Origin of the sequence: Parabacteroides faecis (assembly GCF_014647375.1) — a bacterium.
GTDB classification, from domain to species: domain Bacteria; phylum Bacteroidota; class Bacteroidia; order Bacteroidales; family Tannerellaceae; genus Parabacteroides; species Parabacteroides faecis.
In genome coordinates this window covers 1-230,686 of the sequence record NZ_BMPB01000012.1, presented here as the reverse complement: position 1 = coordinate 230,686, position 230,686 = coordinate 1, and the positions used below count along the sequence as shown (strand labels likewise).

Genomic DNA, 230,686 nt, shown 5'->3' with positions numbered 1-230,686 from the left:
TCTTCGACTCTTTCCGGTCAAAAGGGAAAACGCTGATTTTCCTGACTCTGCTCATCATCGGATCAGCCTGTCTGACCGGATTGATTTTCAAATATGCCCTGGGGATCGATACACCCAGCATCGTCGGACTGATCGCCGGAGCACTGACCAGTACACCGGGTTTGGCCGTTGCTATCGATACCACTCAATCGTCTTCCGCTTCTATCGCTTACGGTATCGCTTATCCGTTCGGTGTGATCGGTGTTATTCTATTTGTCAAATTATTACCCAAGATACTCCGCATAGATCTGAATGCCGAAGCCCAGGCATTGGAGGCCAAAAGAAAAGGCAAATATCCTCCGTTGCATACAGCGGCATTCCGCATTATCAATAGTAATATCTGCGGTAAAACATTGGCTCAACTTCAACTGCGCAGCATGACGGGAGCTGTCATTTCCCGTATCAAGCACAAAGACAAAACGTCCATTCCAACAGCACAAACGGTATTGAAGGAAGGAGATTTGATCAAAGCTGTCGGTAATGACAAATCGCTGGAACAACTGGAGATACTGGTAGGCGAACGCATTAAAGAAGACCTCCCTTTCAACAGCACGCAGGAACTTCAGTCCATGCTTGTTACCAACAAGAACGTAATCAATAAAACACTGGGATATTTAAACTTGCAGAGTACTTTCAGCTGTACCGTGACACGGGTCCGCCGAAGCGGTATCGACCTCCCTCCCGAACCGGATTTGACGCTGAAGTTCGGTGACAAACTGATGATAGCCGGAGAAAAAGAAGACCTGAAAGAACTGGGACAAGTACTTGGTAACGATGAGAAAAAACTTTCCGACACAGACTTCTTCCCGATTGCAGCCGGTATTGTATTAGGAGTATTATTCGGAAAACTGAACCTGTCGTTTTCCGACTCATTCTCTTTCTCCCCGGGATTGACCGGAGGTATCCTGATGGTGGCACTTGTGTTGAGTGCGATCGGAAAAACCGGACCGATCGTCTGGTCTATGTCAGGTTCCGCCAATCAGTTGCTACGCCAATTAGGATTATTGTTATTCCTGGCAGAGGTCGGGACATCGGCGGGAGTCAATCTGGTATCCACATTCCAGGAAAGCGGCTGGACTTTATTCGGTGTCGGTATGGCCATCACGATGATACCGATGCTCGTCGCCCTCGGCTTCGGATACTGGGTATTTAAAATCAACATTCTCGACCTGATCGGAACAATAGCAGGCGGAATGACCAGTACACCGGGACTCGCAGCAGCCGACTCCATGACAGACAGTTCAGCTCCAAGTATTGCCTATGCGACGGTCTATCCGATTGCAATGGTCTTCCTTATTTTATTCATTCAGCTGATCGCAAATCTGATCGCCTGATAAAAGTATCTAATAAAAAAACGGGCTTCTCGGCTTGATTTTTAGCCAATAAGCTCGTTTTTCACGTTTTTTTATTTTACATTTGCAGATACCATAAACAATAAATCTATGATAATGCAAATGAACCAACAATTTGACCTGGCCTTCAACTTTCTACAGAATACGGGAACACACCTCTTTCTGACGGGGAAAGCCGGAACCGGAAAAACTACGTTTCTGAAAAAGCTAAAAGAGGTTTCTCCCAAACGTATGATCGTTGTCGCTCCAACCGGTGTAGCAGCCATAAACGCAGGAGGTGTTACTATTCATTCCTTCTTCCAGCTACCTTTTGGCCCTTACATTCCTTCGGCAAACAAAGAAGGAAATCAAAGTAACAATTATGCCAATAAATTCAGCCGGGATAAGATCAATATCATCCGGAGCATGGATTTACTCGTGATAGACGAAGTCAGTATGGTACGAGCAGACCTGCTGGACGCTATCAGCGATGTACTATGCCGCTATAAAGACCGGACAAAACCATTCGGCGGAGTGCAGTTACTGTTGATCGGTGACCTGCAACAGCTGGCACCGGTAGCCAAAGACGATGAATGGAATTTATTGAAAGCTCATTATCCTTCCACCTTTTTCTTTGACAGCAAAGCGCTTTCTGAAAGCAATTACTACTGTATCGAATTGATACAGGTATACCGCCAGAACGACAGCTCATTTATCAACCTATTGAATAACATCAGAGAAAACAGATTCGACGACGATACATTGCATTGCCTCAACCAGCGATACATACCGGACTTCAAGCCGGACGATCGACAGGGATACATCACCCTGACAACACACAACTACCAGGCACAGCAACTCAACAACCGGAAACTGGCGGAGTTGCCCGGCAAGTCATATACATTTCAGGCAGAAATAAACAACGACTTCCCTGAGTATTCCTACCCGACCGATCAACATCTGGAACTGAAAAACGGTGCCCAGGTCATGTTCGTGAAAAACGATTCTTCAGGTGAACACAGGTACTATAATGGCAAAATCGGCAAGATCGTTTTTATCAACCCGAACAAAATAACCGTTGTCGGAGAAGACGGAAATGAAATACAGGTTGAAAAAGAGACCTGGAGCAATGTCAAATACACGATCAATCCGGAGACTAAAGAAATAACGGAAACGATTGCCGGAACTTTCAGCCAGTATCCGCTGAAAACGGCATGGGCGATCACGATCCATAAGAGTCAGGGACTGACTTTCGATCACGCCATCATCGATGCCTCGGCCGCTTTCTCACATGGCCAGGTATATGTCGCTCTCAGCCGGTGCAAAACATTGGAAGGCTTGGTATTGAGCAGTCCTATTACCCGCAATGCCATGATCAAAGATTTACGGATACAGGAGTTTTCATCGTCCGTCGCCACGAAACAACCGCAAAAAGAGCAGTTGGAACTGGCACAACAACAATATTTCCTGGAACTCGCCATCGAGCTTTTCAATTTTGAAAGTATCCAGCAGCGATTGCAATATGCCGCTTACATGGTTTATACTCATTTACAGAAGTTATATCCGGAGCTCAATACACAATATGCCAATACCCGTGATGCCTTCCGTTCCGTGATAACGGAAGTCGGAGGACGCTTCCAGCAGCAACTAATCCGTATGGTCACAGGTAATCCGAATTACCGCGAAGATGAAGCGATACAAGAACGCATCCGGAAAGGTGTGGCTTATTTTATAGACCATATCGACAGTCTTTGTACTTCTCTGGAAGAAAATTCGGCCGTCGAAATAGATAACAAGGAGAGTCGGAAAGCCGTAAACAATGCAATCAGTAAATTTACGGAAGAATTACACCAGAAACAGGAAATATTAAAAGCATGCCAGAACGGTTTCTCTGTCGTTTGCTATCTGACCGCCAAAGCAAAAGCATCGATTGAGCCGCCTGCATCCACCAAAAAGCGTTCCGAACGTTCTTCATCACAACCGGCAAAGGTTACCGTTTCCAGCGATATCTTACATCCGGATCTTTACAACAGCATCAGAAACTGGCGTTACGAACTAGCCACGGAAAAAGGATTACCGCCCTACACGATCCTACAACAGAAAGCCCTGTTAGGTATCGTCAATACATTACCGACCAGCTCCAGAGAGTTATTGGCTATTCCGGGAATAGGGAAAAAAGTAATTGAAAACTATGGAGGCGTATTGTTGGAACTTGTTGAAAAATATAAGAACAAATAAAAGAGGAACAAATCTTCTTTGAAATATCATTATGATCGTATATCAAATATATTCGATAAATTTTGACACAAATAACAGCAAAACGAAAACAGACATATTTTATAAAACGACATTACAGGGATTTGACAAATACATATTTTAACACACTTCGATAATAAGTCATTTTGAAAATCTCATTTAAAACAAATTTCACATTCGTTTAAAACGAAATTTTTCCCGTTTTAAATGGATGTGATCTTTATTTTAAAGCAAATTTTTGTTAATCACACGAGATTTCATCCCAAACAAGCAGTATAAATAGCCTTATTTTTATGCTATATAGCATATTACCCCACCTAAAAGGGAGCTTGTCTCATGCGTTTCCACAATAACAAAATACACCCATTAAGCTTCAATATGAAAACAAACAAATGCAGAAACAAGTATAGTAGTTCTTTTTGATAGCAAAACAAGTCTAACAGCATCTAAACATCAACCATAAACTCACTAACGACGACGTATACAACACCTCATCCGATGCCAACTCCAAACAGGAGAACCATTCGTATGTTAAATTATCATTTTGACACCAATTTATCAATCCCGATCATTTCGTTTTAATAAAAAAAACCGGATCTTTGTATATCTTTTTCATAACGACAAAAAATGAAAAGATCAGGCAAATAGAGATTTAATATGGATATAAAAGATTTATTAAAAAAGTATTCGGTTTTCATTTTAGGATTATATTTTTTAGCTGTAGGTATTGTATTGATTGTACGTTCTGCTTTAGGCACCACTCCTATTTCCAGTGTAAATTATGTGCTAAGTCTTAATACTCCCTTCTCGCTGGGAACGTGGACTTTTATCGTGAATCTCTTATTGATCATGGGACAATTCTGGCTGATCAGAAAAGACAGAAGCCGACAGGATACGATAGAAATTCTTCTTCAGATACCATTCTCTTTCATATTCTCGGCTTTTATAGACTTCAATATGGCCCTGACAAGTAATTTGCAGCCTTCCGGTTACGGCATGTCAATGGCATTATTACTCACAGGATGTCTTATTCAGTCTGTTGGCGTCGTACTCGAAATAAAACCGAAGGTAGCCATGATGAGTGCCGAAGCTTTTGTTAAATACGCATCCCGCTGTTATAATAAAGAGTTCGGAAAATTCAAGGTGTATTTCGATGTTACATTAGTTACTTTAGCCATACTAATTTCACTTATATTCACTCAAGGGATCGAAGGGATACGTGAAGGATCGCTTATCGCAGCCTGTATAACGGGATATATCGTTAGCTTTCTGAACCAGAGGATTATGACAAGAAAAACGCTTTACAAGTTATTGCCCGGTTTAAAATAAACAAAGTAATTTTATACGAACGATCATCGCTCTGAAAATTGTTCCGCCATCTATCGATAAACATTACCATTATGATAGCGGAACAACACATTTCACAAACCGGTCTGGTTCTATCTTGATTGGTATATTAATCAATTAAGACATCGTTATTTCTTCAATTCAAACCCTAGCATCATTCCATCATATTCACTGGCTAATTTATTCACCATTTTCAATGTGGTGTTGTCGGAAATGGAAGATATCTTCGACAGAAAATCAAGTAACTTATCGGCATTGAACAACAACGACAGTTCATCGCCGGAGATAACGACATGAGCAGTTAAAGTCGTCACTTTCAGTTTTCCGCCTAGAGCATATTTCAGCTCGACTGTTTTTTCGTCCGGATTAATGGAAAAGGTACCTTTCAAGGTTTTCTTCTTCAATGCATTCGTAAATGTACTGTCATTATTGAATACATAATTGAACATGCCCTCTACTATACCCACTTTGGCACAATATGTCTTCAGCTTCTTTTCCAGTTCACCGGCAGCAACACTTCCGGCTACATTCTTCAAAGCATTATCACCTTCCAACTGAACAGCCGGATTCGTATACGTCCAGGTTCCCGCCAGATTCTCAACAGTCAGTTTCTTACCTCCAGTCACGGAAGTCACCGCATCTTTTACTGCAGACGAATTCAATAAATCTTTCAACGATTGTCCGTATGCCTGACCGGATACAGACAGCAGGATGCTAATAGCAACCATTAATCCCCACGCTTTTTTCATTTCTCTAGTTTTACTCTTTTTAAAAACGTACAAAGATACAAATATTATCCCTACATTTGCTCCTTACATTTATTTACGCAGCAAAAGATATTGAACTAAACAACATGAGTCTTATGGAAAATCTAACTAAACGCATTTGCATCATGCTTATTTGCTCATTAGCCTATTTGAACGGACAAGCGGCAATCGACCCGTCCATCGTACAATCGACCATTAACACGCTAACCGCAAAAGACAACAGTAACAAAAACGGAATCGAGAAAGGAGTTAACCAGGTAGCCCGTCTCTGGCAGGAAACAGACGGTGACAACGCTGCTTTCCAGACATTCTGTGAAACAAACTATATCACCGATCCGGAGGTGAAATACCAGACATTTCTTAAAATCAGTGATTATATGGAAACTATCTACGGGCATTTCAACGAAATGTCCCTTCGGCTTCAGAAGAACCTGCATCTGGATAACGGCCCGTTGCTATCTATCGATGAAAAGTTCGGTTCGTACAGTCCGTCCAGTCACCTGAGCGACGACTTGTATGACAATAAAATCGCCTTTATCATAGCCCTGAACTTTCCTCATCTGACCCTCGAAGAAAAAGAGGCACTCGGCACTGATCGTAAAGCATGGGCTTATGCACGTATGGGCGATCTGTTCACCGAACGTATCCCTGCTCCTTTGAAACAAGCAGCTTCAAACGCAGAAAGCGATGCCGATATTTATATTTCCCAATACAATATTTATATGGGACACGTGGCAAACAAAAAAGGACAGTTGTTGTTTCCGCAAGACATGGTCCTGTTATCACACTGGAACCTGCGTGACGAGATCAAAGCCAATTACAACAAAGGGAAAGAAGGGTTGGATAAACAACGCACAGTTTACGAAGTAATGAAACGCATCATATCGCAGGAAATACCGGTCGAAGTGATCAACTCAGGAACCTATGAATGGGATCCGTATGCAAACACGATCAGGAAGGACGGAAAAGAGGTCAAGTCGACTCCTGAATCGACTATCCGTTACCAGAAGATGCTGAATAATTTCAAAGCCATGCAAGGTATCGATAAATACACAGGAGATACCTATATCGACCGTAAATTCAACGATGACATGGAAGTTGCTTTACAGGATGTCGAAAAACTGTTTGACGAATTCCTTTCTGCCCCCGAACTGAAAGAAGTCGGCAAAATGATCTCAAAACGTCTGGGACGTAAGTTGGAAGCTTACGATATCTGGTACGATGGTTTTAAGGCTCGCAGTAACCTGGATGAAACCAAGCTGGATGCACAAACGCAAGCTCTTTACCCGGATGCAGCGACATTGGATAAGAAATTACCGGACATTCTGATAAAACTGGGGTTCAGCGCCGAACGTGCTAATTATCTGGCTGATAAGATCACGGTCGATGCCGCTCGTGGTTCAGGTCACGCATGGGGAGCATCGATGAAAGGACAGCAATCACGTCTTCGTACCCGTATCCCTTCTTCCGGGATGAATTATAAAGGATACAATATTGCTATTCATGAATTCGGACATAATGTGGAACAGACCCTATCGCTCTATGACGTGGATTATTACATGCTGCATGGCGTTCCGAACACGGCTTTCACCGAAGCGTTGGCTTTTGTTTTTCAGAAACGTGATCTTGAAATTTTAGGTATCACCGATCCCAATCCGGAAAAGCAAGCAATGGATGTACTGGATAAAATCTGGAGTATGTATGAAATATGCGGTGTTTCCATGCTGGATATTTCTGTTTGGAAATGGATGTATGCCCATCCGGATGCTACTGCGGAACAACTGAAAGAAGCAACCATCGCGCTGTCAAAAGAGATATGGAACAAATATTATGCTCCTGTTTTCGGAGTAAAGGACGAAACCGTATTGGCTGTTTATTCACATATGATCAGTTATCCGCTGTACTTATCAGCCTATGCATTCGGACAGATCATCGAATTCCAACTCGATCAGTATCTGGAAGGAAAGGATTTTGCCAATGAGGTCGAACGCATTTTCCGACAGGGATGTCTGACACCGAACCAGTGGATAATACTGGCTACCGGCAACCCGCTGACAGTCGAACCAATGCTGGAAGCGGTAAGAGAAGTTATTAAGTAATGACGATCAAATGATATTACAAAATCACGCCATAACTGTAAATGAGAACGACGGATTACCGTTACCCAAGCGTTACTGGGCCATATTAGCCACAGCCTTGGGCGTTGGAATGTCAGTGATAGACGGTACCATCGCCAATGTGGCTTTACCGACAATAGCCCGCGACCTGGGAACTTCACCGTCCGTAACGATCTGGGTGGTCAATGCTTATCAGCTGGCGATCACCATTTCGCTTCTCTCCTTCTCTTCATTGGGAGATATTTACGGTTACCGGAAGATTTACTTATCAGGGATCGTCCTGTTCAGCATCACGTCTGCCATCTGCGCCCTCGCCGATTCGTTCTGGATGCTGACAGCCGCCCGTATCTTACAGGGATTCGGGGCAGCAGCCATCACAAGCGTGAATACAGCACTGCTCCGGATCATTTATCCAAAACGTTTCCTCGGTCGTGGCATGGGGATCAATGCCCTCGTTGTTGCCGTCTCGATTGCAGCCGGACCAACGATCGCTTCAATCATTCTCTCGCTGGGTTCATGGCATTGGCTTTTTGCCATTAATATTCCGATCGGAATCGCCGCACTCATTATCGGACTGATGCATCTGCCTGACAATCCGGTGAAAGTAACCGGACGCCGTTTCGACAAACTCAGTTGCCTGATGAACGCGGTCACCTTCGGCCTGCTTATTTTCTCGTTAGAAGGTATTGCTCACAAAGAGAGCACAACATTGATCATAGCCGGAGTCCTTGCTTTGTTCGTGATCGGTTATTTCTTCGTACGCCGTCAATTGCATCAGCAGTTTCCGTTACTTCCGGTCGACCTGATGCGTATTCCGATCTTCTCCATGTCGATCGGCACATCGATCTGTTCCTTCACCGGACAGATGCTGGCAATGATATCCCTCCCCTTTTTTCTGCAAGGCTCGTTGGGACGCAGTGATGTGACAACAGGATTGCTCCTGACTCCCTGGCCGCTGGCTACCATGATCATGGCTCCCCTTGCCGGACGCTTGGTGGAACGGATTCATGCGGGCATATTGGGTGGCATTGGCATGACGATATTCGCAGCAGGTCTTTTTTTACTAGCCATTCTACCTGAAAATCCGACAGATATGGATATAGTATGGCGTCTGTTTATCTGTGGAGCTGGGTTCGGACTTTTCCAGACCCCAAACAACAGTACCATTATCTCATCCGCCCCATCCAACCGGAGCGGCGGAGCCAGTGGTATGTTGGGAACAGCCCGTTTACTGGGGCAGACTCTGGGTGCCACATTGGTCGCCATGATATTCAATCTGGTTCCAAATAATAGTACGCAAGCATGTTTATATTTAGCTACAGGTTTTGCAATTGTAGCTGCAATAGTCAGTTGTCTAAGGATCTCACAACCGCGACCGTTAAAAGGTTTTAAATGAGAATTGATGATATAGCACCAGTTATTAACTAATATTTTTATTGAGAAATAAAACAAACACAAGATGACTGAAAAACAAGCCTCATTCAACCAATCTCTTATTTTTCAACCCATACAATCAATTAGTATAGAATTTCAAAATTAACTTAGTTCTAGACGAACTCCGTCAGAATAAAAAAATACGTACTCACTATTTTTCTCTACAGACGCGAAAACATCACTGATAGCTACATTTGACAACTCCAAAGACAAACGTGTAGCTTGTGCATAGGACAACTCCGCTAAAAGAGATGAATTCACAGTAAAAAGCAAACACAACATCACACAAACGGCGTGTATTTTTCTTTTAATTTTTAGATATTCCATAATAATATAATAATTTTTTTCCTTGATATTAAAATTTCACTTGTTAACAACACAATGGTCTATTGTTTTGATACAATACTAAATTACGACATGTTTTATCTATTCATAGGCACTTATTTTTGATTATTAATACTATTTACTTCTATTAAATTATCTTTGCGATGGAATGAAATTGATAATGTTTTCTGAAGTGTTTGAAGCACTTGATCCATATTATCAAACAAGACCAACTTCCCTGAACATTTTATCTGTTCTATATCGGAAGAATAACTGAATTGAACGCGATAATAACGTGAAATACTACGTAATACCTCACCCAAGTTTTTCTCATTAAATTGAAGGATACCATCTATCCATGAAATATAATCGTACACATTCACCTGTCTAACAGATATTTGATCGTTTTCAAGAACTAAAAGATCGTTCGGTTTTATGACTTGTTTTCCACCTTTGTTTCCTTCGACGGCGACACTTCCTTCTTTTAGTATGACGGACTGATAATTTTCATCATTATATGCTACAACACAAAATGATGTTCCCAAAACTTTAACCTCCATTTGATTCGTTTTGACATAAAATGGACGAGATTCGTCTTTGGTGACTTCCAGGTAAACTTCTCCTTCCACATAAATCATTCTTTTCTCTTTTTCAAAGATTTCAGGGAATTGAACTACCGTACCAGAATTTACCCAGACTTTCGTGCCATCCGGTAAAATCAATGAAGAATGACGTCCTTTAGGTACGCTCAACAGATTCATACGAATTTTCTTTTCCTCCCTGTTTTCCGCATAACTTTCGCAGTCTACAGCCTCCACATTTTTATTACTTTTATCTGCAACCTTGATTTTCCCTTGTTGATCAACTAGAATAGTAGCATTATCCGCAACTTCCATTTTTTCTTCTGCCAAATGGAGCTCTACCTCTGTTTGATCAGTATCCAACTGGATCTCGTCTACCAGGGAAAGAGCCTCTCCTCCTTGAAACACATTTTCTTTATTGATCAGATATAATGAACCTAATGTACATACAATAAGAATGCAAGCTGCTGCATATTGCCATATCAAACGGATTTGCCTTGATTTTCTGCGTTTTTCCAAATCTCTGGTAATGTTCTTTTTGAGAGAGTCTTTTTCAAAGGATGATAGCTTACTATTATTCAATTTTAGTAAACGAACCATTTGCTTAGCCTTTTCTATATTTTCTCTTTCTTCCGGATAAAGTGTAAGATAATCATCAATCCACACCTGTTCCAGCTTTTCCGTAGGAAACAGGCACCAAAGAATAAAAGCATCGTCATGTATTAACTGATCAATCGTTTTTATATGTTGTTTTTTATTCATTTTTATTATCAATTTTGAATAAGACAAAAAACACTCTGATTTGACCCCATTTTATTTGTTAATTAGGGTTAATAATACATCCTCCCCTTGAATTAGTTCGTCTAGAACTAAGTAAAAATGTAAGCATTAATATCCAATCTCAAACAATTGACCAAATCTTATCTGAAATTCTGAAGAACACAGGACTGACCTATGTTCTCAACGACAGACAGGTGATGATTATACGAAAGGGAGAAACACAACAACAAAAAAGTATCTCTATCAACGGAACAGTAAGAGATGCTCAACAAATTCCACTCCCTGGTGTCAACGTCCTTATAAAAGGAACTACAACGGGTACAACTACCGATATTAATGGTAATTACTTCATTAATGTTCCGGATAAAAATGTTGTACTTGTCTTCAGTTACATCGGTTTCGAAGCGCAGGAAATCAAAGTTGGAGACCAGATCAATATCAATGTGAATATGTCTGAAGAGTCAAATAACCTGGATGAAGTAGTTGTTGTAGGTTATGGTTCCCAGAAAAAAGTATCTGTAGTAGGATCTATTACTACGATCGAACCAAGCCAGTTACAACAAGGAACGACCCGCGCTGTCTCCAACAATTTGGCAGGCCAACTTGCCGGTGTGATCGCTGTACAACGTAGCGGTGAACCAGGGTCTGACGGTTCCGAATTCTGGATTCGTGGTATTTCTTCTTTCAAAGGAACAGGTATACAACCGCTGGTATTGGTAGACGGTATAGAACGTACACTGGATGACCTTTCTGCAGCAGAAATCGAATCATTCTCTGTATTGAAAGATGCTGCAGCCAGTGCCGTTTACGGTGTACGAGGAGCGAATGGTGTTATCATCGTTAAGACCAAAAGAGGTCAATTAGGTAAGCCTAAAGTAAATTTCCATCTCGAACAAGGTTTTACACAACCTACACAACTTCCGAAATATATCGGATCGGCTGACTACCTTTCATTGATGGATGAATTATATATGGATGCCGGAAACCCGAATCCGCTCTACGGAGAAGAAAAGATCAATAACTACCTCAACAATGTCGACCCGGAGCTTTATCCTAACGTAAACTGGCTGGATGCCGTTTCTAAAGACATGGCTTCAAATACACGAGGCGACTTGACTATCACGGGTGGTAGCGATATTCTCCGCTATGCATTGGTTGCATCCTACTATGGCGAACGTGGTATCTTTGTGACCGATAAAAGCAAAAATTGGGACTCATCAACACGCTTAAACAAATACAACATCCGTTCAAATGTAGACATCAATGTAACGAAAACAACTGTCGTCGGTATTAGTATCGGCGGATATTTACAGGAGCAGAACGGAATGGCAGTCAGTAGTCAGGATATATGGAATTATGCATTCGATACACCTCCTTTCTACCACCCGATCCAGTATTCCGGTGGACGCGATGTACGTGTAACAGAACGTCATAACCCTTGGGCGGAAGCCACACAACATGGCTATCAGACAACTACGAATTCAAAAGTCGAATCCTTATTTTCTATCGAACAAGACCTAAAATTTATTACTCCTGGTTTAAAGATTAAAGGACTTTTTTCTTTCGACCGTTATTCCAGTTCATGGGTTAAACGTTCAAAAACACCGACTTACTATAATCCGGCAACTGGAAGAGACCCGGAAACCGGTGACTTGATCCTGACTGTCAGCACAGACGGACAAGAATTTCTGGATAGCAAAAGTGAATCTGCATGGGGTAACAAAGCAACTTATCTGGAAGGAAATATCACTTACGACCGCACGTTTAATGAAAAACATACTGTCGGAGCTATGTTCCTCTACAACCAACGCGATTACCAGGATGGTAATGTTGTTCCTTTCCGCCGTATGGGTATTGCAGGACGTGCTTCTTATACTTTTGACAACCGGTATATCGCCGAATTCAACTTCGGTTACAATGGTTCGGAAAACTTTACGAAAGGACATCGTTTCGGCTTCTTCCCTTCTGTAGCTGTCGGCTATATGCTCTCAGAAGAAAAATTCATGGAACAGTTCAAAGAAACTTTCTCCAAAATCAAGTTCCGTGCATCATGGGGGTTGACCGGTAATGATCAATTAGACGGACGCCGATTCGCTTTCTTACCCACAATCGATACGGACGGATCCTATAAATGGGGAGTCAACAACGATTACAACCGTTCATCCCGTTTTGAAGGTGAATTCGGTGTAACGGATTTGACATGGGAAACTGTTGAAAAGTTGAATGTCGGAGTAGAGTTAGGTCTTTGGAACGCCTTAGACTTACAGATAGACTGGTTCAAAGAACAGCGTCGGGATATCTTCATGCAACGTAACAATATTCCTTCTGCCGCCGGTTTCCGTAAAACACCGTGGGCCAACTACGGAAAGGTAAACAACAACGGTGTGGATCTTTCATTGACTTACAACAAACAGATAAATAAAGACCTGAATATCGGTTTCCGAGGAACTTTCACTTACGCACACAACGAGATTATCGAAATGGATGAAGCGATGGGTGTTATCGGTACAAACCGCCAACGCACGGGAAGAGCTGTCAATGAACTTTTCGGCCTTGTGGCAGAAAGATTATTTACAGACGACGATTTCACGACAAACGATAAAGGAGAATTAGTACTGAAAGAAGGTATACCTTCACAAACGTTCAGCGCAGTGCGCCCCGGTGACATCAAATATGTCGATGTCGATGGTGACGGTGCGATCACAAGTAAAGACGAAAAAGCAATGGGCGGAACAGTCAACCCAGAAATTGTTTATGGTTTCGGAGCTACAGCACGCTATAAGAATGTAGATTTTAATGTCTTCTTCCAGGGAAATGGTCGGACTTACCGTTTCGTCGGAGGTGTTGCTTCTAATTTCTTACCAGGTTCGTCTCAAGGTTCTATAGGAAACATCCTGACTAACTATAACGACCGCTGGACAGAGGAAAATCCAACACAGGATGCTTTCTATCCACGTCTGAGCTATGGTGCAAACACAAACAACAGCCAGAATTCAACCTGGTGGTTACGTAACATGAGCATGCTCCGTATGAAAGATATAGAAATTGGTTATACACTTCCCAAACGTTGGATCAATTCGATCGGCCTTGCCAACATCCGTGTATATGCAAAAGGCTCTAACCTTCTGACATTTTCAGCGTTCGACCTTTGGGATCCGGAATTGGATACTGCAAACGGAGCAAAATATCCGATTATGAAATCTTTCTCTTTCGGATTGGATGTTAATTTCTAATAGAATTATAATTATAAAACACAAAAAAGATGAAACTACTCAAATATATAGGCCTATCATTTTTAGGTTTATCTCTCAATAGTTGTTCGGACTATTTAGACAATGCACCGGACGATACATTGACGATAGAAATGGTATTTAATGATAAAACCAGAACAGAAGACTGGCTTTCCGGTGTTTATAACAAAATTCCCGATCCTTATTGGGGTCTGCTGAGGGATTATGGTTATGACTCTATGGGAGACGATCTCGACCCTTCTCAACGCTGGTATCAATGGTGGGGAAATTCATTGAATTTTGTAATCGGACAATGGTTTACCAATTCGTCCTGGGACGCTGCTCTTTGGAATTCATGCCCGATACGTATCCGTTCCGCATATTTATTCATTGAAAATGCGCATGCACTTCCAGACCAGGGAGTTTCGGAAGAAAAGGTTGAAAGAATGAAAAATGAATGTCGTTTTCTGATCGCCTACTATTATTGGATGACGCTCGAAGCCTACGGTAGTATTCCCTTCTTCGACGGACTGGCGGATGTAAACGACCCGACTTTAATGCGTGGCCAAGTTCCTTTCGACGAAATGGTAGACTGGATCGACGGACAGTTAATAGACTTATCTAAAAAATTGCCGTCTTCTTGGGTAAGCGAATCGACACAGTTTTACGGACGCGCAACTTCAATTATGTGTCTTGCTGTTCGTGCCCGCATGTTATTGTTTGCAGCCAGCCCGCTGGTCAATGGCAATGATTGGTATAAAGGTTTTAAAAATTATGACGGTAAAGATCGTTTCAGTCAGACATATGATGCTACAAAATGGAAACGTGCCGCGGATGCTTGTAAAGAATTGATTGATGCAGCTCATGCTGCCGGCCATGGACTGGTATATGCATATAATGCAGACGGAAGTATTGACCCATTCATGTCATGCTATAATGTATTGTTCTTACGGGGAGACCAGAATTCGGAAGCATTGTTCATACGTGCAGACAGCAACTATAGTGAATTTGAAAAACACGCAACTCCGCGCGGAGCATCCGGCAACGGTGGTTTGGGAGTTTACCAAAACTTAGTTGATGCATTCTCTATGAAGGACGGATCATTACCCATCACCGGCTATAAAGGCAGCTATGCTTCTCCTGTTATCAACGATAAGTCCGGTTATACAGAACGAGGTTTCTCAAACGAACCGGATATCCGTAAAACAAAATACAATCTGTACCGTAACTGCCCGGGAGCAACAATAGATTCTCTTGGTACAGACGGTAACACTTACAACCAGGTTGCAGCAGCAGGTACATATAATATGTATGTAAACCGCGAGCCTCGTTTCTATTTGACTGTTATGTGGAACAGACAATGGTATCACCAGGCTAACCGTGAAGTACAAATGATGTCTAATGAACAGGATGGAGGGCCTACGCACGATGCACCGCAGGCTGGTTATCTGAACCGCAAAAAGGTATCGTTGGAACAGAATCAACGTGACGGTATTCACCCATATCGTCCGGGAATCCTTTATCGTTTAGGCGAAGCTTACCTGAACTATGCTGAAGCATTGAATGAGGCAGATCCTGGAAATCCGGATATTTTAAAATATCTGAACCTGATTCGTGAACGTGCCGGTGTTCCACAATACGGAACCGGAGTCGATAGCAATGGTTTCAACAAAATTACTTTAAACGGACAGGAAGAAGTCAGACAGGCTATTTACCACGAACGCCGTGTAGAATTGTGCTGTGAAAACGGTATCCGCTATTTTGACCTGCGCAGATGGAAAAAAGCAGAAGAAGTGTTAAACCAGCCGATGTATGGTATGAACTTCGGCGGAACAGAATTATCTGATGATCCAAATAACGATAAGGCTTTCTTTGTTCGCAAACAATACATCAAACGTGTTTATGAACGTAAATTCTATTGGTATCCTATCTATCAGGAAGAAATAGATAAAGACCCTACGCTTGTTCAAGCACCATTCTGGGACGAATAAAGACCAATAAATAGACCGAAACTACAGGTGAGTTTTTAATTCGAAAGGGTAACCCGTGACGGGTTACCCTCTTTTTATTCCTTATATTATTCTACCAAAAAAATAAACACCAGCCATAGCGGAGCCACTCCATCCTGCATACGTTCCAATGCGCGATAAATAATTTTGCGTACACTTTTAGGCGTTATATGAAGTATTTCCGCAATTTCCTGATAACTCAATTCCTGCATAAAATGCAGATAAACCACCTCCCGTTGTTTATTCGTCAATAAACCGAATAAACTTTCCAGTTGTTCTTCATAAGCCAGCCTCTCCTCCTCGTCTTCCATTAATGCAAGGGCATCCACCTTTATCTGGAAATCATAATCCACATTGTCGTCAAGGCTTAACAAGTTCGAACTCTTTTGTTTAAAAGATATAATTCTATTTTTCAGAGAGCGAAGCAGATAAAACTTAGGATTATCCGTTATCTCTATTTTATCTGCCGATTCGTATAAATGCAAAAAAATATCATGTATAACATCCAGCACATATTCTTTCTCTATACCGAATGCCATTCCATACGAGAACAACTCATCAACGTATTGTTCATACCATTTATCGAACTCACTAATTTTCTGCTTCATTTATACCTTGCCAATTGTCATGCAAAACCTTAATATTCAAATACAAACTTACAAATAATAAAATACTTAATTTTATATTTACACAACAAAATAGGACAAAAAATAAAAAAGCCACTCCGCAAATGCAGAGTGGCTTTCTATATATAATCTGTAACCTGGATTAAAGTTTGTTGTCAGAACCCAAAACGTTAAGAATTTTGTGTTTGTACAGCTTTTCCATGTTGTCACGAGCCGGACCCAGATATTTACGCGGGTCGAATTCAGCCGGTTTTTCAGCGAAAGTCTTACGGATTGCAGCAGTCATAGCCAGACGAGAGTCTGAGTCGATGTTGATCTTGCAAACTGCAGACTTAGCAGCCTTACGCAATTCTTCTTCAGGAATACCGATAGCAGCCTTCAAAGCACCACCGTATTTGTTGATAGTTTCAACTTCTTCTTCAGGAACAGAAGAAGAGCCGTGAAGAACGATAGGGAATCCCGGAAGTTTTTCCATTACAGCGTCCAATACTTCGAATGCCAATGGAGGAGGAACCATCTTGCCAGTCTTCGGATCGATGTGGCACTGTTCCGGAGTAAATTTGTAAGCACCGTGAGAAGTACCGATTGAGATAGCCAAAGAATCGCAACCTGTGCGAGTAGCGAAATCGATCACTTCTTCAGGGTCAGTATATGTGTGATGGTCAGAAGATACTTCGTCTTCAACACCAGCCAATACACCTAGTTCACCTTCAACTGTTACATCGAACTGATGAGCATAGTCAACAACTTTCTTTGTCAAAGCTACGTTTTCTTCGTAAGGCAGGTGAGAACCGTCAATCATTACAGAAGAGAAACCTGAGTCGATACAGCTCTTACAAGTTTCAAATGTATCACCATGATCCAGGTGAAGAACAATCTGAGGATTTGCACAGCCTAATTCTTTTGCATATTCAACTGCACCCTGAGCCATGTAACGCAACAGAGTTGCATTAGCATACTGACGAGCACCTTTAGATACCTGCAGGATAACCGGAGATTTTGTTTCAACAGCAGCCTTGATGATAGCCTGCATCTGTTCCATGTTATTGAAGTTGAAAGCCGGAATTGCATATCCGCCTTTGATGGCTTTAGCAAACATATCTCTAGTGTTTACCAAACCTAAATCTTTGTAATTTACCATTGTAGTATATATTATTACGTTAATGATTGAAAATCCTGCACAAAGATAAGAACTCTCTGAAAACTTTATGCTTTTAAGCATATAAAAATAACACAAAAGTAGTTCCACAATAAAAAATAGTTGGAAATTCTTTGTTAGTTTGAAGCAAATCCATACCTTTGCAAGCCAATTTACCGGTTACCAAACTAATAAGAGTATAAATTAAATTAGATAAAGAAGCAATGAAAAAAGGAATTCATCCTGAAAACTATCGTCCTGTAGTATTCAAGGACATGTCAAACGAAGATGTATTTATCACTCGTTCAACTATCAATGCAAAAGAAACTATCGAAATTGACGGTGTTACTTATCCGTTGGTAAAGGTCGAAATCTCTAACACTTCTCACCCGTTCTACACTGGTAAGTCTAAACTGGTGGATACAGCAGGACGTGTTGATAAGTTCATGAGCCGTTACGGTAACCGCAACAAAAAATAATTGGAAGTTGACCTGAGTCAACCGACAATTCAAATGAATTTATAAAAAAGGCAGCGAACAGATTCGTTGCCTTTTTTATTTTATCAAAGATTATTTTTACATTTGCAAGCATGATTGATTATGACACAGTAACCGGTCGTTTCCAATCTGCATTTATCAATTGTCAATTAATAAAATACCATGGCAAAAACAAAAGAAGAATTACTGAACATTCTCGACCAGTTCACACTGGCAGAAAAAGTTGTTTCCGCTGAACCTTTCGGAAACGGACACATTAACGATACGCTGAAAGTAACGAACGAAAAAGGCGAAATCAAATACGTATTACAACGTATCAACCATCTGATCTTTACAAATGTAGATATGTTACAGAGCAATATCAACACTGTAACGACACATATCCGTGAGAAACTGGAAGCAAAAGGCGAAAACGATATCGACCGTAAAGTGCTGACTTTCCTTCCGACAAAAGATGGCAAACCCTATTACTTCGACGGCGATAGCTACTGGCGTGTATGCCTGTTCATCCCGAACAGCAAAAGCTATGAAGAAGTGACTCCCGAACTGTCTTATGAAGCAGGAAAAGCTTTCGGTGATTTCCAATCCATGCTGTCAGACCTGCCGGAAGGATCGCTGGGTGAAACAATACCTAATTTCCATAATATGGAATTCCGCCTGCAACAATTCCATGATGCAGTAAAAGCAAATGCCGCAGGACGTCTGGAAGAAGTAAAAGACCTGATCGAAGAAGTAGAAAAACGTGCGGAAGCCATGTGTATCCAGGAACGTTTATATCGCGAAGGAAAACTTCAGAAACGCACAAACCATTGCGATACAAAAGTGAACAACATGATGTTCGATGCCGACACAGACAAAGTGCTTTGTGTGATCGACCTCGACACCGTTATGCCGGGATTCGTTTTGTCGGATATCGGTGACTTTATCCGTACAGGAGCAAACACCGGTGCAGAAGACGATGAAAATCTGGACAACGTAAATGTGAACATGAATATCTTCAAAGCATATACCCGTGGTTACATGGAAACAGCAAAGGCATTCCTTTCTCCGCTGGAAATCAGTCTGCTTCCTTATGGCGGCCGTCTATTGACTTATATGCAGACCATACGCTTTCTGACAGACTATATCAACGGTGATACCTATTATAAGATACACAGTCCGAAACACAATCTGATCCGTACAAAAGCTCAGTTCAAACTGCTGCAAAGCCTCGAAGAACATGCTGAAGAGATGGACGGCTTTATGAAAGAATGGCTGTAAACAGGTGATAGTGGACAGATGACAGTGGACAGTTAGTTAATAGACACTCGGCTTTCAGCCATACTATTCAACTATTAACTGTCATCTGTCACTTGTCAACTCAATAGGTGAAAATAAAGAAGCAACGGCAAATAATCTTTCAAATCCTTTTTTAGTATTTCAATTGCCTTTGCTTTATAACGTTCCACCGTACGTAAAGGTATATTCAGTTTTTCGGCAATCTCCGTATTGCTATTGTTCTCCAACCGACTCATTTCAAAAATAAGACGATACGTCTCCGGTAGTTTTGCCAGTGCTTCATCCAGGAGTTTCTGAAGTTCGGTCAGCAGATAAAATTCATCATAATCGGACTGATCTGCATTCTTTGCCAGATAAGCATCGATATAATTTTGCTTGTACCCTTCCCGCTTCAGGTAATTGAGGCATTGATTTCTGACACTGATAACCAGATAATTTCTGGCAGACGATTCCACTCTTATTTTCTTCCTGCTTTCCCACAAAGTTACAAATACATCCTGAACCAGATCTTCGGCAACAGCCCGCTCTTCGACATAGCGTTTGGCAAAGAGACATAATGCCGGATAAAAAAGATCGAAAAGTGTTCGATAAGCTTCTTTATCATCGTTAATGGCAATCTTCCATAACAATTCATCAGGATTCTGTATTTGAGTAGTCATTTTCATACAGATACAAATGTATTGAAAATTTTCTGAAAAAAATCACGAAATAACTGGCGGTCTTTTTACGGTCAGTTATCCTATATATAAAGGAGCATATTTTTCATTTATCAAAGACAACATAATCGACAATGAAAGAAAAAGATTTTTTTGATCTGGAAAAGGAGACATTATTAATAAAATATACACAGAAACAAACCACCCCGGAAGAAACCCGGCAGGTAGAATCCTGGCTGAAAGAATCGGATGACTGTCAAAAGGAATCAGACATTCTCCGTCAGGCCCTGGAATTGAAAACGAAAATAAATGAGCATAATTCATTCAATTCGCAAGAGGCATTTGCCGAAGTGAACAGAGAGCTGGAAAAGAGAACCAGAAGAAGGAGCCTGGTAAATTATTTATCGCGTGTCGCTGCGATTATTAGTATACCTCTCCTACTCTCTACACTGACTTTCGGATATCTGTTCTTTGAACGGCAAGCACCGGCGATCGAAAGCTCCGTACAATTCATGGAGGTTCTTTCCGCCCCGGGTATGGTCACACGGCTGGAACTGCCGGATCACTCGAAAGTCTGCCTGAACGCAGGAAGTACATTACGTTACCCGACCGTTTTCACCGGAAACACCAGGGAAGTGGAATTGACAGGAGAAGGTTATTTCGAAGTGCAATCGGATAAGGAACACCCTTTCTTCGTCACTACCAAATCCGGTCTGAAAGTGATGGCACACGGTACGCAATTCAATGTAAACACATACGATGAACGTGAAGAAGTCGAAGCAATCCTGGTAGAAGGACTGGTGGATATTCACTCATACGATAAGTTCATTGCCGAGCTAAAACCGGGAGAAAGGTTGTCTTACAACAAACGAACGAATAAATATGAGATCCGGAAAGTCAACATCTATGAGAATACAGCCTGGAAAGACGGTAAAATCGTTTTCAGAAATACTTCGCTTGATGACGTATTCCGGGTGCTCGGTCAGCGTTTCAATGTAGAAATAGTGCTTCACAATCAGAAGAAGGATAAGGAATATAATTGCTGGGCCACATTTACCGACGAAACGATCTATCAGATATTCAGTTATCTGGAACAAGCCACACCGATCAGGTGGAAAGTGAATGCGATGAAACAAAACAGCGATACCACATTTGCTAAACAGCGAATCGACGTTTGGTTAAAATAAAACAGTATGAATTGTTAAACTTAAATGATTAAGCCTATGGAGAGAGATTGAAAATACAGACATAAGAAAAACAAGAGCGAGGTGCAACTCACTCTTGTTCGCGAAAATCACATCTTTGGCACAAGATCCAAAGACATAATTAATCACTAAATCAGCAACAAAGTTATGAAAATCCAGAAATTATTCGGGGATATAGGATCCCTATATTTCTTTAAAACTTGTCGAAAAATGAGAATAGGTATATTTTTATTGTTAATCACGATCCTGCAGATAAGAGCAGAAGAATCCTATTCACAATCTGTATCGTTATCGCTCGCTTTTTCAAATGCGACGGTCGAACAGGTATTGGAACAAATCGAAAAAGAGACCGAGTTTACCTTCCTGTTTACCGACAATACGCTCGACATCAGTAAACCGGTAAACATACAGGTTAAAAATCAGGAGATAGGCAAAGTACTGAACCAACTATTCAAAAACACGGATGTACAATACAGCATTGTAGACCGTCAGATCATTTTGTCTAAAAAAGGAACTCCGTTTACCACCCAGCAAAGTAAACGGGTACAGGGAACAGTCAGAGATGAAGCCGGCATTCCCGTTATCGGTGCCAACGTTTCCGTCAAAGGAACTACGATCGGCACTATTACGGATATGGACGGGCACTTCAGCCTGGATGTTCCCGAGAACTCCCTCCTGTTGATATCATATATCGGATATCTATCCCGGGAAATCAGAGCCGAAGCCGGTAAAGCACTTACCATCACACTTTCAGAAGATACACAAAGCCTGGATGAAGTCGTGGTAGTAGGTTTCGGTACACAGAAGAAAGTAAACCTGACAGGTTCTGTCGGGATCGCTAATGCAAAAGACCTGGAAGCACGTCCGGTAACCACCGCTACACAAGCCTTACAGGGTTTAGTCCCGGGTTTGCAGATCACACAACGTTCCGGCGACCTGAGCCAGACAGCCGATATAAACATCCGTGGTATCGCCACGATCGGACAAGGTTCAAGCGGCAGCCCGCTGATCCTGATCGACGGGATGGAAGGAGATATCAATGCACTGAACCCGCAGGATATAGAAAATATCTCTGTATTGAAAGATGCGGCAGCTTCCTCCATCTATGGTTCGCGTGCACCTTTCGGTGTGATACTGATCACCACGAAAACCGGTGTCAGCGGCAAACCCGTCATCAACTATAACAACAGTTTCCGCTGGAACGATCCCGTTCTGTTACAGGACCAGGTAGACTCCTATAAATTCGCTTTATACTTCAACGAAGCGAGAGCGAATGCCGGACAAACACCTTATTTTGATGCAACATGGTTACAACGGATCAAAGACAACCGCGATGGACATCCATCCACTCCGACCATGATCGAAAACCCCAGCAATCCGGGTTACTGGATGGACCCTTACAGTTCGGGTAGCGCCAACCAGGATTGGTATAACACGATTTTCGGGCATTGGGCTTTTTCACAGGAACACAATTTCAGCCTGAACGGAGGGAATGACAAAGTGACTTATTATCTGTCTTTGAACTACCTCGATCAGAACGGTTTGCTAAAGATTTCCGATGATAATTTCGGCCGCTATACCGCTACCGGAAAGATCAACGTCAAAATGACGGACTGGGCGCAACTGAATTACAGCAGCCGTTTTATCCGCGAAGATATATCCAAACCGACGACACTGGACGGTGTTTACGAAGGTTTAACCCGCCAGGCCTGGCCATTTATGCCGGCTTACGACCCGAACGGTTATCTTTACAGTGCTCCTACTCCGGCACTCGACCTGGTGGAGGGCGGCAGGATCAAGAAACAGGCCGACTATCTGTATCAGCAGGCACAGTTAGTACTGGAACCGATCAAAGACTGGAAAACATTCGTCGACGTAAACTACCGTATCTACAACTCGACACAGCATACAGACCGCCAGATCACCTATAACCACAATGTTGCCGGCGACCCGTATGTTTATAATTCAACCAGCTATGTATCCGAAGACATGTCGAAAGAAAATTATTTAAACTTCAATGCCTATACGGAATACAGCAAGCAACTGGAATCAGGTCATAACTTCAAAGGCATGTTCGGTTTCCAGTCTGAGTTATCGAAGAAAAAGTATACCTATCTGCAACGCAACGGTATCATCGTGCCGGGATTGCCGGAAACTGATATTACTTCCGGCGTCGATATCAATGGCAACCCGATCACACCGACTGTAAAAGGCTCTTCCGATCATTGGGCTACTGCCGGTTTCTTCGGACGTATCAACTATGATTACGAGGGTAAATACCTGGCAGAAGTCAACCTGCGTTATGACGGGACATCACGCTTCCGTTCATCGGAACGATGGAACCTGTTCCCCTCTTTCTCACTGGGGTGGAACCTGGCACGTGAAAATTTCTGGGAACCGATCGCCGATCACGTAGGCACATTCAAACTCAGAGGTTCTTACGGAGAATTAGGAAACCAGAATACGACAAGCCTGTACCCGACATATGCACAGATGCAATTCCAGGCCTCGAACGGAACGTGGCTGATCAACGGAATGAAACCTAATATCGCTATCACACCGGAACTGATTGCCTCCTCCCTGACGTGGGAAAGGGTAAAAACATGGAATATAGGTCTCGACTTCGGTGCATTGAACAACCGGCTGACCGGATCGTTCGACTACTTCGTCAGAAACACACTCGATATGATCGGCCCGGCTCCGGAACTACCGATCACGTTAGGAACAAACGTACCGCGCACCAATAATACCGACTTGAAAACCTACGGTTGGGAACTCTCTGTCGGCTGGAATAACCGCCTGCAAAATGGACTGGGTTACGGTGTACGGCTAATGCTGTCCGACTCACAGACTGAGATCACCCGCTATCCGAACAAAACCGGTGTCATCGCAAGCGATACGTACCGGAAAGGAATGAAAGTCGGAGAAATATGGGGCTATACCACAGTCGGCATTGCCAAGACACAAGCTGAAATGGACCAGCATCTTGCCAGCCTGCCTAACGGCGGACAAAGTGCGCTGGGTTCGCTCTGGGCCGCCGGTGATATCATGTACGCCGATACGAATGGCGACGGCAAAGTAGATGCCGGTGCCAACACGATCAGCGACCACGGCGACCTTTCCATCATCGGAAACTCGACACCGCGCTACCATTTCGGTATCGACCTGACAGCCGATTGGAAAGGTATCGACTTCCGCGCCTTCTTCCAGGGTGTGATGAAACGCGATTACTACCAGAACAGTTCTACGTTCTGGGGAAGTCACGGCGGCATCTGGTGGTCGACCTGCTATGCACCTCATCTGGATTATTTCCGTGACGAGAATTCAGTTATGGTACAGGCTGGTGAAGCCGGTGTGAATCTGGATGCTTATTTCCCGCGCCCCAGTTTCCGTACGAACATGAACCATAACATACAGACCCGTTACCTGCAAAACGCAGCTTATATCCGTCTGAAGAACGTACAGTTAGGCTATACATTGCCTTCGTCTCTCACCAACAAATTCTATGTATCCAAACTGAGAGTATTCGTCTCCGGCGAAAACCTCTGGACAGGAACCGGTTTATTCAAAACCCTCGACCCGGAAACGATCGATGCCGGTTACGGTGGTAGCGGATATCCTTTGTCCAAGACTTTATCGTTTGGCTTAAGTGTAACCTTATAAAACAGAATCATTATGAACCGTATAAATAATATATGCAAACAGACAGCAGGCATTATCCTGGCCGGACTCTTATTCTCGTGTAACGATTATCTGGACAGAGAGCCGCTCTCACAGATCACACCCGAATATTACCTGACGGAAGAAAGCCAGCTAGCTTCCTATATAAATAACGTGTATCCGGATATCCTGCCTTCACACAATACAGACATCAACTGGTATGGTACATTCGGATGGGATGTCGGAACAGACAATATGATCGCCAAAGGTGATTATAAAGACTATGTTCCCGGCGAGTTGAAAACAGCACAGACCGGTGGCGACTGGGAGTTCACCAAGATATACAAATGTAATTATTTCCTCAGCAGGGTTGTGGATAAATGGAAAGCCGGAGAGATCAGCGGAAATGAAGAGAATGTAAAACATTACATCGGTGAAGTCTATTTCCTCCGTGCCTATGAATATTTCAATAAGCTACAAGCTTTCGGCGATTTTCCGATCCTTTACCGTCCGGTCATCGACGAACAGGAAGCGTTGACCGAAGCCAGTAAACGGGCACCGCGCAACGAGGTGGCACGTTTTATCCTAGCAGACCTCGATTCGGCGATCGTTATGCTGAAAGACGCTTCGCCCGACGGTAAAAAGAACCGCCTCTCCCGTAACTGCGCCTATCTGTTCAAATCGAGAGTTGCATTGTTCGAGGGTACCTGGCTGAAGTATTTCCGCAATACCCCATTCGTGCCCGACGGTAGCGGATGGCCCGGAAAAAGCAAAGAGTATAATGCTAACTTCCAATATCCTTCAGGAAGTATAGACAATGAGATCGACTATTTCCTCGGCCAGGCTATGGATGCGGCAAAAGTCGTAGCCAATGCCGTTTCATTGACAGAAAACAATGGTATTTTACAACAAAGCACGGAAGATACCTCGAACCCATACTATAATATGTACGCTGATGAAAATATGGCTGGTTATGACGAGATTCTCATGTGGCGCCAGTATGACAAAGGATTAACATTGACACATGGTGTCGTTCAATTCGCACAAAAAGGAAATGCAGGCCAAGGTATCACACGCGGTATGGTCAATACCTTCCTGATGGCTAACGGATTACCGATCTATGCTGCCGGTTCGGGTTACGCCGGCGACGATTATGTCTCCGATGTACGTAAAGAACGCGACGGCCGCCTATGGCTCTTCCTCAAAGAACCGGGACAGACTAATGTGCTCTATCCTTCTTCCGACGGAACGCATGCCACCCCGGTTGAACCGGTTCCCGACATCACTATCGGTAACGCCGACGTGTATTATTCCACAGGGTATGCCATCCGCAAAGGTGGCAACTTCGATGCCAAGCATTGTGCGAACTTCGGTTCGTATACCGGAAGCATCACCTTCCGCGCAGCCGAGGCTTACCTGAACTATATCGAAGCCTCTTACGAAAGAACCGGTGCGATCGACGGAACTGCCGCTTCCTACTGGCGTGCCATCCGTACCCGTGCCCATCTCGATACGGATTACAACAAAAGTATCGCAGCTACCCATATGAGTGAAGAGGGTAAATATAACTGGGGAGCCTACTCTGCCGGTCAATTGATCAGTCCGACGCTTTACAATATCCGTCGCGAACGCAACTGCGAACTGATGGCCGAAGGTTTCCGCCATATGGACCTGAAACGCTGGCGTGCGATGGATCAACTGATTGCCAGCCCGTATCATATAGAAGGTTTCAAACTTTGGGGACCGATGAAAGACTGGTATAAAGACAGTGAAGGAAATAGTATCCTGATCTATGGTGCAAACGATTCCAGATCGAATGTCTCCGCACCGGAACTGAGCCAGTATCTGCGTCCGCAGGAAGTGGCAGGTAATTCACTGATTATGCAACAGGGAGGTTTCAAATGGGCGATGGCTCATTACCTTTCACCGATCGCCATACAGAATTTCCTGAATACCTCTGCAGACGGTAGCGATGTGGGCACCTCTCCGATCTATCAGAACCCGGGATGGCCAACCTCTCCGAATCAGGGAGCTGAAGATCTATAATAGGGATAATTTTAAAGAGCAGACATCGTGTTTAGGGTGATACGATGTCTGCCCCCTATCGTAACATTGTCCATCTTTTAGATGGTTTTATCTATTTAATCTTTATACAGAATCCTGTTAATTTGCAGAATATGCACACTATATCTCATTTATAATTCAATACTCATGAAAAAGTACTTGTTGATCTTATTTTCCTTTTTAGCTCTGACAGCCTGCCGTCAGGCAGATAATAAACAATCCCTGCAAGGAGAATGGCGCTTTGCCCTCGACCGGAACGACCGGGGATTGACAGAACAATGGTACACCCGGTCATTAACCGATACGATCCATCTGCCCGGTTCGCTTCAGGAGCAGGGATATGGCGATGAGGTCGGGATTGAAACGCCCTGGACCGGACAGATCGTCGACAAGTCATGGTACGACTCCCCTTTATATGAGAAATTCCGCCAGCCGGGAAATATCAAAGTACCCTTCTGGTTGAACCCTGACAGACATTATGTAGGAGTTGCCTGGTACCAGAAAGAGATCGATATACCCGCTTCATGGACCGGCAATCCGGTACAACTCGAACTGGAACGTACGCATTGGGAAACGACACTTTTCCTGGACGGTGTCGAAATGGGAAAACATGAATCATTGTCTACTCCCTATCGCTATACGTTCAAAGAGTTGACACCCGGAAAACATACGCTGACCCTTCGTGTAGACAACCGGGTCAATATTGAAGTCGGCGTAAATGCACACAGCGTTTCCGACCATACGCAGTCGAACTGGAACGGCGTGATCGGAACAATCAGCCTGACTGCTAAACCGTCCCTTTATATAGACGACATACAGATATATCCGAACATCGCCGATAAAACGATTAAAGTAGCCGTATCATTGGACGGTACGACTACAACGAACGATGCCACCCTCCTTCTTCAGGTAGAGAAAAAAGACGGCGGCGTGATTGGCAAACCTCATAAAGTCACCGTTGACCCTGAAACCGGGATGACGCAGGAAATCACTCTATCGATGGGAGAAGATGCCCTGCTCTGGTCGGAACACAGTCCGAACCTATACACACTGCGTGCCGTTGTTGAGAGCAATGGAAAGCTAGAGGAGCAATACCGTACTTTCGGTCTCCGCGAGTTCAAGGCAAACGGTACACGTTTCGAAGTAAACGGTCACCCGGTATTCCTCCGGGGAACCCTAGAATGCTGTATATTCCCACTGACCGGATATCCCGCTACAGATCGCGCCTACTGGACAAAAATATATAACCAGTGTAAAGCATACGGTCTGAATCATGTCCGTTTCCATTCCTGGTGTCCTCCTGAAGCAGCCTTTGCCGTTGCCGACAGCATGGGATTCTATCTGCAGGTCGAATGTGCAGGTTGGGCAACCGTAGGCGACGGTGGTTACTCCGACCAGTGGTTCCGCGAGGAAAGTGACCGCATACTGAAAGAATACGGCAACCATCCTTCTTTCTGCTTGATGGCCTACGGGAACGAACCGGGTGGAGCAAACCAGGTAAAATACCTTTCCGAACTGATCGACCACTGGAAATCGAAAGATCTGCGCCGTGCCTACACAAGTGCCGGAGGATGGCCTTACGTAGAAAATGCAGACTACTGGAATGCCCCCGATCCGCGTATACAAGGATGGGGAGAAGGATTGCGCAGCATCATCAATGCACAACCACCCCGTACCGATTATGATTTCGCCCATATCATCCGGGAAAATATGCCGACAGTCAGCCATGAGATCGGGCAATGGTGTGTATATCCGAACTTAAAGGAGATGGATAAATACACCGGAGTCCTGAAAGCTAAAAACTTCGAGATATTCCGCGAAACATTGAAAGATCATCACATGGCCGACCTTGCCGACGCATTCCTGTATGCTTCCGGCCGGTTACAAACGCTCTGTTACAAAGCCGATATAGAAGCAGCATTACGTACTCCGGGCTTTGCCGGTTTCCAACTGCTCGACCTGCATGATTTTCCGGGACAGGGAACGGCGCTTGTCGGCGTTCTCGATCCGTTCTGGGATGAAAAAGGATATGTAACAGGCGAAGAATACAGCACATTCTGTAATAATACAGTTCCGCTTATCCGCTTTCCGAAAATGGTCTGGCTGAACAATGAGACATTGAATGTCCCGGTCGAAATAGCCCATTTCGGAGAAAAGCCTTTACAGGCCGCCCATATCAACTGGCAAATCAGTGACCGGGCCGGTACAAAACTGGCACAAGGCAGTTTCACGAAAGACCTTCCGGTAACCAACTGTATCCCGGCCGGTAAAATCGAATACGCCCTTTCCGGTATCGGTGAACCGTCGCAACTGATTGTCAGCGTGGAAGTGAAAGAGACAAACAGTAAGAACCAATGGAATATCTGGGTATATCCCGCCAAGCAAGAAGCCGTAGAGCAACTACCCTATATAACCTCCACACTCGACAACCAGACGATGGCACGCCTCGACAAAGGCGAAAACGTGCTACTCCTGTTAGCTCCCGGAAGTATCCTGCCGGAAAAAGGCGGAGATATCCGTGTCGGTTTCTCTTCCATCTTCTGGAATACAGCCTGGACAAACAAACAACCTCCCCACACGCTAGGAATCCTCTGCGACCCGGCACATCCGGCACTGGCAGCCTTCCCTACCGAAGGATACAGTGATTATCAATGGTGGGACCTCGTAAGCAATTGCAATGCAATGGTACTGGATGACTTTCCGGCAGATTACCGTCCGGTAGTGCAACTGGTAGACGATTGGTTCACGAACCGGAAACTGGGAATCCTGCTGGAAGGCAAAATAGGCAATGGCAAACTGATGGTATGCAGTGCGGACCTTCAAAAAGACCTAGATAAACGCCCGGCAGCACGCCAGCTCCGACAGAGTATCCTGCAATATATGGCATCCAGCCGTTTCAATCCGTCTACTTCGCTCGACCCGGCATTGGTGAAGGCTTTATATCAAAAATAAAGATTTCAGTGATCAACATTAAAGCGAATATTCATGAAACAAATAACTTTAACCATACTTATTCTCCTGTCCTTCCTATCTCCGGTAGCACAAGGACAGGAGAATAAGATTCCCTTGCCGACGGAAGCACAACTGCGTTGGCATAATTACGAGCGTGTGATGTTCGTCCATTACGGTCCGGCAGCCTGGCAAGGAAGGGAATATGATAATTTTACCACCCCGCTCGACCGTCTGAAAGTACCCGACCTGAATACCGACCAATGGTGTGAAGTGGCCCGGTCGTGGGGAGCCGGAATGGTTCTTTTCGTAGCCAAACATTGCGGCGGCTTTTGCTGGTGGCAAACAGGGACGTCCGATTACGGAGTCAAGGAAATACCCTGGCAGAACGGTAAAGGCGATGTGCTGAAAGACCTCTCCGAATCCTGTAAAAAGTATGGTCTCGACCTGGGTGTCTACATCTATCCGGGCGACGACCGCTGGGGAGCCGGTATCGGTAGCGGAGGAATCACGCAAGACCCGTCCAAACAGGAAGCCTACAACAAAGTCTTCCGTACCCAACTGATCGAAGTCCTCACCCAATACGGTCCGATCAGCGAAGTCTGGTTCGACGGTAACTGCCGCATCCCGGTGAAAGATATCCTCGATAAATATGCTTCCAACTCCGTCATCTTCCAAGGGGAACAGGCAAATCTCCGATGGGTGGGGAATGAGGATGGCTATGCCCCTTATCCGAACTGGTACACGGTAAAGAAAGAGGACCTTACTTCCGGAGTCTCCACCGCCCTTCACTCGGATGTGGAGGGTGATTGCTATGCGCCCGTGGAAGTCGATGTTCCGTTACTCAAGAACAAAGGACACAAATGGTTCTGGGCACCCGGATGCGATACGCTATTGATGACACAGGAGCAACTGATGAACCTGTATTATAAATCAGTCGGACGGGGTTCCGTCCTTCTCCTTAATTCCACACCCGATACGACCGGAGTCATCCCCCATACACATGCCGCCGTCTATCAGGCTTTCGGCAAAGAAATAGAGAACCGGTTCGCCCACCCGCTGAAACAAACGGCAGGCAATGGCGACATGCTTGAACTTGAATTTTCCGGGCCGACAACCGTCAACCATTGTATTCTACAGGAAGACCTGAGCGGAGGACAGCGCGTTCTCGCCTATCAGCTGGAAGGATATACGGAAGACAATCAATGGATACCTGTTTACAAAGGTAGTTCCATCGGAAATAAAAAGATAGATCATTTCCCTTCACTCCGCCTGAAAAAGCTACGTGTTCATTTCACGCAATCGAAAGCAACACCGCTCATAAAGAAATTCTCCGCGTTTCATGTGGTCAGCGAACTCGATGATCTGCAAGACGATCGTCTACAGGATAAACCCCAGGTCATAGAAACCTGGTCTGCCAAGACATTCAACCCTGACCGATGGACAGAGATCAGTCTCGACCTCACTCCTTACGTCAATCAGATCGGCGAATATGAGATCGTTTTCTCCCGGCTGGCGACCGATTATCTGAGTAACAAACCCTCTGATCTGGAATTTAAAGACCCCGTACTTTTCATGTATGGAGAAAAACAATTATCTTCGCTCGCCCTTTTACCAAAGAAACACACTTTCAGGATTACCCGTTCACAACAAACACTGGATGAATTTCCTACTACCCTGAATGTAAAAGTAAAAAACAAAGGGGCATCATCAATCGGCGAGATAACGATCAAAAGGTTAACATATTAAACAAACGAACATGAAACAACTCTCTCTAATCGGCAGAATCGTTCTGCTTTTCGCATTCGCACTGGTCTTTCAGGCCGGGGCACAGAATGTAAATCTAAAAACTCGTTCTACTCAAATCGGAATCAATAACGAAGGTTATTTCTCTTCCATCCAGGTAGAAGGCAAAGATATCCTCCATACAGGAAAATATCCGCTCGTAACAGCTTGCACAGGAAATGAACTGGTCACCCCGACAAAATTGACTTCCAGCGGAAACCAACTAAAACTAACGATGTCCGATGGCGGTACCATCGCCCTGAAACATAAGGAAAGCGATGTCTGCATCACGCTGGAAGTGGCTAATATCCCGGAAAAATATGAAGTATTGCTATTCGGTCCATTAGCCGTTAATATCAATGAAGTGGTCGGCGATGTAGTCGGTGTAGCTCAGGGCAAAGGCATTGCTTTCGGCATACAGGCTCTGAATATTAAGACGAATGCGGGTATCCCGGAAGAATACGGTCAACTGGTCACACAGACTTACGGTTACACCGGAAAATCTGCCGAACTATCCGTTGCCAGTATTCCTGACTATAAACTAGCTGCTGCCGATATCTCCGACGGTACAGTATTCCATTTCTCCGCTCGCAGAAGGAACAAACAGGAATACCGCAAAGTACAACAGATCGGAAAATCACTGGTTCTCCCGGTAGAAGGAGAAGACGGCCTGATCAAAGGTTCGAAAATAGCGTTCTTCGGAAGCAAGAATACGGATGCACTGGCCCGTATCGGTGAAATCGAGATCGAACAGGGGCTTCCTCACCCGTTGTTTGACGGAGAATGGGGTAAAACAGCCCGTGCAGCCATGAAATCTTATCTGATCTCCGATTTCTCGGAAGATAATCTCGATATGATCCTCGATAAGGCTAAGATTGCCGGATTCGAATATGTATACCATAGCGGCCCGTTCCTGGACTGGGGACATTTCAACTGGGATCCTAAATTCACGAAAAACGGTGACGAGGGTGTAAAGAAAATGGTAGACAAGGCAAAGGCGGAAGGTATTGCCATCGGTGTACATACCCTCAGTAACTTTATGACTACCAACGATGCCTATGTAACTCCCGTCCCTTCCGACCATTTATTGAAACAAGGCGTATTGTCGCTCACCTCCGATCTGGACAAGGATCAAACGGAGATGACAATCAAGAAATCAGACCTGTTCTCTATGCCGATGAGCCTGAACGCCATGCAGATCGACAAAGAACTGATCACTTACGGAAGTATGGAAGACAAAGGGGAAACATTCCTGCTGAAAAATTGTAAAAGAGGAGCATACGGTACGACAGCCGCAGCCCATTCACAAAAAACTCCGCTTTACAAGCTATGGGATTATCCGTACAAAACTCTGTTTCCGGACCTGGTCCTGCAGGACAAATTCTCCGACCGACTGGCGGAGATCATGAATAAAACAGGACTTTGCCAGATATCTTTCGACGGTCTGGAAGGATGCTCTTACACCGGACAAGACGAATATGCAAACAACCGCTTCGTCTATCGCTGGTACAATCAGCTGAACCATAACGTACTGAACGATGCCAGCCGCCTCAGCCATAATTTATGGCATATCCATACCCGCATGAACTGGGGTGAACCCTGGGGAGAAGCAATGCGTACAGGCCAGGTAGAAAACCGTATCAAGAACCAGGCATTCTTCAAACGTAATCTTTTCCCGCGTATGTTGGGATGGTTCCTGATACGCCTGGCAGACCGCAACTTCGAATGCTCTTCTTTGGAAGATTTGGAATGGGCATTATCCGAGTCAGCCGGTTTCGATGCCGGTTATGCTATGACGATCAACAGCAACACATTGCGCCGTCACGGACAAATCGACAAGTTGCTGGGAGCCATCAAAGACTGGGATAAATTGCGCGAAGCAGAAGCCTTCACCGAAGAACAGAAGGCCCGCCTGAGAGATCCGCAGACCGAATGGCATCTGGAGAAAACAGACGAACAGAATTATAACCTCTACCCGCTCCATATCTCCAAGCATTATCGTTGTAACCTGGCAGAAATGCAACCAGGACAACCGGGTGGAGCCGACTGGTCATGGGAAAGTCCTTATGAAAGTGTGTATGCTATCCGTCTGAAAGTGGATGGAGACGGCACGATCAAAGACCCGTCTTTCACAACCCCTAAAGGAGTGATCAAGTTCCCTTGCGAGATTTCCGACCGCCAGTATCTGCTTTATACTTTCGACGGAAAGGCAGTAGTTACCGACAAGAATTACAATGTAATCAGCGAAGTGCAACCCCAGGGAAATGCGGTACTTCCTGCCGGTTCATCGGCCGTCGCATTCTCCTGCGAACAGATCAGCGAAGATGCACCGGAGGTGATTATCCGTTATATTACCAAAGGAACACCGGAAGTAATAAAGCTGAAGAAGTAACAAAGGCATAATCGCCTACTTTATTTCAAATAGTTTCTCCCTAACGGAACATTAGTTTCATCAGGGAGAAACTTTTGTTTCATGCCTAAGATGATTATCCGATTTCAGTGCATTGAATTGTCTCAGGCGGTACTCTCTCGGAGAACAACGGATCATCTTCGAGAACAAACGGGAGAACTGGGACAGATTGCTGATCCCTACTTTTTCCGCTATTTCTACAATCGACATGTGGGAAGTAAGCAATAAAGTCTGCGCCCGCTCGATCCGTTTCATCTGGATATATTCACAAGGGGGCATACCGACTATCCGTTTGAACACTTTGGAGAAATGGTCAGAAGTAATGCACATCAGATCGGCTAGGGTTGAAACGGAGATACGTTGCTCCAAATTTTTATTGATATACTGTATTGTCACATCCAGCTTCTCATACAGACTGTTCCCTTCCGGCAAAAGCAGGCATTCTTCTGTTATAAAACGGGAAAAGAGCTGTAACAGGATGCCGCTGCTCTCCACACGGTTGGAGAATGTCGAAATAGAAACACCATCTTCTTTAGCATAAATATTCCGGTTGTTATCATACTGTTTCGGGTCCACCGCCGGTAACGATTTATACGGATTAAGAGCCAGAAAACGTTCCATCAGGGAATAATCCATCGCAGTGGCCTCCACCTGCAAATTCATTTTCATAGGATTACTGATACCTTTTCCTCCAGTCGTTTCATCGAAAAAACAGATATAATAATGTTCCATGAAATCGTCACACTCATAACTATGGAATGCAAATTTAGGTATCAGGAACAGTTGGCCGGGCAGCAATTCATATCCTTTCTGGTTGATATAAACCTTCCCTTTTCCTTTGGTAATCAGGTAAAGCCTATAAAACGGACTGATAACATCCTGATAATTCCACCAGGTTTCCACCCGGGAATGATCGGCATAAAGCAAAGGCAGTGACAAGTCGTACGGAGAATAAGAAACAAGCATATCAGATGTTTATTAGTTAACCGTCGTAAATATAGGAATTAAATTCAAATCACAATATCGGATTATGCAAAGTATTCGTCTTATTTTGTCAATGTTTGGAAAAAGAGAAGCTTTATTTTTGTAACTACTAAACTTCATCTTATATAACATAATTCTAACACACTATGAAACGGATCATTACAGCACTGATCATCTTTTCCGGACTATGTAGTCCGTTGCTGCTTTCAGCACAGGATTCCTGGCAAGGCCTGATCGACCGGCTTACTTATTATTCACCGGAAAAATACAAATCAGCAATAGATAATCTGAAGAAGAAATATCCCGACAGCTATCGTCCGGATAAAAGCTGGGAAAAAGCACTCGAAGAACTGAAGACAGACAAAAAAACACTGATCAACGGTTTGAAGGCCAAAGACCCGAAGGCTGAAAAACAAGCTCAGAAGTTATTGAAACAACTGGACGCAGCCCTATTGGCAAACCCTCTTCTGGCAGATAAGCAAGTGATCGCAATCCGCAGGACACTCGGCGAGAAGGCACGCAAAGCCATGAGTGGCGAACTGGGTATCGCCCCCTCCAATTTCCAGAATAACTCCGAGATATGGAATCCTAAAACAGGTTGGACCAACGAGTTTGTCTCGCTTACCATCAATCCCGGCAAAATCAAACAATCGACCTTATACAAACCGGAAGCGGGAATGATCGTTACCGATCCGGAACCTTATTTCGACGGAAAGAAACTGATGTATTCCTCTATCGGCTCCTCCGACCGCTGGCATTTGTTCGAACTCGACATCACAACAGGAAAAACCCATCAACTAACCCCGGATACATATAAAGATTTCGACAGTTTCGACGGTTGCTATACACCGGACGGACGTTATATTTTCTGTTCGACAGGAACCTTCCTGGGATTGCCTTGTACGGATGGAGGAAATAAAATGTGCGGATTATTCCTGTATGATCCGAAAACAAAACAAACCCGCCAGTTGACATACGACCAGGACAGCAATTGGGGACCGGTCATGATGGACAACGGCACCGTGCTCTACCAGCGTTGGGAGTATGCAGATCTGCCCCATTCCAATTCACGCCTGTTGTTTACCATGAATCCGGACGGTACCACGCAATCGGCTTTCTATGGTTCCAACTCCTACTTCCCGACTTCATTCTTCAATGCCCGCCCCATACCAGGACGACCGTCGGCCGTGGTCGGCATTGCCTCCGGTCATCACAGCGTTTCACGTAGCGGGCGCATGCTGATTATCGATACCAATAAAGGGCGTCACGAAGCGGACGGAGTCGTTGCCGAAATCCCGTATGCCGGTAGAAAAGTGGAAGCAGTCGTTCGCGACCGCCTACCCGACGGTATATGGCCGCAGTTCCTGCAACCGTATCCATTGAACGATACATACTATCTGGTTTCCATGAAGGAAAATCCGGAAAGCCTGTGGGGGCTTTACCTGGTCGACACGTTCGATAACCGTACTCTAATTGCCGAAGAGGAAGATGTAGCCTACCTCGAACCAGTATTGATGGATAATCGTAAATCACCAAATGTAATCCCCGACCGTATCAATCTGGCATCTTCAACTTCCACAGTTTTCCTGCAAGACATTTATGAAGGTGAAGGACTAAAAGGTATTCCGCGTGGTACAGTAAAGAAACTACGCATCGGTTCTTTCAACTTCAGCCCGTGGGGTCAAGGCGGATTGCTGGGCACCATCGGTATGGACGGACCGTGGGACATCAAACGGATCCTGGGTGAAGTGGATGTCGAAGAAGACGGCTCGGCCATGTTTACCATCCCCGCCAATACGGCCGTATTCGTACAACCGCTGGATGCAGAGGGAAAAGCATTACAGGTCATGAGAAGCTGGTTCACCGGAATGCCGGGCGAAACAGTCTCTTGCATCGGTTGCCATGAGGAAAAATCGACAATAGCCATTCCGAAACGGACGAAAGCATCCCTGCAAAAACCGCAGGCCATCAAAGAATGGTACGGGAAAGAGAGAGGATTCAGCTACCGTCACGAAGTACAGCCTGTTTTGGATAAATATTGCATCTCCTGTCACAATCAGGACAAACCCGGAAAACCATACCTAAAAGGAGATAAATGGATCGATGACTGGACTTCGGACATATCGGGAAGAGCCTGGAAGAACGGCGGACATTTTACACTTTCGTATGCCAACCTGCATCGTTACGTGCGTCGGCCGGGTATCGAGAGCGATATGCACATGCTGGTTCCGATGGACGTACATGCCGATCAGACCGAACTGATGCAGATTCTCCAGAAAGGCCATTACGGTGTCAAGCTGGACAAAGAGTCTATGGAGAAGCTGGCCTGCTGGATAGACTTCAACGCACCTTTCCACGGACGCCGTTCTGACATTCCGAAATTTGAAGATACAGAAAAGAGCAATGAATTGCGCGAACTATACCGCGAAATGTTCGGTGCACCGGAGTCGACCGCTGAATGGCTGCCGGAGATTCCACAGAATATCGAACCGGTCCGGTTTGAGAAGGAACAGAAAGCTATAGGCGATACCTTACTAGAGAAATGGCCGATCTACAACCCGACAGAAAAAACATATGCACAGTGGGGAGCAACCCATCAGAAACAACTAAATCTAGGGAATTTCCAGAAAAGCATTCCGCTGGGTAACGGCATTACTTTGGAACTGGTAAAAATACCGGCCGGTTCTTTTATTATGGGAAGCAACCGGAACCCGGACGAACTGCCGCAAACGATCGTACAGATAGACAAACCTTTCTGGATGGGACGTTTCGAGATAACGAACGCACAGTTCAGAGCTTATAACCCGGCACACGACAGCCGCGACGAACATCGCCACGGTTACCAGTTCGGACGGAAAGGTTATTCGATGAATCATCCGGATCAGCCTGCCGTACGCCTCTCCTGGCAGGAAGCAATGGACTATTGCAAGTGGTTATCCGAAAAGACCGGTATGAAGTTCTCCCTTCCTACGGAAGCGCAATGGGAATGGGCTTGCCGGGCGGGAAGCGACACGCCTTTCTGGTATGGTGACATGTCGGCCGATTTCTCCCGTTATGCCAACCTCGGAGATATCAAACTGAAAGAATTTGCCGCCTGTACCGCCTACAAATTCTATGAAAGTGCTATGGTCATTGAGAATCCGAATAAATACGACGACTGGATTCCACGCGATACGACTTATAATGACGGAGGATTTATTTCCGAACCGGTAGGGCGTTACGTCCGCAACCCCTGGGACCTGTTCGACATGCACGGAAATGTATGGGAATGGACCTTATCTTCCTACCAGCCCTATCCTTACAATGAAAAGGACGGGCGAAACGAAACCGTTTCAGAAAACGGTAAACGGGTTGTTCGTGGCGGTTCCTGGTACGATCGTCCTTACCGCTCGACCTCGTCTTTCCGTCTGCCATACCGTGAATATCAGAAAGTTTACAATGTAGGATTCCGTGTAGTAATGACAGAAGAATGATATACCGATATTTCAGATACTTGTTTTTCATAGCAATGATTAGCACTTATTGCTCATGTAATGACACCAGAGAAAAGCTACTCGTTTCCGGCTGCGGCTGGAAACAGGTAGCGATTCTCGACAAAAAAACAGGAGAGATCGAATGGAGCCATCCGCTGGCAGCTCATGAGGATTGCAACGATGTTGAAATAACCCAAGAAGGGAATATCTTCTATGCCTATACCTCCGGTGCCCGGCTGATCAACCGTGAACAGCAGACGCTGTGGGACTTCAAGGCCAAGAAGGGGGAAGAATTATTTACTGCCACCCAATTGCCGTCCGGCCGTTATATGCTGGCTATCTGCGGTACACCTTCCCGAATCATCGAACTCGATCCGCACGGGCAACCCGTAGAAGAAATAGAGTTCGATACCAGTATTACCGGCGTACATGACCAATTCCGTCAAATTGTAAAAACACCTCAAAACACCTATCTGATACCGCTAATGGGAAAAGGAGAGGTTATAGAAATGAATAAGGAGAAAGAGGTCATCAACAAGGTCGAGTGCGGAGGAAATCCTTTTGCTATCCAGATATTGAAAAACGGGAACTGGCTGGTTTCATGCGGGGATGCGCACTATTTCGTCGAGATTGCCCCGGAAAGCAAACAGATTGTCAGGAAAGTCGGAAACGATGACCTGTCAAACATCTCTTTATTATTCGTAGCTGAACTGGTTCGATATAAGAACGGGAACACATTGATAAGCAACTGGAACGGACATAGCCAAGATAAATCGCAACCTTTGCTGATAGAAGTCGATCCGGATAACCGGGTCGTATGGACGCTTCCCCTTCATCCGGATATTGTGAACATATCGGCTGTTTATTCTTTTAAAGAGTAGAAAGCCTCCTGTCGATCGAGTAAATAATCTTATTCGAAAAGGATACGGAACCGGGTCAGGCCATCCGTATAGGTACGAAGGGAGAAAGAACAATTCTGCTTCTGTAGTACCTCGCGGATAAAGATCAACCCGATGCCCTGTCCGTTGGGTTTGGTAGAGAAGAAAGGACTGAACAGTTTCTTTTCAGTCTCTTTATCTATGCCCTTACCTGTATCGGTAATTTCCAGACAGACCGGATTGCGTGAAGTACGAATATAGATCTGGCCGTCATGTCCGATAGACTCCGCAGCATTCTTGATAATATTGACCAGGACCTGTTCGAAAAGCGAACTATCCAGCTTCACAACCGGAGAAATTTCATCCAGTTCCATGATGATCCGGATATTACGATTCTGACAGATCGTTTCCATAAACCGTTTACAGGAAGTCACCACTGTATTCAATTCATGGTTACGCAACTGCGGCTCCGGGATACGCACGACATCAGCGAAGTTCGTTATGAAATGGCTCATGCTGTAACAACGTTCGATAGAGACGCGTAACACGTCGCATATATCTTCCGTGTTTTCCATCTCGCTGAAAGTCGACTCCAGGGTATCCAGGGTAGAAGTGATGCCTGCTGTTGTATTGTTTACCTCATGCGCAATCATACGGATCACCTTTTCGTAGGCTTTCTTCTCTGCCTTGAATACCTCCTGTGTCAGTATCTCCACCAGATAAAACGAATGATGAAATCCCCTGTCCACAAAAGAAGAATGCGTACATTTATATATATTGGCATCATTCAGGCGGACAGTCTGCGATTCATACAAAGGGATGCGCGCCAACTCCACTGCCAGCGGAGAGTCTATTTCTGCAAAAGATTTCCCGGCAAAATCGACAGACGACGGTTGACCGAACATCATACGGGCCGACAGATTAAGCGAAATGATCTCACCGTCCAGGTTCAGCATGATCACACCCATAGGAGATGCGTTGATCAGCAAATCCAGGAAATGATTCTGCTCCCGCAGATGCAGACGCTCGTTCTTCAGCTGTTCCATCATCTTATTGAAAATATCCACGATACGGTCGGCTTCCTTCTGTCCGACGCGGCTCAGACGGGAACTGAAATCCTGTTCTTTCAGCAACTCCATACCATTACCGATAATATCCAACGGTTTGATGATGCGGCGATAAAAGAGGAAAAGATACAGAATAGTTATCAGGATAAGTCCCTCTACAAGGAAGAACAGGGCAGAAGATAAATTGTAGAAGACATAATAAGTAATCACTCCTAAAATAGTCAGCAGTAACCCTGTCAATATCCAAAACAATCCTTTGACCTTCATCTGAATATCATTTACTTATCGGTAGGTATTCCATATTTTTCCAGCCTGCGGTACAGGGCCGCCCGACTGATGCCCAAAGCGGAGGCGACATGCGAAAGATTCCCTTCATGTGTTTCCAGTGCCTGCAAGATGGTCTGTTTTTCTATCTCATCCAATGTCATTCCCTCGAAATTGACGCTTCCGCCTTTCCGTACCGGCTGGTTATTACCCAGATTCAGACACTGCCCTTCAAAGTCGGAAACATCCAGCAACGATTTGCCGGATACCAACATGGTCCTTTCCACCAGATTCTTCAACTCACGGATATTTCCCGGATAAGGAAGACGCTGCAGAAAACCGACGGCATCGGAAGAGAAAGAAACTCTCGGCAAACCGTTTATATCCGATTGCTTATCCGCAAAATAACGGGCAAGCAAAGGAATATCGTCTTTTCTTTCACGAAGTGCAGGTAGATGAATGGTGATCAGGTTGATCCGGTAGAACAGATCCTCGCGAAAAGTACGTGTTGCCACCATTTCCGGCAGATTACAGTTAGTTGCGCTGACCACCCGGATATCGACCTTGCGGGGACGGCTGTCACCCAGCACTTCAAATGTCTGATCCTGCAGCACACGTAATAGTTTTACCTGGCAAGACAATTCCAGGTCGCCTATCTCATCCAGAAAGATAGTTCCCTTATTGGCCATTTCAAAACGTCCTGTACGGTCGATATAGGCATCCGTAAATGCTCCCTTTTTATGTCCGAACATCTCACTTTCAAAAAGGCTTTGCGACAGTCCACCCAGATTAACCTTTACGAAGGCTTCTTTCATCCGCGGACTATTGGCATGGATCGCTTCAGCGATCAACTCCTTCCCCGTTCCACTCTCGCCGGTGATTAACACGGAAGCATTCGTTGGGGCTATACGTGAAACAGTACCCAACACCTCCATCAAAGCATCACTCTGGCCGATTATCTTTTCAAAGTGGAATTTATTATCGGCATCACTCCGGTTCAGGGGCGAATTCTTTTCCTTTTTCTGTTCATTCAACTCAAGCGCCGTACGGATCGACTTCAGCAACACGAGGTTATTCCAGGGCTTGGTGACAAAATCGAAAGCTCCTGCCTGCATACCTTGTACAGCCAGTGAGATAGACCCCCAGGCAGTCATCAATATAACCGGGACGTCCGGTTGAAATATCTTTACTTGCTTTAATAACTGTATTCCTTCTTCTCCCGTCGTAGTCAAGGTAAAGTTCATATCCATCAAAATCAGCTGCGGCGCTTCCCGGCGGACGATAGCCAACGCTTCATTAGGCCCCGGAACAGCTTCCGGTTCAAAGCCTGCCCGCTTCAACAAAAAGGTAAGCGAAGAACGGACAGCAGCGTCATCATCAACAATCAATATCATATAGGTTTCTTTTTGGATTTGTAAAGATACTATTTTCTGACGATATCCTCAAAGTCTGCATCGAGATTGCGATCGTTCAGGAAATCATAAAGTGTCACACTACGGACATTATAGAAATAACTCCAGAACCCGTACAACTCCTGGATATGTTTCTGTTTTGCCTCGTCTTTCGATTGTTGGGCGTCATTCAGGTCAAGGATATTAATCTTTCCGATCATAAATGTTTCGATAGATGTCCGGTAACGCTTCTGGGCAATCTCGTCCGCCTCTTCCGCTATTTCCAGCTGGGCAGCCTGATTATTAAAATTCTCCACCAACAGGAAGATATTTTGGTTGAAGGTCATCTGGTCCTGCCGGTTTTTGGAGAGTACGACTTCGCGGTTGGACTCGGCTACCTTTACTTTACCTTTCCGCTTCCCCCAGTCCAGCAAAGGAATACTAAAACCGACCTCGACCACCTGATTGTCTCGCAACGGATTATAAGCACCTCTGAAGTCACTGTCTTTTCCCGTATATCCTACAGACGCAAACAGATTGATATCGCGACGTTTTCCTTTCGCTGTCGCTACAGCATAATCGGCTTCCAGTTGTTCGCGTAAAATACGTTTTGCAAATGAGTTGTTTTCCTGCGCCTTTTCCAACACTTCCTGATATACAAGGCGCATATTCGGTACCGATTCAGGAACGACAGGTTCTATCACATCGTCCTCGCTCAACCCGAGGAAAGAGCGCAACTGGAACATCTTGGCATTCAGATTGGACTGTGCCTCCGTCAATTTACCCTTTGCCTGCAATGCCGACAATTTCAATTGCATCAGTTCACTTTCGGATATATGTCCGATCTTTCGTTTGGCGATGGCAATATCATAGAGTTTGTTCGCATTATCCAGATTCTGGACAGAGGTTACCAGATTCTCTTTTGCCAGCAACAGGTTGAAGAAATAAGCGATCGTAGAGATCGTTACACCTTCCACACTTTCGATATAGGCAGCCTTTGCCTCCTGGTAACGGACAGGCTCGATCCGGCGGTTCCATTTCTGGTCGTTCACTCCGAAGATCGGTTGCGTCAGGGTCAGGCCGATCGGTACACTCATATATTCATTGAAAGCTCCATCTCCCAATTGGCGGGAGAAATTAAGGGAAGAATTCAACGATATTTTGCCACCGGTCAAGGCTATATTCTGGTCGACAGAGATCGCACCGCTCATCGACAGGTTATTATCCTGCACAAAGGCATAGGTTCCGTCCGACTGCTGGTAACGGGTATATTGCTTGCTGTAACTAGGGATCGTTCCTTTAAAATTGACCTCCGGCAACTGGTCGGCTACATGGGTACGGTATTCCCAGTAGGACGTTTTCAACTCATTCAAAGCGACGGCGGCATCTACAGATTGGTGTTGTGCCAATGTGATCGCTTCTTTCAACGTCAGATGGACAATATTATCTTGTTCTTCGGCTCGCAAACCAAAGCTTGTCAGCAATAAGTAAGTAATGGCTATATAGATCTTTTTCATCGTAATATATGTTTTACCCAGCTATAGGCAAAAGCTATGCCAAAAACTTATACCATTGATTATCTGCCCTATACAAACAAAAGAAGTGTCCGATAATGAACAGTCTGTCCGATAATGAAGTCATCGAGGGAATAGGACGTAGTTCGTTAAGAACTAAGGAAAATTCAGTAAACTACATGCTATTTCATAGGGAGAGTCCTATTATCTTCTCCTAATGGTAATAAAGAGGTGTAAGAGAAAGAGGTTCCAGCTAGATTGTGACATGGTAGTGACACTATAATGGCCCAGTTGTGCCACTAGGGTGGCATTACAGTGCCACTGCTATGCCACTACCTTTAGCATATAATGAATATTACATCTCTCTATCAGAGGAAACATAATTTACTTCTACCTCTTATTCATTCTTATATGGTACTTCAATAGAATCCGGATTCTTCTCAATAATCATTGGTACGAAGGACTTAACGAAGCATATGAGATGAATTTTAGCTGATATTTGATTGTGGATCCTTTGTATTTGTTATCTTTGCCGACATAAATAACAAAGTTCTTAACGAACTCCATTAAATTCAATAAACCTGTTTCACGTAATGAGAATAAGTTCATCGCATCCAAATTACAGATGCTGACATTGATTTCAGGGATATTATTCGGAAATAAAGATACTCTGCTTCTACCGCAGAATACTATTTCCGATCAAGTATCCGAAACAGTTGGATCAAAAATGATTTAAACCTGCGATATATGAATAAAAGTAAATTGATCGAACAAATAGCAACAGATACCGGCATGACAAAAACTGATGTAAAAGCCGTGATCAACTCCTTTATAGACAATGCTACGGAAGCATTACAGGATGGTGACCAGGTCGTATTCCAGGGATTCGGAACATTTCTTCCCTGGCAACAGACCGAACGGCCTGCCCGGAATCCCCAGACAGGAGAACCGGTGATGATCAAGCCGCGTACATCTGTCAAGTTCCGCGCAGGTTCAGATCTGTTAAAGGCTCTGAACAAATAATCCCAGGAAACTTCAGTATAACTATTCAACCAGCTATGGCTGTCTCTCCTGTGAAAGAAGATGATTTTTTTCTATTTACGGGAATGTCTAAAATAATTATGACGTCCTCAAAATGTTTTTGAGGACGTCATAAACAACTTTTATTGATGAAGAACATATCATCTATGTTCTATAAACCGGATCATATTTTACGATCACCTATTTTCCACCACAAATTTATAATCTCCCGATCCTACCTCCATACAGGAAAAACCATTGTCATATCCAAGTATTTTCATATCAGACACCCCCTTCAGGGAGCTGCCGCTTTCTGTTATCTTCGAATCTGTCGACGAGGGAAGATATATTCGCGCAGTTGTATTAGCAGGGACTGTTACCTGAAGTTCAAAGATATCCCCTTCCTTCTTCCAATTACTTACGATTGTTCCGTTTACAGATTCATAACTGCAATTTACCCACGAAAGATCGCCGGCCGGTTGCGGCTTGATCACAACTTTACTGAAACCGGGAGCCCCCGGGGTGATTCCTCCCAAAGATTGATACATCCACTCACCTACACTACCGAACATCGGATGGTTTTGTGAAAAGACATTATCCGAATACCTCCAAGTTTCCCACAATGTAGTTGCACCGGATTCCAACATATGGCCCCAACCCGGAAAGTCTTTCTTGGTCGCCATCTCATAAGCTATATCATTTCGGTTGTTTAGGCGCAAAACCTCAAAGACGGCGGGAACTCCGAAAATACCTGAAGCGACATGCCCATCCCATTTATCAATTGCTTGTAACAGGACATTGAAAGCTGTAGCCTTTTCATTTTCAGGAATCAAGTCATAGAACAAGGCAAAAGCTTGCGCAGCCTGGGTACAATTACCGACTTTTCCTGTACCGGCCTTCAGAAACTCTTTAATAAAAGCCTCCTTTATCTCTGAGGCCAACTGAGTATATGTCTGAACATCTTTTGTCCGTTTCGTCAGAGAGGCAAACTCTGCCAATAAAATCACATGATGATAATAATGAGCCGTTGCAAACAATGACGGAATACGTTCCTCAAGACTTTCATGATCATTGATACATCCTCCTATCCTATTCCCTTCTGCCTTCGAACGGAGAAATTCCACCTGTCTACGCAAAGCAGGGTAAAAGTCTACGATAGTTCGCAGATCACCATAATATTCGTATAACTGCTTCTGCATGAAAGCAAAAGCCAATTGCCAGCCAATCGGACCAGAATCGTCTCCCAACCCCTCTGCTGCAATTCCGTTATAAGGAGCTGTTTCCGTTATCCCACCTTCAGGGCGTTGATCGTTAGCAAAGTCTTGAATCGCTTTTCGATAGAAATTCTCCATATCATAGAACCAGCAGAAAGCCCTGGCTGTACCGACAATATCACCGCCGTAACCGAACTTTTCGCGTGCCGGACAATCAGACTGCACGCTGAATAAATTACTGTGGAATGTATAGTCAAGTACTTTATCCAAACGATTTAGCATCGGGTTAGAACATTCGAAACGCCCTGTCTTCTGCAAATCTGCACTCAAACGAACTCCTTCAATATCTGCCAGAGAGGGCCGACCGGGCCACCCGGTTATTTCAATATACCGAAAACCATGAAATGTAAAGCGAGGCGACCATATTTCCTCATCTTCGCCCTTCAAAACATAAACATCTTCCTGCCAGGCAGTCTGAGGTTGTCCGGGCATATTCCAATTGGCATTCCAGACTTTCTTCTGTTGTCCGGCAACCGAGGTCATAACATTCAAACTACCATCCGAATAGACATCTTCTCCGTAACGAATTTTCACGGCTGTTCCTTTCGGACCTTTGACTTTAATACGTGCAACACCGGCAAAGTTCTGTCCCATATCGAATATAAACTCTCCCGGACGGCATTCAGTCATTCTGACCGGTTTTATAACTTCAAGAACCCGGACAGGTGGCTGCATCTGGGCACTCAATTGTCCGGTCGGTATTTCCGGTACCAGTATAGCCTGTTTCCAATTGGCGTCGTCGAAATCCCCGGTATCCCAACCTGGAATCTCGTGACGGGCATCATAATGTTCGCCCAGATAAACATTGTTACGCATAATCGGACCAGTTGCTGTTTTCCAACTTCCATCCGTACATACAGTCTCTATAGAACCATCTGTATACTGAACACGAAGCTGTGCCTTCAGACAAGGCCGACCGATAGTCAGATATTCTCTTAAAGGCTGAAAAATACGGATAGGTAGCGGATTATAGAATCCGTTTCCTAACATAACACCGATCGTATTCTTTCCGGAGGCGATCAATGAAGTAATATCATACGTACTATATAATATTTGTTTCCCATAATTGGTCCAACCTGGATCGAGCACATGGTCTCCGACACGTTTTCCGTTCACACTGGCTTCATAATATCCGATACCGGCTATATATAAACGAGCTTCCTGCACCGGTTTACGTAATTGGAAATCTCTACGAAAGAGCGGGGCAGGATCATCCTTATAGAAATCCTCTTCCTTTTCCGGTGCTTTGGAACCGTCCGCGATCCACTCAGCTTTCCAGTCAACCGAAGACAACATGGCTGTCTCCCACCAAGCCGCCCGACTCCAATCGGAAACCTCACCGTCCTGATTATAAACACGAACCCGCCAATAGTAACGGGTAAAAGGTTTTAACTTTTTACCTGAATAAGTGATATTCACATTCTGTCGGCTATCGACCTTTCCGCTTTTCCAGACCAATTTCCTTCCATGCTGAAGATCATCTTCATTCAAAGAAACCTGTATCTCATAAGCCGATTGCATCTGATTGCGAGCTCGTGACTCCAATTGCCATCCAAGCACTGGGGTTAGGGCATCTGTACCTAATGGATTTTCCACATACTCGCAGGTCAGTTTCTTCAACTGTAACGGTTCGGCACCTGCAAGCCAGACAAAACCAGCCAAAAGACAGATCAAAAGTCCTGTCCTTCTCATATTCAATTTGCTATTCATATCATCTATACATATTACTACATTAGTTTAACAGGTCCCAACATACCCGTCGGTGCCCATTTCTGATAATGTGTCCATGCCTGTCCGATCTTATTTTCAGGAGTGGCTTTCAGATAATTACCCACAGTAGTCGTAATCTTTACCTGTATCGACTTAACCGGAGCTTTCGCCAGATGTTCCGGCAACTGATACACTCGGTTACCATACCATTTGTTGCCTAAATTCTCTCCGTTCACACTGACTTCCGAGACACCGTACACCTTCCCTAAATCCAGATAATAGAATCCTGCCGCATCATTTACCGTCTTTTCATAATACAGGTTTCCGGCAAACGACTGCGTTTCCGGACTGGCAGAGAAGTCTACCAATGTATCCAGTTCCCTCTTGGTCGATTCACCATTAATATGTGCCATTCTCACCGACCATCCGCTCAGTTCCTTAGGAGACGAACTTTGAAGAGGTACAGCCGGAATGGAAAGCTTGGCTACCTTTATTTCCTCAAAAACAATCAGTTTGGAATCTGCCGGTCCCAGGTCTATCAGTAAAGCAGAGTCGGCAGAAACAGGATAAGGAGTCCGTTCGCCTGTTTCCGGATTCCACAACCAGGGTGTTTTTCCGTTAGCTGCAAATGTTGCCTTTATCCGTACCTTATCTTCCGGATTACAATTCGTGATGAAGTAAATATCCTTATCCTCCGTTTGATGACGGATCTGACTCACATAGGGACTCGGTGCATCTATTTTCATATAAGGAACGATACCGCACTGCTGTTGTACCTGACGGAACCACGGCACCATCTCTGTCGGTGCATCCACGGTAAAGACTTGCGACGGATAGGATTCTTTGATACGACCGATCGCTTGCTTTACCCTCTCGTCGTTGGCCTGATGATCTTTAAATCCCGGAGACTTGTAAGGCTCTTTTCCGACAAAGATCAGTTTACCTCCGGCCTTTACAAATTCAACCAACGCCTCAGCCGTTGCCGACATCATCGATTCGACTTCCAGTAATAATAAAGTATTATATTTTCTTTTATTAAATACCAGATTTCCTTTCTTGAAACTACTCTGTTGAATAACATTTTCACTTATATAGTCGCAACTATTCCCATTCTGATGGATCGCTTCCCATACCTTATATTGATAAGACGGATAAAGCAGGCCGGGGAACGGATCACGCTGCGGTCCGTGTATCGTCCACATGTCTGCCAACGGATGCATCACAGCAATATCGGCAAAAAAGTCCGACTCCTGAAGTACAGTCGACACACGGGTCTTGTAGGTCGCCCACAGGTTGAAATAAGGCCACCAGCTATTACGTTCATTCAAGAATGCCCCATACATGATCCAACCGGGAAACGGAACTTCCAGAGGACTATAGTTGAAACCATGCAGTATCGAATGGGTGACACCGGAAAGATTACTCTGGTCGCCTGTCATCTTAATTTTTTCCAACGTGGCATTAAAAGCATTATTCGTATTGGTGATCTCCTCACAACTAACCAATCTTTTTCCTGAATAATGAGCAGCAGATGATACGAATTTATTCACGTTCGTATCCGTCGGTGATTTGACGAAAGCATCCTTATCACAACTGTCTGCATTCCAGAACCAGGTTTCACATTCGGGTATATCCACTTCAAACGATGCTTCCAGCGGATGGAATTCGCGTCCATAAGCCTGAACCCTCGATTTGAAATTATATTTATTACACCATTGTGTATAAGGTTTCAGGAAACGATCCCGGACAATATCCATACAGGTTACAAAAAAGTCATAACGAACGCGGTCGACCTCTTCTTTCGCTTCGCCGGACAACTTCGTTGCCGCAGCTCCCTCGATCGCATGCCCCATATGTCCGACTTTATACAGGATGAAAGGCAGATAAGGAGTAACATCATACCCTCTGCGCTTTTGAAACTCATCGGTAAAATCATGACACCAATTTGCTCCTTCCAGCTCCATGCTGTCGCAGAACATGGCACGGAATCCTTTCAATCCTTTGATAGCAGGAAACAGATTATCCGACATGCGGTTCAGGAATTTTTCCACTGCCACCTGATTATAATGGTTTAATACGGGACCGGCGGCACCGGGCGCCCCATTGATCACAGCCTGGAATCCGATAACCTTCACCAAGGCATAGAGAATATACTCTCCTTCCGGCAGCTCCACAGTGATTATCTCCGCCCCCTTCTCAAAAGGAATATCTTTTCCGGTAGAGAAAGTGTCCATTTCAAGAGGAGCCAGACAAAGCGCATGCAATTCACTGGTCGAACCTTCATATCTGGAACCGACCTGCGGAGATGCTTCCTTCAGCAAATCTGCTGTTTTCAATTGCACCTTTCCGGGACCTTTTACTTTTTGGGCGGTCTGTGTCATCAGTTGGGTCTGTTCTTCCGGTTGCAGGAACTCTCCTCCGAAAGGCCATCCTGACCCAACAATAATATCGCAGATCATTCCTCGTTCCTCCGCTCCGGCCAAAGCTACTTTTACCATTTCGATCCATTCGGGACTTAACCATTCCAACGAAGGAATACCCAGATCATCCCCTCCCGGGAAACGGATCGGGTTGATCTCGACCCCTCCGATACCGGCAGCTTTCATTATATCAAGCTCCCGTAAAATTTCTTTTGCCGTCACTTTATCCCCATTCCACCACCAACGGACAAACGGTCTGGAAGTAACAGGCGGATTCTGAAACAGCATAAACAAACTGTCTCCTTCATTTTCTCTACTGTCAATAAATCGGCATCCTTGCATAAAAGGAATTCCCAGTACGGATACCACACTCGACTTGATAAAGGTTCTTCTTGAAAGGCTCATATTCACATGTGTATTGATTAGCAAAAAGTTAGATTTGTAAATGTAGAAAAAAACTTTATAATAAATACGCTATACGAACACGAAAAGGATAAAATCAATCAAACTTTATCACCGTGTCATTTTTGTAACATTTAATATCAATAATACAACATGCATCCACCTGATAAACGGTAATTTTATCCGCTATTTCAAGAAAGAATACTTTTGACGAAACACTTACTCATAATCTACAGAAACATGAAAACGACCCTAAAAAGACTTCTCTTAAACTGTTTACTTACCAGTTGTTTCATAACAGCCTACGGACAAGACTTTTACGCACCCCAACGTGCTTCCTGGGCTGAAAAAGCAAAACAAAGTATTCCAAGGCTGACCGTTACCGAAAAAAAGCCTGTCGCCCTGGTCAATATAGTTAAAGATGAAACAGCATTTCAACAATATAAAGCAGTTCAGACTGCCCCTATACACAAACTATACGACAGTTCGTTTAAAGAGACAAAGTCCGTTATCGTAGACTTTGGGGAACATATAACAGGAAGTTTCAGCTTCAGTACAGACTTGTTGAGAGCCGAATCCGACGCACCTGCCCGTTTCAAGCTGACATTCGGAGAAGTACCGTCGGAACTGGTCACACCTTTCGATCCCTATCAGGGAGGACTCAGCCGTGCATGGTTACAGGATGAGGTTGTTACCGTGATGACGATGCCTGCAACAATGACCATTCCCCGCCGCGTCTCCTTCAGATATGTAAAAATAGAGTTGATCGCCACACCTCCCGGTTATGATTTCTGTATTTCCGGAATGAAATGTGATGCGGTGACTTCGGCTGTCAACACACCTGAAGAGTTATCGGCAACCACACCTCAACTGTTCAAGGATATAGACAGGGTTAGCCTGAATACATTAAAAGAATGTATGCAAACCGTTTATGAAGACGGTCCTAAAAGAGACCAGCGCTTATGGCTGGGAGACCTGTATCTGGAAGCATTGGCAAACAATTATTCTTTCAAACAGTACGACCTGACCAAACGATGCCTGTATCTGCTTGCCAGTTTAAGCGAACACAACGGAAAACTGAATGCGACTGTTTTTGAAGCTCCGGAACCGAAGCCCCAGGCCAAACAACATCTATATGACTATTCTTTCCTGTTTGGCGTGACCCTCAAAGACTACTTACTGGAAACCGGAGACAGGGAGACAGCGGAAGACCTGTGGCCCGTCGTTAAAAAACAACTGGAATCGGCCTACAAATATCTACAGGACGACGGAATGATGAATTACGAGCAAGCCTCCCGTGAATGGTGGATATTCTTCGACTGGAAAGATGGGTTACATCGGGAAGTAGCATTCCATGGCGTTACCATTTTCGCATTCCGGGAAGCCTACGAACTAGCACAACTGCTGAACAAAGAAAATGAGGTATCGCAATTACCGGAGCTTATCAAAAAAATGAAAAAAGCAGTCCGCAAGCATTATTATAATCCAAAAACAGGACTGTTCACCGGCATACTGAACGACCAGGTATCGTACGCCTCCCAGATCTGGATGGTATTAAGCGAAGTACCCACACAAAAAGAAGCCCAAAGGGCATTAAGGGCTTTGAAAACGACAGAAAATGTATGTACGCCGGGAGCACCTTACCTCTTCCATTATTATATAGAAGCCCTGATCAAATCGGGATTGAAAGAAGAAGCCAAAAAAGAAATGGCGGAATACTGGGGCGGAATGATCCACAAAGGGGCTGATACCTTCTGGGAAGTCTATGATCCCCGGAATGAATACCTGTCACCCTACAACTTCTATCCGGTTAATAGTTACTGCCATGCCTGGAGTTGTACCCCTACGTATTTCATTCGGAAATATCCGGAAATATTTCAGAAATAAGTTATATTTGTCTCTGTTCTAACTGAAATACAGAAACATTATGAAAGTAAGAAATTCTACTATTCCTCCTGATAGCCTGATAAACCAATATCTTCCGGCTAATTATTCGGACTCATTCGAATGTGAAACAGACTCGGATAAAAAGATCACGCCGGACGATATTCAGGTATCATTCTGGACAACTATGCCTGGCTGGGTGAATCAGCTGTTCAAACTACGGAATCTACTGGTAAAGCCATTCGGCTTACAAGCCGGAGAAGGAAAGATTCAGGAGTTTAAAGAATGTATCCGGTCAGGAGGCAATTGTAGTTTTGCCAGTGTCACGGACAAATCCCCACAAGAAACAATTGTTTGTCTCGACGATAAACATCTCTGCGCTTATTTATCCATCCATATAGAAAACCTCGAAGGAAATCGTAAAAAGATCAGAAGTATTACCGTTGTACATTTCCATTACTGGCTGGGATATGTTTACTTCTATACTATATGCCCTTTTCATTACCTGGTTGTCAGAAATATGCTCAGATACACATTGAAAAAGTTGATATAAGCAAGTTTGCGATTGATTTTTGAATACATTTGACCGATTACTGAAACCTTATTACTACAGGATTATATTCCTTTGCCAACGAAAAAATGAAAAAAACAACAGATAGCTTTAAGGGATAACCCTCCTTTTTGAGTCTGACTAATATATCAACAAATCTATATATCATGAAAAATGTGTTTTTAATGTCTATCTTATTATCGGTCTTATTCGGTGCTTGCCACAGGACTTCTCAAAAGAATGCCGCTACGGTAGCCGATGTTACCACCATGCAAAAAAGCGAACTGTTTATGATATTGCCGGACGATTGCCCGACACCCGACGGTATGGCTATTGCCCCGAACGGTGACCTCATCCTGGCTTGTCCCAATTTTGCAGATCTGTCAAAACCGGCCTGCCTGATGCAGATTACCAAAGAGGGAAAAATCAGTAAATGGATGGATGTGCCCGTATTACCGGAAACGGGGTGGGCCGCACCCATGGGAATCACTTTCGATGACGAGGGTAACCTTTTCATTTGCGACAACCAGGGATGGAGCGGAGCCGAAAAGGCCAAAAACAAAGGGAGAATACTCTGTTTAAAATTAGACGGGTATAAGCTGAAAGAAGTTATTGAAGTAGCTTCCGGCATGGAGCATCCGAACGGAATCCGCTTCAGGAACGGGAAATTATATGTAACCCAAAGCTCCTTGTCTTCCATCCAGGACCCGTCCGGTTTGCTGGTCAGCGGTGTATATTGTTTCGATAAGAATGATAAAAATATAAAGATCACCAATACCCGGGAAGATAAAAACCTGATCACCACCGTCATTACCAAGAACAAAGATGTACAGTACGGACTGGATGGCATCGTGTTCGATAAGGAAGGTTATTTATATGTAGGCAACTTCGGTGACGGTACTATCCACCGGATAACAATGGATGGCAACAGCAATGTAACCAGTAATGAGATCTGGGCACAGGACCCTTCACAGTTACGTACCACCGACGGGATGTGTATCGATGACGACGGAAATATCTGGGTAGCCGATTTCTCCGAGAATGCTGTCGCCCGCATTGATAAAGACGGTCGTATTCAGCGTATCGCCCAGAGTCCGGATTGCGACGGAAGCGACGGCGGACTCGACCAGCCGGGAGAACCGATCGTATGGAACGGCCAGGTAATCGTTTCCTGCTTCGATATCGTAACAGGCCCCGACAAAGTAAATACCGGACACGACAAGCCTTTTACACTAGCTAAATTGCAACTTAACTAACAGATTAACCATAATATCATGAAACACTACTTATCTACATTTGCCGGATCGGCCATATGCGGAGGTTTTGCTTTCGGCATCTGGCCGGAGCTTTGGAAGACCTACGGCCTCATGGGAGGATGGCTGGCGGCTACACTTATCATCGGGATCATGTGGTACATGAACCATTACAACGGAGCCATATTAAACCCGGAAGGAAAGATATGGCTGGACCAGGGATGGTGTATCGGTTCCGCCGGTATAGCCTGGGGGATCGTCCGTTTCCAGGGCGACATCACACAATTCTTTCTGGCGGCTCCTACCCTGCTTTGTTGTCTGATCGGGGGAGCTTTGGCCGGTCTGACTATCTGGGCGATGCGTTCGTGCGGTAACCGCCTGTCAAAAGAGGAGGAGGCAGTATGAGCGAGTGGTTACAGACTTACAATGAACTGTTCGGCATGTACAATGCCGGTATCATCACCAGCATATTCGGTTCTTTCGCCGTCACATTCACGGTTATATTCTGCTGGCCTAAACTGGTCAGGGACTTTGGAGCAAAGGGAGGCTTTATCGCCGCCGCATTAATCATAGGAACGTTCTGGCTCGTCAACCATAAATTGCCCGGCTTCGGTTTCTCCACCGGGCTGGCTCCGGATGCAAACGGACTGCCGATGCAATTCAGCCTGATCCATCAAGGTGCACGCGGAAGTGCCCCCTGGGTAGATATGGGTTGGGCCATTGCGATGGGATTTGTGGTTTGCGATACGCTCTGCGCCCCGAAAGGCCAGCGTCTGGGCTTATTGAAAGAAGCATTCCCGCGCTGGGTGGTTATCATAGCCGGAGGGATCGTTGGAGGTATTCTGGTCGGACTGACCGGATATACGAATGCTGCATTATAAATAATATTCTATAGACCATGTCAAAATACGTTATTGCACACGACTTAGGCACGAGTGGCAACAAGGCGACTTTATTCAACGAAGAAGGTATGCTGGTCGCCTCCTATGTAGCCTCTTACCGTACCGATTACGCTGCCGGCAACCGGGCGGAACAAAATCCTGCGGATTGGTGGAAAGCGATCGTTGAAACGACCCATGCGCTACTGCAAATCGTTTCGCCGGATGATATTGCCGGGGTTGCCCTGAGCGGACAAATGATGGGCTGTTTATGCGTCGATAAAAAAGGAAATCCGCTTTATCCCCACCTGTTGTATTGCGATCAGCGTTCGCAGGAGGAGGAAGCGTTCCTGGCCGGAAAGATCGATCCGCTTCATTTCTACGAGATAACAGGCCATCGCATCAGCGCCTCTTATTCGATAGAAAAGCTCATGTGGATACGGAAACATCTGCCGGAAGTATTCGCGAATACTTACAAGATGCTCAATGCTAAGGATTATATCAATTTCCGTCTTTGCGGTACGATTGCCACCGATCCGTCGGATGCATCCGGTACGAATGCCTACGACCTGAATCGCTGGGCCTGGAGTGAAGAGATCATCGAGGCAGCCGGACTGGATATTTCGCTGTTCCCGGAAGTACGTTCCTCCATCGACGTGATAGGCGAGGTAACGGAAGAAGCAGCCAAAGCTACCGGACTCCGGAAAGGGACACCGGTCGTTTGCGGAGGCGGCGACGGCAGTTGTGCCGGAGTAGGCGTTGGCTGCGTAGCTCCGGGAACATCTTACAACTACCTGGGATCTTCCTCATGGGTAGCCCTGACTGTAGAAAAACCTGTTGTCGACGAACAGCGGCGCACGATGAACTGGGCGCATGTCGTTCCGGGCATGCTTCATCCGTCCGGCACCATGCAGACGGCAGGAGCTTCCTATAACTGGATGGTTCAGCAACTGTGCCAACAGGAACAGGAAGAAGCCAGACAAAGGAAAGGAAATGTATACGAACTGATCGACGAACAAATCCGGAAATCACCGATAGGTTCCAACAAGCTGCTGTTCCTACCCTACCTTATGGGCGAACGTTCCCCACGCTGGAACGTAAATGCCAAAGGAGCCTTTATCGGACTGACCGTAGGACATACGCATGGAGATATGCTTCGTTCCGTCATGGAAGGTATCACCTTGAACCTGGGACTTATCGTGAATATATTCCGTAACCACGTGCCGGTTGAGAATATGACCGTGATAGGCGGCTGTGCCAAAAATCCGATCTGGCAGCAAATGATGGCTGACATCTACCAGACAGAAATAAAAATACCGAACTATCTGGAAGAAGCCACCTCGATGGGTGCCGCTATCCTGGCCGGTATCGGAGCCGGACTGTTCAAGGACTTCAGCGTAACCGACCGCTTTATCCATATCGATAAGAAGATCACCCCTATCCCTGCCAATGTGGAGAAATATCAGGAATTAATCGGAGTATTCGATAAAACATACGACCATTTGAAAGAGGTCTATACCGACTTATCGAATTTAAACCTATAAGAAAGAATATGAAAGGACAAATGAAAAGCGTAATCGCAACAGCTCCCGGCGTAGTAGAAATCCGGGAGATAGATATACCGGCTATCACGCCGTATCAGGCTTTGGTGAAAACCGAGATGGTAGCCTTGTGTAATGCAACCGACAGTAAACTGATTTCCGGGCATTTCCCCGGAGCAGACCAGTTCCCAATGGCTCTGGGACATGAGAATGTTGGTATCGTAGTGGAAGTCGGGGCTAAAGTTCGCAACTTCCGTGTGGGTGACAGGGCCATCGGCGGGTTGAATGCTACTTTTACAACTCCTGGATTGAACAGTGCCTGGGGAGGCTTCAGCGAATATGTTGTCGTGAACGATTTCGAAGTGTTACAGGAAGAAGGCCTCGCCACACCGGAACAGGGTTGTTGGGACAGCTTTGAAATTCAGAATGCCGTACCTGCCGATATACAGCCGGAAGAAGCGGTAATCGCTTGTACCTGGCGTGAGATAGTCGGCGCATTTAAAGACTTCCGTCTGGCTCCGGGCAAGAAAGTAATGGTATTCGGTGCCGGTCCCGTCGGGTTGAGTTTCGTCAAACTGGGCAAGTTGTTCGGCTTAGGACAGGTGGATATCGTCGATATGCTTCCCGCCAAGCTGGAACTGGCCAAACAGATGGGAGCAGACAACGGATATACTCCGGCAGAAATCGCCACCCCTGAATTTATAGCCGCTGCCAACCGTTCGTACGATACGATCATCGACGCAGTAGGTTTGCCATCCATCGTTAACTCGGCTCTACCGCTTATCAAAATGGCCGGCGACATTTGCGTCTACGGTGTAATGACCAAAAATCCGACAATCGATTTAGATCAGGCTCCATACAACTTCAACCTCTACATCCACCGCTGGCCGACCCGCTCGGAAGAGAAACGGGCCATGATCGCACTGACCGGATGGATACGTGAAGGCCGTCTGTCTGCCTCCGACTTTATCTCCCATCGCTTTAAGATTGGACAAATAAACGAGGCTCTGGAAGCCGTAAAACGTAACGAAGTAATAAAAACAGTATTAACATTCTAAACATCATTTATCATGAACGAAATAATCGCAAACTTAACAGCAGAAAAATTGGCAGGAATGATCGATCATACCTTCCTGAAACCTTTCGGCACGGCAGAGAACATCGAAAAACTGTGTGCCGAAGCACGGAAATATGAATTTGCAATGGTAGCCATCAATCCGGCAGAAGTAGAAACCTGCGTCAAACTGCTGGAAGGTTCGCCTGTTCGCGTCGGTGCAGCCATCGGATTTCCGTTAGGCCAGACGACCACCGAATGCAAAGCGTTTGAAACACGCGATGCCATCGAAAAAGGAGCAACGGAAATCGATACGGTAATTAACGTCCGCGCTCTGCAAAAAGGAAGATTGGACATCGTAAAGAAAGAAATCGAAGATATGGTAGCCATCTGCAAACCGGCAGGCGTGATCTGTAAAGTGATTCTGGAAACCTGCTACCTGTCTGATGCAGAAAAGGAGACAGTCTGCCAAATCGCCAAAGAAGCAGGTGTCGATTTCGTGAAGACTTCGACCGGTTTCGGCACAGCCGGAGCCACCGTAGAAGACGTTGCCCTGATGCGCCGGGTAGTTGGTCCGGAAATCGGAGTGAAAGCAGCAGGCGGCATCCGCGACCTGGATACGGCATTAGCCATGATTAAGGCAGGCGCTACCCGCATCGGTACGTCTAGCGGAGTCTCAATCGTAGAGGCTTACAAAGTTTCTTCCTTATGAAACATTAGTTTCACCTAAGAGAAACAACAGTTTCATCCAGAAGAAACAAATTGAAACAAAGCATCGTTTCAGTTTATTCCGGTAACCGGATTATTAATAAAGAAGGGAGTAACATGAATAACTTACACAAAATAGGAATGGGACTTATACTCGTTGTACTGGCAGCCTGTCAGAACAACGAGTATAAAGATTACCATCCCGCCGATAAGCAGGAATTTATAGCCGAAATACAAGACCGATTCAATAAAATAAAGGCTACCGAAGGGGTAGTCTCAAAAGACAGTACCGCCACCCTGATCCGGGAGGCGCATCTGCATTTATATCATCACTATCCCGTCTATTACGACTGGTGGCTACAGGATGGAAGCAATGTGAAATGGTTTGACGGGACTTTTTCCGGTCAGATCAGCGAACGCCTGCACAAACTACAGCTGGAAACAAAAGTAACCGATACCCCGGAAAGCATCACACAGGCTTTGTCTTCCTATCTCGACGCCTGTACGAAAAGAAGAGAGCAGCGGCTGGCTTCATTTATAAAGAACACTCCCGAAGTTGTGTTTACCAAATTCCGTACGCTGCGTCCGTCTTTCTTTGCCTATACGGAAGGTTTGTCCGATGCCCGTGCGGAATGTAATTTCTTTGCCGGGGGAGAATTGGCATCTTTTAAGATGGATGGTATCTGGGCAAAAGAAGAAACCTTGCTGAAAGATACAGCCGGCGTTTTCCGTGATCCGGACGTACATTTCGACGGAAAGCATATATTATTTGCATGGAAGAAGTCACAGAAAGAAGACGACTTCCACCTGTACGAAATAGAAATGCCCTCCCGGAAACTGAAACAGATCACTTCCGGCCTGGGATTTGCCGATATAGAGCCGATCTATCTGCCGGACGAAAATATCCTGTTCAACTCGACCCGCAACGGTAGTGCGGTAGACTGCTGGACCGTAGAAGTCAGCAACCTCTATCTTTGCGACCGCGAAGGTCGTTATATGCGGCAGGTCGGATTCGACCAGGTGCATACCTCCAATCCGACACTGCTCGACGACGGCCGCGTTGTCTATACCCGTTGGGAATACAACGACCGTGGCCAGGTATTTATGCAACCGCTCTGCCAGATGAATCCGGACGGTACCGGACAGGCTGAGTATTACGGAGGAAACAGCTTCTTCCCTACCACGGTCACACATACCCGCCAAATCCCCGGAACACGAAAGGTGATGGCAACCATCCTCGGTCATCACACTCCTCAACACGGTAAATTATGCATCATCGACCCTGAAGCCGGACGCGATGAGAACGAAGGTGTCATGTTGGTTGCCCCGCTCCACAGGCCGGAAGCTGTAAAAGTCGATACCTACGGACAATTCGGCGACCAGTTCCAACACCCTTACCCTTTGAATGAAGAAGAGTTTCTGATTTCCTATACGCCGCTAGGCTACCACGTAGGCCATCCGATGGAATTTGGTATCTACTGGATGACACCGGACGGAGAACGCGAACTATTGGTTTCGGATGCCAGCATATCCTGCAATCAGCCAGTTCTGCTAGCCGAACGTGAACGTCCTTTCGAGCGTGTAAACAATGTGGACTACACGAAAGAGGAAGGTGTCTACTATATGCAGAACATTTACGAAGGAAACGGTTTGAAAGGCATCGAGCCGGGAACGATCAAGAAACTGCGGATTGTCGAACCCATCTACCGCGTAGCCAGTATCGGTGCCGCTTATGGCTTTGATGCGGGGGGCGGCGGACATGCCTTTTCCCCGGTAGGAGTCGGCAATGCCAGCTGGGACGTAAAACGGATACTGGGAACGATAGATGTGCAGCCGGACGGTTCGGCCTTCTTCAAAGTGCCTTGCCGCACACCTTTATACTTCCAGGCATTGGATGAAAACAACCGCGTTGTACAAACCATGCGTAGCTGGTCGACTTTGCAGCCGGGAGAAACACAAAGTTGCGTAGGATGCCATGAACATAAAAATACGGTTCCGGTAGCTTCGCATCCGGTATCTATGGCGATGAATACCGGTATCCAAAAGATCGAGCCGGAAGGAATTGGCGACCGTTGCTTCAGCTACATCAAAGAGGTGCAGCCTATCTGGGATGCTCATTGCATATCCTGCCATGACGGGGTGAAAAGCAAACTGAGCCTGAAAGGCGAGTTGAAAGTAGTCGACCAGCAGACCAAGCGCAAGTTCTCAGACTCTTATCTGAGCCTGACGCATGCCCGCCAGATGACGAGAGACAACGACTCTTGGCAGGGAGATGCTCATCACCCGGAAGTAAACTGGATAAGCAATCTGTCCGAGCCGACGTTGCTCGCCCCTTATTTTGCCGGTTCCAACACAAGCAACCTGATCAAACGGCTTGAAAACGGGCACGGCGGATGCAACCTGAGCAAGGAAGAAATGGAAACGATCGCTTTATGGATCGACCTGTGCGTACCGTTCATCGGTGATTACCGGGAAGCAAACAACTGGACACAGGAGGAGAAGGATTATTATACGTATTATGAGAAGAAGCGGGAAACATCCCGGGCTGCCGAGAAAGAAAACATCCGTCAGTATCTTCAATCGCTAAAAGCAAAGAAGTAAAGATTATGAAAATAAACTGGACTTATATAGCCTGTCTGTGCCTGGCTGCCCTGACAGGATGCAACGGGAATGATGTTTTTGCTCCGGATCATATATGGAGTGCCGGAGAAGAAGGCGGACTTCTGGTGACAAACCGGGAGAAAAAAGAAATATGCCTCATCGATACCCGTTTAAAGAATACAGGTATCAAAGTGACATTGCCAACCGCCGCCAACGACCTGACGGAAACGCCCAACCGGCATATCTGGGTGGTGTGCGACGGCGTTGGGGGTTCTTTATGTGAGCTGAACGGAAAAGACCTGTCCGTTATCTCTCAAACAGCCTTGGGACACACCCCTTCTGCCCTCTTGTTCAACCGGCAGACAGGTTCTTTATGGACAACCCAACGCTTCAACAACGAACTGTGGGAAGTATCTCCGGAAACCAAAGAGGTGTTGAACCGGATTACCGTAGGCCGCGAACCGGTAGACATCGTTTCATTCGCTGGCGACAGCTTATTGCTGGTTGCCAACAACCTGCCGGAAATGTCATCGCTCACTTATCCGATTGCCTGCCAGTTGGATATTGTCGATGTAAACAATAAAAAGGTAGTGAAACGCTTACAGCTTCCAAACGGTTCCACAGATGTAAAAGCATTGGCTACGGACAGCAAAGGCGATTATGCGTATGCCGTTCATCTGCTGGCACGCTACCAGCTCCCGACCAACCAGGTAGACCGGGGATGGATGAGTACGAATGTCCTGTCCGTCATCAATCTGCATACACAGGAAGTGGAAAACACGATCCTGTTGGACACTCCGCAGAAAGGCGCCTCCAATCCGTGGAACGTTGTCGTTTCGCCGGATGACAGTAAAATATGGATCTCTGTCTCCGGAACTCACGAACTGGTATGTGTAGACAGAACCTCATTGCATGACCGCTTGGCACGGGCAAAAGACGGCGAAAAAGTAACTCCTTCAACCAAAGATTATGCGCATATCCTAGATGATGCAGGTTTCTTATACGGCATCCGCGATTTCTACAAAACGCAGGGGAAAGGTCCCCGTGCCTTGTACGTCACACCGGATAAAGTCTATACGGCGAATTACTATACCGGAGAACTGGTTGCCTTCAACGGAAGCGGCAAAGATATGGTTTCTACCTCATTGGGTACCTCGCTCGCATCCACTCAAAAAGGGAAAGGCGATATGTATTTCCACGATGCTTCCATCGGCTTCCAGGAATGGCAGAGCTGTGCCAGTTGCCATCCCAACGATGCCCGCATGGACGGCCTGAACTGGGATTTGCTGAACGACGGCATGGGGAATCCTAAGAATACCAAGACATTGGTTTTATCCCACCAGACTCCTCCCTGTATGGTTTCCGGTATTCGTAAAGATGCAGAAACGGCTGTCATCTCAGGTATCAAGTATATCTTATTTGCTGCCTCGACCGAAGAAATAGCTCCGGCTATCGACGTGTACCTGAAGTCATTGTCACCGGTTCCGAGTCCTTACCTGGTAAACGGTAATTTATCTGAAGCTGCCCAAAAAGGGAAGGTACATTTCGAGAAAAACTGTGCGTCTTGTCATTCGGGTACTTATTATACGGATATGAAACAATACAAAGTAAACTGGACGAACGGGCCGGATAAGAACGTAAAAATGGATGTTCCCGCCTTGAACGAAGTATGGAGAACAGCTCCTTACCTGTATGACGGGCGCAGCTACACCATGCAAGAAATGCTGAAAGTGCATGGCCCCGCAGAAACACTGTCGGAAAACGAACTGAACGAGCTGGCAGAATACGTATTATCTCTTTAAGAAACAACATTATGAGACATTTTACTTATATCCTTTTTCTTTCCTGCATCCACTGCTTTAATGTATTGGCACAATGCGGGAACTTCGCCGGAGCCGATTACTCCCAGGGGATCGTTTTCATTATGGAAAACAACAAGATCGTCTGGCAACATGAGGCTCCGGAATCGAATGATCTCTGGGTACTTCCGAATGGGAACTTATTGTTTTCGGTTGGCAAAGGAGTGCTGGAAGTGACCCGGCAAAACGATACCGTCTTTTATTATGCTTCGGAAAGTCCCGTCTTCGCCTGCCAGCGTCTGAAAAACGGGAATACTTTTATCGGTGAATGCAATGCCGGACGCTTACTGGAAGTTTCTCCCGGGGGGAAAATCGTAAGTGAGGTATGCATCCTGCCGGAAGGTGTCTCAGACGGAACATTTGCCTTTATGCGTAATGCCCGCAAACTGGATAATGGTAATTATCTCGTTGCGCATTACGGAGGGGAATACGTCAAAGAATACAATTCAAAAGGAGAAGTGGTCTGGCAGGTACAGGTCCCCGGCGGTCCCCATTCTGTGATCCGGCTGCCGAACGGCCACACACTGGTCGCCGTAGCCGATAAGACACAGAATCCCCGCATTGTCGAATTAGACAAAAAAGGCAACACCGTATGGGAAATATCGAACAAGGACATTCCCGGAGAGCCTTTAAAGTTTCTGGGAGGCATGCAATATTTCCCTGACGGGCGCTTGCTCTTCACCAACTGGGTCGGGCATGTAAATCCGGAAAAACGGGATCATCTGTTCCTGGTAGACAGGGATAAGAACGTTCTATGTACATTAAAGGATCAGGAAGGGATACAAACCATGTCTTCCGTATTCAGCCTGGATGAAAATACCGGTTCGTTTCATTAAGGCACTTTCTAATTCGTTGTTATTCAAACAATCATTCAGACAACAGCTATATGAGAAAATTATTTTTTATATCCTTATTCGGGATCGCATCGCTTACAGCCTGTCTGGCCGATAAGCCGCTACAAACAGAAAATAAGACCTATAGGAATCCTGTCATCGATTACAGTCTTCCGGACCCCAGCCTCATCAAAGCCGATGACGGTTACTTTTACGTGTATGCAACGGAGAATATCCGTAATCTTCCTATCCACCGTTCCAGAAACCTGGTAGACTGGGAAGAAGTAGGTACTGCCTTTACAGACGAAACCCGTCCGACTTTCGAGCCTAAAGGCGGTCTGTGGGCACCTGATATCAATTATATCAACGGGCAATACGTTTTATATTACTCCATGTCCGTCTGGGGTGGAGAATGGACCTGCGGTATCGGAGTCGCAACTGCCGACAAACCGGAGGGGCCTTTTACCGACCGGGGGATGATGTTCAGGAGCAATACGATAGGTGTGCAAAACTCCATCGACCAGTATTACATCGAAGAGAATGGCAAAAAGTACATGTTCTGGGGAAGCTTCCGGGGAATTTACGGGATAGAGTTGTCAGACGACGGACTAACTCTGAAGGAAGGAGCAGAGAAAAAACAGGTAGCCGGTACAGCTTATGAAGGAACTTATATTCATAAACGTGGCAAATATTATTACCTGTTCGCCTCTATCGGCAGTTGCTGCGAAGGATTAAAAAGCACCTATACAACCGTAGTCGGCCGTTCAGAAAACCTGTTCGGTCCTTATGTGGACAAAAAGGGGCAACCGATGATGGAAAACCATCATGAGATACTGATTCGCGGAAATGAGGCTTTTGTCGGTACGGGTCATAACTCGGAAATAGTGACTGACAAAGCCGGAAACGACTGGATGCTTTATCATGCGGTGAGTAAAGAAAATCCTACCGGACGTGTTCTGATGCTCGATCAGGTCAGATGGGTAAACGACTGGCCGGAGGTAACCGGCTCTACCCCCTCACTGGAGGCTGAAATCCCTGTATTCTAAATACTGAAAAAGGATAAGGTAGCACTATAGACTCAGATGTATCAACATTATAAACCTACATCTATCAGCACTATAGACTTACACCAGTCAACACTATAGTGCTACCTTCCTCACACAGATATGCTACTTATTTCTGCCGCGTACCTTCTATTACCTCCCGGTTGATTTGTTTAACCTTATCCAGATTCATCTTCTCAACCCAACGATCATAAGTGACCAACCCGTTTATTTCGTGCTCCACATCCGTCGTCTGCGTGTAAATAGCCGTACTCAAGCCAAAGTATTTAATCATTTGCTCCAATTCGTTAAGCATAAGTATATATGTATCGGTCAGTACCTCTTTGTTCAACATCATTTCATAAGCATCATTCCTTACAGGCCATAAATGATCCCTGACAAATAATCCTTTCCCTCCGAACTCACCGAGAGACGCAGCTCTTTTCTCATCCGGACGAGGCATTGCCTTCGGCTCTATTTTGCCGTAATGATGCATGTCGACGAAATCACCATTACCCGGATCGCCATAGGCCGGCCGGTAACCCGGAGCATAATTATAACCGGACAGGCCATTGACCAGGCGGCTCGGATCATACTTTTTCACCCAGGCTGTTATATCAGTAACCTCGAACGCTCCCCAGTTTTCATTAAAAGGAACCCACATCACAATGGAAGGTGAACTGATATGCTGATCGATCATTACTTTCAATTCTTCGCGGAACTGCTTACGTACAGCAACAGAATCGGTACCATCCGGTTCCCAAAGATTAGGCATATCCTGCCAGACCATCAATCCCAGGCGGTCACAATGATAATACCAACGCTGCGGTTCCACTTTTATATGCTTACGGATCACGTTAAAACCGGCCCGTTTGGCTAATTCTATATCATACAGCAATGCTTCATCCGTCGGAGCCGTAAAAATACCATCCGGCCAATATCCCTGATCCAGCAACCCTATTTGAAAAACAAACTTACCGTTCAATAAAGGGCGGTTTACTCCATCCACCTTTCCTAAAGAAACGGAGCGCATTCCAAAATAAGAATCGACTTCATCCACTACTTTACCTTTCGTATTCTTCAGCTGTAACTTTAAATCATACAAAAAAGGATCTTCAGGAGTCCAGAGACGAGGGTTCTGTATGGGAATATAAAACTTACCATTAACGGTTCCTTCCGCTTTCGCTATTTCCTTTCCACCATCTTTTGCTACTGCTGAAACTTTTAACCCGTCATTATCTGTGTTAACAAGCACCTCCAAACGGTTGTTCTTCAGATCGGGGATCAGCTTGATCCGAGAAACATATTGTTTTTCTACAGGCTCTAACCAGACTGTCTGCCAGATACCGGACGTAAAAGTATAATCGCCACGCGGCCCGTTTTTACCGGATGCTGCCTTTCCATCGTTAGGATCATAGGCACCGACCACAAGAGTATTTTCACCCGACTTCAAAAAAGCAGTAATATCAAAAGTAAAAGCATCATATCCTCCTGTATGTGTGCCCACTTTCTTTCCATTCACAAACACAGTCGAAATACGGTCTACCGCACCAAAATTCAATAAGACATTCTTTCCTTTCCAGGCTCCGGGTATAGTAAAACTTCGACGATACCATAGACAAGTACCCCCTTTGCGGGCAATACCTGATAATTCTGCCTCCGGAGGGAAAGGAACCCTGATTTGTTCCGGCTTAACGGGGAATGTCGGGACAGAAGTTGCCGACACCGGGTCCTGTAAGTCTTTTCCACCCATATAATCCCATACACCATTCAAATTCAACCACTCCGTCCTCACCATTTGTGGCCGCGGATATTCCGGCAAAGGAACAGCAACTTCCAATGCTTTATCGGTCCAGGGAGTTGGTAATGTAAACTTTTTCGGGCTTTGCCCTTTCATAGTAATCCCTCCCCCTAAAAAGAAACAGAAGAGAAAGCAAATAAACACAACTTTTTTCATGATATTGTTATTTAATATAAGTAAATGAGATCTAGAATGAGATAATTGCCTGAAAGTTCAATGGGTCAAAATTAATAAGTAAATCCCACTTTCTATATCATTGTATAAATATTTCTATATTGAAAAATATAAATAGCCAAAGGCATGTACTTTCATAACTATATATTTTGAGGTCATAATAAAAAAAGGGTGCATCATTATCTAATGACACACCCCTCCTACAAAGCAATTTATTTTACAGCAAGTTCGAAGACCTCCGAATAAATAAACTGGTCAGCTCCTTCTGCCTTAATACCTATACGAGCATACACTTTTCCTGTACGATTCTTTGCATTCTCCAAAGATTTTAGCTGTGATGCATCGGTTATCGCGAATGAGAAGTTTTTATTCCCGGCAGACTTATCTTCAGAATAGTCCATACGTGCGAAATTCGTCTGCTCATCTACAAACCGGGTAGAACTAATAAACACACTTTGCGTATTTATCGCTGCATCAGAAATAATCTGTTTTACAGCACAGGTAGCCGATAAATTAGTTCCATTCAGACTGATTGCAGCATTTTCTATCATAAAATAAGGAGTCACATAGATCTTGACTTCGGTACTACCCTTCAGTGTAAAATCGACTGTATCTTTTTTTACTTCAGATATCTGTACCGTTTTCCAGGGACCATTATTATTGTTTGTAATCATATGGTAATCACCGTCAAAAAGAATGGCTTCAAACTTAGCATCCTGGTCGGCATACAACGTTATACCATCTGATAACTGCCAGCCATACTGATATAACGAGAGTTTTATGGCTTCTCCGGTACCTTTCACCTGTAAAGGATGTTCTACGCCACCGGCATCTTTGTACAGGATCTGGCCATACAACTTGGATTCGGGAGCATCGTAATTATCCATACCACAACTAGTGGCAAAAACAGCCAACAACAATAATGAGGCTATATTATATATTATCTTTTTCATTCTCATTACCTTTTAATTAAGATTGATACGGATTCTTCACCATCTTAGGATTCCTGTTAATCCAATCCTGGTTAATAAAGTTATAATAATTCTTCGGTTGAAAATAACGAGGATACGGAGACATATAAGTTGTTGTAGCATCAAAAACCCATTTCAAGTCATTCGGATCGCCCACCTGATCAATCTGATAAGGGAACAATACACGATGAATGGCCGTCGAGGTGTTCTCATTGTTATCCCAAAGCTTATCAGCCAGTCTCCAACGTTTCAGATCATAGAAACGATGGTTTTCAAAAGCAAACTCCACACGATTTTCACGAACAATATCATTCAGTGTGATAGTTCCGTTCAACGGCTGGATACCGGCACGTTCACGAACTGCATTCAAATAACGGCAAGCATTATCCTGATCGTTCATTTCCATGGCAGCTTCAGCAGCAATCAGATACATTTCCGATACACGGAAACGAGGGAACCATACTTCAGAACCACGGCCACGGGTGGTTGCACCGACAGTTTCATCCATAAACTTTCTGACAAAGAAACCTGATTTGTTTACATATTGGTCGTCACCGGTAGTCATCGGACCATTTACCGGAGTAATGATCAAACCTCTTGAAGTCACATCCTGTCCACGTTTGCCATGATAGCTTTTCCATTCACCGCTCTCATTACGTTTAACACCTGCGCGTAATACGACTTCCGAACCTCTGAAAGAAGAACCCGGTACTATTACAGTTGCAAACAAACGAGGATCTTTATCCTTGAACAGGTCTATTGCCTTATCGTAAGCGATATAGCTACCGTCAGAATTTTTTATATTCAGTTTTCCATCACGATTACCGATGTATTCGAAATCTTCCACCAGATTTAGTACCGGGCCTAAATACGCCTGATCGATATCTTCGGCATGCGATGACGGAACATTATCGCGAGTCCATCCCTGATAATTGGACGGACCTTTATAATCACGTGCCCAAATAACTTCGGTATTATTATCTTTCAATGTAGTTGCAGCATAGAAATTATCTGCTTTATCAGATATATTATTCTGTAACACATACACACCTCCATCAATCACAGCTTTCGCAGCATCATATGCTATCTTATAATATTCAGAGGCTTTAGATGCCGGAATACCGACTTCGCTACCCGGAGTAGAAACAGGATTCTCCATTTTGTTATTATAATTGGCAATAGAACCGGCATAAACAGCAGCCCGAGCTTTTAATGCCAACGCTGCCCATTTGGTTGCACGGGCTGAATTTTTGGAAGCTTCAGATGGTAACATTCCATCCGCTGCGATTTCGGTACATTCTTTAATAACGTAATCATACAACTCTGCTTCTGTCGAACGAGGATATTGTAAAGTAGTGATATCCATTCCCGATTCATACGAAAACACTTCGTCGCCAACAATCGGCATTCCTCCCATACATCTGCACATGCAGAAATAAGTATAGGCACGCATAAAACGAACTTCACCGCGAAGCTGGTTCTTTCTCTCTTCAGATATTACATCTGTATTATTCAAGCTGGCCAAAAACTGGTTGATATTGCGTATCAATCCGTAATCATAAATACGCCAGTGATCGTCACCAAAAGTACGGAATAAATCAGGACCTCCGCTCGAACGTAAAGCCTCGTCCAGACAAACATAAGAACCGGCATCTGTTATACGTTGTCCCCATTCCATACGACCATAGAAGTTAGCCAAAACAGAGGTAATCATTTTTTCATCACTAAACACCTGTTCATCAGACAAGATACGGTCCGGATCCCGATCCAGAAAATCGGAACATCCGCAAAATGCCAATGTAAAAGCCAAACAGGCAGAATAAATATATTTCTTTTTCATACTAATTAGAATTTAAGAGTAAGACCTAAATTAATAATACGTGTTGTAGGATAAGCCAGACCTGCCGAATTCTCAATTTCCGGGTCTATACCATGAGTATTGGTCAGAGTCAGTAAGTTCTGTCCTGAAACATACAAACGTAAATCAGTAATAAAAGCTTTAGCCAGTATCGATTTCGGTAATGAGTAACCGAATTCAAGATTTCGGAGCTTCATATAACGTACATTATGCATCCAGAAATCACTCTTCCAATAGTTACTGTGTCCTGAATTCCCGATCAATAAAGTCGGATATTTACCCGGGATCAAAGCACTGTTCGAATCTGTAATATCAGCTAAATGCCAGGTATCTTCCATATAATACTGTGCATTATTACCTCCGTCATGGAACGGATTACGTTGCTCATAATCCTGATATCTACTGTTCAAACCACCACCTGTCAAGTCGAATGCCAAGTCAAAACCTTTCCACTGGAAGCTGAAGTTAAGACCAAAGTTTACAATGGGAGTACCACCTTCTTTATATCCTAAAGGACGTTCATCCATACTATTAATTACACCATCACCATTCTGATCGACATATTTAATATCTCCCGGGCGAATTGTTTTATTACCCTGACGGTCATTATCAATCGGCCAGGCAGCAATTTCCTCCCAACTCTGGAATTGTCCGTCAGATTCCAGCATCCAGTTCAGGTTGCCATAACGTTCATCAATAGAATTACGATAATAATGCCATGAGTTACCGAAACGAGGTTTATACTGATTCCAATCCAGGAAACGTGAATAAGTCATATTCACTCCGATCGAATAATAAAAATCTTCTACATTATCATTCCACCGGATAGACAGGTCATAACCTGTATGCACGTCTGATTTCAAATTTTCATAAGGTAAATCAAAACCTGCTTCAGCCGGGATCAACACATCATAACGACGATCAGGCAAACCATCACGTGTACGACGGAAATAGTCAAACTGACCGGACAAACGATTATTAAGGAACGAAACATCAAAACCGATGTCCAGTATTTTAGCTTTTATCCATGAGATAGTTGTAACGGGCAGACCACGGGGAACAGAGCCGACAACATAAGCGCCGTCAATAGTCGAACCACCATCTTTGTAATTGTATCCTCCCATATAATCAAATGCGCTATAATAGTCTTTATTATCACCATCTTTTCCCAGATTATCATCACCCAACAAACCATAAGAACCACGGATCTTAAAGTCATTTACGATATTCGACAACTTACTGTCTTTCCAGAAATTTTCTTCTGAGATACGCCATCCGGCAGAACCTGATGGGAAGAATCCCCAACGGTGATTAGGCGGGAATTTCCAGGAACCGTCATAACGTCCGGAGAATTCTAACAGATATTTAGATGCAAAATCATAATTGGCTCTGAAAGTATAACCCAAGCGGGCTTCCGTTCTATTACCATAATCATTAAATTCAACAATTTCATCTACATCTATTAAATGTAACGTATTGGATGTTGGAGTTGAATGGATAAAATGTTCCGGCTGATCGCGTTTAATAGACTCCATACCTGCCATTACATCGATATGATGATCGTCAAAACTTTTCTTGTAATTCAACTGAATATTTGTCGTAATATCCTGGACTCTTTTGATCGTTCTGTCCCGGTAAGGGTTATGCATACCATCCACAATGATATATTCATCCTTATCTTCATCATAACGATACAGGTCCCATTCGTTTTCCTGGTTATTCTGTTCACGCTGACCATAGTAGAATCCGAACTGAGCCTTTGCCGTCAATCCGTCGATAATCTTATATTCACCATTGAATGTAAGTTGCATTACACGCCAGTCATCCTGATATTTACCGGAAATATCATAATTCAACAGACCGAAATTCACATCCTTATTACCGGATGTTAATGCCGGATATTTAGGATTATCGTTTGCAAATGGACGAACTGTCGGAAGATTTCGGTAAGTACCGAATACCGGCAACCAATAGTCGTCACCACCCGGAACACCCGGATTGACACGCGATTCGATACGTCCGTTCATAGATGCACTCATTTTAAAACGTTCGGTAATCTGAGCATCAATATTCATCTGCGTATTATATCGTTTGAAACCGCCATAATTACGGATCATAGCATCCTGGTCGATATACCCTAAAGAGAAATAATAATTTACCTTATCAGATCCACCGGATACATTGGCTGAAACATAAGACTGAGGAGATGTTTCCCAGATGAAATCATACCAGTCAAATGATTGATAACCCTTCTCTGTTCCTTGTTGCCACTTACCCAAATCTTCCATCGTGTACTTACGGTTCTGTTCTTCCACTCCTTGTAACGTTTCCGATTGTATCCAATTGGAAACATAGGTAGCAGCATCCGCGGGTTTTGGGAATGCAGATGCAGACTGCCAGCCATAACGTGCGTTGATAGTCACCGTATTCTTTGTATTTCTGCGACCTTTCTTCGTTGTTACAACTACTACACCATTGGCAGCACGTACACCATAGATAGAAGCAGAAGCATCCTTCAATATAGAGATCGCTTCAATATCATTAAAGTCAATATTATTAAACTGCCCTTCATCCGTCTGGATACCATCTATTACATACAACGGAGTACCCATATTACGAATCTGAAGACCGGTACTTGCACCCGGACGACCATCCGTCTGACGGGAGTTCACACCAGCGATCTTACCAACCAATGCACCCGAAGATGTAGAGGCAGAAGAACGGGCTATATCTTTGGAGTCAATTAAAGAAATTGCACTCGTCAGAGATTCTTTCTTTTGTGACATACCGAAACCGGTAATAACAACTTCATCCAAAGCCTGTGCATCTTCTCTTAATGTTATATTTACAGTTGAACCTTTAACAGGTGTACGCTGAGTTATATACCCGATAAACGAAACTTCCAAAGTTGCATTTGGAGATGTACTCAAAGAAAAGTTTCCGTTCATATCTGTAATAGTACCATTAGTTGTTCCTTTTTCAACAACATTTGCCCCAATTACAGGCTCTCCTAAATTATCGATAACTGTTCCTGTTATCGTAGTTTTTTGCTGTTGTACCTTTGTTGCAATTGGCTCTAATCCATTTCTGCCGGTTGCTCTCTTTTCATCCGGCAATAAAACAATCTGATTATTCGAAATCTCATAAGCTAATCCCGTCGATTTCAGAATGCTATCTAAAATACTGGCAACAGTCTGGTTCTTTGCATTTACACTGACCCGATGAGAAAAATCTATTTTATTCTCATCATAAAAAAAGGAGTAACCACTCGCTTTTTCGATCTGGTTAATGGCTTCACTTAACAATACATTTTCTAATTGAATTGAGAAAGCTTTTGCCTGCTCGTTTGAATATCCATACAAACTTGAGGCAAGAAAAAAGAGACCGACAAACAAGGGGATTCTCCAGATTTTCCCGCTGGCCTCATAAAACATTTGCTTCTTCATAAGCTCTTATTTTAAGATTATTATCGAAATAAATTAATTAATAAAAAGGTTAAAACAATATTACTTTTTCTTTCCTGTTACTTCATAGGCATTTGATTTTAAAGGTTTTACTTATTCATGATTTTCACAATATTCTTTTCATCAAAACTATACTGGATAGGATTTGTCCGAGCCATTAACCGAAGGATCTCTTCCAGAGGCTCATGCCTGATAGAAAAAGTATAAGCCTGATCTTCAGGAATAAGAGGGTCCAGTATAATCTTTACACCATACCATTTAGATAAATATTTGGATAATTCCTTAATTGATTTACGCTCAAAATGAATAGACTCATTCGCCCACATGGCAGCAAAAAGTACATCATTTTTCTTTGTTAGGATACTGCCCTGTTTTTTGGAACAGACAGCCGTTTCACCCGGTACTATCGTCTTTGAAACTGAGCCATTGCCGACAACTACAGATCCGGACAACAGGCTAACGTTTATATTCGGTTCATTATCACGTGCTGCCACGTTAAAAGTAGTACCATGTACTCTGACATCAAAATTATTACTCTTGACAATAAAAGGACGATCCGGATCCTTCTTTACATCAAAATAGGCCTCACCCTTCAATTTGACATTTCTTGTTTTATTCCAGATTGAAGCTGAATATTCCAACGTAGATTCAGTATTTAACCAAACCTGCGAACCATCAGGAAGTATTACTTTCGATTTACCTGTCAGAGAAGAATAGGTATAAACCGGCCCTCCCTTATATGTTTCAAGAGAGATATATCCGGTTAAAGACAATAAAGCGAGGATTAAAATACATGCAACCCCGGAGAACCAGCGAAAAGAAGCCTGCGAGAATTTTATTATTCTAGGTTCATCTTTCTTCATGCGAAGCTCCATCTTTGCCCACAAAGCATCCACATTCGATTCAAAAGTTGTACCTTCTTCTATAATAGCTAACCAAAGAGATTGTAAATCTTTATATACGGAGAGATTCTTCTCGTCAGCAAGCCACCGTTCCAAATCAAGTTGCTCTTCTAACGAGATTTCATGTTTAAATCCCTTTATTATAATATCCCAAGGTATGTTTCTATCCATTTTTTGCATCTTATACATCGTGAGACTCAAAAAGAATAGCTACCCCCTAAAAGGATTGTATTTTTCTTTGAAAAAATTTGATCCGGGAAGATCACGGAAAGATAAATTGCTCATATTCAAAACGGTTACCAGATCCACCAGTTTCCGAATTGGATAATAAAAAAAGAAGCGTGGAAACTGTTGACATATCGATTCTGAGGCTCTGGACTGCCCCTATGACCAATATATACAACAGCCCACGCTCTTTATCTTGGTATACGCAATAACTTAGGTATATAACAAGAAAAGAGCATGAACGTTTGTTGTACCTTATCCGGTCATAGTGAAATTGTCCAGATTTCAGAATCGGATAATATCTTAAACGCTTATGCTTTACTCGTACATTGTACAGCCGGTTACGCTTTCCTTTTGCTGTACGAGGCAAAGATAAACAGAAGATTCCAATATCTACATATACTTTCTATACATAAATAATCCGTAAAGGATCAATTTCATAGCTAAAGAGATCGGTCACAACATCTATTCCGTTGTCGGAAACGATGCAATACGCAAACGGGCAGCTCCCATCGGAACCAATGTTATTTCGTCCAATGTGTCTGCTTTCGGGGCATCTTCATAAGGTAGCACACCGCATAAACCATATTCATCGATCTTCCATTCAGGAATAAGACGTCCTTTTGCCTTAAACTCCAATGGGACATTAGTCAATGTAAATGGATTATTATCAAAAGGCCATTCCTTACGCTGAACCGAGATCGGGCTGTTGAGCAGCAAAGCATAGTTCCACGGGCTTGCCGGATAGATCTCATAAGTAGGCCATGCAGAAGCATCGGCACCCTCCTGCCATTTTGAATCGCCGATAGCTGTTTGACGACTGTCTTTCTGTTGATAATCTTCGTCTATCTTTAAAGACAAGCTCAGAGGACCATAATCAACACTGACGCTATTTTTATTTACCTGCCATTGGCGATAATTGAATGTCATGGGAACCGTAAGAACGATTTCGTCTGCATCCGACCACTCACGTGTGATTTTAGCATATTTACCGCTAATCAAATCGACACCCAACTTCTGACCGTTTACGGCAATCGACGCATCTTTACACCACGACGGAATACGCAAATAAAGTGGGAATGAAACCTTTTCAGGTGTCGTCAAAGTAAAACGAATTATTTCCTCAAAAGGGTAGTTCGTTTGTTCTTTTATCGTCACTTCAGTTCCGTTTCCAACTTTAACTTTCGCCTGACAAGCATTATATAAAACAGCAGCTATTCCATTATCCGGTGTTGCATAAATTAGATTTTCGGCATAATATGGCCATCCGAAACCATGATTATGCTGGCAACAACGACTACTGAACGGATTCATGGAAAGAAACGGTCCGCTATTATCAATACCCGGATGATGATTTTTAGAGTCACTTACGACATGATTCGGACTGGTTATATAACGAAGGGCCTTATAATCCGGCATCAATGCCGCCGGATAACTATTAAATGCCACATCCTCACAGTTTTCAGCCCAATAAGGATCGCCACTGATCTGCAGCATAATTTCATCTGAAGCCATCTGTTCCACAAAACCACAGGTTTCAGTACCTTGCCGGGGATCAAAGAAGCCGATACGTGCATTTTCGTCCGCACCGAACATGCCCCCCGGTACTTGTCCAAATGCCCTGCGCACCAGGCTTTGCACATTATAGCTGGCAGCCAGCATGGATGAGTCCCCTGAAAACAGATAATAAGTAGCCGGCTCACGGAAACACTGCGCTACATTTACATTATGCCAGTTAGGCAATTGAGTCGACTTTGTCCAGTCGGCTGTATTTTTATGTATTTTTTCGCCCAACGTAAGTAAGTTCTTATCGCCCGTGTGATTATATAGCCACACGACACTCCAAAGATTATCTCCGCCACGGCTATTTTCCCAATAGCTATATAAGAAATCTTCATCCGGGACAGTAAGCAGGTAATTACAATACTTCGTCATAAAATCGATTATCCGCTCATCATTCGAATATTCATAATAAGATTGCATGATCCACAGGACAATCATATTCGGCCAAAAATCCTGTTTACCGTCATTCAGATGCATCGGACCGAAGTTACCATCTTCCCGCTGACTTTTCAAGATACCCTCAATCCAGAATTTAGCTTCATTCAGCATCTGATTATCTTCAACAATATAAGCCAGATTTGCATACCCTCGCAGCCAGTAAGGTACTTCTTCCCATCCCCACTGGCCTCCGGTTTCCAACCAGGCATTATCCTTCTTTTGCAACCAGGCACTGATCTCTCCCAGATGTCCGTTCAGACCTTCTTTTTGTAACTCCAGTTGTTGCTTCAACCATCCTTCCGGCTGAATAGTACCGGCCGGGAGTTTTATAAACTGCTGCGGCTGTAAAGGAGCCCGGTTACTTACATAAAAATCATTCTGCGTAGAAGTTGATAATCGATCGACCTGTTCCAACAAGGTATCTTGTGGAGCTGTACAGGCACCACAAATCAAAGAGAGGAACAATATACTTTTCTTCATAATACAATTATTTTATTTCCGGAGAGATAAAATTCCGGAGAGGTTATTTAATCATTTATTCATTAATTGAGGAAAGAAAAAGGTATCAGGCAAAATACTAAAACGAATGATGCCATCCTGTGCCTTTTCCTGCAAAGAGACAATAGCTGTTTGCCTGGGAGATACAACGGAGTTCGAATAATGGGTATGGAACACATAACGCATATCCCCTTTTTCATCAATAAAAACATCTCCATGACCGGTCCCGTTATGCTTCAGCAGTTTACGGCTAATAACCGGATTCCCTTCATACTTCTTCCAGGGACCATAAGGTGAACAGGAGGTTGCGTAACCTACCGCATAATCTATATTCCGGAAATCATTAGCTGAATAGAAAAAGTAATAAACACCCTCTTTCTTAAGGATAGTAGGGCCTTCAGAAACCGGCCATTCCGAATGTGCTGTATTTTCCCAGTCTTCAGTTGCAGAGAGGCATTCCCGGAGAGTGTTTTCTTTTATAGCGGTAAGATCTTCATTCAGTTCGGCAACAAACAGGCGGTTTCCTTTTGTTAGACGGACATGATACAGATAAACCTTGCCATCCTCATCAAAAAACACATACGGATCGATCTGCTTGATTTCAGCAGGTAGTTTAGCTATTTTATCCTGACGAAAAGGTCCTAAAGGACTGTCGGCAGAAGCTATGGCTATAAACTCGTCAGCCGTATAAGCCATATAATATTTCCCTTTATAACGAAAAATCTGAGGCGCCCAAAACCCCTTCGATCCAAATGAATCGCCTTTCTTTAAAGCATATCCGTCGGAAGCACCATTCGGTCCCTCCCACATTTTCAAGTCTTTGGAAGTATATACCTGAAAACCGAAATTAGAATCTCCACCTGTACCATACAGGTAATAAGTTCCGTTTTCATAAAAGATCGTAGGATCAGCCAAAGAAATATGCTGTCCACAGACAGAGGTCACTCCAACCCAAAAGAACACAAAAAGCATCAAGAATATTTTTTTCATGGCATTGAGAATTATTGTAAAACATTTTCTTTTACAAAAATAGACTCAAAAAGGCTTGATACCCCCTAAAATATAAAGTTTTTTTACCACAAATATGAATAAGAATCGCCCAAATAGACTCTAATCTTCTTAAGGGCTATCGTTATTTGTCCCTCCACCGTCTTCTCCGAAATATGAAGTTGCTGGGCTATTTCTTTATTGGTTAAATTCTCTTCGCGGCTTTTCTTAAATATCTCCCTGCATTTCTCCGGCAAAAGACATACGGCCTCTTCTATCAAACGGTACAATTCCTGGAACTCCAAATCCGAATTATAATCTTGCCCCACTTCACCGGCAGAGACATCTTCCAGATAGACAGGTATTTTTTTATCACGGATATAAGTAAAAGCCTTATTACGGGCTGACTGAAAAAGATAGGCCTTCAATGTTAACTTTATCTCAAAGCGTTCGCGGTTTTCCCATATATAAGTAAAAATATCCAATACCAGCTCCTGCGATTTTTCCCGGTCATGGATATAATAGGTAATAAAACGCTCCAATGAATCCATATACTGATAAAACAAATGCTTAAAAGCAATCTGATCACCTTGTTTTATTAGCTTTAGCAATAATATATCATCGTTGTTACTGCCCATCCTCCAAATTCATTGATTGTTTTCACTGGCTCCAAAGATACACAAAGATTCAATATTTTCTTAATAAAGGAATCTTTTATTTAATATTCACGGATTAAAGCACTAAACATCAAATCCTTCTATTACCCTTAAAGATTAGTTGGATCACATAAAAATACAAACCCTTCTGCAATTTGTAAATTGCAGAAGGGTTTACAAGTAGTGATTCCGGAGCGATCAAAACAGTTGTTAATCATTAGATTAAGCATATGCATTATCACTTTTTCCCACTGTTATTAATTTTGACTATATTCGCATTCACAACATTTACACAATTCGTTCCAAAATTCGTTCCAAATGGCAAATAAGATAAATCCGTTCCTTGTTGACAAGAGTAAAGAAACAACATCTATACAGTTTATCATTAGAAAAAACGGTGAAAGATATCGCTACACTCCTGGCATATCTATCCGGACCGAACACTGGATCGATAGCCAACGTTGGTGCCGCGAAGGTAAAAAATACCCTGACGGCTTCCTAAAAAACGAACAGATAAAAAAATATATCAACATCATAGACTCTGTATTTATCGAATTTGATAGAGAATTGATCACTCCAACCCAGCAATCATTCAAAAAAGCCGTCGATAACAAAATCGCACAAATAAATGAAGAGGCCGGCGGTGTGGTAAAAGATGAGTCCCTTTTAGTAAACTATATATCAAACTATATCCAAACTTGCGATAAAACGACTGGTACATATAAAAACTACCAGAGTTTACTCAATCACCTTATCACATACGAACAAGAGACTGGCTCTAAACTTCGTTTCTCTAGCATAAACATGGACTTCTATAATGGATTTCGTGCTCACATGCTAACTAAAACATATACATTAAAGAATGAACAACGTCATTATTCCAAAAACTATATAGGTGGTCTGTTCAAGATCATTACCAAGTTTATGAACGAATCAGTAGGCGAATTACACAACAACACTGCCTACATAGATAAAAGGTTCAAAAAAGAAAGGGAGGAAACAGATTCAATATACCTAACAAAAGAAGAGGTTCAAAAGCTTTATGAGCTAAACATTACAGCTGAAACAATTCAAACTCACTTCAAAAATGTTCGGCCATCCGGTATCGCCAGGAAAGTAAAAGCCTTAAACGACGCACGTCTTATTTTTCTTGTTGGATGCTATACCGGTCTCCGGATATCAGATTATTCACGTATTGAAGATTTCAACATTGATAAAGAACTCATTAAAATACGAACCCAGAAAACAAATAAAATTGTATCCATACCAATACATAAGAACTTCCAGACCCTATTGAGCACAACAAATGTCATGAGTATTAAGATGTCAGACCAAAAATTGAACGACCATGTTAAGGAGTTAGGCTTAATTGCCGGGATAACAGACGAAGTTAAGATCTCTAAAACAGAAGGCGGAGTTATCAATACATATACATATAATAAGAATGAATGTATATGTACACATACAGCACGTAGATCATTTGCGACCAACCTCTACTTCTCCGGAGCAGACATCTTTGTAATAAAGGATTTACTCGGACATTCTAAAATTGAGACAACGATCAAATATTTAAAAGTGTCCGTTGAAGAAAATGCCAGGAGGATAGCAGACAATTCCTTTTTTAAAGGAGAATGAAAAAGCCCGATGGAACTAACCACCGGGCACACCAGACTAAATACAATTGTGTAATCAAAAGCGTATTTGAACCCAGCTAAATATCTAAAAAAATACACGAACAAGCCAAAAGCGATCTATTTTAAGAGAAAACTAATTAACTTTGATTTCTCTGAAAATAAAAAAACTTGCTATCAAATTATTCCAATTTAAGAGATATATCATAAATTTCGCCATTTAATTTAAATTTAAAATGTTCATCATCTCGACTAATTCTTTCAAGATTACCATAATCAAACTCTTTATGATGATTGGGACATAAAATGAGTATATTATTAGGAAGTTCATTCCCCCAATCTTTTTTAGGATCAATATGCGCCCCCTCTATATAAAAACTACCATCTGCCTTTAGTATTTGAATCCCACACATCTGACAACAATAACCTCGCAGATATTTTAATTGAGATATAGTTTTATTATCTCTTTTAAATACTTTTTTATTAATTACCACTGACACTGGATCTGATACCTTCAAATTCATCAAATCATCTACGATTGCTTTTATATCTTCTTTTATAACAATCTTATCAAGACAATTCTGTTCCAAGTCATCTTCATCTTCTATTTTTGTTACATTCCTGTATTTGTAATATATTTCCCAAAGTCCGTTCTTGCTATTTTTAGTTCTATCTTTTAAACTGGTATAATATTCAAGATGTTGTTTTAATGCAGATAAAGCCTTTTGCAGTTTTTCTTCCCCGAATTTATCACTGATTTTTTGCAAAAAATAATCAGTAGCAGACAGATTCATGGTTGATTTATAACCTTCCCCATGTAACATGTCATCTAATGAGCCAATATATCGAGACGCTGTATTTTCATTTATCCCCAACTTTACCAAATTTTTCTTAGCTACATTTTTAACATATCTCTTTTGATAAAAGGCAACAGTCTCATTAAAAATATATGGGAATAAGTTTTCTGTTACTTTCTTTTTTTCTTGTTGCATATCTATAATTTTTTACCATATAATAAGAATTATGAAAACGACATCATAGACTAAAAATATAAAAAATCCCTTATTTTCACTCAAACAAATCAAATTGTTTTAACACACAAATATCTCCTAATTTTATAAGTGAATACAACTGTCTTTCTATTCCTTTTGAAAACATGTATTGTTCTATCTTTTGTTTATCTGATTCTGAATAATAACTAATTATCCATTTTACTTTGGAAATATCTATTTTAGAAACAATTGCATTCAAATACGGTAAGTCCACTGAAGAAAATGATAATCCATACGCATAAATATTAGAAATATCCGATACTTCATTTATTATTGCTCGGTTAGAAGAAATAATACCTTCTACATCTTTCATTTGTTGTGATACCTCATCTATGACATTTTTTGTTGTATCATCAATAATCGGGTCATAATTTGCATTGAACCAATCCTCTATACCTTCTGCATCAGTTAATTCCTTAGGAGGATCAAATGTTGTAGATTTCTTAATTTCGTCATAGTTACGACCATGCCCTAAAATTAAATCATCATGTTGACTTGCTCTTCCATGAAGATGGAGAATTGAATCATTTGGTATATTATATAGATCCTGGAGTGTTTCTGTATAATTAAAAGTAATAAAAAAAGCATCAGTAGTTACAATTTTCAATTTTTTATCCGAATTACCACTAGGTAATGATAAAATCCATTCATAAAATGATTCACGTACATTTTTATATAATGTAATCAACTCACTTTTAGCAGTATCAGACATAACATAACGATCTCTATCACGATAGTCCTCACTTTGAATATCAGGATATAGATCTTTCAATCCTTTTATATAAGTTTCAATATCCAATGCGCCTAAACTATTTTCAAAATCACTCCACCATTGATCATCAGTACCATAAATTCTATCCAACTGCTCTGCTACATCGTTTTTTTCTTTTGATAACCATTCATGATAATCACGGTAACTACTAGGTATTTCATGATGAAGATCAAATCCATTCCCTATTAAATACAAATTTTCCATAATAATACATTTTATATTTTAGCACAACAAATTGCTTGTAAATATAAGAAATTCAAATGATAAAAGAATATTAAAAATAATATTTATAATTTTTCTTCCACAATTAAACAACACACAACTTTTTCATGTAAACAACACCTGAAAAGCCGTCCCACTCTCACGAGTAAGACGGCCAATTACTAACTAAACTATTACTATGAGAAAAAAAACTATTTAATATTCCTGGCTATCCATAAGCCCAAACAACCGAACAGAATAACAATCAGTCCAGATAGCCAATTCGGTAAAACAGACCTCCGATCAATCAGTATATCATCAGTAACAACCTCTTTTATACCTTCATTCTTTTCTTTAATAGATATATCCGTCTTCTGCTTATCACTACTCTCTTCCGTTATCACCGATCGTTTTTGTTCGGAATGAATATCCATCTGGGTTGTCTTTACAATATATTGGTTACCGATACTGTCCGGCTTAGAAAGCTCTGTTATCGTTATGATACCGGTTCCCTGGCACTCCAGTAACTCTGTAACTGTCCGTTGAACAGATTCAATGATATGTACACTATCCTTTTGACTACTGACAGCCGTACTAACCGTTTCCGATCTGTAGTTTTGCTTTTTTGTTCCGCATCCAAACAAAAGGAACATACACCAGAGTAATACAATTCCTTTCATGGTTTTACATTTACATTGGAGAGAAACGAAGTAAATTCACTCTGTACGTCGAAGCAGGGACAAGCCTTTAACCATTCAAAAGGTTCAATCACACCGTTACCGTTTAAATCAGGTGAATAATCCCTGTGCCCTCTCACCTCTACAACAGTCGTATATTTCCGACACAACTCATTCACCAGCTCACGGATGGCAGCCTTTTGCACTTCGGTACGGGTATCTTTGGGATTTCCGGAACCATCCAGTCCACCGACATAACAAATACCTATACTGTCTGCATTATGCCCCGAAACATGTGCTCCTACTTTTTCCACCGGCCTTCCTCCGTGAACAGATCCGTCGATGTCAACAATATAATGGTAGCCGATACCGTTCCACCCGCGTGCCCGGTGCATCTTATCAATATCTGCAACGGTAAGAGACTGTCCTTCCCGTGATGCAGAGCAATGTATTATGATTTTATTTATCTGTCTCATTATTATTTCCTTCTATTTTTAAATCCAATTTTCTACGTGGAGGAATCCTCCGGCTACACTCACTATCCGGACGATCACATCGATCATGTTCCGCATCTTTAAGAGCTAGTTCAACTCCATGCCTTTTGTGTATTTCATCAAGCTTTGCAGACTGTTCTTGTCGGAGTTCAACATATAATGCATCAATTTTTAAATCACGTTGGGAAATACGATCTTCTAACCAGGTAATTTGTTTTTTTTTATTATCAATTTCTAAAGCGTCTGCTGCTGCATCCTCCTTTCGAGCATCAGTATGCCGATTCACCCATGCCCGAACAGCCCATTTCACTCCCTCTATACCACCCATAGTTCCGACGATGGTCAGTATATCTCCTAATTCTATATTCATGCTATTTAATCTCCAATTTTAGAAATTACGGGCCCACGAACCGGAGTAATACTACCTTTCCCCCATTTAGGGAACTTATCTGAATTATGCTTGATATACCGGAGACAGTCATTCATCAATTCTTCAGCAATAGAAAAAGCATCTTTATATTCTTCCTGTTTTTCTTTTAACTCCGTATGTGAACTATATTCAGACTGATTCTGCATCAATCCCACCCGTGATAGGTTCCTGTCTCCATGCTTTACTAAGCGAGCGTAAACGAAATATTTCAGTGCTTTTTCAAGACCTGAAAATATAAATTCATCATTCCCATTTTTATAGATACCACCATGAAGCAAATTATCATAGGCATCATTGGCCGGTTCTCCACCTGATCGATTGACATACCGGAGCAAATCAATAAAAAGATTATCACCTAAAGCATTTTTGATATCCTGCTGTTGGGATTCATCTATGTACACAAGTATTTTTTCAACATCAACATGCGTTGACATGGGGCGAACGGTAGTCTTTACACTATCTACGTCCGTTAATTGCTTCTTAAACGGATTGGACTTCATAACTTAAAGGGATTAATGAATAGTCGTTTGTTTGATTAACCGGATATGCAAAATGTGAAAACACCGATCGGAAACTTTGTTCCATCAGGACACGTTCGTCGATCGTCATAGCATTATAGAAGTTAAAGGCATCATTAATAATGTCGTTTGAAAACCCCAGTGCCCCGGAACGAATGCGGTAAAATACCTCCTGATTGAATGCTGCATATATTTCCTCCGCTGTTGCATCCTTTGTCACAGTAAAGTCTTTATCGAAGTTCTTGGTTGGGAACTCGACAAATTCCGGTTTTTCGTCTCCATCATCAAGCCCTACGCCTATAATTTTGCACGCTTCCGAATCTCCCTGAAAAGCCTTAAATTTTTCAGCATCAAAACCGTTCTGGTATTCGTCACCTTCAACCAGGTTTCCGTCTTTATCTTCAACCATAACTTTCTGACCTTTCCGGTAGACATACATACCCATCGGCAGGAAATTATTCCGAACATTACGATAACGGACATTTGCCAGGCCTTCATCGGTGCTAATATCAGTTATAGCACTGTCATAAACAGCCGACGGATAGACCATGAACCCATCTTTTGACACATATAACGTCTGACCTTTATAAGCTTCGATACCTCCAGCTTCCACAATTTGAGATAGTACAACGTCTGGATTGGGATTAAACACATCTGTATAGGCAATGGTACTTTTACTAGGTTTCTTGATCTTTTTCCTACCCTTCGAACAAGTCCAATCTGGGTGTATGGCGATTTCAGCGATATATCCAGCATCGTCTTCAATACCCAGTCGGCAGTCTTCAAAAGGAATATGCTCAACGCTGGTGATTTCACATAGAAGATTGTAATTTATGTGCAAAGCAAATCCACCAAACTTCGCCAAATCATCTGAGCAGAGCCTTAACAAAGCATCACATGTCTGACCTTTTGTATTTACAATAGACTTGTAAAAGATGGAATCTTTGAAGCCCGCCCCTCTAATAAATTTTGCATACCGCCCCACACAACTTTTTGCATTACTGGAAGCGCCCAATAGCTGCAATATCATCTGAGGATAGTTATTCCCTTTCCCATAACTTTGTATATCCAGGTTAGTTACATCTGCAACGGGAATACGTATTTTCGGTATTTTTACTTCATCAATTGTCATATTTCACAAGTCTATTATATCAATTAATCTACTTCCGTCTGATCCGGATTTTTTTCGCTCTCCAATGCACCGTTTTCATCTGGATCATCTGTCTTTTTCTCATTTTCTGCCTTCAATTGTTCAGATGCTTCTTTCAGTAAAAAATCAATATACTTTTTCGTTACTTTCACATCGCCAATCTTCTCAAAGGTCACAAAATGATCCTTCACAGCTTTTTTAGTCGTTCCAGCAATAAGCATTTTCTTCATATCAGCGATAGCATCCAATTCTGCCTGAGTCAATTCAACAGGGATATGATCTTTCCCTGACAACTTATCCAAGTAGTCTGCAACATCAGACTTCCATCCATCAGGTAGATGTTCAAAATACTTACTGTTTTTTTCATCCAAAGACAAAAATTCGATTGCTAACTCATCCGTACAGTTCTGATACACAATCATACGACTGGAACCAAAACCAAGAGGCATACATACACCTCTAGCTATTTGATATCTTTTTTCTTTCATACGTTCCTCAAATAATATTCGATTAGTTTTATAAAGGTTGATCAGTTCCATCAACGCGTCAAAATAGCAGTTCCTACAAGTGTATGTTATTTTACGACATAACACCTTTGTAGCGATAGAAACGAGCGTGTCCCGTTCTTGTGGTGTTTCTTTCCGCATACGGAAACGCTCGATCATATCATTTGTCAATAGTTCATCGACTCTCATAGAAAGAGGGATTATGCCGCTGCAGTTAAACTATCAAACAAAGCCTTCGTTGTTTCATAATCCGTTTTATGCAGGAACAAACCGGATTTCGGAGCACGTTCTTCTGTCAACACAGCTTTCCAACCGCCTTCGGTTTCCTCACTGTATTTGTCATTTTCTAATGTCGTTGCAGTCAAGCCCTGATAAAAACCAGAAACCTGAAATGCAGCATCTTTTGTCGTTCCTTTATGTTTATTTTCATAGACGACTACAAACGTTCCATTTGCCAAACCATCAATAATACTTTCACAAGTCTCTGGTCCGTTGTCCAGGATCACAATTGCAAACTCATTATTGAACGTATTTACATAGGTGCCAACATTCAGACTTGTCTTAGTCCCAGTAAAGGGCGTTTTTCCTGGTACAAAACATTTATAGCCCTTTTTGCCTGTTTTCAATACAAGGGATTCAAGAACATTCTTTTTCCCGGTAGAAAACACGCTTTTTGCAAAATCGATATCTGAACGATTAACAATTACTGCATTTGCTTCTAAACCACGAGTAACCGGTGTATCACAGTTGATATCAATATCTTTTTTTATTAAGCTTTCGCAATCTGCCATATTTATGAGTATTTAATGGGGTACGGAATTTCCATACCCCGGATTATTAATAAGCAGCATGAATAAGTTCATCCTCTTTGGTTAGAGTACCGATCTTACCCGTTGAATAGATATAGTTCATACGTTCTTTACGTTCGAACCACACATCTAGTTCAGAAATAGCAGAGTTACCCGGATAGCCCATAAGCAACTGACTAGGTGAAGTATATACAGCGCGATGCGGTAAATTCAACTTTGTCCCATTGTCCTGGTACTTTTTGGCGAACCGGTCAAATACAGATATTGAATAAACTTTTACTCCATCCCATTCAGACACTTTCAAGCCATCAAATAGAACCTGCCACGGCATAATCGTATTATAGGATTGTTTCGCATCCCAGGCTAAAGCATCAGCCAAAGATTTCGTACAGAAAATGGCAGATCCGTCCATTGCCTCAATACGTCCATCTGCATCCATTCGGATTTTTTCAAACAAAGATGTTGCAACACCTTTTGTCAATAATCCTGATTTCTGGGTTGCATAAGACGCAGTATCATTCGCTGAGATTTCTGTATATTGATTAGAGTTCCCGGCTGCAATAGCAAAAATGCGTTTCCAAAAACCGTCGGCCATCGTAAACAGAGTTGGATCGACACCTGTTGTCAACACACCTCCATCAGCATTATTTTTCGCATCTTTATCACCATACCAGGCAATACGCCACATCATTTTTCGCATGGCTTCTTCCAGTTTGGGTAATACGATGTAATCCATATACTCCGTAGATGTCAAATCACCAATTTCAGTACCAGTTTTCAGACAGTAATCAGCAATCGTCCCTTCCAAATCCTCATAACAGAGATTAAGAGGTATTTCCCAGTCTCCAAGTTCCCACTGCTTTTCGGCAGCCGGAATACCGACTGATTTGTAGGTCGGGTTACAACCGGCTCCCTCGTTACCAACATCATCCATTTCTCCAATGAAACCAAGGCGTTTACCGTGGACTATTTTACCCATAGAAGTAATAAACTGTTCCAGGTTTTCATCTTGGAATACAGTCATATTCAATAAATCACGCAAACTCTCAATAGCATGATTTGTCGGGGTTAATTTCGTAAAATCTAACTTAGGCATATAAACAATTTTTATTTGTTAAACTTCTTTTTACGGGCATCGCGTTTTTCAGCCAGCTTTTTATCGATCAGAGATACCGGATCACCATTTCCACCCTGAACACCTTGATTACCCTGGAAACCTCGCGCATCAGGAACATAGCTACTTGCAATTTTCTTCAAGCCTTCCAAACCTCCCATAGTTTTGACCTTGTTCAAGATCACAAGTTCATCCTGGCTCTTAGCCTGAGTACGCAAAGACGTTAGTTCTGTTTCCAACTCTGCAATTCGAGCATTGGCAGCATCCAACTCGTCATTGTTATTTTCTTCTTCCGGATCGCGTATTTCGGATATTACACCTCCTTCTACGACAATGGTACTTCCATCCGGCATAAGATGCTCACCATCCGGAGAGGCTGTATCACCGACCTGTGGATCTCCCTCCTCCCGCTCTACTGTTAATGTACTTCCGTCTGCAGTTGATAAATCAAGGGCAACTTTTTTAAATGCAGCCTCCGCATCTTCAATTTTTGCATAGCCTAACTTTGCAAGCATTTTAGCAAATAGACTCTGACTAACTTCTACATTTTCTCCTGTTTTTGCCATATTATTTATATTTGAGTGATCATTTTTTGAAGCAGATAGCGGAAGGAGAATAGTTGATACAAAGCCCAACTCTTTCGCCTGATCCATATCTACATATTTATCTTTTTCCATCAAAGATTGAAGTTGTTCCCTGTCTGCTCCTGTCCTTTCTACATATAAATCCAGAAACTTTTCATTTTCACGATCCAGATCATCCGCCATTTGACGGAGATCATTCGACCTCATCGCGCAGCCTTTGTTTGCAAGGACAAGGGGTTTATGAATACATAATTTTGAATTAGTATATCCAAATCGTTTTTCTTTTGATGCAGCAAGCAATAATATAGAAGCCATCGACGCACATTTCCCCTCAATAATTGCCGAAATTTCCTTCCCAGTAGCACGAAGTTTATCATAAATACTCCACCCCTCAGAAATATTGCCACCCTCACAATTGAGACGAATTTCAATTTCATTATCATTTTCCGGAATTGAGTCAATAAAAGCATCAACAGTTGAAAAAGACGTTCCATCTATCCCGGTCCACATTAACCGTACTACTCTTGTTTCTTCATCTACTATATCACTGTGAATCTTTAATATTGCCATATTTCAAAATTATCTTTTTGTACAAATTTATATCATATTGTATATTAAAAGAGAAAATAAAATGAAAAAGCACTGCACGAATTTTGCAGTAATAAAAAAAGGCTGTACCGAAACACGATGCAGCCTATGAAATAAACAATATAGAGTTCAAAAAGAGCGTTCCATCTTAGAAATGACTTGATACACCTTCCTTTCACTCATATTATACTGATCAGAGAGGAAAGAAACAATATAAGCCTTCTTCAACCCGTCTCTTTTTAAACGATCATATTCATTATACAAACCGACATACAGGAAATCAGATGTATTCAAACCTGCAGAATACAGTTTTTCCAACAACTCTTTATTAAAGGCTAATATCTCATGAACTTTCATATAGTCGAATTATTTTGAATCATTTTTACTCTGTCCTGAACTTCTGTAAATTCAACAACACTAACCACAGGAACCGGCATTTCTTTTAATGCTTCAACAAAAACAGCTTTCAGTTCTGCTGTATCAAAACCACCACCAGAAACCGACGGGAATATTGGAACATTTGAAAAAGGTACACCGCCCCCAGCAACATTTACCGCACTAGCGATAGAACGTAATAAAGGGTTAGACATTGAGTGTTTATTTATAATACCTTCCCCTCCTTCAGCTTCGATCAGAACCCCACCTGAAGCATGCGAAGGACCGCTGATTTCACCACCATCGGCATATTTTGGGTTCTTCTCTTTATTTACCAACTGCTTTGCTTTTGCGATATTTGTCATAATGGCTGCAATAGTTGTAGCAATTGCTGGAATATTGGCTGGGAAACCAACTGCTTGAGCAGAGGCTACCCCTTTTGCCAAAGCTTCTGCCGTACTCAAACCGATATTGAATAATGCTATAGTTTTAGCAAAAGCGGCTAAATTTTCATTGTCTTCAGCAAAAGTATCAATCATTGAGGAAAAAGCATCAGTAACAGTTGCTGCAGCTTCTATCTGCATAAGTACAAATTCATTTTCCGCATTAACCTGTGCCCGCTTTGCTTCTGTTATCATCTTCTGACTTTGTAGTACAGCATTCGTGTATTCGGCATCTGATTCATACAATGCAGCTTTAGTTGCAGCATCCATATTCACTAATAAATCATACTCTGCCTGAGCCTGTTGTAGTTTCAGATCATATTCTTGCAACGTTCCTTCTTTGGCCCGTAGAATCTTATTTTCCCATTCTAAGCGAATATATTCAGACTGCCTATCGAATTGTTCTTTCCGAAAAGCTTCGTTTTCATCTGTAATCTGTTTGTTATATGCAGCATTTATATCAGCCTCCGACTGCCGAAGTTCTTCAGCTAATTGCAAATTAGCAGCAAGTTCAGCCTGCCGGTTCTGCTCGATTAGGGAAAGACGGAGATCATGTTCCTGTGATGTACCTTCTTTGACAGAATCCAGTTGTAACTGGATACGTTCTGTTTCTTTTCTGATCAGGACCTGGATAGATTCATCAGATAATTTTTTCAAATCAGCGTCACGCTTCTGTTCTGCTAAAACCATAGAGTCATTCAATGCTTTCTTTGCTGCATCAGTTAAATTTTTCTCTGAACTGAGCTTACGTTTCAAATCTTCGATCTGCCGGTCATACTGTAAATTAATCGTTTGCCTCTGTTTTTCTATTCCTTCCTTTACCAGAGATAAAGCCGTATCTTCAGCCTGGCGGATCAACTCTAATTCTTTAGTCTGCTGAGCTTTTTTTGTTTCTAGTATTTTTCTTGAGCTCTCCTTTGCAATGGAATTTGTCTTATTTTGAAGTTCAATCTGTTTTGTATAACTATCACGTTGTTTGTCTACCACATTTTGAAACAGATCAGCAAAATCTTTCAAATCAGATACAGTACTTTCAGATAGTCCTAGTTGGGAAATTGCATCATCTGCACTCATCGCACCCTTAGATACCGCATCCAACATATCACGAACTTCTTGAGTGACCTCCTTTTGCCCCAGGATATTAGCCAGCTTCTTTTCTCCAAGTTCGATCTGTTGTTTCATGTCGGCCTGTTCCATTTCACTAGCTTGTTTTGCAGCAGCAATACGTTCTTTAGCTGATTTGGTTGTATCATCGGAAATCATTTTCAGCCGCTCAATCTCTTTTCGACTGGCAGCCCGCTGCATGTTCAACATGACTTCCTGTTTTTCCAACTGTTGACTGATATTGTTCAACTCATAAGCCAGTTTTATTTCACGCTGCAATTCATCACCGATCCCGGCAAAGGTCGCTTTCATATCCTGAGCAGCCCCCTTAAAGTCGCCGGAAAATACTTTAACCAATGCACCTCCAAATTTGGCAACTCGATCAATAATAACATTAATGGCCGCCCCTAGACCAGCCATAGCATTACTCAGAAACTCGGTCCCTTTTTGTGTCTTAGTTAGATATGCCACCAAAGACCCCAACACCACAACGATCGCACCTATCCCTGTACTGAAAAGAGCAATCTTTAATATTTTCAATCCGGCAGAAAGGAGATTTGAAGATACGGCAGCCGCTTTCTGGGCCCCGGACATTTGAGTAGTAGCGGCAGAGTTCAATTTATAATCTACTGTTAATAAACCAACCTCCTGCCGTACCTTTTTGTATAGGGGCTGAAAAGGGGTAATTACACTTTTCAAAGAGCTATTGACCTTAGAAAATATTCCAGTTTCATTAGCAGCTACTTTGATTGCCTCTTCATATCCCCCAACTGAACGGCGAAAATCACCTAAACCCTGTTCCGTTATTTTAATTTCATCATTGAGAGTTTTAATCTTCTTCTGCAAATCACGTCCTTTCGCTGATTCTCTTTCGATCTGGCTTAGATTCACATATACCTTATTCAGCCGGGAAAGTTCAGCACGCATAGATTGCAAACTACCTTCCTGATCCTCTATTGATTTGTTATTGTTCCTAATCTCCTGATTCAACAGTACATTATGTTTCCTAAGATTCTTTATCTCATCTTCATACCGTTTATAGGCTTCTTTACCTTCCAATGTCGTTTTATTCAACAAGGATTGTTCTTCCCGAAGCTCGACAATATCCTGCTTATTCTCCTTGATCCGCTTCGAAGCGACATCATTTTTTATGATAACTTCTAATATTACTTGTTCTTTATTATCTACCATACTACTTAGTAACTTTTATTAAACTTTATTCAAGGGTTCTTACATAATACCGGATTATTATTATGCCTTGATAACCTCTTCCGGGATAGGACATCGCACCACTAAGAACCCCATGCGCTCCCCCGCCTGAACCATAAAACGTAGCATCTTTTCCACTCTGAGAGCTACCTTTCCCGCCACCTGTTTTCCCACCATCAAACAAAAGAATTTCACCGTTGTTATTACTTACAGTGCCCCCGTCTGCCCCATATAAGTTATTGGGATTTATGTCTTCAAATATGCATTTTTTGCCGTCATGTATAGTAGGTGCTGAACCTGAATACATTGCTCCTGTCGCCCCTCCGATTGCAGTATATTCGCCAAAAGTCGTATCATTACCTTTAACACCAGTATATGAAGTGTTGGCGGTCTGATCTCCTATCTTTAAATTAAAAACTTTATTTTTTGTAAAGGGAATATCTTCCACATATAAGACCTGTCCCCCTCTACCTCCTGTAATCATCCTATTAAGTACATTCATCTGATTTGAACCGAATCCTGAACCACCGCCAGCAACTATAAAAACATCAATTTTTTTAGTATTGGCAGGTACGGACCAAGAAGTCTGAAGAACGTCTGTTATTATTGCTGTCTTTACCACAAGCGGCATATCACTTTCTTTCATCCTGCGAACGACCTTTAATATAGCAATACCCTGATAACCGCTTCCGGCATTTCTTATTGTGTTACTAAATGACCTATATATTGTTCCACCTCCTCCAGCCGAGCCATAAAAAACTCCGGCTGCAGCGGCTGTAGAGCGATTTGCCCCCTTTCCCGCACCAGTATTCCCACCTGCATTAGCCATAGTGGTGATACTTCCATCTCCACCATTTGCGCCAAATAAATCAGTAGATGCGATAGACTCCGATTCTATATCTCCAAACGGACATGCTGTTCCATCTCTCCCGATTGATGGCGAAGAATTTGTTCCGGCAGCTCCACCACTTCCGCCCAAAGCAATGAGAGTCCCGAAAGATGTATCACCTCCTTTGTTTCCCGCATTATTGGCCGTCGTTGCAGCAACCCCACCTTGTCCGATCACAACAGTCATTTCTTCTCCTTTAATGAAGGGTATATTTTCCTGATATACAACTGTACCACCTTTCCCGGCATATCCCGCTGTATACGAACCGTAAGATGTGGGGGCTACTGGCAGACCACCACCACCACCAGCCCCCACTATAAACGCGTCAAGTTTAACAGTGTCAACAGGAATTGTATAAATCTCCGATGATTTGATTACAACCATTTGAGTGACCTCTATCATTCCAGAAGCAAAAAGTATTGATCTTCTTCTATTTCCCATTATTCTACGTATTCTTTGTAATTAAAAGACTCAGACGCACGAACTATATATTTCCAGTCCGCCCACAATATATTTAATTCACATGCTTCACCTCCCGCCAGTTCCGGCAAATCAGAAGGTATCAATAATACCGAACCATCCAACTTTGTATCAGCACCTAATTTTATAGTGAATGCCAACTTAGTTGTCAAGGTAGATGTATTACGAAGCATTACAGTAGTAGTTGAATTGTGAAGCGGATAAAAACCGGATGGGTTTATAAGTAAATCTCTGCTTCCGCTTGTAGATAAGTCCATGATAATAAACCCACCAGTAAACGGAATAGATACGCCAATAGCAACAGTCGTTTTTGTATAAGAACATGCCGCCCTTGCAGTTGCATCGCGCCAACCTTCCCCTGTGACGCCTCTTAAATCAATAAGGTAATTGTAAATATTATCAGAGTTAGTCGCGCTATAAGCCACAACAAAAGATAAGCAATAGTGCACAACAGTACCGTCAACTATTTTCATTATGGAAGTACATTGTGAATATCCCATCTTTTCCCCGAAATAACGACTTTGTATTTTGGAATATATAGGGGTATTGTTGATATAAGCCTGCTCTAAATCATCCATCGTTTTACCCAATATAAAGTCGTTCCAGTCCAGTTCGGTAGAAGTCTTTACTCGGTTGACCTGCAAAATATCGCCTAGTTCTATATACTCGTACCCGCTAACCGGATTATTCCACTTAGCTGAACCGTCAGACCACGTGAGTACCTGACCTGCTTCGGGATTGGCAGGGTACTGGAACTTGTTTGCTCCTTCTTCGATACCAGCTAACTTTTCCCCTTCTTCATCCGTCATAAGACGCTTTCCAAGCTCCTTCAATACATAGCGGTTATCTGCATCTTCTTTGGTATAATACTTCGATAAATCGATAGATGTAGAACCAATTCGTTCCCATTTCCCACTTATCCAAATATACTCGTCATACACATCATCCTCTGCCCCCTCTTTGGGAAGAAAGTAGATAATATTAGTTTCCCCTGTATCAGGCAAAACTTCAACAGGCAATATACTAATACCTTTGATTTGGGATATCAGATTCAGAACTTCTTCTCTGGTGTATGTTTCTGATTTGAGTAAATAATTAGCCAGATCATCAACAACCTTTGTAATGAATCCGCTATCATTTTCCAAATCACTTGTTTTCGTCGGTACTATACCGGCAACAATACCTTCGGCGGCTTCTGCTGCATTATTCGCCCGTACAGCTGCCTTACCAGCCTGTTCTCCCGCAGCATTTGTTTCTCTTATTACTTCCTCCGCTTCTTCAGCTATTTGATCCATTTCCTCACGAATAGCCAATGCTACACTCGTTGCCGGTAGACGGAGCCATGAAAGATAATCATCCACTGTTTTACCAGTATTCCCTTCCTGCTGTTCCCATACCTCAAAGGCACTATATCCACGTTCCCCCTGCAGTTCTTTTTTTTGGGTAGGAGTCAACTTATCCCATGTCAAACGGAGATCGGCCAATTGATCTGGAGTGAAATCGGTATAAGTAAAAGCTTTACCTCGAAGCTCATTCTTTTCAGCTTCCGTTAAGTCTGAGAATTTCAGCTTCAATAACTCTACCTGTTCCGGGATAAGATCATCAAAAGTGAATATCAAATCTTCAATAGGGATAATGACTCGAAAAGCAGTATCATCTTCATTGTCATACTTCATTTCCATGCCATTGGCCGTATAACGGAACTGTGGGGTCCTACCCGTTGCCAATTCACCAGTGTTCACTCCGTTTACCCACCAATACCCATTCTTGATGGTTGGCTTTACATCTTGAGCTACCAACTTTTTAAAGTCGGAAACAGTTATACCGGCATCTGTACCACCTAAATCGGTCTTAGTCCCCAACAAATAATCGTTATCCGATAGACTGGGATACTTCGTAAATTCTTTAATATCCTTTGTTCCTGCCATATTACTTATAATTTAATGCTATCCATTTTGCATATTCCAAACCTTGAATACTTGTCGCTCTAACAGCCATAAATTGTAGACAAGCTCCATTTACCTGTAATTCCACAGGATCATTCCTGTCTGTGGAAAGTGTACCCAACGGCTCGCATCCGGCTATTCCGTATCCGTTTTGAGTTGTGATAAAAAGACTTGATGAAGATTTTGTATAAGGAGGGAATGTAGCTTCATATATTGTTGCCATTTTACCTTCATATGATGGATCTGATGGTAATTGTACAAAGACATGATAAGTCCCTTCTGAATAATCACCTGCATGAAGTTTTATGTTTAAATCATCTACAAGTCTATAGGTTGGACCATTTCCCCCGGAGACTCTTACGGCATCCGAACTCGACAAAACTTTAAATGTCATTTGCAGATACCCACCAAAAACACCCTTCTCAAAATAAACAGAACCATCTTCATAAAGCCTGGTTGGAGCAGTATCCCTGTTTTCATACGAGGCTCCCAATGCTATACGGGGATGAGTATCGGCATTGCCATCAATGACCACATTCCTATTTTGGCTCTGTATCGTTAAGTCCGAGAACCACCAACCGGCAATATTTGCCTCTTCGATCAACGCCAATCCCGTTGCTATGCTTTCAAATTGACCTTGAAATCTTTCCCAGTATGCAGATCCGGAACTCGGATATTTATTACTGAATGAACCGGCTGATGTTTTAGCCATCCAAAAGACTTTAGTCCCTGGAGTATCTTCAGTATAAACAGCATCAACATGTTGTTCCGTCCCGGTATAGATTTTTGAAGCATCATATTTTTTTCTGAATGTCAATGAAGGACCGGCTTTCCCATCCTCTCCTTCAGGGCCAGATATTCTTACAGGAGCAGACCAAGGCCCCTTTTTAAAACCACTGCTAAAAAATACAGCCTTACTCATCCAGAGCGGAAGGGTTCCAGAAGGAGGATCCCGTGCCCAACCAGAAGGAGGCAATTTATCTTCCTCAGGAGTAACCGGTTGCGTCTCTGACCTTCTATAAACTCCATATGTGGAATAACCATCTATACCAGGATCACCGTCTTTTCCATCTTCCGCCCATTTTGCGTATATACTGGGATTTGAAAATCTACTCCAGATACCATCTTTCTTTACCCGCTGAGACACCCATAATACTTTGTACTCTGCGGTAACGCTAAGAGGGGTAGAATACCATTCCATAGGGACATGGCCATCTTCCTGGCTGTTAGTTATCGATGGTGGCGCATAATTCTTTGAAAGGGCATAGATGTATTCGGTACTAGTACCATCTTTACCCCATCTGGACCATAGGAATACTTCGGAAAATGCTCCCCAAACACCATTCGCTTTTTCACGCTTACTGCTCCATTCAAATTGATTCGTTATGTCCGGGCCAACCGGATCATCCGTCCAACCGACAGGAACAAAATCCGCAACATTTTCAGATGTTGTAGGTCTACCGGGTTTGTTCGCTTCAGTTGTAGAACGCTGAAATATCCACTCCACATCTGTACCGTCCATACCATCAATCACACGGACAATAGTAAATACCTGTTCGTAGACGGCCAGCCCCTCACAATTAATCTCCAGTTTTATTTCTGCCTTTTCTTCCGTTACACCATGAACTACTAAAAGACCATCAGTGACCGTATATGTGCAGCCTGTACCCACTGAAGTAACCAGATATTTACCTTCTCCAATAACAGTACTGTACCGTAATGGAGTCGCACCTTTCGAGACCTGGATTTTGGTTGATATACGAAAGTTTTGTGCAACAACCTGAGCCGTTCCCGTCACAACATTTTTATCACCTGTAACGATATCGACCTGTTCCGTCAATCCATCTTTCGTATTATATACTGCACTATAAGTTGATAAGGTTACAGAATACGCATCCTGTCCCTTCAAATTGTTTTCCAGACCGGGAACGTTCCAAACGTTTCCTCCGAAATAAACATTGTTCAAATAGATTGATCCTTCAGCTAAGGATTCCCCATTTATAACCAAGTTGGAAAGATCGCCCCATTGCGATGAAATATGTTTCCCTGGATTGATCTCCCATGTACTGACATTACGAAGATATCGCTGATAAGTCCTTGTTGAATAAGCAGAATGCTGCCGGTTCTTCTCAATAGGATTACCGTACACGGCAAACTTCATAGCCATGCAGGGGTGAACCATTGTTCCGGGTTTCAGCTCATATCTGAAATGGGCATTATCGATTATTTCTGTAGGCGTAAAGTAGGCAGTCGAGAATCCCACCACTACATCGAAACCGGCACTGTCAACACCGGAAGTAGTGGCATTACCGGTCAGGTTATGGAATATACCACGACAAAAATCATTCACATGTAATCCGGCAAGTTCACCTTCTTCCAGTTTCAGCTTCACGATCTTATTCTCCGTATCGACAGACTCGATCAAACCGAAAGCGATAGCATTCCAAAGTTCACCCGACACAACATCGATACGGTTAAAACGCAGTTCTGGTACTTCCAAGAACTCCCATAGCTGAAGGCTACGCATTTCGCCTTCCCCTTTTTCATTTATCCTGGCACCGGAGCCATGAAAGCCACCAACATAATTGCCAAAGGTAGCACCTCCTTTAAAGGCGATTGGATACTCTGTTGAATCCGGTTTGTCTTTACGAAGAAATATTTCTTCATTATCACTTTGAATATTATCTTTGAAAGTTTTCACAGAGACCTTTCTTGCATCCCCCTCTCCTATATCAACAGGCAAATACATATCATTGGTCACCGTCCCGGCTTCGTCCAGTTCCCGGATCAGTTTACCATCGGTAACAGTAGACGTTGCGGTAGCCAAAGACATAGCCGTATAAAGAGCAACAGTAGTAGGTGAAAATTTCAACGGTGTTGTCGGATTTACCAATATGGCATTTCTCAAAGATGTTGCACCCTCTCCCGTTACATCTACACCATCAATAAGAGCCAATTCCAAATCTGCTTTACCGGCCTCTGTATAGTTATTTACCGATAGCAACATGTAATAATTACCATCTGCATACAACGGTTTACAAAAAGACAGGTTCGGGAAAAAGGTCGGATCAAGTTTTGCCTTTCGATATGAAATTCTTGGTTTATTTGCGTAAACACCTAAATACCCCGTCCAATACTTACGAACCAGGTTGTCATATTTCAAAGGTTCAAAAGTGAATGAACGGAAAACAACCGTCTTCGAATCTGCATCTATCCATTTTCCCCACACTTTAAGAGATTCCGTACCATTTTCTAGCAACAATCGACATTTAGTTGATTTGTTCAAAACATACTCAACTTTATTATCTTCGATTTTGCGCGTATATAAGGCAATATTCTTATCTGTCGCTGCATATGGAGATTGATACACAGTATTCTCCTGTTTATCGTAGGTATCTGCAGTAAACGTATATGATGCGAATGTTTTATCAACCAGATCATCCTCCGCGTACTTCAGTACATTCTTTTTAGTTAGTCCATAGGTATATTCCAGCTTATTATCTTTCTTGTCGATCAGCATCTCTGAAATATTGATCGCTCCGGATTTACTTAAGATTACATCATCTGCATTGTAAAACGAGAGAACACTACCTTGATATTCTACCATCAAACCAAATACCCCCATGACAGACTTAATAAAATCCATCGCCGATATGTCCGGCAAATTTTCTCGAATTGGATAATCCAACAAGAATGCAGTTTGGGAATAATCCTTTTCATTCTCCGGAGCAAAAGAGATAGTTAAGTCTATTTCAAAATTCCCAGTCCTAAAAGGATCGTAAATACCAAAACAAACATCACCTGCACCAATGTTTCTATACTCATCAATATCTTTTGATGTACTTTCAAATATATCAAAGATGGGTGCTTCACCCTCCTTAAACTCTGTAGCGATACTGAATATACCAAATTTCCATCCGGTAGCCGCATTATTCGCTTTTACTGTACCTTTTATCCGATATCGTCCACCTAACGGAATTTTAATAAAAGTTACTGGCATCGTACGATACATGAGATCATACAATTTCTGATGATAGAGAGCATTTTGATAGTTCAAATCTGGTAAAATATCATACTTTTGTCTACCTGAGATCTGATCAGATGTAGTAGTCCCTCTAAGGCGAAAAGCCAGATTGTTTGCGACCTCTTTACTCCCGTTAGTAGTTGGTAACATCAACCACATTTTCTCAATTACTGAACGATAGGCATTATTCATTACAAACGACTGCCCCACTATCATATCAAATAACATTGAGACCTTCACAGCTGGACGCAAATGTTCGGGGTACTGCGCTTGCATGCCGTCCAACTTTGGGACCCAGGTAACAATATCATTTTCAGTCACATTATAGTCCCAGGGGATCAAACCGCTATCCGGTAAAATATCTTTCAGCTTGCAATCACTCAAAAGAGTCAAACGTGTATTTCCTCCAAATTTGATAAGGACCTCTATTGTTTTACTGGTCGATTTAACAACAGCAACGCCATCATCAAACAGAGTAATACCGCCCCTGATAACCTTTGCTGTATGTTCTACATGCGGAAAGTCTGTTTCAACATTCACTTCTGTTGAGTAACTAAACGTCTGAATGTTGTGTGCCGTTTTAGGAAGCTGGATAGTGTATGAATACCCAGACAATATTGTTGACATATCGGCCGGCTTACTCACAGCACGATTCAATACGATGCCTGAGCCACCCTCTGGCAAGTCAACCTCTATACCATCTATGTAAAGTTTATCTTTCATTCGGCAATACAATTGTTATGTCAAAATCCTGCAATGCAGCTTTTGTTCGTTTGTACTCTTTTACTTCGACCTCCACATTATACCACCCATCAGGAACAGAAGCCTGCACAATGGCACTTTCCTGTATAGCGGTGAAGCTCTCAAATGTTTCCCGGTCTACCATAGCTGCAAACAGGGTTATTTTATTTATCTGATCAAATGCCAACTTATAAGTCAGTCCTCCGATACCGGCCGTTTGAATATTCTCCAATTTCCGGCTGTCCTGATAAATACAAAATTCGTATGAATCCAACTCACCGCGACGGCTAATCCAGCGTAATGTGATATGTGCTCCATCTCCGGAAAAACTCACGACCTTATTACTTCCATAGACAACTTCAAAGATTCCAGAAGCAAGAGATACCCCGGCTTGCACCACGGACCAGGCTACATTCTTCCGTACCGTTCCATTTGACAACGTATTAATGGTGAACAAAGATTTCAGCAGTCCTGACGCATCAAACACCGCTGTATTTGCTATTGCTGACACTTTCGTCTTTACTCCTTCAATAGTGATATCATATTCCCCTGCCCCCTCCATTGTGAAAAGAACCGGATCAAAAACATACTGCGTATCCGATGGTGCGTTTACTGTAGCCATTTCATTTATTCAATTTTATAGATTCAAACTCCATTCTCATTAAAAAGCCGACACGGTCTTTTATTCGTGATATCGTTTCCGGTACTTCAGCCGTATATACATCTGTATCCGCTCCCCTCCGGTAAAGTTGTGTTCCTTCCCTGGTTATTTTACGAGAAACCAGATAAGCAAAAGAATTGCGTTCTGACTGGCTATCAAAAGAGATACCCTTATCAATTACCCACTGCTTTATAATCTGATAGAATCCGGCCGGAACCTTGCCCGGTTTACGCCCTGTCTCCAACGTACCAAAAGCCATACGACCAAACAATACTCCGCGATTCTCAGATACATCGGTACGCATGGATTCAGATGTACGCCCAGAAGCTCTACGACCGGAGCTATCAATATTGGAAATGATTCGCTTCCGAAGATCTTCCAATTCTTCAAATATTATGTTCTGTACTTCTTTCATAGATTACGTTCACATATTCCGGCTATCTCTTTCAACACCACTTCAAAGACAATACCGGAAGTAACAGCATTGAGTTTATTATATGCAACCTGGTATTTCATCACTCCACCCAAAGGTTCAAAGTTTCCTGTTTCGTTCAACTTCACAATGAATCTCATAGCTAATGATTTCATCCGGTCAACGACACAGTCATTATCCAGACCGTTGCCATTCAGCTCTACTTTATCTAAGAAAGCCAGCATCCCGTTCTGGTTGTCACGGATATTTCCATTCTTAAAGTCCAGTTCTCCAGAAGCAGGAAGAACATACACAACAGCCGGAAGCGGTATCCTATCAATTTCCACATTGGCCTGGGTCCAGTCCTCAAAAACGAACGGTACTCCTAGTGATTCAGCAACCTGTTTCAATTTATCCTGTACCGTCATTTCTTCTCACTTATTATTTTGTTTAACCTCCTTTGATACATGCCACTGTCATAATCAATTTTCATCATTGCATATACACGCCTTTCCGGTAAATCGAATACCGCTTCATGAGATATGGATAGACGTTGAGCAATCCGATCGACAACACCAAAAACACCATGGTCAATCCCATAAAATCCGGCTCTGACTTCTTCCGGTGTTGGTTTGTACTTGAACGTGTTTTCATCACGTACCGTCATACGTTCCAATTCCCGGTAAACTGACAGGCCAAAATTGTAAACAGAAATAAAAGGTTTACTCATCACCTCCTTTTCATTCAAACCTAGCAGCACCTTTTGAGGAATAAACAGAAGCTCAGACCTTGTGTTTATAGTAGACAAGTCAATACGCTGACCGTAGGTAAGCTCTGGTATTTTCTCCGGTGAATATACCGTTTCCAACTGATCCCAAAAGTCCACTCCTTTTAGCATCAGAATCACATTTTCAATAGTAGTCTTACTCGTTATCTTCATTACCAGTTATATGTTGAGTTACCCGTACGCGGGGCAACAAGTCTATACATTCCCATTATCAGCATATCCAAATAGTCCGGAGACCGCTTAATAATACCTTTCATTGCTTCCTTGCTGATGATATCCTTTTTCCGGGTATCCTTATCTACATTCGCAGCAATCAACAGTTGTAGTTCTTCAGCAATGAGTTCCGCCTGATCCGGTCGGCAAATGATCTGTAACTGCCGTTTGTCTATCATTTCAGCCAATTTGTATGCACATTCGGCTTTCAGGTTCGCATATTTATTCTTGAATGCAGATGCACCATTCTTGAACTCTTTGATCCCGTTCAGATAGCTCTCCAAATAACTTCCTAAACCATCACTATCCGCCACCGTCTGGGACCTGCCGACACCATGCATAACCATGAGCTTTCGCAAATCCGTTTCAATCTCCCGACCTGATGATTTGTCTTTATCAATCTCGATTGAAACACGTAAGCCTTCCCAGTAACCAGCGACAAAGTGATCTCTTCCTTTCATTGCCAGGTCGGCACTTATAGCCTTTCCTCCGATCAATGCACCGGTGTTGGTAAAGCAATCCATCACTGCATCGTAATCAACTAAAGAGTTCGGATCACTGTCATACTCCCATTTTCCCAGATAAAGACGTTGATACGTTACTTTATCCTCTGTCTGACGAAGGGTATCAACATAGTCTTCTGTGACAAACGGGTTATCTTGTACTAATGCCGGTATGAATGCATACGGTACTTTGAGTTTACCTGCTTTACTGGGCTGATAAAATCTCTTATACAGCCAGTTCTTTTTCGGATTACAGGTTATCAGTATTTTCGACGGGATTTTATAAAGATCATTCAAGTGCCGACCTATACGAGTTTTCAGCATCTCAAAAGCCAGACCGTTGATCTCTCCGGCTTCCTCTATCCATCCCCCGGTAAATTCTTTCGATCCTAACCGTTCATACATTGGGTCCTTACGAGGATAGTAGGTCAAATCCAGATAAACGATCTCCGAACCGTTGTCGAACTTGATACCGTCATTTGTGATACGGTAACCGGTAAACCCGTGATACCTTGCAACCTTACCAAACGTTACCGATACAGAAGCTTGTGAGTCTTTTAGATTGTTACGACCAACAAACCAGCGTGTACCAGGCAAATGAAAAGCACATTGCATCAACCATTCACACCCTAACCAAGATTTTCCACCACCTCCCGCACCGCCGTACAGGATGAATTTATGTTCACTATCCGCTAGATAGTTGTAAGCAAGCCGCTGTTTTAAATTTACTTTCATTCATCTGCTTGCTTTATTAACTGTTCAACATTCGGGGTTACCGGAAGGAAATTAAACCCAGTAAACTGTATTTTATTACCGCCTGTTGTTACATCGACCTTTTGAGTACCGTTAATACCAAGAAGCTTACAACGCATTTCAATACATCGCTCAATCCCGGACAAATAGCGCGGATCCCCCATGTTGATAATTTCCTCACCCAGGACACGAGTAGAAGATTTCTTCTTACCTTTCGCCGGATCACCCTCACAATCGTCTTTCTTCTCAACAGACTTCTTTTTCTGGTCCGTCTTTGACTTCTCCCAGGCTTCCCAATACTCACGTTCCAGCTTGTTGATCTTTCCGAGTTCTATTGTCAATTGATTATTAACGAAATCTTTCCGGGCCTCTTCCGATTCTTTCAGTATCTCCTTAACATCATTGAATACTGTTACATGGGAAATTGTACGGCCAGTAATGACAGATACAGACTCCGCAATCTCACGGAATGTATATGCTTTAAAGTAAAGGGATGCAATCAACTGTTTGTCTCGTTCCCTCTCTCCTGCTTTTCTTGTTGCTGCCATTTGTTAAACCTATATTGTTAAACTATTACCAGGTTTATCCTGATACCATTGTTTATATATTTCGTAAGATATACGAGCAGTCATAACAGGAGGAACACTCATACCTATCAAATATTCTGGTTTGATATCGGCAAAATCATAATCTAAAGGATATGAGCCTATAAGACACATTTCTCTTTTATTTAGACTTCTAGGGATATCATAAAGAGCATTCACACCGGCTCCACTCGTTAAAGTAGGCGCCACATCGTCTGAATGAATAATAGGGTTAGAAAACATACTAAGGCGCTTTTCTAATCGATCTATTATATCTCCAAAGGATTTATCTGATTTACGCTTACTATTCCATAGCATTCTTTGGTATTCGGTAAGATTATCTGACAGATCGTTCTTATCCATAATTTCTCTGAACAGGATAGGTGTTTCACTAAAGCTAAGCTGCAACTTTGGAAAGCCTAGATCTTTCCTCCTACAGATAAAAAATACACGTTCGCGCTTTTGAGGAATCCCCATACTCGCAGAATTAAGAAGGAATACCTGCACATCATATCCTATCTTCTGCACACGTTTTACGATCTCCTTTGAATAGGCACGGGCATTACCCTGTATTATTCCTTTTACATTTTCCAGTATAGCAACCTTTGGCCGCAACTTACAGATCGTATCAATGTAAATGAAAACAAGATCATCCAGACGTTGCATTGCCTGACCTTCTTTGAAGCGCTTCTTTTTACCCCATGCGTTTTCCCTTTCCCCAGCCATGGAAAATGTAGAACAAGGTGGTGAACCATCCAGAATATCCAAATTATACAATTCGTTAGGCAAATCTTCTCTTTCATTGAACAGTCGAATATCTTCTGTATATAAAAACCTTGGAGAATGATTTCTGTTATATACTCTTGACACCTGTTCATCTAATTCAACCCCTCCGAGATGGTCATAACCGGCTAACTTATATCCCATAGACGACCCACCTCCACAAATGAAAGCGCCAAAGACCTTCAGCATGTGAGGTTCCACCCCTTTAAAAGGATAACCGTTCTTTATATACCACTCAAATTGTAGTTTCATCATTGACATTTTCAAAAAGTAATTTACATACAGCCTTACTCGGATCAGAGTCAATAGTCATTAACGACTCTTTAACTCGTAAATAAGTTTCAGCATCAAACTTCAATATCAGTTCATGCGCATCTTCCCATTCTTCTACATCAATTTCTCTGTTTTTATCGGAATAATCCTTAGCCTCGTTTATCTCTAATTCCCATGCGTCCAGTTCATCAACACCAAAATCTTTTACGATAGCATCAAAATCAAAGAATGATGTATCAGATGTATGGTTATCCGCTAGAGCTAATGCCTTACGCCGGGCATCTTCCGTCGATAAGTCATTACGTTTGATCGCAATAAGTTCTGTACCATCACTTTCAATGACACGAACCTTTAAACCTAACTCCTGGGCCTGTTCATATACGCCATTGCCGGCAATGATACAATCATCATTGTCAAAAAGGATAGAACGACCGGCACCACATTCTTCAAGGCTTTTCCGGATCAGACGTTTGTTCTTGTCGTCATGGATACGATAGTTGTTGGGATCAGTCTTTATATTACTCATACATACAGATTTATATAAAGACAAATATAACAAAAAAAATATCATACAGAATATCATATACACAATATGATATATTTACATATATAATAAAAGCCAGTATTTATTACTGGCTTCCATTTATCAATAAAATTTATTATCTCTTTCTATTCAATCTCCTATTCGATAACTTTTTCCAAATATTATGTGCAATAGATATTTCTTCTTGACTTAAACCATAATTTTTTTGTAATATAATCTTATTTGTAATAGCCAAAATATCATCTATATCAACTTTTTCACGTATCATCTTATCAATATTCCACAAAAGCTTTTCATTATTTTCATGATATGGCAATAATATCTTTTCGGTCTCATTAGGCATAAGCTCCAAAACACCACCACCGTGACTTCTACCACACACCTCGGCAAATGCAAAAGACAATGAGTTATAGTAACTTGAAACAAAAGACTTTATATTAGTCTCTGGCAACAAATAAACTCGATGCATAGTATCTGTAGTATAAGCATTTGCTTCATTTATAATTAAGCGGGGATATAAATTATTCCTTCTTATAAAAAGTGCATCAGAAACTTTAATAGAAGGAATAACATACCACTCGTCTCTTATGCTAGTTTTATATCCTTTATTAATCTCCATATCTTCACCATATGTAATATACCTCAAAGCACCTTCATTTAACTTTGAACCTTGAGAAAAAACAAGGAGATGAGCTTTCGAGTTCAATTTTTTATTTTCTTCCCAATCTTGTTTATTAAAAATAAGACTATTAACTTGAACACTTCTTCCTACCATAGGTTTAGCATACTCATACAAATCATATTTTTGTACAACATCATAAGGCACAGTAAAATAATCATTCGCACCAGTAGTTATGCCAACTTCAACTTTCGAATAGTCACCAATTTGGGGAACCTTCTTTCTATTAGCAATAGTTTCTAAAAAGTCAATCTCATCTTGCTCTAAAAAGTAAAATGTCCACTTATTAGATTTAAAATCTATTTTCTTTTTAGGGGATTTCAATCTTGCAGTATCTAACATTTGCAAATCATTTGCATCTGTTAATTCAATATGCTCAATATTATGTTCTTGGGAATTATTTTTTTCACACAATAACAAAACAACTTCCTGTTGAATATTTGGAAAAACTAACTTTTCAAAAGATATTATATTTATTTTATTGTAAAACTTCGCAATAAAAGCCCTAAGCTGCTGTGCATATGAAACTTGCAATATCTCCGCAGGTAAAACAAAACCAATCTTACCCCCTTCCTCCTTTAATAATAAAGAAGAACCAACAACAAAAGAAACCCATGCATTTGTCAATTTGGAATATTTCAGTCCCGCTTTATCAAAAATAATTGAAGCTTGTTGTTGTTGATCACGATCAAAAAATTGATATCGAATATATGGAGGATTCCCTACAATTAAATTAAATCGTTGCTTAGTTGTATTACAATACTCATGAAAATCAGTATTAATTACAGTTTTGTTCCTTAACTCTATTTTATTTGCCTTCGCAGACTCAACCTCATCAAACTCCACGCCTGTAATCGACTGATATTCTGCTTTTAACGTTTTTAATTGCCTTAAAAAGACACCATCTCCACAACTTGGTTCTAAAATATCATAGTTGGTGCTTCCATTTATACCCCACCGTAATATAAATCGCGCTATTTCCTCAGGAGTATAAAAACCTCCTCTAAGCTTTTCTACACTAGCTTCTGTTATTAGCTTCATATAGTTTTAATTAGTGTTTACTCAATTCTTATAACAAAAATACTACCCTTTTTATAAAGGGACAAAGATTTCCCTATGAGTTCATCCTTAGCTATAATCTTTTTAGCAGGTCCCCAACTCAAAGAGGTCATTGAATTATGCTGAAAATAAGATTTTGATGTAGTATCTGTTTTATGAGAGATTTTTAAGTTATAAACCCCATAGCTAGTTCCATCAATTACAATTTTAAAATCAGCATAAGCTCTTTCATAATGAGGCTTTTCGGAGTCAGGCTTCCATTTTAAATTCGCAAATACAACATCTCTAAAATATGATCTCGGATCTATATCTAATTCACCTTTTTTAAAAAGCATCGATCCCGTTGCATTAGTTTTTTCACCCTTAGGTATATTTAGATCACGTATTTTCAACGACTTAACTTTCCATATAAAAACCTCTTCCAAAAATTCTTTATGCTCTACAAACTTTTCAACAACATCTACTTTCACACTTTTTGAGATAACCTTAAATTCAGAAGGAATTTTACTTATTACCTTTTTAGGAAAAAATTTAGTAATAACCTGATCCATTTCTGTATTTTGGGACTCATCACATTTATCCTGAACTTGTTTTCTATCCTTTTCTGCAGGCACAATTCCTGCTTTAACAAGCATTTCTATTAACTCCTGTGTTAGTGGTTGTAAATTAACATCTGTTTGATCAAACAATGTTGAAAAATTACTTTTGAGCTGATTTATTACAGCTATGTCATCTTCATCATTGACATCTAAAGTAATCCATAAAGAAGCTTCAACATTCGAAAACAATCCTTGAACTGTAAGATTTGATGATCCCAAGATTAGTTCTGATTTATTACTTCCCTCAAACAAATATATTTTAGGATGAAAAATTGCATTACCTTTTTGATAATAGATAAAAACCTTTACTCCTATTTTTAACAAGGCTTTCAATGCTTCTTCTGATGTTCCTTTCTGATCAACGCCTACTATGATAGTAATTTTTTTCAAATGATCTTTTGCCTTGGACAAATGCTTTGCGATTCCATTTACTCCACCCTCACTTGCAAAAGCCGAAATCGCAGTAAATGCTCCGTATGCTTTTTCTGAAATTAATTCAACCAGCAAAGAACCTAATGTATGCTCTGATTCAGAGCCATACCCTTGACTTATAAGATGTATCTGCATAACATTTTTCAGCAAATATAATCAAAAATCAAGTTTCTATTTCAAAAAAGGCATTATAACAAAGCATTTTGTATTAATTTTATCTTTCCATCATTATACTACATTCCCATCTTTGTAAAGTTTGCATGAACTTACCAAATACATCTCCATCATTAACAGGATCTTCAATCAGACACCTCTAATCTACTAAGGAGGATATAATTGTTAAATATTTATAATCTTCATAAATTTTTAATTTATGCCGTCAGCCTTCGACGGATTTGGTTCATATTCTTTTTCACAAGTTCAAGTATCTGATTATGATACTTTGTATTATTATTTCCACGCCCATAACATTGATTAATCTTCATAGTAGTTAGATTTATTTCGATAGTCTCAATGTGTTTATCTCCAATCCGAGCGGAAAGGACAAGGGAATTAGTCTTTTTATAATACTCATTTGTAAATACACAGTGATTCAGAGCATCCCCTTCTTCCTTAAACTCTTCAACACTATGTAGAACACGTACCATCACAACCCCATCATTGAATTGAACATCAAAGAATTTACCTTTCTGTTCTTGATATTTGAGATTGTCTTCCTTCATCTTTTCAAAAAGTCGTTTCCGTCGTTGTTCTGCATAAATAGCTCTTTCACGGTCAAAGGCAGCACGTTCTTTAACCAATTCACGATTCCGCTTATTCATATACTCATCATGAGCATTTCTTAAATTAACAGGACAGACATAGTGAGCATTGCGTAGATCCTTTTTGTAGTAGCTGAGTAACATCAAATAATCAAACCACATCTTTGCATCTTTCACCGAATAATGGTTACGCATACATATCTTGATCGATGGCCAGTATCTTTTTATTTCATCATCATACCCTGCACACATTCTACGGAGTAAATCAAACTGACAGGCTTTAAGTAAAGTTTCTGCTTGGTTGTTTGTACTGATCAGATGAAAGAAGTTAAAAGGATAGGAACCGTACATTTTTCCTTTGAATCCGTATTTTCTCCAAACAGAAAGATATTTTCGAACTGGATAACATGCTTCGCATCCAACATTGTAGGCATGTTTATCTCTACCTCTCAATTCCATATCACTATCAAAACACCACGCATCAATATAATATTGATGCGTATTAGTTAGTTTTGCAAATGTTTCAAATCTACCATCAGGCAGGAGCCAGCGCTGAACAACTTCCGCAATTTTATATTGTGCCTCACAGCCAAATTTGAATTCTTTCTTAATCATAAAATAACGGAATACTTGAAATCCCTGGCATGTTGTTATGATACAGAAATACTCTGCTTGAAAATCATTTTTCCTCGTAGTTGTTTCGATCTTCAATTTACTTCCACAATTAGGACAGACATCAATTTCACCATCTTCAAATTTCATTGCATCAGAAAAAACGTGACTGCAATGTGTACAAGTAATAATGCCTTTTTTCAATCGAAGGCCAATACGATCAACGACATTTTCAATAGCCCATTGACGATGTTTCTCTGTAAATTTCGGTAACTGCGCGCTCAGTTTAACTACCAACTTTTGTAATTTTGTTTTTGGCTTCATGGCTTAATCAAATAAAGATAATTGTAATTTACTTTCCTCTCTCTTGCCTCTCCCCCGCTTAACAGTGGAAAAAACAGGTCGTTCATATTGTATTGACAACTGTTTAGTTGTTTGGGCCTCAGGAACCTGTTTGCTACTTACAACCCGGCTTTTAACTGAATTACCTATTCTAGCATTCACTTTGATATTTTCCTCTTCGTAATAGTGTATAGCTAAGCCGAACACTTCATTATCAGTCATTACCACCTCATTACCGCGCTTCCGCGCTTCACCTAAAATATACCGGCAACATTCATCAATGCTCTTCTTGGGATTAGTAAACTTCGGAGCGAATAGTGTGTCCTCTGCTGCCCGCTGTTTCAAATAATCAGCGATTACTTCATTAAAGCTTTTTGTTCTCATAGGATATTATTTTTTAGTTTAGTTATCTTCTACTTTCTCCGTTCAACTCAATCAGGTTGAACATTTCACCACGTCGATCACGGATATAATCACCGTATTTACGTTCTACATCATTCGGATAAAGGTTTGTTGTGACATAAGTTCTCAATCCGTACTGTTGCCAATAGCTGTACCGAATGTGAAATATATGCTGCATCACATTCAACTCATTCCCGAAATATTTTGCCGGGATCGGTTCACGGCCGAACTCGTCGAAACACATATCAACCGGCCCCAATGAAGACCATCCGGCATTATCCAAATACCGGCTCAAATCTCCGTGCATTGCATATTCTGTCGTAATCCGGCTACACACATACACCCGGAACCCCCTTTGTAAAGTTTGCATAAACCTGCTGAAAATATACATCAGCGTAGATTTCCCGGTACCGACCGGACCGGCTAACCATAAACCTTTTCGGATATCGAGCGATCCCGGTTGTTTCAGGAAATACAGAAACAGGGAATACACTATCGCTTTGTTTCGCTCGTCGATTACAAATGTGCCTTTGGAATAGTGATCTGCAACCCGGAGAAATAATCTTTTGTAGGCTATTAGATCAATCTTATTTTCCGGCATATCCGTTACCGGACGCTGGATTGTTTGTCTTACTTCCAGTACTCCTTTCATTTCGTTTTATTTTTTCGTCTAAAATCCATTTGTTTGCTAAACTATCCCAGTCAGTAACCTGTACACCGGTCCCTTTACGCCAGCCCTGGGAATTGTAGTGAGAGAAAAATAACCGTCCTTGGTTCTCCCAATCCGGCAATAAGCTGCCGGAAAAGAATCTTAATACATCATCCAGTACTGGAGGAATAAATTCTTTCTTTGCCCTACTGGATTTCTTTTTCGACTTTTCTTCCGGAAAAGGCAAATTGTTTTCATGGGGGATTATAGGGAGTATATTATCTTTTTGTTTATGTTTATCTTTACTAGGCACTGACTTGTGCAAATCTTGTACACTCACTTGTACACCAACTTCGACATCTACTTGTGCATTTAATGTCGAAGTGATTGAATAAGTAACATTAGGATTTGTATTTTTTTTCTGATAATCTATTAGACCTGCCTGCTTAAGTCTATTTCTGGCATTTTCTAATGTTCTCCGATCTTTAATACCTAAATCAGCCATGATTTTAGCATTATTGCGCTTGAAAAATTGTATCCAATTGCACATATTATTTACTTTCAAAAGATAAAAGTAAATGGCTATTTCACAAGGAGAGAAACAATTCTCTTCATGCACAATCCAAAATCGATTTATCAGTTCTATATAATTCATCGTTCGATACCTAGATAATTCTTGACTTCTTTCATAAACTCATTCAGTGATCGGCAGACAACATACTTATTGCCTGCCGCCTCCGCTACCCTCTGCCAGTCCTTCTGTGAATCCTGTTGTTGATTTTTCTTATACTTCATTTCTATACAAAGGCTACCGTGACCACCTTTAGGAAAAAGAAGAATGAGATCGGCAACACCAGCTCTTACCCCTTGCCTTTTTAGATTGGTTGCCTCTATCGCGTTACGTCGACCACCATTCGGTACATGGAATAGAAGCGGAGCCAATTTAGGGTACTGCAATTTGAACCACTCAACACAAGCCGTTTGTAAACCTGCCTCACCTTTCATATTGCATTGCTAAATAATGCACCTTCCGGACGACGATTGAACGGTGACGTGCTTGTTTCACTTTTCTTGATTCCTGATTTAGCAGACATTTTCAAGATCATTGCATCGACAGTTTTCTCCGGAACCTGATCATCTGTCCCGGTTACATCGTTTGCTATGTCTTTCTTTGTTTGAATAAGATTCCAAATGTCTTCATCAATAGTATTCTTTCCGAGGAAGTAATAACAATTCACACTATTTTTTTGACCGATACGGTGTGCTCTATCTTCTGCCTGCTCACAATCTGCAAACGTCCACGGGAACTCAACAAATGCAACTCGACTACTGGCAGTCAGCGTAAGACCGACACCTGCAGATTTATAATTACAAATAATCAACTGGCACTTCGGATCGTTCTGGAACCTATCGACGGCATCTTGTCTCTCTTGGCTGGTGTTATCTCCAACAATGGTAACAGCATTCGGAAAAACTTTCTTTATCTCCTGTACAACCTCTTTAAGAAAGGCAAAAACAATCAACTTTTCACCGGAATCAATTATGTCCTGGATGAACTCAACGGCTGCCGATATTTTCCCTCTAGCTGCAATTTGTCGGAGTTTCTGCATTTGTACCATCACTTTACCACGTTCGGCCCGTCGTAACTTTTCATCGTCTGCATTCTCATAAGCAGCTAGGTAACCAATCAGATTATGTTCAGCATCCTGATACTCTTTTCTGTTTGTGATATCCACATTCACAACCTGTCGCATTTTATCAGGTAGTTGATCCAATACTTTAGCTTTCTCTCTCCGGAAGAAACAGGTATTCCAAAGGCGCCAGTTTAACATTTCCAAATTGCTTGCCTGGCGTGGTCCACCCATAAAGTTTGCTTCAAAACTCTTATACCCTCCGAAATCATCCAACCGATTCATGATCTTTAATTGTTGGATCAGGTCACCCGGACCATTGATCGAAGGTGTTCCAGTGAGCAAGAAGCGATACTCCTTTCCTTGACATAGTTTGTAACAAATCTTTGATTGTTGAGTCTTACTAGATTTGCACCGGTGACTTTCATCAATAATGATGCACTTAAACAAATTAGCTACCGGCTTTAGCTTAATCGATCGGGTTACACCGCCAGCAAAATCTTCAACAAAGAACTTTTTCAATGATTCATAATTCGTAATGAATACATCACAGCATCCCATTTCGTAATACCGGTGCCAGTTGTTTTTATTCCGATCATCAAGGATAATTGCATCTTTGCCAGTGAATTTCTTCCATTCCCTTTGCCAGTTGATCTTTAGACTGGCGGGACAGATCACCAATACCGGCCATGTTTTTGCTATAAAAGATGTACCGATAGCCTGCAATGTTTTTCCTAAACCAGGTTGGTCCCCGAAGAAACACCGCTTTTTCTGTAAAGCATAGGCAATGCCTTGTTTCTGATATGGGAAAGGTTCTATCTTTAACCCATGTGGTGAAATTAATTCCGGCATCGGGGGAAGCGTATAATGAACGTCCGGTCTTGAAGCCTGAGCTCCTTTTTGTACGCTTTTCTCATAGCCATATTTTACAGCCCAGTTAGCGAATATGTCGACATAGGCCTTTTGAGTATATTTCCCGGGGGGATAGAAACTTTTAGGTATCACCCACATATTGAGTTTCCCGTCATATCGGCGTCCTGGAATACGCCTAATAACTTCTGTCACAAATGGATGATATTTTACCTGCAGGTAGTAGTTTTTTTCGTCTTCCTGAATTAACATGCTGCTACAGATGTAATAGGTTGATTTTTCGGTTTACGTCCTCGCTTCGGTTTTTCAATAGTGATTGGAGTAACTACTCCGGTATCCGTATCAACCATTTTTCCGGCTTCAAACGGAACGTCTGGCATTGCTTCAAAATCCAGTGTTGTTTGAGTGATAGCGTATTTACCTCTGAATAGATATTCTTTCACTTCATAAATCACTGCCTGTACAGCCAGGTTCAATTCATTAATGTAAGGATATTCAAATTCACTATCTGATGATTCCAGTGCCTGAGCTGGAGAACAGAAATCAACCGAACCACCAATTTGAAGATACCGTTCGCCCATCAAAATGACCGTATCGGTATTACTATCATTCTTTCCCATTTTGATACCGTAAACATCAGCATTCTTAAAATCATCGTCGTCACCGATCAGATTATCCATACCAACAATTTCAGCTCGCTGGCTTACTTTATCGGACTCTTTCATTTCTGTAAGAAGAATAAAATGAGGGACCAGCTTTTTGAAAGCATTTGTACAATCAATGTGTGCCGGTATCTCAGACTTAACAGCGATATCTTTGTCACCCTCCGGACGGAACTCTGTATAGGTTACTGTCAACTGACGACCATTCAATATAGCCTTTTTAATTTTAGGTTCTCTTTCTTCCATACTATCAACGAATTAATGTGTTATACTTTTCCGGGCAGGTGGTCATTATTATTGCCGATCCAATCACTAACCGGGTTAATTTTTTCGCTTTCAGCAACCTTTTTTCAGTGGCTTTTACTGCTCTAATCAAAGTCTGTTTAGCGGTTTCACTCTCATGTTCATGGGCGAGATTCCCAATCTTAACCTGTTTTTCCATCTTAATATCTTATATGCTCATACCTGTTTGTAAATGCATTGAAAAATTGATCGTCCGGAGACGGTAACCTTATACCAAATTCGCTAGCAGCATCAGCCTGTACTTTGTTGAGAAACACAGTCATTTCAGCTGTATTAAGTTTCGATGTAGTCCGGACGACAATTTCCTCATTGCCGTTAATAACCACGATTCGCCGGAGGAACTTTTTACAGTAGTAATCATAAAAGTCTTGCTTCAATGTACCCGTATCTTCTTCCATACAGGTAAGCCACATCCACATAAGAGCATTCTGGTCTACAGTGCGTTTCTTGACTTTCTTCTTGATCTCAAGTGCATATTCACCGTTTGCAATCAGATTGAACATAAGTTCGATCGGTTGACCTAGCCACTTGATCACTCCCTGTTCCTTGACAAATCGTGTTTTCATATTTCAGCAAAAATCTTTTTATCAGTGATTAGATCCCGGTTCACTTCCAAAAATTCAATAAACCTTTCACAATGCCGGGCTAATAGCCCCTGGCTTTGCTGATGATCGTATTTATAAAGTTCTGGGTATTGTACTCCGGTAATAAGAGGTGTCCGGCTTGTGCCTCCTTTCAAATGATAAGCAGTGTACTCAAAAGAATCTATATCTTTAACCAGACCAGAGGTGATAAGGCAATAAGGATATACATGTCGTTGCCAGCCTTCTAAATACTTTCCGAACTCATACCGGGAAGTTGTTTTTATATCGTACACCCTATTACGGTTCAGTTCATCAATATATCCGTACAGTTCGACGGTCCCGTATTTTGTAGGGAGAACAGCTTTTACAAATAATTGGCTAACAGACCCATGAAAATATTCTGCTGCCTTACAGCAGAAACGATAAGAAAAATAAAATGTTCTGTTATTATATGTCGCTGTAACTACATCGGCATTGATATCCTCTATGATCTGAGTTCTTACCGGTTTTCTATGGATTAAGTAATCAACAATATCATTGAATGCTGTACCCTTATCTGCGGCTTCTGAATCGAACGGAACTCGATTAATACTGTTGAGTAGAGACTGTTTCATTTCAGTCTCTATCTCTTCATACGTCTTTTTATAATCTCCTGTCTCCTGATCTTGATTGAAAAAATGCTCAAACTCACGATCAACATGCAGATACTTTTCAAACTGATCTAAAAGAGACGGGTAGAATTTATATTTAGGCTGTTGCTGCTGTATCGACTGGCTCATATTTCTTAGTTAATTTATTCAACTTTAATCCCAGACTATTACATTTATCCCGGATCATTAGACCGGCTTTAAGCTTACTGTCCCAAATATGTTGCAGCTTTCCTACATTTTCAGTGACACCGTTGGCGGTCTCTGCATCAACGATCAATTCTACATTTTCCTTTACCACATCAATCAAAGCTTCATAATCATTACTGATATCTGCCTGCTTTTTTAAATATACCTGGTAACTATCGAATATGCTGGATAAGAAAATGTTTTGTCCGGTAACACTACCAGAAGTATCAATAATGATTGGTATCTTCTGCATGGCTGGGAGATTACATGTATTCTTTGCATAGAATTTCTCAGTTGGTGACCAGCTTATTGTACGTTCACTCCCTATCGCTTGCATATAACCGACCAAATCAAGTTCTTTAATCAAATCCCCTGCAGATGATCCGCCAATCTCCGGACGAACAATCCGGTTTTCTCCATCTTTCTCTTCTCGTTCATGGGCGACGAAAATCAAATTCTTACCCATCATTGAACATTGGGAAAGGAAATTGATAAACATTGTCTTACGAACTCCATAACCTTTTAAAGAAAGGGAACCGTCACGTTGGCCCATCTTCGGATCATTTTTGATTATATAGGCAGACATAAAATCCAACATCTTTCCGGCAGTATCAATAACGATTGTTTTAAATGGAGATAAATCTTCCTGCAGTGCCTCAATCACCATATCCCAGTTTTTCACCTGCAATGTCGGACACTGAAAAGCACCATTCACACGCTTTACACCTCCATCAAAATCTAATAATACCGGAGAAGGGGTAGACAAACCTAATGTTGACTTACCTAGACCTGGCTGTCCGTAGATCAGCGCTTTGATTGTTGTTGAAACTTCCAATTCGGAAGGTTGTTTAAATAAACTCATAGTTTGAAAATTAATTTGTTAGTAATCTTATTTCGTATTCTCATATTTCTTTAATTGTTTTTCGGTCACAATGACCGATACACCAAAAACACAAGCCCAGAAAAAGACATTTCCAGGTTCCCATTTATCTGCATTACACACAATAAACAGGCAGCCAAAAGACAGGAAAAAGAATAGGAATGATAAGAGTAGTTTCATATAGTATTCCTCCTTAGTTGTTTTTGCAGTAGTTTAAAATCCATCTTCAACACATCGGACAACCGAAATAAATAATGTTCATCACGGCTGTTCCGTTCTTCTGGTGTTATCAATCCCCGTTGGATATACCGAAATACTGTCTGATAACTTATACCGTGAATTTTTGCGACCCATGAAGCAGGTATCAAGACACTATAATAGCGCTCATATACTTCTGCTTTTGCCTTTTCTGACAGCAATCCAGACACTACAGTTTCTAAATCACTTTGCGTCATTTGAATTATTTGATTTATTTGCATCATGCAGTCATATAAAGTTCAACTTCATACCTTCTTCCCCTTCTAGCCATGCGGTTAATCTGATCTGTTACGCTCAATGTTGAGAGAAAAAAGATTAATAAACATGATGCCATTAATTGTCGGGCATCCATTAGATTAAATTCAACTCCGTATATTAACCGGAAGAACTCTTTTATCAATCCAATCTGGGTAGTTACCCCCAGTTTGGCCATTGCTGACTTTATCTGATTTTTTTCAGTATGTTCCGATACACAGCGCTTATCAGCTGCAACCTTTACCACCTCATGTTCTGCCAAATAAAGTACAGCATCCGTTTCCGAAGCGGTTAACGGAATCATATTTGAGACAGTTTTCTTTTAAGTTCCTCCGCCATCTTTCTGCGTTGAGCAACTTTAGGTTTTAGATACGCGACAGCTTCACACAAGACTTTGTATTCGGAATCATACCACTTCTCTTCATCAGGGCCTTTCTCATGTTTCATCATATTATTAAATGTCTGGCGCGATACACCAGCTCGTTCACAGATGGCTTTCTTATCTCTGTACTGTCTGTTTATACGAATAAATTCAATTGCTTCTTGTGTAGTCATAATTATTTTGATTATTGATTTGTGTGGTCAACCGGGAGTCGAACCCGGTAACAAGCCTGGCAGAATCGCGAATAATAATGTACAATAGTGTTGTTTTACTCCGCTACACTTGTGACCGCCTGCTCTAGGTTGGTGTTCTCTCCTTCATATCGCAGACTCTTTAATGGTTATTTACTCTTAACCAGCGTGCCTACACGCCTTAATGGTTACATATCATATCTCGTAGTACGTCAAAGATCGTTTTCAATGTGGACGGTGCCGGTATCGAACCAGCCTCTTTACATCGTGCGCACTCTGTAATGTTTCATCCCAGATTACTGACCGCCCGTGTGCCGGGACTCTCACCCGGCTGAACCTTATTTTAGTCAATCATTAGCCAGCCTGCTTCACAGCGGTTTCTACTTTGGTAAATTCTCCATCTGTTAGTTCATATCCTATACTAAATTCTTCATCCATTACAAAGCCATACAGTTCAGCAAACTTCTTCGTGTTTATTGGCAATGTTTCTGTTGAAAAGAATTTCTCTGAATAGACTACCTCATAATCCTGATCAGCGCGTTGTACATGGACTGAAAAATATTTCTGATTAGTAAATATTGCGATCGTAATTTCCGTTCCGAAGCATTCGCGTTGTACAAGCTGTACCATCTTTAAAATCTCTCTTAATTCATTCATGGCTACCTCCTTTCTATACCCAGTAATCAACGATGTACTGAACAGCTTCCGCTTTACTATCAACGTTATACTCTTTGCATGCATCTTCTTCCGTCATGCTTACTAAAGCTTCAATTTCTGCTTTCATTAGTTCAATCTTGTTACTCATATCGTTTACTTTTTTATCAAATTGACTATATCAGGTTATTTACTTTTCTTATATTTGCTATTTACTTTGTGTTGTGATTATTGTTTGTTGTTAATCACATTGCAAATATACAGAATTATTCGACATTAATACAGAATTAAAAAGAATTATTCTGTATTTAACTTTTATTTTGAATTAATTAAATATCATGAATATAGAATGGGCTTCTTTTTTAGTTGCAACAGTCAGTGCTTCGGCAGGTATAGCTATTGGATATCAAATATATAGTTACTTTATTGCCAATAAGAAGATTGATGAACGACTTTCTCAAATTGAATCTGATTACAGTAAGAAAGTATCAGAACTACATGATGCATATACTGAAAAATTAAACGAAGTAGAAAAATCCCTTTTCAAGTCCGTCAATCACAATAACAACACTACAGAAAAAAATGTATCTGTTGAAATAAAGAAATCTTTAGAATCTGAACTATCCCATGTGTATGGACAAATCTATTATAGGGATGCTTTAACTCAATATCGAATAGAGGCCTATGACATGGCTTTACTGAATTTTATATTAGCCGCATCTGAATTTAGTTACTCTGACCCAAATACTGGCGAAATTGATTTATGTTTAAGATATATCATAGAAACCATAGAAAAAGCTCGCTATAATCTAAGGTTGCCAAAAACAAGTTGTAATGAATACATAAACAAACTTGGTAGAATTAAAGGAGAAAAAGCAGATAAAGTACGCGATCTGCTATACAAACTTGGAGATAGAGAGTTTTAATACCTTTTCTTCAATTTAGATAAGGTATCTTTTATCATAATAAAGAACAGTAAACAAATCAGTACTAGTAATAAAGTTGAAACAATGATACATATAAAACTAGCTACAACTATTAAGAATAGATTTACATATTCAACAAATATTGAATTCATAACAAATTAAATTTTATCCATACAAATATATACAGAATAATTCGACAATGAATAAAGATCTTACTATAAAAATAATGAATGAGGTTCTGTCTACTTTAGACAAAAAACCAAGCGAATTAGCGAAAGCCATTGAACTTAAAAGGCCTCAAGCTATATATGACATACTAAACCCGAATAAAAAAGTAGGCATCAGTAAAAATATGGCTGAAAGTATTTGCGCTAAATTCCCACAAATAAATAAACCGTACCTTCTTACTGGAGAAGGGAGCATTCAAAATAAACCAATACAGGAAGAAGTAACGCAATTAGCAATAGGAGGCGTTATGATGGTTCCGCTGGTCAATCAATATGCACAAGCTGGCTATATGATGGGATGGTCAGATGTAGCCTACATAGAAACACTTCCTAAGATACCCTGGATCGTTGACAAAGAATATAAAGGTAAATACATCAGCTTCGAAGTCAGAGGTGACAGCATGGACGACGGCATGAAGCATAGCTATGAGCAGGGGGACATTTTGCTTTGCAGGGAAATAGGTTGTGATTACTGGAAAAGCAGATTACATTTTAATGCCTGGGATGCCTTTGTAATCGTACATAAAACAGATGGCATTGTACTCAAACAAATAGTTGACCATGACGTTGAAAACGGGATCATTACCTGTCATTCCTTCAATCCTATTTATCCAGACTTCAAAGTTGACCTCAGAGATATAGCACAGCTATTCAATGTAGTCAAACAACAAAAGAATAAGTAAAACAATATGAGAAAAAACACGGCATAGAATTGCCTAAATAAAAATCACTAATTAAACAAATTCAGAGTATGAAGAAAGTATTTCTACTATTATTGGCCACTATCGCATTATCTAGCTGCGTCACAAGAAGCTACTATGTTGAAACAGGAAGTATTGATTATAGTCAATACACAAAAGAAGGTTTTTTTATGACAGAAGCTTCATCTGTTTCATTCAACTATGAGCCAGTAGCATCTGTATATACTATTGTATATAGTGGAGAGGACAAAGAGTGGGCCAAAAAACACAAGTCTAAAGAGAATCCATTTCCCTCTAATCGCAGAAGAGCATCATACTCTGACGGCATAGATGCTATATATAAAGATGCTGTCAGTAAAGGGGCAAACGGCATTGTGGGACTGAAATACCACACTATATATACAAAAGATGGACTTTTAGATCATGTCTATGTAGAAGGCATGGCTATTAAAAAAAATAAATGCTTTATATCTCCTATATAAAAACTAAGAATATGTTAGCAAACGAGAAGATTACAGAAAACAGGATTATAACCGACCGGTTCCTGGCTATCATGTACCAGCTGATCGGATTAAGGAAAATAAAAACAAAAAAACAATTTGCGGAGTCCGTCGGCCTCGCATCCTCTAACATATACCGTATGGAGATTGAAAACACAATGAATGTACCCTTGTATGCTATTCGTATGGCATACGAGCGGTACAATATAAATCTTGAATATATATTTACTGGAAAAGGAAAAATGTTTAATGAATAACCGCTCTATTGCCATCTGTTACGGTCAATATACACGTTCAGAGGACAAAGAACATCATTGCTGGGTAAACAGTCGTTGCCCCGGTTGGGGATGCCGCAAATTAAATGCGATCGGTCCGCAAAACTCATGCCCGGCCAGCGCCTTCAAATTCTGGTACTCATTCGGGCAGTTTACAAGCAAAAAAATGAAGTTCTGGAAAGTTGATAAGGTAGAACTATTAAAACAGCTAGAAAGGGAAATAGAACGCTTTGAAGTAACCGAATGCCCGGCATTCAATATTAACAAAGCAAAAGCAATGATAGCATCATTCCCGGATACCATACACATCGACGGGGACAAATATGTTTTACTGGAAGATTCTAAAACAGGGAAAATATTAGGTATTTCACATTGGGATGATCCGGACGATTATTTAAACATGGATGACTATACAATATAAGCCCATATTCCTGATATTTTTTATTCAAAAATACAATTCGTTCCAAAATCCGTTCCAACAGAAAATAAAAAAGTCTCATAAACCTATAGTTTACAAGACTTCTTATTTTCAAAATGTGATTCCGGAGCGATTCGAACGCTCGACCCACGCCTTAGAAGGGCGTTGCTCTATCCAGCTGAGCTACGGAACCATCCTTATTTGCGGTGCAAAGGTAGTACTATTTTTTTAATATGCAAACCGGAAAGTCTTTTTTTTCATCAGAAGGGATAACCTACTGCAAAATGCCAGGCAAAGTTATTCTTCAGGTTAGGCTTCAAAATAGCCCACCGGTCCTTTCCCCGCTCCATCGGATTATATGCTTTCATACCCGTATCGAAACGGATCAGGAAGAAGTCGAAATCGAGACGCAATCCCAAACCATAAGAAACAGCTATCTCTTTATAGAAACGGGAGAAGTCGAAATTTCCATCCTTACGTTCCTTATCCGGTCTCATCGTCCAGACATTTCCGGCATCGACATAAGCAGCCAGTTCAAACTTCCAGAACATCTTTGTCCGGTATTCCAGATTCAGATCCAACCGGATATCTCCTACCTGGTCGGCAAACGATTTGACAGAATCCGCCAGCATACCGCCCGGCCCCAAGGTTCTAACAGACCATCCACGGACACTATTCGCCCCTCCCGAGAAATAAGTCCGTTCAAAAGGCAATATCTTCGCATTCCCATACGGATAACCAACCCCAACGCCCACATGAAAAGCGATTTTATTACGGCTATCCAGCACAATACTCTTACTAAAGTCGACATCCCCTTTCACAAACTGGGCATAATTGATACCGAACAAATTATATAATCCGTCTTTATCTTTTTTCGCCTGAGTCATTTTAGAGAATGCATACAACAGGTTACCTGCCATTTCAAACGAGACACGCAGCGAATGTGAATTTCGAAGACGGTTCTGAGGATTGTAATTCGTAAATGAATACGTATAACCGGAACCAACGACAAACTGGTCAGTAAAATTGTAAATCCGGGTAGATTTAGGTAAACGGGCTTCAAAAGTCGAATCGATCTTCGGCAAATGTACATAATCGATATCGAGTAACTTAAACACATGGCGGGCTTGCGTATTCGACCGTTCCTGCCAAATATAACTCCAACCGCCGGACAGAATGGCACGCCTGTATTCCGGCCGCGTTTGAATACTGTAACTAACCTTCAGTTCCGTAGATGCCCGTACCTTCCGTTTGAAATTTTCACTGACAAAAGGGAACAGGAAACGAGGAAACAATACAGATGCCTCTGCCCCCAACTCCCAATAATTACCGCCTGCCGAACTCTTGGACAAAGCCTCATAAGCACCACGCACCTTCGCAGAGAAAACCTCTGAACCTTTGAACAGATTCCTGTGCTGATAATTCAAGCTGGAAGCAAATCCGAAATCGCCCGCCGAATTTGTCCCTTCCAGGTCAACACCGAATCCCTGCAACTTAGCCGGAGAAGTCAGGATAGTACAATTCAGCATCATGGTATCCTGAACCTCCACTTCCGTAAAACGGATATTCACATTTCTCAAGGCCCGGAGAGCGGCAAAAGAAGAATAGGTTTGTTCAACCGCCCGCTCATTAAACAATCTGCCGGGAGTAATATAAGTACTTCTTCGCAAAACACCCGGACGGATACTCCTTCCATTATTTCCATAGAGGATCTGCAGATCTCCGGCTTTTACCGTATCGCCTGAAAGAGCCGACAAATCACTCTGCGCCTGGTTCAGCGGATCATAATCGGTAACGATCGTCACGTCTTTTATATAATACTGGCGATGAACGGTATCGACCACCGAACCATCCGGCTTCAGTTTACGGTAAGGCTTCAGTATCATATCCAGATCGACTATATTCCTGTTATAAGAACTGTCTGCCAGATATGCCAGGTAATCGCGGTTGAACGCATAATACCCCCGTCTGCGAAGCAAAGAGGTGATTCGCTGCCGTTCTTTATCCAGTATATCCCTGTCGAACAAAGCACTGTCTTTCACCAGAGAAGTATAATCTTCCGGATATATACGGAAAGCAGATGATACGGCCGAACGTTTGGGAGCAGTCAGATGAGCTATACTGTCGATCTTCGGATCATCCAGATTCATCGTATAGTTATGTATCCGGTAAGGGATATTCGAATTGATCCGGTAAGTAACGACAGCCTTCTTCTGGCGCGAGGTATCCACCTCCGCTGTCACTTCCGCGTTTACATATCCTTTATTGATAAAAAAGCGCCTCAACTCATCCGCCGATTGATCGACCAGCGTAGTGTCCAGAATCACAGGCGGCTCACCGATACGGCGAAGCTGCTTACTGAGCCAGCGTTTTTCATTCCGCCCCGACCAGTCGTAGACAAAAAGCTGCCACTTCATCAGACCGAACACCTTAAAGTTAGGCTGCTGCCTGAGATAAGGCTTCAGATCATTCGTTTTATAGGCTTTATTATCAGAGACAATCTCTACTTTATCAAGCAGATATTCACCGTCACCGACATATTTTGTCGTACTGCAGGCGGCCAGTATCCAAACAAGGCATATGAAATATAATATATGGAGGATTCCCTTCATCATTCGACCTTTTACGCACGCAAATGTAGCTGAAATTAAATAAAATCCCGTACTTTTGCTTTGTAAAAAGAGTAAAGATGTTGAGTAAGTCGAAAGTAAAACAGATACGTTCACTTGAATTGAAGAAGTTTCGTAACGAGACGAATACGTTTGTAGCCGAAGGAAATAAGCTGGTGGCAGACATGCTGCCTGCGTTCGAATGCGACCTGCTGATCGCCAAACCGTCGTGGATGGCAACGCAAGGTGATATTCCCGCCAAAGAACTGTTGGAAGTCGATGACGATGACATACGGAAAGCCAGCTTCCTGAAAAATCCGCAGGATGTACTGGCTGTTTTCAAACGCCCCGCCTGGTCATTGGAAGAAGCAAACCCTCAGCAGCAGCTCATCCTCGCTCTCGACGGTATACAGGACCCCGGTAACCTGGGAACGATCATACGGCTCGCCGACTGGTTCGGCATCGAACATATCGTTTGCAGCCAGGACACAGCCGACGCATTCAGTCCCAAGACAGTACAGGCGACCATGGGAGCACTCGTCCACGTAAAAGTCCATTACACAGACCTGCCCGCTTATCTGCAAAAACAAGCGGAACACCAGGTACCACTATACGGAACATTCCTCGACGGAGAGAACATATATACAAAAGAACTATCGGAAACAGGCATTATCATTATGGGAAATGAAGGAAACGGCATCCGCCCAGAAACCGAAGCACTGGTCAACGAGAAGCTATATATCCCCAATTACCCGCAGGAAAGAGAAACATCAGAGTCTCTGAACGTGGCAATCGCCACAGCCGTTGTCTGTGCCGAGTTCAGACGTCGCGGGTGAAATGCCGGTTAACCGGTAAATATACACAAAGGAAGAAACCGTCACCCGATCGGAGACAGCTAACCATTCCATAGAAAAAGCTCCGGATGGTGGAAAACTGACACCGGACGGCACTGGTAACAATGTACCGTCATAAAACTCTGTATTCGCTATCTCTTGTTCTAAAGGAAACACACCGGCAAAACGACCTTCTGCATCCAGTTCCAGATAATGCATGCGGTACCATTTCTGCCAGTATATATAATGAGAAGCGATCCGACGCATAAGACTTGTCTAAAATTATTTAGCAGCCGTTTTCAAGGAGTCGGTATCAACGGAAAGCCGTCCATAGTTATACCTCATCAGGTTCAGGCTATCCACATAGATCTTGAAATAAGAGGTCGAATCCTCTTTTCCGTCCAAGCGGATAAAACCATACACACTCTTCACCTGCTTGGTCGGTAGCGTACGTAAAATCGTCTCATGATAACCATCCTGAAGGATCTTGTCGTTTACGGTAATGACCGTATCCCCCTGGTTGGCACTCAAACGGATCTCCGGACGACTTTTCATAGCATCGTTCAATCCCCAGACACGCATTCCCAGAACAAACGTACTACCGGAAGGATAGTTTGTTTCCGGTTTGATATCGACCGTTATGCCGTTGAATACAGCTTTCGGTTCAAAGGTAAGATAAGTAAGACGCGGCCAGATATCGACGGAATCCTGTTTGGAAACCGGAGCTGCACTAGCCTGCACGTCTCCCAACGCTTTCTGCCGTTCGTTCAGTTCCGCCAGTACCAGGTCATACACCTGCATATACACATCCAGGTTACTTCCATACCAGACGAGCGAACTGTCGTAAACGGCCTGTTCGATATTATGTTTGCGAAATACGGACTGATAAAGCGCTTCCTTTTCAGCATCGTCGATATATTTTTTATAATCGGTACTGATCATAGCTTCCGCCAGTTGCATATCTATCAGGACAGCCTTCATCTCCTTTTCGGACAGAATACCATCAGGTACCTTACTACAGGAAACCACCAAAGCCGCCGTCAACAATACGACACCGTATCTGCGCAATTTACTCCGCATTTATTTACTACTTTCTTTTTCTTTTGAGAGACTGGCCGACAAAGTGTGCCGGTAAAATATCAATAACAAGAACACACCTACGCAGATAGCCGAATCTGCCAGGTTGAAGATCGGACGGAAGAAGACGAACTCCTCTCCTCCCCAGATCGGGACCCAGTCCGGCAATACCGTCTGGATCAACGGGAAATAAAACATATCCACCACTTTCCCGTGCAACCAGGTAGCATAACCACCGCCGGCAGGCATAAAAGAGGCGACCTGACCAAAACTATGGTCGAATACGACCCCATAAAATATAGAGTCGATTATATTACCGATAGCTCCCGCAAAGATCAACGAGACACACGCAATAAAGCCAAAACTGTACTTCTCCTTAACCAGTTTATACAGATAATATCCGATAAAACCGACCGCCACAATACGGAATACGGATAAGAACAATTTGCCTATCACCTCTATACCGAAAGCCATCCCCGGATTTTCGGTAAAGTACAGATAAAACCACGGAGTGATCTCTATACTTTCGTGCAACTGCATGTGCGTCTTGATCCAGATTTTAAGAGCCTGGTCAAGAATAAGGAGCAGCATTACGATTAACACTGCTCCCCAACCTTTAGAAAATTTCATTTATCTTTTACCTCCTTGTTTTGCTTCGATACTCAAAGTAGCATGAGGTACGGCACGCAGTCTCTCCTTCGGGATCAACTTACCCGTTTCGCGACAAATGCCATAAGTCTTATTTTCAATACGGATCAAAGCAGCCTGTAAGTTCTGTATGAACTTCATCTGGCGCTGTGCCAGACGTCCGGCCTCTTCCTTCGACAAAGTTGCGGCACCTTCTTCCAACACCTTGAATGTTGGAGATGTATCGGCCACATCGTTCCCATCAGAATTGGTTACACCCGATCTCAACAACTCGTAATCCTTTTTGGCTACCTCCAACTTCTCTAAAATAATGGCGCGGAACTCCTCGAGTTCAGCATCCGAATATCTTGTCTTTTCTGCCATGGTTCATTTAATTTTAGGTTCCACAATTCATAATATATATCAGGCGATCCAAGTCGCAGTCCAAATATACGATAATATTTATATGCGGCAAGGGACGCCTTTCTTTTTTAAGAAAAAAATCACTCTTTCTCGATACGCACCGACAGGTTGAAATCCTCGAAATCAAGGACAGTCGCATCACTTATCGCATGCTCTGTAATTTCAACAGATACGGCCAGCACCTGGTTCGCAATATATTCATTAAATTCCTTAATTGCGTCATCCATTTCGTCGGAAGAAAGAACGGTCACGTTGATCTTATCGGTTATATCGTATCCGTTGCTCTTACGCAGGTTCTGGATACGGTTCACCAATTCACGTGCCAGCCCTTCTTTACGCAGGTTTTCCGTCACGGTGATATCGAGGGCAACCGTCAGGCGGCCTTCGTTGGCAACCAGCCATCCCGGTATATCTTCGGAGATGATTTCAACATCAGCCAGTTCGACCGCAGCTTCCTGTCCCTCCACATTCAAAGTAAATGTACCGGCAGCTTCGAAAGCAAGGATATCCTCCTGGCTCATGCCCTGGATAGCAGCAGCCAGGCTCTTCATGATCTTTCCGTAACGCGGGCCTAACTTCTTGAAATCAGGCTTGATACGTTTAACCAGGATACCGGCGGCATTATCGACGAATTTCAGTTCCTTTACATTCACTTCGTTCAGGATCAGATTCTTCACCGCTTCAATGCTTTCCTGCTGGTGTGCATCCGTAACAGGCACCATGATGGTCTGCAGCGGCTGGCGAACTTTGATATTCACTTTACGACGCAGAGCCAGTACCATAGAAGAAACATCCTGTGCCATCTTCATACGTTCTTCCAGATCCTTGTCGATCAATGCTTCATCATATTTCGGGAAATCCGACAAGTGTACAGATTCCACCGTTTCACGTCCGGTAACAGCAATCAGGTCGCTGAACAGCTGATCGCCATAGAACGGAGCGATCGGAGACATCAGCTTGGCTACAGTTTCCAGACAAGTATATAAAGTCTGGTAAGCAGACAACTTATCCGTTGTCATGCCCCCGCCCCAGAAACGGCGACGGTTCAGGCGCACATACCAGTTACTCAGGTTATCGTTCACAAACTCAGAGATAGCACGACCTGCACGGGTCGGTTCGTAAGTATCATAGAATCCGTCAACATCTTTCACCAATGTATTCAGCAAAGAAAGGATCCAGCGGTCGATTTCGGGACGTTCGTTCAGAGGAACATCCGGTTCCGAATAATCGAAGCCGTCCACGTTTGCATACAAAGCAAAGAATGAATACGTATTATATAATGTACCGAAGAACTTACGGCGCACTTCATCCATACCGTCGATATCGAACTTGATATTATCCCACGGAGACGCATTGGTGATCATATACCAACGCAACGGGTCTGAACCATACTGTTCGATCGTCGAAAACGGATCGATTGCATTACCCAGACGTTTAGACATCTTATTACCGTTCTTATCCAGTACCAGGCCATTGGAAACAACCGCTTTATAAGCCACGCTGTCGAATACCATCGTAGCCAGTGCATGCAGGGTAAAGAACCAGCCACGAGTCTGGTCGACCCCCTCTGCGATAAAGTCTGCCGGATAAACCGTACGGTTATCCAGTATTTCCTTATTCTCAAATGGATAATGGATCTGTGCATAAGGCATCGCACCCGAATCGAACCAAACGTCGATCAGGTCAGTCTCACGCTTCATCGGCTTGCCGCTTTCGGAAACAAGGATCACCTCATCCACATACGGACGGTGCAAGTCGATCTTTTCGTAATTGTCCTTATTATATTCACCCGGATTGAACCCTCTGTCCTTATAAGGATTAGATTCCATGAATCCGGCCTTAACGGCTTTCTCTATTTCATTGTACAGTTCTTCTACCGAACCGACACACATCTCTTCCGTTCCGTCTTCCGTACGCCAGATAGGTAACGGAGTACCCCAGTAGCGGCTACGGCTCAGGTTCCAGTCCTGCAGGTTTTCCAGCCATTTACCGAAACGGCCCGTACCTGTGCTCTGCGGCTTCCAATTGATCGTATTGTTCAGTTCGATCATACGGTCACGGCAGGCAGTCGTGCGGATAAACCAGCTATCCAGCGGATAATATAATACCGGTTTGTCGGTACGCCAGCAATGCGGATAGTTGTGTACATGCTTTTCGATACGGAACACACGGTTCTGTACCTTCAGCATCATACATATCTCGATATCCAATGTCTCATCTTTGTCGGTCTTTTCCGGATCGTAGGCATTCTTCACGAACTTACCCTGGAACGGATCGTAATCGGCAGCATTCATACGAGTCTGTACAAATTCAGGATCCAGATCTTCCAACAGGTAGAACTTTCCCGTCATATCGACCATCGGACGTTTGTTGCCATCCTTATCGATCATCATCAACGGAGGCACGCCACTAGCTTTCGCCACACGGTCGTCGTCCGCACCGAATGTCGGAGCGATATGTACGATACCCGTACCGTCTTCCGTTGTCACATAGTCGCCTGTGATCACACGGAAAGCCCCTTCACCCGGATTTACCCACGGGATCAGCTGTTCATAATGCATGCCGGCCAATTCCGGACCTTTCCATTCACCTACAACCTTGAACGGAATCAGTTTATCACCAGCTTTATAATCCGACAGCTCCAGGTCAGCAGCCTTCGGATTGAAATGTGCATTCATCAGATCCTTAGCCAATACAACTGTCATCGGCATGCCAGTATACGGATTGTAAGTCTGAACAGCCACATAGGTGATATTCGGACCCACGCAGAGTGCCGTATTGGAAGGCAATGTCCACGGAGTAGTCGTCCATGCCAGGAAGAATGCATCACCGAACTGAGCCATTTCCGGTTTCGGATCGAGGATATGGAATTGTGCCGTACAAGTGGTATCCTTCACGTCGCGGTAGCAACCCGGCTGGTTCAACTCGTGCGAGCTAAGCCCCGTTCCGGCAGCCGGTGAATACGGCTGGATGGTATACCCCTTATACAGTAACCCTTTCTTATACAATTCTTTCAGCAGATACCACAATGTTTCGATGTAACGGTTATCGTAGGTGATATACGGATTTTCCATATCCACCCAGTACCCCATTTTATTGGTAAGGTCTTCCCATTCCTTGGTAAACTTCATCACATCTTTGCGGCACGCTGCATTATAGTCAGCGACAGAAATCTTCTTACCGATATCTTCTTTGGTTATACCCATAGATTTCTCAACGCCCAGCTCAACCGGCAGGCCGTGAGTATCCCATCCTGCCTTACGGTTCACCAGATATCCTTTCATGGTTTTGTAACGGCAGAAAATATCTTTAATCGAACGAGCAATAACATGGTGAATACCCGGCATTCCGTTTGCAGAAGGCGGACCTTCATAAAATACAAACGAGGGGTATCCTTCACGGATTTCAAGACTCTTATGGAAGATGTCGCCATCCTGCCATTTCTTCAACACCTCTTTATTGACATTCGATAAATCGAACTTAGAGTATTCGGTAAATTTCTTACTCATATCGCGCTATTTTTAACTATCTTCTAAAAATGCCGCAAAGTTAGTGATTTAATTCTAATTAGACAATAAAGAAATGAGCATACCCTGATTGGATTTTATAAACCTAAATAATCCCCCTTTCAAAAATTTATAGTTACCTTTGACCTCATAAAAGGTGACTGCTATGAAATCGACAAATGAGTATTTGGAATTATTACGGCAATACATGGATTCCCATGCCGGGAAGTATGGCATTGTCCGTATGGGCATTTTCGGTAGTGTAGCTCGTGGTGAACAAACGGAAAACAGCGATGTGGATATTTGTTTTGAAGCACCAGCCCCCAATCTACTAACATTAGCTCGTATCAAATTTGAGCTTGAAACCTTGTTAGGATCCAGGGTCGACCTGGTAAGGTTACGTGATCGTATGGATGAATATCTGAAACGGAACATTGAAAAGGAAGCACTGTATGTTTGACAAAAATAAATCAGAAGTCAGCCATCTATTAGACCGTATCACAGAGCAACTTGAAATTGTATGTGAACGCTGCCGGAATGTTCAGTCTGTAAATGACTTTTTAGGCTCAAATGAAGGAATGTCTCTACTTGACGGCGTTTGTATGAAACTTATCGCTGTAGGAGAAAGCATTAAAAATCTCGATAAATTAACTGAGCGTAGTTTATTGGTCAATTATCCTCAGATACCTTGGCGTGAAGTAATGGGAATGAGAGATATTATCGTTCATCATTATTTTGAAATAGACGCTGATGTTATTTTTGCTACAGTACGTGAAAGTGTACCCGAATTACTAAGTATCATCAGCCTTATCAAAAAAGATATTGAAGCAGAAAAAGCTGAATCAACAGAACGATATTAAAATCAAGAGGCAAAGCCTATTCTTCTATAGACTTCAGCCTCTTTTGTCATAAACTATCCGATATTTTAAGTAACGACAAGAAGTCAGAATTTAAACAAACCGTTTTCGTCCAGATCGATAGGCAACATAGCAGAGTTGGAGGCATATTCTTTGGGGATAGCCTGCTCGATACGTTGTAAATCTTCCTTACTGAGATCGATCTCAATTGCTTTCACGGTATCCCGAAGCTGACCGACTGTACGCGAACCGACCAACGCCAGCATATCGCCGCCCTGTGCCAGTACCCATGCAATGGCAAGTTGCGACACGGAAACATTCTTCTCTGCGGCCATTTCCTTCAATACATCCAGCCGTGCCACAGCCTGTTTCAGCTTCTCTGCAGCCTGGGGAGGCATCCTCCGGCTCAAGGTTGCCAGTTTTTCCTCCGGGTTACTACCTCCTATCACGCCATGAAACAGATTGGCAAAAGTGACAATTCCGATACCCAGTTCACGTGCTGTAGGAATCAGGCTTTGTTCTATCTCCCTGTCGAGCAGCGAATACCGCACTTCCACCAGGCTGATGGGGTGAACAGCATGGGCTCGGCGCAATGTTCCGGCATCTATCTCGGTAATTCCGACATTACGCACATATCCGGCTTTTACCATATCTGAAACGGCTCCGATCGTTTCTTCCACCGGGATATGCGGATTGATACGGGCAGGTTGATACAGGTCGACATAGTCCGTACCCAGGCGTTTCAAGGTATAGGCCAAATAATTCTGAACACTCTGCGGACGTACGTCGATGCCATAAAAACGATCATCAGGAGTCAGCATTCCACCAAACTTGACAGAAATAAAGACATCTTCCCGCTTACGTGTTTTCAATGCTTCACGGATAATCAGTTCGCTTTCGCCATGACCATAAAAATCACCTGTATTCAGATAAGTAATCCCACTGTCCAAAGCAGCATGTATGGTATCAATCCCTTGCTGAATATCAGCCATCCTCATTGCCCCCAGGCCAATGCGGGAAAGGGTAATGCCATTCGTTTCTTTATTCAAATACTTCATTGTTTCGCAGTTTAATATTTATAGGCTATAAAAATATACATTTGCTTGCATATAATCGATCTTTTCAAAACTGATTATGAGAAGATCAGGAATAATATGAGAATATAAAGAAGATTGCGACCATCATGATCTAAACATGAAATATAAGGAGTTGTTTTAATTAATTAGTATCAAACAATTGATATTTAATTCTATTTTTTGTTCCTTTGCAGTAATATTAAAACTAAGAATATGGCAATAGCAATTAAAAGTATTCCTGTTCTACATGGGAAAGAAGCTGAAGCCTTTGTAAAAAAAGCAGACGCAGCCTTCCAAAACAAACAGGAATCCAACCAAACCCAAAAGCGATTTGAATCATTAAATCGTATTCTAAAAAAAGCAAACATGAAATGAACAAAGGCAATTTTCTAGAGAATAGTTGCACATTCTCCTTACTAAAACCGGAACTATTGAAAGAATGTAAACCTTTCATTTGTGGCAATGATGATTTGGACGATTTCTTTATGAACAATTCAGATCTGTACACCAAGCAGTTACTAGGGAAGACATATTGCTTTCGTTTAGATGAAGATTTATCCGTCATAACATGTGCTTTCACTGTAGCAAATGATAGTATCAAAGCAAATTTTCTACCGAATAGTCGAAAGAAAAAAGTTATTCAAGATATTCCTTTTTCAAAACAACGTCGTAGTTATCCAGCCGTATTAATCGGTCGACTAGGTGTAAATATGAACTATCAGGGATGTCATATAGGTAATGAACTTATTGGCTTTATAAAAGATTGGTTCATTAGTCCGGAAAATAAAACCGGATGTCGTTTTATAGTAGTAGATGCTTATAACAAGTCCTCTATTATATCTTTTTATGAGAAGAATAATTTTTATCCTCTATTTTCTACAGAGCAACAGGAGAAGGAATATCTTGGTATTCCAGAAAGTTCCTCTCTCTTTACCCGATTAATGATTTTTGATTTGATTAATATCACCTAACTTCATTACAGATTAATAAGAGCAGTCTGTTTTTTACAACAAACATTAATATAATTACCGGCAATCATCAAACCCTGCAAACAGAACTTATGATTTTTAAGCCTAACAGGTATTTTTTCCTTATAAACGGTTGTTTATTCCATCGTATATACTATCTTTGCAGTACTACAGAAAGTGCAGAAACTATAGCGTTAGGTTCTGTTCTGTAGAAATATTTAGAATAAGGCATTTTAAAATATTATCCCAGTTCTTGTAAACATCCCAACATACACAGACACAACTGAGATAGTAGCAACAAAATGCCCATGTTATTTGTATATACACAAGTTATATATGATATGACGTGGGCTGTTGCTTACTATCAGTGTGTCAGGTCGGGATACCTACAAGACTGAGAACGGCAACAGTTTCACGTTTTTTTATGCCTTTTTCAAGCTATACTTTTTACATCAACACATTAATATGTTAAACAATCATACAATCAGTAAAAAGGAATAGCGAAGAGGGGACTCTGCCACTGTCCGGTTCGCGAGAATAGGATAGTATCTATTTGTATAGCAGATTATGTCTATCAGATAAAACACTTGTATTATGATAAACTTGTTAACTAAAATACGTGATTATGTACAACTTCTCCTCCCCGACGACCAGAAGCCTAACTTTTCGGGCCATGTACTGACAGATCACAAAGAAACAACATGGGAAGAAGCCAGTATCGTATCTTCATCTGTAAATATACCGACGGCTGATAAGCAACCTTCGGAAGAGAAGAGGGATAAAGAAAGTGATTTTATTATTGAAGCGTTTAAAAGACTAACACCCGATTATTTATTGATCGTATCGGAAATGAGGAACTTACTAAACTCCGATCTAAAAAAAATAGTATTCCATGCATTAGCCACCGGATTAAGCGTGGAAAAAGTTGCAACACATTTGGGCCTCTCCTCCCAGGAGGTAAAAGAGATATTTCAGAATGCCATTACAGATATAAGCATCCAATCAGGATTTGTCAGAGCCCATATCGATAACGGTATTCGAAGAGAGATAGAAATCGACAAATTAAAATCAAACATACAATCACTGAAAACACAGTTAACAAAGGATGAAATCAAACATCCCGCCCCAAAGCGAACGTCATCCCAAATACCTTACGTCAAACAAAAGAAATTGCTATCCAAACCATTAACCCATAGCCTCGATTTAGAGACAAGAACCCTGACTATTCTTAAAGCGGTAGATATATATACATTGGAAGACTTACTGAAATTCATTTCAACCAACGGACTTGCCGCACTGAAGAAACGACGAAACTTCGGGAACTTATCTTTAAATAAACTGGAAAAAGAATTAATAAGAAAAGGGATCTTTGACCCGAACGGTCATTGTGAACTATATCAAGAGATAGCTAAGAGATAATACCTAATAATTTTTTCTGAAACTGTATTGCAGTTATAAGCCATCCGGCTCGTGAGAGTCGAATGGCTTTTTTGGAAAAATATACCTTCATTCCTTCAATTAGGCTATATACTTCTAATTATAAAGAAATTACAGATGAAGCCTTTTTGCAGACACATTGTCCAATGAAGAAAAATCACCGTATTTCCTTCACATGATATACATTTCCACGTAAAATATGCCGGCTTGGGACATTGTTACGACGCAACAGGCGGCCAAAAGCATTTATAGTGGTGTTGCTAAAAGTCAGGCGGCTACGCTTACGGATACGTTGCATGATCTCGGCAGCGGGAAGCCATTCGCCAATTTCACCACCTTCTTCAGACAACGGCTTGAAATATTGCAGGAAAAGCTGCTCTTCCACCGGAACCTGTTCGAACACTTCATTCTGAAGAGTAATAGATTTTTCTTCCTCCCGCGTCAGCCAATACCGTTCGCCTGTACGGAGCGCATGGATCGCCTGAGCATACAGCTGGTCATAATCGATAAAATGCCTGCGGTCTATCTCACCATTTATTTCCACACACAGAAAACGCCGACTGCCGGTCGGATCGGATAACAAGTCCATATTATTACAAGTTCCGACAAATCCGGCATACCGTTTCAAAGCCCGCACACTCGATTTGTAGGCACGACGAGCATTCACCTCGGGCTTTTGAAGCAGATGTTTCAGGAAAGACTGACGGGAGTTTCCTATCGAATCGAACTCGTCGATATTTATAAGGGCAAAACGGTGCAGCATCAGTTCAGCATCACGACGATTTCCAAAATCGATACTGTCGGTATAAAACTCACGCAAAACCGGTGGCATTAAATTACGGCACCAGGTAGACTTTCCACATCCCTGATCCCCCACCAATAAGGGCAACAGGCTGTTAGCATGCACCCCACCCATCTGTTTCCATTGGGCGACTAACCCCAGGAACCAGATATAAAAATGCTCGCGCCACAACTTCGATGACGTCGGTACCGTATCCGCCAAGGCACGGATATGATCTTTTCTGTCCCATTCCGGCAGATTATCCAGATAATCATCCAGCGGATTAAACAGCGGAATCTTATTGGAATAGATATAACGTTTCACATCACGATCCCACAAATCGAGTCCTTCCGCCTGTGCATGCAGGGAGATCGTATTGAGAACCTCATCGGTAACAGGAAAGAAACTATAATAATAGGAACGTCGTTCGCGATATTCCACTTCACCTTTCAACTCGTTCCTCCGGAACTCATAGCGACGTTTCATAAACTCATCCATCCGAAATACGAGGTTCTGACAAACCGGCATGACCGGACCGACACCAAAACATTTATCCAGCAGATAAGTATTGTGTACCACCGCCCGCAGTTCCGTCTCGTTCCGTTGGAAATGTACATTCACATACGCCCATTTCACCACATCTTCTTCCGGTATGCCTGCACGAAGGCAATTCTCTGCCAACCGTACCAGCAATGCATCCGCCGTCGTATCACCAGACTCCTTCCCCACTTCTTCAATTGCTTTTTTCAAGGCCACCTGATAAAGCAGGTAAACGGAATAACTGCGTTCATGCCCCGCCTCCATCCGTTGAAGTGGCATCGGCTCCTGCTGTTTCAACTCACGGAACGTCAATTCACCAGGCACTTGCAAGGGTTGTTCGAGCGTAGCCGGTACAGCCGTATCTCTACCGCCTCCCTATCGCCCGACAGGTTATCGACTTCCAATAGAACAAGACCGTTGTAAGCTTTCATCTCCAAAGTCTCATTTTTCTTTTTCAATTCTGCACCGAAAACGATCCGAGGAAGTTTGGTTGCTGCCGGACAAGGGTATCCCGGAGGATATTCCTCTAGCTTTTTCCGGAACTCTTCTACCACATGTCCGGATACAGAGTTCCTCATCGTATCGATCAATTCATTAAGGGATAGGGTTTTAACGGATTTATTTCCGTCTTTGTAATGTGTGATATTCATTCGCTTGTAATTTAAGGTGTACTTTCTGCTTAAAAGTAAGAAAAAAAGCCATGTATAACAAGGCTTTCATCAATTATTATTTATATCTTTAGTCCGTTATTCTTTCTTATTTGACAACTGGCAAACGCTTGTCAGACTGTTGTCGAATAAGCGTTTGTCAGCTGTCGAACAAGCGTACGACAATTAACAAACAAAACAGAGTAAGGCACTTCGGAATTACCGGATGCATAGTTTTACCTTAAACAAATACTGATATGTGTGCAAGATATCGAATGGTTCGCAATCCGAACCCCACAGGAGACAAGAAAAAGCAAGCATTACATCCGCGTGTTGTACCTTACGGGACAATCCACACCAATGATCTGATAGAAGAAGCAGAAGGCCGTTCCGGAATTTCGGGAGCCGACATCAAAGGGGCTTTACAGGTCATAGCCGATGTGATGGCCAGACGTCTGGACGACGGATATAATATCGAACTGGACGGCATCGGCTTCTTCAGTGTTTCGCTCGCTTCACGTCCGGTCATGGATAAAAAGGAGCTCCGTTGCGAATCAATTCATTTCCGTAATGTAAATTTCCGCTGCGGCAAATATCTGAAAAGTAAATTGAAGTCGATGCACCTGGAACGTATGCCGGAAGGGAAAGGCGTTCTTCCTCCTTTCGATGAACGGGTACGCAGGCTGACAGAATATCTGAACGCACATCATTATATCACTTGTAGCGACTACCGGGAACTGACAGGTTGCTCCAAATATCGTGCACTGGAAGACCTGAAGAAGTTGATAGATGAAGGAAAACTGGAGAAAGGAGGGTATAGAAGTACGAGGGTTTATTCATTTCCTTCAGCGGTAAAGGATTGATGGTGAATGAAAAACATCCACTAATGAAGGAATGAAGGATTATTTTCGGATTACATCACAAGTATAATCCCTATGGAATCAATCTCCAACATGTAGTACTATGTGAAACGATAGCCAAATACATTATTTATCTGCAGGAAACAACAGCATCAAAGCAGGTATACCGGATGCGGAGTAACTATCGATCGTTGAACCTGCCGGCAAAACTTTTTCATATTCTCCACTGCATACATTGCGTGACTTATCCCTGTTTTCCAAACCGTAACCAATCGTGCGTTTCAGGAAAGGAAGGTATTGCGTTTGCTTACAGTCATAAATCAACATAGCCACATATTGTGCAAAAATTGCTGTATAAATACCCTGTTCGATTCCATTTTCAAAGGGTAATAAATTATGTTTTGCAGACATGACATTCACAGTATAATCCGTAGCTAAAATGGCATTATTCAAATACTTTTTCTCGCCGGTCGCTTTATAAAGCAATACGGAGGCACCAATAAAGGTAGCTTGATTGTAAACGTGGGCAGTCCATGCAGGACGTCCATTGCCATGACGGCTATCGGCAATTTGCCCTGTTTGCTTATCCAACAAATTTTCGACACCCCATTCATAAATTTCTTTCCCTTTCGCCAGATATTGTTCTCTGGTCTGGTATTTCGGATATTCATCTGTCGACTCTTTTCTTTTCCGCGGCACATTATTATATAGAGTTAAAGCAGCAACTACAGTCGGAAAATTGATACAAGCCATCTTTCCGTCGCTAGGTTTATTGGGTTTCGGGTTCTGTATGGGCTGCCATTGCCAGAACATTCCTCCATTTTCTTTATCATAAGAACCAGTATCCCCCACTTTCGGGGAACCATACCAGACTCTACTGAAACTCAATTCTGATAATGTCAGATATTCGTCAACTTTAAATAACTCATAGCCGCGTGCCAAAGAAATGGTCCACCACATGATATCATCATAAATAAACCAACCCGTATTTTCATTGTTGTCATCAAAATTAAAATTGGCATATTGCGCTTTATTACCCTCGAATATCTTTGTGCATAATCTCTTGTAAGTTGCTTGCTTATCTTTACTCTTTAATCTTTTAGCCAACTTATACGCATTCATCGCCATATCCCAATAAATCGGCTGGCACCAGATGGCTGCTGCCCCGTTGAAACGGTCTTTAGCCGAAAGGAAAGATGAATTTGTCTTGTAGATATATTTATCAGTATCGAGTAGCGTGTTGTTAAACCCCTCGTAAATAGTCCAAACATCCTCATTCGTATAGGTGAAAGACTTTTTACTTAAACTATCCAAACCTTCGGCCCGGCATACTACAGATGATGTAAATAATACAAGCAGTAAGTTTACAACTAAAAATAGATTGCTTTTCATCTTTGTTTGTTAAGTTTTTAAATTTTATCGTGATAAAGGGAACAAATCTCTCCCCAAGCAGCTGTTTGTGTATCTTTTGTTACATTGTCACGTAGTTGCACCAGCGGATTTTTGAACAACCTTGCTTAGGCTGCAAAGATAAAAAAAATGCCGGCTCAATAATTCAAAATGATTGTAAAGGTTTTGATTTCTATCAACCGACTCTGCAACATCTTATATTTGGTCCTTTATTCAAAATAAAAACAATCAAACAACAGACCTTACCGGATATAATTTTGTGTTATATCCGGTAAGGTCTGTTATATCATATAAATCAGTACCCTGGATTACTTACAGGTAGCACCAGCTTCAATAGGCCAGCCCGGATTCTGATAAATAGGAGATTCAGATACAGTCTTTCCATCCGGAGATGTAATTAGAAAGTGTTGCACAGCGATCGGACTTAAATAATGGGCTTCATAAAAATAGAAGCCTTTATAATACTGATTCGTTGTACTCTTTTGATTCAGACGCAAATGATCGCTCAATGATGGAGATGATACATTGTTTTTAGTCTGGTCCGCCTGATCATATACCAAAAGGCTATTACCCGAATCATCAACGAATATCGACTCCATCGGACCGAAAATCTTAGCACCTTCCTGCTGAAATCCATTCAACTGATCCATTGCCCTCCAACGACATACATCCATATAACGAAGTCCTTCACCGATAAATTCACAACGTCTTTCACGACGAATATTATATAACGTTGCATCTACCAGTTGGCCAGCCGAATAAGCTCCCCAATCGTTCAATGCTTCTTTTGCCATATCCGTAGCCTTGATTGTTTTCTGAAAATCAGGATCGACACCGGCACGATTTCTCAAAGCCTGCCAATAAGATGCCGCTTTAGCGTCTATATTGCCGTTCTTTAAATAAGATGCTTCCATATAATTCAGATAAGCTTCAGCTGCACGATAAACAACAAATGCAGTCTGATCCTGCCCCATCATCTGATCATTATAATCTAAAGAATAGCCTTTACCTTCAATATAACCTGTCGCTGTCGACATTTTCGTATCTGTCATATACAAACGAGGGATAACAGGGAAACGTTCGGGAACAGCGATATTATCTACAGCCTTTATTTCATCCGGAGCTTTCATAAACAATCTCCAACGCCAATCGCGACCCTGCTTTGTATCCGAGATGTAGTCATCTCCCTTATAATCATTTCCTGCTGCATATACCGGCAAACCGTTATTCATTAGAAAAACCTGTTCAAATTGATGAGTGAACCCTGTATTTCCTCCATGATACAATACGTGGTTAAAATTACTGGCATTTCCCAAGGCAAAACTATAAAGCCGACATAATATAACTTCATCATATCCACTGGGATCATGACTGGCAAACATATCATAATACGGATTCTTAGATTTTCTGACATCATCACGAATAATCTGGTTATTATCTACCAACTGAATAGCGTCAGCCACCTGTGATGCTGCATCTATAGCCTGATCAAGAAACCATGCGACTTCATTTTCCGGACTTCCACTGGGATATTGATAGTTCGCATTATAGTCTTTTTCTGCACCGGGCCAGCCTGGTCCATTTGGGACTAAAGCGGTGTTTGCATGATACTTCTCCCAGGTCGCTTCAAACAATGCAACTCTCGACTTTAATACCAATGCTGCATTTTTCGTAATACGTGTTTTAGCCGGTGCATTGGTCATCAATGAAATAGCTTTATCCAAATCATCCAATATAAAGCGAGCGACTTCATTACGCGGACTACGTTTAGAGGCTTCCGTCAATATAGCCAAATCATCCTCCAATGTTGTCTTCAGAATGGGAAAATCTCCTAACTTTTGCAGGCGTTTAAAATAATCCAATGCACGCAGGAAATATCCCTCTCCTATATATTGTTTAATATTTACATCATTACCGGAGATATTACCTTCTTCATAACGGGGAACAACTGTTTGAAGATAATAATTCATCGCATAAATTTTAGTAAAATCCCAGTCACCGCTACCATCGTCTTTTTCTTTCTGAGCCACAGTCCAGGTATCTTTCATATAACGCTCATTAGTTCCTTTTTGATTATCTGTTGCGTCATCATCTTCATGCGTATTACTAGAGATAAAATCCGCATAATATTTATCGACATAAGCGAGCAATTGCTCTTCCGACTTCAGATAATTTTCAGGATTGACAAAAGATAAAGGTTCTTCATCCAAAAACGCATTACATGCCCCCAAGGAAAATAAGAAGAAACCACACAACAATGCATTTACAATTTTAATATATGTACGTTTCATAAATTCTATATTTTAAAAGTTAACACTTAAACCTAAAGAATAAGTTCGTGATAACGGATATACCGTACCACCCCGCTTTCCGATACCAGCCGTTTCAGGATCCATTGTGTCACTCAGCCCTGTGATCGTTAACAAATTTTCTCCTGAGACGTATATACGTAAGTTCTGTAAACCGATTTTATTTACAATCTGCATAGGCAAAGTATAACCTATCTGCAAATTTTTTAGTCGCATATAAGCTGCATTCTGCAAATAACGGGTTTGCGCTTTCTGATTTTTGCCACTGAACAAGGCACGCGGATAATAGGCATCCACATTTGCCCCTAATCCGGAATTCGTATCTTCAGGACGGAAATAATCTACATGTTGTTTTAAGAATCCGGAAAACCATTCGCCACCAGAAGTAGGTCCCCAAAAAACATAACTGCCTTCTCCCGGATCAAAATCGCGTTTCAAAACACCTTGCCAAAACATGGAGAAATCGAAACCTTTCCACTGGGCATCTAATGTTATACCGGTCAAATAACGGGGAGTCTTATTACCTATCTTTTTCAGGTCCCCCATATCATTTAAAGTATTACTTCCCGTATTAATTTTACCATCCCCGTTCAAATCAGCATACATAATATCACCAGCTTCCCATTTTGAGCCTAACGCGGTCTGGCCTCCATTCGGCAATGTTGCCAGATGTGCATCCATATCTGCCTGGGTCCGGGCAACACCGATTGTTTCATATCCGTAAATATTACCATCCAGTTCACCCGCAATATAAGTACTCAAGGAGTTTGTCGGATTTGCATATCTATCAATACGAGTCTGAGAGTCTGAGATATTCAATTTTACACCATAATTCACCTGACCTACCTTATCACGCCATCCCAATTGCAGTTCCCAACCAAAAGTAGTTAAGTCACAGTTATTTGTAATTGGAACAGCCGTACCCAGTATAGCCGGCAACTCCATACCCGGACCAACCATGTTGGAGTTTTTACGCCAGAAATAATCAAACGATCCGGTCAAACGATTTCTAAAAGCACCGAAGTCCAAACCTATGTTTGTATTCTTAATTCTTTCCCATGTCAATGTAGAGGATACTAATCCCGGAGCTGAAGCCGTATTAGGTTTCGCTCCATTTTGCAACCAGCTACCATCACTGGTTCCAGTCAACAATTTTTGATAAGTAGGATACCAATTGGTTGTATTTTGATTTGCCAACTGTCCATAAGAGCCCCTGAGCTTAAACGTCTCTACATAGTCAGCCAGTTTACCCCAAAAATCTTCACGAGCCATATTCCAACCTACCGAGAATGAAGGTGTAAAAACCCAACGGCTATCTCTTCTAAAACGTGAAGAACCATCATACCGCATATTCATTTCAAGCAAATATTTACCATCATAGTCATAGTTGATCCTACCGAAGAAACCGGCAGACGACCAGTTTTGATAATAGCCTCCCAGCATATAATCTTCACGGTTAGTTGTCAGATCCAATACCGGTAGATCAGAAACGACTAATCCGGTACGATAACCATCCATCGTACGATATTTTACTTGTTCTGCCTGAAAACCGGCCATTAAACCGATGTTATGCTTCTTGATCGAGAAATTATAGTTCGAAAAAAGAGTCGGATTCAAATACGTCTGTCTGCGTGCATACTCTCCTACCTTATCTTTCAGAACAGGAGAAGTAGAAGGAATATACGTATTATCAGGATTATCCGCATAATGAGAATAAATAACAAGAGCATCTTCATGGATCCAGTTATTATCTATCTTAATATTCATTTCACCGATAATATTCCAATTCTTCAAAGGTGTAAGAGTGACTTTGAATTGTTGAACCAAAGCATCTTTCTGTTCTTTATAACGTCCACCATCCTCAAATGCTGCTACATAATTAATATCAGCCATAAGGTATCCATTCGGATCATAATACGGACGTGTCGGACGACTACGGCGAAGCAAATTGTTATATAAAGTATCATCCATTACCGTTGGACGTGAATAATCCGTACGTACATAACGACTCATATAATCCACCTTTAGCATTTTTGTCAGCTGTCCTGAGAATTTCCCCGTCAGAGTATATCGATTATAATCATCTGTACCATAACGCATAAACCCTTCTTGTCCCATATAGTTACCTGATAAATAATAAGATATCTTATCCGTTCCCCCGCTAGCACTGATATTATGTTCATGAGATGGGGACATACTCCGGTAATATTCTTTCAGCCAATCCACATTGGCGGTTGTATAATCATAATTCCATTTACCACCAGAACCTTCACCCCAAATATAATCATCAGTTTTACCATCCATATAATCTTTTACCTGCTGCATATAACCAGCATCGAACAAATTATTACCATTCAGGTTAAACTGGGCATCATTAAACATATTCACAAACTCCCATGAGTTTGCCATTTCCGGCATTTTTATAGGTGTCTGGAAACGTACATTTCCATTATAGTTGATCTGTGCACGTCCTAATTTTCCAGTTTTAGTAGTTATCAGAACCACACCGAAAGGAGCACGCGCTCCATAAATAGAAGAAGATGCTGCATCTTTCAGTACAGATATATTTTCTATATCCTGAGGATTCAACATATTAATATCCCCTTCCATACCATCTATTAAAATCAATGGACTTCCGTTAGTAAATGAATTTCCATTTGCATCCTGTCCCACAGTTCCTGTACCACGGATATTTATAGATTTAGTCGCATTCAGTTCTCCACCATTTCCACTATTGGATATATTTAGTCCCGGAATAACACCTTGTAAAGCCAACACTGCATTAGCTACAGGACGAGCTTCCAATTCTTTAGAGGTAGCCATCCCAACAGCGCCTGTCAGATTCACCTTTTTCTGTGTACCAAAGCCTACTATCACAACCTCATCCAGAGCCTGTGAATTTTCTACCAGCAACACATCTATGGCAGTTTGATCCCCAACCGACAATTCTTTCTGGTTGTAGCCTATATACGAAAATTGTAATATAGCATTCTTTCCAACTTCAATACTGTATTTTCCATCTATATCCGTCACTGCTCCATTTACTGTTCCATCCGCCGTACTTTTCTCAATAACATTCGCCCCAATAATAGGCTCTCCATTGGCGTCTTTAACAACCCCTGTTACTTTTCTCTTTTCACCATTTTGCTGGACAACCGGAGTGTGAGCCTCCGTCGACAAAATAATCTTTTTATCTAACACAGAATAATGTACATTCGTACCAGAAAAAATAGTATCCAACACTTTAAATATGTCGCTTTTCTTAGTAACAACTGATACTTTTCGCTGCAAATCGACATGTCGAATATTGAAAAAGAAAGAGAACTCCGACTGATTTTCTATTTCATCCAGAACTTCTTTGACTGTTTGATTTCGCATTTCCAGATTTACAGTCGCTTTTTGAGCATAACTGTTCGTCGCTTGCACTAAACTGATAGAACATACAAGTAAGAAGATAGATAACTTCATGACTCTCGGTATTTTATTTAAGATAAACCAAAGAAACTCCGGTACCCACAACTGTTGGGTATTAAAATGTTTTTGCATAACTTTGTACTGATCTAATTAATAAAAATGATTTATAACTGCTTGTCGCCAAACAAGCGTTTTAAATTAACTATTTTCCATCCGGAGTAATACGCCAATATCACTCCGGATGTTTTTCTTTAAGGAGGCCTGTTTTTCATAATCTTTTCAATTTAATAGATTTCTATTCTCGTTTTTTCATTTGTTGTATTCTGCGTATCCATATAGCGCCACTTAATATTCGATGATATTTTAAAGATTTCCAATATACGTTCCAGCCTCTGATTAGTAAAAGCTCCGTTAAATGCTTCTTTACGAAGGCGGTCATTCGATAATACGAAACTCACATTAAACCGTTTCTCCAATATTCTCAATGCTTCCGGCAGTGGAGTTGCCAGGAAAACAATCTTTCCGTCTTTCCAGGCAATCTCAGCTTCTCCCGTCGTTTCGATCAGTTTTACCTGAGAAGAAATGGTATTATACATTAGCTTTTGTCCGGGTTTCATTACCATCGTGGCAAGCTGCTGATTCTTCTGATAGGCAAAGCGGACTTTCCCCTCTACCAAAGTGGTAGATATAAACGAGTCTCTTTCAAATGCTTCTACATTAAAGGATGTTCCCAATACTTCAATCTGAGTAAAATGAGGACCTGAAACGACAAAACGATGTTCAGGATCTTTCTGTACTTCAAAGAAGGCTTCTCCCTTCAACTGTACGTTTCTTTCGTCTTCACTGAAAAAAGAAGGATAGGTCAAAGAAGATTCCGAATTAAGGTAGACCTTTGATCCGTCCGGAAGATCGACAGTGGTCGTCATTCCCGGATTTGTTTTTATCTCGATCATCCGGGCTATTTCCGTACGGGGTGTAAAATTCTGGATAGCCAAAGTAATCAGAAGAGGGAGAAAAAGAATAGCGGCCACCCGTTGTACCCAGGTAAACCAGGCCACCTGCGGACGTTCCTTACTCATTTTACGGTTTACGGAAGCCAGGGCTTTCTCTGTATTCACCTTCGATTCCATCTGTGCCGTACCCATCACCTGGTCGATGGCATAGATTTGTTTGACAATCCGGTAATTATCTTCCGACTGCCCGATCCACTCTTCCACCATCCGACATTCCTCTATCGTTGCCTCACCGGAACAATACCGGGGAAGGAGCTCCTCTATCTGATCTATATTCAATGTTTCCATCTGCACTTTTATCCCTTTTATATATTAGACAAGGGAACTCCGACAGATTACTAAACGGATACTCACTTTTTTTTGATATTTTTTTTCTACAACAAAAAAACTATCTTTGTGACCAAGGAGAAAATAGTATGAAAAACACCTCACAAGCGATAGAAGACTCACTTCTGTTATCAGCCATGCAACGTGGAGATAAAAAAGCCTATGGTACCTTATTCAGAAGATACTATCCGATGTTATGTACATATGCAAACCGGTTTGTCAGTATGGAAGATGCGGAAGAGATCGTGCAGGACGTCATGTTATGGTTATGGGAAAATCGGGAAATGCAAATATTCAATACCTCCTTCAGTCAATATCTGTATAAAACAGTCTATCACAGAAGTCTCAACCAACTCACCCGCCAACAGTCGCAACTGCGGGCAGAGACACGTTATTATGAATATATGCTGGAGATGTTGCAGGATATCGATTTCTATCAGGCGGAAGAACTGAAAAAACAGATCAGCCAGGCTATACATGCCTTACCGGCCAGCTACCGGGAAGCATTTGTGATGCATCGTTTTCAAAATAAAAGCTACAAGGAAATTGCCGAGATCCTGCAGGTTTCCACCCAAACGGTGAATTACCGAATCCAGCAAGCCTTAAAACAGTTACGAATCACTCTGAAAGATTATTTACCATTAATCTTGTTACTGTTTCCCAGAAACCTGATTTCATAACGTTACAAATGTAGCGGATTATTTTGTATTAAGTGCCATCAGGAGTGCTATCACTTCCGAATAATTTTTACGGCCGGAGGGGATGTTATTGCTTTTCAGGAACCAGTTATAAAGCGTATCCTGAATATCGCCGATCACCGGACTATACACCCCCTGCCAATAAGCCACCTTATCATTATATGCCTTTTTTATTTCAGGTGATATCGTTTCTTTCCACTGCTCAAACTCTTCTTCCGGTAATAACTGATACACATTTCCCAGTACGTAAGGTAACAAAGCGAAATAGGCAGAAAAACGTATCTCCGGCACTTCGGAACGCGAACAAACCAAAAAGCCATAAAGGTTCGCCTCGGCTTCACTGGAGATTCCCAGCACATGCGCCATTTCATGTGCATATGTGAAAGGATACTGGACCGGAAGCAGGTCCGGATTCAGATTATATTCTGTAAAGAAAGGCCCTATATATCCCAATACGCCGACACCGCTCATTAAAGACGGGATCAGCATCGGTTTCGGATGAAGATAAGCGGCAGGAGGAACCAGCCCGAAACGCCCGGCTATTTCCTGATAGCCATTCTTCACCTCTTCGGCAACGACGGCATGATCGATCTTCTCGACCGGTGTAAAAGAAGCGTTCAACGAGTCGGTATAGGCCGAGAGAAAAGAGCGGAAATCATCTTCCGAATAATCGACATAAGGAATCTGTGTCCTGACAAAAAAGTTCTCCCGGAAATAATTCAGTCCCCAGACCATATAGAACCAGACATATACCCACAGCAGGTATTCCGCCATACGCCCGACTGTTTTTTTCCACGAACGGCGTTTTGCGATCGCATATATCAGATAAACGACCAGCCCGGCAATGCTCCCGTAAATAAAACAATCACCGACAGAAAAAGGGAAAAAGGAAGAGACACGTGATAATACGATCGAAAAGAACGGATAAATTCTACGGGCATACCATTCGCCCCATGCCGGTAAAGCCATCACAGTCCAGACAAAAGCCAGACAAACAACCAGGACCACCCAGCGTATGCGTATCTTTTTAATCCAATCTATTCCTTTCATCATACAGGCAAAGATAGAAAATAGCGGTTATTCGACAAAGGGATGCACAAATATAAAACGTGCTCCCCGGGCATAAGCCGCATCGAGGGTAAGGGTTCCGTTCAGACGATCGGCAATCACACGACAGATCGGTAATCCCAAACCGGTACCCTGCTTGAATTCATCGATCTTTTCAAACCGGTTGAAAATACTTTCCTGCTTTTCCGGAGGAATGCCGGATCCCGTATCCGTAACAGAAAAGACAATCCGTTTTCCTTCCCGGTCTACTCTATAATCCAGATTTATTTCCCCCTGTTCCGTAAACTTAGCCGCATTGCTAAGTAAGTTCAGCAGCAATTGCTGCACCCGTAAACCGTCCGTCTTCATAACGAAGTCTTTATCCGAAAATGTCAGGGTCAGGTCAACGCCCGGTTGTATCCTGGGCTGTATGCTTTCCTGCACCTTCCGGCAACAATCATATACATTACAATCAGCAAGGGTCAGTTTAAAATTACTCGAGTCGAGCCGTGACAGATCGAGTACGTCACTCACCAGGTTGAGCAGCAGATCGGAACTGTTATTAATGATATGGATAAACTCTTTCCGTTCCTCTTCGTCTGCATCTTCCAGTAATCCGGAAAAACCGACTATGGCATTCAACGGTGTCCGTATCTCATGACTGATATTGGCTACAAAAGCGGCTTTCATCCGGCTGGATTCTTCTGCCTCTTCCTTGGCCACACGTAGTTTTCTGGTGGTTTCGATCAGTGCCTCACGTTCTTTTTGGAGTACATTCTTCAAACGGGACGTACGGTAGGCATAGCAAAACAGCAAATACAGCAAAAAGACCAGGACCAATAATAAGATGACCAATACTTTTAACTGATCCTGCTTATGTTCCAGACTCTCTTTCTGGTATTCCAGTTCTTTCTTCTGTATATTCTTTTCATTCAGATCGTGGATGGAACGAAGTTGGCTGATCTGTCGCGTATATGCCGAGATAATGCTCTGTTCCATAAATGTCAGCAACTCATCATGGGTCTTCAACGCAGCATCTCTCATTCCGGTCGCTTCCTGTATTTCGATTTTCAATTTCAATACCTCCACCGAATAATCCGTTTCCAGCGTGCGCTCGATCTCTCCAAGCGCCTTCGGATACTCTTTTATATGGAAATAATAACGGGCACGTGCCAGAAAATAAACAGACTCCACATCATTACCACAATTTTCAACAAAATAATAGGCAGCTTTATCCAATGCTTCGCGGGCACGCTCCATGTCATTTCTTGCGACATACAGGTTCAGGTAATTTGCGTACAGCACACAGTATTTACTTTTGAAAGGATAATTCATCCAACGGAGAGAGTCCTGCTTTTCCATATCCTTCAGCAGGCCTATTGCATAATCGAGCGTTTCATTCAACTGTTCTAATTTCCCCAACCGTTGATAAGAGATCAATAAATAGGGAATGATCTGAAGCTGATAATCCGGTGAATCGCCTTTCTGTTTCAGTAAATCGACACCTTTCTCGAAAGCCACGACAGCATCGCTGTCACGTCCGATCAACAGATAGATCAATCCCATGTATTCATTACTGGAGATAAGTCCTTTCTGGTTACCCGTTTCTTCCGATAAAAGCTGGAGCCGCACGGCTTCATTCATCGCCAGCTCATAATTCTCCCCTATCAGATAATAACGGCAGTAACAGTTCAGAAACTCAAATACAGCATCCGGGACCTCCTGACGTGCAGTAGCAACGGAATCGACCAGATGCGCCCAAAGCTGCAGGCTATCCAGCTTTCTTTTGTTACAATAGTAACGTCCCAACTGCATGGCTGCCCAATAATACTCTTTGATCGAATCAGTCTCCCCGGCAATGGAAGCCATTTGCTTCAGATTTTCACAGCCTTCCGATGTATTCCAGTTCAGCTGGGCCAATTTAGTCAAGGCTTCCAGTTTAACCCCTGTATCTGAAGTCTCATTCAGTAAGGACAAAAGGCTGTCGCGAACAGAAACATATTGGGAATCTGTCACCGTTTCTGCCTGACTGCGCACAAGCCCTAGGAAGATCCCCGCTACAACTAATACTAGTCTTATATATATATTTCCCATAAATGCGTTACAATCGAAGCCAAAAATAGTTCTTTTCTATCAACCTTTTTTACTTCAAAACTATTATTTCAATATATATAAGATTATTATATACTTTCAGTTATTCAGGCAAAATTCTTGTTCAGTAACTTCTTCGCTTCCGCTTCCGACAAGTTACGACGGGCCGCATAATCCTTCATTTGCTCTTCATCGATCGAACCGATCATAAAATACTGAGAATCAGGGTAAGCTATATAAATACCACTTACCGTTGCCGTCGGATACATGGCACCGTTTTCCGTCAGTTTCACACCGATCTGCGACATATCCAGCAGCTTGTCCAAGGTGTAATTCAGTAACTGGTCAGGCAGTGACGGATAACCTACCGCCGGACGGATTCCCTGATATTTCACCTTATACAAATCCGGGATGGATAAAGACTCGTCCGGAGCATAGCCCCAGTATTCTTTGCGGACCTTTTCATGAAAATATTCGGCAAACGCTTCTGCCAGACGGTCTGTCAAGGTTTGAAGGAGCATCGAATTATAGGTATCGCCTTCTTCTTCAAACTGGTTCTTCAAAGATTCGGCACCTACACCGGCTGTCACGACAAAGGCTCCGACATAATCCGTACGCCCTTCCGAAGCCGGTATGATGTAGTCGGCAAGCGATTTATAAACACCCTCTTCCTTTTTTGCCTGTTGACGCAACACAGGGATCACAAGGTCTCCTACCCGGATATTATCCCCATCGCTGTTAGCCGGGAAAAATCCGTAAATGGCCTTACAATATTCCACTTTCATATCGACCAGACGATCCAGCAGTTTAACGGCATCCTTGTATAACTGCATGGCCTCGGCAGCCTTCGGACGTTCATCTTCCGAAAAATCAGCCAACCACGCAGCACGGCATCCGTCACATCCGTGTATCTTCGTTATCGAAGCAAAGCGGCCGCTCAGTTTCCAGGCACTAAAGAAGAAAATCCAGTTTATATAAGGTATGATTTCTTCCAACGAAATATAAGGAAGTACATGTACCCCCATCCGATCAGGAACAACCGGAGTATAGGCCGACCAGTCTATTTTCGGAGGATTGGCACGAGCTTCGCTCAATGAAACCAATACCTCTTTCCTTTTTTCCATAGAAGCACGCAAGACCTCATATTCTTTATTGAGTTCCTCAATATAACTATTACGGGTTTTCGGGTTCAGCAACTTAGCCGCGATCAGCGGATTCTGCGAGGCATCGAGTACATGGATGACCGGATAATCATAATGGGGAGCTATCTTTATAGCAGTATGCAATTTAGAGGTTGTGGCACCGCCAACCATCACAGGTATGGTCAGTCCGGCTTTCTGCATTTCGTCCGTCACATGTACCATCTCCTCCAAAGAAGGAGTGATCAATCCTGACAGGCAGACCAGATCGGGCTGCTCGTCGATCGCAGTCTTTACGATCACTTCGGCAGGAACCATCACACCCAGGTCGATCACTTCGTAGTTGTTGCAGGCCAGAACGATCGAGACGATATTTTTACCGATATCATGCACGTCACCTTTCACGGTCGCAAAGACAACCTTTCCGGCTTTAGCCGAACCGGATGCCGTCTTATCGGCTTCAATGGCCGGTTGCAGGATAGCGACTGCCTTTTTCATGGTACGGGCCGTCTTCACGACCTGCGGTAAAAACATTTTACCGGCACCAAACAGTTCGCCTACCTTATTCATGCCGCCCATCAGCGGACCGTCGATAATATTCACGGCACGCGGATATTCTTTCAACGCCTCTTGTAGGTCTTCTTCCAAATGGTCGCCGATACCTTTTATCAACGCATACTCCAACCGTTCTTTCAGCGGTTGCTCCCGCCAGGCTTCATGCTTTTCTTCAGGCCCCCCCTGCTTCTCCACATGCAGGTTCTGGGCATATGTGATCAGTTCTTCGGCTGCTTCCGGACGACGTGCCAGAATAACATCTTCCAGCAGATTCCGGAACTCCGGCTCGATATCTTCATATAATACGGCAGAGGAAGGATTCACGATACCCATATCCAGCCCTTTACTGATGGCGTGGTACAGGAATACGGAGTGCATTGCCTCACGTACATAATTATTTCCGCGGAATGAGAAAGAGAGGTTACTGATCCCCCCGCTTATCTTTGCTCCCGGCAGATTCTGTTTGATCCATTCGACGGCACGGATAAAGTCCAGACCGTATCCGTTATGTTCTTCCATACCGGTTGCAATTGCCAGTACGTTCGGGTCGAAAATAATACCATTCGGATCGAAATCGATTTTCTCCCGAAGCAAACGGTAGGCACGTCCACAGACTTCCGCCTTTCGTTCAAACGTATCGGCCTGCCCTTTCTCATCGAAAGCCATCACGACGACAGCAGCCCCCAGTTGTTTGATACGGGCGGCATGGGTCAGGAACGCTTCTTCACCTTCTTTCAATGAGATCGAATTGACAATACTTTTTCCCTGCACACACATCAGACCTTCTTCGATCACCTCCCATTTGGAAGAGTCGATCATAACAGGCACACGGGCTATATCCGGTTCGGAAGCGACCAGGTTCAGGAATGTCGTCATTTCCTTGACAGCATCCAGCATCCCGTCATCCATATTGATGTCGATCACCTGTGCTCCGTCTTCTACCTGTTTACGGGCAATCGTAAGTGCTTCCTCGTAACTCCCCTCTTTGATCAGGCGGAGGAATTTACGGGAACCGGCGACGTTACAACGTTCGCCTATATTGATAAAGTTATTCTCTTTCTTTACTTCCAGCAATTCGAGGCCGGACAGCCACAGGCAATCCGGTTTCTGAGCAGGGATATGCGGCTTCGCTCCTTTTATCAATGCCGGATACTGGGCGATATGGGCGGGAGTCGTACCACAACAACCTCCCAGTATATTTACCAGACCTTCTTCGATAAATGGTTTGACATGACCGGCCATCTTTTCCGGTGTCTCGTCATAAGTTCCGAAAGTATTGGGTAATCCCGCATTCGGATAAGCACTTATATAATAGGGAGCATGTTTGGCTAGTTCGGCAAGGAAAGGTTTCATATCCGCCGCCCCGAAAGAACAGTTCAAACCGATACTTACCAGGTTAATGTGTTGAACCGAAGCCAGACAGGCTCCTAAAGTCTGGCCGGAAAGCGTCCGTCCTCCCTGGGCAGAAAGTGTCAGAGACAACATGATAGGTAAATCCTTGCCTTTTTCTTTCAAAACAGTTTCGGCTGCTTCCAATCCGGCTTTTACGTTCAGGGTATCGAAAGTCGTTTCAAAAAGAATAATATCCACACCTCCGTCGACCAGAGCTTCCACCTGCTCTTTATATGCCTTATATACATCTTTATAAGTAACGGCGCGATAAGCGGGATTGCTCACGTCAGGGCTCATGGAGGCCGTCTTATTGGTAGGTCCGACAGAACCGGCTACAAAGATGGTGCGGTCCGGATGCTCCGCCATGAACTCATCGGCAACTTCGCGTCCCAACATTCCTGCTGCCAGGTTAATTTCACGCACATACTCCTGCATGGCGTAATCTTCCATCGAAATAGCGTTCGCATTAAATGTATTTGTTGCAAAAATATCTGCTCCGGCATCCAGATACTGGCGGTGGATAGACTTGATGACATCCGGACGGGTTATACACAACAGGTCGTTGTTTCCTTTCAGTTGTCCGGGAAAATCGGCGAAACGGTCGCCTCTGTAATCCTGTTCATTCAGCTTGAATCCCTGGATCATGGTACCCATACCACCATCCAAAATCAGGATACGTTCCTGCAGGGACCGTATAAATAATTCTTTATTCATAGATATGTTTTTTCTTTTTGAAAAAAGAAACGGCAGGAGTATCTCTTACCGTTTAAAAGCTCTGTCCATCTCCCGCTTATCGTCACGGGCCTTGATAGAATCGCGTTTATCATATTCCTTCTTACCTTTGGCGATGGCAACGACCACTTTTGCCAATCCTTTCTCGTTGATGAACATACGGGTCGGGATAATGGTAAAGCCGCTGTTACGGGCTGCACTGTCAATCTTTCGCAATTCCTTTTTGGTAAGCAGCAATTTACGGTCGCGGCGTGCGACATGATTGTTGTAAGTACCATAAAAATACTCGGCGATATACATGTTCTTGACCCACAACTCACCTTTTTCCATGATACAAAACGTATCGACCAGGCTGGCTTTGCCCAGACGGATAGATTTGATCTCCGTCCCGGTCAGCACGATCCCGGTAGTAAAAGTGTCGAGCAATTCATAATCGAAGGTTGCCCGCTTATTCTTTATCTGAATGTTGTTACTAATCTTTTCTTTCATCTTTTTCTAACTGTCAAAAACGTAACCCTGGCATCAACATGAACAAAACAAATTCGATCACAGCCGGAGTCAGTAAAATAATAACGGTCGTTATACCGGCAAATTTCAGGCGTTCATTTTCTTCCACCTGCATGTAAGGTCCGGCTCCTTCCCATACAATATAAAAAGTATAAAGTATAAAGATACGCAGGAAGAAAAACTCCGGCAACAGCATCAGTACGATATTCAATGCGAACATCAATGAGGATGAATAACCGACGAAACGTTGACAAAGTTTCAGGTCTTTCTCTCTCTTAAAGAATCCCTGCCAGAGTTCGTTCAGGAAGTAGGCAGCAAGATAGAATCCTCCGAAAGAGGCTACCAACGTTTTGATAGACGATTTCAAAGCCAATTCAACATCAAACTCCTTTCGCGTAAACAATACACCCAGAAAAGCAGCTACTGTAACCAGCCCGATTAACGGATATATGAATCGCGACAAGAACTCGTCGCCCTTCTCTTCTTTCCTCGACAACATATCCCAGGCCTTCCCCGGTTGGGATATAATGGCTATAACCCATTTAATTATCTCCTTATACATCTCTCTGTTTTTCTATTTAATACCCCCTTATCTTCCCCTTATTCAGTTCTTCCGTTGAATGAAATCTTTATCGTATCCGTCACGCTCCATAAACATGCTGTCGTATCTTTATTGTAGGCAGATGCATAATTTATAGCTATAGCAACTTCTTTTTCTCCATTCTCCTCTTCAAACGCCTTCGCTTTGTTATAGAACTCTTCGATATTGAAAGCATTTGTAATCAATACTTTTACAGTCTTTTCTTCTTCTGTCGGTTCAGTACCTTCCTCTCCTTCAGATCCTTCTTCTTTCTCTGTTACTTTTTTTATTGCTCTAAGATAAAGATTATAAATACGCTTGCCGTTCTCTGCTGTATACATCTTTTCAGGATCATAACTCATCATGAAACTATCCTGTTGAGATTCTGTTTCCGTATGATTGGACCATAAGAACAAACGTCCTCTGATATAGGCATTCCGTTTCAGCAATGATTCCGTCAAAACTTCGTTTTTCAATACTTTTGTCGTATCCGTCCATTGACTGTCCAAAGGCCATAAAGGAACACTTATAGGATTACCGATCAGTTCGATAGACAAACTGTCCGATCCCTGCAATTCAGGGGCCGATGAATCGAATGAATATTCTATCAGGAAACAATCGCCGCCATCACCGCTCACACTCAGATTAGAGTCATATAGGAAACGGCCGTCTTTAACATAAAAACCTTTAGTCGGACGTACCTGATAGACAGCCTCCTGCTCACCTACAGTAATCCGTGTATTCGTATCTCCCAGACAAGAGGACAACATCATCAAGCAAACAATGAGTATGCTATATAACTCTTTATTTTTCATCACTTTCAATCTTTATAAACATTCAAGTTTTACCACACCCCACATGACGGGATCGTACAAAGGTAGTAAAAAAGGAAACACTACAAACAAGAAAACCGGGAACCTTTGCAAAAACAAAGAAACCCGGCTTTCGTTATATTATTAATTAACAATTAAATCGTATCGGAATAATAGGCTTTCGGAAGCTGGCGGCAGTTATACTGGGATGCCATCACCTCTCCGTAAGCACCGGCTGAACGCAATGCGATCAGGTCGCCACGATGTGCTTTGTTCAACTCGACGTCTTTGCCGAACACGTCGGACGACTCACAGATCGGACCAACTACATCATACAATTCAACTTCTTCGTCACTGGATATATTCTCGATCCGGTGATAAGCATCGTACATTGCCGGACGGATCAATTCGGTAAAACCGGCATCCAGGATCGCAAACTTCTTCGTTTCACCGACTTTAACATACAGCACCTTGGAGATCAGTGTTCCGCATTGGGCGACAACCGAACGGCCCGGTTCGAAATGAACCTGTTGACCGGGGCGAACTTTCAGCAATTTATTGAATACTGCAAAGTAATTATCGAATGCCGGGATAGGCAAATGATTCGGGTGATAATAATCGATACCCAAACCGCCGCCAAAATTCAGATTTTCGATCCGGACGCCACGTGCCTCCAGCTCTTCCTGTATTTCGTTCACCCGGATAACCAGGTTACGGAATGCCGACATATCCGTGATCTGCGAACCGATATGGCAATGGATACCGATTAGTTTCACATGTTTCAGCTTCGCCAGATTGTCCAGCACCTCTCCCAACTGACTCAGGTTGATACCGAACTTGTTTTCTTTCATTCCGGTCGTGATCTTTGCATGGGTATGGGCATCTACCTCCGGATTGATACGAAGGGCCACCGAAGCGACTTTGTTTTTAGCAGCAGCCAACTCGTCAATGATATCCAGCTCGACAGCCGATTCCACATTAAAACAGAAAATATCGTTATCCAGCCCCAGGTTGATTTCCCAATCGGCTTTACCTACACCTGCAAAAACAATCTTACCGGCAGGGAATCCGGCATTCAGAGCAGCCTGTACTTCACCGCCACTCACACAATCGGCTCCCAACCCGTTCGCTGCTATAATAGAAAGGATACGCGGATTGGCATTCGCCTTGACGGCATAGTGCGCATGATAACCGTATTTACCGGCCTCGTTCTTCACCATATCCAATGTATCCTGCAATAACTTTACATCATAATAATAAAAAGGCGTAGGAAGTGCCTTCAGTTTGTCTATCGGGAATGTTCCTTTGAGCATATTATTTTATTATATATAAATTAAAAAAAGGGCAGTCTCGAATAGGCTGCCCTCATATTACTTAGTTGTTAAATAAATGATCACTTAACGCCTGCAGCGCCTTCTTCTTGTCTGCCGACTTGATCAGCAGCGATACGTTATAGTTGCTGCCTCCGTAGGAGATCATACGTACCGGCACATCCTTCATCGCATGAACGATGCGGGCTTCGAAGCCGACGTTATCCCATTCCAGGTCGCCCACAACACAAACGATTACCATATCCTGATCGACAGTAACCGTACCGTATTTCTTCAGGTCGTCTACGATTTCTTCCAGATGCTTGCGGTTGTCGATCGTTACCGATACACCTACTTCGGAAGTAGTAACCATGTCGATCGGCGTCTGGTAGTTTTCGAAGATTTCGAATACCTTGCGCAGGAAACCGGTAGCCAGCAACATACGGCCACTCTTTATCTTGATAGAGATGATATTATCTTTTGCTGCAACAGCTTTGATCTTTCCTTTTTCCGTTTCGTTAGAGATCAATGTACCCGGAGCTTCAGGCTGCATGGTATTCAGCAGGCGAACCGGGATATTGTTCAGCTTGGCAGGCAGGATACAGGTCGGATGCAGAATCTTCGCACCGAAGTAAGCCAGCTCTGCCGCTTCTTCGAAGTGCAGGTTACGAACCGGCGACGTTTTATCTACGATACGCGGATCGTTGTTGTGCATGCCGTCGATATCCGTCCATATCTGGATTTCATCCGCATTCAGGGCTGCACCGATCAGAGATGCGCTATAGTCGCTGCCACCACGCTGCAGGTTATCCACCTCACCGTAGGCATTACGACAGATATATCCCTGGGTGATATATAATTCAGCATCTTTATGCTCGTTCAGCAATTTAACCAGACGTTCCTTAATATAAACAGGATCCGGTTCTGCATTCTTGTCCGTACGCATATATTCCAGGGCAGGAAGCAGGACAGATTTCACACCTGTTTCATTCAGATATAGGTTCATCATCCCGGTAGAGATCAATTCTCCCTGAGCCAATACAACCTTTTCTTCAAACAAAGTGAACAGGTCTTTCGTAAAAGTACGGATATAATCGAAATGAGATTTTACAAGTTCTTTGGCTTTCTGTTTATATTCGTCGGTACTGTACAGTTCTTCGATATGTCCGTAATATTTCTGTGCAAGCTTATTGATGATTTCGTTTGCACCATCCGGATTTTTCTTGTACAGGTAGTCGGATATTTCAACCAACGAGTTGGTTGTACCTGACATGGCAGACAATACGACAATATTACGGTCGCCTGAGCAAATCAATTTTGCTACATCTTTCATTCTCTGTGCAGATCCCACAGAAGTACCGCCAAACTTTAAAATTTTCATTTTCTTTTCCTATAATTAAATTGTTTGTTCCTTGCTATTTTGCGTGTGCAAAGTTACATAAAAAATCATTCTCCGACATCACCGAGGCATGCATTCTCACATTTAACTATACGGGCCGGATAATTATGTACCAGTGTATAGTTATGTGTGGTCATTATCACGGCTGTACCCTTCTGGCAAATATCATGCAGAAGCTGTACGATCTGCCCGCTTGTTTCCGGGTCCAGATTACCGGTAGGCTCGTCGGCCAATATAAGTTCAGGGTCATTCAGGAGTGCTCTTGCTATGACGATACGCTGTTGTTCGCCACCCGACAGTTCGTGCGGCATTTTATATCCTTTGGTCTGCATGCCTACCTGGTGAAGCACCTCTTCGATGCGTTCCTTTATCTCGCTCTTTTTCTTCCACCCGGTTGCCCGCAGGACGAACTCCAGGTTTTTGATCACCGAACGGTCGGTAAGCAGCTGAAAATCCTGAAAAACAATCCCCAGCTTCCGGCGAAGATAAGGGATGTCCTTCCGCTTCATCTTACAGAGATTGTAATCCATCAGCCAGGCTTCGCCCTGACTGATCGGAATTTCGCAATACAAGGATTTCAACAGACTGCTCTTTCCGGAGCCTACTTTTCCAATGACGTACACAAACTCTCCGCTACGCAAGCTAAAAGAGGCATTGTGTAATATGACATTTTCGTCGCGGCAGATCTCTACGCCATCCAGTCTGAGCAGTGTTGTATCTTCCATAGCAATTTATCCTTTATGTCTTTTCTTTAATTCACGTGCCAGATCTTCCAGACGGAGACCTTTGCTGGTCAATAATACGATCAGATGATAGATCAGGTCGGATGCTTCATAAATAAAGCCTTCTTCTGTTCCGTTAGTTGCCTCGATCACGGTTTCAACAGCTTCTTCACCCACTTTCTGAGCCATACGGTTCACCCCTTTCAAAAACAAGGAAGTGGTATAGGAACCTTCAGGCATTTCCTGACGGCGCTGTTCGATAAAGTCCTGCAGATATTTCAGGAACATGATATCTTCCACATTCTTTTCACCGAAACAAGTATCAGCACCTGTATGGCAAACGGGACCAGCCGGAACTGCCTTGATAAGGATCGTGTCGTTATCGCAATCCACCATCATACTCACCACCTGCAGGGTGTTGCCGCTGGTTTCCCCTTTCATCCACAAACGGTTCTTCGTGCGGCTGAAGAATGTAACCTTACCGGTTTCCCTTGTTTCTTCATAGGCTTCTTCATTCATAAAACCCAGCATCAATACTTTGTTGGTATTGTTATCCTGAACAATTGCCGGGATAAGTCCGCCCATTTTTTCAAAATCTAATTTCATCTTATTCTTGTAATTATATTCTTACATTGATTCCTTCCTTATTCAAATACAGCTTCAGGTCGGCTATGCCTATTTCACCGAAGTGGAACACACTGGCTGCCAGTGCGGCATCGGCCTTTCCCCGGGCAAAGGTATCGCGAAAATGCTCCATCTTTCCGGCACCACCCGATGCAATAACCGGGATATGCAAGTTGTCGGCTAATGTCGACAAGGCATCATTGGCATACCCATCCTTTACCCCGTCGTGGGTCATACTGGTGAACAGGATCTCTCCGGCTCCGAGGTTTTCGGCTTCGGCTGCCCACTGGAAAAGATGCTTTTCTGTCGGGATACGTCCCCCGTTCAGATAGCAAATCCAGTCCCCGTCCTCGTAATTCGCATCGATAGCGACTACACAAACCTGGCTTCCGAAATTCTTCGCAATCTCTTCGATCAGCGAAGGGTTGCGTAGTGCTGCCGAATTGACCGATACTTTATCTGCACCGGCACTCAACAGACGGTCTACGTCTTTTAATTCGTTAATACCACCTCCCACCGTAAAAGGGATACTGATATTAGCTGCTACTTTTTTGACCAGTTCGGTGAAGGTCTTACGTCCTTCATGCGAAGCGGTTATATCCAGGTAGACAAGCTCGTCGGCTCCCTCCCGGCTATATTGCGCCCCCAACTCAACAGGATCTCCTGCGTCGCGGAAGTTCACAAAATTAATTCCTTTTACTGTTTTTCCATCTTTGATATCCAGACAGGGCACTATTCTCTTGGCTAGCATACGTTGATCTCTCCTCCAAATTTCAGGTAAAACGAAGCAGATCCTTTAAATCGATCTTCCCTTCGTAAATGGCCTTGCCGAAAATTACCGCCGGTATTCCCGCTTCAGCCAGTTTTTCTATATCTTCAATCGAACTGACACCGCCGCTGGCTATGATATATATAAAAGGGATTGCTTCCCGTATTTCCTTATACAATCCGATAGCCGGTCCCTGCAACATTCCATCCCGGCTGATATCCGTACAGATCACCTTCGTGATCCCCTTGTCGTAATATCCCTGGATAAAAGGGATCAGTTCTTTATCTGTAGTCTCTTCCCACCCGCTGATGGCAATTTTATTATCTTTCGCATCAGCTCCCAATATAATCTTTTCGCTTCCGAACTTCGTGATCCAGGAAGTAAAAACCTCCGGATTCTTAACGGCAATACTTCCTCCTGTCACCATCCGGGCACCGCTTTCGAATGCGATTTCCAGATCGTCCTCCTGCTTCAACCCTCCACCGAAGTCGATCACCAAAGAAGTACGCGTTGCCAGTCTTTCCAACACACGATAGTTGATGATCCTGCCCTGACGGGCGCCATCGAGGTCAACCACATGTAAACGACGGATACCATGTGCTTCGAACATCTTCGCTACTTCCAGCGGATCTTCATTATACACTTTCTTCGTATCATAGTCGCCTTGCGTAAGGCGGACACATTTGCCATCTATCAAATCTATAGCAGGGATAAGCTCGATCATATTATCTTACAATTTTAGAAAGTTCCTCAGAATGACTTCACCGACTGAACCGCTTTTCTCCGGATGGAACTGCGTTGCATAGAAATTGTCCTTATGCAGCGAAGCACTGAACGGTTGAATATAATTAGTGGTTGCAGCCGTATATTCATTTACGGGTACATAATAACTATGTACGAAGTAAACAAATTTATTCTCCAATTGTGCGGTAAATAAACCGTCTTTAACTTGAGTGATCGTATTCCACCCCATGTGAGGTACTTTATCCTCATGACGGTGTGGAATAAACTTCTTTACTTCCGCATCAAAAATCCCCAGGCACTCTGCATCTCCTTCTTCAGAATGACGACACATTAATTGCATACCCAGACAAATACCCAGTACGGGCTGTTTCAGATCCTTAATAACAGCATCCATTTTATGTTCTTTCAGATAGTCCATGGTAGTTTGTGCTTCCCCTACACCCGGGAAAATTACCTTATCTGCTTTATTTAATAGTTCCGGGTCGGCTGTAATCACTGGACTTACCCCTAATCTTTTCAAGGCGTAACTCACTGAGTAGATATTTCCGGCATTATACTTAATAATGGCGACGTCCATTTTCTTTCTCCGTTTTCTTTTTTTATATTGAGTTGCAAAAGTAACAAATTATCATAACATATTCCCCTTTGGTTTATGAAAAGTTGCGAAACAGTGTAGAAATGTGACAAACCTGTTTTAAATTGCCCGACAAAGAACTCCGGTACATCCGAAATAGGCAAAAAAAAAATTCATTTCTTAATCTCCTGCATATCAGCCATGATTAAAAAAAACGCATATTTTCTTTGCACGAAGTATTGCAGAATTGAAATTAATACTTACCTTTGCACCGCAATCGAGAGAGATTGATAATAAAAAGAGGTTCGGTAGTTCAGCTGGTTAGAATACATGCCTGTCACGCATGGGGTCGCGGGTTCGAGTCCCGTCCGGACCGCTTCTTTTTAATTACTATTTTTCTTATTTGTTTTGGTTCGGTAGTTCAGCTGGTTAGAATACATGCCTGTCACGCATGGGGTCGCGGGTTCGAGTCCCGTCCGGACCGCCAAAACAAGAAAGGTTATGAAGTTATTAAATTTCATAACCTTTTTTTTATTCCCTTTTTTATAATGCTATTTTCAAACACGCAAAACCAGTAGATCAGCACTGGTATTATTATCATAAACAGGAAAAAGCAGGAATTACATTTTTACTTTTTGAGTATTCTCATTAAACTGGCAACATCCTGTAATAAATTCACCGTCTCAAAGTGTCCTTTATAAAATACGGCCCAGTTATTGAATACACAAGGTAGCTCCTTGGCTTTTTGCAGCGTATCCACTTGGATAAAAGATACTGGAACATCATTCATTTCACAATGCTGTCTGACAATCTCAATTTTTTGATCGATATAAGGGCACTGCATATCATAATAAATTGTCAGTTCTTTGCTTTCAATAGCTTGCTTCTTGACATTTTGCGCAAACTTCGGTATGGTTCCGTCAAAAGAAAGTGCCAGCAATTCATATCCATTATCGGTAGTATCGACCACCTCAAAACCGAACTTCTTCGCAAATGACTGGTCGGAAAGCCAGGATTTTTGTTTTTTCGCCCCGAGCATACAAATACCTGATTTACCCTTTTCCCGGGCATCGGCAATGCAATACTCCATCAGCGATCTCCCATAACCTTTCCCTTTGTAACTTCCCAGCGTCCATAAACAATAGAGATAATAATAGTTGTCACCAGTTATGGGGACCCAGGCCGTTTCCAAAGGGGCATACTCTATAAAAACGGTTGCCTTTGCATTCAACTTTCTAAAGACATGACCTTCATTCAGCCGATCAGAAAGCCATTGCCGCTTTGCCTCGACACCAGGATGGAGCTTTTTGGAGCGGATAATGCAACATAAATGCTCATCGGCAAGATTTTCTGTTGTTAAGTTTATAAAATCAGTATCCATGTGTATTTCACTTCAAATTAGATATTAGCAATCAATAAGCCGTAATCACGTCGTTTATTGTTAACAGATTATGAAAGACAAATGTAATGAATTAATATGGATAATCTCTATTTTATCAATTTCCCATAGATCATTTCAAATCGACATCACCCCGACTTTAGCATTGTTTTTCAAAAGATCTCATCCATTACTGTTTAAATAACCTTAAATGCCTATTTACATTAAAGCAAAAATCACAACACCCAGAATTATCATTTATATTTGTATAAATAAATTTTATAATGTCATGAAAAATATAATTGGAGTCCTATTCTTACTTGTATCATTTTTCTCACTGATATCATGTAGCAAAGACAATGATGAAGAACTAATCGAAGAAAAACAATATGAATTTAGTTCTATCATGTGGGCTTTGCAGGAAGGTGACGGAGAAGATCTTTTTGAAATAAAAACACCTGAACAGGTTTTCCGTAATACAGGGAATACAACAAAAGAGATTGTTATTAATTCGTCTGAAAATGTAGAAGAATCTTCTCAATTTTTCATTGACGAAAATATATTGCCTTATTTGCCGGAAGAAGAGATAACGATCGCTTTTCCTGATGTATTCGAATTGTTATCTTCTGAATACAAATATTTCATTGGAGGTAGAAAAGCACCTTTCAAAAATGAAAAAACACATCTTCCACCAGACAGAACAATTACAGAAATGATATCGTTAGCTCCCTCATGTGAGTTACGAAACAGCTCAACTTTTACGATGAAAAAAATAAAAGCGACATATCGAATTCGTTTTGTTGAGAAAGAAGGTATTGATAGCTATGAAAAAGAAGGCAAATGGGAAGGTGTATTTATCGTTTTTGAAAACAGCCAAACTGTTATTAATGAAATTAAATAACCGGCTTCATCTGTCCTATGAACAAGCGTTACATTCCAATTGTTATAATAAATAAAAAGCAATATGGAAACTTTCAAAGATATCATAAACGGAGATAGACCAGTATTGGTAGATTTCTTTGCCACTTGGTGCGGCCCGTGTAAAGTTATGAGTCCGACAGTCGAAGCTGTAGGTAAGGAACTGATCGGTCAGGCACGCGTCCTGAAAATTGATGTCGATAAAAATGAGGCTGTTGCGAACTTATACCGGATCCAGTCAGTTCCGACATTAATCATTTTCAAAAAAGGAGAAGTCGTATGGCGAACATCCGGAGTAATGGAGAAAAGTGCTCTTATAGAACAAATCAAGAAGTTTACAGACTAAAACTTATATTCCCGAAAAGTATTTCATTGGTTAGTACCAATAAAAAAGGAACTCATTACTGAATTCCTTTTTCATTGTAGATATTATCTTGTCTTAATTAGTTTCCTTCAATATCTGGGTTTGATAAATCTGAGACTTAGCCCATGTTGCAGCTGTCGTATCTTTATTAAACTCCTTGATATAATTAATTCGGATGTTCAAGGTCTCGTTTCCTGCAGCAGTTTCTTTTGACTGTAAAGTTTTGAAATAACCATGTGTATTAAATGCATAATTAAAAGGATTAGTACCGACAACACCTTTACCATCAGCATTTTTCACAATACGCAAAAAGAAGTCATAAACACGTTTCCCATCTACAGTCTGGGGTTCTTGACTATAATCATATTCCAAAAAATATGTATTATCCTGATCTGCTGGGACTTTTTCATGACTGGAACCTACAAATAAATAATTTTTAAGAGTATACGAATATTGAGTCGCATACAAAAGACCGGCATTCAAAGCAGTTATTTCACCGGGTTTAATGTTAGCCGTATCCAGCTGACTATTGAAATATCCATCATTATCTATTTTGTTTGTGACTACAGCATTAGTTACTGTCACATATTTGTTCGAGCCATTATTTGCAGGATCATCCGAACTATAAGTGCTAGTAAAATAAATACAATCACCAGTTTTCAAATCTTTAAATACCGGAGAATATACAGGTGTGTAATCATCTATATAAGCAACAGTTCTAAAATCATCCGAATAATCAATAACTCCAATTCCATTTAAACTACTCTCATTATTACCATCCAAACAAGAGGTCAACAACACAGTTGCCACAGCAACCGCTCCTAAAGATTTAAGCTTCTTCATTTTCCGTTTTTTTATTTTTATGTTATTAGTATTTGTTTCTTATCAGATTAAAAACCGAACCGGAAACCGGCTTGCAGATTTACATTAAATGGTTTTTCAGAACGAACTGTTTCAATGGTACTTCCGTTATCGAAGTAATAATTCGCTCCCACTTCAGCATAGAGACTTAAAAAACGAAGTAATGGGTAACTAACACCGGCACGGGCATTAACAGACCACAACCATTCCTTCATACGAATATGTTCGGATTCTTTACCGTATAATTCTTTATGCATATATTTGTTCGTAACCAATTTACCTGCTACATTCACTTCTGTCATAATTCCTGCTGCAGCATATACCTGGAAACGATTCCATTCCGCTATTTTATATGACAAAGACAACGGAATGCCTATAAAATGAAGCTTCTGACTCGTTTTATTATGATACGACGCAGTTGTTTCCCAGGAAGAAGACAATAAAGAATAATTCAAACCGGTCACTAAAGCAAAACGATTATTCAAAGAATAACTTATTGACATCCCCACAGAAACCGGTGTCTTATGCTTTACATTGGTCCTCGGCAACGAGCTCTCAAAATTAGCTGCGTTCAGGAATAACAATTCCTGATCTGTCAACGATGTATTCTTCAAAGCATACGTATTCAATGAATTGCTTGTCCCGGTAGTAACACTACCACCTCCCATACCGAATCCCCATCGACGAGTAGAAACATTCTTCTCTTTTTTGCCGACCGGAGCAGCGTCTGCTATCAACGAACGGGATTCATCAGCAGAACCTACTTTCGGATGATCCTGTACAACATCCTCTGTTTCAACCACAGCGGTATCATCCGAATGTATTATTACTTCTGCATTCTCCTCCATGTCATCATCTGAAGAAATAACGGCAGGTTCAGTATCGGCAACTGTTACAGTCGCCTTATATGTTTCATGCTTCACCGGCTGTTGCACTCTGGCAACCGGTGTAGCTGTAATTTGTTCTTCTACAGGCTGTATCTGAGTAACAGATGGTTCTGTTTCCTTTGCCAGCTCTGTTTCTATTTTCTTTGTTTCCTGTTCGATCTTTGCAGCAATCGGAGTTGCCTCCTTCTCTGATCTGAATAAATAAACGCTACTCGTTATCATTAACAGCGATATAACTGCTGCTGCAGCCCAATAGCGCAGGGTCCGGCGGAAAGGTACCGGCGCTCTACCCGGCAAACGATCGGCTATCGCCTCCCAGTCGCCCGGCATTGTATCCACCTCAAAATCTTGTAATTTCGAGCGGAACAAATCATCAATTGTATCTCTTTCCTTTTCCATTTTTTCCTTTCAATACAAAGCGTTAATCCTCTTTTGCAACATCTGTTTGGCGCGCGTAAACTGTGAACGTGACGTACTTTCCGTTATATTCAACATATCACTGATCTCCTTATGCGAATATCCTTCTATTGCGAACAGGTTGAATACGGTACGGAAACCTGCCGGTAACTCCTGTACCAGCCTCATCAGCTCCGCCGCCGACATATCCGATATGACCGAACTATCCGGCTGTATCAATTCAGCCGTGTTATCCAGATCGGTCGATTCGCGCAACACATCCGATTTACGCAAATGTTCCAATGCACAATTGACAAAGATCTTACGCATCCACCCTTCGAATGAACCTATACCCGAGAAAGAGTCCATACTGGTAAAAACTTTTACGAATCCATCCTGCAACAAATCGCGGGCAGTCTCCCTGTCGTTTACATAACGCAGACAAACTCCCATCATTTTGCGGGAATACCTCTCGTAAAGCTCTTTCTGAGCCAGCCTGTCCCCCTTCCTACAACCATTTATCAGTTGTGTCTCATCCATTCAGTGTGTGCCTTCTCACCTCTTACGAGGCCATACAACTATTATGATGTTATTCTCGTACAAAACGCTGCATGTTTTATGAACTTTTTTTTCATAAAAGAGGCGGACACATAGATCCGCCCCATACAGGTATGCTTTGCAAAGATAAGATGTTCTAACGAATTTTCGTGTTAACGGATATAGACTGCTTAATTTTTTTTCGCAGGACTGACCGGACAACCGGCACCATCATCCACAGGCACAGCTTCCATACCAATCTTTTTAAAGGCTGAAGCTAATTTCGTTTTCGATGTCTTATCCGTCTTGTAAGTAACCTCTACCGTGCGGGTTTTAAGATCACACTTCATATCGGTCACTCCTTTTTCGAATGAGATATTCTTTTCTACTTTTTTCTGACAATTGGCACACTCCATTCCTTCAACGAAGAAAGTCACGGTGTCTTTTTTCTTTTTTGCATCCTGTGCATACGCCGTAGAAAAAGTAAATACGGCACAAATCAATGCTACTACAAACTGTTTCATAATGTATCTGTATTAATTGGTGAATATGATCGTTATTTAATCGCGGCTGATGTTAAAACGCAGACCGGCATATATTTTTCGTCCGTGAACCGGCCCCCAGACCATCGAACCGTCAAAATTATCTCCCCGCGGATTTTCGGCATCTATAATAGGATGAGATTGTTTATAATCGAACAGGTTCTCCGCACCTATATAGACCGACCATCTGCGAAAATACTTCGTTATCTGCGCATTCACAACAGTATAAGCATTAAAGTCGGATTTCCACAACGGATTTGTTGCATCCGGGGCAGGCATCCGGCCTCCTCCGTTGAACTGGCCGGTCAGGTCGAACTGCCATTTCTTCAAGGGAGTTTGATAGGAAGCAGTCAGCAGCCCCTTATAATCGCTGACCAACGGTTTCTTCAGACGTTGTGTTACTCCCGCAGCATTCCGGTAATCGGTTTTTGCATCCGTATAACGGTAAGCGGCCGTCAATGTAAATCCACGGAAGAAGGGATAAGTCGCTTCCACCTGAAAACTGTTTGAATAAGATTTTCCATCCAGATTATAAAAACTGACGGCATGAGGATCGCTATCCATATCGACTACGACCTGTTTCAGGAAATTGGTATAATACCATTCTCCGTTCAATGTCAGTTCCTTTCCGAACAACGGGATATAGAAAGCCAGGTTAACACCTGTATTCCAAGCCTCTTCCTGATCCAGATTATCTGCGATATTCATTTTACGGCTACTCGACAGCAGGAAGTTATTTTCTGCAAGAATATTTGCCGTACGGAAACCTTTACCGGCAGAAACACGGACATGAAACCAGTCAAACGGATTATATTTAATATGTACGCGAGGCGTAACAAAGAAATCATACAAAGAACTGTAATCTGCCCTGATACCTCCCAACACAATTAATTTATCGTTCAGGTTGTAAGTATATTGCAGATAAGCACCTGGCACCACCTCCGTCCGGTCAAAGACATTACGCACATCATTCTGTAACAGGTTTTCATTGAAGCCGTCATAATTCATGCTTAGACCGGTGCTCAGACTATGGGCCGGCGAAAATTCCTTTTCGTAAAGCAAACTTGCATAAACATTGTTCTGATACACATTGTAAGGGGTACGGTCATACATAGACTTCTGTTCGTGGTAAGAACCGGAAAGGATCAATGCCACGCTTTCTACTTTTTCATTATCGATAATATAGGCTTGCTTCGTATAGAGTTCCGCCCGGTTCGTATTCAGATGAACCTTGTACGGATCGGCAAAATCATGATGTTTGGTGGCTTGCCCCCCGGTACGGCTTTCATGCAGATAACGGACTCCATACTGGGCAACATATTTATCCAGTTTATGATACCAACGGTTCATCAGGTTGACCTGTTCCCTCAAAGGAGTATCCAGAAAACCGTCATCGTTACCGTCATGCTGCTTCTTATCATTGGAATAATGGACCAGCAAGCCGGTCGAAACCTTGTCATTGATATGCCAGGAAGCATCTGCATTTCCTTCATAACGTCCGGCATCACTACCGAACAGATTTACGGAAAAGATATCTGCCGTCGGCGGCTTCTTGAATTCCACATTGATCTGGCCAGCCAGTGCTTCATAGCCATTCTTAACGGAAGAGGTTCCTTTAGACACCTGAATACTCTCCATCCAGGCACCGGGTACATAGTCCAGTCCGTATAAAGAAGCTGCACCACGGAAATTCGGATAATTTTCCGTCAGCATCTGCACATAGGTTCCAGCCAACCCTAACAGTTTGATTTGTCGCGCTCCGGTAGCTGCATCCGCATAGGAGACATCGACAGAAGGGTTTGTCTCGAAACTTTCCGCCAGGTTACAACAGGCGGCACGGCAGAGTTCATCATAAGTGATCTTCTGTGTCTGCAACACACTGGTTCGTGAAGCGATCGTTCCTATTTTACGTTCACTGATCACGACTTCCTCCAGAGCAACTTCACCTTTCAGTTTTATCTTCAAAGGCTCGTCTACATTCGTAACCGGTAAGACAAAAGTCTCATAACCGATATAACTTACGACCAGTTTATTCGCGCCTTCCCTGGTTTTCAGTTTGAAAGCACCGTCTACATCGGTTGTTGTCCCTTGCTGGGTTCCTTCCCAATAGACATTCGCTCCGATTATCGGCTGGTCATTATCATCAAACACATGCCCTTTTACTTCTTTCGCCTGGGCTGTAATGGCGAAGAAAATCAGTATTATAATAAGATAGAGTTGTTTCAACATTACTTTATATTTTGATTCAGTAGATATTCCGGTAAAACCGGAATTTGGGGTTTCTATTATTACAGAAATGTTTCATTTCTGTAGTTGACAGTTGACAAGTGACAGTTGACAGTTATTATCAGATTTGAATGTTTCAAAGATTGTCAGTTTGAGCTATCCCCTTATCAAAGAGATTTCGCTATTACAGGTTCATTTGCCGTCAGTTTTAACTGACGGATTAGTAAATGAGCTATTTCTTTGGACTTTAGTCCCATTTTAAACACACTCTCCATGCTAAGAGAAATGTGGCTAAAGCCAAAAAGAGAAACAACTTGTACTCCGTCAGTTAAAACTGACGGCAAATGAACCTGTAACAAAGCATGCCTTATTGATAACAGAAGCCGATTGACGAATAGACTCCCGTTTTATATATTCGATTGCGAAGCCTAACTGTCAACTGTCACTTGTCAACTGTCAACTGAAAAAGGTTTCACCTTTTTCTAATATTGAGCTACTAAATCAACAGAGAAGTAAGTAAATTCAAATAAATGCGGGGACAGACAATAGGTGGTCCGTCCTGATCCAGCGAGATAGATTCTTTTATGGAAGGAACCGGTACCAATGAGGTCAAAGATGAACTGAACGACAGTAAGTCGATCATTACCGGTTGTAGTTCTACTATGGGATTATTAAAATTGCTCCAATCAAAACTGATCCGTTCCAGATCACAACAGTCGTCTTCGCAACAACCGGAGGAGCAGGATGTCTCTTCTGTAGCTGTGTCACAGCAACCATGACCGTGCACTTCACAACAATTATCATTTAATAAAACGGCTACACCTTCCGTACGGCAATCATTGCAACAATACGTCACAAAGTTCACTCCGGCACCTCCATAGAAAATAAGAGACGCCAGAAAAACGATAAACAGATATGTAACAGTCTTTTTCATTCAGCACAAAGATAGTGCTTTCACATATTCACTCCTAATCGTTAATATTATTTAGGAAACTTAGATAAGTAATAATAGGTTTCAGGAGACGGCTGCCCTTCTATATGATAGCGGGTAGAAGCCGAAACACTGAAACTGTAACCTCTCTCCTCATTCGGTCCGACCGGCAGATACAAGACTGTATCCCTTATCCCTGTTGCGAGCATGGATTTGGCCGACGCCGTATCGATCGAATCCGTCAACGAGTAATATACCGTATAGGAAAGATCCTCTTTTTCCGTTGCCGGTTTCTGCCAGGATAATTTCAACTCATCTCCTGTCCGCTCCACGCATATCCCCTCCGGCGAGTCAGGGATGCGGTCATTCAACCAGGTCAGCGGTAACAACTGGGCGGGATATTTATAATAATTATCTTTCAGTTCATTATATAACCCTTTCGAATTATCCAACACATTTGCACAGCGGAAAAAAGTACAACCGGCACCTCCATAATAACGGCTGTAATCTATCTGATCCGTAATGTCATTAACCGTCCAGTCTGCTTCGGATTTATCCATCCGGTAAGCCCCCAATCCCGGGACAACCAAACGCCCGTTACAATTTTCCACCCAGTTGTCCACAAACGGAAAAAAATTGTCGTGCAGGTAGTACATCATCGGAACGATCATATCCTGTTTCCCTTTTTGCATCCACATTTTAGGATCCTGGAAAACACTTTCATACGCCGTCCATCCGGCATTGGGAACCCGTTCGATACGGTTGTATTTACCTAGCGGCGAACTGCTGACCTGAACCCAGGGCTTTGCCTGTTTGACCCAGTCATAAATACGATATACCATCTTATTGATATTCTCACGGCGCCAATCGGGCAAACGGGTAGATTTTCCATATTTCTGATGGACCGCCTTGTCCGGAAAAGTCTTTGCCTGCTCCGGATAACGGATATAGTCGAACTGAATACCATCGATATCATATCCGTTCACCAATTCCTTCACCAATGATAAAATATAATCGGCCGTCTCCGGCACTCCCGGATCGAGATACCACTCTCCATTATGCCGTTTACACAACTTCGGATTCCGTTTCACAACAGAAAGTTTGCCCTGTTCCTTCACGGCCTTTTCCGTACCGACTGGAAATGTGACAAACCAGGCATGGCACTCCATTCCCCGTTTATGACATTCTTCTATTGCAAAAGCCAACGGATCATATCCGGGCATTGTTCCGTATTTACCTGAGAAAGTTTTCGATGCCGGTTCAATTGCCGAACGGTAGATCACGTCACCCCTCAAGCGAACCTGCAAAAAGACGGTATTAAAATTGGCATCGGCCAGCTGATCCAATATAGTACATAACTCCTGCTGCTGGGCTTTTCGTCCGGCTTCTGTTGTCGCCGGTTTCTTCGGCCAGTCAAGACCATATATAGTAGTCAGCCAAACCGCACGTATCTCCCGTTTCGGAGATTCCACCGCACGTACAGATCCTATTATCAATAAAAATACAGGCAACAACAATAAAATTTTCTTCATACCACTCCCTCTACGATATTATTTGGTGGACAAAAATAATACATCTATGCATGATACATAGATGTATTACCTATTATTTTACTGATATTTAGTTTAAAAGATCAGAGCTTATTTACCCATTTCAGACAGGTAGCGTTCAGCTTCAATGGCTGCCTTACAACCACTGCCGGCAGCAGTAATTGCCTGGCGATAGTGCGGATCTGCCACATCACCTGCCGCAAAAACACCGGGAACAGTTGTACGCGGCGTATCAGGTATTGTTTTGATATAACCGATCTCATCTGTTTCAAGCCACGGTTTGAAAATATCAGAGTTCGGTTTGTGTCCGATAGCCAGGAAGAAACCGTCGATAGCGATATCCACCTTTTCTTCATCCGGCTCACCCATACGTTTTACCAGGTGAGCACCTTCCACGCCATTTTCTCCGAACAGACCGATTGTATTATGTTCAAACAACACCATGATATTCGGCGTATTGAACACACGGTCCTGCATCACTTTCGAAGCACGCAGATAAGGTTTACGTACGATCAGATACACCTGTTTAGCCAAACCTGCCAGATAAATAGCTTCTTCGCAAGCCGTATCGCCACCACCTACTACAGCTACCACTTTCTTACGATAGAAGAAACCGTCGCAGGTTGCACAGGCAGAAACACCCATCCCGGCATATTTATGTTCGTCGGGGATTCCCAGATATTTAGCGGTTGCACCGGTAGCAATGATCAATGTTTCTGTTTCAATCACTTTCTCACCGTCGATCGTTATTTTATAAGGAGCAGCGGAAAGGTCTGTCGCCGTAGCGATACCGAAACGAATATCGGCTCCGAAACGCAAAGCCTGCTGTTTCAAATCTTCCATTAACTCCGGACCGGTGATACCTTCAGGATACCCCGGAAAGTTTTCAACTTCTGTAGTCGTTGTCAGCTGGCCGCCCGGTTGAATTCCTTCGTACAATACGGGAGACAAATTAGCACGTGAAGCATAGATTGCTGCTGTATATCCTGCAGGACCGGAACCTATAATCAGGCAACGAACCTTTTCATTTATTGAATCACTCATAGTTTTATGTTAATTGAAATTGATACTTGAAACTTATTTTATCGCTTATATTTTAACGCAGGTCGATCACTTCGGCATCCGGATAATCGCTTTCCTTAAAAACAAAAAAATCGTCCGGTTGGTTTACGCCTGTCTTCAAATTGCTGATATGAATCGTATTACTGATACCATTCTTTGCTTCAACCTTTATTTTAGCAGGGAAATTGGAGAATTTCTCGATCTGTAATTCCACTTTCAGGATATCCCCTTTCTTTTTAGGCGTCAATTCGATATCATAGGCAGACTTTCCGTTCGAAGCTGTACTTTCACCAATATATTTAGGGGTAAACCCTTTCTTATACGCCCGTAACAATAAAGCCGGATTGGTAAATTGTAGTTCTTCACCGCTCGGGGTACTTACATTGACTTCGTCATTGCGCTCCACATAAGACCATTGGGTCGTTCCGTCAAACCAAGTAACCATATCGGGGGTAACTAATGTAAACTTATCCCCCTTCATATTGATCGTGCCTTCAAAACTCTCAGATACTTTCTGCACATCCGAACGGGTGTTCAGAGCAAAGGAGGCTGAAATACCATTTGACTTTTCATAAGCATCGGCCGCCTTATCCAGGATGGAAGCAGCATTCTGTGCCCGGCTTGTTACTCTGATCCCAAAGAGCAGGCATGCCAACAGTCCGAAAATAGCGATCGCTCTCCATATTTTTATTTTCTGTTCTCTTTTCATAGGTAATTAATTATTTAGGAAAAAAGGAAACCTTATTTCAGCGAATTAAGTAATTGCTCCAGATTATATTCATCCTGAATCAATACCTGACGGGCTTTACTTCCTTCAAACGGTCCGACGATACCGGCAGCCTCCAACTGGTCCATCAAACGACCGGCACGGTTATACCCGATAGCAAACTTACGCTGGATCAGCGAAGTCGATCCCTGTTGCTGGATTACGATCAGGCGGGCTGCTTCATCGAACAAGGGGTCACGATCGGACAGGTCGACCGAACCCGGTGCTTTGTCGTCACCACCTTCGCCCACATATTCAGGCAACAGGAAAGCTGTAGCATATCCGACCTGGCCGGAGATATAATTGACGATCTGTTCCACTTCCGGAGTATCCACAAAGGCACACTGTACACGGTTCGTATCACCTCCCTGCGAAAACAGCAAGTCACCACGACCGATCAACTGGTTCGCTCCCGGAGCATCCAGAATAGTACGCGAGTCGACCATCTGCATTACACGGAATGCCATACGTGCCGGGAAGTTCGCCTTGATAATACCGGTAATGATATTGGTAGACGGACGTTGTGTCGCAATGATCATATGGATACCGACGGCACGCGCTTTCTGTGCGATACGGGCGATCGGCGTTTCAATTTCTTTACCTGCCTGCATGATCAGATCACCAAACTCATCGATGATCACCACGATGAACGGCATGAATTTATGTCCTTTTTCCGGATTCAGATGACGGGATACGAATTTGGTATTATATTCCTTGATATTACGCACATGCGCTTTCATCAGCAATTCATAACGGTCGTCCATCTCCTTACATACGGAATTCAGCGTCATGATCACTTTGGTACAGTCGGTAATAACGGCTTTGTCCGCATCCGGCAGTTTCGCCAGATAATGGCGTTCGAGATCAGAATAGATACCGAATTCCACCATCTTCGGATCGACGAGTACAAACTTCAGTTCAGACGGATGTTTTCTATATAACAAAGATGTTATTACGGCGTTCAGCCCGACAGATTTACCTTGTCCGGTAGCACCGGCCACCAGCAAGTGGGGCATCTTACACAGGTCGAACATAAAGATCTCGTTGGTAATGGTCTTACCCAAAACGACCGGCAGGTCATATTTCGACTCCTGGAATTTGCGTGAAGCAACAACCGACTGCATAGATACGATCTGCGGGTCTTTGTTCGGCACCTCGATACCGATCGTACCCTTACCCGGCATCGGAGCAATGATACGAATACCCAAAGCCGACAGGTTCAGGGCAATATCGTCTTCCAGATTCTTGATCTTCGAAATACGGACACCCGTATCCGGAATTACTTCATATAATGTAATGGTCGGACCGACCGTCGCCTTAATTGATGCGATGCTGATACCGAAACTTTCCAGTGTCTGTTTGATTCGTTTCTGGTTAGCCATCTGCTCTTCCATGTCTACCTGATGATCGCTGACATCATATTTCTTCAGCAGTTCTATCGGCGGATTGCGGAAGCTGGACAGATCCAGTTTCGGGTCGTAATCACCCAAAGCGGAAGCATCATACACTTCGTCATCACCGGTAGGAACTTCAACGGTAAAACGCGGATCGCCGGGAAGATCTTCCGGTTCATCCGGCTGATTTTCCGCATTCGGAGCATCATAAACATCTTCTTCCTGAGGTACTGTCACTTCAAACGTATCATCATTGGAGATATTCGAATAGGTTTCTGTTTTCTGCTTCTTCTCCTCATGGCGGGCAGTCTCCATTTCTCTTTCCGTATCGAATACGAAATCAACCGTTTCGGGTTTCTCATCCGGCTGTTCTACGACAGTTCTGCCTGACGCCTTCTCTTCATCCTCTTTATTTTCAACTACTTCTTCTGCATCATCCATACCTTCTGCCTTTTCTCTCTTCAGACGATTTTTCAGCCATCCGAAAGAAAGCACACTTTGCAGGAACGGGATCGTTCTCTTGCTTGAAAATATAGCAATGATCAGAAAAACTCCGGCCAACAGCAAGATAGTTCCGGGAATACCGACATTGGTAATCATCATTTCCGACAGGTAATATCCATGTTGTCCTCCCAGATAAATAAATGTATCTTCATATCCGCTGATAAACACAAAGGCAAAAAACATAGATCCCCAAACCAGCATAGCGGCACAAAACAGAAACCGCTTCAATAGCGATACCCGCCGAAGGTTCATCAGTTTGGCTCCTACCGATCCGAGGAAAAACAAGATCATAAAAGAAGATATCCCGAACCAGCGGTTCATCAGCAGGTCAGCCAAAACAGCCCCCCGCACTCCCGTCCAGTTCTCAACCGACCCTCTGTTCGTCAGCAGGTCTGCCAACGGAACGTTTTCAATCTTGCTCTGATCGGCACCTCCTGTAAAGAAGAAGGATATAAGTGCCAATCCTATATAAATAGTGATAATTGCTATTACCAATCCTGTAATGAAACGGGTACGCTCATTGGTGAAAAACATTTTCATCAACGCTAATTTGCCCGGCTCGTTATTACTATTTTGTTTTGTTGTAGTTGCTTTCTTTGCCATATAAATCCTCGTTCAATGATATCTGAAAAACAGTCCAGGTATCTTTTATAACTTGCAAATATACATGATTATCTCCAAATCGCCACGCAAAAATTCTATTATTCCCTATCAGTCCCTTTTGCCAGTTTCTGCAATTTATATGTTCAGTCCGTCAGAGGGATTGGTAAACTAAGCAAACCACGATGTTAAACATTAATAATAAAAAACAAAAGGGGGTTGTCTAAAAAGTCACTCATTCGTCCTTGAGAATTGAATATTTGAAATCAATCTGTATTACGTTTCCCAAACAAAGTAACTTCTCCCATACCAGCACGTCCTTCCGATACACTATGAATTGTAACCCGAAAATACTTCACATTTCTACAATTCAATTCTATCGGTTTAAACTCCCAACCGGTACACTCCCGCTCATAGAGCAAACTCCAATTATTTCCATCAGACGACACTTCAACAGTATGTCCGTACAAAGAGCTATCCTTTTGAAAAAGAATACGACTTGCCTTTATATCGACAGGTTCATCAAACGAAAAAGTCACAACCTGAGGCAGACTATCCGTATCCGCAATCCACCAACTCCGATCATCCCCATCTACGAGATTTACTACAGGATAAGAAACATGAGAACTGGTTGCCGTAACCTTCCGGGGAATTAACACAGGAAGATTTAGCAACATCCTTTCTTTTACATTCATCTTTTCTACTACGCCATCTTCTTCTTTCCCTTTAAAAGGTGCGTGAATACCGTCCGGCACGAACAAACCGTCATAAGGGATACTTTTTATACCAGCTATTCCTTCCTGCAGATCTTTCGCTTCAGCCTTAACTATTATCTCCCCGGGATATTTGCCGGTCCGGACAAAAACAAAACCAATACCACCTTCTACCTTTTGACGACTAACACCTATCCGTTCAATACCATCACCTATGATCTCTCCCTCTCCACGTATTGACAAAGTAATCAAATCTGTAGCATTATTCACTAATGTCCCGTTTTCATCACAAACCTTTATATAAACTGGTATCATATCACTTCCGTCCGCCACCGGCATCACATTTTTATGACTAAAAAAGACTTCCAGATGATGTGGCTTCCCAGGGGTACGTACCACATGTGTAGCTACAATTTTGCCATCTGATAAACCTTCAGCCATTAATTCTCCTTGCTCATATCTATCTAGATAAAAAACGAAATCCGGACTCCCTCCTTTTTTTACTATATTAGGGCGGAATGAAGTTCGCTCCAACCGAGTTTGTGTTCCTATAAGCCGTTTATTCTGATAGAGTTTTACTTCATCACAGTTAGAAAACACAGTGATTGGGGATAAAGCCCCCCCGGTCTCCGAAGGCATATTATAGGAAGCGATAAACACCATCGGCCCTTCATATAAACCAGCCTGGCTTATATTTTTATCACGCATACTCTGCATCATATAATAACTAAACTTTGGGGCACGGTTTACATCCACAACGCCGCAATACATTGTCGTTTCCTGACTTCCCCGATTATAATCATTATAACTCCATAAGAAATGTCCTCCTAAACGTTCATTGGCATCCAACATACACCAATCAAAATAACCTCTTCCTTCCAGCTGTTCATAGCGGGTATTACATTGTTCAAGCAATTCTCTCTCATCCCCAGCTATACTCACACGAGGTCTCTCTCCGGCTCCATCTCCCCATTCCCTGGTTAGTAACGGCTTAATTACAACTTGATCCTCCGTATAATTACTCATTACATTACCGTCTTTCGGGAAACGGGCTACTTGTTTATAGAACACATCATAACAATCCACCAGATCCGTATGACCAAAATAATCTCCAGCCGTATACATTTGATCACCGGGATATTCTTCATGAGCTATCCTGTAAAGCATCTTAGCAATTTCCTTCGGATAACGCGTCTCGTTTAACGCTGTCTCCCATAAAACAACCGAGGTGTGATTCCTGTCACGCCTGATCATTCTACGGCAAACCTCATAAACTCGGTTTATAAAAGTAGTATCATTATTAAAATACTGCCACCCCGGTATACATTCTACAACCAACAGTCCATATTTATCACAAGCGTCAAGGAAAGCTGGATCTTGTGGATAGTGAGCTGCACGTACCGCATTATAACCACCCTGTTTCATATTGATCACTTCTCTTTCCTGCATCGAATTCGAAGCGGCATCCCCTACATAGGGATAAGCCTGATGCCGGTTTGCACCACGCATATACAATTTTTCTCCATTTATAAGAAAGCCATCTTCTGTCGTATATTGTATAGAGCGTATTCCTATTTGGCGGGTAACCTTATCTACCGTTTTATCGTCAACTACCACTTCTGTTCTCAATTCATACAAGCAAGGACGATAAGGATACCAAAGAGAAGGATTATCAACCGACAATTCTTGCTCCAAATGAATACTTGTACCAGCTTTTAATGAAAAGGGACGCCGTTGACAAACAATTTCCTTGTTATCCGAATCAATCAAACAGGTGAGAAGATATCCTTTTCTGGAAATATTGTTCCGATTCCTGACATGAGTCTTTATATGTATCTTTGCCTTTTCTCTACTCACCTCGGGATAAGTGACAAAAACTCCTCCTCCGGCAATTTCATTCTCTTCCAGAGGATCCGTAACATAAAGCTTATCTGAAATTATCATTCCCACATCCCGGTATATGCCGCTATAATAATAAAAGTCCAGATCGCTCTGTGGTTTTCCAGGCGGAGTCAACGGATCATATTCCGCGGATACACGTACTGCCAAGACATTATTTCCGTCAAAGTTGACCATACCCGTGATATCTGCAATAAAGCCAATATACCCACCATGATTTTCAGTTATTTCATGCCCGTTCAGATAGACTTTACATGAAGTCATAACACCTTCAAATGCTATACGAATATTTTTATCTTTATATTCAGGAGCGAGAGTAAAATAACGACGATACCAACCTATCCCATCATAAATCACATCTCCACCACAATGTTTCCTTTCCAGTTGCATAATATGAGGAATTGAAACCGGCATCCAAGAGGAGTCATCAGCCGTAATAGATTCACCGTTTTCAATATCACCCCGAAAAAAAGCCCAGTCAGTATTCATTGAAAGGTTTATCCGTGAAACATCTCCTGCATACGTTTCCGCAAAAAACATACAAAAGAAGATGATCCCACTTAAAAACTTATTTATATACTTTTTCGCACTCTTCATAAAATATTATTGTTTAGGCATCAAGGCTATTTCACCAACCAACAAAGATCCACCATCAAGGCCTGTAAGCGTAATACCGATATTACCTAATAAGGTTTCTCCCGGATTCAACTTAAATGTAATCCATTTTCCTTTATGCGGAATATGATCGACAATTGTTTCTCTTCCATTGAAAAGAACAGTCCCTTTTCTAACCTTATTATCCGGATTACAGAGGAATAATTTAATCACACCATCAAAATCAAATGGTAATTTTAAGTCCAATTCAATCTTCTTTCCCTGCCATGCCGAAAATGATTCATCTACTATTATATTATCACAATGAACACGATAACCATATTTATCTGTTTCATAAAATGTAGAAGCATCCTTTTCGAGTGTCCATTCTGTTACCCCGTTTTGCTCCCAACGGCCTCCAGCCTTTACATAGAGATAAGCCTTTTCAAATTCACTAGGGGCTAAGTAAGATGTGTTTATATCATATAATTCGCGTTTCATCCAATCATAATCAATAATGTCACTTGGTTGAAAACCGGAGGAAGCGACATATCCTAGTAAGCTGTTCTTCAAAGCCCGCGCTGCAGGTCTCTTCTCCAACGAATCCACCAAATTATACCCACAGATTAAAATACGTCCTCCTTCTTTACTTACAAATTCCATGATGGAACCTAATTTACGATTAAAATGAAAATCATGAATCGGTTGTACAATAGGGCGTATAGTAGACGGAAATCCTTCTAAATCAAAACCACGTCCTCCCTGACAAATCTCAAACCACTGAAAATCCAGATAGTTGTCGGTCGGAAAATTGTTGAATGCCGGATGTGTGTTTCGAATAACCGCTCCATTCGTGAACCCTTCATTTCCCTGATCTCCCGCCTGCCAGAAAGTAGGTTTCCAATGAGCATATCCGGCATTTTTATTACCCCCCAACCGATGTGCCCACAAAACAACACTCTTTCCAGCTTTAAGATAATCAATAGCTTCTGTAACAGAAGTTGTTTCTTTCACTGAATTATCCTTTAAATCCTTCTGTTCGGTGAATACCCATAAATTCCAGTTATTCTTATACTCCGTATCACGTATCGAGACCTCCAGAACCAATTTCTGTGAACGATCTATTTTATTCAATGGGACTGACAATAATCCAATTTTATTCAATACTGCATTTTTAATATCATAATGGTCGAAAGTCCCTTTATCCCATACATAACCATTTTCATTCCTTAATTGCCAATCAATCCTTGCATCTTCTATATCTTTATTGGCAAAATGAAAAACCTCTATTCCGACTTTCAAAGTATCGACTGACATGTATATATAAGATGGGACCCGCATAAGCGGAACTGTCGTATTGCACCAATTTCTAACTTTTTCAGGTGTGACAATCCCTTTGTTATCATAAAACGAATCCAACCAGCCGACCAATGCCACTCCTTGTCCCGAAAAATCCTGAATACTCAACAATTGAAAACCTCCACAATAAGGAGTTCTCAATAAAGATTCCACATTCTCCTTATATAAAGTAAGCGATTGGAGTCCGGAAGATTGTATAAACTCCTTATTTTGCTCATATACACCATGTTTCAAAGCTAGTTTTTTATACGATTCCATCGATCGTGCTCTCAGATTTCCTGTATATTTATTTATTTCATTCCAGTCGGGATAAAACACCCATTGCCCGACTTCATGTTGAATAGATGGTAACGGAGAGGCATCCCCATACCACCGGGCATAATCCCAATCCGTGGATAATCGTCCTTCATTAATAAAAAGTAACGGATAAGGAGATGAAAGATCCCCTTGAAAATTGATATCCGAATTCATTGTAACAGGTCGTCTGACCGATGCTGTATAAAAATGCCGCGGATCATACTCTTTGACGTCTTTTATCCAAGGGTCCAACTTATTACGATCAAATCCCCCCAGTTCATTTCCCATTGCCAGCATGATCAAAGAGGGATGATTCCCATAAGAATCAGCTATCCTCCTTAACTCTGCATGCAAAAAAGGTTCTACTTTTTCAATATCCAATTCTTTCCCCATCCATCCGTCTCGCCAGAATATTTCACTCAATATATATAAGCCAAGTTCGTCTGCTGCTTCAAAAGCAGCTTTAGGGGGAGTCCATGAATGAAAACGGACATGGTTTAAACCAAAATCTTTATAGTGTCGAAGAATATGAAGCCAACTCTTTTTATCTGTGGCCGGGTATCCTGTCAATGGAAAAACGGCACAATCCAAATTTCCTCTCAAGTAACGTTCCAGACCATTAACCGTTATATAATCCTCTGTTTTTCCAATCGAACGGAATCCGAATATAACAGGTTCATAAACATCATTTCCCGATTTACTCATCAAAGAACAGTTCAGTTCGTATAAGGAAGGAGAAAACTCATCCCAAAGTTTTACATCAGAGACTTTAAGAGATTCGACGATCCTGTTTTTTCCGGAAGTTATCCGACAATTCGACTCCATTGTATTAACCACCTTGCCCGTTTTCCTATCCCTTAATTCAAAACACAGTTTTGCTTTCTGTTCCTTTTTTGATCGATTCAAAACCGAAATTTCAATATCCAATTGTCCCGTATCATCCGGGAAAGTACGTATCTGGCTGATTTGTACATCCGGATGTGATGACATGATCATTTCTCCGATTATTCCGTTCCAGATAATTTGTGTCTGTTCGCCATAACTATGTCCCCATTCATTTCCTATCGGATAGATTTCGCGATTATCAATACATAAAGTCAACCTATAGGTACCCGGAGACAACTTACCTAAAAAATAATAGTGAGGTGTCAATAACGATTCCTGCGCATCAATATATTGATCATTTAACCACAACTTACTTTTCCACATTATCCGCTCAAAACAAAGGGATACATTTTTATTTTTCCAGTTTTCAGGTATGCTTATATCCATCTGGTACCATGCTTTCCCTATATATTTATGCAACCGGGACAGTTTTCCTGTCTCAATAACTTCTGGACCATAACCGCCTTCATCCGTAATGCCCGGCAGTTTTATACTATCAATTAATGTTTTTGTATACCATAATTCTTTTTCGCCAATGTCAGCCGAATCCAGTTCAAACCGCCAATCTCCGGCTAACGATATCCGTCCGGTAGTTTGGGATATTAAAAACTGATGTAAAGAAAAAAGTAGAAAAATACAACAGATTATTTTTTTCATTATAGATGATCTTTTATAAAGGTCAAGGCAAAACAGACAATCAGTTTTGCCTTGATTAGTTATACCGGATATTTTATCAGTACCCCGGATTTTGTTTTATCTCAGAAGCTGCATCGATCGTTGTTTGTGGAATAGGCCACAGGTAATGCTTCGCAGGATCAAAAATCCGAACTTCCGTCTTGATCCGTTCCTCCGTTAAAGCCAATTTACCGGTTACAGGATCCACTGTTCCTAAACGACATCCGTAAACCTGCCCGGGCATTACCTCTTCACCAATCTTCCAACGACAAACATCAAACCAGCGTAATCCTTCCAAAGCCAGTTCTACACGACGTTCGCGCCGCACCAGTTCTCTCATTTTCGCTTGAGTCGCATAAACCGTTTTATCGACTTCACGCATACCGGCACGATCACGAAGTTCATTAAGTACGTCATAGACAGAAGCATCTATTTCCCCTAATTCTACTTTACACTCTGCATACATTAATAAGACTTCTGCATAACGCATCACGATAGCATTCATAGCCGTATTCCACATATCAGCATAATCACCCAAATTATCCACATATTTACGAACCAGATAACCTGTTTTAGAACGTCCGTAAGGAGCATAATAATCTCCATTGGGATCGTTCTGATCTATCGGATCATAGTATTTTCCCTCGTACAGGTCACCCGGACATAAAATACTGGCACTAAGTCGAGGATCACGATTCTGATAAGGTTGGTCAGGATCGTAAAGAGGCGATTCTCCTATCGTTTTTCCATCTATACATTCATATACATCCACCAAACTTTGTGTCGGATTGATAGAACACCACCCTCCGCTACTGGCAGGAGGCAATATACCCAATGTCTCATTAGAATATAAATTTTCAACATACTGAACATCCATGATTATTTCCTGATTATTCTTGTTCGAAATTCGAAACAAACCTCTGTAATCCGGAAACAAGGAATATCCGAGTTTCATAATTTCTTCACATGCTTTCAGACAATCTGCATATTGATTATTATACAACAACATCCTCGCTTTTAATGTCAATGCAGCTCCACGTGTAACACGCCCCACATCATTTCCTGTATATTTAATCTCTAGTTGAGGTGCTATCTCGGTAAGTTCGTCCAAAATAAACTGAATAACTTCTTCTTTCGGATTACGCGGTTTATTCGCATCTGTTATAGGTAAAACTTCTTTTACCAAAGGGATATCACCATAAAACAAAACTTTCCAAAAGTAATCCCATGCACGCAAAAACCGGACTTCCGCAGTTAGTCTGGTTCTCAATGCATCATCCATTTCCGGACGATGAATATTTTCCAGAAAATTATTGTAACGGACCATTTTGCTATATCCAAAATAATCTGTCCCCGGATCAGAAGGTGTTGCATACCCGGAAGCCTGAACCGACCATCCTTCCCAAGGGAACGGATCATGTGCATTATCAGAAGCACAATCTAAAGATATCACCTCTGTCATTGAAAACCACCCGTCATAACATCCCATAGCCGCAGCTACAGCATCTTTTTCCGTATTCCAGAATCCTTCGTTTGAAGGCTGGTCCAATGGATTTCTTTCCAAAAAATCACTGCTGCACGCTGATAAAAACAGCGCACCTATTATCGAATAAATTATATTTCTCATTTTTTCATCGTATTAAATTAGAAAACAATATTTACACCAAACGTATGCGCTCTTAACAGAGGATTGGAACCACCGTCCGTATACGTTCTTTCCGGATCAAATCCTTTTGGATATTTTGTGATGGTAAGCATATTCTGGCCACTATAATAAAATCGTACTTTTTCTATATTAAGGATATTCAGCCATTCTTTTGGTATTGTATACCCAACCTGGAGATTTTTCAATCGCAGATAGGAAGCATTTCTCATCCAAAATGACGAATTATAATATATACTGCTGTTCTGCGACCAGGATGACAATGGCCTTGGAAATTTCCCGTCAGGATTGGTCTCTGCATCCCATGCATCCCGATACAGGGAAGATGGCTTCGATTTATCTCCCATCAATTCGCCGACTGCCCATGAATGAAGAAATCCTTTCGCATCAGCAGCCCCTTGGAAGAACACCGATGCATCCAGATTTTTCCATGTAGCGGACAAGTTCAAACCAAATATCCATTTAGGAGTACTACATCCCAGATAAACGCGATCTTCTGCATCTATAACGCCATCCTCTTTTACGTCTCTATACTTAAAATCACCCGGACCGGCATTTGCTCTATTTATCACTGCATTATTCTTAACATCTTCCTCATTTTGGAAAATACCGTCTACAATAAATCCGCCATAGGAATCAATGGAATACCCTTCCTGCAGGAATTTATATCCATCCCAGATGCGTGCACCGTTATTTTTTAAATCTACGATCTCATTTTTATTATAAGCAGTGTTCGCAGTAACATCTACTGTCCAATCTTTATGTGCATATTTATATCCTAATTGAAGTTCAACTCCTGTATTATGAACCTCCCCTGCATTTTGATAAGGAGCTGATAATCCGTAAAGCGGACTGACCGGTAATTTCATTAATATATCATATGTCTTTTTCTTATATGCATCGACCGACAAAACAAACTGATTGGATAAGAAAGCAACATCCAATCCCAAATTGATCGTTTCCGTTGTCTCCCATTTGATGTCCTTGTTTGCTCCGTCAACAGGAGCAACACCCTGATAAACAGAACCACCCAATGCATAGTTCTTCTGTGCAAGAACCGATTGATAAGGATAATTGGATATCGCCTGGTTTCCTAATCTACCCCAACCTCCACGAAGTTTCAAATCAGACAAAATATCCCGGGTTCCTTCCATAAACGATTCATTAATAATTCTCCAGGCAGCAGAGAAAGAAGGGAAATTACCCCATCGTGTACTTTGAGCAATGCGAGAAGTTCCGTCCCTTCTGATATTGACCTCCAATAAATATCTGTTATCGTAAATATAGCTTAAACGGCCAAAGAAAGAACGGAGAGCTATTTCATAGGCAGAACCGGAAGCTTGTTGTCCATCCGGAGAACCGGCATTCAATTCCCACAAGTCATTATTAAGGAAATTGATCCGATATCCTTTTGTCCAGTCATAACGAGTGTACTCCTGTTCGAATCCTCCCATAATACCTATATCATGAGGTCCGAAAGTCTTATTATAATTAATTAATGTCTGCAAATTGACACGTAATTGATTATTACGTTCATCCGTTTGACTATTAGGACCGATATACATACTTGGAGAACCGGTTTTCCAATTATAGAACTGCTGATCTTTTTTGAAACATTCCGCTACATTCGCTTTGTATTCAAATCCGACATTTTCCTGAAGTTTTAACCCTTTAATCGGTTCATAAGTAATATTTCCTACAGCGCGACTTGAGTACCATTTTTCGTTATTTATATTATTAATATCCAAATTGGATATCGGATTACCATCGGAATTATAACCATAATAGCCATTCGAATATTTATAAGGAACAAAGGGAGCTATTGTATTTATCATAGTGAATAAAGAACCTGTCGACCCAGTTTTCGCAGAAATAGGTTCTTTCATATCTCCATACATAAAAGACAGATTTACACCAGCTGTAATCACATTGCTTATTTTTGAATTCACATTACCTCTTACTGTATAACGATCATATTCAGAATTCTTAACGATACCATCTTGTCCTAAATAACCGACCGAAAACATATAGGATGTCCCACCATTTCCGCCGCTTATTTCTGCTCTATGATTTTGCATAAACCCTGTCTTATAAAACAGATCATGCCAATCCGTATCCGGATAATTATCCGGATCAGATCCGTTTTTAAACAGAGCGATCTCTTCCGTTGTATATCTCGGAGCTTTACCTTCATAGACCAAAGCCTTATTATACAACTCTGCATATTCCGCAGAAGACAGATATTCCGGTAAACTAATTGCATTCTGCCATCCTACATATCCGTCATATTTTAAACGGGGAGCTCTTTCCGTTCCTTTTTTGGTTGTGATGAGAATTACACCGTTAGCAGCACGTGATCCATAAATAGCAGCAGATGAAGCATCTTTCAGAACAGATAAGCTTTCAATATCATTCGGATCGATGTCACTGATACCGCTTACAGGCATTCCATCCACAACATACATAGGATTCGAGTTATTTAATGTTCCGGTTCCGCGAACACGCAGTGTGGGGTTATCACGCCCTGGCTGTCCTGTATCGGAAGTAACCGACACCCCAGGCAACAGACCTTGAATAGCATTGGATATATTAGTCACAGGCCTGTTTCCGATCGATTCAGAATTAACTGCAGCTACAGCTCCAATTACATTTACCTTTTTCTGTACACCATAACCAACTACAACCACCTCGTCAAGAGTTTGTAAATCTTCCTTCAGATAAATATTGATTGTATTGTCTTTAGGTGTTACAGATTGTGCCAAATAACCGATAAAGGTAATTTCCAAAGAACTATTTTTTCCTATAGCAAGAGAGAATTTACCATCGATATCTGTAACCGTTCCATTGTGAGTACCTTTTTCTATTACATTCGCACCAATGACTGGTTCTCCATTCTGGTCATAAACAGTTCCTTGCAATTGTTTTTTATCCTGTTGGGATTGTTTTACCTCCAAACTCGACAGGATTATGTAATTATTCACAAACTCATATTTCAAGTTATGTCCGGCTAAAGCTTCCTCCAAATATTCGGATACTTTTGCTTTCTTTTTCGTTAATGATAATTCAAAGTTTGAACGAACACCGCTTGTACTATAGATCACCAGATAATCAGTCTGTTTTTCAATCTCTTTAAAAAGCTCTTCTATTGAAATTTTATTAGAGTTCAATTCGATAACAGCATTTTGCGCTTCCGTATTCACAGCGAACAACTGACAAGCACAAACAAACAGGATAAAAAAGGATAGTTTCATAATTCTGAATGCCTTTTGATAATTTTTTAGACACAGGATATGCGTTAACAAAGGATTTATTTTCATATCTTTGTTTTGTTAAGTAAATACTAATTTTTTGAACACAAATGGGTTTGCTTTTCGCTAAATCGGTAGATACGCCAATATCTGCCGATTTTTTTTTAATTCTTCATGGACTCATACATATTATTTTTTAAGGTTAATAATTATTTTACTTACTCAGCACTATTTGATTCAGGTCATCATCTTTGTTGATTTTAAACTTATGTATCCGCTGGATTAACCGCAATATCTCCATAACACCATCCCTCTGACGGAATTTCCCGACATATTCGTAATCCAATATTTCTTTATCCTTCACTATGATCTTTACATCATAGTATAATTCAAGTTTCTTTATAATACTTGCCAGCTTCTGTCTTTTGAAGGTGTAAATACCTTCGCGCCATAACAGATCATCGGGGTCCATGGTAGATAGTTTAAATTGTTTTCCTTCCTGTATCAGATATTGTTCCGGAGAAAGTTCTACCCCTTCTGTTTCGGAAGAGGGAAAGTAAGCTTTTACTTTTCCTTCCTGAAGATAAACACTGGTATAATCACTTTCCGGATAACTAAACACGTTGAACTGGGTACCTAAAGCTTTAACATCTATCGTCCGGGTAGAAACGATGAAAGGTACTTTTTCATTCTTAGCAACACTAAAAAAACCTTCCCCCGACAAAAAGACTTTCCGTTCCTTTTCAAAGAAAGAAGGATAAGATAATTTGGAACCGGCATTCAACCAAACTTTCGTTCCATCGGGCAACGTAAGCTCTGCACGTTGACCGGAAGGAACCACTAACTCCTGCTGAAAAGCTATCAACTCTTGTTTCTCTGTGATATTACCGGAGAAATAGTAAGACGCCAGCATCCATGCAGACACAAAAGCGATCGCTAGTATTGCTGCATACCGGCTAAACGAAATCAGCCACACTTTTCTCCTTTGAGAATCTACAAGTCTTTTAAAATTGCCATATCCCTCGTGTCCCTGCAGGGAATCGGCTTTTTCCGGAGCCAACTCCAACAGGCTATGCACGTGTTGATAATCTATTATTTGAGATTTAAGTACAGGATCATTATAGGCTTCTTTTAAAAGTCGGTCCTGTTCTTGCTTCGATAATATTCCCTGACAATATTTTATGATTCTTTCGTCCATTATTCACTATTCTTTATATAGTAAACGAACAGAAAAAATAATCCCCCTAAAGAAATCGGATTATTTTTCAGTTTTTCTCAATTTTCCCAGGAAGACAAAATAAACAACAATAGAGGTAAATGGTTTTTCAGCTCTTCCCTTAACTTTTTATAAGCTATAGTCATCTGTGTTTCAATAGTTTTGACAGATACATTCAGTTCTTCTGCTATCTCTTTCTGTTTTTTCCCTTCCAACTTGCTTAATATAAATATTTCGCGGCATCGTTCGGGAAGTGCGTTAAGTGCTTTTTCTATTATATCCTTTATATTATCCTCCGAAAGTCCATCCACATCGAACGCTTCCAAAGAATCGAACTTCATACGGAAGGACAGATCAAAATCCTCCTGCATTTTCGTGGCTGCTTCCTGTTCCAGTAATTTACGCCGCAGATAGTCTATACATCTGTTCTTTACAGAGGTAAACAGATAGGCTATTACGTTTATATGGAAATCCAAAGTATCTCTCTTTTGATAGAAATCAAGAAAAACATCCTGTGTAATGTTTTCTGCTTCCTCATCAGAAAGGACATAGTCGCGTGCAAAATGTTTGACACGTGAATACCATGTTATATAAAAGTTCTCGAAATCCATCAATCTTAATATCTCACAACAACTTCCTTATTTTAAACAAAATTAAACAAAAACATCGGATATGCAATATACCTCCTATTCTTTAACAAAGAAATAATGAAACTCTACATAAGCGAACCTGACATCGAATAACGATTTTCTCATTCATCTCATAATAAACGGATATCCTATAGATAAGTCATACATCCAATCTGGATAGCCACAATTCGGAAAACGAATCATTTTTACACCCTTCACATCTACAAAGGCCAAAAACGTATAATTCAGAGAAGGATCATACAAATGCAGTACATTTCCGTGTTTTTCCCATTTCCCTTCTGAAAGTAAGCAAAGAGGACTCTCACTGAAAAAAAGAATTCTATAATGAAAATCAAGCTCTAAAAACAACGAAATAGTTCCATTTTTATAGACACCCAATTGCAAAGGCACAGGATCTGTTTGTTTATTCTTCAATAAATCCAGTTCCCTCCTTTGTCTTTTCACGGCTTCTTCCTCAAAATCAATCATATTCTCATCCGAATCATAAGTATATTCATCCTTGAAAAAACACTCATTTTTCATAAAACAAAAGCCTTTCTTCACCAATAAATTGGAATACTTCACTTCTTTCAATACAAGCTCAGCTCCACTTGAGATATCCTCTAAATAATAAAACTTTCCTCTTTTGTAAAAAGTGCCATAAGACGGAAACATTCCAAAAACAATATCATCCGACTCCCAAATACTAATATCAATATAATAGCGATTCTCCTGTAACAAATATAAGCTACAAGAAATTGGTATCGGCATGTTATTCCATTTCGATTTCGCATCCCGCCATGTGTTGTCATTCCCAAATGAGTACGATTGAGGATATGTCATATTATCCGAACTTAACACAATTAAAAATTATATCCTACCGAGACTAACATCAATAGATTTTTAGGAGCATAGTCTTTTAGTTCAGTCATATTCTCCAACTCGGAAAGTCCGCTAACTCCATCATGTACTTTGACCAGTCCCAACTGTCCTTCCAATCCAACTACAATTCTCCGGTACTCATAGGCAATTCCCAGTCCAACTCCGGCATCAAAGCGTTTGCATCCCATATTCCCATCGGTCATATTACCAAAGGTATTGAGTTTATATTCTTTATGAACGTTATGAAATCCTGTAGTACCCGGAATCGGTAACCATACATCGATCGATGTTTTGCCTCCTACTCCATAAACCATATAAGGTCCTCCCGAAATAACCAGGTTAGATGTTTTCGTAAGATGCAGCCGGGCTGACAACATAACAGGCAATTCAAGATAAAGCATATTCACCGTAGCCTTTCCCAAATCTTTTCCATCTTCTTTAGATCCCTTTGAAACAAAATTCAAAGAAGGTTGTAACGCCCAGGTTTTATTAAAACCATATTCCATTCCAACGCCCACCTTATAAGCGAATTTAGCATTTTCCTCCGTGTTCTTACCCCACATACTCGCAATTCCTGCGCCAGCCTTTACCCGGAAAGAGACTGGAGATTGAGCATACGCTTTAGCACTCAAGGAAAGAAAAACAATACATATTCTTAAAATATACTTCATATTCCATCCAAACTAATCATTCATACTACTTCTATTAAAAGACTTTGATGATAAAAACTAAAATAAAAATGTACTCTGCTGAAATTAAGTTTATAACAAATTTGTTTTCCATTTATCATTTTAATATTTTCACCATTCCTTTTTTATCATACATAAATTTCACTACAGATGATTTTTTCTGTATTTCATCGACCATAGACAAATTACAATTAATATATTCATCTTGCAATACAAACAAATTATTTGCTTTTCTTTCTGTATAAAGACAAAGAGATTCACCATCAAAGCAAGCATAACAAGATATCCTTGTTAATGATTTACACTTTTGATTATTCACATTTATCAAATAAAGATTTCTTACCCAATTATACTCATTTTCATCTCCATCAATTGACAAAATGATAAAACTCTCAAATTCTTTTGAAATTATAATTCTTCCTATATTATACAATTTCAAATTATTTTTTCTTGACTCCAGAAACTTATCATAGTTTTTCGAACAATTATTATCATCAATATCCTCATAAGATTCCTTATTATTTATCAAATCAATATCAGATAAAAAATTTAACATATCTCCTGTTATTTTTGATTTTTCATGGGGATATAATAATAGTTTTTCATTAAAAAAAATACTGTCAGTTATTATATTACTATTAATAGTAGAGAAATCTGCTGGTAACAATTTTTCTTCCAAGAAATTTTCAAACAATAAATACTCATTTCTACCATCATTCGTAGCATAACCTCTCATAAAAAAAATATTTACCAAAAGAATTAAAATATATTTTTTCACAAACATTGTTACCATGGCTTAATATTTAAATGATTAAAATCTAATTTACTATAATCATTCACCAATTTAGTTAATATATATCATTCATTCCCAAAACCTTATACGCTGACATCCAACTTGAATGTTATGTTTCCATTTTCACTATAAACACCTGATGTAGTCCAATTCATTCCAAAGCCGGAATTTCGGTTTCAAGTGATACTTCCACCCAAATCCAATCGAGGGAAAAGCTTAACCGGAACCATAATAAATGCCATATCCTGCTTTATCTCAAAAATACATCTTCCCTCCAAGTAGCTATCCACATCATTCATATACTTCTCTTCATCCTCTACCGACTTGGGAATAAAATAAGGTATAATCATAGAGATGAATCTTCTCTCGCGTCCTTTATCTTTCCACAAACGGACTTCTGTCCTAAAAAGACAACCATCCCTGAAACACTCAAAGGCCGTTTGTCCAACCTGTTGTATCGGACCATCCCAACGATAACGCTCTAATCCGTTTAATATGCATTTTCTCAACACCTTAGGCAACCTGTAATTATGAATAAAAGTAAGCAGTAACGTCAAGGGCAAAATAAACATAAAAGGAATCAGAGATACTGCTACTAATAATTCTAATTCTATATTCCCCGATAAGAGTCCGGTAATAAAAAGAATGATTACACAAGGAATACAGAGGGCAAACACTAGAGAGAGTGAATATAGCATCCATCCCCGCAATGTTTTAAACTCCAGTCTCGTAAACACATCTACATTAGATATAAGCAACTTTAAATATTGCCTAATAGCCGCCAGTGATATTTTATTTTCCTCTAAATCCATTATTCGTATCTTTATAACAGTTTCTACTGCCGAAGCATCTTCAACTTCATGACTGCCATTTTAAATCATAACGTAGTATTTCATTTTTATTGTTTTAGGTGATTTCTTAAAAATGGAACCGGACTTAAGAAACGTTCCAAGACCGGATCGATCATACAAACGGGCATTCATATTAACTACATCGAACCAAAGAAGATATTCATATCCAGTATATCCTCTACCCAAAAAACAATCCGTAATCTATCAGAAATGAAAACGTATTCCAGCATCCAGATGCAAACGAAATATTCCCGAATGTTCTCCATCCTTATAGTCCATATTATCCTGTTTAGGAAGAGAACTGCCAATATACCCTAAATTCGCTCCGATTCCTATATGATCAGACAAATAATATTCTGCTCCGATCAGGAAGTTATACCCAAATCCCGATAGCGATTCACTAACTCCTTTCGCCGATTCACGATATTTAAAATAACCGATGCCGAACTTTTCTTCTATTCCCCAACGACCCACTTTTTGTTTCATCACGAACTGAGGAGCAATATAAGCAAGCCCTACATTCACATCCACATGGGAATAACTGTAAGATGACTTATATCCCGAATACATCAGACCAGCGCCAAAACCACTCCTTGACACCCAATCATAACCGACTTGCCAATCCATTCCTTTCCTGGGATGACCCGACGCTCCGTTGGGAAGATAAAATTTATTCGTCATAAAGGCATAACCGATATTGGCATAGATCGTACTATGATAAAACGAACTTTTAGAAACACCTGCATTATTATCACGACCGGAAGTCGTAACTACCGGAGCAATTTCAGTTTCCAGATTGGTCGCATCACCTATCCACAACATATTGCCTGCTATTTGGTGGCAACTGCTTCCTAAAAGAGAAGGCTCCCGATGATCGGTCAGGGCTAACGCATTTCCTCCGTTTTTGGAGGTTGTCTGTTTTGCCAGTGCAACAACCTGGTCATAATTACATTTGGTTGAAGCTCCACTATCCACCACCTTTACAGTTCCTATCAACTCTGCCGATTCTGGCACGGTTTGTCCCACTCCATATAAATGCACCTCCTCCGCTGCAGCACGAGGAGAGTAACTTCTTTCGATATGGGTTATTACTTTCGGAGCGCAACTACCTAAACAGATAGGTAGAAGTAAAATCAATAATAAGTTTGCTATTTTCATTATTTTCGTATTTTATGCTGTTACCTTACATACTTTTATACACAGAATTACCACATAGTAAAAGGATACATTTGATCTTTTTGAGGAAAAAGATAGATCCCGTTTATTATATTATTGTCTGGATAACGATTTTTAACAAATCATCGTTTCTAATTAACAATAGAAATGAATAATCAAGACTAGAATCATATAATCTTAATTCATTTCCATCCTTTCTCCATGAGCCTTCAGATAATAGCAAACGTAGATCAACATCAGCATCTTCGAATAACTTATATCGATTATTTACTTCTATTATTAGACTATGCCCATAAGTACCTAATTTAAAAGGTATAGGATAATTCAATTTTTCTTTTCTAAACAAATCTTCTCTTTTTCTATGTTCTACAATCCATCTATCAATAGGGAAATATTCTTCAATAGAAGAACTTTCCTTATATTGAAATATTTTATTTTCTAAAAAATAAAAACCTTTCTTACAAAGAAAAGACAATTCATCTATTTTTTCCAGAACCATTTGAAATCCGGAAGGAACATCTTTCAAGAAGACAACATTATTTTCTTGATTAAAACATCCATAAGAAAATAAAGTCTCAATATTTGGATTATACCCAAGAAGATCAATCCTCATACTGTAATAAGTCTTATTTATCAATAAAAGAACAATCCTTATATTCACACCTATCATTCTATTATTTCGCGTTATATTGATATATCTCAACCCGGATACATCAGACAAGACATATTCATCATATATAATATTCTGAGAAGCATTCATGCCGTTAAATAAAATTAACATTACCACCAAATACTAGGAACCCCTATGCTTTTATAGTAGTTCACAGCTCCAGATGCATTCCAATAACCAAGTCTAGTTGCTGTTCTCATCATATCAACAGCTTCAAACACTTTTCCCACAGTCATATAAGTAGATGCGGAATATTTATAAGCTATACTTTCAGAAAACTTTTTCACATATTTAACATTGAATGTCAATTCTAAAATTTCCCTCCACAACATCAAACTCAGACCAAAGTCTATTTTTCAACTTAGCATCATTAATTCCAGCATCTGCACTTGCATTGTATGTTTTTGCAATATCATTATAATTTCCAGCTTTTCCCACTACAAATTGAGAAGTTTTTGTTCCATCCCAAAATGAATACCCTTTAGCCATATCCGTTAACCCACGTATCAAACCACCGGATATACCACTAAAAGCAGCACTCAACGCACCTCCAACGAATCCAGCTTTCAACCCAACGCCAAAACCAGCACCTGATAACCAAGTATTTCCGAAACAACCAACAAAACCTCCACCAAATCCACCAGCCAAACCTGATAGACTTCCATGAATGAAACCGCCCGCTGTTATCGACCCAGCCACAGCTCCACCAGCCCATGCACCAGCCACACCCGAAGCCGCACCGACAAACAGACTCTAAATAATATCATGTTGTATTATTCTGGTATATATTAACACTCATCTCATAATAAATGCATACAATCCATTTTTAACTAAATAATATCGATCACTCTCATTTATCTCATTTGGAAAATAAACTGAAATTAATGATCCAGAATCAATTAGGAGTAAAAAATAATAGTCCAAACATGAGTCATATAACTGCAATTTATTACCATCTTTCATCCATTTACCTTCTGATAACAAAAAAACTTTTCTTTCTATCAAATAATAGATTCTAAAATCAAAATTTATATTTATATCTAAATAAACATATCCATTATCATACACTCCTAATTGTAAAGGGATACGATCTGAGTTTATTAAACTTAAATAGTCCTCTACTTTCTTCTTTCTTTTTTCTGATTCACCGTTTATATCCAATATAGATTTATGTGTAAAAGAGTCTGATTCATCTACATAAATAAAATATTTCCCATGCATTAATTTAAAACCTTTTTTTACAAATAGATCAATATTGTTTCTTTTTTCCAGAATTAAAGTCGAATTACTTCCTATATCAGTCAAAAAAATACTACTCCCCTTCACAGACATTGATCCGAAAGACAGAAATAAAATCAACCTATCATCACCTGGTCCAATAATAAAATAAATACAATACTCCCTATTATTTATCATTTCTAAATAACATGAAATATTTTTTTCAAAAAAAGAATTTTTCAGCTCATATATTTGAACTAAAGTTTTTTTTAAGTTATAAAAAGATTTTAGCATAGTTACAAATTTAATAAAGCCACATTGATTTTATAGTATTTCCTAAATTATAATTACTAGGAGTTAGACCTCCCATTAGTCCACTCTGCAAAGCTCCACCAAATCGCTCGCCATCCATCAAACTATTTCCAGTGTTTAATACAAAGCCACTTGTAGCACCTCCTACAGCACCTATAGTAGCTCCAGGTATAAATCCTGTGGATGCAACAGTCATTTGAGCGACTGTAACCTCGTACGTAGGCCTATCAATCATAAAATCATCAGACAATTGTCATGAGGTAATTGTCCGGTGATTTTAGAATATGTTAATATTTTGACTGCGTTTTCTTTATATCTTAAAATATCAGATGGGCCTTATTCAGTTTTGCTATTTTAGGATTATTCAAATTATTCTGAATACAACAAAGAACCTTATCCCAGTGATCCACTTTTTCAAACAACTCCTTTTTCCAAAGTTCAATAGATATATTAAAATGATCAGGATGCCATTTTTTTTGATTTTTTATCAATATTATTCATGATACTGTCTAATAATATTCTATTATTACTATACTTTGCCAAATATAATTCCACCTCCATCAATGGTATACGAAAAGAATTGTTTGCTTGGAATAAAAAAGAAGGCTCCCGATGATCGGTCAGGGCTAACGCATTTCCTCCGTTTTTGGAGGTTGTCTGTTTTGCCAGTGCAACAACCTGGTCATAATTACATTTGGTTGAAGCTCCACTATCCACTACCTTTACAGTTCCTATCAACTCTGCCGATTCCGGTACGGTTTGTCCCACTCCATATAAATGAACCTCCTCTGCCGCAGCACGAGGAGAGTAACTTCTTTCGATATGGGTTATTACTTTCGGAGCGCAACTACCTAAACAGATAGGTAGAAGTAAAATCAATAATAAGTTTGCTATTTTCATTTTTTTTGTTTTTCATATTTCTATCTTACACACTCTTATACAAAGAATTACCACATAGAAAAAGGATACATTTGATCTTTTTGAGGAAAAAGATAGATCCCGTTTATTATATTTTTGCCTGGATAAGGAATTTTTATTCCTACAAATTTATTTTTTTATATTTATTCCCTTCTTCCACAAAGGAGTATATCCACTCCTCGTTCAGTTCATTTGGAAAATCAATCGCAATCAACTTTTTATCCACGCTTATCAACATTGTAAACGAATAATTAAGAAATGGATCTCTTAATTTTAAAATACCATTTCTGGTTGACCATTTTCCTTCTGAAATTACAATCAAATACTCTTGAAATCTATATGCAATTGTATATGAGCCATTTTCTTCAAGAGACACATGAACATTCCCATTCATATATTCCCCAAACCTAAATTTTAGTTTATCAGGTAACTGTTTATCTCTTACTGATTGAACATCTTTCTTCTTTTTATCATTCTCAACATCGATATCAAACCAAGAAAAATCATCACTATCAGCTTTGTCTTCATAAGTAAGACATTTCTTTTGCATAAATGAAAAGCCCTTTTTTATATTGAAATTAGCAGACTTATCCTTTTCCAAGACTATTTCAGCATTGGTTGGAATATCTTTCAAATAATACAAATTTCCCTCTTTTCGGACATACCCATAAAAGGGAAACATATTAAAAACGATATCATCTGATATCAAAGATAATTTCATAGTATATTTATTGTCCAATAGATACAACCGACAATCCATATACTCCTGAGTCCAATGGTTCAAGAAATTACTTTCACCCAAAACATATCTTTGTGCAAATAAAGGATTTGCACAAAACATAAATAGTATGACAAATATATATTTCATTATCTAAACCTATAAATATAGGGAATTTCATAACTACCAGGGTGCCAAAAAAACGTCGACTAATAGCGTTTTGCATCCACTGAAATGCCTTTACTGGTTGAGAAGCTCTCCTTGAATTCTAGTTCTCAGGTTTTCATCATTCAATTCAGCAGTAAAACTGTCATTATAATTATCTCCCATTGATTTATAATCTGTCTTTTCTATTGAATTTCCTATTACAAACTCAGAGGTTGTTCTTCCATTCCAAAAGAATATCCTTTAGCCATATCCGTAAACCCACGTATCAAACCACCGGATATACCACTAAAAGCAGCACTCAACGCACCTCCTACGAATCCAGCTTTCAACTCAGCGCCAAAACCTGCACCTGATTTGTAGGAGAATCTCCCATACAGGCTTGTGCTATTCCAAACAATACATCCATATATTCATCACCTCCTAGATCTTTTGACTTACCAACCTTGTACCCAGCATTATTTACAATACCTACCCGCAGAACCGTATGTGCATAAAATTCCACCTCATCTTTCACAATTTCATCACAAACAGGCTTATGTTCCATCGGATAATGAGTTTTAAATACCCGTATCACAGAACTATTCAACATTTCCATATCATTTACGATATATTGAAAATATCTTTTAAATTTATCGTCAATCTCTGCGCAAAAGACATTACCGATTTTTGTTACTATTCGTTTTTTCATATTAAATCAAGAAACATATCCAAACGACCTATATTATTCTCTATAATCAACTGTCGTTCGAATAAATTATCAAATCCCTTATCCTCTTTAAGCAAAAGATCGCTCCCCTTTTTAAATATATTATTTTTAACTATAACATCTCCTTCAAACTGACAATCAAAAAAGCTAAAGAATCCATTAAAAAGATTTCTTTCCAAAACAAAATTTGTGATATTATGTCCTCCCATTTGATAATCAATATCAGAAAGAACAATATTATCAACAAAATTCAGTTCCCCTTCAAACCAACTTGAATGAATTACAAACTTATCAATTATACACTTAGAGATACAGACTTTCTTCGAAAATATCAAAGATGCAAAATTTATCTCATCTATAATTGAGTTAGATATAATAATCTCCTCACTATTATCTATCGAATTTAAATCAATCAAACGAGAAGAAACATTATTTATATTAATCACCTCTTTCATTCATCATTATATAATCACCTAAATTCATATCAAACAAAGATTATACTTCCAAATAAATAGTTAGTACAATCTTTGTTTGACAATAAGTTTTTATTTAACCTCATCATATCTCCTTTTACAGATTAATATCCTGGAAATTTATTTGTATAATGTCCATATCTAAGCCTATCAACAATAGAAATATAAGACATTACCGGCCCCATCTCAACATGCCGATATTCTTCTGTAAGCCTTCCGATACGAACACTTGGCTCATTTATATGCCAAACATACCAGTTCTCTACCGGATCTACCCATTTTATATTTGTAGGAGAATCTCCCATACAGGCTTGTGCTATTCCAAACAGTACATCCATATATTCATCACCTCCTAGATCTTTTGACTTACCAACCTTGTACCAAGCATTATTTACAATACCTGCCCGCAGAACCGTATGTGCATAAAACTCAACTTCATCTTTTACAACTTCATCACAAACTGGTTTATGTTCCATTGGATAATGAGTTTTAAACACTCGTATCACAGAACTATTCAATTGCTCCATGTCATTCACAATATACTGAAAGTATCTCTTGTGCTGATTATCAATCTCAGCACAAAATACATCACCTATTTTTATTACTATTCGCCTTACCATATTATTAAAAAATCAAAACAGCAGATGAGCTGATTTCAGCTTTGAAATCTTCTTATCAGAAACATTCTGATTCAATTGTTCTATAAAAGTATCCCTATTTTCAAATTTTCTATATAAATCATCTTTCCATTCTTCTATAGATTTTTCGAATAAATATTTAAAACGTTCAGGTTCCCATAATTTTGACTCTTTTTCTATTTCAATTTTAATATTATCTATCAATTTTAAATCATCAAAATAAAGAGCAATAGCTAACTTAAATTCAAACAAACGATACAAAATTAAAGGATCATTTTCTAATAAACGATAAGACAAATATTTATTCAAATAAAAAAATAAATCACTTAATAAAACCTCTTCTTTAAAAACAAATCCAAATTGTATTTTAGCGCACTCAATCGCCGCTGGAAATAAGTAATTATGTAATTGATATTTAATATCAAATTGTAATTTCTTATTATCTAACAATTCACACCAGAAAATGGGAATTGTTTTTTTTGATTTTTCCCATAAAGGAAGACATATTAATGTTGGTCGATATACAGTAGAAAAAACTTTCTCTAATTTTAATCCTAATAAAACAAGATCAGCCTTCATATACAGACTTGTAGATGAATATCGAGACAAAATAGGAAATTGTTTCTGCCAGTCTTTTAAGATATCTTTCATTTCTATTATTTCATTCATACAATCAAATTTTAAAATATTTTATTTTCCTTAAACACTTGACAATTATTACAAAAATATTTATTTTCATCTAATAATCATTTTCGCAAAAGATCATTTAAGGTTTTATAACCTCAGAAGGGTATCCCCATAATCTACGATAATTTTGCATCTGAGGAGTTGAATTTAATTGGAATGGAGTTTTATTCGGATATCCAAATTTCCAATCATATATCATCTTATTTTTCTTATCCAAAACATCAAGGATATTCTTTCTACCATTAATATCATATTTGTATTCTTTAAAAAAAAGTTGCCTATCTTCATACATATTCTGATATCTTTCTAGCATTTCCGTTGCATATCCATGTTTTTTTGTTCCTGCAACAGCCCCTTTCCCTCCTACATTTCTTTCTGCAACAGTTGCTGCTCTTTGTACCAATGTACGATTGGTTATTTTACCAGTCCAAAAGTCACGTCCATGCTGTAACACCTGGGCCCCTCCAATCAATCCACCAGATAATCCTCCGAAAATACCACCGGTTAGACCTCTCATTAGTCCACTCTGCAAAGCTCCACCAAATCGATCGCCATCCACCAAGCTATTCCCAGTGTTTAACACAAAACCACTTGTAGCACCACCAGCCGCACCGATGGTAGCTCCTGGTATAAATCCAGTGGATGCAGCAGCCATTTGAGCTGCAGTAACGCTCATCATTCCACCAAATCCTACGGCTGCCGCTACGCCTGCTGCTGCACCTGCTCCGGCAGCAACTCCTCCTACAACAAAATAACCGGTTCCTTTCCAAAAACCTTTCCAACCACCAATAGCTTTTATTTCCTTCCAATGTGTTGCTACATTCGTTATCGCTCCAATTATCGCAGCCCCGCCAACAATAAACCAAAAGAACTCCCCATCTTCATCCACATAAACCAATGGATTATTGAGACAATAACTATATCGGTTAAAGTTTTGTGAAAAATCAGGCATTTGTACAAACGGATCAGGAGACAGAATACGTCCTATGGCCGGATCGTATAGACGAGCATTCATATTTACCAAACCGAACTGTAACAAATGTTCATGCCCGGTATAACCTCTACCTAAAAATAAGGTGGGTTCCTGTCCTGGTAAATAAACAACGTTTGTGGCCGGATTGCGTAAACGTCCCCAAGCATCAAAACTATTTTCTTGTGTAACAGTTCCACTACTGCTTATCACATGTGTTATGCTACCCAAATAATCACGGCAAATATAATACATTGCCCAAGAGTTACCCTCATTCACATAAACAGCCGGAGCGGAATATGCATCTCCACCAATATATAATATTTGTTTTTCCAATAAGTTTTTGTAATCAGCTTCATAACAGTTACCTAAATAGTAACGTTCCAATTGAACATTCTTGCTATATTTCAACTGCATTTTCTTACGACTTCCTGCCAAATCATAGACAAACGTAGCCTCATAGCCATTCTCGGTAATAGCGGAAGGACGCTCAAATGAGGTATAACTCACTGCCTGATTTCTTGGAGGAATTGAATTCTGTCTAGAAGCATCCACTTTGGATATAGCATAAGGTTTATTCGGTGTATTATAATAAAAAAGATTGCCAGTATCTCCTTTTCGAATGATATTACCTTTTATATCATACGCTACTGTTCCACCAGCAGATTGAGTTAAACGATTTAGATTATCATAACTAAAATTTTCAGATACATCTCTTGTATTATCTACACGAGCCGTGAGGTTTCCATTTAAACGATTGAAAGTATAAGTATCATTTTGTAATATCCGATTATTAGAGGCAGAAGTCGTTCTACCTGTCGGAATACCATACTCATCAAAAGAATAAGAGCGTGTTAATGGTCCTGTTACTACAGACACAGGCTGCCCCATATCATTTTCCTCTCTCAATTTCCAAACACTGGTTGAACCAAATTTCACTTCACTTTTATGTCCATTTGAATATACGTAAGATTCTGTACCGATAGCCCCTGTTTGCGATGTGAAATTAATGGAAGACAAATTTCCGGAAGAATATGAATAAGTCTTTTCCAACCACATTCCATCGGGACCATTATCTCTCTCTTTAGTGAGACGACCATACATACCGCTATCATATTGATACGTATGTGAGGTTCCATTAGTAGAAGTTACAGAACTCAATAAATCTTTTTCATAATTATACGTTGTTTTGAATTCATTCTGAAACTCCTTCGATATAATACGCCCATATGCATCATATAAATATATTTTTTTTCTATTGTCTGCATCGGTCTCTTCTTTCAAGTTTCCGGCTTCATCATAAGTAAAAGTTTTTCTACCTGCACTTGGATCTACAATCGCTTTCCTTCTACCATATTCATCATATTCAAAAGTCGTTGTTATATCTCCTGGAGCCACAACACTTGAAAGTTGACCATCAGGACGCAGATTATAAGTTATTTTTCCAGCAGGGTCAGATACTGAGACCAATTCTCCCTTTGAATTATATTTTTGTTCCGAAGGAATGCCATTTTTAGTCAATGTTATGCTCGTACCGGAATAAGAATATGTATCTGATTTTCCTGAGGCATAAGCTAAACGTATCAATCGTCCATAATTATCATAATTATAAATATTCCATTTCGTTGCAGAACTTCCTTTAAACGGTAGAGAAACCTGAGAAAGACGACTGGCATTATCGTATTTCTTATCATATTTTCTTTCGGAACCATCAAATTCTATTATACTACTTCTTAGCTCTCGCTCAAAAGCATCATAAAATTTTTTCGTAACCAGACTACCTGAAGAACTCTCTGTTACACAATAAACAGCATTTGTCGGTGAATCGCTCCATGTTAATATGGTAGTTGAAAATGTATTATCAGGAAAAATAGTTTTGACCAAATCCCCCATACTATCGTATTTATACGTTGTTGCTTTCTTTAAAGGGTCTGTGCTCAATTCGATTTGTCCCAGTGAATTATATCTCCACGTAGTCTCTAACAATAATGGATCTGTCTCTTTTGTTAAAAAAACTCCATCCGAAGAATACTCATATTTGGTTATCAACTCATTAGAAGAAGAATAATTTTTAACTATTTTCTTTGTAATATTCCCGAATGTATCATATCCAAAAACATTCTCTAATACCTTCTTAGTCCCATCCGAAGTATATTCAACCGACTTTCCCAGCAAATATTTGTCATTATACTCAAACGTATGCTTTTCTATCCAACTATCACTTCCCCTTGTTATTCGCTTCGTTTGAGAAAGAGGTAAACCAAATATCCATACATTTTCCGCTCCACTATTCAAGTAAGTGTTTGTTACTGTTTCTGTAAGATCATTACCATACTTAGTAATAACAGTTAATGGATTTCCCCAACTATCAGTAGACGTACAATCAACAGTTTTCAAAGTACTTGTCAAATGATCCGTCTCCGTCAACTTTCTTATATAAGGAGTTACACGTTTATTTCCTTGGTATACATAAGAGTTTTCATAGACTGAAGTAGATACATTTGCGCCTGCTCTTGTTGTTACCTTTTGTTCTTGAATAAAAGGATAATAATATTCATTATAACCATAAAGAGTTGTTATCTTTCTATCTTTATTATAATTTTCCGCCTCAATACTACCAAATCCTAAAAAGCCTTTTCCCTGTAAATGAATTCGGGGATTTTTATAACGATAATATATATTCTCACTATATCCATTCGCATTCTGAACAACATTAGTGACTACATATAAAGGAACTCTATTACCTGATACCGGATAATTATTATTATTGCTACTAGAACAAACACTCTCCTCTGTTATTGGAGCATATTGAAATGATATCTGTGCACCAAGTCCATTAGTTATTGTTTTTGTTAGTAAAGTCTGATTATCTGTAAAAGAATGAATTATATAACTATCCACATATCTCGCACAACAAAATTCACCTCTACCGTCTCCATCAAAATCTTCAACTTGAAAAAGATAATTTTCATATTCAATTGGGACAGACATATCTGACGGTTTTAAAACAGTTGAATAATATGCCGTTGTAAAATTTGTTCCATTAAATGTTCCAACTTTCATTCGCACAGCATTATTAACAACACTCATATGAAAAATATCTGATTTTCCATCTCTATTAAAATCTGCTACAAAAACTTTAGAGCTTTTCCCTATATCTGCATTTGATATTTCTTGCTTTATGAATCCCTTTCCCGTTGAAAATAAGATACTGACATCATTCCCACTTGCTGAATATGTGTTTTGAATTAAAATATCCGTATAACCATCGCCATTAAAATCTCCAAAATATGGAAAATAATAATTTTTAATTTCTGATGTATTAAAAGAGTTCAATCTAACAAAACTTCTTCCACTCAACTCATACACCCAACCAGCAGACGCATTCATTACAAGTATATTAGCCTTTCCATTTCCATTAAAGTCACAGAGATATCTATTATTAGGATAATAACCTTCAATATATTCTGTTCCCCAATCATCAATACCTCCAGAAGCTATTTCCTTTCCCTCACCATCAAAGACTTTCTGATTTTTAACAACCAATACTTCTTGTTTACCATCACCATTAAAATCACCTACAATCGCCTCATTACTATCTGTATTAAATCCTTTGTAATCATATGTAAGCTTCTTTCCATCATACATATAATAATTATAACGATAAGTTCCGTTTAAAGCCTTAGATATATTAACAACATCTGCACATCCATCTCCATTCAGATCCGCTAAAAGAAAACCCTGAAACACTCCAGATGAAGACTGAATAGGAATAGTACACTTTTTAACAAAGTCTACACTTCCATAAACTTTCTGTGCTATAAATAAAGTAGCTACATCTGAAGTCGTATACGAATCTTTTTCCGGATACGAAAGAAAATCAGCCTTTCCATCTCCATTAAAATCAGCAAACAGGGGTTTATTCCCTTCCCTTTTTTGTGACAAACTTGAAAAATATTCATTCTGTTGAGCATCACTACTTCCATAATTTATAACAGTTGAATTGTGCTGTTTATTATTTTGCCCAACCTCTATCAATTCAATTAATTTAGAATAGAAACCATCATTCGTATAGTTAAATTGATACTGTCTGATCCTGGTTTGGCCTATATATGTAGAAATACTTTTCAGTATTTTATTATTATTTATTTGTGCACCGGCAAAATATGTCTTTTGCTTATCGCTTCTTGTTTCATAAGCAAATTCTACGCTACGGTTTCCTGCATATTCGATCTTTGTAAGATAAAACTCACCATTGTTTACAATTTCATCATACTTATAATTTATTGTATTACCATTCTTATCTGTCACTTTTGATAATACCCAAAATAATGTACTTCCACTCGAAGCCCCTATGTTCGAATCAGAAGTGGAACCGAAAACTTTTGTCATTCCATCTTTTGTCCTAACCACAAAGCACAGAACAGAATTTACTACTTTATATGTAATTTCTGTAAATGGATCATATTCCATCCTATACTTGGCTCCATCTACAAGATTTTGCCCCGAAATCAATAGTAAACGTTGCCCATCAAGCATCAGATTATCGGAACTGGAGAGTTGAGGTGCCTCAGTTACATTATCATAATAATATGATTTACCACAACGAGATATTGCAGAAAATGCAGCAACATTCCATCCATACCCCATTAAACCATTAGCAAACTGGCTGTTATAATTAATTGAAACTGCAGGTTCTAATCCTACTATTCCCTTTGGTACTTCTATTGGAATTACATAGTTGGCACTACCTGTTTCTGTAACATCGACTGTGCCGACAATCGTTCCAACCTCTTTACTTTTATCTACAGAAAATGTAGCCACATTCGGTTGTTCCAACTCCTTATTATCGTCTTTCGTACGGGAATCCAATAGTTCTTTAAGTGAAGAAGGTATCAACTCTGTTTCAATTCTTATCGTGTCCGATAATTTATTATCATAATTGCCTAAAGTATGGACTTTCAGATTCGTTTGTCCCAATATTTTTAATGCAACAAAAAGTAGTAGGATTGTTGATATACTTATTCTTTTCTTCATAACAAGTCTTTTTAATCTCTGATTTACAAAAATTAATCTACATCAGACAATTTCACGAAATTTGCACTACGCATTTTTCTATTTCCAGAATTATCGTATCCATAATCGAAGGTCCATTGAGTTAACTCACTTTTTATATTCAAGAGACCTCCTAGCTTCACTTCAAATAAACCATTTATCAAAATAGCATCCGGAGCAGATAGTGTTAAATCTCCGTTAGAGGATACTGTCACATTTTGTAATGTAAGAATGTTACATCCTTGAACTGAAAGTCTTGAAGAAACCGTCTGGTTTTCAAAAGTATTAACACAGGAACTTGTAGCAAATACAGAGATGCTATCTGATTGTTGTTCTATTCTCACACTATCAGATACAAGCAGAGCCGAAGTTCTATTTGATTCTTCTGCGATTTTAAAGCTTTTTGAATATACTGAATCAACAAAGTCAAACAAAAGAAAAAACATCATACATATTCTTATGTATGTACTTGGTATATTATATCTTTTCATAGCTAAATCAATTAACAAATTTCTTCAACGTATCCGCTTTTTGTCCATCTACATACAAGGCATAGACAAACGTTCCGTAACCAATTTCGGTAGGGTTAATTTCTACAACGTCATTGGCAACAGTCAGAGTAATTTTCTTTACCATCCTTCCGGAGATATCGAAGACCTGTAAATATGCATTACTAAAAGTAGACGGCAATATATAAGAAACAGATGCCCCGGTTCCATTATATAATTTTGCACCTTCTATCACATTTAGATTGCCAGTTGATGTTGAACGCAATGTCGATTTTGTTTCAACAGACAGTAAACTTTTCAACATCTCTATCTCATTTTGTTGTTCCTGGATAGTAAGTCGCATTTCGTTGATACTTTCAACTAATAAAGGAATAAAGCCTATATAATCAATAGATTTTACACCATCTTCATCCGTCTTAACCAATTCCGGCAGAATTTTTTCTACATCCTGAGCCAAAAAACCGATTCTCTTACGACCAGCCTCTTCTGCATCCTTGCGGTCAATTGCATCTTGAAGTAGTTTGTCTCTGTTTGCTTTCTCGATGGCGGCTGCATCCATCGATGTTTGCATATCTGATGCATTATCTTGTATGCTTTGTTCCTCAGTAAACTTCGATTTATCCGGCTCACAATATTTTTTCATTTCGGAAAGCTTATAATTATAAGTTACACCACTCACATGAGACAGAAGATCCAGTGGATTTTGAAGCGATTGAACATTTTCTTTCAACCGGGCATCGGAAGTTATATCGACTCCGTTCACACGTAGATTCGTATTAAATACAAAATTACTGTTGGAAGACGGATTATAATAACCGATCACATTACTTGCCTGCCCACCTCTGGTCAAATAAATTCCGTTTTTACCATGTAACCATAATTGATCAGTATCGTCAGAGCCATATTCCCCTATAAAAACATTCCAGCCATTACTTGGAAATTTTCCAAAATCACCAAAGGTTAACTTCGATCCTGAACGCATGTCACCATGAGGTCCGAAAACCTGCATTGTTGTTACATTTAGTGCGTCTTCTCCATCTAATCTTAATGTTCCCACTTGTACACGGCCATTCTGCAATAATCTCAATTGAGCATTTGAATTAAAACACAAAACGGTTATTAAAACAGTTAATAAGTAAATTTTCTTTTTCATATCAATCCAGTTATTTATGTTACTTGTCATTTATAAAACAAAATACAGATAGTCTATCACTCAACAGCAAACATTCCGGATAACTCTTCTCCTTCAATATTTCTCAAATTAAGAGTATAACTCCCTTTTTTAAGTCCACTCAAATCAACAAATGATACAGTACTTTCAGAAACAGATACGATTTCCGAATACACAATTGAATCCCATTCATCACTAATTATAATTTCTATTTTTTCCAATTCAGACAAATAAGAAATCATCAAAGTCTTATTTTCCTGATAGACTTCAACAGGTTGGGAAACATTTCGTTTTGTCGGAGTAGATAATCGTCCTTTCAAATAGACTTTGGTAGAACTCATTATTTTAGAAGACAATTCATTATTAGCAGAAGAAGATGCTATAGTTTGCACAGATGGTTTTAATAAACATACTGCCACAATAAAAATACCGAATAGTGTTTTAGTTAGTTTCATACATTCACTCTTTTAATTAAATTAAAAAACCAGGAGTAAAAGTATCTATTTTTAACTATCCTTATTCAGGGATATAACTTTTCACACACAAAAAGCAAGATAGAATAATGATATTCAAGAATATAACAAATATCAGATATAACTTTTTCTTTCTAATAGTATAGGTTTATCAAAGCAATTTGTCATCCAGGAAGTCACGCAAATTGGCAAAAGAAGGAATGGCAAGACCTTTACGTATAGCTGAACGTTTTGTATTAATCGTATTTATACTTAAGTTTAAGACAATCGCTATTTCTTCTGTTGAAAAGCCTGAATAAGTCAAACATAGAATACGAAAATCTACTTCCTTTAACTGCGGATATAATGCTTTCAATTTGATAAAAAAACCATTATGCAATTCATTCATTACATCATATAAAATATCCCAATTCAAAGTATCTTGACCATAGACTATATCATTAAATTTCTTTATCCAAAATTCATCCTTATGAGATTGTTTTTTATTTATATAAATCTCCAAACTGGATACTTTCTTTAAAACTTTAAAATGTTTAAGTAAATAGGAAACAAATGTTTTCTCTTTTTCATCATATTTTTTCGCCAAACTATTCAATTGCGATACTTTATCTTCTAATTCCAGCATTACATTTTCACGTCTTCGATACTCTCTTGATAAAAATATTATCGAAAGAACAATACAGAAAACTAACACTAATAATCCAATAAACGTATAGCTTCTTTCCAGTCTTAAGCGAGTATTATGTAAATGTATTTTTTCATAATCATATTTTTTCTGAAGCTCCAACAATCTCTTATCCGAATTGATCGTAATTATCTGCAAAAGATTCTCGGCATACATTTCATTATATTCCAACGCCTCCGGATAATTCCCCAACATTTCTTCTCTCTCTGAAAGAGCCTGAAACAAATTTGCTTTTACATATATATCTTTTATGCTGTCTTTTTTCTGTAACAAATGGTTCATATAGAAATTTACAGAATCTATCTGATGATTTTCTACATATAAATCTAACAAAGAGAGATATATTTTTATTTGATCGTCCTGATTGGGAGCATGTTCCAATGCTTCTCTCAAAAGTTGATTTGCTTTTGCCAAGTCTCCTTTCCGGGCATATAATATTCCTAAGTTCTGCCGGATATTGGACTGTTCATGGCATAAATTCCCTTCATCTACCAAATGCAGACACTTCATATAATAATGTAAAGCACTATCCGGTTGTTCTAAATATTGGAAACAATCTCCGATTTGCATGTAAGAAACTGCCGCATTATTCAAATTCCCGGTCAATCTGTCTAAAGCTGCTGATTCACGAAAATAACGTATTGCTCCTTCACAGTCAAATTGATCCAGTAGAATGACTCCAATCGCACTCAAAATCAACCCTCTTAAATTATTATCATCACCTTTTCCCGCATACTTGTCAGCCTCCAGAAAATACCTCATCGCATTCTCTCCATCATCACACTCTTTGTAATAACAACCACAATAATACGATGCCAAAGCCAGGTTGGGGTTATCCTTCTTTTCCAAATAATAATCCCGAACAGAAAGAATAACCGAATCAGATGTTATATCCTGATAAGATTTATATTCCGCCTGAATTTTCAGTAAAATATAACGGTTATACTCTTTCTCGCTCAATTTTTCAGGATAAACAATTGAATTCAATACCAATAAAGCACTATCAGGATCAGTATTCAAAAGAGATTCTGATTCGGAAAATATCATTTCATTCCTTCCATTTGCGCAAGAAATACACAAAAGGATCTGAATGAATAAAATAGATAATACATATATCCTCGTCCCTATATTATCCATATTTCACTTTTAGCACAATTATCCTATTCCACTTTCCATTCATCGATCTCTTAAATCACCAACATATAAAATCGGATTATCATCAAACTCACCGCCCAGTTCCTCTGCAGGAAATGCCAATACGATCTTACGCGGATTTAACGAAGAGATAAGAGGGAAAAGATCCGGCAGCTTATCCTTTACATATTTCTTATCAATCGGCGTGAATGTACATCCGGTTATTTCGCTTACTTCTTTTAAATGATGATCATAAAGGTAATATCTATATTCATCCGGAATCATTTCAAGGAGTTGCCCCTCCTCATCAGTCGCCTTCAACACATATTCAACTCTTGACAGCACACAGTTATTTCCGGAAGAAAACAGGGAATTAAAAAACACCTGATTTTCCCGGATATCTTTAGTATTGACATCGTCCGCATGCCTATTGCCTTTTGAAAATACAAGCATGGGCAGATGTGTTGTTACACTGTAAACTGTATCTTCATATAATCCCTGATAGAATATATCGTCATTCAAAAAGAACATATTGATCGGTGACTGAACAAAGGGACCATCGGGTTCCTCTATCTTTAAAGAAGCCGGATCAAGTATATTGCCTTTCAAATCCTGTGTATAACACGACTGACTTCTATTTCCTACATACGGGAAACAGGTTATAACATCATGATGGAACACAAATGATTTTAACATTTTCCCGATAGCAATCGGGATGGTTCCAATGGCCCCATCTTTTAATGAGATAGAATGTATATTCTCTGTATCAAATATATCCAGATAATATAGCATCTGATTTTCTTCATCAATCGTACAGTCTGATAAATAGTTAAGTTCACCCGGTCCGTTGCCGCCCTGAGCAATATTCTTTATGAACTTACCGCCATAATCAAACATCATGATCCTATTGGGCGAATAAACAATGATATACTCTTTACATGGATAGAAATGAGCAGACTTATCCACTAAACAAAACGAATCTGTCTCCAGAACCACTTTTTTCCATGAACCGACATAATCATCCAGATCTACACTCTTTTGCGGAAAATTTCCGGAAGAGAAATCGACCGTATATATAGTCCCTTTTTCCTTATTACAGGATAGCAGTGACATCAATGCTATTATACTATAAACAAAAATATGGTTTTTCATAATTCAGTCCTTTCATTCGTTATTCGCCAGCAAATACATCACCTTATTCCGATAACCAACTTTTGCCAATACCCCTTCTTCCACAAACCGTTGCAGATCGAGTGTCGCCCGGTAACGGCTACAACCAAAAGCTTCTGCATAAGTACGGGGAGTGACGCTTTCCCAATCTTCCATATATTTTACCAACTCATTTCTCCGTGTCTCCCAATCTCCCGGTTTCTTTTTTACTTTTACATATTCCAGATCGATCGCACGTAACTTCTCACGCAAAGAGGTCGAACAACGATAATTGATCCCATCTACATAAACCATATTCCTGTTTTCATTCTTTTTATTCAAAACAGTTTTCAACGATGGTGAGAAATAGCCCAGATCATCCAGTTCCACATGACAACCGTCTTCCAATGCCAGTTCAATCACCCAGGCAAATGAGTCAAGGACACTTTTCACTTCGGCAGACGATACGGCAGAACGTTCGCTTATCAGCCTACATACTTTCTCCAAGTTATAAGTTCCCCGGCTGATTGCACGGGCATGTGTTAATCTTGCACCAGCGCGCCCGTTTGGCTTTGGCGTTGAATAAACTTTAAATTTTATTGCCATGGCATTATTTTTAGATTACATACTAATTCTATCTATATGCCATACTTTTTCGAATTAGTACGGCGGGTAATCAGTGGTTGATAACCGTCGGCCATATGGCTAATAATTATCGACCGATTGGCTCATAATCATCGACCGATCGGCTGACAATTATCAGCCGCTGATTTCATCCTTTACAAATATACAACAGAAAGGGTATAATTATTCTTCTGATCACTTGTTTTTTATCGTTTCTTACGTATTTCTCCCAAGGTTTATCAACAGCGACTATAAATGTGACAAACAGACAAATCCAAGAGACCATCTTTTTATTAGACCTTAATTAAGAATTAATAATTCTGATTATCGCAATATATTTGTTACTTTTGCAAGTTAGAAATCTTAGGTACACCATAAGAAGTAACATGGAAAAGGAGAACAACCCTATATACGAACGTAATACGCTGGAGTTTGTAACTGTAGCGCTGGAGTTTTGTACATTTGTTGAAACAGCCGGAGAAAGAGAGCTGTTCGATTTTATGGACAAAGCTGTCAAACTATTGCCGTTACTTTATCTGAAAGCAACACTTCTACCGGAAGTAGAACCGGACGAAGATGACGAACCGGAGCTGACCGTTACGGAAGACATGTACGAATCTGTTCGTAACCGGATTGCTGAACTGCTGGGAGAGAAGGATTCCTATCTGGAAACCTTCCATCCGGATATGCAATACAGCGATACGCCTATCGCTGCATTTATCTCTGAAAACCTCGCCGATGTTTATCAGGATGTCGGGAATTTCGTTTCACTTTTCCGTCAGGGAAACGAAGAAGTCATGCTTCAGTCTATTGCCTTATGCCGTACCAATTTCCAGGAGTTCTGGGGACAGCAACTCTTAAACGCACTGAAAGCACTTCACGCTGCCCGTTACAGCGATGATGAAATTATTGAAACGAACGAGGAATGATGACACAATATACACACACAATAACAAAGGAAGAAATATCGCTTCTTGAGATAGAAGAATTTTTAGGACGGATTATCGTGATCGATACAGAAAAAGACAGTGATAAAGCCGTTAGCTATTTATCCGGATTCGAGGCCGTGGGTTTCGATACGGAAACGCGCCCCAGTTTTAAAAAAGGGACACGTTATAAAATTTCGCTGATGCAGATCTCAACAGACGAGGCTTGCTTCCTTTTCCGGCTGAACCGGATCGGCATTCCGCAGTCATTGGAAGATTTTCTGGTGAATGAAAAGATACTGAAAATAGGTCTTTCCCTGCGTGATGACTTCGGCGCCATGCGGAAACGGACGGATATCAAACCGGCAAACTTCCTGGATCTGCAGAATTACGTCGGACAGTTCGGTATCGAGGATGCCAGCCTGCAAAAGATATATGCGATCCTTTTCGATAAAAAGATATCGAAAGGACAACGCCTGAGTAACTGGGAGGCAGATATACTGACCGAACAACAGAAGAAATATGCAGCCCTCGACGCCTGGGCTTGCCTGAGAATATACAACCAATTGAATCAAGATAAATAATACAGAATGAATTATTGTAAAATCTTTCTCAAACCGAAAAAGGAAGAATCGTTACTGCGCTTCCATCCCTGGGTATTCTCCGGAGCGATCCAGAGCATTGAAGGTAACCCGGAAGAGGGCGATGTGGTAGAAGTGTACGGTGCAAACCAGCGTTTCCTGGCTATCGGCCACTATCAGATCGGTAGTATTGCCGTACGTATTTTGTCGTTCAAGCAAGCCGCGATCGATGCGGATTTCTGGACGAATCGTATCCGTATTGCTTATGATCTACGGCGTGAACTGGGACTAGCCGGTGTGGAAAACAATAATACGTATCGTCTGATTCATGGGGAAGGTGATAATCTTCCGGGACTGGTCATCGACATGTATGCCCATACTGCTGTTATGCAGGCGCATTCGGTCGGTATGCATTATGCCCGTCACAATATTGCCGAAGCTTTAAAAACGGTATTGGGAGATTCACTACAGAATATTTACTACAAATCGGAAGCAACCCTTCCTTACAAAGCGAATCTCGGAAGCGAAGACGGTTATTTGTATGGCGGAGAGGTTGAAGATATTGCCATCGAGAACGGATTGAAATTCTGCGTGGACTGGCAGAAAGGCCAAAAGACAGGATTCTTCGTCGACCAGCGTGAGAACCGTTCGTTACTGGAAAAGTATGCGAAAGGTCATTCGGTATTGAATATGTTCTGCTACACAGGCGGTTTCTCTTTCTATGCGATGCGCGGCGGTGCAGAAATCGTTCATTCGGTAGACAGTTCTGCCAAAGCGATCTCGCTGACCAATAAGAATGTGGAGTTGAATTTCCCGGGCGATCCCCGTCATAAGGCTTTTGCGGAAGATGCTTTTAAATACCTGGAAAAGATGGGAAGTAATTACGACCTGATCATTCTGGACCCTCCAGCCTTTGCCAAACATAAAAATGTACTTCGCAATGCGTTGCAGGGATATCGTAAATTAAATGCGATCGCTTTCGAAAAGATCAAACCGGGAGGTATCCTGTTCACATTCTCCTGCTCGCAAGTTGTGAGTAAAGAGAATTTCCGGTTAGCGGTATTCAGTGCCGCTGCACAATCTGGACGCAGCGTCCGCATCCTGCATCAATTGACACAACCTGCCGATCACCCGGTGAATATTTACCATCCGGAAGGAGAATATCTGAAAGGACTGGTTTTATACGTAGAATAAAAAAACTGTAAGAAATAAAATAAAAAAGGGAGCCGTTTCGACTCCCTTTTTCCATGACCAAAAATCTATATTGTAACCGGCATTTCTGTCAATTATAAGATACCTTGCGCCATCATTGCTTTTGCAACCTTCATGAAGCCGGCAACGTTTGCACCCTTCACATAGTTTACAGTTCCGTCAGCCTGTGTTCCGTATTTTACACACTGTTCGTGGATAGACTTCATGATACCTTTCAGTTTTTCGTCTACTTCTTCTCTTGTCCAGCTCAGCTTCATTGCGTTCTGAGTCATTTCCAGACCTGATACAGAAACACCACCAGCGTTAGCAGCCTTACCCGGAGCGTACAGGATCTTAGCTTCCAGGAATGCATCGATCGCTTCCGGAGTAGAAGGCATGTTAGCACCTTCAGATACAGCGAAACATCCGTTTGCCAACAATGCCTTGGCATCGTCGCCATTCAATTCGTTCTGAGTGGCACTCGGCATAGCGATATCGCATTTTTCCCCCCAGGGGCGTGCACCCTGAACATATTTGCAACCATATTTTTCTGCATATTCGCGGATACGTCCACGATACAGGTTCTTCAATTCCATGATATAATCCAGTTTTTCACGGTCGATACCGTCCGGATCATAGATATAACCGTCAGAATCTGACATAGTAACCGGTTTAGCTCCCAGTTCGATCAGTTTTTCAACTGTGTACTGAGCTACGTTACCTGAACCGGAAACAGCAACCACCTTGCCTTTGATATCGATGTTACGAGTCTTCAACATTTCCAACAGGAAGTAAACATTACCGTAACCTGTTGCTTCCGGACGGATCAGCGAACCACCGAATTCAATACCTTTACCAGTGAATGTACCAGTGTTTTCGCGAGCCAGTTTTTTGTACATACCATACATATAAGCCACTTCACGTCCACCGACACCGATATCACCTGCAGGAACGTCTGTATCCGGACCAATGTGACGCCACAATTCCATTACGAATGCCTGGCAGAAACGCATGATTTCAGCATTTGATTTACCACGCGGGCTGAAGTCGGCACCACCTTTACCACCACCCATCGGCAGTGTAGTCAATGAGTTCTTGAAAGTCTGTTCGAAAGCCAGAAACTTAAGGATAGACTGATTTACCGAAGCATGGAAACGAATACCGCCTTTGTACGGGCCGATCACGTTGTTATGCTGGATACGATAACCCATGTTTGTCTGTACTTGTCCTTTATCATCCACCCAGGTTACACGGAATGAAAAAATACGATCAGGAATACAGAGACGTTCGATCAGGTTGCTTTTTTCAAATTCAGGATGTTCGTTATAGGCTTCTTCAATTGTGCCTAAAACTTCTGCAACTGCCTGATGATACTCGGGTTCGTTAGGAAATCTTCTTTTTAAGTTGTCTAAAACTTCATTTGCCTTCATAAGAACTGTTTATTTAGAATGTTATACCAATTTGCTATTTAACGTCCTTCATTCAAGAACGTCGCAAAGGTAAGCCATTTTTTCAAACTAGCAAATATTTGAAAGAAAAAATGATAAAAAAATATCATTTAGACATTTTAAAGGGGCAATAATAACTAAATGTCACTCATTTCTACGTTTTATGTTTTTATAGACAGGAACGAACACAATGATAGCTGATGCTACCAGGGCAAAAATCACATCAAATGTGATCTCTTCGCTGTAAACAAGCAGCATGTAGGCTAAAACACCCCACAAAAGGGTGAGACATACCGCCTGACTATTTGTAATCTTTCTACGGGCCATTGGTTACATTTGTTTAGTTAGATGAGATTTGTGATCCAAAAAAGATCAATAATACCAAAAGTACAGCAATAATCACGAATAAGATGACAATTTGCTTTTCCAACGTATAATTACGTAGAAAAGGGATATGACGTGCCCAACCGGCTACGACCTGTATCTGCTCTGCTTCTTCGTCTTCCTCCGGTATATCATATCCACCGGCTTTCATAATCTCCAAAGCTTCAGGCACATCACTTTCCAGGATCTCCACACGGGCACCACCGACATCCACATAGCTGGCATATAACTGACTCGTGTATTCGTTTCGCAGATAACACTCGATCCCTTCCGATTTGAGCAACGCTATCAACGTTTGTGCCTCGGCCGGGTATTGAAACCGTGCAATCTCGACCATCTTATCCATATCATCCATGAACTTGTCTTTTTTACAAAGAAAGTAATTTTGACTTACATGAGCAAGTTTTCAGCAATACCTGTTGCCTGCCGGATCCGGTCGGCCATACCGATACCGCCTTTGATATTACCAGCCAGTATCAGACCGGGATAGCGTGTTTGTAATTTATCGATCGTAGCAAAACGTTCACCGCTGCTTAATTCATATTGAGGAATAGCATGGGCATGGCGGAAAATACGGATCATATCCGGCTGTATCCCGATCGGGAATTTCAACATCGCATGGAACTCATGTATCACCAAGGCCTTCAACTCGTCATCCGTCAAACGGGTCAGTTCCGAGCGTTTGACACCACCGATAAAGAAAGAGAAGAGCGCCCCTCCTTTCGGTGCCCGGTTATCGAAACAGGCTGCCGGAAAAAGGATTCCCAACACATCTTTCTTTTCACAGGAAGGGACCAGCCCCCCGAAAGCATTAAAATGTAAATTCCCTGTATTACGGATACCGACGCTGACTTGTACTACCGGAGCATATTGCAGGTTGCTGATCTTATCCATATCTACTGCGGGGATAAACGGTAACAGAGCCGGCAATGCATAAGCGCCGCAGGTCGTTACCACCGTATTGGCATGAAGGGTTTGCTCCCCTTCCGATGTTTTATAAGTAGCCTGCCAGCCATTTTCCGACGGACGGATCGTGATACCGGAAGCCGATAGCGTGATATTCGGGCGGCCGATGGTTTCTTCCATAGCCTTCACCAGATTTTCCAAACCACCGGATGCGGAAAATACCTTCTTGGTTGCCAGCCGGTCACGGTCCGTTTTAGGTAACCGGGCTTTTGCGATCGTTCCCTTGATAAATCCACCGTATTGCTGTTCCAGATTGTATAATTTAGGTAAAGCATAACGAGTAACCAGCTTCAGCGGATCGCCCGCATAGACGCCGGATAAAAACGGATCGACTGCATAATTCAGGAAAGACTTTCCTAAACGCCGGGCGGCCAGTTCTCCTACCGATTCATCCGGATTCGTACCTTTGGCACGGAAGGGTTCTCCCAGGATACGGAATTTATCACTCAACGTGAATAAGGGGGTTGTCACGGCACTGAACAGGCCGGAAGGCAACGCACGGAATGCATTTCCTTTCCAGATGAGGCGGCACTTCGCCTCGTCATGGGCCGTCTCCAATTGACATGCCGGAGATAGAGCCGAAAACAATTCTGCCACTTCCGGATAAGAAACGACTCCTGTATTAGGACCGCTTTCAAAGATGAAACCATCTTCCCGGAAAGTATGTATCTGTCCTCCTACCCGGTCGTTACATTCCAGAATATGTACTTGTTTTCCTCCCCGCACGAGATGAAAAGCGGTGGTCAAACCGGTCAATCCGGCTCCGATTATCAGAATATCCGTAGTATGCTGTTTCATATCAGACTGGTTTTGAAAATGATTTATTTGAGTGAAGCATCAGTTTATCCAGCGATGCAGCCACATTACGAACAAAAAGGGCACCTTCGGAAGTCATGCGGATATGATCATCGTCATATTCGATCAGACCATCTTCGGCAAACTCCCGTATGCGATTCTCATCATAGGCCGTTGCTGCCTTTACCTCATCTACCGGACAAGACAGACGGATTGCCACTTCCTGCCAGTTCAATGTATAATTACACATCAACGTTTCGATCACTTCACGGGTAATCTGTTCGTCACGACTCAGTGTATATCCTTTCGTTATAGCAAACGAACCGCTCCCGATCTGTTCGATATATCGATTGATGTCTTTGCTGTTTTGTGTATAGGCGGAACTCAACTGGCTTATACCCGTCACTCCGAAAGCATACACCTGTCCTGTCGTACGGCGGGTACAATAGCCCTGAAAGTTACGGTGTAACTGTCCGTTTTGCCGGGCTGTGTACAGTTCGTCGTCTTTGCGGACGAAATGATCCAGTCCGATCGTTTTATAACCGTTGCCGCCTAATATTTCTTTGGCAGCTTCAAACATGCGGCTCTTTTCCTCACTGGCCGGAAGCCCGGCTTTTTCCAGGATCAACTGTTGCCGGTTGACCCAGGGAACGTGTGCATAAGAGAAAGTGACCAGACGGTCGGGTTGTAAAACAGCCGCCCGGGTGATGGTTTCGGAGAAGCTTTCGGCTGTCTGGAAAGGCAGTCCGTAAATAAAATCCATATTGATACGTGCACCTTTACTGCGTAGTATCCGGAAGATCATTTCAACCGGCAGCAAGGCCGGACGGCGGTTTACCGTCTTCAATACTTTCTCATCGAAATCCTGGACTCCCAGGCTAAAGCGGTTAAAACCTGCTTCTGCCAGGCATTGCCAGTATTCTTCGTCCAGATATCCGGGGTGGCATTCCACTGCTATTTCCGGCTGATCGATCGTCTCAAAACCGGATAGCAGATGCTCGTTCAGTTCCTTCAACACATACACCGGCATTGCGGTAGGGCTTCCTCCGCCATAATGGATCTGGGAGATTTTCCGTCCGGGAGCCAGACGCTCTTTCACCCGGTCGATCTCCTCATGTACGGCTTCTATATAACGTTCTACCACATCCCGGTTCATCATCGCAAACGAATTACATCCGCAATAATGGCAAAGATGACGGCAAAAAGGAATATGCACATAAAATGAGATGTGTCCCGGACTGGCGGTGTTAGAGGCTTCTATGGCAGATTCATAATCTGTATTTGTAAATGTATCCGTAAAATAATTGGCCGGGGGATAACTGGTATATCTCGGAACCGGTACATTATATTTCTGTAATAAGTCCTGTATCATAACTATGCTGTTTCTTTCTCTTTTCTGAACACGATTAATATATAAACAAACGACAAGACAGCCAGGCTGACTTCAAAGAAAAACAATCCGTGATAGCCGGTATGGTCGGCAATCTTTCCGCTCAATATCGCCATCAGCATCCCGCTCAAATGGGTAATGACTGTCTGTATCGTAAAGTCGGTACCTTCCCGTCCGGGACGTACGCAATCCATCGCCGTAGTATAAACAACGATCGTCGCCATGCCGTAACTCCCCCAAAGCAAGGCAATACCGGCATACAACATGCCGATCGTCGGGGTAACATATGAAAGTCCCAGGAAGTAAAGCGTGGCAAGCAATACAAAGACGGAAAACAGGATACGCGCCCAATGCCGCCCGATCCGCCGTACGACAAACCCTCCGATAAAAGAAAAAACAAAACCGAAGGAAGTGCCGACCACGCCACTCATCACCCCGATCTCTTTCATGGAATATCCCAGGTCGACCAGATAAGGCTTCAACATCGCCAGTGTACCGATCAGGCCGGAATAATAGAGGAACAGGAAACCGATCTGTTTCCATATATTCTTTTGGGTAAAGAAATAAAAGACATCTGCTTTCTTCGCCCTTTCATGCGTATCTTTCGGAGCAATCTCCAGGCCGCGGTTGAACAGCAACGGAAGCAAAGCCACGATCACGAACAGAGCCACACACGGCAGCAGGCTGTTCCAACCCAATTGCTTAAACAACAGCAGCAACACCCCGCCGCCGATCATCGAACCGCCGAAGCTACCCATCGACTGCATACTGTTCACCAGGCTCTTATCCTTCCGGTTAAAGGAAAGGACAGCCAGTGCATCGGTCGCAATGTCCTGTGTGGCTGAAGCGATAAAAGACACGATGATCAAAGCGATGATGGTATAAAAGTCCGTTTTAAAATCGAGGAAAGCAACGGCAAAGATCAGGATGGCATAGATCAGCTCAGAAGAGAAGATCCACCGCTTGTAATCGCCCGTTGTCCGGGCATGACGGTCCACCATCGGCGACCACAGGAACTTCAGGATCCAGGGCAGCTTGATCAGTTGCAGCAATCCGATGGCTGACAAAGAGAAATTCTCCTGCCTCATCATCACCGGGATCACGGTAGAGAAAAAACTCATCGGAATGGTCTGAGCAATGTACAGACAGAAGAAAGTTCCGAGATTAAACGCTTTATTTTTTTGTATCATATCTTATCAGATGTAAGCCATATCAAAGTGCTATCGCCACACTTCCGCCAATCGTAAACGGCCGGCCCGACTGTGCCAGACCTTTTCCTGCCGATTCGAAATAAAAAGCGGTATATTGTGTATCGGTGATATTCTTTGCCCAGATTGCAAAGGTAGCGAATCCTTTGGTTATTGACACTTTTCCGTTCAATTGTCCGTAAAAAGGTTGGGAAACTTTGTTATCCTCTTTCCAGTGGATCCGTCCCACTCCGGTAAAATTCGTACTGATCATGATACGGTCGATATGGGAACAAGGTGTCGGAATCGTATAATCGGCACCGACGGCAAAGGTATGCGAAGGCACCATCGGGAGATAATTGCCCGAATAATCGATCTTTTTCTTCTCATCGACATACTCCTTAAACGTAGCATGGGTGAAACCATAATTCACCTGCACCATCAGCCCGTTCACCGGATTCCCCTGCAAGCTAACCTCTACCCCTTTACTCTCGCTCCGTCCGGCATTGGTCAACATCGAACCACGTCCGGAGGGAAGGGTCTGGCTGATCTGCTGATTCTTCCAGTCGATCCAGAAGAAGGCGATATCGGCACGCAAGCGGTTATCCAGAAATGGATGCTTACCGCCTATCTCGTAGTTCCAGCTTGTTTCCGGGCGGAAAGAGCGATCCTCTTCACGTTCGAAAGAGGTATTGAATCCGCCGGTCTTATATCCTTTGGTCACAGTCGCATAAAGGATACCGGAAGACGGGAATAGATACTGTAAGGCAAACTTAGGCGTCACCTGGCTGAATTTCAGTTTACTGTAGAAAGCATCCGATTGTTCCGTTTTCTCTTCCGTATCTTTGAAACCGACAAAATCGGTAGAAGCACGTTCGTAATCATACCGTATACCGAAAGTAGCGGAGAGGCCGTCGAACAACAGATCATCGAAAGTGGACTGGTGATACAGGGCAAAGCCATAAGTCGGCGTATCATAGAATTTGCGGGTTGTGTATTTTTGTGCCAGATAATCGAGTATCACCGTATTATCGATCCCCTGCCAGAATCCGAAAGCACCGAACAGCCATTTATACCGATTGGCCGTTGTCGATTTCAGATTCAGCTCTTCCGAAAACATCTTCTGCTTCTGGTCTTGCCGGGCAAAATAAACGCTTGCCGGAGAAAAATCCTGGTCGATACCCTGATGGTCTGACAGATATTGAAAGGCCGTTTTACTGCTCAGGCTATATTCGGTTCCTTTATACTCTGCTGTAAGGCCGGTTGTCGACAGAACGCGTTTATAAAAACTATAGTCGTTATAGTTTACCTCACCGGGCTTATGGGTCAGCGAATCGCAGACTGCATAAGGGTATCCTCCCTGTTTGGAATAATCGTAGGAACTCATCAAACCCAGCGACCATTGCTGCGTCGGCTGCCATTCCAGACGAATACGCCCGGAACCACTTTTCTGGTCATCGGCCTTCTTGTCGGTAAAGGTATTGGTGAAATAGCCGTCGCTCCTGCTATAATCGGCAGAAAGGGAATAGCCGAATTTCTCCCCTATCTTCGCATAGCGGGAAAGGGCATAATCGCGGACACCGTACGTTCCGTTGGAGATCGAGGCGTTCATTCCCTGAAACTTCAGGGGTGATTTGGTATATACGTTGATGATCCCTCCCATCGTGTTACGTCCGTATAAAGTTCCTTGTGGCCCGCGCAACACTTCGACACGGTCTATTTCAGCAAAGTCAAAATCGAATGCCGACTTTTCAAAGTAAGGGATACCATCCACATAAAGCCCGACGGAAGGAGCGTTGATCTTTGAGCCGACCCCACGGATATAGACCGGAGAGGTCAGCTTCGAGCCGTAATCAGGCATAAAGAGGTTCGGAATGAATGAACTGAATTCCTTGATACTTGTAATGTTCTTATTCTGTATGGCTGTACCGGTAACAGACGATGCCGACAGCGGCTCCAGGCGCAGATCCCTGTTTTGTTTGAATGACTGGACTACAACCTCGTTCAAATCAATCTGACGGACTTTCGTGGTATCCTGGTCGTCTGCTTTTACCAAGGAAACAGAGAGCGACAGACAACAGAACAAGAATAATACCTTCATATAATTTATTTTAGAAAGTTACCGCAACCTCTGCCCCGATCTGGAACGGTTTGCCTTTTTGTATAAATGAATTATCGAATGATTCGAAATAAAAAGCCTGATAATCCGTATTCGTTATATTGCGGCTCCATACATTCAGGCTGACAGCGCCTTTGCGCACACCGGCCTTCGCATTCAATACGGCATAAAAATCCTGGCTGATATCATTCTTTTCCGTCCAGAAGATCTTCCCTGCTCCGGAACATTGTGCTGAGACGGTAAACTGATCCAACCAGCAATTACGTAATAACTTCGTATATTGAAGTCCCAGGCTCACGGTATGGCGCGGAGTGTAAGGGACAAAATTATCCTTGTAATTCACTTCTTGTTTGCTTTCCCGGTCGATCGCCAGGTAATCACGGAAAGTAGCGCGGGTAAAACCATAATTCAGATCGGCAGTCAATCCCTCGGCAATACGGCTGCGAAGACTTACTTCCACGCCATAGCTATCTGCTTTACCGCCGTTGGTGATCATACGGCCGCTACCTGTCTTTGCAAATGTAGTTAACTGAATATCCTGTATATCCATATAGAAAAGTGTCAACTCAGCATTCAGCCGGTCTTTTATCAATTCGCTACGGACACCTAATTCATAGTTCCAGCTATGTTCCGGCTTATAAGAAGCCACATCTTCTACAGCCGACGGCTTATAATTTTCAGCCATAGCAGGCATGAATTTATTCATCAAATCATAACGTGCATATTCCTGCACCAAATCTCCAAACATCTGTACATTATACCCTCCGGTTTTATACCCTCTGGCAACAGAAATATATGTAAATGTTCCCGGACTGCACTGATAACGCAACGAGACTTTAGGCAAGACTTGCAAAAAATCCTGTGATGTCTTTCCCTCCAAACGGGTATCGACGGGTAAAACAATTTCCGGACGCGGCCCTACTTTTACCCCGATCTTCATGCTATCTACGGCCGAATCATAATTCAGCTTCGCTTTTTCATAATCCAAACGGATACCGGCTGTTACAGACAATCCTTCTACAAACAAATTATTGTAAGTAGATTGATGAAAAGCAGCAAAACCAAATGTCGGAGTTTTAAAATAACCGGGGAAATAAATCTGCTTCTTATCATCTCCATACACCGTCAATTTCGGATTCTTGACCATTTCATCAAATGCCTTCTGCAAAATACCTTCCAGGCCATCCTCCTTAAAGATAACCGGTCCGTCCGTATTCAGACTATTATAGAAACCGTATGCCCCGAAGCTCCATTGATAATTCTTTTTATGATTGGATCGGATCGCTACCTCTTCACTCCACGCATATTGTTTCTGCTTCTGGTTCAAGGTAAATACCGACTTTTCCGTATAATCCTGGTCCATCTTCATATCATCCTTCAGATACTGGTAGGCAGTAGTGGAAGAAAGCAGTATCTTATCCGTTTTCCATTCCAGATAAAGGCTATTATTCAGCATATTCCGTTCATAGGAACTGGGATCGTTGATGCGGATCGGAGCGACCACCCCTGTTGCCTTATCATACAGTCCGTAAGGAAAAGCCCGTTGATTGACATAGTCGTAGTTGAATGTATATTGCGCTTTCAGGTTCGGCTTGATAAGCCAGTCCAGTTTGAAACGACCACCTGCCGATTCTTCTTTATCAGCCCGGGTATTATTATATTCGTTGACAAAGAATCCGTCATTCCGGTCGTAATAACCGCTAAGAGAAATACCTACATGGTCGCTCAATTTATTGTAATGCGAAGCCTTCGCCTTGAACGCCCCATAATTTCCACCGGATAAAGAGATTTTGGTTCCCTGATAATTTAACGGCGAAAGTGTATAAATATTCACGATCCCTCCCATCGCATTACGTCCGTACAAAGTTCCCTGCGGACCACGCAACACTTCCATACGCTGGATATCATTGAGTTCAAAATCGAATGTGCTCTTATCCAGATACGGCACGTTATCCACATACAGTCCGATCGACTGTCCGCTGCTCCGTGCACCGATACCCCGGATATAAATAGCCGAAGTCATCTTAGAACCATAATCCGGCATATACAGGTTGGGAACGAACGAACTGATATCTTTCAACGCATCGATCTGACGTCCTGAAATAGCCTGTGGGGAAAGGATGGAAACAGAACCAGGCAACAAACGTAAATCGTTCGTCTCTTTCGTAGACGAAGTCACAATGACCTCATCGATGTTATACGTTTTGATCGTATCATTCTCGTTGATATTCACTTTCACTTCGTCAGCCTTCAACGTTTGTAAACCAAGAAGAGAGCCGGCAGTCAGGACATACAGGTAGCGTTGTTTCATCGTGTTCGAACTATTAGTATTTTACGATTGCAAAGGAATAGGAAAGATAGAAGACAATCAATCACTAGATGTAGTGATTTTAACAAATAAAAAGAGGGGATGTAAAGCTTGACTCTCTTCTAACCAAAGAGTAGTTCCATAGGTCTCCAACATCCACCCATCTACTTCAGATTTATCCCCATCTTTCAATTGATCCAAATCGATCGTAACCGTCCTTGCTTCTACGGCAGCCATATTGACAAGAGCCAGCATCGAAACCATCAAAAAGACAATTACCGGTTTTGAAGTTCTCCGCCACAGGTCGGTTGAGCCTGTAGGCATTATCTTTTCCACTTTATGAAACCACCACCCTATATAAAACAAAAAAAGCAACAAGCCACTTCGTTGCCTGTCGCATTGCTGCTTATCTACCATATTCATACTCCCTATATTTTTTTAGTAAACACTTCTATTCTATTTTATCTTTGTTCAAATCTTTTAGAAAAGCAATTCCCGGACGGAACTTCGCTGTCCGGCGGGAAGGGACCGTTTTCGGCTCACCCGTTTTGGGGTTACGTCCGGGGCGTTCCGTCTGTTGTACCGGATAAAAGGCGCCGAAGCCTTGAAACAACCGCACAGGTTCCCGGCAGGGGAACCATCCTTTCGCTGCATCGGGAACGCCCCGGTTCCTGCAAGGGGAACGCCGGGGGTCCGGGTACGGCGAAAGGACAGGGCGTACTTATTCGATCTCGGGACGGTCGCCGCCGCCACTGCCGTCGCCCACAAATACAGAGGTGGAAATGACACGGGGAGTTTTGCGTAAAGCGTTCTTCCCTTTCATATACTGGGTAGTTATCGTGAGTTCGTAAGTTCCGTTCCCTAGTTCGGAAGGAACGATAAAGATCAGTTTGCCGGGATCGTTGGTGCTGAACATGTCGTTGCCGAGTTTGACAACGGCATCGGTAGCGGTATTGCGAAAAGTGATCCCCACCGTTTCATTGTCGCCCACCACACGGAGGTAAGCACCGAAAATGGCGAAGTTGCGTCCGGGTGTCATGCTGCCGTCGGTCATGTTGTTGCTGCGGTCTTCCACGCCGCTGATATACATCACGTCGGCCTTTTCTCCCTTTATGACAACTTCTGTCTTTGCGATCTCTTCGCGTATCATTTTATCTTGTATGAAAGAGACGTAAATCCCGTTCTTTTCGGGGTTCCAGATGCCTTGTTCGATAATTCCGGTAAAACGGGGCACTGCATGGAAGAGTCCGGTATTGACGTTAAAGCCGTTCATCAGGAAGCGTGCCACAATACGTTGAAAGAGTGTAACGACATGAGTCATAGTCTATTGCCTGAGTCCTGTATCTTCTTCAAGCATCTCTTTGTAGATTTCTTCAAGCCCGGCATCACCTGCGGGGTCCAGTACCAGAATCCGGTCTTTCGGATCTGCCGTTAAGCTGTTGTCTGCCAGCCATCCGCGTAATTTGTTTTGCATACTAGTGTTTTTTATGGATTATTGTAACTGATCCGAATAATAAACGACCGTTTTGTAAAAAATCAAAATGACTAAAAAAAACGATCGTTTTAGCTAGTCATTTTGATAATTAAAGTATTCTTACTAAAATATAATTCTTCATATATAGGAATATTTAAACAATCACTAACTTCATCTATTTTTGAACACATAGTATATTACCAGACAGAGATACAGATGAGCTATATGCCATACAAAAGATTGTGAACGATTTTGCAATTTATCCCTGCAAACGACAGATATTGTTTGTAAACGACACTATTAAGCCTGCAAACAAATTTTCCATCTCTTTACAGTTCAATACATTACACACATATATATGCCTACATCGCTTATAATTCAAAGTATTTTATATAGATTTGCGAAGTTATATCTCCTAAGTCTTACAGGCTGAAAAAATAGGAGGATACACTTATTTTATTATCTCTTAAAATCAGCAGTATAATTATGGGTAAAAAACACAAATATCAACAAGCTTCAATAAAAACAGAAAGTCGAACTCCAATGCCAACCGGATCAACCCGTAGTATTCATCAGGTGCTGGGACAGCCAACAGAAGCACCGACTCTCACCTCATTACAACCAGAAATACCAGATCTCACCGTTCCCAATCCAGAAAGCAAGGCTCAAGTTAACAGTATATTGGAACAGGGAACATCTCCGGCACCGAATCCCCAACAATTAACTATCCAAGAAGAAATAGCACAACACATAAATACATTTTTTAAACCTGCACAAGCAAAGCTTCAAAAAGGGGATACCCCTATCCCTACAGCGGAAAAAGTATTAGAAAACTGTAATCCTGCATACCACAAAGAATTGCTTCGTATATTGACAGAAAACAATAAGAAGGATATAGGAAGGGTCTGTTACGCTCTATCGACAAAGCTTGCTACGATATTGAAGGGTATTAAAGATTGGGAGTTTAAGTTGCTTATCCAGTTGATACAGAACGTAACTATCCAAGAACAACAGAACACGAAATCACTCACCAGCAGTAATACGACTGTTAATCCGGTCTCTTTGTCCCAAGAACAATGGTACGCAAATATCCTCCGAATAACACAAAATCAACTATTGCTAAACCTTCCAAATGAGGTACTCAGTTTTGCTGCTATCGAAACGATGGAGGAGGCAGATGTAGATAAACTGATAGATGGGGTATACCAAAAAGGAGCTAAAGAGAAGATCGATGCCATTACAGCAATGGCATCGAAAAGAAATGCCAACTTCCTTCTGTCAATAGATGAGATAATCGATTTTACACTGCTTGTTAATTTCACAACACCGAATTATTACGGGTTGTTTGCTTATGATTTCCCCCCCAGACTACGACTACGTCCTTTCGAGGACATCATAAAAGTGGCTCAATGCGCACAGAACTGGAATAAATGGCAGAAAGCAATCTATTCTTTTGCCGCCATGCCCCCAGAATGGGATATAGACCATGTAATCGAACTAATGAACGGGAGCAATATGTTCTCCAATGAATATTCGACTATCGTGGAACTAGTAAAAGCAGCTCCCAAACGCCTGGCGAATAAGCCGGATACCGTAATAGAGCTCCTTAAGCTATCTTGGGATATGACCGCATTGATTAAAATTGTCCAAAGTTTCGAGCAGACTTCCCCATCCGAAGAAACCTTATTAAAGTTGTGTAAACTCTCATTGCTCAAAAACAGGTATGAGATTATTGACTGTTTGATAAAAACATTAGAAAAGAATAAACTGGAGCGGATCTCGGAGATGATTCCATTGCTCAAAAAAGCGGAAGGGTTGGAAGCATTGGTTAACTTATGCAAATCAAGTACTCATTTCCTGACTCTGCTAGAAACATGGCCCCTGACTGATATAGCAAATGTATTCAATGAGATGTGCCTTACGCCTACCACTGACAGCGACATGATTTATATATTTGATCTGACTGCCACTTATACACTATTACCGCCAAATGTCAAAATGGCGGTAATGGCTTGTAAGTCCTATAGTCCTAATTGGAGTGAGGTATACAAATATTACAATATTTTTTTAACTCATTTTGCCGGTACATTGTCTACTTCCCAGATTGAGTTTACAAATCAAAGTTGTAAGGTGCTCATTAAGCCTGATAGAATTGTTCACATAGCAGCAGGACACACTTTTGAATATATTGATTATGCAACAGCTATGCGTCGTGATGACTTTGATAAGTATTCAGATGGTCAGCAGATTTCCTTTTTTCAACCTGGGACTCCATTAATACCGACTATTACAACATTGATTCAAGAGTCAGACTTTCTAAAGGATGTCGAAAATCATACTAGAACAGAAGAACATCATTCGTTTCGTACTTCTTCCGGCTATTTTATTGCTTATAAAACAACTGGTTCTAAAACAGCTTATATTACGACTATCTATCCATTGAAAAATGCAGTAATAATTTTTGGGAATACAGTGTTAGCAATAGGGACGTTGCAAGGAAAACTATAAATAGAGCATAAGACAAGCTATACACTGGCTGTTTCATGAATAAGGTTTTAGTGTGATAATAAAACAGGCAACCTGGTATAGATCGCCTGCTATATATAAATGTATAGTGATTATAGTGCCTGTATCTCCGATTCGGTAAGGCCGGTGGCTTGCAGAGGCTGTAATTTAAACTGTGTCAGCAAAGCAAACAAATAAAGTATTAACTTTGCTAACACAGTTTTTTTATGAGTGAAGAATTTGATTTTGAAAGGATCAAGAACAAGGCAATCGAGCAGCTC

The 230,686-nt window shown here is 41.6% G+C and carries 188 protein-coding genes, 3 tRNA genes and 1 pseudogene (1 of these 192 cut by a window edge); 52 read left to right on the top strand and 140 right to left on the bottom strand.

What is annotated here, in order from left to right:
- The 3 genes from IEY67_RS18165 to IEY67_RS18155 form a co-directional block, all read left to right on the top strand.
- Positions 1 to 1,373 carry the 3' portion of an aspartate:alanine exchanger family transporter gene (locus IEY67_RS18165; protein ID WP_183670934.1) on the top strand. Its footprint begins 226 nt before the window's first position, so the window shows 1,373 of its 1,599 coding nt (coding positions 227–1,599); its start codon lies off the left edge, out of view; it ends in the stop codon at positions 1,371 to 1,373.
- Between the two features lie 114 nt (positions 1,374 to 1,487).
- Positions 1,488 to 3,608: an HRDC domain-containing protein gene (locus IEY67_RS18160; RefSeq protein ID WP_183671147.1), complete on the top strand. Its 2,121-nt coding sequence runs from the start codon at positions 1,488 to 1,490 to the stop codon at positions 3,606 to 3,608.
- A 675-nt stretch (positions 3,609 to 4,283) separates the two neighbouring features.
- A complete protein-coding gene (locus tag IEY67_RS18155) occupies positions 4,284 to 4,955 on the top strand; it encodes a YczE/YyaS/YitT family protein (RefSeq protein ID WP_122353911.1) in 672 nt (223 codons plus the stop codon).
- Positions 4,956 to 5,101: 146 nt separating this feature from the next.
- Here IEY67_RS18155 and IEY67_RS18150 read toward each other — a convergent pair whose 3' ends face one another.
- Positions 5,102 to 5,722, bottom strand: a complete 621-nt coding sequence (locus tag IEY67_RS18150) for a DUF4923 family protein (RefSeq protein WP_183670936.1) — start codon at positions 5,720 to 5,722, stop codon at positions 5,102 to 5,104.
- 143 nt (positions 5,723 to 5,865) lie between these two features.
- Here IEY67_RS18150 and IEY67_RS18145 point away from each other — a divergent pair, with 143 nt between their 5' ends.
- Positions 5,866 to 7,839 (top strand): hypothetical protein, encoded by a 1,974-nt coding sequence (locus tag IEY67_RS18145; RefSeq protein ID WP_183671148.1) that lies wholly within the window; start codon positions 5,866 to 5,868, stop codon positions 7,837 to 7,839.
- 10 nt (positions 7,840 to 7,849) lie between these two features.
- Entirely contained in the window at positions 7,850 to 9,253 is a 1,404-nt protein-coding gene (locus IEY67_RS18140) for an MFS transporter (protein ID WP_183670938.1), read from the top strand.
- Positions 9,254 to 9,731: 478 nt separating this feature from the next.
- Here the strand turns inward: IEY67_RS18140 and IEY67_RS18135 are convergent, their stop codons facing one another.
- Positions 9,732 to 10,958, bottom strand: coding sequence for a FecR family protein (locus tag IEY67_RS18135; protein WP_183670939.1), 1,227 nt, complete (start codon positions 10,956 to 10,958; stop codon positions 9,732 to 9,734).
- A 71-nt stretch (positions 10,959 to 11,029) separates the two neighbouring features.
- Here IEY67_RS18135 and IEY67_RS18130 point away from each other — a divergent pair, with 71 nt between their 5' ends.
- Together IEY67_RS18130 and IEY67_RS18125 are read left to right on the top strand one after the other, a co-directional pair.
- Positions 11,030 to 14,209 carry a TonB-dependent receptor gene (locus IEY67_RS18130; protein WP_183671149.1) on the top strand — a complete coding sequence of 1,060 codons (3,180 nt, stop codon included), beginning with the start codon at positions 11,030 to 11,032 and terminating at the stop codon, positions 14,207 to 14,209.
- A 29-nt stretch (positions 14,210 to 14,238) separates the two neighbouring features.
- Complete coding sequence (locus tag IEY67_RS18125) at positions 14,239 to 16,197, top strand: RagB/SusD family nutrient uptake outer membrane protein (RefSeq protein WP_183670941.1); 1,959 nt, start codon at positions 14,239 to 14,241, stop codon at positions 16,195 to 16,197.
- A gap of 86 nt (positions 16,198 to 16,283) precedes the next feature.
- On the opposite strand, the gene IEY67_RS18120 is transcribed toward IEY67_RS18125, so the two are convergent.
- Positions 16,284 to 16,823 (bottom strand): RNA polymerase sigma factor, encoded by a 540-nt coding sequence (locus tag IEY67_RS18120; protein ID WP_122373965.1) that lies wholly within the window; start codon positions 16,821 to 16,823, stop codon positions 16,284 to 16,286.
- Positions 16,824 to 16,983: 160 nt separating this feature from the next.
- Positions 16,984 to 17,982: a class II fructose-bisphosphate aldolase gene (locus IEY67_RS18115; protein WP_122353921.1), complete on the bottom strand. Its 999-nt coding sequence runs from the start codon at positions 17,980 to 17,982 to the stop codon at positions 16,984 to 16,986.
- Between the two features lie 221 nt (positions 17,983 to 18,203).
- On the opposite strand from IEY67_RS18115, the gene IEY67_RS18110 reads away from it, so the two are divergent.
- Entirely contained in the window at positions 18,204 to 18,458 is a 255-nt protein-coding gene (locus IEY67_RS18110; RefSeq protein ID WP_007659112.1) for a type B 50S ribosomal protein L31, read from the top strand.
- Positions 18,459 to 18,638: 180 nt separating this feature from the next.
- The gene (locus IEY67_RS18105; RefSeq protein ID WP_183670943.1) at positions 18,639 to 19,736 is read left to right on the top strand and encodes a phosphotransferase enzyme family protein; all 1,098 of its coding nucleotides are present in this window, start codon (positions 18,639 to 18,641) and stop codon (positions 19,734 to 19,736) included.
- Between the two features lie 95 nt (positions 19,737 to 19,831).
- Here the strand turns inward: IEY67_RS18105 and IEY67_RS18100 are convergent, their stop codons facing one another.
- Positions 19,832 to 20,419, bottom strand: a complete 588-nt coding sequence (locus IEY67_RS18100) for an RNA polymerase sigma-70 factor (protein WP_122373963.1) — start codon at positions 20,417 to 20,419, stop codon at positions 19,832 to 19,834.
- Positions 20,420 to 20,544: 125 nt separating this feature from the next.
- On the opposite strand from IEY67_RS18100, the gene IEY67_RS18095 reads away from it, so the two are divergent.
- The 6 genes from IEY67_RS18095 (at position 20,545) to IEY67_RS18070 (ending at position 34,465) form a co-directional block, all read left to right on the top strand.
- Complete coding sequence (locus tag IEY67_RS18095; protein WP_183670945.1) at positions 20,545 to 21,597, top strand: FecR family protein; 1,053 nt, start codon at positions 20,545 to 20,547, stop codon at positions 21,595 to 21,597.
- A 228-nt stretch (positions 21,598 to 21,825) separates the two neighbouring features.
- Positions 21,826 to 25,278: a TonB-dependent receptor gene (locus tag IEY67_RS18090; protein ID WP_183670947.1), complete on the top strand. Its 3,453-nt coding sequence runs from the start codon at positions 21,826 to 21,828 to the stop codon at positions 25,276 to 25,278.
- Between the two features lie 12 nt (positions 25,279 to 25,290).
- A complete protein-coding gene (locus IEY67_RS18085) occupies positions 25,291 to 27,321 on the top strand; it encodes a RagB/SusD family nutrient uptake outer membrane protein (RefSeq protein ID WP_183670949.1) in 2,031 nt (676 codons plus the stop codon).
- Positions 27,322 to 27,486: 165 nt separating this feature from the next.
- Entirely contained in the window at positions 27,487 to 30,291 is a 2,805-nt protein-coding gene (locus IEY67_RS18080) for a DUF8487 domain-containing protein (RefSeq protein ID WP_183670951.1), read from the top strand.
- Positions 30,292 to 30,324: 33 nt separating this feature from the next.
- On the top strand, positions 30,325 to 32,037 hold the full coding sequence (locus IEY67_RS18075; protein WP_183670953.1) for an alpha-L-fucosidase: 1,713 nt from the start codon (positions 30,325 to 30,327) through the stop codon (positions 32,035 to 32,037).
- A gap of 10 nt (positions 32,038 to 32,047) precedes the next feature.
- Complete coding sequence (locus IEY67_RS18070; protein WP_183670955.1) at positions 32,048 to 34,465, top strand: hypothetical protein; 2,418 nt, start codon at positions 32,048 to 32,050, stop codon at positions 34,463 to 34,465.
- A 60-nt stretch (positions 34,466 to 34,525) separates the two neighbouring features.
- Here the strand turns inward: IEY67_RS18070 and IEY67_RS18065 are convergent, their stop codons facing one another.
- The gene (locus tag IEY67_RS18065) at positions 34,526 to 35,449 is read right to left on the bottom strand and encodes an AraC family transcriptional regulator (RefSeq protein WP_122373958.1); all 924 of its coding nucleotides are present in this window, start codon (positions 35,447 to 35,449) and stop codon (positions 34,526 to 34,528) included.
- Between the two features lie 164 nt (positions 35,450 to 35,613).
- Here IEY67_RS18065 and IEY67_RS18060 point away from each other — a divergent pair, with 164 nt between their 5' ends.
- The gene (locus tag IEY67_RS18060) at positions 35,614 to 38,940 is read left to right on the top strand and encodes an SUMF1/EgtB/PvdO family nonheme iron enzyme (RefSeq protein WP_122373957.1); all 3,327 of its coding nucleotides are present in this window, start codon (positions 35,614 to 35,616) and stop codon (positions 38,938 to 38,940) included.
- 35 nt (positions 38,941 to 38,975) lie between these two features.
- Positions 38,976 to 39,821: a beta-propeller domain-containing protein gene (locus IEY67_RS18055; RefSeq protein WP_229801123.1), complete on the top strand. Its 846-nt coding sequence runs from the start codon at positions 38,976 to 38,978 to the stop codon at positions 39,819 to 39,821.
- A gap of 29 nt (positions 39,822 to 39,850) precedes the next feature.
- On the opposite strand, the gene IEY67_RS18050 is transcribed toward IEY67_RS18055, so the two are convergent.
- Genes IEY67_RS18050 through IEY67_RS18040 form a run of 3 tightly spaced genes read right to left on the bottom strand, consistent with a single transcriptional unit; the run spans position 39,851 to position 44,057 of the window.
- Entirely contained in the window at positions 39,851 to 41,152 is a 1,302-nt protein-coding gene (locus IEY67_RS18050; protein WP_122373955.1) for a sensor histidine kinase, read from the bottom strand.
- 11 nt (positions 41,153 to 41,163) lie between these two features.
- Entirely contained in the window at positions 41,164 to 42,543 is a 1,380-nt protein-coding gene (locus tag IEY67_RS18045; RefSeq protein WP_122353934.1) for a sigma-54-dependent transcriptional regulator, read from the bottom strand.
- A 29-nt stretch (positions 42,544 to 42,572) separates the two neighbouring features.
- Positions 42,573 to 44,057, bottom strand: coding sequence for a TolC family protein (locus IEY67_RS18040; protein ID WP_122373954.1), 1,485 nt, complete (start codon positions 44,055 to 44,057; stop codon positions 42,573 to 42,575).
- 744 nt (positions 44,058 to 44,801) lie between these two features.
- Here IEY67_RS18040 and IEY67_RS18035 point away from each other — a divergent pair.
- Positions 44,802 to 45,077 carry an HU family DNA-binding protein gene (locus IEY67_RS18035; protein WP_122353936.1) on the top strand — a complete coding sequence of 92 codons (276 nt, stop codon included), beginning with the start codon at positions 44,802 to 44,804 and terminating at the stop codon, positions 45,075 to 45,077.
- Positions 45,078 to 45,271: 194 nt separating this feature from the next.
- Here IEY67_RS18035 and IEY67_RS18030 read toward each other — a convergent pair whose 3' ends face one another.
- A complete protein-coding gene (locus IEY67_RS18030) occupies positions 45,272 to 48,040 on the bottom strand; it encodes a family 78 glycoside hydrolase catalytic domain (protein WP_183670957.1) in 2,769 nt (922 codons plus the stop codon).
- A 35-nt stretch (positions 48,041 to 48,075) separates the two neighbouring features.
- Positions 48,076 to 50,883 (bottom strand): glycosyl hydrolase, encoded by a 2,808-nt coding sequence (locus tag IEY67_RS18025; protein WP_183670959.1) that lies wholly within the window; start codon positions 50,881 to 50,883, stop codon positions 48,076 to 48,078.
- A 237-nt stretch (positions 50,884 to 51,120) separates the two neighbouring features.
- On the opposite strand from IEY67_RS18025, the gene IEY67_RS18020 reads away from it, so the two are divergent.
- From IEY67_RS18020 to IEY67_RS17965, 12 genes are all read left to right on the top strand, one after another.
- Positions 51,121 to 52,767 carry an alpha-L-rhamnosidase-related protein gene (locus IEY67_RS18020; protein WP_183670961.1) on the top strand — a complete coding sequence of 549 codons (1,647 nt, stop codon included), beginning with the start codon at positions 51,121 to 51,123 and terminating at the stop codon, positions 52,765 to 52,767.
- 40 nt (positions 52,768 to 52,807) lie between these two features.
- A complete protein-coding gene (locus IEY67_RS18015) occupies positions 52,808 to 53,317 on the top strand; it encodes a DUF2867 domain-containing protein (protein WP_122353944.1) in 510 nt (169 codons plus the stop codon).
- A gap of 164 nt (positions 53,318 to 53,481) precedes the next feature.
- Positions 53,482 to 54,570, top strand: coding sequence for an SMP-30/gluconolactonase/LRE family protein (locus tag IEY67_RS18010; protein WP_183670963.1), 1,089 nt, complete (start codon positions 53,482 to 53,484; stop codon positions 54,568 to 54,570).
- A gap of 18 nt (positions 54,571 to 54,588) precedes the next feature.
- Positions 54,589 to 54,972 carry a Lin0368 family putative glycerol transporter subunit gene (locus tag IEY67_RS18005; RefSeq protein WP_075556422.1) on the top strand — a complete coding sequence of 128 codons (384 nt, stop codon included), beginning with the start codon at positions 54,589 to 54,591 and terminating at the stop codon, positions 54,970 to 54,972.
- Complete coding sequence (locus IEY67_RS18000) at positions 54,969 to 55,448, top strand: Lin0368 family putative glycerol transporter subunit (RefSeq protein ID WP_122353947.1); 480 nt, start codon at positions 54,969 to 54,971, stop codon at positions 55,446 to 55,448. The genes IEY67_RS18005 and IEY67_RS18000 overlap by 4 nt, the downstream gene beginning before the upstream one ends.
- 17 nt (positions 55,449 to 55,465) lie before the next feature.
- The gene (gene xylB / locus IEY67_RS17995; protein ID WP_183670965.1) at positions 55,466 to 56,989 is read left to right on the top strand and encodes a xylulokinase; all 1,524 of its coding nucleotides are present in this window, start codon (positions 55,466 to 55,468) and stop codon (positions 56,987 to 56,989) included.
- Between the two features lie 20 nt (positions 56,990 to 57,009).
- Entirely contained in the window at positions 57,010 to 58,044 is a 1,035-nt protein-coding gene (locus IEY67_RS17990) for a zinc-dependent alcohol dehydrogenase (protein ID WP_183671150.1), read from the top strand.
- A 12-nt stretch (positions 58,045 to 58,056) separates the two neighbouring features.
- Positions 58,057 to 58,752 carry a deoxyribose-phosphate aldolase gene (gene deoC / locus IEY67_RS17985; RefSeq protein ID WP_122373947.1) on the top strand — a complete coding sequence of 232 codons (696 nt, stop codon included), beginning with the start codon at positions 58,057 to 58,059 and terminating at the stop codon, positions 58,750 to 58,752.
- A gap of 113 nt (positions 58,753 to 58,865) precedes the next feature.
- On the top strand, positions 58,866 to 61,349 hold the full coding sequence (locus tag IEY67_RS17980; RefSeq protein WP_183670967.1) for an HzsA-related protein: 2,484 nt from the start codon (positions 58,866 to 58,868) through the stop codon (positions 61,347 to 61,349).
- Positions 61,350 to 61,354: 5 nt separating this feature from the next.
- Positions 61,355 to 63,151, top strand: a complete 1,797-nt coding sequence (locus tag IEY67_RS17975) for a c-type cytochrome (RefSeq protein ID WP_183670969.1) — start codon at positions 61,355 to 61,357, stop codon at positions 63,149 to 63,151.
- A gap of 11 nt (positions 63,152 to 63,162) precedes the next feature.
- The gene (locus IEY67_RS17970) at positions 63,163 to 64,044 is read left to right on the top strand and encodes an aryl-sulfate sulfotransferase (protein WP_183670971.1); all 882 of its coding nucleotides are present in this window, start codon (positions 63,163 to 63,165) and stop codon (positions 64,042 to 64,044) included.
- 50 nt (positions 64,045 to 64,094) lie between these two features.
- Positions 64,095 to 65,087, top strand: coding sequence for a family 43 glycosylhydrolase (locus IEY67_RS17965; RefSeq protein ID WP_183670973.1), 993 nt, complete (start codon positions 64,095 to 64,097; stop codon positions 65,085 to 65,087).
- A 127-nt stretch (positions 65,088 to 65,214) separates the two neighbouring features.
- Here the strand turns inward: IEY67_RS17965 and IEY67_RS17960 are convergent, their stop codons facing one another.
- The 8 genes from IEY67_RS17960 to IEY67_RS17925 form a co-directional block, all read right to left on the bottom strand.
- A complete protein-coding gene (locus IEY67_RS17960) occupies positions 65,215 to 67,041 on the bottom strand; it encodes a glycoside hydrolase family 2 protein (protein WP_183670975.1) in 1,827 nt (608 codons plus the stop codon).
- 230 nt (positions 67,042 to 67,271) lie between these two features.
- On the bottom strand, positions 67,272 to 68,012 hold the full coding sequence (locus tag IEY67_RS17955) for a DUF3823 domain-containing protein (RefSeq protein WP_158583191.1): 741 nt from the start codon (positions 68,010 to 68,012) through the stop codon (positions 67,272 to 67,274).
- A 16-nt stretch (positions 68,013 to 68,028) separates the two neighbouring features.
- On the bottom strand, positions 68,029 to 69,870 hold the full coding sequence (locus IEY67_RS17950) for a RagB/SusD family nutrient uptake outer membrane protein (protein ID WP_183670977.1): 1,842 nt from the start codon (positions 69,868 to 69,870) through the stop codon (positions 68,029 to 68,031).
- Positions 69,871 to 69,875: 5 nt separating this feature from the next.
- Positions 69,876 to 73,334 (bottom strand): TonB-dependent receptor, encoded by a 3,459-nt coding sequence (locus IEY67_RS17945; RefSeq protein WP_183670979.1) that lies wholly within the window; start codon positions 73,332 to 73,334, stop codon positions 69,876 to 69,878.
- 107 nt (positions 73,335 to 73,441) lie between these two features.
- The gene (locus IEY67_RS17940) at positions 73,442 to 74,425 is read right to left on the bottom strand and encodes a FecR family protein (protein WP_229801121.1); all 984 of its coding nucleotides are present in this window, start codon (positions 74,423 to 74,425) and stop codon (positions 73,442 to 73,444) included.
- Between the two features lie 519 nt (positions 74,426 to 74,944).
- Positions 74,945 to 76,960: a beta-L-arabinofuranosidase domain-containing protein gene (locus tag IEY67_RS17935; RefSeq protein WP_183670983.1), complete on the bottom strand. Its 2,016-nt coding sequence runs from the start codon at positions 76,958 to 76,960 to the stop codon at positions 74,945 to 74,947.
- A 51-nt stretch (positions 76,961 to 77,011) separates the two neighbouring features.
- Positions 77,012 to 77,968, bottom strand: coding sequence for a glycoside hydrolase family 43 protein (locus IEY67_RS17930; RefSeq protein WP_183670985.1), 957 nt, complete (start codon positions 77,966 to 77,968; stop codon positions 77,012 to 77,014).
- 83 nt (positions 77,969 to 78,051) lie between these two features.
- Positions 78,052 to 78,603 carry an RNA polymerase sigma-70 factor gene (locus tag IEY67_RS17925; RefSeq protein ID WP_122353960.1) on the bottom strand — a complete coding sequence of 184 codons (552 nt, stop codon included), beginning with the start codon at positions 78,601 to 78,603 and terminating at the stop codon, positions 78,052 to 78,054.
- A 336-nt stretch (positions 78,604 to 78,939) separates the two neighbouring features.
- Here IEY67_RS17925 and IEY67_RS17920 point away from each other — a divergent pair, with 336 nt between their 5' ends.
- Positions 78,940 to 80,256, top strand: coding sequence for a tyrosine-type recombinase/integrase (locus IEY67_RS17920; RefSeq protein ID WP_183670987.1), 1,317 nt, complete (start codon positions 78,940 to 78,942; stop codon positions 80,254 to 80,256).
- 178 nt (positions 80,257 to 80,434) lie between these two features.
- Here IEY67_RS17920 and IEY67_RS17915 read toward each other — a convergent pair whose 3' ends face one another.
- From IEY67_RS17915 to IEY67_RS25345, 43 genes are all read right to left on the bottom strand, one after another.
- Positions 80,435 to 81,244, bottom strand: coding sequence for an HNH endonuclease (locus IEY67_RS17915; protein WP_183670989.1), 810 nt, complete (start codon positions 81,242 to 81,244; stop codon positions 80,435 to 80,437).
- Between the two features lie 76 nt (positions 81,245 to 81,320).
- Positions 81,321 to 82,280 carry a bacteriophage abortive infection AbiH family protein gene (locus IEY67_RS17910; RefSeq protein WP_183670990.1) on the bottom strand — a complete coding sequence of 320 codons (960 nt, stop codon included), beginning with the start codon at positions 82,278 to 82,280 and terminating at the stop codon, positions 81,321 to 81,323.
- Positions 82,281 to 82,489: 209 nt separating this feature from the next.
- The gene (locus tag IEY67_RS17905) at positions 82,490 to 82,957 is read right to left on the bottom strand and encodes a hypothetical protein (protein ID WP_183670992.1); all 468 of its coding nucleotides are present in this window, start codon (positions 82,955 to 82,957) and stop codon (positions 82,490 to 82,492) included.
- The gene (locus tag IEY67_RS17900) at positions 82,954 to 83,430 is read right to left on the bottom strand and encodes an N-acetylmuramoyl-L-alanine amidase (protein ID WP_183670994.1); all 477 of its coding nucleotides are present in this window, start codon (positions 83,428 to 83,430) and stop codon (positions 82,954 to 82,956) included. Before IEY67_RS17900 ends, IEY67_RS17905 begins: the two co-directional genes overlap by 4 nt.
- Entirely contained in the window at positions 83,414 to 83,812 is a 399-nt protein-coding gene (locus tag IEY67_RS17895; protein ID WP_183671151.1) for a hypothetical protein, read from the bottom strand. The genes IEY67_RS17900 and IEY67_RS17895 overlap by 17 nt, the downstream gene beginning before the upstream one ends.
- A gap of 11 nt (positions 83,813 to 83,823) precedes the next feature.
- Complete coding sequence (locus IEY67_RS17890) at positions 83,824 to 84,378, bottom strand: DUF6712 family protein (protein ID WP_183670996.1); 555 nt, start codon at positions 84,376 to 84,378, stop codon at positions 83,824 to 83,826.
- Positions 84,359 to 85,528 carry a hypothetical protein gene (locus tag IEY67_RS17885; RefSeq protein ID WP_183670998.1) on the bottom strand — a complete coding sequence of 390 codons (1,170 nt, stop codon included), beginning with the start codon at positions 85,526 to 85,528 and terminating at the stop codon, positions 84,359 to 84,361. Before IEY67_RS17885 ends, IEY67_RS17890 begins: the two co-directional genes overlap by 20 nt.
- Positions 85,529 to 85,551: 23 nt before the next feature.
- Positions 85,552 to 86,241 carry a hypothetical protein gene (locus tag IEY67_RS17880; protein ID WP_183671000.1) on the bottom strand — a complete coding sequence of 230 codons (690 nt, stop codon included), beginning with the start codon at positions 86,239 to 86,241 and terminating at the stop codon, positions 85,552 to 85,554.
- Positions 86,242 to 86,252: 11 nt separating this feature from the next.
- Complete coding sequence (locus IEY67_RS17875; protein ID WP_183671002.1) at positions 86,253 to 86,843, bottom strand: hypothetical protein; 591 nt, start codon at positions 86,841 to 86,843, stop codon at positions 86,253 to 86,255.
- Between the two features lie 46 nt (positions 86,844 to 86,889).
- Positions 86,890 to 87,957, bottom strand: coding sequence for a hypothetical protein (locus tag IEY67_RS17870; RefSeq protein ID WP_183671004.1), 1,068 nt, complete (start codon positions 87,955 to 87,957; stop codon positions 86,890 to 86,892).
- Positions 87,958 to 87,968: 11 nt separating this feature from the next.
- Positions 87,969 to 89,129: a Clp protease ClpP gene (locus tag IEY67_RS17865; protein WP_183671006.1), complete on the bottom strand. Its 1,161-nt coding sequence runs from the start codon at positions 89,127 to 89,129 to the stop codon at positions 87,969 to 87,971.
- 147 nt (positions 89,130 to 89,276) lie between these two features.
- Positions 89,277 to 89,504 (bottom strand): hypothetical protein, encoded by a 228-nt coding sequence (locus tag IEY67_RS17860; RefSeq protein WP_183671008.1) that lies wholly within the window; start codon positions 89,502 to 89,504, stop codon positions 89,277 to 89,279.
- Entirely contained in the window at positions 89,501 to 92,260 is a 2,760-nt protein-coding gene (locus IEY67_RS17855) for a hypothetical protein (protein WP_183671010.1), read from the bottom strand. The genes IEY67_RS17860 and IEY67_RS17855 overlap by 4 nt, the downstream gene beginning before the upstream one ends.
- Positions 92,261 to 92,285: 25 nt before the next feature.
- Positions 92,286 to 93,608 carry a glycine-rich domain-containing protein gene (locus IEY67_RS17850; RefSeq protein WP_183671012.1) on the bottom strand — a complete coding sequence of 441 codons (1,323 nt, stop codon included), beginning with the start codon at positions 93,606 to 93,608 and terminating at the stop codon, positions 92,286 to 92,288.
- Positions 93,608 to 95,575: a hypothetical protein gene (locus IEY67_RS17845; protein WP_183671014.1), complete on the bottom strand. Its 1,968-nt coding sequence runs from the start codon at positions 95,573 to 95,575 to the stop codon at positions 93,608 to 93,610. Before IEY67_RS17845 ends, IEY67_RS17850 begins: the two co-directional genes overlap by 1 nt.
- 1 nt (position 95,576) lies before the next feature.
- Entirely contained in the window at positions 95,577 to 100,340 is a 4,764-nt protein-coding gene (locus tag IEY67_RS17840; RefSeq protein WP_183671017.1) for a hypothetical protein, read from the bottom strand.
- A complete protein-coding gene (locus IEY67_RS17835; RefSeq protein WP_183671019.1) occupies positions 100,330 to 100,980 on the bottom strand; it encodes a hypothetical protein in 651 nt (216 codons plus the stop codon). The genes IEY67_RS17840 and IEY67_RS17835 overlap by 11 nt, the downstream gene beginning before the upstream one ends.
- 1 nt (position 100,981) lies before the next feature.
- Entirely contained in the window at positions 100,982 to 101,434 is a 453-nt protein-coding gene (locus IEY67_RS17830; protein ID WP_183671021.1) for a hypothetical protein, read from the bottom strand.
- On the bottom strand, positions 101,431 to 101,859 hold the full coding sequence (locus tag IEY67_RS17825) for a hypothetical protein (protein ID WP_183671023.1): 429 nt from the start codon (positions 101,857 to 101,859) through the stop codon (positions 101,431 to 101,433). Before IEY67_RS17825 ends, IEY67_RS17830 begins: the two co-directional genes overlap by 4 nt.
- Positions 101,856 to 102,371, bottom strand: coding sequence for a hypothetical protein (locus IEY67_RS17820; RefSeq protein ID WP_183671025.1), 516 nt, complete (start codon positions 102,369 to 102,371; stop codon positions 101,856 to 101,858). Before IEY67_RS17820 ends, IEY67_RS17825 begins: the two co-directional genes overlap by 4 nt.
- Complete coding sequence (locus IEY67_RS17815; protein WP_183671027.1) at positions 102,371 to 103,669, bottom strand: phage terminase large subunit; 1,299 nt, start codon at positions 103,667 to 103,669, stop codon at positions 102,371 to 102,373. The genes IEY67_RS17820 and IEY67_RS17815 overlap by 1 nt, the downstream gene beginning before the upstream one ends.
- Positions 103,666 to 104,235, bottom strand: coding sequence for a hypothetical protein (locus tag IEY67_RS17810; protein ID WP_183671029.1), 570 nt, complete (start codon positions 104,233 to 104,235; stop codon positions 103,666 to 103,668). Before IEY67_RS17810 ends, IEY67_RS17815 begins: the two co-directional genes overlap by 4 nt.
- A gap of 9 nt (positions 104,236 to 104,244) precedes the next feature.
- Complete coding sequence (locus IEY67_RS17805; protein ID WP_221267790.1) at positions 104,245 to 105,309, bottom strand: DNA cytosine methyltransferase; 1,065 nt, start codon at positions 105,307 to 105,309, stop codon at positions 104,245 to 104,247.
- Entirely contained in the window at positions 105,290 to 105,853 is a 564-nt protein-coding gene (locus IEY67_RS25220; RefSeq protein ID WP_229801120.1) for a ParB N-terminal domain-containing protein, read from the bottom strand. The genes IEY67_RS17805 and IEY67_RS25220 overlap by 20 nt, the downstream gene beginning before the upstream one ends.
- Positions 105,854 to 105,986: 133 nt before the next feature.
- Positions 105,987 to 107,591, bottom strand: coding sequence for an Eco57I restriction-modification methylase domain-containing protein (locus IEY67_RS17795; protein WP_183671031.1), 1,605 nt, complete (start codon positions 107,589 to 107,591; stop codon positions 105,987 to 105,989).
- A 17-nt stretch (positions 107,592 to 107,608) separates the two neighbouring features.
- Positions 107,609 to 108,775, bottom strand: a complete 1,167-nt coding sequence (locus IEY67_RS17790) for a phospholipase D-like domain-containing protein (protein WP_183671033.1) — start codon at positions 108,773 to 108,775, stop codon at positions 107,609 to 107,611.
- Between the two features lie 236 nt (positions 108,776 to 109,011).
- Positions 109,012 to 110,337 carry a PcfJ domain-containing protein gene (locus tag IEY67_RS17785; protein WP_183671035.1) on the bottom strand — a complete coding sequence of 442 codons (1,326 nt, stop codon included), beginning with the start codon at positions 110,335 to 110,337 and terminating at the stop codon, positions 109,012 to 109,014.
- A 3-nt stretch (positions 110,338 to 110,340) separates the two neighbouring features.
- On the bottom strand, positions 110,341 to 110,739 hold the full coding sequence (locus IEY67_RS17780) for a PcfK-like family protein (protein WP_183671037.1): 399 nt from the start codon (positions 110,737 to 110,739) through the stop codon (positions 110,341 to 110,343).
- A 22-nt stretch (positions 110,740 to 110,761) separates the two neighbouring features.
- On the bottom strand, positions 110,762 to 111,409 hold the full coding sequence (locus IEY67_RS17775; RefSeq protein WP_229801119.1) for a P-loop NTPase family protein: 648 nt from the start codon (positions 111,407 to 111,409) through the stop codon (positions 110,762 to 110,764).
- Positions 111,345 to 112,061 (bottom strand): hypothetical protein, encoded by a 717-nt coding sequence (locus IEY67_RS17770; RefSeq protein WP_189086829.1) that lies wholly within the window; start codon positions 112,059 to 112,061, stop codon positions 111,345 to 111,347. The genes IEY67_RS17775 and IEY67_RS17770 overlap by 65 nt, the downstream gene beginning before the upstream one ends.
- Positions 112,058 to 112,411, bottom strand: coding sequence for a VRR-NUC domain-containing protein (locus tag IEY67_RS17765; RefSeq protein ID WP_183671041.1), 354 nt, complete (start codon positions 112,409 to 112,411; stop codon positions 112,058 to 112,060). Before IEY67_RS17765 ends, IEY67_RS17770 begins: the two co-directional genes overlap by 4 nt.
- A complete protein-coding gene (locus IEY67_RS17760) occupies positions 112,408 to 114,159 on the bottom strand; it encodes a DEAD/DEAH box helicase (RefSeq protein ID WP_183671043.1) in 1,752 nt (583 codons plus the stop codon). The genes IEY67_RS17765 and IEY67_RS17760 overlap by 4 nt, the downstream gene beginning before the upstream one ends.
- The gene (locus tag IEY67_RS17755; RefSeq protein ID WP_183671045.1) at positions 114,153 to 114,815 is read right to left on the bottom strand and encodes a hypothetical protein; all 663 of its coding nucleotides are present in this window, start codon (positions 114,813 to 114,815) and stop codon (positions 114,153 to 114,155) included. Before IEY67_RS17755 ends, IEY67_RS17760 begins: the two co-directional genes overlap by 7 nt.
- A gap of 4 nt (positions 114,816 to 114,819) precedes the next feature.
- Positions 114,820 to 115,011, bottom strand: a complete 192-nt coding sequence (locus IEY67_RS17750; protein WP_183671047.1) for a hypothetical protein — start codon at positions 115,009 to 115,011, stop codon at positions 114,820 to 114,822.
- 1 nt (position 115,012) lies between these two features.
- Entirely contained in the window at positions 115,013 to 115,438 is a 426-nt protein-coding gene (locus tag IEY67_RS17745; RefSeq protein ID WP_183671049.1) for a NinB/YbcN family protein, read from the bottom strand.
- Positions 115,435 to 116,235, bottom strand: a complete 801-nt coding sequence (locus IEY67_RS17740; protein WP_183671051.1) for an HNH endonuclease — start codon at positions 116,233 to 116,235, stop codon at positions 115,435 to 115,437. Before IEY67_RS17740 ends, IEY67_RS17745 begins: the two co-directional genes overlap by 4 nt.
- Positions 116,204 to 117,154, bottom strand: coding sequence for an ATP-binding protein (locus tag IEY67_RS17735; protein ID WP_183671053.1), 951 nt, complete (start codon positions 117,152 to 117,154; stop codon positions 116,204 to 116,206). The genes IEY67_RS17740 and IEY67_RS17735 overlap by 32 nt, the downstream gene beginning before the upstream one ends.
- Positions 117,155 to 117,181: 27 nt before the next feature.
- Positions 117,182 to 117,352: a hypothetical protein gene (locus IEY67_RS17730; RefSeq protein ID WP_183671055.1), complete on the bottom strand. Its 171-nt coding sequence runs from the start codon at positions 117,350 to 117,352 to the stop codon at positions 117,182 to 117,184.
- Positions 117,349 to 117,627, bottom strand: coding sequence for a MerR family transcriptional regulator (locus IEY67_RS17725; protein WP_147383005.1), 279 nt, complete (start codon positions 117,625 to 117,627; stop codon positions 117,349 to 117,351). The genes IEY67_RS17730 and IEY67_RS17725 overlap by 4 nt, the downstream gene beginning before the upstream one ends.
- A gap of 23 nt (positions 117,628 to 117,650) precedes the next feature.
- Positions 117,651 to 117,989, bottom strand: a complete 339-nt coding sequence (locus tag IEY67_RS17720; protein WP_183671057.1) for a helix-turn-helix transcriptional regulator — start codon at positions 117,987 to 117,989, stop codon at positions 117,651 to 117,653.
- Positions 117,986 to 118,240, bottom strand: coding sequence for a hypothetical protein (locus tag IEY67_RS17715; protein WP_183671059.1), 255 nt, complete (start codon positions 118,238 to 118,240; stop codon positions 117,986 to 117,988). Before IEY67_RS17715 ends, IEY67_RS17720 begins: the two co-directional genes overlap by 4 nt.
- Positions 118,241 to 118,612: 372 nt before the next feature.
- Complete coding sequence (locus IEY67_RS17710) at positions 118,613 to 118,915, bottom strand: hypothetical protein (RefSeq protein ID WP_183671061.1); 303 nt, start codon at positions 118,913 to 118,915, stop codon at positions 118,613 to 118,615.
- Between the two features lie 13 nt (positions 118,916 to 118,928).
- Positions 118,929 to 119,063 (bottom strand): hypothetical protein, encoded by a 135-nt coding sequence (locus tag IEY67_RS25345; protein ID WP_262889864.1) that lies wholly within the window; start codon positions 119,061 to 119,063, stop codon positions 118,929 to 118,931.
- A gap of 187 nt (positions 119,064 to 119,250) precedes the next feature.
- Between IEY67_RS25345 and IEY67_RS17705 the strand changes: the two genes are divergently transcribed.
- From IEY67_RS17705 to IEY67_RS17685, 5 genes are all read left to right on the top strand, one after another.
- A complete protein-coding gene (locus IEY67_RS17705; RefSeq protein ID WP_183671063.1) occupies positions 119,251 to 119,838 on the top strand; it encodes a hypothetical protein in 588 nt (195 codons plus the stop codon).
- Positions 119,839 to 120,037: 199 nt separating this feature from the next.
- Positions 120,038 to 120,748: a S24 family peptidase gene (locus IEY67_RS17700; RefSeq protein ID WP_183671064.1), complete on the top strand. Its 711-nt coding sequence runs from the start codon at positions 120,038 to 120,040 to the stop codon at positions 120,746 to 120,748.
- 68 nt (positions 120,749 to 120,816) lie between these two features.
- Positions 120,817 to 121,248, top strand: coding sequence for a membrane lipoprotein lipid attachment site-containing protein (locus IEY67_RS17695; protein ID WP_183671066.1), 432 nt, complete (start codon positions 120,817 to 120,819; stop codon positions 121,246 to 121,248).
- Positions 121,249 to 121,259: 11 nt separating this feature from the next.
- Positions 121,260 to 121,523, top strand: coding sequence for a hypothetical protein (locus IEY67_RS17690; protein WP_044193335.1), 264 nt, complete (start codon positions 121,260 to 121,262; stop codon positions 121,521 to 121,523).
- On the top strand, positions 121,516 to 121,962 hold the full coding sequence (locus tag IEY67_RS17685) for a hypothetical protein (RefSeq protein WP_183671069.1): 447 nt from the start codon (positions 121,516 to 121,518) through the stop codon (positions 121,960 to 121,962). The genes IEY67_RS17690 and IEY67_RS17685 overlap by 8 nt, the downstream gene beginning before the upstream one ends.
- 116 nt (positions 121,963 to 122,078) lie before the next feature.
- Here IEY67_RS17685 and IEY67_RS17680 read toward each other — a convergent pair.
- Both IEY67_RS17680 and tamL read right to left on the bottom strand, forming a co-directional pair.
- Positions 122,079 to 122,152: transfer RNA gene (locus tag IEY67_RS17680), tRNA-Arg, on the bottom strand.
- A 67-nt stretch (positions 122,153 to 122,219) separates the two neighbouring features.
- Positions 122,220 to 124,574, bottom strand: coding sequence for a translocation and assembly module lipoprotein TamL (gene tamL, locus IEY67_RS17675; RefSeq protein WP_183671071.1), 2,355 nt, complete (start codon positions 124,572 to 124,574; stop codon positions 122,220 to 122,222).
- 74 nt (positions 124,575 to 124,648) lie between these two features.
- Between tamL and IEY67_RS17670 the strand changes: the two genes are divergently transcribed.
- Positions 124,649 to 125,404, top strand: coding sequence for a TrmH family RNA methyltransferase (locus tag IEY67_RS17670; protein ID WP_183671073.1), 756 nt, complete (start codon positions 124,649 to 124,651; stop codon positions 125,402 to 125,404).
- Here IEY67_RS17670 and IEY67_RS17665 read toward each other — a convergent pair.
- The 5 genes from IEY67_RS17665 to ileS all read right to left on the bottom strand — a co-directional run bounded on the left by IEY67_RS17665 (position 125,339) and on the right by ileS (position 131,037).
- On the bottom strand, positions 125,339 to 125,668 hold the full coding sequence (locus tag IEY67_RS17665; RefSeq protein WP_183671075.1) for a hypothetical protein: 330 nt from the start codon (positions 125,666 to 125,668) through the stop codon (positions 125,339 to 125,341). The genes IEY67_RS17670 and IEY67_RS17665 overlap by 66 nt on opposite strands.
- A 15-nt stretch (positions 125,669 to 125,683) precedes the next feature.
- Entirely contained in the window at positions 125,684 to 126,481 is a 798-nt protein-coding gene (locus IEY67_RS17660) for a DUF4296 domain-containing protein (RefSeq protein ID WP_183671077.1), read from the bottom strand.
- Complete coding sequence (locus IEY67_RS17655) at positions 126,482 to 127,108, bottom strand: lipoprotein signal peptidase (RefSeq protein ID WP_122375957.1); 627 nt, start codon at positions 127,106 to 127,108, stop codon at positions 126,482 to 126,484.
- Complete coding sequence (locus tag IEY67_RS17650; RefSeq protein ID WP_007657507.1) at positions 127,109 to 127,489, bottom strand: TraR/DksA family transcriptional regulator; 381 nt, start codon at positions 127,487 to 127,489, stop codon at positions 127,109 to 127,111. It abuts the gene before it with no gap.
- Positions 127,490 to 127,608: 119 nt separating this feature from the next.
- On the bottom strand, positions 127,609 to 131,037 hold the full coding sequence (ileS, locus tag IEY67_RS17645) for an isoleucine--tRNA ligase (protein ID WP_183671079.1): 3,429 nt from the start codon (positions 131,035 to 131,037) through the stop codon (positions 127,609 to 127,611).
- Positions 131,038 to 131,200: 163 nt separating this feature from the next.
- Here ileS and IEY67_RS17640 point away from each other — a divergent pair, with 163 nt between their 5' ends.
- Together IEY67_RS17640 and IEY67_RS17635 are read left to right on the top strand one after the other, a co-directional pair.
- The gene (locus tag IEY67_RS17640) at positions 131,201 to 131,494 is read left to right on the top strand and encodes a nucleotidyltransferase family protein (RefSeq protein ID WP_122375955.1); all 294 of its coding nucleotides are present in this window, start codon (positions 131,201 to 131,203) and stop codon (positions 131,492 to 131,494) included.
- Positions 131,487 to 131,894: a HepT-like ribonuclease domain-containing protein gene (locus tag IEY67_RS17635; RefSeq protein ID WP_183671081.1), complete on the top strand. Its 408-nt coding sequence runs from the start codon at positions 131,487 to 131,489 to the stop codon at positions 131,892 to 131,894. Before IEY67_RS17640 ends, IEY67_RS17635 begins: the two co-directional genes overlap by 8 nt.
- A gap of 83 nt (positions 131,895 to 131,977) precedes the next feature.
- Here IEY67_RS17635 and IEY67_RS17630 read toward each other — a convergent pair whose 3' ends face one another.
- A complete protein-coding gene (locus IEY67_RS17630; protein WP_183671083.1) occupies positions 131,978 to 132,949 on the bottom strand; it encodes an aldo/keto reductase in 972 nt (323 codons plus the stop codon).
- A 231-nt stretch (positions 132,950 to 133,180) separates the two neighbouring features.
- Between IEY67_RS17630 and IEY67_RS17625 the strand changes: the two genes are divergently transcribed.
- The 3 genes from IEY67_RS17625 (at position 133,181) to IEY67_RS17615 (ending at position 135,354) form a co-directional block, all read left to right on the top strand.
- The gene (locus IEY67_RS17625; RefSeq protein ID WP_183671084.1) at positions 133,181 to 133,342 is read left to right on the top strand and encodes a hypothetical protein; all 162 of its coding nucleotides are present in this window, start codon (positions 133,181 to 133,183) and stop codon (positions 133,340 to 133,342) included.
- Positions 133,339 to 133,938, top strand: coding sequence for an N-acetyltransferase (locus IEY67_RS17620; RefSeq protein WP_183671086.1), 600 nt, complete (start codon positions 133,339 to 133,341; stop codon positions 133,936 to 133,938). The genes IEY67_RS17625 and IEY67_RS17620 overlap by 4 nt, the downstream gene beginning before the upstream one ends.
- Before the next feature lie 591 nt (positions 133,939 to 134,529).
- Positions 134,530 to 135,354 carry a hypothetical protein gene (locus IEY67_RS17615; protein WP_183671088.1) on the top strand — a complete coding sequence of 275 codons (825 nt, stop codon included), beginning with the start codon at positions 134,530 to 134,532 and terminating at the stop codon, positions 135,352 to 135,354.
- Positions 135,355 to 135,529: 175 nt separating this feature from the next.
- On the opposite strand, the gene IEY67_RS17610 is transcribed toward IEY67_RS17615, so the two are convergent.
- Together IEY67_RS17610 and IEY67_RS25215 are read right to left on the bottom strand one after the other, a co-directional pair.
- Positions 135,530 to 137,017 (bottom strand): virulence-associated E family protein, encoded by a 1,488-nt coding sequence (locus tag IEY67_RS17610; protein ID WP_229801118.1) that lies wholly within the window; start codon positions 137,015 to 137,017, stop codon positions 135,530 to 135,532.
- Positions 137,002 to 137,343 carry a BT4734/BF3469 family protein gene (locus tag IEY67_RS25215; RefSeq protein WP_229801117.1) on the bottom strand — a complete coding sequence of 114 codons (342 nt, stop codon included), beginning with the start codon at positions 137,341 to 137,343 and terminating at the stop codon, positions 137,002 to 137,004. Before IEY67_RS25215 ends, IEY67_RS17610 begins: the two co-directional genes overlap by 16 nt.
- Positions 137,344 to 137,597: 254 nt before the next feature.
- Between IEY67_RS25215 and IEY67_RS17605 the strand changes: the two genes are divergently transcribed.
- Positions 137,598 to 138,203: an HU family DNA-binding protein gene (locus IEY67_RS17605; RefSeq protein ID WP_183671090.1), complete on the top strand. Its 606-nt coding sequence runs from the start codon at positions 137,598 to 137,600 to the stop codon at positions 138,201 to 138,203.
- A 123-nt stretch (positions 138,204 to 138,326) separates the two neighbouring features.
- Here IEY67_RS17605 and IEY67_RS17600 read toward each other — a convergent pair whose 3' ends face one another.
- From IEY67_RS17600 to IEY67_RS17585, 4 genes are all read right to left on the bottom strand, one after another.
- Entirely contained in the window at positions 138,327 to 139,592 is a 1,266-nt protein-coding gene (locus tag IEY67_RS17600) for a glycoside hydrolase family 76 protein (RefSeq protein ID WP_183671092.1), read from the bottom strand.
- A 326-nt stretch (positions 139,593 to 139,918) separates the two neighbouring features.
- Positions 139,919 to 141,901, bottom strand: a complete 1,983-nt coding sequence (locus IEY67_RS17595; protein WP_122375945.1) for a RagB/SusD family nutrient uptake outer membrane protein — start codon at positions 141,899 to 141,901, stop codon at positions 139,919 to 139,921.
- Positions 141,902 to 141,913: 12 nt separating this feature from the next.
- Positions 141,914 to 145,387 carry a TonB-dependent receptor gene (locus IEY67_RS17590; protein ID WP_229801116.1) on the bottom strand — a complete coding sequence of 1,158 codons (3,474 nt, stop codon included), beginning with the start codon at positions 145,385 to 145,387 and terminating at the stop codon, positions 141,914 to 141,916.
- A 230-nt stretch (positions 145,388 to 145,617) separates the two neighbouring features.
- Positions 145,618 to 146,634 (bottom strand): FecR family protein, encoded by a 1,017-nt coding sequence (locus IEY67_RS17585; RefSeq protein ID WP_183671093.1) that lies wholly within the window; start codon positions 146,632 to 146,634, stop codon positions 145,618 to 145,620.
- Between the two features lie 128 nt (positions 146,635 to 146,762).
- Between IEY67_RS17585 and IEY67_RS17580 the strand changes: the two genes are divergently transcribed.
- Complete coding sequence (locus tag IEY67_RS17580) at positions 146,763 to 147,353, top strand: RNA polymerase sigma-70 factor (RefSeq protein ID WP_183671094.1); 591 nt, start codon at positions 146,763 to 146,765, stop codon at positions 147,351 to 147,353.
- Between the two features lie 18 nt (positions 147,354 to 147,371).
- Here the strand turns inward: IEY67_RS17580 and IEY67_RS17575 are convergent, their stop codons facing one another.
- The 13 genes from IEY67_RS17575 to hisH all read right to left on the bottom strand — a co-directional run bounded on the left by IEY67_RS17575 (position 147,372) and on the right by hisH (position 162,371).
- Entirely contained in the window at positions 147,372 to 148,421 is a 1,050-nt protein-coding gene (locus IEY67_RS17575; RefSeq protein WP_183671155.1) for a DUF3810 domain-containing protein, read from the bottom strand.
- A gap of 27 nt (positions 148,422 to 148,448) precedes the next feature.
- On the bottom strand, positions 148,449 to 150,512 hold the full coding sequence (locus IEY67_RS17570) for a tetratricopeptide repeat-containing sensor histidine kinase (RefSeq protein ID WP_183671095.1): 2,064 nt from the start codon (positions 150,510 to 150,512) through the stop codon (positions 148,449 to 148,451).
- A 104-nt stretch (positions 150,513 to 150,616) separates the two neighbouring features.
- Positions 150,617 to 154,309 carry a methionine synthase gene (metH, locus tag IEY67_RS17565; RefSeq protein WP_183671096.1) on the bottom strand — a complete coding sequence of 1,231 codons (3,693 nt, stop codon included), beginning with the start codon at positions 154,307 to 154,309 and terminating at the stop codon, positions 150,617 to 150,619.
- A gap of 45 nt (positions 154,310 to 154,354) precedes the next feature.
- Positions 154,355 to 154,816, bottom strand: a complete 462-nt coding sequence (gene smpB / locus IEY67_RS17560; RefSeq protein WP_122353987.1) for an SsrA-binding protein — start codon at positions 154,814 to 154,816, stop codon at positions 154,355 to 154,357.
- Positions 154,817 to 154,829: 13 nt separating this feature from the next.
- Positions 154,830 to 155,396: a YIP1 family protein gene (locus tag IEY67_RS17555; RefSeq protein ID WP_122353988.1), complete on the bottom strand. Its 567-nt coding sequence runs from the start codon at positions 155,394 to 155,396 to the stop codon at positions 154,830 to 154,832.
- A gap of 38 nt (positions 155,397 to 155,434) precedes the next feature.
- On the bottom strand, positions 155,435 to 156,229 hold the full coding sequence (locus IEY67_RS17550) for a hypothetical protein (RefSeq protein WP_122353989.1): 795 nt from the start codon (positions 156,227 to 156,229) through the stop codon (positions 155,435 to 155,437).
- Positions 156,230 to 156,381: 152 nt separating this feature from the next.
- On the bottom strand, positions 156,382 to 157,539 hold the full coding sequence (gene lysA / locus IEY67_RS17545) for a diaminopimelate decarboxylase (protein ID WP_122353990.1): 1,158 nt from the start codon (positions 157,537 to 157,539) through the stop codon (positions 156,382 to 156,384).
- 61 nt (positions 157,540 to 157,600) lie between these two features.
- Positions 157,601 to 158,917, bottom strand: a complete 1,317-nt coding sequence (locus tag IEY67_RS17540) for an aspartate kinase (RefSeq protein ID WP_122353991.1) — start codon at positions 158,915 to 158,917, stop codon at positions 157,601 to 157,603.
- A 65-nt stretch (positions 158,918 to 158,982) separates the two neighbouring features.
- Positions 158,983 to 159,660, bottom strand: coding sequence for a cell division ATP-binding protein FtsE (locus IEY67_RS17535; protein WP_122353992.1), 678 nt, complete (start codon positions 159,658 to 159,660; stop codon positions 158,983 to 158,985).
- A gap of 6 nt (positions 159,661 to 159,666) precedes the next feature.
- Entirely contained in the window at positions 159,667 to 160,263 is a 597-nt protein-coding gene (gene hisIE, locus IEY67_RS17530; RefSeq protein ID WP_122353993.1) for a bifunctional phosphoribosyl-AMP cyclohydrolase/phosphoribosyl-ATP diphosphatase HisIE, read from the bottom strand.
- A 13-nt stretch (positions 160,264 to 160,276) separates the two neighbouring features.
- Positions 160,277 to 161,032, bottom strand: coding sequence for an imidazole glycerol phosphate synthase subunit HisF (gene hisF, locus IEY67_RS17525; RefSeq protein ID WP_122353994.1), 756 nt, complete (start codon positions 161,030 to 161,032; stop codon positions 160,277 to 160,279).
- A gap of 22 nt (positions 161,033 to 161,054) precedes the next feature.
- Positions 161,055 to 161,774 (bottom strand): 1-(5-phosphoribosyl)-5-[(5-phosphoribosylamino)methylideneamino]imidazole-4-carboxamide isomerase, encoded by a 720-nt coding sequence (gene hisA, locus IEY67_RS17520; protein WP_183671097.1) that lies wholly within the window; start codon positions 161,772 to 161,774, stop codon positions 161,055 to 161,057.
- Between the two features lie 6 nt (positions 161,775 to 161,780).
- Positions 161,781 to 162,371, bottom strand: a complete 591-nt coding sequence (hisH, locus tag IEY67_RS17515; protein WP_122353996.1) for an imidazole glycerol phosphate synthase subunit HisH — start codon at positions 162,369 to 162,371, stop codon at positions 161,781 to 161,783.
- A gap of 299 nt (positions 162,372 to 162,670) precedes the next feature.
- Between hisH and IEY67_RS17510 the strand changes: the two genes are divergently transcribed.
- Positions 162,671 to 162,744, top strand: a tRNA-Asp gene (locus IEY67_RS17510).
- Between the two features lie 34 nt (positions 162,745 to 162,778).
- Positions 162,779 to 162,855: transfer RNA gene (locus IEY67_RS17505), tRNA-Asp, on the top strand.
- Positions 162,856 to 162,996: 141 nt separating this feature from the next.
- On the opposite strand, the gene IEY67_RS17500 is transcribed toward IEY67_RS17505, so the two are convergent.
- The gene (locus IEY67_RS17500) at positions 162,997 to 163,749 is read right to left on the bottom strand and encodes a GNAT family N-acetyltransferase (RefSeq protein ID WP_183671098.1); all 753 of its coding nucleotides are present in this window, start codon (positions 163,747 to 163,749) and stop codon (positions 162,997 to 162,999) included.
- Positions 163,750 to 164,035: 286 nt separating this feature from the next.
- Between IEY67_RS17500 and IEY67_RS17495 the strand changes: the two genes are divergently transcribed.
- Both IEY67_RS17495 and trxA read left to right on the top strand, forming a co-directional pair.
- Positions 164,036 to 164,647 carry a hypothetical protein gene (locus tag IEY67_RS17495; RefSeq protein ID WP_183671099.1) on the top strand — a complete coding sequence of 204 codons (612 nt, stop codon included), beginning with the start codon at positions 164,036 to 164,038 and terminating at the stop codon, positions 164,645 to 164,647.
- Positions 164,648 to 164,710: 63 nt separating this feature from the next.
- Positions 164,711 to 165,010 carry a thioredoxin gene (gene trxA, locus IEY67_RS17490; RefSeq protein WP_183671100.1) on the top strand — a complete coding sequence of 100 codons (300 nt, stop codon included), beginning with the start codon at positions 164,711 to 164,713 and terminating at the stop codon, positions 165,008 to 165,010.
- A gap of 93 nt (positions 165,011 to 165,103) precedes the next feature.
- Here the strand turns inward: trxA and IEY67_RS17485 are convergent, their stop codons facing one another.
- The 39 genes from IEY67_RS17485 to IEY67_RS17300 form a co-directional block, all read right to left on the bottom strand.
- Positions 165,104 to 165,871 carry a BFO_2992 family lipoprotein gene (locus IEY67_RS17485; RefSeq protein ID WP_122375933.1) on the bottom strand — a complete coding sequence of 256 codons (768 nt, stop codon included), beginning with the start codon at positions 165,869 to 165,871 and terminating at the stop codon, positions 165,104 to 165,106.
- 47 nt (positions 165,872 to 165,918) lie between these two features.
- Positions 165,919 to 167,175 (bottom strand): porin family protein, encoded by a 1,257-nt coding sequence (locus IEY67_RS17480; RefSeq protein ID WP_183671101.1) that lies wholly within the window; start codon positions 167,173 to 167,175, stop codon positions 165,919 to 165,921.
- A 9-nt stretch (positions 167,176 to 167,184) separates the two neighbouring features.
- Positions 167,185 to 167,712 carry an RNA polymerase sigma factor gene (locus tag IEY67_RS17475; RefSeq protein WP_122354002.1) on the bottom strand — a complete coding sequence of 176 codons (528 nt, stop codon included), beginning with the start codon at positions 167,710 to 167,712 and terminating at the stop codon, positions 167,185 to 167,187.
- 188 nt (positions 167,713 to 167,900) lie between these two features.
- A complete protein-coding gene (locus IEY67_RS17470; RefSeq protein ID WP_122354003.1) occupies positions 167,901 to 168,233 on the bottom strand; it encodes a cation transporter in 333 nt (110 codons plus the stop codon).
- A gap of 36 nt (positions 168,234 to 168,269) precedes the next feature.
- Positions 168,270 to 170,480 (bottom strand): TonB-dependent receptor plug domain-containing protein, encoded by a 2,211-nt coding sequence (locus tag IEY67_RS17465; protein WP_183671102.1) that lies wholly within the window; start codon positions 170,478 to 170,480, stop codon positions 168,270 to 168,272.
- 493 nt (positions 170,481 to 170,973) lie between these two features.
- Positions 170,974 to 171,411 carry a hypothetical protein gene (locus tag IEY67_RS17460; RefSeq protein ID WP_183671103.1) on the bottom strand — a complete coding sequence of 146 codons (438 nt, stop codon included), beginning with the start codon at positions 171,409 to 171,411 and terminating at the stop codon, positions 170,974 to 170,976.
- A 47-nt stretch (positions 171,412 to 171,458) separates the two neighbouring features.
- Positions 171,459 to 172,940, bottom strand: a complete 1,482-nt coding sequence (locus tag IEY67_RS17455) for a glycoside hydrolase family 10-like protein (protein ID WP_183671104.1) — start codon at positions 172,938 to 172,940, stop codon at positions 171,459 to 171,461.
- A gap of 108 nt (positions 172,941 to 173,048) precedes the next feature.
- Positions 173,049 to 174,002 (bottom strand): thioredoxin-disulfide reductase, encoded by a 954-nt coding sequence (trxB, locus tag IEY67_RS17450; RefSeq protein WP_122354007.1) that lies wholly within the window; start codon positions 174,000 to 174,002, stop codon positions 173,049 to 173,051.
- 52 nt (positions 174,003 to 174,054) lie between these two features.
- Positions 174,055 to 174,729 (bottom strand): outer membrane lipoprotein periplasmic chaperone LolA1, encoded by a 675-nt coding sequence (gene lolA1 / locus IEY67_RS17445; RefSeq protein ID WP_122375924.1) that lies wholly within the window; start codon positions 174,727 to 174,729, stop codon positions 174,055 to 174,057.
- Positions 174,730 to 174,761: 32 nt separating this feature from the next.
- A complete protein-coding gene (locus tag IEY67_RS17440) occupies positions 174,762 to 177,287 on the bottom strand; it encodes an FtsK/SpoIIIE family DNA translocase (protein ID WP_183671105.1) in 2,526 nt (841 codons plus the stop codon).
- A 263-nt stretch (positions 177,288 to 177,550) separates the two neighbouring features.
- On the bottom strand, positions 177,551 to 180,493 hold the full coding sequence (locus IEY67_RS17435; protein WP_373292264.1) for a glycoside hydrolase family 2 TIM barrel-domain containing protein: 2,943 nt from the start codon (positions 180,491 to 180,493) through the stop codon (positions 177,551 to 177,553).
- Between the two features lie 6 nt (positions 180,494 to 180,499).
- Entirely contained in the window at positions 180,500 to 183,688 is a 3,189-nt protein-coding gene (locus IEY67_RS17430; RefSeq protein WP_183671106.1) for a DUF8487 domain-containing protein, read from the bottom strand.
- A gap of 76 nt (positions 183,689 to 183,764) precedes the next feature.
- Positions 183,765 to 185,333: a RagB/SusD family nutrient uptake outer membrane protein gene (locus tag IEY67_RS17425; RefSeq protein ID WP_183671107.1), complete on the bottom strand. Its 1,569-nt coding sequence runs from the start codon at positions 185,331 to 185,333 to the stop codon at positions 183,765 to 183,767.
- Positions 185,334 to 185,350: 17 nt separating this feature from the next.
- A complete protein-coding gene (locus IEY67_RS17420; protein WP_183671108.1) occupies positions 185,351 to 188,620 on the bottom strand; it encodes a TonB-dependent receptor in 3,270 nt (1,089 codons plus the stop codon).
- Positions 188,621 to 188,831: 211 nt separating this feature from the next.
- A complete protein-coding gene (locus tag IEY67_RS17415) occupies positions 188,832 to 189,815 on the bottom strand; it encodes a FecR family protein (protein WP_183671109.1) in 984 nt (327 codons plus the stop codon).
- Between the two features lie 77 nt (positions 189,816 to 189,892).
- Positions 189,893 to 190,444, bottom strand: a complete 552-nt coding sequence (locus IEY67_RS17410) for an RNA polymerase sigma-70 factor (protein WP_122375917.1) — start codon at positions 190,442 to 190,444, stop codon at positions 189,893 to 189,895.
- Between the two features lie 144 nt (positions 190,445 to 190,588).
- A complete protein-coding gene (locus IEY67_RS17405) occupies positions 190,589 to 191,233 on the bottom strand; it encodes a hypothetical protein (protein ID WP_183671110.1) in 645 nt (214 codons plus the stop codon).
- Positions 191,234 to 191,325: 92 nt separating this feature from the next.
- The gene (locus IEY67_RS17400; RefSeq protein WP_183671111.1) at positions 191,326 to 192,015 is read right to left on the bottom strand and encodes a porin family protein; all 690 of its coding nucleotides are present in this window, start codon (positions 192,013 to 192,015) and stop codon (positions 191,326 to 191,328) included.
- A gap of 115 nt (positions 192,016 to 192,130) precedes the next feature.
- Positions 192,131 to 192,826 carry a hypothetical protein gene (locus tag IEY67_RS17395; RefSeq protein ID WP_183671112.1) on the bottom strand — a complete coding sequence of 232 codons (696 nt, stop codon included), beginning with the start codon at positions 192,824 to 192,826 and terminating at the stop codon, positions 192,131 to 192,133.
- A gap of 176 nt (positions 192,827 to 193,002) precedes the next feature.
- Positions 193,003 to 193,638, bottom strand: coding sequence for a hypothetical protein (locus IEY67_RS17390; RefSeq protein WP_183671113.1), 636 nt, complete (start codon positions 193,636 to 193,638; stop codon positions 193,003 to 193,005).
- Positions 193,639 to 193,881: 243 nt separating this feature from the next.
- Complete coding sequence (locus IEY67_RS17385; protein WP_183671114.1) at positions 193,882 to 194,835, bottom strand: outer membrane beta-barrel protein; 954 nt, start codon at positions 194,833 to 194,835, stop codon at positions 193,882 to 193,884.
- Between the two features lie 106 nt (positions 194,836 to 194,941).
- Positions 194,942 to 195,613, bottom strand: a complete 672-nt coding sequence (locus IEY67_RS17380) for a hypothetical protein (protein ID WP_183671115.1) — start codon at positions 195,611 to 195,613, stop codon at positions 194,942 to 194,944.
- A 201-nt stretch (positions 195,614 to 195,814) separates the two neighbouring features.
- The gene (locus IEY67_RS17375; protein WP_183671116.1) at positions 195,815 to 196,171 is read right to left on the bottom strand and encodes a hypothetical protein; all 357 of its coding nucleotides are present in this window, start codon (positions 196,169 to 196,171) and stop codon (positions 195,815 to 195,817) included.
- A gap of 147 nt (positions 196,172 to 196,318) precedes the next feature.
- The gene (locus tag IEY67_RS17370) at positions 196,319 to 197,035 is read right to left on the bottom strand and encodes a hypothetical protein (RefSeq protein WP_183671117.1); all 717 of its coding nucleotides are present in this window, start codon (positions 197,033 to 197,035) and stop codon (positions 196,319 to 196,321) included.
- Positions 197,036 to 197,045: 10 nt separating this feature from the next.
- Positions 197,046 to 197,249: a hypothetical protein gene (locus IEY67_RS17365; RefSeq protein WP_183671118.1), complete on the bottom strand. Its 204-nt coding sequence runs from the start codon at positions 197,247 to 197,249 to the stop codon at positions 197,046 to 197,048.
- Between the two features lie 263 nt (positions 197,250 to 197,512).
- Entirely contained in the window at positions 197,513 to 197,953 is a 441-nt protein-coding gene (locus IEY67_RS17360) for a hypothetical protein (protein WP_229801115.1), read from the bottom strand.
- A 139-nt stretch (positions 197,954 to 198,092) separates the two neighbouring features.
- The gene (locus IEY67_RS17355; protein ID WP_183671119.1) at positions 198,093 to 198,692 is read right to left on the bottom strand and encodes a hypothetical protein; all 600 of its coding nucleotides are present in this window, start codon (positions 198,690 to 198,692) and stop codon (positions 198,093 to 198,095) included.
- 362 nt (positions 198,693 to 199,054) lie between these two features.
- Positions 199,055 to 199,186: a hypothetical protein gene (locus tag IEY67_RS25340; RefSeq protein WP_262889865.1), complete on the bottom strand. Its 132-nt coding sequence runs from the start codon at positions 199,184 to 199,186 to the stop codon at positions 199,055 to 199,057.
- Entirely contained in the window at positions 199,183 to 199,545 is a 363-nt protein-coding gene (locus IEY67_RS17350) for a hypothetical protein (RefSeq protein ID WP_183671120.1), read from the bottom strand. Before IEY67_RS17350 ends, IEY67_RS25340 begins: the two co-directional genes overlap by 4 nt.
- Positions 199,542 to 200,018, bottom strand: coding sequence for a hypothetical protein (locus tag IEY67_RS17345; RefSeq protein WP_183671121.1), 477 nt, complete (start codon positions 200,016 to 200,018; stop codon positions 199,542 to 199,544). Before IEY67_RS17345 ends, IEY67_RS17350 begins: the two co-directional genes overlap by 4 nt.
- A gap of 122 nt (positions 200,019 to 200,140) precedes the next feature.
- A complete protein-coding gene (locus IEY67_RS17340) occupies positions 200,141 to 200,656 on the bottom strand; it encodes a hypothetical protein (RefSeq protein WP_183671122.1) in 516 nt (171 codons plus the stop codon).
- Between the two features lie 12 nt (positions 200,657 to 200,668).
- Positions 200,669 to 201,343, bottom strand: coding sequence for a hypothetical protein (locus IEY67_RS17335; RefSeq protein ID WP_183671123.1), 675 nt, complete (start codon positions 201,341 to 201,343; stop codon positions 200,669 to 200,671).
- 97 nt (positions 201,344 to 201,440) lie between these two features.
- Positions 201,441 to 207,368 carry an FG-GAP-like repeat-containing protein gene (locus IEY67_RS17330; RefSeq protein WP_183671124.1) on the bottom strand — a complete coding sequence of 1,976 codons (5,928 nt, stop codon included), beginning with the start codon at positions 207,366 to 207,368 and terminating at the stop codon, positions 201,441 to 201,443.
- Positions 207,369 to 207,400: 32 nt separating this feature from the next.
- Positions 207,401 to 207,877, bottom strand: a complete 477-nt coding sequence (locus IEY67_RS17325) for a hypothetical protein (RefSeq protein ID WP_183671125.1) — start codon at positions 207,875 to 207,877, stop codon at positions 207,401 to 207,403.
- Between the two features lie 7 nt (positions 207,878 to 207,884).
- Positions 207,885 to 209,048 carry a tail fiber domain-containing protein gene (locus IEY67_RS17320; RefSeq protein WP_183671126.1) on the bottom strand — a complete coding sequence of 388 codons (1,164 nt, stop codon included), beginning with the start codon at positions 209,046 to 209,048 and terminating at the stop codon, positions 207,885 to 207,887.
- A 56-nt stretch (positions 209,049 to 209,104) separates the two neighbouring features.
- Complete coding sequence (locus IEY67_RS17315) at positions 209,105 to 209,521, bottom strand: DUF3244 domain-containing protein (RefSeq protein ID WP_183671127.1); 417 nt, start codon at positions 209,519 to 209,521, stop codon at positions 209,105 to 209,107.
- 169 nt (positions 209,522 to 209,690) lie between these two features.
- On the bottom strand, positions 209,691 to 211,361 hold the full coding sequence (locus IEY67_RS17310; protein ID WP_183671128.1) for a tetratricopeptide repeat protein: 1,671 nt from the start codon (positions 211,359 to 211,361) through the stop codon (positions 209,691 to 209,693).
- Positions 211,362 to 211,400: 39 nt separating this feature from the next.
- Positions 211,401 to 212,510 (bottom strand): DUF4934 domain-containing protein, encoded by a 1,110-nt coding sequence (locus IEY67_RS17305; protein ID WP_183671129.1) that lies wholly within the window; start codon positions 212,508 to 212,510, stop codon positions 211,401 to 211,403.
- A 12-nt stretch (positions 212,511 to 212,522) separates the two neighbouring features.
- Complete coding sequence (locus IEY67_RS17300) at positions 212,523 to 213,113, bottom strand: HU family DNA-binding protein (RefSeq protein WP_122375905.1); 591 nt, start codon at positions 213,111 to 213,113, stop codon at positions 212,523 to 212,525.
- Positions 213,114 to 213,517: 404 nt separating this feature from the next.
- On the opposite strand from IEY67_RS17300, the gene IEY67_RS17295 reads away from it, so the two are divergent.
- Genes IEY67_RS17295 through IEY67_RS17285 form a run of 3 tightly spaced genes read left to right on the top strand, consistent with a single transcriptional unit; the run spans position 213,518 to position 215,832 of the window.
- Positions 213,518 to 214,060, top strand: coding sequence for a DUF5063 domain-containing protein (locus tag IEY67_RS17295; protein ID WP_122355582.1), 543 nt, complete (start codon positions 213,518 to 213,520; stop codon positions 214,058 to 214,060).
- Positions 214,057 to 214,641, top strand: coding sequence for a 3'-5' exonuclease (locus IEY67_RS17290; protein ID WP_122355584.1), 585 nt, complete (start codon positions 214,057 to 214,059; stop codon positions 214,639 to 214,641). The genes IEY67_RS17295 and IEY67_RS17290 overlap by 4 nt, the downstream gene beginning before the upstream one ends.
- A 6-nt stretch (positions 214,642 to 214,647) precedes the next feature.
- Positions 214,648 to 215,832 (top strand): class I SAM-dependent rRNA methyltransferase, encoded by a 1,185-nt coding sequence (locus tag IEY67_RS17285; protein ID WP_122355586.1) that lies wholly within the window; start codon positions 214,648 to 214,650, stop codon positions 215,830 to 215,832.
- 92 nt (positions 215,833 to 215,924) lie between these two features.
- Here the strand turns inward: IEY67_RS17285 and IEY67_RS17280 are convergent, their stop codons facing one another.
- The 11 genes and pseudogenes from IEY67_RS17280 to IEY67_RS17230 all read right to left on the bottom strand — a co-directional run bounded on the left by IEY67_RS17280 (position 215,925) and on the right by IEY67_RS17230 (position 227,900).
- On the bottom strand, positions 215,925 to 217,259 hold the full coding sequence (locus tag IEY67_RS17280) for an NADP-specific glutamate dehydrogenase (RefSeq protein WP_122355588.1): 1,335 nt from the start codon (positions 217,257 to 217,259) through the stop codon (positions 215,925 to 215,927).
- Positions 217,260 to 217,421: 162 nt separating this feature from the next.
- Positions 217,422 to 217,604, bottom strand: a complete 183-nt coding sequence (locus tag IEY67_RS17275; RefSeq protein ID WP_122355590.1) for a hypothetical protein — start codon at positions 217,602 to 217,604, stop codon at positions 217,422 to 217,424.
- 13 nt (positions 217,605 to 217,617) lie between these two features.
- Positions 217,618 to 218,007, bottom strand: a complete 390-nt coding sequence (locus tag IEY67_RS17270; protein WP_122355705.1) for a putative signal transducing protein — start codon at positions 218,005 to 218,007, stop codon at positions 217,618 to 217,620.
- Between the two features lie 44 nt (positions 218,008 to 218,051).
- Positions 218,052 to 219,425, bottom strand: a complete 1,374-nt coding sequence (gene hemG, locus IEY67_RS17265; RefSeq protein ID WP_183671130.1) for a protoporphyrinogen oxidase — start codon at positions 219,423 to 219,425, stop codon at positions 218,052 to 218,054.
- Position 219,426: 1 nt separating this feature from the next.
- Complete coding sequence (gene hemN, locus IEY67_RS17260) at positions 219,427 to 220,794, bottom strand: oxygen-independent coproporphyrinogen III oxidase (protein WP_183671131.1); 1,368 nt, start codon at positions 220,792 to 220,794, stop codon at positions 219,427 to 219,429.
- Between the two features lie 2 nt (positions 220,795 to 220,796).
- On the bottom strand, positions 220,797 to 222,002 hold the full coding sequence (locus tag IEY67_RS17255) for an MFS transporter (RefSeq protein WP_183671132.1): 1,206 nt from the start codon (positions 222,000 to 222,002) through the stop codon (positions 220,797 to 220,799).
- 22 nt (positions 222,003 to 222,024) lie between these two features.
- Positions 222,025 to 224,100, bottom strand: coding sequence for a TonB-dependent receptor (locus tag IEY67_RS17250; protein WP_183671133.1), 2,076 nt, complete (start codon positions 224,098 to 224,100; stop codon positions 222,025 to 222,027).
- 10 nt (positions 224,101 to 224,110) lie between these two features.
- Positions 224,111 to 226,429, bottom strand: coding sequence for a TonB-dependent receptor (locus IEY67_RS17245; protein ID WP_183671134.1), 2,319 nt, complete (start codon positions 226,427 to 226,429; stop codon positions 224,111 to 224,113).
- Positions 226,430 to 226,486: 57 nt separating this feature from the next.
- Positions 226,487 to 226,849: a hypothetical protein gene (locus IEY67_RS17240; RefSeq protein WP_183671135.1), complete on the bottom strand. Its 363-nt coding sequence runs from the start codon at positions 226,847 to 226,849 to the stop codon at positions 226,487 to 226,489.
- Between the two features lie 28 nt (positions 226,850 to 226,877).
- Positions 226,878 to 227,045 carry an HU family DNA-binding protein gene (locus tag IEY67_RS25455; protein WP_183671136.1) on the bottom strand — a complete coding sequence of 56 codons (168 nt, stop codon included), beginning with the start codon at positions 227,043 to 227,045 and terminating at the stop codon, positions 226,878 to 226,880.
- Between the two features lie 102 nt (positions 227,046 to 227,147).
- Positions 227,148 to 227,900, bottom strand: a pseudogene (locus tag IEY67_RS17230) (DNA-binding domain-containing protein).
- Between the two features lie 486 nt (positions 227,901 to 228,386).
- Between IEY67_RS17230 and IEY67_RS17225 the strand changes: the two are divergent.
- A complete protein-coding gene (locus IEY67_RS17225) occupies positions 228,387 to 230,408 on the top strand; it encodes a hypothetical protein (protein WP_183671137.1) in 2,022 nt (673 codons plus the stop codon).
- Positions 230,409 to 230,686 lie beyond the last annotated feature (278 nt).

What these genes read in the sequence shown, in the direction of transcription:
- lysA (WP_122353990.1), bottom strand. Translation starts at nt 157,539, where the DNA reads ATGCTCAAAGGAACATTCCCGATAGACAAACTGAAGGCACTTCCTACG.
- IEY67_RS17300 (WP_122375905.1), bottom strand. Translation starts at nt 213,113, where the DNA reads ATGGCAATAAAATTTAAAGTTTATTCAACGCCAAAGCCAAACGGGCGC.
- IEY67_RS17365 (WP_183671118.1), bottom strand. Translation starts at nt 197,249, where the DNA reads ATGACTGTTGCATCCACAGGATTTATACCTGGAGCTACTATAGGTGCT.
- IEY67_RS18110 (WP_007659112.1), top strand. Translation starts at nt 18,204, where the DNA reads ATGAAAAAAGGAATTCATCCTGAAAACTATCGTCCTGTAGTATTCAAG.
- IEY67_RS17405 (WP_183671110.1), bottom strand. Translation starts at nt 191,233, where the DNA reads ATGCCGATACCAATTTCTTGTAGCTTATATTTGTTACAGGAGAATCGC.
- IEY67_RS18030 (WP_183670957.1), bottom strand. Translation starts at nt 48,040, where the DNA reads ATGAGAAGGACAGGACTTTTGATCTGTCTTTTGGCTGGTTTTGTCTGG.
- IEY67_RS18060 (WP_122373957.1), top strand. Translation starts at nt 35,614, where the DNA reads ATGAAACGGATCATTACAGCACTGATCATCTTTTCCGGACTATGTAGT.
- lolA1 (WP_122375924.1), bottom strand. Translation starts at nt 174,729, where the DNA reads ATGAAAAGAGAACAGAAAATAAAAATATGGAGAGCGATCGCTATTTTC.
- IEY67_RS17950 (WP_183670977.1), bottom strand. Translation starts at nt 69,870, where the DNA reads ATGAAAAAGAAATATATTTATTCTGCCTGTTTGGCTTTTACATTGGCA.
- IEY67_RS17935 (WP_183670983.1), bottom strand. Translation starts at nt 76,960, where the DNA reads ATGAAGAAAAGTATATTGTTCCTCTCTTTGATTTGTGGTGCCTGTACA.
- IEY67_RS17700 (WP_183671064.1), top strand. Translation starts at nt 120,038, where the DNA reads ATGAATAAAGATCTTACTATAAAAATAATGAATGAGGTTCTGTCTACT.
- IEY67_RS18020 (WP_183670961.1), top strand. Translation starts at nt 51,121, where the DNA reads ATGAAAACGACCCTAAAAAGACTTCTCTTAAACTGTTTACTTACCAGT.
- IEY67_RS17380 (WP_183671115.1), bottom strand. Translation starts at nt 195,613, where the DNA reads ATGAATGCTTCTCAGAATATTATATATGATGAATATGTCTTGTCTGAT.
- IEY67_RS17960 (WP_183670975.1), bottom strand. Translation starts at nt 67,041, where the DNA reads ATGAAAAAAGTTGTGTTTATTTGCTTTCTCTTCTGTTTCTTTTTAGGG.
- trxB (WP_122354007.1), bottom strand. Translation starts at nt 174,002, where the DNA reads ATGAGTGATTCAATAAATGAAAAGGTTCGTTGCCTGATTATAGGTTCC.
- IEY67_RS17740 (WP_183671051.1), bottom strand. Translation starts at nt 116,235, where the DNA reads ATGAGCCAGTCGATACAGCAGCAACAGCCTAAATATAAATTCTACCCG.
- IEY67_RS17255 (WP_183671132.1), bottom strand. Translation starts at nt 222,002, where the DNA reads ATGATACAAAAAAATAAAGCGTTTAATCTCGGAACTTTCTTCTGTCTG.
- IEY67_RS17775 (WP_229801119.1), bottom strand. Translation starts at nt 111,409, where the DNA reads ATGAAAGGAGTACTGGAAGTAAGACAAACAATCCAGCGTCCGGTAACG.
- IEY67_RS18025 (WP_183670959.1), bottom strand. Translation starts at nt 50,883, where the DNA reads ATGAGCCTTTCAAGAAGAACCTTTATCAAGTCGAGTGTGGTATCCGTA.
- IEY67_RS17910 (WP_183670990.1), bottom strand. Translation starts at nt 82,280, where the DNA reads ATGGAAAATTTGTATTTAATAGGGAATGGATTTGATCTTCATCATGAA.
- IEY67_RS17460 (WP_183671103.1), bottom strand. Translation starts at nt 171,411, where the DNA reads ATGAAAAAGACTGTTACATATCTGTTTATCGTTTTTCTGGCGTCTCTT.
- IEY67_RS17785 (WP_183671035.1), bottom strand. Translation starts at nt 110,337, where the DNA reads ATGAAGCCAAAAACAAAATTACAAAAGTTGGTAGTTAAACTGAGCGCG.
- IEY67_RS17940 (WP_229801121.1), bottom strand. Translation starts at nt 74,425, where the DNA reads ATGGATAGAAACATACCTTGGGATATTATAATAAAGGGATTTAAACAT.
- IEY67_RS17480 (WP_183671101.1), bottom strand. Translation starts at nt 167,175, where the DNA reads ATGGAAAAGGAAAGAGATACAATTGATGATTTGTTCCGCTCGAAATTA.
- hisIE (WP_122353993.1), bottom strand. Translation starts at nt 160,263, where the DNA reads ATGAAATTAGATTTTGAAAAAATGGGCGGACTTATCCCGGCAATTGTT.
- IEY67_RS17815 (WP_183671027.1), bottom strand. Translation starts at nt 103,669, where the DNA reads ATGAAAGTAAATTTAAAACAGCGGCTTGCTTACAACTATCTAGCGGAT.
- IEY67_RS17580 (WP_183671094.1), top strand. Translation starts at nt 146,763, where the DNA reads ATGAAAAACACCTCACAAGCGATAGAAGACTCACTTCTGTTATCAGCC.
- IEY67_RS17320 (WP_183671126.1), bottom strand. Translation starts at nt 209,048, where the DNA reads ATGAAAAAGAAAATTTACTTATTAACTGTTTTAATAACCGTTTTGTGT.
- IEY67_RS25215 (WP_229801117.1), bottom strand. Translation starts at nt 137,343, where the DNA reads ATGAATATCACACATTACAAAGACGGAAATAAATCCGTTAAAACCCTA.
- IEY67_RS17455 (WP_183671104.1), bottom strand. Translation starts at nt 172,940, where the DNA reads ATGAAGAAAATTTTATTGTTGTTGCCTGTATTTTTATTGATAATAGGA.
- IEY67_RS17715 (WP_183671059.1), bottom strand. Translation starts at nt 118,240, where the DNA reads ATGACTACACAAGAAGCAATTGAATTTATTCGTATAAACAGACAGTAC.
- IEY67_RS18155 (WP_122353911.1), top strand. Translation starts at nt 4,284, where the DNA reads ATGGATATAAAAGATTTATTAAAAAAGTATTCGGTTTTCATTTTAGGA.
- IEY67_RS17475 (WP_122354002.1), bottom strand. Translation starts at nt 167,712, where the DNA reads ATGGATGAGACACAACTGATAAATGGTTGTAGGAAGGGGGACAGGCTG.
- IEY67_RS17590 (WP_229801116.1), bottom strand. Translation starts at nt 145,387, where the DNA reads ATGAAGTTATCTATCTTCTTACTTGTATGTTCTATCAGTTTAGTGCAA.
- IEY67_RS17295 (WP_122355582.1), top strand. Translation starts at nt 213,518, where the DNA reads ATGGAAAAGGAGAACAACCCTATATACGAACGTAATACGCTGGAGTTT.
- IEY67_RS17485 (WP_122375933.1), bottom strand. Translation starts at nt 165,871, where the DNA reads ATGAAGAAGCTTAAATCTTTAGGAGCGGTTGCTGTGGCAACTGTGTTG.
- IEY67_RS18040 (WP_122373954.1), bottom strand. Translation starts at nt 44,057, where the DNA reads ATGAAAAAGATCTATATAGCCATTACTTACTTATTGCTGACAAGCTTT.
- IEY67_RS18070 (WP_183670955.1), top strand. Translation starts at nt 32,048, where the DNA reads ATGAAACAACTCTCTCTAATCGGCAGAATCGTTCTGCTTTTCGCATTC.
- IEY67_RS18080 (WP_183670951.1), top strand. Translation starts at nt 27,487, where the DNA reads ATGAAAAAGTACTTGTTGATCTTATTTTCCTTTTTAGCTCTGACAGCC.
- IEY67_RS17975 (WP_183670969.1), top strand. Translation starts at nt 61,355, where the DNA reads ATGAAAATAAACTGGACTTATATAGCCTGTCTGTGCCTGGCTGCCCTG.
- deoC (WP_122373947.1), top strand. Translation starts at nt 58,057, where the DNA reads ATGAACGAAATAATCGCAAACTTAACAGCAGAAAAATTGGCAGGAATG.
- IEY67_RS17695 (WP_183671066.1), top strand. Translation starts at nt 120,817, where the DNA reads ATGAAGAAAGTATTTCTACTATTATTGGCCACTATCGCATTATCTAGC.
- IEY67_RS17890 (WP_183670996.1), bottom strand. Translation starts at nt 84,378, where the DNA reads ATGAAGTCCAATCCGTTTAAGAAGCAATTAACGGACGTAGATAGTGTA.
- IEY67_RS17845 (WP_183671014.1), bottom strand. Translation starts at nt 95,575, where the DNA reads ATGGCAGGAACAAAGGATATTAAAGAATTTACGAAGTATCCCAGTCTA.
- IEY67_RS18065 (WP_122373958.1), bottom strand. Translation starts at nt 35,449, where the DNA reads ATGCTTGTTTCTTATTCTCCGTACGACTTGTCACTGCCTTTGCTTTAT.
- tamL (WP_183671071.1), bottom strand. Translation starts at nt 124,574, where the DNA reads ATGATGAAGGGAATCCTCCATATATTATATTTCATATGCCTTGTTTGG.
- IEY67_RS17500 (WP_183671098.1), bottom strand. Translation starts at nt 163,749, where the DNA reads ATGGATACTGATTTTATAAACTTAACAACAGAAAATCTTGCCGATGAG.
- IEY67_RS17410 (WP_122375917.1), bottom strand. Translation starts at nt 190,444, where the DNA reads ATGGATTTCGAGAACTTTTATATAACATGGTATTCACGTGTCAAACAT.
- IEY67_RS25345 (WP_262889864.1), bottom strand. Translation starts at nt 119,063, where the DNA reads ATGAGTAACAAGATTGAACTAATGAAAGCAGAAATTGAAGCTTTAGTA.
- IEY67_RS17920 (WP_183670987.1), top strand. Translation starts at nt 78,940, where the DNA reads ATGGCAAATAAGATAAATCCGTTCCTTGTTGACAAGAGTAAAGAAACA.
- IEY67_RS18135 (WP_183670939.1), bottom strand. Translation starts at nt 10,958, where the DNA reads ATGAATAAAAAACAACATATAAAAACGATTGATCAGTTAATACATGAC.
- IEY67_RS17360 (WP_229801115.1), bottom strand. Translation starts at nt 197,953, where the DNA reads ATGAAAATAGCAAACTTATTATTGATTTTACTTCTACCTATCTGTTTA.
- IEY67_RS18010 (WP_183670963.1), top strand. Translation starts at nt 53,482, where the DNA reads ATGAAAAATGTGTTTTTAATGTCTATCTTATTATCGGTCTTATTCGGT.
- IEY67_RS17770 (WP_189086829.1), bottom strand. Translation starts at nt 112,061, where the DNA reads ATGAATTATATAGAACTGATAAATCGATTTTGGATTGTGCATGAAGAG.
- IEY67_RS17535 (WP_122353992.1), bottom strand. Translation starts at nt 159,660, where the DNA reads ATGGAAGATACAACACTGCTCAGACTGGATGGCGTAGAGATCTGCCGC.
- hisF (WP_122353994.1), bottom strand. Translation starts at nt 161,032, where the DNA reads ATGCTAGCCAAGAGAATAGTGCCCTGTCTGGATATCAAAGATGGAAAA.
- IEY67_RS17745 (WP_183671049.1), bottom strand. Translation starts at nt 115,438, where the DNA reads ATGAAAACACGATTTGTCAAGGAACAGGGAGTGATCAAGTGGCTAGGT.
- IEY67_RS17825 (WP_183671023.1), bottom strand. Translation starts at nt 101,859, where the DNA reads ATGACGGTACAGGATAAATTGAAACAGGTTGCTGAATCACTAGGAGTA.
- IEY67_RS18140 (WP_183670938.1), top strand. Translation starts at nt 7,850, where the DNA reads ATGATATTACAAAATCACGCCATAACTGTAAATGAGAACGACGGATTA.
- IEY67_RS17780 (WP_183671037.1), bottom strand. Translation starts at nt 110,739, where the DNA reads ATGAGAACAAAAAGCTTTAATGAAGTAATCGCTGATTATTTGAAACAG.
- IEY67_RS17810 (WP_183671029.1), bottom strand. Translation starts at nt 104,235, where the DNA reads ATGGCAGCAACAAGAAAAGCAGGAGAGAGGGAACGAGACAAACAGTTG.
- IEY67_RS17735 (WP_183671053.1), bottom strand. Translation starts at nt 117,154, where the DNA reads ATGAGTTTATTTAAACAACCTTCCGAATTGGAAGTTTCAACAACAATC.
- IEY67_RS17725 (WP_147383005.1), bottom strand. Translation starts at nt 117,627, where the DNA reads ATGACGCAAAGTGATTTAGAAACTGTAGTGTCTGGATTGCTGTCAGAA.
- IEY67_RS17325 (WP_183671125.1), bottom strand. Translation starts at nt 207,877, where the DNA reads ATGAAAAGATATAATATACCAAGTACATACATAAGAATATGTATGATG.
- IEY67_RS17820 (WP_183671025.1), bottom strand. Translation starts at nt 102,371, where the DNA reads ATGAAGATAACGAGTAAGACTACTATTGAAAATGTGATTCTGATGCTA.
- IEY67_RS18120 (WP_122373965.1), bottom strand. Translation starts at nt 16,823, where the DNA reads ATGAAGCAGAAAATTAGTGAGTTCGATAAATGGTATGAACAATACGTT.
- IEY67_RS18035 (WP_122353936.1), top strand. Translation starts at nt 44,802, where the DNA reads ATGAATAAAAGTAAATTGATCGAACAAATAGCAACAGATACCGGCATG.
- IEY67_RS17495 (WP_183671099.1), top strand. Translation starts at nt 164,036, where the DNA reads ATGAAAAATATAATTGGAGTCCTATTCTTACTTGTATCATTTTTCTCA.
- IEY67_RS17605 (WP_183671090.1), top strand. Translation starts at nt 137,598, where the DNA reads ATGTGTGCAAGATATCGAATGGTTCGCAATCCGAACCCCACAGGAGAC.
- IEY67_RS18095 (WP_183670945.1), top strand. Translation starts at nt 20,545, where the DNA reads ATGAAAGAAAAAGATTTTTTTGATCTGGAAAAGGAGACATTATTAATA.
- IEY67_RS17665 (WP_183671075.1), bottom strand. Translation starts at nt 125,668, where the DNA reads ATGCGTCGGATCGCTTCTCATTATATATACTGGCAGAAATGGTACCGC.
- IEY67_RS17575 (WP_183671155.1), bottom strand. Translation starts at nt 148,421, where the DNA reads ATGAAAGGAATAGATTGGATTAAAAAGATACGCATACGCTGGGTGGTC.
- IEY67_RS17885 (WP_183670998.1), bottom strand. Translation starts at nt 85,528, where the DNA reads ATGACAATTGATGAAGTAAAAATACCGAAAATACGTATTCCCGTTGCA.
- hemN (WP_183671131.1), bottom strand. Translation starts at nt 220,794, where the DNA reads ATGATACAGGACTTATTACAGAAATATAATGTACCGGTTCCGAGATAT.
- IEY67_RS18115 (WP_122353921.1), bottom strand. Translation starts at nt 17,982, where the DNA reads ATGGTAAATTACAAAGATTTAGGTTTGGTAAACACTAGAGATATGTTT.
- IEY67_RS17640 (WP_122375955.1), top strand. Translation starts at nt 131,201, where the DNA reads ATGAAATCGACAAATGAGTATTTGGAATTATTACGGCAATACATGGAT.
- IEY67_RS17465 (WP_183671102.1), bottom strand. Translation starts at nt 170,480, where the DNA reads ATGTTGAAACAACTCTATCTTATTATAATACTGATTTTCTTCGCCATT.
- IEY67_RS17245 (WP_183671134.1), bottom strand. Translation starts at nt 226,429, where the DNA reads ATGAAACAACGCTACCTGTATGTCCTGACTGCCGGCTCTCTTCTTGGT.
- IEY67_RS17865 (WP_183671006.1), bottom strand. Translation starts at nt 89,129, where the DNA reads ATGGCAATATTAAAGATTCACAGTGATATAGTAGATGAAGAAACAAGA.
- IEY67_RS17585 (WP_183671093.1), bottom strand. Translation starts at nt 146,634, where the DNA reads ATGGAAACATTGAATATAGATCAGATAGAGGAGCTCCTTCCCCGGTAT.
- IEY67_RS18075 (WP_183670953.1), top strand. Translation starts at nt 30,325, where the DNA reads ATGAAACAAATAACTTTAACCATACTTATTCTCCTGTCCTTCCTATCT.
- IEY67_RS17730 (WP_183671055.1), bottom strand. Translation starts at nt 117,352, where the DNA reads ATGAAACTACTCTTATCATTCCTATTCTTTTTCCTGTCTTTTGGCTGC.
- IEY67_RS17905 (WP_183670992.1), bottom strand. Translation starts at nt 82,957, where the DNA reads ATGAAAGGAATTGTATTACTCTGGTGTATGTTCCTTTTGTTTGGATGC.
- IEY67_RS17760 (WP_183671043.1), bottom strand. Translation starts at nt 114,159, where the DNA reads ATGTTAATTCAGGAAGACGAAAAAAACTACTACCTGCAGGTAAAATAT.
- IEY67_RS17930 (WP_183670985.1), bottom strand. Translation starts at nt 77,968, where the DNA reads ATGAAAAAAATATTCTTGATGCTTTTTGTGTTCTTTTGGGTTGGAGTG.
- IEY67_RS17285 (WP_122355586.1), top strand. Translation starts at nt 214,648, where the DNA reads ATGAATTATTGTAAAATCTTTCTCAAACCGAAAAAGGAAGAATCGTTA.
- IEY67_RS17270 (WP_122355705.1), bottom strand. Translation starts at nt 218,007, where the DNA reads ATGGATAAGATGGTCGAGATTGCACGGTTTCAATACCCGGCCGAGGCA.
- IEY67_RS17615 (WP_183671088.1), top strand. Translation starts at nt 134,530, where the DNA reads ATGATAAACTTGTTAACTAAAATACGTGATTATGTACAACTTCTCCTC.
- IEY67_RS17290 (WP_122355584.1), top strand. Translation starts at nt 214,057, where the DNA reads ATGATGACACAATATACACACACAATAACAAAGGAAGAAATATCGCTT.
- IEY67_RS17925 (WP_122353960.1), bottom strand. Translation starts at nt 78,603, where the DNA reads ATGGGCAGTAACAACGATGATATATTATTGCTAAAGCTAATAAAACAA.
- IEY67_RS17855 (WP_183671010.1), bottom strand. Translation starts at nt 92,260, where the DNA reads ATGGTAGATAATAAAGAACAAGTAATATTAGAAGTTATCATAAAAAAT.
- IEY67_RS17880 (WP_183671000.1), bottom strand. Translation starts at nt 86,241, where the DNA reads ATGAGAGTCGATGAACTATTGACAAATGATATGATCGAGCGTTTCCGT.
- ileS (WP_183671079.1), bottom strand. Translation starts at nt 131,037, where the DNA reads ATGAGTAAGAAATTTACCGAATACTCTAAGTTCGATTTATCGAATGTC.
- IEY67_RS17965 (WP_183670973.1), top strand. Translation starts at nt 64,095, where the DNA reads ATGAGAAAATTATTTTTTATATCCTTATTCGGGATCGCATCGCTTACA.
- IEY67_RS17550 (WP_122353989.1), bottom strand. Translation starts at nt 156,229, where the DNA reads ATGAAAAATAAAGAGTTATATAGCATACTCATTGTTTGCTTGATGATG.
- IEY67_RS18045 (WP_122353934.1), bottom strand. Translation starts at nt 42,543, where the DNA reads ATGATATTGATTGTTGATGATGACGCTGCTGTCCGTTCTTCGCTTACC.
- IEY67_RS17470 (WP_122354003.1), bottom strand. Translation starts at nt 168,233, where the DNA reads ATGAAACAGTTTGTAGTAGCATTGATTTGTGCCGTATTTACTTTTTCT.
- IEY67_RS17280 (WP_122355588.1), bottom strand. Translation starts at nt 217,259, where the DNA reads ATGAAGGCAAATGAAGTTTTAGACAACTTAAAAAGAAGATTTCCTAAC.
- IEY67_RS17660 (WP_183671077.1), bottom strand. Translation starts at nt 126,481, where the DNA reads ATGCGGAGTAAATTGCGCAGATACGGTGTCGTATTGTTGACGGCGGCT.
- IEY67_RS17595 (WP_122375945.1), bottom strand. Translation starts at nt 141,901, where the DNA reads ATGAAACGTACATATATTAAAATTGTAAATGCATTGTTGTGTGGTTTC.
- IEY67_RS17315 (WP_183671127.1), bottom strand. Translation starts at nt 209,521, where the DNA reads ATGAAACTAACTAAAACACTATTCGGTATTTTTATTGTGGCAGTATGT.
- IEY67_RS17685 (WP_183671069.1), top strand. Translation starts at nt 121,516, where the DNA reads ATGAATAACCGCTCTATTGCCATCTGTTACGGTCAATATACACGTTCA.
- IEY67_RS17400 (WP_183671111.1), bottom strand. Translation starts at nt 192,015, where the DNA reads ATGAAGTATATTTTAAGAATATGTATTGTTTTTCTTTCCTTGAGTGCT.
- IEY67_RS17750 (WP_183671047.1), bottom strand. Translation starts at nt 115,011, where the DNA reads ATGGAAAAACAGGTTAAGATTGGGAATCTCGCCCATGAACATGAGAGT.
- IEY67_RS17835 (WP_183671019.1), bottom strand. Translation starts at nt 100,980, where the DNA reads ATGGCTACAGTAAACGCACCATCGGATACGCAGTATGTTTTTGATCCG.
- IEY67_RS17915 (WP_183670989.1), bottom strand. Translation starts at nt 81,244, where the DNA reads ATGCAACAAGAAAAAAAGAAAGTAACAGAAAACTTATTCCCATATATT.
- IEY67_RS17840 (WP_183671017.1), bottom strand. Translation starts at nt 100,340, where the DNA reads ATGAAAGATAAACTTTACATAGATGGTATAGAGGTTGACTTGCCAGAG.
- IEY67_RS17435 (WP_373292264.1), bottom strand. Translation starts at nt 180,493, where the DNA reads ATGAAGAGTGCGAAAAAGTATATAAATAAGTTTTTAAGTGGGATCATC.
- IEY67_RS17875 (WP_183671002.1), bottom strand. Translation starts at nt 86,843, where the DNA reads ATGGCAGATTGCGAAAGCTTAATAAAAAAAGATATTGATATCAACTGT.
- trxA (WP_183671100.1), top strand. Translation starts at nt 164,711, where the DNA reads ATGGAAACTTTCAAAGATATCATAAACGGAGATAGACCAGTATTGGTA.
- IEY67_RS17345 (WP_183671121.1), bottom strand. Translation starts at nt 200,018, where the DNA reads ATGAAAGAGGTGATTAATATAAATAATGTTTCTTCTCGTTTGATTGAT.
- IEY67_RS17795 (WP_183671031.1), bottom strand. Translation starts at nt 107,591, where the DNA reads ATGAAGCTAATAACAGAAGCTAGTGTAGAAAAGCTTAGAGGAGGTTTT.
- IEY67_RS17655 (WP_122375957.1), bottom strand. Translation starts at nt 127,108, where the DNA reads ATGAAATTTTCTAAAGGTTGGGGAGCAGTGTTAATCGTAATGCTGCTC.
- IEY67_RS17250 (WP_183671133.1), bottom strand. Translation starts at nt 224,100, where the DNA reads ATGAAGGTATTATTCTTGTTCTGTTGTCTGTCGCTCTCTGTTTCCTTG.
- IEY67_RS18145 (WP_183671148.1), top strand. Translation starts at nt 5,866, where the DNA reads ATGCTTATTTGCTCATTAGCCTATTTGAACGGACAAGCGGCAATCGAC.
- IEY67_RS18000 (WP_122353947.1), top strand. Translation starts at nt 54,969, where the DNA reads ATGAGCGAGTGGTTACAGACTTACAATGAACTGTTCGGCATGTACAAT.
- IEY67_RS17720 (WP_183671057.1), bottom strand. Translation starts at nt 117,989, where the DNA reads ATGATTCCGTTAACCGCTTCGGAAACGGATGCTGTACTTTATTTGGCA.
- IEY67_RS17420 (WP_183671108.1), bottom strand. Translation starts at nt 188,620, where the DNA reads ATGAAACTATCCTTTTTTATCCTGTTTGTTTGTGCTTGTCAGTTGTTC.
- IEY67_RS17945 (WP_183670979.1), bottom strand. Translation starts at nt 73,334, where the DNA reads ATGAAGAAGCAAATGTTTTATGAGGCCAGCGGGAAAATCTGGAGAATC.
- IEY67_RS17305 (WP_183671129.1), bottom strand. Translation starts at nt 212,510, where the DNA reads ATGAAAAACCATATTTTTGTTTATAGTATAATAGCATTGATGTCACTG.
- IEY67_RS17540 (WP_122353991.1), bottom strand. Translation starts at nt 158,917, where the DNA reads ATGAAAATTTTAAAGTTTGGCGGTACTTCTGTGGGATCTGCACAGAGA.
- IEY67_RS17790 (WP_183671033.1), bottom strand. Translation starts at nt 108,775, where the DNA reads ATGCAGATACATCTTATAAGTCAAGGGTATGGCTCTGAATCAGAGCAT.
- xylB (WP_183670965.1), top strand. Translation starts at nt 55,466, where the DNA reads ATGTCAAAATACGTTATTGCACACGACTTAGGCACGAGTGGCAACAAG.
- IEY67_RS17755 (WP_183671045.1), bottom strand. Translation starts at nt 114,815, where the DNA reads ATGGAAGAAAGAGAACCTAAAATTAAAAAGGCTATATTGAATGGTCGT.
- IEY67_RS18160 (WP_183671147.1), top strand. Translation starts at nt 1,488, where the DNA reads ATGCAAATGAACCAACAATTTGACCTGGCCTTCAACTTTCTACAGAAT.
- IEY67_RS18085 (WP_183670949.1), top strand. Translation starts at nt 25,291, where the DNA reads ATGAACCGTATAAATAATATATGCAAACAGACAGCAGGCATTATCCTG.
- IEY67_RS17830 (WP_183671021.1), bottom strand. Translation starts at nt 101,434, where the DNA reads ATGAAAGAAGTACAGAACATAATATTTGAAGAATTGGAAGATCTTCGG.
- IEY67_RS17690 (WP_044193335.1), top strand. Translation starts at nt 121,260, where the DNA reads ATGTTAGCAAACGAGAAGATTACAGAAAACAGGATTATAACCGACCGG.
- IEY67_RS17555 (WP_122353988.1), bottom strand. Translation starts at nt 155,396, where the DNA reads ATGTATAAGGAGATAATTAAATGGGTTATAGCCATTATATCCCAACCG.
- IEY67_RS17275 (WP_122355590.1), bottom strand. Translation starts at nt 217,604, where the DNA reads ATGGCCCGTAGAAAGATTACAAATAGTCAGGCGGTATGTCTCACCCTT.
- IEY67_RS17630 (WP_183671083.1), bottom strand. Translation starts at nt 132,949, where the DNA reads ATGAAGTATTTGAATAAAGAAACGAATGGCATTACCCTTTCCCGCATT.
- IEY67_RS17370 (WP_183671117.1), bottom strand. Translation starts at nt 197,035, where the DNA reads ATGCTAAAATCTTTTTATAACTTAAAAAAAACTTTAGTTCAAATATAT.
- IEY67_RS18125 (WP_183670941.1), top strand. Translation starts at nt 14,239, where the DNA reads ATGAAACTACTCAAATATATAGGCCTATCATTTTTAGGTTTATCTCTC.
- IEY67_RS18055 (WP_229801123.1), top strand. Translation starts at nt 38,976, where the DNA reads ATGATTAGCACTTATTGCTCATGTAATGACACCAGAGAAAAGCTACTC.
- IEY67_RS17310 (WP_183671128.1), bottom strand. Translation starts at nt 211,361, where the DNA reads ATGGATAATATAGGGACGAGGATATATGTATTATCTATTTTATTCATT.
- IEY67_RS17330 (WP_183671124.1), bottom strand. Translation starts at nt 207,368, where the DNA reads ATGAAGAAAAGAATAAGTATATCAACAATCCTACTACTTTTTGTTGCA.
- hisH (WP_122353996.1), bottom strand. Translation starts at nt 162,371, where the DNA reads ATGGACGTCGCCATTATTAAGTATAATGCCGGAAATATCTACTCAGTG.
- IEY67_RS17765 (WP_183671041.1), bottom strand. Translation starts at nt 112,411, where the DNA reads ATGAAAGGTGAGGCAGGTTTACAAACGGCTTGTGTTGAGTGGTTCAAA.
- IEY67_RS17390 (WP_183671113.1), bottom strand. Translation starts at nt 193,638, where the DNA reads ATGGATTTAGAGGAAAATAAAATATCACTGGCGGCTATTAGGCAATAT.
- IEY67_RS17385 (WP_183671114.1), bottom strand. Translation starts at nt 194,835, where the DNA reads ATGAAAATAGCAAACTTATTATTGATTTTACTTCTACCTATCTGTTTA.
- IEY67_RS17340 (WP_183671122.1), bottom strand. Translation starts at nt 200,656, where the DNA reads ATGGTAAGGCGAATAGTAATAAAAATAGGTGATGTATTTTGTGCTGAG.
- IEY67_RS17635 (WP_183671081.1), top strand. Translation starts at nt 131,487, where the DNA reads ATGTTTGACAAAAATAAATCAGAAGTCAGCCATCTATTAGACCGTATC.
- IEY67_RS17900 (WP_183670994.1), bottom strand. Translation starts at nt 83,430, where the DNA reads ATGAGACAGATAAATAAAATCATAATACATTGCTCTGCATCACGGGAA.
- IEY67_RS17225 (WP_183671137.1), top strand. Translation starts at nt 228,387, where the DNA reads ATGGGTAAAAAACACAAATATCAACAAGCTTCAATAAAAACAGAAAGT.
- IEY67_RS17850 (WP_183671012.1), bottom strand. Translation starts at nt 93,608, where the DNA reads ATGGGAAATAGAAGAAGATCAATACTTTTTGCTTCTGGAATGATAGAG.
- IEY67_RS18150 (WP_183670936.1), bottom strand. Translation starts at nt 5,722, where the DNA reads ATGAAAAAAGCGTGGGGATTAATGGTTGCTATTAGCATCCTGCTGTCT.
- IEY67_RS17870 (WP_183671004.1), bottom strand. Translation starts at nt 87,957, where the DNA reads ATGCCTAAGTTAGATTTTACGAAATTAACCCCGACAAATCATGCTATT.
- IEY67_RS25220 (WP_229801120.1), bottom strand. Translation starts at nt 105,853, where the DNA reads ATGAGTAATATAAAGACTGATCCCAACAACTATCGTATCCATGACGAC.
- IEY67_RS17440 (WP_183671105.1), bottom strand. Translation starts at nt 177,287, where the DNA reads ATGGCAAAGAAAGCAACTACAACAAAACAAAATAGTAATAACGAGCCG.
- IEY67_RS17415 (WP_183671109.1), bottom strand. Translation starts at nt 189,815, where the DNA reads ATGGACGAAAGAATCATAAAATATTGTCAGGGAATATTATCGAAGCAA.
- metH (WP_183671096.1), bottom strand. Translation starts at nt 154,309, where the DNA reads ATGAATAAAGAATTATTTATACGGTCCCTGCAGGAACGTATCCTGATT.
- IEY67_RS17350 (WP_183671120.1), bottom strand. Translation starts at nt 199,545, where the DNA reads ATGAAAAAACGAATAGTAACAAAAATCGGTAATGTCTTTTGCGCAGAG.
- IEY67_RS18015 (WP_122353944.1), top strand. Translation starts at nt 52,808, where the DNA reads ATGAAAGTAAGAAATTCTACTATTCCTCCTGATAGCCTGATAAACCAA.
- IEY67_RS17990 (WP_183671150.1), top strand. Translation starts at nt 57,010, where the DNA reads ATGAAAAGCGTAATCGCAACAGCTCCCGGCGTAGTAGAAATCCGGGAG.
- IEY67_RS17710 (WP_183671061.1), bottom strand. Translation starts at nt 118,915, where the DNA reads ATGAATGAATTAAGAGAGATTTTAAAGATGGTACAGCTTGTACAACGC.
- IEY67_RS17425 (WP_183671107.1), bottom strand. Translation starts at nt 185,333, where the DNA reads ATGAGAAATATAATTTATTCGATAATAGGTGCGCTGTTTTTATCAGCG.
- IEY67_RS18050 (WP_122373955.1), bottom strand. Translation starts at nt 41,152, where the DNA reads ATGAAGGTCAAAGGATTGTTTTGGATATTGACAGGGTTACTGCTGACT.
- IEY67_RS17600 (WP_183671092.1), bottom strand. Translation starts at nt 139,592, where the DNA reads ATGAAAAGCAATCTATTTTTAGTTGTAAACTTACTGCTTGTATTATTT.
- IEY67_RS18090 (WP_183670947.1), top strand. Translation starts at nt 21,826, where the DNA reads ATGAGAATAGGTATATTTTTATTGTTAATCACGATCCTGCAGATAAGA.
- IEY67_RS17670 (WP_183671073.1), top strand. Translation starts at nt 124,649, where the DNA reads ATGTTGAGTAAGTCGAAAGTAAAACAGATACGTTCACTTGAATTGAAG.
- IEY67_RS17335 (WP_183671123.1), bottom strand. Translation starts at nt 201,343, where the DNA reads ATGAATGAAATAATAGAAATGAAAGATATCTTAAAAGACTGGCAGAAA.
- smpB (WP_122353987.1), bottom strand. Translation starts at nt 154,816, where the DNA reads ATGAAAGAAAAGATTAGTAACAACATTCAGATAAAGAATAAGCGGGCA.
- IEY67_RS18105 (WP_183670943.1), top strand. Translation starts at nt 18,639, where the DNA reads ATGGCAAAAACAAAAGAAGAATTACTGAACATTCTCGACCAGTTCACA.
- IEY67_RS17705 (WP_183671063.1), top strand. Translation starts at nt 119,251, where the DNA reads ATGAATATAGAATGGGCTTCTTTTTTAGTTGCAACAGTCAGTGCTTCG.
- hisA (WP_183671097.1), bottom strand. Translation starts at nt 161,774, where the DNA reads ATGATCGAGCTTATCCCTGCTATAGATTTGATAGATGGCAAATGTGTC.
- IEY67_RS17805 (WP_221267790.1), bottom strand. Translation starts at nt 105,309, where the DNA reads ATGATGAAACTACAATTTGAGTGGTATATAAAGAACGGTTATCCTTTT.
- IEY67_RS17650 (WP_007657507.1), bottom strand. Translation starts at nt 127,489, where the DNA reads ATGGCAGAAAAGACAAGATATTCGGATGCTGAACTCGAGGAGTTCCGC.
- IEY67_RS17395 (WP_183671112.1), bottom strand. Translation starts at nt 192,826, where the DNA reads ATGGTAACAATGTTTGTGAAAAAATATATTTTAATTCTTTTGGTAAAT.
- hemG (WP_183671130.1), bottom strand. Translation starts at nt 219,425, where the DNA reads ATGAAACAGCATACTACGGATATTCTGATAATCGGAGCCGGATTGACC.
- IEY67_RS17430 (WP_183671106.1), bottom strand. Translation starts at nt 183,688, where the DNA reads ATGAAAAAAATAATCTGTTGTATTTTTCTACTTTTTTCTTTACATCAG.
- IEY67_RS18100 (WP_122373963.1), bottom strand. Translation starts at nt 20,419, where the DNA reads ATGAAAATGACTACTCAAATACAGAATCCTGATGAATTGTTATGGAAG.
- IEY67_RS17570 (WP_183671095.1), bottom strand. Translation starts at nt 150,512, where the DNA reads ATGGGAAATATATATATAAGACTAGTATTAGTTGTAGCGGGGATCTTC.
- IEY67_RS17240 (WP_183671135.1), bottom strand. Translation starts at nt 226,849, where the DNA reads ATGAATATGGTAGATAAGCAGCAATGCGACAGGCAACGAAGTGGCTTG.
- IEY67_RS17860 (WP_183671008.1), bottom strand. Translation starts at nt 89,504, where the DNA reads ATGAAAGTTCATGAGATATTAGCCTTTAATAAAGAGTTGTTGGAAAAA.
- IEY67_RS17620 (WP_183671086.1), top strand. Translation starts at nt 133,339, where the DNA reads ATGAACAAAGGCAATTTTCTAGAGAATAGTTGCACATTCTCCTTACTA.
- IEY67_RS17980 (WP_183670967.1), top strand. Translation starts at nt 58,866, where the DNA reads ATGAATAACTTACACAAAATAGGAATGGGACTTATACTCGTTGTACTG.
- IEY67_RS17970 (WP_183670971.1), top strand. Translation starts at nt 63,163, where the DNA reads ATGAGACATTTTACTTATATCCTTTTTCTTTCCTGCATCCACTGCTTT.
- IEY67_RS17955 (WP_158583191.1), bottom strand. Translation starts at nt 68,012, where the DNA reads ATGAAAAAGATAATATATAATATAGCCTCATTATTGTTGTTGGCTGTT.
- IEY67_RS17355 (WP_183671119.1), bottom strand. Translation starts at nt 198,692, where the DNA reads ATGAAATTATCTTTGATATCAGATGATATCGTTTTTAATATGTTTCCC.
- IEY67_RS18005 (WP_075556422.1), top strand. Translation starts at nt 54,589, where the DNA reads ATGAAACACTACTTATCTACATTTGCCGGATCGGCCATATGCGGAGGT.
- IEY67_RS17625 (WP_183671084.1), top strand. Translation starts at nt 133,181, where the DNA reads ATGGCAATAGCAATTAAAAGTATTCCTGTTCTACATGGGAAAGAAGCT.